We start from the raw sequence: 228137 nt of genomic DNA, 5'->3' as shown, positions 1-228137 counted from the left end.
TCAACTACGACCCCCAGGGCTCGGGCGGCGGCCGCGAGAGCTTCATCTCGGGAGCGGCCGACTTCGCCGCCTCCGACCGCGCGTTCACGACCGACGAGATCTCGTCGAGCACCTTCGCGGGCTGCACGCCCGACACCGGCATCGTCGAGCTGCCCGCCTACATCTCCCCCATCGCGGTGGTCTTCAACCTCGACGGCGTCGACGAGCTCAACCTCTCGCCCGCCGTGCTCGCCGGCATCTTCAGCGGCTCGATCACCTCGTGGGACGCCCCCGAGATCAAGGCCGACAACCCCGACGCCGACCTGCCCAGCACGGCCATCACGGCCGTCCACCGCTCTGACGACTCGGGCACCACCGAGAACTTCACCGACTACCTCAACAAGACGGCCCCCGACGTGTGGACCGCCGAGGCGGACGGCGTGTGGCCCTTCGAGTCCGGCGAGGGCGCGAACCAGACCTCCGGCATGATCGACGCCGTCACCAACGGCACCGGCACCATCGGCTACGCCGACGCCTCGCGCGCCGGTGACCTCGGCGTCGCCAAGGTCAAGGTCGGCGACGAGTTCGTCGGCTACTCGGCCGACGCGGCCGCCGCCATCGTCGACGAGTCGCCCGAGGAGGAGGGCCGCACCGACGGCGACATCGCGATCGCCCTCGACCGCACCTCCGACGCCGACGGCGTCTACCCGATCGTCCTGGTCAGCTACCTGATCGCCTGCGAGTCGTACGAGGACGCCACCCAGGGCGAGCTCGTCAAGTCGTACCTCTCGTACGTCACCAGCGAGGAGGGCCAGAAGGTCGCGGCCGACGCCGCGGGCTCGGCTCCCATCTCGAGCTCGCTGAGCGAGCAGGTCGCCTCGGCCATCGAGCTCATCAAGTAGCACGGCACCACCCCGAGGGCCCGGGAGCGCATCCACTGCGTTCCCGGGCCATCGGCCTGACACGGTCGGACCACCCGATCGACACCCGAACACCGAGCACCCGGAGGACCTCGTCCGATGACCGCCCCCGCCACCACCGAGGTGAAGGCACCGCCCGCGCTCCGCGCGAAGAGCCGCCCCGCCGACCGGATCTTCTCGGGCAGCACCGTCGCCGCGGGAGGCCTGATCCTCGCCATCCTCGCGGCGGTCGCGATCTTCCTCGTCGTCCAGAGCGTCGCCGCCATCGTCGCCGACCCGGCCGACATCAGCCTCTCCGGCTTCCCCGACTCGTTCTGGGCCTACGTCGGCCCGCTCGCGTTCGGCACGGTCTACGCCGCGGCGCTCGCCCTGCTCATGGCCCTCCCCGTGGCCATCGGCATCGCGCTCTTCATCTCGCACTACGCCCCGCGCAAGCTCGCGCAGGGCCTCGGCTACGTCATCGACCTGCTGGCCGCCGTGCCGTCGGTCGTCTTCGGGCTCTGGGGCGGCATCGTCCTCGCCCCCGCGATCCAGCCGTTCTACTCGTTCCTGGTCGACAACTTCGGCTGGTTCCCGCTCTTCTCCGGACCCGTCTCGGGCACCGGGCGCACGCTGCTCACCGCCTCGATCGTGCTGGCGGTGATGATCCTGCCGATCATCACGGCCCTCAGCCGCGAGGTCTTCCTCCAGACGCCGACGCTCCACGAGGAGGCCGCCCTGGCCCTCGGCGCCACGCGCTGGGAGATGATCCAGATCGCCGTGCTGCCCTTCGGCCGCCCCGGCATCATCTCGGCCTCGATGCTCGGCCTGGGCCGTGCCCTCGGCGAGACGATGGCCGTGGCGCTGGTGCTCTCGCCGGCCCTCGTCATCAACCCGGCCATCCTCACCTCGACGAACTCGTCGACGATCGCCGCGAACATCGCCCTGCGCTTCCCCGAGGCGCACGACATCGGCATCAACACCCTCATCGCGACGGGCCTCGTGCTCTTCGTCATCACGCTGATCGTCAACTCGATCGCCCGCCTCGTCATCAACCGCCGCAAGGCCTTCTCCGGAGCGAACTGATGGCCACCACCACGGCGACCCGCCCGCGCGCCGCGTCGCGCACCGTCAACACCCTCACGACCGGCCGGCTGCCGAAGGCCGCCCCGTTCGTCATCCTGCTCGGCAGCTGGGTCGTCATGGGCGTCGTCTTCGCCCTGCTGGCCGCCGCCGAGGTCACGGACGGCTTCACCTGGGTGCCCGCGATCATCCTCGGCACCGTCCTGTACGCGGTGCTCGTCTTCGTCATCGCCTTCCAGGTCGAGGGCATCCGCCGCGCGAAGGACCGCGTCGTCACGACCGCGGTCACGGCGGCCTTCATCATCGCGCTCGTGCCGCTCGTCTCGGTGCTCGTCACGGTCGTGAGCTCCGGCGCCGCGCGCTTCGACGGCAACTTCTTCTCGATGTCGATGCGCAACGTCGTCGGCGCGGGCGGCGGCGGCCTCCACGCCCTCACCGGCACGCTGCTGATCACGGCCCTCGCCGCCGTCATCTCGGTGCCGATCGGGCTGCTCACGGCCATCTACCTCGTCGAGTACGGCCGCGGCCGCCTGGCCCGCGCGATCACCTTCTTCGTCGACGTCATGACGGGCATCCCCTCCATCGTCGCCGGCCTGTTCGCCTACGCGCTCTTCGTGATCTTCTTCGGCGAAGGCGTCCGCATGGGCGCCGCCGGCTCGGTCGCCCTGGCCGTGCTGATGATCCCGGTCGTCGTGCGCAGCACCGAGGAGATGCTCAAGCTCGTGCCGAACGAGCTGCGCGAGGCCGCCTACGCCCTCGGCGTGCCGAAGTGGCTCACGATCGTCAAGGTCGTGCTGCCCACGTCGATCGCCGGCATCACGACGGGCGTCATGCTCGCCGTCGCCCGCGTCATCGGCGAGACGGCCCCGCTGCTCATCACCGCCGGCTTCACGGCGAGCATGAACTACGACCTCTTCGACGGCCGCATGCAGTCGCTGCCCGTCTTCGCCTACAGCTCGTACGTGAGCCAGGGCACGGACGCCGCCGCCTACCTCGACCGCGCGTGGACCTCGGCCCTGACGCTCATCCTGATCGTCATGGCGCTCAACCTGGTCGCCCGCTTCATCGCGCGCGCCTTCGCCCCCAAGCTCGGCCGCTGACGGCCACCGCCCCGACCCCCTGAGGAACTGAGCATGTCCAAGCGCATCGAAGTCAACGACCTGAACGTCTACTACGGCAAGTTCAAGGCCGTCGAGGACGTCAACATCACCATCGAGCCCCGCACCGTGACGGCCTTCATCGGCCCGTCCGGCTGTGGCAAGTCGACCTTCCTCCGCACCCTGAACCGCATGCACGAGGTCATCCCGGGCGCCTACGTCGAGGGCGAGGTGCTCGTCGACGGCAACGACCTCTACGCGTCGGGCGTCGACCCCGTGCTCGTCCGCCGCCAGGTCGGGATGGTCTTCCAGCGCCCGAACCCGTTCCCGACGATGAGCATCCGCGACAACGTGCTCGCCGGCGTCAAGCTCAACAACCGGCGCATGTCGAAGGGCGACCAGGACTCCCTCGTCGAGAGCTCGCTGCAGGGCGCCAACCTCTGGAACGAGGTCAAGGACCGCCTCGACAAGCCCGGCTCAGGCCTCTCCGGCGGCCAGCAGCAGCGCCTCTGCATCGCCCGCGCGATCGCGGTCAGCCCCGACGTCGTGCTGATGGACGAGCCCTGCTCGGCCCTCGACCCGATCTCGACGCTCGCCATCGAGGACCTCATCGAGGAGCTCAAGCAGCAGTACACGATCGTCATCGTGACCCACAACATGCAGCAGGCCAGCCGCGTCAGCGACAAGACGGCCTTCTTCAACATCGCCGGCACCGGCAAGCCCGGCAAGCTCATCGAGTACGACGACACCGCGACGATGTTCTCGAAGCCGAGCGTCCAGGCCACCGAGGACTACGTGTCGGGCCGCTTCGGCTGATCCCCGCGGCGTCGCGAGGCGACCACACGACGAAGGAGGCGCCCCACCGGTCTGGTGGGGCGCCTCCTTCGTGCGGTGGTCGGGTCGCGCTACGCGCTCTGCACGGCCATGATCGGGTCGCTCGTCGGGGCGTCGGACCCTCCCGACGGCTCGACCGTGAGGCCGATGGTGGCGCCGGGCGTCATCTCGCCCTTGAGCACCTGCGTGACGGTCGAGTCGGACGCCGTGTCGAAGGTACCTGCCGGGGTCGCGCCGCTGCCGTCGATGTACCAGAGCTCGTACGTCTGGTCGCCGGGCAGCGAGGTGAGCCCGTCGAAGACGACGGCGGAGCGCTTGAGGTCGTTCGACCAGACCAGCGTCGCGGTGCCGCCGGTGGCGACGTCCGTCACCTGCCGCTGGAAGTCGCTCGCTGCGTAGATCTCGTCGAGGGCGGAGGCGGTGGCCTCCTGGCTCTGGCCCGGGCCGCTGACGGCCGAGATGAGCGCGCCGCCGCCGAAGAAGAGCGCGGCGGCCGCGGCCGCGGCTCCCAGGATCGCGGCGGGACGGGTGAACCAGCGGGCCCGGGCCGTGCCGGTGGCGTGCAGCACGCTGCCGGCCGCCTCGGTCTCGCTGGGCTCCATCTCGGGCGCCGCGTGGCGGCCGGGGGCGGCCACCTCGTGGTCACCGCCCGCTCCGCCGCCCGTGAGGGTGTCGGCGACGCGGGTCGGGGCCTGCTGCGCGGGCAGCTGGGGCATGCCCGCGATCTTGTCCATGATGCTGGACCGGAGCGCTGCTGAAGGCGTCACCGGTGTGGCCGCGTGGGCCAGCAGCAGTGCGGTCTCGCGCAATCCGGTCACTTCCGTCCTGAGGGTGTCGGACTCTCGGAGGAGAGCCTCGAAGTCGTGTCGTTCGTCGTCGCTGAGGGCGTTCAGCACGTAGGCGCCGGAGAGCGCCTCGGTGGTGTCGCCGGTGGTCTCGTCGTGGTCGGTCACGATGCCACCCCCATCTCGTCGCGCAGGCGGATCATGCCGTCGCGCAGTCTCGTCTTGACGGTGCCGATCGGCACCTGGAGCATGGCGGCCACCTCGCTGTGGCTGTAGCCGCCGTAGTAGGCCAGCTTCACGGCCTGCCTCTGCAGCTCGGTGAGGCGGCCCAGGGCCCGTTCGACCCGCTCGTGCTCGATGCGGATCTCGACCGACTCGGTGACCGAGTCGTACGCGGTGTCGAGGTCGCGGACCCCGATCTTCAGGTCGCGGTCGCGGCCGGCCTGCGAGGCGCGGATGCGGTCGACGGCCCGGCGGTGGGCCATCGTCAGCATCCAGCTCGAGGCGCTGCCGCGGCCGGTGTCGAAGCGGGTGGCGGTCTGCCAGATCTCGAGGAACACCTCCTGGGTGACCTCCTCGGACTGGGAGTGGTCCTTCAGCAGTCGCTTGATCAGGCCCAGCACACGCGGTGCCGTCTGGTCGTAGAGCTCGGCGAAGGCGACCTGGTCGCCCTGGGCGACCCGCGTCAGCAGTTCGTCGGGCGTGGACGCGCGGAGGTCGTCCTCCGGCGTCTCGGTTTCTCGGGTCACGAGCGTCAGCATATGTCAGTCACCTCGATCCTCTCCGGTCGGGAGTCCGTCGCGCGGTGCGACGATCCGGGGTGGCCGCCCCCTCCGCTCGTGCACCGTCTGGGATGGCGTTCAGACCCGGGCACGGACGGAGGGAGCGGACCGCCGCAACTCGGCCGTAGGGGGCCGGGGGTGTCGACGGAGGATCTCTCGATCCCTCACGTGACTGGTTCGGCACGGGGCCCGGGCCGGATTGGCCGGATCGACGGTTTCGTGCTCGGCGTGCACGGTACGGGGTGGGTGCGGGTGCGCGGGGCGGGGTGCGGGTGCCGGTGCGGTGGCGTCACGGTTCGGGCGTGGCGTCGCGAGATGTCGCGACGCCACACGCAGAACGCAACGTGACGGGGAGGTGGGAGCACGCCGCCTGCCGACCGACCGACCGGCAGCCAGGCAGGTCGCCCTATGCGGGCCACCGGTCGCGGGACACCGGTCGCGGGACACGGGGCGGCGCGGCTCCGGCAGCCGGGGACGGCGCGGGAAGAAGAGGGTGCCGGACCGCAGGAACGCCTCTCGGCGCGAGGCCGCTCGAAGCGGCTAAATTTGGAGCCCGGGGTTTCTGCGGCCCGACCCGGATGAGTTTAGCGGCCTCGTCGTCGTCTCGCCCGGGCGTTCGCCGGGTGCGAAACCGAGGGCGCGCCTCCCCGTGGGGTCAGGGGCGGCGTCGACCGGGTCGGACGGCGGGCGGAGCCGTCAGTCGAGGCTGTCGGCGCGCCAGAGCGCGGCACAGGCGACGAGGTCGGCCCCGAGCTCGGAGAGTCGGAGCGCCCGGCGGGTGAGCTCGGTGGCGCGGTCGGAGCCGACGGCGTCCTGGTCGTCGGCGACGCTGGTCGCGCCGGCCGAGGCCAGCCGACAGAACGCGGCACCGCGCTCGAGGGCGATCGCGAAGTCGCCGACGAAGACGCCGCGGAGGATGAGGTCGGCGAGCTCGAGGATCTCCTCCGGCGTGGCGGGGGCGGGGGCGCCGGCGACCACCGGGTCGATCGTGCTCGACGCCTCGACCCCGCGCTCGAAGAGCATCGTGACCTCGGCCGGCGACTGCCGGATGACGGCGCGCACGAGGTAGATGCGCCAGAGGGCGCCCGGCAGCGTGTGCGGGGAGGCGTGCGCCCACAGCTCGGCGACCGCGTCGATGCCGTGCATGTCGGTGAAGGTGACCAGTCGGTCGAGGATCTCGGGGCTCGGGTCGTTCTTGACGCGCGCGACCAACGCGGCGGCGGACTCGTGGGCGACCCGGTTCATGGTCGCCGGGTCGTCGCCGCCCTGGATGGCCTCGAACTCGGCGCCGGAGAACTGGGTGGGACGGTGGAATTCTCGTGGCATCGGTGACACCTTAGGCGCGACCGCCGACACTCCGCCCGGGGGGCCCGGGGGTCTCCACGAGCGGCTGGATTCCCGTATCGTAGGGAGCCAGGGGCCTCTAGCTCAGTTGGCAGAGCATCGGACTTTTAATCCGCGGGTCGTGGGTTCGAGCCCCACGGGGCCCACTCCCTCTCGACGGGGCCCACTCCCTCTCGGGCCGGCCGGCGGCGGTCGGGGCTCGGGTCGTGTCACGTTCCCTGAGGCGTCGCGCGCCTCCCTGTCTCGACGGCAGGAAGAGGCGTGCCCCCGTTCGGACGCACGGATGCGGGGAACGGGGGCACGATGCGCCGGCGGTGCGAGAGCGCCGTTCGGATCAGGAAAAGAGCGGCTCGCAGTCAACGTCGACGACTTTCGCCCGGTAACCAGCCGGACGAGTTGACACGTTAGCCCCTCCAGGTGGGGCGCAGATGTCAAACGCAGATTTCTGCGCGATTCGGACAAAGGCCTGCCCACCGCGGAGGGGCCCCTGCCCTGCGGCGTCAGCCCACGGAGCCTCGTTCGATGCGCCGGATGCCCCACGACGCCGACCACGACTCGCCCGGTTCGAGCCACACGAGGCCCTCCCCCGTGGCCAGCGCGTTGGCCGGTGCGGTCATCGGCTCGGTCGCGACGGCCAGGCCCTCGACGCCGTCGCGCGGGAAGTTCCGCGGCGTGAAGACCTGCACGTAGGAGAACGACGAGTCTTGCCAGAGCTCGGTCGCCGTGCCGTCCGGCGCCGTCAGGCGCGTGCGCCGTACCCCCTCGTCGTCGGCCTCGACGTCGCGGTAGGCGGTGTCGAGGTCGAGGTCGCCGACCAGCGGCCCGCCCGAGAGGTCGTAGCGCGTGCCCGCCACGGGCGAGGTGCCGACCGGGATGCTCCGGTCGTCGACCTCGAAGCGCGTCTCGGCGTGCAGCGTGACGCTGAGGGTCGCGACGTCGTGGTCGCCCACGCGCAGGAAGGGGTGCGACCCGACCGCGAAGGGCGCCCGCCGCGCCCCGACGTTCTCGACCGTGTGCGTGACGACCATGCCGTCGGCGACGAGCTCGTGCCGCACGGTCGTGTCGAGCTGGAACGGCCACCCGTGCTGCGGGTACACCGTCGCCGCCAGGGTGACCGCGTGCGGCTCGACGTCGACGGGCCGGTACGCCGTGTACCGCAGCAGGCCGTGGCTCGCGTTGCCCTTCGACGGCTCGGTGAGGTCGAGCTGCATCGCCTCGCCGTCGAGGGTCCACCGTCCGCCGTCGACCCGGTTCGGCCACGGGAAGAGCGTGATGCCGCACGCCGACGGCGGCTGCTCGTCGAGGTCGAAGGTCTCGGTCAGCGCGTGGCCGTCGACCGCGAGGGCACGGATGCCCGCTGCGACCTGCGTCACCGTGCCGGTGACGACGTGCCCGTCGGCCTCCAGCCGAAGCTCGTGCTGCTCGCCCGTGGGTGGGTTCGTCATGGTCGCTCTCCTCGCTGCGTCGGTGGTGGTGCTCGTGCGTGCTGCCGTGCGGGCGGTGCGGGTCGTCGGGGCGGGTCAGCCCGCCGGAGGCGCGGTGCCGACCTCGAGGTCGGCCTCGGTCACCGAGAGGCCCGCCGCCCGGAGCTCGGCGACGTGTGCTGCGTCGGCCCCGGCGGTGATCAGCCCCTCGAACGAGTCGAGGGGGGCGATGACGCCGAGGTGCGCCTCCATCAGTTTGCTCCCGTCGGCGACGACGTAGGAGCGGCGGGCGGTCGAGGTCATCAGCCGCTTGACGTCGGTCTCGGGCAGGTTGACGTTCGTCACGCCGTGGGCGACGTCGACGCCCGTGCCGCCGACGAACGCGATGTCGGCCGTGACGGCCGAGAAGACGGTCGTCGCGAGCGGGTTCACGAGCGAGTGCTGCAGCGGCCGGAGGGTGCCGCCCGACACGATCACCGTGAAGCGGGGCACGGCCTGCTCGAGCGCCAGGGCGATCGTGAGGCCGTTCGTCACGACGACCACCCCCTCGAGGTCGTGCCGGTCGAGCAGGGCGAGCGCGATCTGGGTGGTCGTCGTGCCCACGTCGAGCACGACGCAGTCGCCGGACCGCACCAGCGACGCCGCGAAGACGCCGATCACACGCTTGGCGTCGATGCCGACCGCGCTCTCTTCCTCGAAGGGGCGCTCGACGGGACGGCCGACGGACAGGGCGCCGCCGTGAACCCGCGAGAGGAGCCCGTCGGCGGCCAGGCTCTCGAGGTCGGTGCGGATCGTCACCTCGGACAGGCGGAACTCGCGCGCCAGCTCGGCGGTGCGCACGAAGCCGCGGCGGCCGACGAGGTCGGCGATGCGGTCTCGGCGGCGCTCGCCCGGGAGCGGCACGGGGGCGTCGCGGTCGGAGTTGTGGTCCACCCCGTCAGTTTCGTATGCTTTCACCTGCTTTCGCAAATGCAGGCGGCGACCACGTCGCAGGCAGGCGGGGGCACGACCGAGGAGGCACCATGGCGCCCATCGCCGTCCGCCCGACGACGCTCGCCGACGGCCGCGAGCTCATCTACTTCGACGACGCCGACACGACCCTGGGCGACGAGAGACGCGCCGACGCGCGCACGCTCGACCCGCGGCCGACGACGGCGACCATGCGTCAGGACCCGCTCACGGGCGAGTGGGTCTCGATCGCGTCGTCGCGGCAGAACCGCGTCTTCCTGCCCCCGGCCGAGCTCGACCCGCTGGCCCCGGCCTCGGAGACGAACCCGTCCGAGATCCCCGACCTCTACGACGTCGCCGTCTTCGAGAACCGGTCGCCGTCGTTCGGCCCCGCCCTCGAGGCCGACGACGCGCCGGCCGGGCTCGACGACCTCGCCGCCGTCGGCCTCGAGCGCACCCTCCGCAGCGTCGGCCGGTGCGAGGTCGTCTGCTTCAGCCCCGAGACGCTCGGATCGTTCGCGACCCTCAGCCCCTCGCGTGCCCGCACCGTGGTCGAGGCCTGGGCCCACCGCACCGAGGCGCTCTCGGCGCTGCCGGGCGTGCAGCAGGTCTTCCCGTTCGAGAACCGCGGGCAGGCCATCGGCGTGACCCTGCACCACCCGCACGGCCAGATCTACTCGTACCCCTACGTCACGCCGCGCACGAGCGCGCTCCTGCGCAGCATCGACGCCTACGGGCCGACGCTCTTCGCCGACCTGCTCGAGCGCGAGCGCAACGGCCCCCGCGTGCTGCTCGCCGGCGAGCACTTCACGGCCTTCGTGCCCTTCGCGGCCCGCTGGCCGATCGAGATCCGCCTGCTGCCGCACCGCCACGTGCCCGACCTCGCCGGGCTGACGAGCGACGAACGCGACGAGCTCGCGGTCATGTACCAGCGCCTCCTGCGGGGGGTCGACGCCCTGTACGGCGACGAGACGCCCTACATCGGCGCCTGGCACCAGGCCCCCGTGGCGGTCGGGCGCGACACCGTGCGGCTCATGCTGCAGATCACGTCGCCGCGACGTGCCGAGACGAAGCTGAAGTACCTGGCCGGCTCCGAGGCCGCGATGGGAGCCTGGGTGGGCGACCTCGTGCCCGAGGCCCAGGCCGACCGACTGAGAGAGGCGATCGAGCGCTCATGACCACCACCCCCGACACCGCCGGAGGCGCAGCCTCCGCCACCGGCTACGCCTCCGTCTTCGACACCCCCGTCACGGGCCGCTGGTCGGCGCCCGGTCGTGTCAACCTCATCGGCGAGCACACCGACTACAACGACGGCTTCGTGCTGCCCTTCGCGATCGACCGCCGCGCCACCGTGACGGTCGGCGTGCGCGACGACCGCCTGCTGCGCGTCGCCAGCACCTTCGAGGAGGGCGTGAACGAGATCTCGCTCGACGCCCTCGACCCCGCGTCGATGACCGGGTGGCCCGCCTACGTGTTCGGCATCGCCTGGGCGCTGCAGACGGCGCCCGAGCGCGCGACGACACCGTCGTTCGCCGCCGCGGGCGGCGACCTGTCGACGATCGACCTGTCGGCCGTCCCCGGCCTCGACGTGTTCGTCGAGTCGGAGGTGCCGGTCGGCGCGGGCCTGTCGTCGTCGGCCGCCCTGGAGTGCTCCGCGGCCGTCGCCATGACCGAGCTCTGGTCGCTCGACCTCGGGCGTGAGACCCTGGCCGCCGTCGGCCAGCTGTCCGAGAACGAGGCCGTCGGCGCGCCGACCGGCATCATGGACCAGTCGGCGTCGCTGCTCGGCCGGGCCGACTCGGCCGTGTTCCTCGACTGCCGCAGCCTCGACTCGGAGGTCGTCGACCTCGGCTTCGGCGCCAGCGACCTCGAGGTGCTCGTCGTCGACACGCACGTCGAGCACGCCCACGCCACCGGCGGCTACGTCGACCGGCGCGCCTCGTGCGAACGCGGCGCCGAGGCCATGGGCGTCTCGTCGCTGCGCGACCTCGACGCTGACGACCTGCCCCGCGCCGCCGAGCTGCTCGACGACGAGACCTACCGTCGCGTGCGACACGTGGTCACCGAGAACCAGCGCGTGCTCGACACGGTGAAGGCGCTCCGCACGGAGGGGCCGACGGCGATCGGCGCCCTGCTCGACGCCTCGCACGTGTCGATGCGGGACGACTTCGAGATCTCGGTGCCCGAGCTCGACCTCGCCGTCGAGACGGCCCAGCGGGCCGGCGCCCTCGGCGCGCGCATGACCGGCGGCGGCTTCGGCGGCTCGGCGATCGCGCTCGTGCGCTCCGCCGACCGCGAGGCCGTGGCCGAGGCCGTCACGACGGCGTTCGCCGAGGCCGGCTACACCGCTCCCACCGTGTTCACGGTGCACGCCGCGGAGGGTGCTCGCCGCGACGGGTGAGCCTGCGGGCCGGCCCGCCGCGCGTCAGGCGCGGGCGGCCCGGCCGGCCGGGCACGACCTGTCGGCCGTGGCCGATCGACCTGGACCCGCTCGCCCTCCGGGGCGGGCGGGTCTCGTGCGTCCCGGAGCGCCGCGGGGAAGCGTCTCGCTGCAGAGGCTCGCTCGACGGGACGAGACACGGGCGGGGTCGGGCGGGCGGCGCCGTCGCGTCACGTTCCGCGCATCGCGTCGCGACAGAATGCGACGCGATGCGCAGGACGTGACGCTGAACCGGCAGGCAGGCAGGCGCTACGCGTCGCGCTCGGCGGCCTCGACCACGTTCTTGAGGAGCATGGCGCGGGTCATCGGGCCGACTCCCCCGGGCACGGGCGAGAGGGCACCGGCGACGTGCGCGACCGCGGGGTCGACGTCGCCGCGGAGGCGGTACTTGCCGGTCTCCTCGTTCAGCACGCGCGTGATGCCGACGTCGATCACCGTCGCCCCGGGCGCGACCCAGTCGGCCTGCACGAGTCCGGCGACCCCGGCGGCCGCGACGACGATGTCGGCCCGACGCACCTCGGCGGCCACGTCGACCGTCCGCGAGTGCGTCAACGTGGCCGTCGCCTCGAGGCGCGTCAGCAGCAGGCCGAGCGGCCTGCCGACCGTCAGCCCCTGGCCGATGATCGTCACGTGGCGACCGGCGATCGGCACGTCGTAGGCGCGGAGCATCTCGACGATCCCGCGCGGCGTGCAGGGCAGAGGCGTGTCGATCGAGCCCTTGCCGCCGGGCACGGCCAGCACGAGCTCGCCGAGGTTGACGGGGTGGAGGCCGTCGGCGTCCTTGGCCGGGTCCATCAGCTCGAGCATGGTCGTCGGGTCAATGCCCTCGGGCAGCGGCAGCTGGATGATGAACGCCGTCACGGCCGGGTCGTCGTTCATCGTCGTGATCGCGGCGCGGATGTCGGCCTCGCTCGCGGTGCCCGGCAGGTCGAGGCGGATCGACTCGATGCCGACCTCGGCGCAGTCGCGGTGCTTGCCCGCGACGTACGAGAGCGATCCCGGGTTCTCGCCGACCAGGATCGTCCCGAGGCCGGGCACGACTCCCTTCGACCGCAGCGCGTCGACGCGCACCCGGAGGTCGGCCTTCACGGTGGCGGCGAGCGCCGTGCCGTCGATGACGACGGCGCTGCCCTCCCCCGCCGTCAGCCGCCGACCGCGCTCGTCGACCGACACGGGCCGGGCGTCAGGAGCCGGGGCCGCGGCCTCGACGCCAGCCCCGGCCGCGGCCCCGACGCCGTCGCTCACGCGTAGAGCGGGAACGCGTCGGTGAGCACCTTCACCCGCGCGGCGAGCGCCGCGACGTCGGGCTCGGGCATCAGGGTCGCGGCGATGATGTCGGCCACCTCGGTGAACTCGGCGTCGTCGAAGCCGCGCGTGGCGAGCGCCGGGGTGCCGATGCGGACGCCCGAGGTGACCATCGGCGGGCGAGGGTCCCACGGGACGGAGTTGCGGTTGACCGTGATGCCGACCTGGTGCAGCAGGTCTTCGGCCTGCTTGCCGTCGACCTCGCTGGCCCGCAGGTCGACGAGCACGAGGTGCACGTCGGTGCCCCCGGTGAGGACGTCGATGCCGGCGGCTTTCGCGTCGGGCGCCGTGAGGCGGGCCGCGAGCAGCTGGGCGCCGCGGATGGTGCGCTCCTGGCGATCCTTGAACTCGGGCTCGGCCGCGAGCTTGAAAGCCGTCGCCTTGGCGGCGATGACGTGCATGAGCGGCCCGCCCTGCTGACCCGGGAAGACGGCCGAGTTGAGCTTCTTGAAGAGCGGCTCGTGGTTCGAGAGGATCACGCCCGAGCGCGGCCCGGCGAGCGTCTTGTGCACCGTCGACGAGACGACGTGCGCGTGCGGCAGCGGCGACGGGTGCAGCCCGGCGGCGACGAGGCCGGCGAAGTGCGCCATGTCGACCCAGAGGTACGCGCCGACCTCGTCGGCGATCGCGCGGAACGCCGCGAAGTCGAGCTGGCGCGGGTAGGCCGACCAGCCGGCGATGATCACCTTGGGCTTGTGCTCGAGCGCCTGGCGACGAACGGTCTCCATGTCGATCAGGTAGGTCTCGGGGTCGACCTCGTAGGCCACGGCCTTGTACATCTTGCCGGAGAAGTTGAGCTTCATCCCGTGGGTCAGGTGGCCGCCGTGCGCCAGCTCGAGGCCGAGGATGGTGTCGCCGATGTCGGCGATCGCCGCGAGGACGGCGGCGTTGGCCTGCGCGCCCGAGTGCGGCTGCACGTTGGCGAAGTCGGCGCCGAACAGCGACTTGGCCCGGCTGATCGCGAGGTTCTCGGCGACGTCGACGAACTCGCAGCCGCCGTAGTAGCGACGTCCCGGGTAGCCCTCGGCGTACTTGTTGGTGAGCACCGAGCCCTGCGACTCGAGCACGGCGCGGGGCACGAAGTTCTCGGACGCGATCATCTCGAGGTAGTCGCGCTGCCGGCCGAGCTCCTGCTCGAGGACGGCGGCGATCTCGGGGTCGACGACCGAGAGGGGCTCGTTGAAGGACGAGGGCAGTTTCTGGCTGGTCACAGGGGTCTCCTTGGCACACGTGTCGGACGAGGTCTGGTGTCGTGGCCCAGGCGTACGGCCACCAACCGTGTGTCAGTCGCTCCCCGATGGTCAACCATCCGAACGCCAGTCGCGACTCGGACAGCATAACGCCGAGGAGGCGCGGTGCGGCAGCCCCTGCCCCTCGCGACGTGGCACGCTGGGCGGATGACGTCGACCCTCGAGGAGACCCGTGTCGAGACCGGGGCCGACCCGCGCCTCCTGACGGCCTCGGACGTCCCCTGGGTGACGCTCGTCTGGGACGATCCCGTCAACCTGATGTCGTACGTGTCGTACGTCTTCCGCAGCTACTTCGGCTTCGGCGTGCGGGAGGCCGAGCGGCTGATGATGCAGGTGCACACGGGCGGCAAGGCCGTCGTGGCGACCGGCTCGCGCGAGGAGATGGAGCGGCACGTGGTGGCGATGCACGACTACGGGCTCTGGGCGACCGTCGCGAAGGCCGACGAGTGACGCCGTTCCGCCGGCGCCGGGAGGGGCTCCGCCTGACGCTCCCCGGGCACGAGCGCGCCGTGCTGCGCGACCTCGTCGAGCAGCTCGTGGCCGTGGTCTCGGGCGGCGACCAGGACGACCCGGCCGTGGCGCGCCTCCTGCCGACCGGGTACGCGGACGACGCCGAGGCGGCGGCGGAGTTCCGCCGGTTCACCTCGGACGACCTCGTCGAGCGGAAGCTGCACAACGCGCGCCTCGTGCTCGCCGCGCTCGACCCGGCCGCGGGTGAGGAGCCCGTGCTCGACGACGCCGCCCAGCAGTCGTGGCTGCGGACGCTCACCGACCTGCGGCTCACGATCGGGGCCCGGCTCGGGGTCACCGCGGAGGGCTTCCCGCCGGGCGACGACCCGCAGGTGCTCGTGCTGCAGGACGTCTACGACTGGCTCGGGTACGTGCAGGAGAGCCTGGTGCGGTCGCTCCGCTGAGCGGGGCGGACGCCGTCCGACGGCGAGCGCGTCGGGGCCGACGTCGACCGGTCGGTGCACCCCGCTCGTGGGGCTGCCGCGCGCGGCCGTCGCTCGTAGGATGGTGGGCGGGGGCGACCGGTGGGGATCCGGTCGCGGGAGGGTGACGTCGTGGCGCAGTCGCGCACCGGGGAGGCGCTGGGCGCCTCGTACCGACTCGTCGAGCTGATCGGCTCGGGCGCGGTCGGCGAGGTCTGGCGCGCCACCGTCGCGCCCCACGACGAGGCCGTCGCGGCCAAGCTGCTGCGGCCCGAGCACGCGGCCGACCCCGAGATCGTCGAGCGCTTCGTGCGCGAGCGGTCGGTGCTGCTGTCCCTCCGTCACCCCGGCGTCGTGCAGGTGCGCGACCTCGTCGTCGAGGGCGACCGGCTCGCCATCGTCATGGACCTCGTGCCCGGCGGCTCGGTGCGCGACGTCGTGGCCGCCACGGGACCGCTCGCCCCGGCCGACGCGCTCGCGGTCGCCGCGGAGGTGCTCGACGCCCTCGCCGCGGCGCACGCCCGCGACGTCGCGCACCGCGACGTCAAGCCCGACAACGTGCTGCTCGCCGAGGCCTGGCGACCGGGCCTCCGCGGCGCCGTGCGCGTGGGCGACTTCGGCATCGCCTCGGTCGTCGGCGAGGGCCGCGGCACGACGACCGGCCTGCTCGGCACCCCTCAGTACATGTCGCCCGAGCTCATCAGCACCGGGCGCTCGGGCCCCGCGGGCGACGTCTACGCCACCGGCGTCATGCTCTACGAGCTGCTCGCGGGCCGCACCCCCTTCGCCGGGCCCGGCACCGACTTCACGATCGCCTACCGCCACGTCACGTCGACCCCGCCCCCGCTCGACCTGCCCGACGACCTCGACGCCGCGCTGGCCTCGCTGCTCGCGAAGGACCCGGCCGCCCGGCCCGCCGCCGCCGACGCGGCCTCCCGCCTGCGCCGCCTGGCCGAGCGCCACGCCGAGCTGGCCGCGCTGCCCCGCGTCGACGCCCCGGAGGCGTTCGCCGAGGTTGAGCGCCCGGCGACGATCGTCCGCGGCTCGACGACCACGCGCGGGCCGGCGGGTCCGATCCCGGCCGACCCCGACGTGGCCGACCCCGAGACGGCCGGGCACGACGACGGACCGGGGGTGCCGGAGGCGCGTCCCGACCTGGGCACGGACGGCGCGCACACGGTCGTCAGGCCGCTGCGTCGCCCCGAGGGCGGGGCCGTCGGCGCTGCGCCCCGCCGCGCCGCGCCTCCGGCGGGTGCTGCCGCGTCGTCGTCGTGGCGGCCCGCGTGGCTGACGAACCGGGTCGCGGTCGTCGGCGGGACCGTCGTCGCCCTCGTGGCCGCCGTCGTCGTGGCCGCCGTCGTGCTCGTGCCCCGGGGGCCGGCCGAGCCCGCCGTCGCCGGGGGCGCCGTGGCCGCGACCGCCAGCCAGCGCGACGCCGCGCTGCCGACCGGGCTGACCGTCACGCGCGACGCCTCGTACGACCCGGAGCGCGGCTCGGTCGACCTCACCCTCACCTACTCGGCGCAGGCCGCCCCGCTGTCGGGCGCCGTGCTCGAGGTCGTGCCGGGCCTCGACGAGGGCGACCCCTGCCCCGCCGTCACGTGGACCGCGCCCGCCTCGGTCGAGCGCGACCGGCCCTCGCTCAGCGGCGTCACCGCCGACTGCGGGTGGGCGGTCGACCTCGACGTGCCCGCCGGCGACGAGCTCGTCGTCGAGGGCACCGTGCCGGTCTCGCCCGCCGACGGCGCCGCACTCGACGCCTGGCTGGACGCCGCCGGGCAGGCCACCGCCGAGGCCGTCGAGGACCCGGCGGTGACCGGGACGAGCTACGTCGTGCAGCGCCTCCGCGGCGTCGAGGTGCGGACGCCCTCGCGCACGGTGAGCCAGACGACCCTGCCCGTGACGCTCGTGCCCGTCTGGCCGAGCGGCCCGGACGAGCTGAACCCGCTCTACTCGAGCCCGAGCACGGGCGCGCCCTCGAGCATGCTCGACGACGTCGCCGGGGGCGAGGGCGGCGTGCGGTTCGCCGACGGCTGCTCGGGCGCGCTCGCGGTCTCGAGCGACGGGCTCGTCGTCACGGCGCTGTCGATCGCCCCGGAGTGCGTGGTGCGCGCGACGGTGGGCGCGTTCACGAACCTCGAGAGCTCGCCCTTCAGCATCACGACCCGCGACTGAGCGGGCGGCTCGAGCGGGCGGCTCGAGCGGGCGGGTCGACGGGCGGCTGAGCGGGCGCCGGGCCCGCGACCGACGTCAGGCCGACAGCTCGGCGGACTCGGCGGCGCTCGGGCTCATCGACTGCACCAGCCGCATCGACCCGCCGACGCAGGCGTAGCCGCGTCCCTGCGTGAGGGCCACGGGAGCCCGGCGCGGCAGGGTGACGCCGAGCAGCTCGCCGTCGTAGTCGACGTCGGGCTGCAGCAGGACGCCGCAGCGGGCCTTGCGGACGGTCTTGGTCCAGTGGCCGTAGAGCGTGCGGAGGTCGGCCGAGCGACCCGCCGCGACGACGCAGAGGCCGGGGCGGCCCGACGCGAGCAGGGTCGCGATCGACTGGTCGGCGTCGTCGAGGCGCTCGGCGTCGTCGACGAGCAGCAGCACGGGGCCGCGCTCGAGGCGGAGCGACGCGAGCAGCGCGGGCACCTCGTCGGCGCCGGTCGCCATCCGGTCGAGCCCGGCCTGCCCGAGCGGCGACCGGCGGTCGCCGATGCCCCAGACGGCGGGCCGGTCGGTGCCGACGGCGGCGCGCACCGACTCCGCGATCGCGAGCAGCAGGGTCGACTTGCCCGACCGGGCGGGCCCGGCGACGAGCACGTGCTCGCCCTCGTAGACCTCGAGCACGGCCGGCGAGAGGTCGTCCTCGCCGAGGCCGATCGGCAGCTGCCAGGGCTCGCCCGAGAAGCTCGGCGTGACGCCCACCCGGTCGACGGGCACGTCGGTCGGCAGCTGGCCGATCGCCGACTGCTTCGCGGGATGCCCGGCCCAGGCCGCGGCGACGAGCGCGACGGCGTCGGCGAGCGGGCCGGGAGGCGTCGCGACGTGCATCTGCAGCTTGGTCACGGCGTCGACGCAGCGGCCCGGCACCGGGGCGGGCACGCCGCTCCCCCGCACGCCGAAGGTCGCGTAGTCGTAGCTGTCGGCGAGGCGGTAGAGCCACTTCTGCGTCGTGACCTCGTCCATGGCCGACGGCACGGCCTTCGCGCGCGTCGTCGAGACCGCGAACGAGAGCCCGAGCCCCGGTCCGTCGGCGTAGGCCCGGTAGAGCAGGTCGAGCAGCTGCTGGCCCTCGTAGTCCTGCAGGTCGTCGCGCAGGGCGGCGAGGCCGTCGAGGAGGACGACCGCGCGCCTCCTCGAGCCCGGCTCGGTGCGACGACGCTCGACCTCGGTGCGCAGGTGGCGGAGGAACCGCGCCTGCTGCTCCTTCGCGCCGGGGCCCGCGCCCACGTAGGCGACGGTGTGCGGCAGGTCGGCGAGCGGCTCGAGCCCGCGCGAGCCGGTGTCGAGCACGTAGAGGTCGAGGTCGGCGGGCGACTGCTCGCGGGCGAGCGTCAGGGCGAGGCTCGCCAGGGTCGTGCTCGTGCCGCTGCCCGCGATGCCGAGCAGCAGGAGGTTGCCCTCGTCGAGGTGCCAGCCGGCAGGGCTCTGCCGCTGCAGGTCGGGCTCGTCCGCGAGCGCGACGGCCACGAGGTCGCCACGCACGGCGCCGACGGCGGGGGCGGGCGGGGCGGCGGGCGGCGTGGGGCCGGCCGCCGGGTCGGCAGCCGGACCGGCCGCCGGGTGGGCGGCGGGGTCGGACGAGGGGTGGGGGTCGGACGAGGGGGCCGGGGCCGCGGCGCTCGGGGCGACCGCCTCGAAGCCGGCCAGGTCGACGCGCTCGCCCAGCGCCTCCGGCCAGACCTGACGCGGGGCGGCGAAGCCCTCCGCGGCGGCGGCGCCGACCACCGCGTCGATGAGCAGGTCGAGGTCGTTCGCGTCGGTCGCGCTCGCCCGGGGCGGTGCGGGTCGGGGTGCGGGGACGCCGAACTGCCCGGTCTCGCGCACCTCGACGGCCGCCCGGGCCGTCTGCTGCGCGCGACCGGTGACGAGCGCGGTCTGCACGGGGGTGATGTCGTCCTGCCCGAGCTTGACGTACGCGCGCCCGGTCTGGGCCCGCCCGATGCCCGCCGCGCTCGGGACGCCGATGACGTTGCTCGAGTCGTCGCGGCTCTGCACCCGCAGGGCGACGCGGAGGTTCGTGTTGGCGAGGATGTCGTCGTTCACGACGCCTGCTGGCCGCTGCGTGGCGAGGATCATGTGCACCCCGAGCGTGCGGCCCACGGCCGCGACGCTGACGAGCGAGGTCAGCACGTCGGGGAAGTCCTTGGCGAGCATCGCGAACTCGTCGACCACCAGCAGGAGGCGCGGCATCGGTTCCGCCGGACGCGTCGCCAGGTAGGCGTCGAGGTTGTCGACGTCGTCGCCCGCCGCCGCGAACGCGCGCTGACGCCGCTCCATCTCGGCCTCGAGCGAGCGGAGCGCGCGGTCGGCGAGCTGCTCGTCGAGGTTGCTGATCGTGCCGATGGTGTGCGGCAGGCGCTCGCACGCCTTGAACGCGGCACCGCCCTTGAAGTCGATGAGGATGAAGTTGAGGCGGGTCGGGTCGTTGCGCGCGGCGAGGCCGGCGACGAACGAGCGGAGGAACTCGCTCTTGCCCGAGCCGGTGGTGCCGCCGACGAGGCCGTGCGGGCCGTCCTTCACGAGGTCGAGCGAGAGCACGCCCGACTCGCCCGAGCCGATGGGCGTCGAGACGCCGGTGCTCGTCGACCAGAGGCGCCGCACCGACTCGACGTCGACGGCGTCGGAGCCCGAGGCCTCGGTGCCGAGCAGCTCGGGCAGGCGCACGAGCGACGGCAGCGAGGCGCCGGGCACGACGAGCTCGGGGTCGTCGAAGCGGGCGAGGCTGCGGGCGCAGCGCTCGGCCTCGGCCACGCTGATGCCGGCGACGACGACGTCGTCGACGCGCGTGCGGTCCTCCGGGCGGTGGACCGTCGCGGCCGCGTCCTCGCCGACGACGATGACCGAGGTGCAGGCGGCGGGCAGCTGCTCCTCGGAGGTGGCGATGACGATGCCGCTGACGCGGCTCGGGCGCTCGCCAGGCCGCAGCGTGACACCGGGCAGCGACCGGCCGTGGCCGAGCAACGCACGGGCGGGGGCGTCGCGGCCCTCCGTCAGCACCTCGGAGTCGAGCACGACGAGCAGCGACGGCGTCGGCAGCTCGTCGGCCGTCTCGCGCAGCCCGCGCAGCATCGACACGCTCGTCTCCCGGTGCGCCGACATCCACCGCTCGCCGCCGCTGCTGCCGACCTGGCGCGTGTGCGGCAGCCAGGAGGCCCACTCCCAGTCGTCCTCGCGGCCGCGGTCGCAGAAGGCGCCGATCGTGAGGTCGGCGGGGCCGCAGTGCACGGCTGCCTGGGCGAGCAGGCTCCGCGCGAGGGCCAGCGCGCCGGCCCGGTCGCCCACGATGCCGACGACCCCGGCGTCGGTGAGGTCGACGACGACCGGGGCGGCCGGGAGCCGGGACTCGGCCAGCGCCTCCTTGACGGCCTCGTCGTGCCGGGCGACGCCGCGGTCGTCGACGGGCGGACGCCAGGGCACGTCGCCGATGCCGGCGGTCAGCGCCAGCGCGTCGTCGTCGGCCGCGCGGCGCTGCCAGAGCAGGGTCGACGGCAGCTGCGGTCGGCGGAGGACGGTCGCGGGGTCGGGCGCGGTCTCCTGCCGGCGCCGGACCTCCTCCGCGGCGACGAGCGCGATCTCGTGCCGGAAGTCGTCGACGGCGGTGGCGAAGCGCTGCTCCTCTTCTTCGAGGTTCTTCTTGCGACGGTGCTTCTGCTCGGCCCACATGCCGATCGCCATGACCGGGCTGAGCAGGGCGAAGAGCGCGAAGCGGGCGTCGCCGAGCAGGATCACCATCGCGCCCGCGAGCACGAGCGGCGCCGCGACCGTGATGACGCTGAACTTCGAGGCCGGCGGCACGTCGCGCCGGGTCGGCGGCAGCACGGGCTCGACGTCGTCGACCCGGCCGGGGCGCGGCGGGCGGTTGAACGGCGCGGTCGCCGCGGGCGTGAGGTTGTGGAGGGTGCCGGGCGCGGGGACGGTCACCTCGTCGAGCGCGGGCCGGACGAGCAGCACGGCGCCGCCGACGATGACCGTCGTGGCCTCGGTGACGAGCACGCCCTCGGCGTCGAGGCGCTCGCCCTCGACCACGGTGCCGTTCGTCGAGCCGGCGTCGCGGATGCGGACGCCCTCCACGGCGGGGCGGGAGGAGCGGCGGGCGGGGGCCGCCTCGGGGTCGGGAACCGCGCCGTCGCCCGAGGACGGCTCGTCCTCGCGCACGAGCTCGCGCTCGACGGTGCAGTGCTCCCACGACGCGCTGGCCGTCGGCAGCACGAGGTCGGCCTGCGGCGACCGGCCGACGACGAGCGGTCGCGAGCGGGGCAGCTCGACGACCTGGCCGGCCCCGACGCCGCCGGCGAGCGTGACGGTCCAGCCGGTCACGGGCCGGACGCGCGGGCCCGGGGTGCGGGCGATGCGTGACCCCTCGAGCAGCACGAGCTCGCTGAGCGGCGTACTGGCCGGGACCGCCTCGGCGTCGACCCAGAGGTCGTCCTCGAGGTCGGTCGACGCGCCCGCCGCGCGGACCAGCTCGGCGAGGGTGGACGACGAGCGCCAGCGGTCGACCTCGACGCTCGTCCGGCGGTCGTCGAGCTCGATCAGCACGCGCATGCGGGGTCAGCCTTCGTCGGTGGCGGCGGTGGTGGTGGTGGTGCCGGCGAACCAGACGACGGGGGCGGCACCGTCGACGGGGGCAGGTCGCAGGCCGAGCGACTGCGCCGAGGCGTGCAGCGGCACGACCTCGCCGTCGAGGGCCTCGGGCCGCGTGAGGTCGAGCACCGGGCCCGCGACGCCGTCGCCGGGGCCGAGCTCGAGGGTCGACAGGGAGGCGCGGGTCGCCTCGCCCTCGCGGCTGCCGGCCGTCGAGACCGCCCGCACCAGGGCGAGCACCGCGTCGTGGCTGCGCGAGTCGGCCGCGTCGGCGACGGCGGAGAAGGGCAGGTCGCCGGTGAGGTTCGTGGCGTCGCCGTCCTGGGCGAGCACGCGGACCCCGCCGAGGAACGCCGACATCGACCGACCCGCGGCGTCGGAGCGGAGCGCGACGGCGTCGTCGGTCTCGGCGCCGACCGTGACCATCGACCCGGCCGAGCTGCCGCCGGCGGCGACGAGCGCCTCGGCGAAGGCGGGGCTCGTCGCGTCGGCGGTCAGCACGAGCGGCACCGAGACGTCGGCCGCCTGCAGTGCCGCGACGACGGCGCCCTGGCGGGCGGCCGGGCCGCTCACGACGACGGCGTCGGCGGGCGTCTCGACGGGCGCCGGTGCGGTCTCGCCGGTGCCGGTCGGGGAGACGACGCCGGTGAGGCGCGCGATGTCGGCCGCCGACGCGGTGAGGTCGGCGTCGCGGGCGACGGTGGCGATCTGCGCGACCTCGACGCCCTGCGGCGAGCCGCCGCCGGCGTCGACGAGCAGCACGGAGGAGGCGTCGCCGAGGGCGACCGCCAGGGCGGCGCCGTTCTGGACGGCCGTCGGCGCGGTCGACCGGGCGTCGCCCAGGTCGGTGCCGAGGTCGTCGGCGGACGCGTAGGGCAGCACGACGGGCACGCCCGCCTCGGCGGCGGCGGCGACCGCGCCGGCGGCGTGCGGCCCGCTCGTGGCGACGACGATGCCGGAGGCGCCCTGCTCGACGAGCGACGCGACGGCGTCGCGGGCCCCGGCGTCGGTCCCGCCGTCGTTCTCGGCGACGACGGAGACGTCGGTGCCGCCGAGGGCGAGGCGGCGCTCGGCGACGAGGGCGCCCTGGGCGGCCTCGCTCCACTGCGCGCCCTCGGCGTCGCCGAGGGTCAGCACGACGCCGACGGTCGTGCCGTCCGGCACGTCGACGCCGGAGAGGGCGACGGGGACGCTCGCGGGCGCGGGGTCGCCGGCCGGCTCGTCGCCGGAGCGGACGACGGCCACGGTGACGACGGCGGCCGCGGCCACGACGAGCGCCGCGGCCGCCGCGACCACGACGGTGCGGCGGCGACGCGGGGCCCGGGGCGCCTCGGCCCCGGGCTCGGCGGGCGCGTGGTCGGGCGTGCCCGACGCCTCGTTGCTGTGGCTCATCGGTCGCCTCCGACGCGGAACGAGTAGAGCGTGCTCGACGTCGCCCCGGCGGGGACGTCGAGGTGGAAGGCGGGCAGCGACGACGCGGCGTCGAGCGACGCGGCGAACTGGGCCTGCCGCAGCATGATGCCCGCGACGTCCTCGGCCCGCACGTTGGCGTAGCCCGACGCGTTCTGCGACGCCAGCGCCAGCTGGAAGTCGGCGGTGTCGGCCTTGGCCGCGCTCGTCGCCATGGCGCCGAGGATGCCCGAGCCGTTCACCGTCCGGTCGCCGAGGTCGAGCAGCACCTTGCCCAGGTCGGCGGCGAGCAGCGTGGAGGCGCCCTCCACGTCGCGCGTCGAGGTGGCGGTGCTCTGCGCGATCCGCTCGAGCGAGGCCGCCGTCTGCTCGTCGACCGCCTGCGTCAGGCCGTCGGTCTGCTCGGCGAGGTCGCCCCGCTGGCCCTCGATGGTGTCGCGGGCGTCGCCGACGACGACGTCGGAGGTGGTCGAGAGGCCGGCGATCGACGCGTCGAAGGCCGCGACGACGCTCTCGCGGCTCGTCGTCCCCTGCGCCGCGACGACCCGGACCTGCTCGCCGACGAGGGCCGTGATGTCACGACCGGCGTCGGAGGCGGCGTCGTCGAAGGCGTCCTGCACGCCCTCGGCGAGCGCGTCCTGCTGCGTCTTCAGCGCCTCCAGGGAGGAGAGCAGCTGGGTGCCCTCGTCCTGGGCCGTGGCGGTCGTCTCCTGCAGGGCCGCGACGGCCTCGTCGAGGCTGCCGTCGCCCGCGGCGACGGCGTCCTCGACGTCGTCGAGGACGTCCTGCACGCGGGTCGCCGTGGCCTCGAGGGCGGCCAGCGAGCGACCGAGGCCGGCCTCGGCGTCGTCGAGGTCGGTGGCCGCGACGACCTGGTCCCACGCGGCGGCCTGGTCGGCGAGGCGCTCGCTCATCGGGTCGACGCCGAGGTCGGGCAGGGGCAGGTCGAGGTCGAGGGCCGCCGGGGCGACGGTCTCGTCGCCGGTGCCGGTGCCGGGCTCGCCCTCGGGGTCGCCGGCTCCGCCGTCGGCGTCGCCCGCGCCTCCGTCGCCCTGGTCGCCGTCGCCGTCACCCTGGTCGCCGTCGCCGTCGCCCTGGTCGCCGCCGTCGCCGCCGCCCTCGGGGAGGGCGCAGCGCTCGTCGGTCAGGTACGCGCGGAGGCGCTCGACCTCGGCGCGAGAGAGGCCCGAGCCGAAGGGCTCGTCGTCGATGACGTCGCAGAGCTCGGCGGCGAGGCGGGCGTTCTGGGCCTGCATCGAGCCCCGGGCGTCGACGTCGCCGATCTGACGACGGGCGTCGACGGCCGTGTCGTGCACGGCGTCGACCTGGGCGCGGAGCGTCGGCAGCCCGGTCGAGAGGGCGTCGACGGCGTCGTCGAGCTCACGCAGCGAGGTGGCGACCTCGTCGTCGGAGACGTCGCCGGAGAGCGCGGTCAGCTGGTCGTCGACCGAGTCGAGCTGCGCCGCCAGGTCGGCGTACCGGTCGAGCGCGGCCTGGGCGGCCTCGGGCTGCAGGTCGTCGACGAGGTCGGCACCGTCGGTGACGAGGCCGATCAGGGCCCCGGTCACGGAGAGCGACGAGGCGAAGAGCGCGCAGGTCAGCGAGGGCTGCCCGGTGCACGACTCGACGGTGGGGTCGGTCGGGCCGACGGTCGCGGCCAGCGACGCGGCGACCTCGTCGCGGCACGCCTCGCTGGCGCCCGCGTAGCCGTCGAGCTGGGCCGACACCTGGAGCAGGCTGCCGTAGACGCTCGCCGTGTCGCCGGGAGCGGGCACCTCGGTGGCGCAGCCGGCCCGGTCGAGCTGCAGCACGGGCGCGGTGGCCTCGGTGTCGCCGAGCAGCGCGTCCACGCTCGCGACCGTCTGCTGCAGCTGCGAGCGGACGGCCGACCCGGTGCCCTCGACGGTGCCGCCGAGGTCGGTCTCGAGCGACGCGAGCTGGCCGCTGAGGCCCTGCATCGTGCCGGCGAGCGAGGTGCTGCTGTCGCGCAGCTGCTCGGCGGTGCGCACCCCGAGGGTCTCGGAGGTGCTCTCGAGGTTCGTCCGGACCTCGGTGATGGTGCCGCCGGCGCGGCTGAGGACGGTGTTGACCTCGGAGATGAGGTCGATGGTGCGCTGCTGCAGGGCGAGCTCGGAGGTCGAGCCGCTGTCGAAGGCTCCCCCGAGGACGCCGTCGACCGAGAGGTCGGTCGTGATGCCGGGCTGCGCGGCGAGGTCGATCGTCGGCGTCCGGAAGTCGTCGACGTCGGCGACGAGGCTGAGGGTGGTGCTCGCGCCGGAGCGGGGCGGCGCGAGCAGCGTGCCCCACTGGACGACGGCGTCCCCGTCGTCGGTCGTGCTCACGATGCCGTTCGTGCCGCCGTCGGTCGAGCCCTGCCCGCTCATGACGCTGCTCGGCGACGTGCCCTCGAGCACGGTCGACGCGGCGATGCTGAGGGGCGCCCCGACGAGCGCGGTGTCGGTGCGCGAGCTGCCGGCGACGTCGTAGCTGACGTCGGTCGGCGCGACGGTGAGGTTCTCGACCGTGAGGTCGATCTCGACGCGGCCGGTGTAGCCCTCGAGGTCGGCCAGGTCGGTGCCCGACGAGTCGCCGGCGCGGTACTGGGTGGTCACCCGTACGGGCAGGTCGTCGGCGACGTCGGCGGGCGCGAAGGAGGCGGTGGTCGAGGACGACGTCCCGGCCCGCTCGTCGACGGAGATCGTCGTGCTGTCGACGGCGGTGACCGCGCCGTCGGTGGCGAGGGTCGAGACGACGGTCTGCAGCACCTTCGAGGGGTCGTCGACCGGCTCCGGGGCCGACGTGCAGCCCGCCGCGACGAGGGCGACGGCGGTCGCCGTCGCCAGGCCGGCGCCCAGCCGACGGGCGTGCCGTCGGCGCGCCGGAGCGTGCTGTGTTCCCCTGGTCATCTCGACCGTCCCCCTCGTACTGACTGTTCCTCAGCCATGTGTCCCGAGAGCCATAGTAGGGGCCGCCCCCGGTCCGGGGACGGCGGGGGACAGACCGGTGGACCCCCCTTCTGAGGGACGAGGCGCCGCGACCCGCGCAGCCGCGCGTTGCTCACCGGACGCTCCCCCGTCATGCCCCGAGAAGAGGGGGCACAGACAGATCGGTAGATCCCGGTCGTGGGCCGAGAACGCGAGGTAATGTCGACCTGTTCGAGCCCCGGGGGCGTGTCACGCGCAGGGGTCCATCCACCATGGGGAGTACAGATGTCACGCGTCCTTTCGACCGAGCAGGCCAAGACCGCGATCCGCCAGGTCCAGGCGATCGTCAACGGCGGCTTCACCGACCAGATCAGCCAGCTCGACGCCCAGGGCCGGATCCTCTCCGACTCCAACGTCTGGGACGGCCCGCTCGCCGCGACCTTCCGCGGCTCGACCTGGCCCGAGACCAAGGCCGCCCTCGACAAGGCCAAGACCGAGCTCGAGCAGCTCCGCACGCAGCTCGAGAAGATCTCCACCGACATCTTCAGCGCCGGCGGCGGCGCCTAGGCAGCAACACCGGTCGTCCCCCGTGCCCGCCCGCCCCGAGGCGGTCGAGGCCGGGGGACGTCCGTCGGTCCGGGGAACGTCTGATCAGGGGGAGCACCACGCATGAGCGACATCGGGGGAGCGGAACCGCTCGACTTCGACTACGGGACGGCGGAGTCCGTCGCCACGGCGTTCACGAACGCCGCGTCGACGGTGGAGGGGCAGACGGGCTCACGGGCCTCGTACGTCGCCACCGCGCTGACCGACTTCCGCGGCCGGTTCTCCGAGCTGTTCACGACGAACGCCTCGACGGCCTCCACCGACGCCGGCGAGCTGGCCACGCGCCTCCGCGAGGTCGCCGGCTGGGCCGACCAGCTGGCCGAGTCGGCCCGCGAGGAGGACGCCCGACGACGCCGCGCCCGCGAGTGGCAGGAGCGTCACGACTCCCGCAACGGCTGGGAGCAGGTCGGCGACTTCCTCTTCGGCGAGGAGGAGATGCCCCGCGAGCCCGTGGGCGAGGCGCCGACCTTCGCTCCGGCCGTCCTCGACCCCGGCACCCGCGAGACCCCGCCCCCCGGCACCGGCGGCGGCGAGGGCGGCACCTCGTCGGCCCGTCCCGACGACCTCCGCTCGTTCGCGACGGGCACCTCCGGGCTGAACGCCGCGCTCGCGGGCCTGCCCGGCACCCTCCGCGGCAAGCTCGCCGACTTCGCCGCGCAGTGCAAGTGGGGCACGCTGCGGGCCGACGGCCTCGTGACGGGCTTCGAGCGCTGGTCGACGGCGAACGACGCCGACGTCACGTGGGCGAACACCGTCGCGACCGCCTTCGAGCAGGCCGGCAGCGCCTCCGAGGTGTCGACGCTCTCCGACTCCGCCCTGCTCGCCGCCCTCCAGGCCGCCGGAGTCAGCGCCGGCCGCGACGACCTCGCCATCGAGCCGGCCCAGGCGTACGGCATGCCGCCGACGACCGGCTACTCGAACGACCCGGTGAACACGTCGACCGGCAACTTCCTCGAGACCGAGACCGACCTCGCCTTCGCGGGGGCCAGCACGTCGCTGCGCGTCTCGCGCACCTACAACTCGCTGTCCGACGCCGTCGGCGTGTTCGGCCCGGGCTGGGCCTCCGTGCTCGAGACCCGCCTCGAGCTCGACGACGAGGGCGCCACGGTGACGCTGGCCGACGGGCGCGCGCTGCTCTTCCCCCGCCTCGGCGACGGCTGGGACCACGCGGTCGGCGAGAACCACCGCCTCGCCGCCGAGGGCGACGCCCTCGTCGTCCGCGAGCCCGGCGGGACCTGGTGGCGCTTCACGCCCACCGGCACCTGGACGGCGAGCGGAGGAGGCGCGGGCACGGTCGTCGAGGCCGCCCGCGACGCCGACGGCCTCGTCACCCGCCTCAGCCACGCCCGCGGTCGCTGGATCACGGTCGACCACGTCGACGGCCGCGTCGCCGTCCTCACCGGCTCGGACGGCCGCCGGGTGGAGTACGCCTACGACGACCACGGACGCCTCGTCGGGGCCACGACCGAGGTCGGCACCCGCACGTACGCGTGGAACGACGCGGGCCTCGTCGAGTCGGTGACCAGCGCCTCCGGCGTGGTGGAGGCGCACAACGCCTACGACGACCGGGGCCGCGTCACGACGCAGCTCACCCCGCACGGCCGCACCGTGCGCTTCGCCTACCTGCCCGGCCGGGTCACGGTCGTCTCCGACGCCGACGGCTCGCGGTCGAACAGCTGGATCGCCGACGCGAAGGGCCGCCTCGTCGGCGTGCTCGACTCCGACGACCGCCGCCAGTCGATGAGCTACGACGCGCGGGGCAACCTCGTCTCCGTCGTCGAGCGCGACGGCTCGGTCACCGTGCACGGCTACGACGAGCGCGGGCGCCGCGTGCGCACCGTGACGCCGTCGGGCGCCGACCTCACCTGGGGCTGGGACGAGCACGACCGCGTCACCACCGTCGTCACCGAGCAGGGCGCCGTCGTCACGTACGAGTACCCCGACGACGTGCAGCGCGACCCGTCGGTCGTCGTCGACCCCGAGGGCGGCCGCAGCGAGCTGCACTGGGCGGACGGCCTGCTCGTCCGCGTCGTCGACCCGACCGGGGTGACCGTCACCTGCCGCCACGACGAGCACGGCGACCTCGTCGAGACCGAGAACGCGCTCGGCGACGTCGCCCGCATCGAGCGCGACCGCGCGGGCCGACCCGTCCGGGCCGTGAGCCCCTCGGGCGCCGTCACCGAGTACACGTACGACGCGGCGGGCCTGCTCGCCTCCCGGCACGACGCCGACGGAGCCGTCTGGCGCTTCGAGCACGGGCCCGGCGCCCGCCTCGCCGCGGTCGTCGACCCGCTCGGCGCCCGCACCGAGCTCGCGTACGGCGTGCACGGCGACCTCGAGTCGACCACCGACGCCCTCGGCCGCGTGGTCACCCGCCGCCTCGACGACCAGGGCCTGCTGCGGTCGCTCGAGCTGCCCGACGGCGCCGCCTGGACCTTCGCGCACGACGCCCTCTCGCGCCTCCGCGGCATCACCGACCCGACCGGCGCCACCTGGACCCGCGAGCACGACGCCACCGGCGCCGTGACCGCGCTCGTCGACCCGACGGGCGTGCGACAGGACGTCACGACCGACCCGGCCGACGGCACCACCACGCTGCGCGACGCCTTCTCGACGACGACGCTGCACCACGACGAGTTCGGCCGCCCGACCACGACGGCGAGCGCCGACGGCACGAGCGAGCTCACGAGCTACGACCGCTGCGGCCGACCCGTCGAGCTCGTCGACGGCGAGGGCGGCCTCACGCGCCTCGAGCGCGACGCCGCGGGCCGCGTGGTCGCCGTCGTCTCCCCCACCGGGGCGCGCACGACGTACGAGCACGACGCCTGCGGCCGCCCGTCGGCCAGCGTCGACCCGCGCGGCGCCCGCACCACGCTCACGTACGACGCCGACTCGCGCGTCGTCGCCCGCACCCTCCCCACCGGCGAGGTCGAGCGCCTCACCTACGACGCCGTCGGTCGCGTCGTCCGCCGCCGCACCCCCGGACTCGGGGAGGCGCGTTACCGGTACGACCTCGCCGGTCGCCTCACCGGCACGCAGGACGTCCGCCACGGCCGCCGCGAGTTCCGGTACGACGCGGCCGGCCAGCTGGTCGAGGCGGTGGACGGCCTCGGGGGCGTCACCCGGTACGCCTACGACGAGCGGGGCCGCGTCGCGACGGTCACCGACCCGCTCGGCGGCGTCACGCGGCGCACCTACGACGCGGCCGACCGCGTCGTCGCCCTCACCGACCCCCTCGGCCGCACCACGACGGCGACCTACGACGCCGCCGGCCGCCAGCTGACCCAGACCGACCCCGACGGGCACGTCGTCGGCTGGTCGTACGACGCCGCGGGCCGCGAGGCCGGCACGAGCGTCGACGGCCGTGCCGTCTCGACGATCCGCCGCGACGTCTTCTCGCGCACCGTCGTCGTCACCGACCACACGCGCGGCGACGGGGCCGACGTCGACCACGAGCTGTCGTTCGACCGCTGCGGACGACTCGTGCGCCGCGCCCGTGGCGGCTCTGCCGTCTCGTGGGAGCACGACGCCGACGGGCGCCGCACCGCGCGCGTCAGCCCCGACGGCACGCGCGTCGAGTACCGCCGCGACGCCGCGGGCCGCGTGGTCGAGGTCGTCGACGGCACCGGGCCGACCGCGACCTTCCGCCACGACGCGTCGGGCCGCCTGGTCGGTTCGACGTCGGGCGACCTGCTGCAGACCTGGCGCCACGACGACGGCCTGCTCGTCGAGCACGTCGTCACCGACGCCGACGGGGTCCGCGCCACACGGATCGAGCGCGACGAGGCCGGGCGCATCAGCCGGGTCGACGGCGCCGACGGCAGCGCGTCGTACGTCTACGACGAGGCGCTGCAGCTGGTGGGCGTCCGGCACGACGACGGCACCGGGTCGGCGTGGGAGTACGACGGAGGCGGTCGCCTCGTCCGCGAGGACGTGGCCGGCACCGAGCGTCGCTTCTCGTACGACGCGGCCGGCCAGCTCGTCGCGGTCGAGACCACCGGCGGCGGGCGCACCGAGTTCGTGCACGACGGCCTCGGCCGACGTGTGCGCGAGATCGCCGCGGACGGCGGCTGGACCGAGTACGCCTGGAACGGCCTCGGCTACCTGTCGGGCGTCACGACGCTCGACGCCGACTCCGAGGTCACGGGGCGCACGCGCCTCTGGGTCGACGTGCTCGGCGAGCTCGCGGCCGTCGACGGCGTCGAGACCTGGTGGGACACCGCCGCCCGGGTGCCCGCCATCGTCGCGGTCGGCGACCACGACGTCCTGACGCTGCCCGGCGGGGTGACCCGCGTCGGCGGCGTCGACCTCGAGCCGGGATGGCGGGCGGCCCGGACGACCGACGCGGGCGACCCGTGGGGCGCGGGGGGCGCCTCCTCGTCGGCCGGTCTGGCCGGGGGCGACCTGGCCGCGGCCGGCCTAGCGCTGCCCGGCGGGGCGTCGCTGACGGCGTCGGGCGGGCTCAGCCTGGGCGGCCTCGACTGGCTCGGGGCGCGCGCCTACGACCCGGCGACCCGCAGCTTCCTGTCGGTGGACCCGCTGGCTCCCGTGACGGCGGCCGCGTGGTCGGCCAACCCCTACTCGTACGCGGGCAATGACCCGCTGCAGGCGCTCGACCCGCTCGGGCTGCGACCGGTCACGGACGCGGAGCTCGACTCGTACGCCCACGCGAACCAGGGGGCGTTCTCCGCCGTGGGCGAGTGGTGGGGGGACAACTGGGAATACGTCGTCGCCGGGGTCGCCATCGTGGGCGGCGTCGCGCTGATGGCGACCGGCGTCGGCGGGCCGGCGGGCGTCGCCCTGTTGGCCGCGTCGGGGGCGTTGCTGTCGGGCGGCATCTCGGTGGCGTCCCAGAAGGCGACGACCGGCGAGGTCGACTGGGGCCGGGTCGGGGTCGACGCGGCCGTCGGCGCGGCGACGGGACTCGTCACGGCCGGAGGGTCGGCGGTCGCGTCGGCCGTCGCGCCGCGCCTGGGGACTGCCGTCGCGAGCGCTGCGGGAAGAGCTGGGTCTTCCCTCGCCAACCTGGGGGGACGAGCGGGATCGGCGGTCGCCGCGGCGGGCGGCCGGGCCGTCAGTGCCGTGGGGAGCGCGGCCTCGTCACAAGTCGGCATGAGCGTGATCGCGAACTCCACGGTGGGCACGGTGGGCAACGTCGCGTCCTACGCGGTGCTCACGCCCGAGGGCGAGCGGACGCCGGAAGGATTCGGCGGCGCCGCGGCTGGAGGCTTCGTCAGCGGGTCCTTGTCGGCCTTCGGCGGCCATGGGGTGAGCCTCATGACGCGGGAGGCAGCCGCCTTCGTGTCGCCCCTGAACGGAGCGCTGAGCAACATGGCCGGTGGGCTGGTCGACAACGGGATCAGCGGTGAAGCACCCACTTCGGCTAGTGTCGGTTGGGACCTCGCGGCCGGCGCCGGGCTCTCGTACATGCCAGGGGCCCGCGACCTGGTCGGTGGTTCAGCTCCGGGGGTCTCGGCGCACGTGGGCAGCGCTTACGCGGGTCAGCACGCCGCGTGGGCCGGCGATGCCTCCGAATTCGTGCTCCAGCAGACGGGAATCCTGCCGAGTGACTGATCACGAGGAAGATCGGACCGGCGCTGGGCCGAGCTCTGAGCACGGCGACGTGGCGCTGGGACGCCGTACCAAGACGCGGGTCCTGCGGGCCAACCTGCTCGCGGTCGTCGTGGCCGTGCTCATGGCGGTGTTCGTCGTCACTCAGGTGCCGCTCTCGACCACGGCCTCGTACGCCCGTCTCAGCCAGGAGTGGCAGCTGCCGCTGGGGGTGCTGGTCGTCGTGCCCCTCGTCCTCCTGCCTCCGTACTTCTCCACGCGGAAGTCGGACGGGGCCTCCATGACGCCCACGGCGCGGCGTCAGCTGCTCATCGCGGCCCCGGCGTTCCTGGTCGTCATGCTCGTGGCGCAAGCCCTCATGAGCTGGGGATTCCTGTCCTCGGCCGGCGTGGTCTGACCGCCGCGAGCCGATCGTGACAGCCGGACCCCGCGAGGCGGCAGGGACGCCGGACGACGCCGCGTCGCGACGTGCCCTCGTCGGTGTCCGGCGCGCGACCCTCGTCGCCGTGGCCGTCGCGACGCTGACGGCCGTCGTCGTGGTCATGACCGTGCCGCTCGCCACGAGGATCGAGTACACGCGACTCAGCCGAGGCTGGGGCCTGCCCGTCGTCGTCTCGGCGGTCGTCCCGATCGTGCTCATGATGCCGTGGTTCGCGACGGCGAAGCACGGGCCCGCAGATCTGCCCGCGAGACAACGGACGGCGTTCGTCGTGGTCGCCGGGGTCTTCGTCGCCCTCATGCTCCGCGCTCAGGTCGTCATGGCCTGGGGGTTCCTCCAGGCAGGCGCGGTCGCCTCGTGACGGACCGACGCGACGGATGACCGCATGACCCGTCAGGTCGTCCTGGCCGCGCTGCTCGACCGGCTGGCCGAGCTCGTCGACGACGTCGGCGACCCCGACTTCGCCGACCGGTACCGGCGCCACGCTGCCTCGCTGCGCCTGTCTCCGGGCCGCGGCGCCGAGCGGGTCGTGGGGCGCGACGTCGTCGCCACCCTCGTGGCCGGCCCCGGGACGCTCAGCGACCGCTACCTCGTCGACGACACCGGTCGCCCCGACGCGATCCGCTCGCGGGAGTTCGTCGACCTCGTCGCCGGCGTCCGCCGCCGCGCCGGCCGACTGGCACGCCAATGGTAGAGCGGCCACCCGACGCGACCGAGGACGTCCTCGGGTTCGTGCAGGCCGTCAGGCGGACCCGCCCCCGACCGTGAGGTCGCCGTCGCGCGTCAGGACCCGAACGACTGCACCCAGGCCGTGAACGAGGCGAGGTCGTCGCCGGCCAGCACGACCTCGGGAGCACCGTCGATCGGCGTCACGAGGAACGCGATCGACCGGTCGGGGAGGTGTCCCGCCACCTCGGCGACGACCGACGACGGCGCCGCCGCCCGGGCCCACGCGAGGTGCACGAGGGGGTCGTCCCCGACGGAGTCGACGATGCCCTGACGCTCGGCCACCAGGTCGACGACCTCGTCGTGCCGCAGGACGACGCGCACGGTCGCGTCCGACAGCTCCACCGCGGCGAGGGCCTGTCGGCCGTGGAGCCCACGGCGGACGCTCGTCGTCGCGGCCGTCGCGGTGAGCCCCGCGCCCGACCACGGAGGGACCGTCGCGACCGACCGCTCGAGGGCGGCGGCCTCGAGCTGGTCGGCCTCGGCACGGGCCTCGCGGCGACGCTCGAACATCAGCTCGCCTCGCGGTGCCGGGCCGTCGTGCCGTCCGCGGGGCTCAGTGGTCGGCCTTGGGGAAGACGATCCAGAGGATCAGGTAGAGCAGCACCTGCGGCCCGGGCAGCAGGATCGACGCCACGAAGAGGAAGCGCACGAGGAACGGGCTGATGCCGAAGCGGTTCGCGAGGGCGGCGCAGACGCCCGCGATGACCTTGCCGCGGCGGGGACGAGTCAGGGTAGCCATCGCCCGAGCATGCCAGGCGACGCCGAGGCCCGTCCAGGGGACGACGGGCGGGCAGGCTAGCCGAGCGGCGTCCAGGGCAGGGTCTGGCCGTCGCCGCACGTCGCGACGACGCCGTCGGGGTCGGCGGTGTAGACCTCCGGCGACCACTGCGTCGAGACGAGGTCGGCCAGCTCGGCCGCCGACTTCGGGTACGAGACCGTGACCACGTCGTCGGCGACCTCGGGCTCGCCGGTCTGGGGCACGCTCTCGCCGTCGGCGGTGACGAGGCCGTAGCTCGTGAGGGCACCGGACTCCCACGTGGCCGACAGCCTCACGGACTCGCCGGCGTCGTCGAGCAGCGTCACGTCGTACTTGGAGCGCGCACTCGTGTCGGAGACGGGCACGCCCGTGAAGACGACGTCGTAGGCGTCGTCGGTCTCGGTCAGCTCGACCGTCCCCTCCGCCGGAGCCGACAGCTCGCAGCTCGCCAGGCCCGGCTCGCCCGCGGCCGTCGTCTCGGCGGCGACCGGCTCGTCGGTGCCCGCGGCGTCGTCGGAGGCCCCCGACCCGCCCGAGCAGCCCGCCAGCACGACGGCGAGCAGCACCGCCGCCCCCGCTCCGGCGGCCCGTCGTCCGATCGTCCCGTGTGCGTGCATGTCGTCCCCCTCAGGTCGTCGCGGCCGCCATGGCCGCTCCCCGACGATACGGGAAACGAGACAGGGTGGTCCGCCCCGTGCGGCGGGCGGGCGCCGCGGGCGCGTGTCGCGTCACGTTCTGCGCAGCGCGTGGCGGAATGACGTGACGCGACGCGCAGAACGTGACGCGGGGCGGTCGGCGGAGTGGCACGCGGGGCGGCCGGCGGGGCCCGCTCGCACCCATCACCCGCTCCCGTCCGCGAGAATCGAGGAATGAGCGCATCACTCGTGGCCAAGGGCCTCGCCGGGGGCCACGGGCACCGCACGCTGTTCGACGACCTCGACCTCACCGTCGCCCCGGGCGACGTCGTCGGGGTCGTCGGGGTCAACGGCGCCGGCAAGTCGACCCTGCTGCGCCTCCTCGCCGGCGTCGACGAGCCCCAGGCCGGCACCGTGACGCTCAACCCGGGCGACGCGTTCGTCGGCTGGCTCCCCCAAGAGCACGAGCGGGTGCCGGGCGAGACGGTCGCCGGCTACATCGGGCGCCGCACCGGCTGCGCCCAGGCCACGGCCGAGATGGACGCCGCCGCGGCCGCGCTCGGCGAGGCCGACCCGGCACCGCGCGCCGACGGGCTCGACGCGGCCGACGGCTACTCGCTCGCGCTCGAGCGCTGGCTCGCGAGCGGGGCGGCCGATCTCGACGACCGCCTCCCCCAGGTGCTCGCCGACCTCGGGCTCGGCACGGCGTCCGAGACGACCGCCCCGGGCGGAGCGGTCGACGGCGCGACCGCCTCCGTCGGGCCGCTGAGTCTCATGACCGGCCTCAGCGGAGGCCAGGCGGCCCGGGTGGGCCTCGCCGCCCTGCTGCTCAGCCGGTTCGACGTGGCGCTGCTCGACGAGCCCACGAACGACCTCGACCTCGACGGCCTCGAGCGCCTCGAGCGCTTCGTCCAGGGGCAGCGCGGCGGCGTCGTGCTCGTCAGCCACGACCGCGAGTTCCTCGCCCGCTGCGTGACGAAGGTGCTCGAGCTCGACCTGGCCCAGGCCTCGAACCGCGTCTTCGGCGGCGGCTACGACTCGTACCTCGAGGAGCGCGAGACGGCCCGCCGGCACGCGCGCGAGGCCTACGACGACTTCGCCGACAAGAAGGCCGACCTGGTCGGCCGGGCCCGCACGCAGCGCGAGTGGTCGAGCCAGGGCGTCCGCAACGCGATGAAGAAGGCGCCCGACAACGACAAGATCCGTCGCAAGGCGTCGGCCGAGTCGAGCGAGAAGCAGGCGCAGAAGGTGCGCCAGATGGAGAGCCGCATCGCCCGCCTCGACGAGGTCGACGAGCCCCGCAAGGAGTGGCAGCTCGAGTTCACCATCGGCGCCGCCCCGCGCTCGAGCGGGGTCGTGTCGACGCTCAGCGGTGCGGTCTTCCGCCAGGGCGACCCGGCGACCGGCGAGTTCGTGCTCGGGCCGGTGTCGCTGCAGGTGGCCGGCGGCGACCGCATCGGCATCACGGGCCCGAACGGTGCGGGCAAGTCGACGCTGCTGCGCGGGCTGCTCGGTCGGCAGCAGCCGACCGAGGGCACGGCCAGCCTCGGCGCGAGCGTCGCCGTGGGCGAGATCGACCAGGCGCGGGCGCTGCTCGCCGGGAACGAGCCGCTGGCCGACGCCTTCGAGGCGCTGGTGCCCGAGTGGCCCCAGGCCGAGGTGCGCACGCTGCTCGCCAAGTTCGGGCTCAAGGCCGACCACGTCTCGCGCCCCGTCGACGAGCTGTCGCCCGGCGAGCGCACCCGCGCCGGCCTCGCCCTCCTGCAGGCGCGCGGGGTCAACGTGCTCGTGCTCGACGAGCCCACGAACCACCTCGACCTCGCGGCCATCGAGCAGCTCGAGCAGGCGCTCGACAGCTACGAGGGCACGCTGCTGCTCGTCACGCACGACCGCCGGATGCTCGAGACCGTGCGCATCGACCGGCACCTGCGCGTCGAGGGCGGGACGGTGACGGAGTCGTGACCCGCCGACTCGTGCCGGGCCGCGGTGGGCGCGGTGGGCGCCTCGCCGCCGCTGCCCTGCTCGGCGCCGCGGTGCTGCTCGTCGCCGGCTGCACCGCGGGCGGCGACCCCGACCCGAGCACGACCCCGACCGACCCCTGGGCCGCGTGGGACGCCGCCCTCGCCGACGTCGACTCGTCGTCCGCCCGATGGCTCGCGGTCGGTGACAGCCTCACCGAGGGGCAGGGGGCCACCACGGTCGACGACCGCTGGATCGACCTCACCCGCGACGCCCTCCGCGACGCGCATCCCGTCGACGGCGTCGCCGGCGGCGTCGGGTACCGCCCTGCGGTCTTCGCGACCTACCCGCCCGACTCGCCGTGGGCGTCGTGGGCCGTCGAGCGCTCCGACGACGCTCGGGTCGACTTCACCGCACCGAGCCTCGGCTTCCGCGCCCTGGACCTGGCGCCGGGCGCCGTCGTGTCGTACGACGTGTCCGGCACCGACCTCGACCTCTGGTGGTCGAGCGGCGGGGGCACGTTCACCTGGTCGGTCGACGGCGCAGACCCGGTCGAGGTCGACACGTCCGACGCGGCCGCCGGGGTGAACCTCACGACCGTGACCGACCTCGACCCGGGGCCGCACACGGTCACCGTGACGGCCGAGGCCGCGACCGACGTCGTCGTGCTGCACGGCCTGACGCAGTACGACGGCGACCGCGACGCCGGCGTCGTCCTCCTCGACTCGGCCCACACCGGCTACACGACGGCCGACTTCACCGACCAGCTCGCCGGCTGGCTCGAGGCCGTCGCCGCAGCGGAGCCCGACCTCGTCACGATCACCCTCGGCGTCAACGACGCGTCGCTCTCCTCCCCCGACGAGGTCGCGGCCGACTACACGGCGTTGATCGGCGGCCTGCAGTCGCTCGACGCGCCCCCGACGGTGGTCGTGGTCGACGAGTTCAGCGCCGGGCTCGGCGACACGGCCGCGTGGCAGGGCACGCGCGACGAGTACGAACGGGCCCTGCAGGAGGTCGTCGACGACACGGGCGTCGCGAGCCTCTCCCTCGGCGACGCCCTCGCGGAGGCGACCGGAGCGGCGAGCAGCTCGCCCGGCGGCACCGCGAGCGGCACGGGCGCGAGCAGCTCGGGCGCGAGCGGCTCCGACGCGACGGCGACCCCCGCCGGCGAGGCGGCGACCCTGGGGTCGCTCATCGCCGGCGACGGCATCCACCCGAACGACGCCGGACAACGGGCGATCGCGCGCTACATGACCGAGGCGCTCAGCCGCTGACGCCGACCGTCGTCCCGCCACGGCCTGTCCCCCGGCGACGGTCGAGGCCCGGTCGACGGGACGACGTGACCTCCCCCCTCGTCCTCGCCACCCTCGCCGGGCTGCTCAGCGGCCTCTCACTCGTCGTCGGAGCCGCCGTCGCCTGGTTCGTGCGGGTGCCCCGCGAGCTCGTCGCCCTCGTCATGGCCTTCGGGGCGGGCGTGCTCATCTCGGCCCTGTCGTTCGACCTCGTCGACGAGGCGACGTCGAGCGGAGGCCTCCTGCCGACCCTCGCCGGACTGCTCGTCGGCGCCGGCGTCTACGTCGGCCTCGACCAGCTGCTCGAGCAGGGCGGGTTCCGCCGCAAGCAGCACCGCCGCGGAGGCGCGGGCGCCGGCACCGGGCTCGGCATCGCGCTCGGTGCCCTCCTCGACGGCGTGCCCGAGACCGCCGTGCAGGGCGTCAGCCTCACGGGCGGCGGCGCGCTGAGCATCGCCGTCCTCGTCGCCGTGGTCATCTCGAACGTGCCGGAGGGCATGTCGAGCACGGCCGACCTCAAGTCGTCCGGGCGCTCGGCCCGCTGGGTCTTCGGCCTCTGGTCGGGCATCGCCGTCGTGTGCGCCCTCTCCGCGCTCGGCGGCTACGCCCTGCTCGGGAACGTCCCCGAGGGCGGTCAGTCGTTCGTCATGGCCTTCGCCGCCGGCGCCATCCTCGCGATGATCTGCGACACGATGATCCCCGAGGCGTTCCGCAAGACGCAGACGCTGACCGGGCTCGTCACGGTGCTCGGCTTCGTCGCGAGCTACGTGGTGCACCAGGTCGCCTAGCGGGACGGCGGCCCCGGGAGCGGACGCGGCACGACGAGGAGGCGCGGTGCCGGGACGACCGGCACCGCGCCTCCTCGTGGGGTCGGGTGGTGACCCCGGGGTCAGCCGATCAGCGCGAAGGCGCCGTCGAGCGTCTGCTCGGTCGTGTACGGAGCGGTGTCGCCGGCGCCGGTCGCGGTGACGGCGAAGAGGCCGTGCGGCGTGACGACGGAGGCGCCGGAGACCGAGAAGCCGGTCTGCGAGGCGCTCTGCAGGAAGGCGCGGCCGTCGACGGCCGCGGCACGCTCGTCGTCGGACTCCTCGACGCCCTCGGTGGAGGCGAGCTCGTCGCCCTGCGCGGTGATGTCGTCGGCGGCGAACTCCTGCGCCTGGGCCACGGCGACGATCGCGGTGATGTTCCCCTCGGAAGCCTCGGCGGTGGGCGTGGCCCACGAGCACTGCACGGCGCCGTCCTCGAACGTGCTGGTGTCCTGCAGCTCGAGGCCCTCGGTGAAGTCGGAGAGCGCCGTGCCGACGTCCTCGCACGAGCCGAAGTCGGCGAGCTCGCCGGTCGTGGGCCCCTCGGCCGTGTCCGAGCTGGTGCCGCTCGCCTCGTCGGACGAGTCGCCGGAGCCGGTGCAGCCCGCGAGCAGCAGCGTGAGGGCGAGCGCCCCCGAGGCGACGGCGGTGAGCGCGGTCTTCGAGATGGTCGTGGTCATGCGTGGTCCCCCTGGTGCTGTGGTGTCGTGCGGCCCGCTCGGTGACGGCAGGGCCAGCGGCGCACCGACTCCCTGCGTCGGCGTGCGCCGCCACCCTACGCGGCGGCGCTGCAGGCAGGCCCGGCCCGCACGCGGGCTGCCCGGGCTGCGATGAACCCCGGGAGCCAGGGCAGGGGCCTCGGCCGCAGAGCGAAGGGCGGCGGGCGTCCCCGCACGGACGCGGCACGGGGCGGGTACCGTCGACCCTCCCTGAACGAGGAGTTCCCCATGGCTGCACTGCTTCGCCGATTCGCCCCGCTGATCATCACCTTCATCGTCCGCAAGGTCATGAAGGGCCGCGGCGGTCGCGGCGGCACCGGGACGGGCACGGGCACCACGCCCCGTCGCCGCTGACCACCCGCACGACCTCGCCCGGCGCCCCAGCACGCCGGCCCGCACGACGCCCGGCGCACCCGCGCCGGGCGTCGCCGCGTCACGGCCACGACACCCCACGAAGCCGCACGGACCCTCCCGCGCGCCGACGGGTGCCTGCGGGTCCCGAGGGTGCGCGCGGGTCCGCGGGGTGCGCACGCACCCGCGACGTGCGGGCCACGGCAGAGCGGGCTGGCGGGCGCGCCGGCCTCAGCCCCGACGCCCCCGCGCCACCAGCACCCGGTCGGTCACGACGACCACGACGAGCATCACGGCGGCGACCCCGACGTACAGCAGCGGCAGCGTGTCGAGCCCCGACCCGTCGAGCACGAGCGCGCCGATGAGCGCACCGCCGCCGATGCCGGCGTTGAACCCGGTCGTGTAGAACGCGCTCGCGAGGTCGCGCAGGCGTTCCGGCGCGACCTGCAGCATCTTCGTCTGGAACAACGGCGGCAGCGCCCCGAAGGTCACCCCCCACACGACGAACGCGATCATCGACGGCCCCGGCTGCCCCTCGAGCAGCACGAGCGCGACGACCGACACGACGACGACGCCGATCCCCACCGGGATGCTGACGCGCGGCCGCCTGCCGAGGAACCACCCGACCATCAGCAGCCCGACCCCGCCCGCGATGCCGAAGGCGAACAGGGCCGCGCTCAGCGACGACTCCGCGATGCCCGTCGACCGCACGAGGTACGGCGCGATGTAGGTGAAGAACGAGTAGTGCCCGACCATGAAGACCGCGGTGACGACGCAGCTGAAGACGACGCCGAGCACCGAGGGCGGGGGCAGGTGCCTCGAGGGCGTGGGCGACGAGGAGGCGCGCCCCGCGCCTCCTGCGCTCGTCGCGTCCGACCGCTCGGTCGCCTCGTCGCCGCCGGCAGGGGCTCCGGCCACGTCGCCGCCGACCGGGGCGGACCCCGTCGCGGTCGCCGCCGCGGCCGCCGCCGGCTCGTGCCGCGGGACGGCGGGCAGCAGCCGCCAGACGAGGACGGCGCCGAGCGCCATCGCCCCGGCGAGCACGCCGAACGCGGCACGCCAGCCGAGGGCCTGCCCGAGGGCGGTGCCGAGGGGGACGCCGAGCACGAAGGCGAGCGTGCCGCCGCTCATGGCGACCGCGAGGGCCCGGCCGACCTGCTCGCGCGGCACCAGGTGCGCGGCGTACGCGCCGCCGATCGCCCAGAACATGCCGTGCGCGAGGCCGCCGAGCACCCGCGACGCCACGACGAGCTCGTAGCTCGGGGCGATGGCGGTGAGGGCCGCGCTGACGGCGAGCACGCTGACGAGGCCGACGACCAGCAGGTGCCGCGGGAGGTTGCGCGTGAGGTGCGTGAGGGTCGTGCTCGTGAGGACGACGGTGAACGCGAAGACGCTGACGAGCAGGCCGACGGCCGACTCGGTCACGCCGAGCTCGGCGCTCATCTCGGGCAGCAGCCCGGTGGGCAGCATCTCGCCCGAGATCGAGAGGAAGGTCGCCACGGCGAGCGCCAGCAGGCCGGCGAGCGGGAACTTCTGGGGAGGGACGGTGGGAGGCGTCGAGGGACGCACGGGTGCGATGGTCATGAGGGTCTCGGTCAGTCGGCGGGCGCCGTTCCTGCGACCCGAGCCTCGGCGGTGCCGCGCTGCTCGGGGAGGATGGTGATCCCGACTGCGCGCTGTCGTGCACGCCCGGGGCCGCGCGTGCCGCACGACCACCGTCGATGGTACGCGCCGCCCGTGCGAGGCGCCAGGCCCCCGACCGCCTACGGCCGGACTGCGGGCGCCCCGGGCGCGGCCGGGCCGGCCGCTCCGGACGACCCGGCTGGCCCCCGTCCGGTGCCGAGCGCGCCGTCGGGCACCGACTCGAACCGGACGCCCGTCGGCTGCGACGGCCGCGCCAGCATGATCAGCACCGGCAGCTGCAGGAAGGGCAGGAACACCGAGGCGATGGCCCACCCCGCCGAGAAGTTCGCGTCGTGCAGTCGCCGGACGGTCAGCGTGACCGTCGGCACGAAGGTGCCGACGCACCAGAGCATCCAGACGACGAGGTACACGCCGGACTTGTCGTCGTCACCGGGGCCGCGTCCGGTGAAGAGCGCGAGGTCGCCGAGGACCGAGCCGAAGGGCCCGACGGGCAGCGAGTGGTCGCGCCCCTGCCCGAGCGCGAGCGGGATCGCCACGAGGAACACCGCGGCGACCGCGACCTGCAGCAGCCAGGTCCACCAGAACTCGCTGCGGCTCGCGCGGGCCGACCACCGGCTCCACTGCGTGGCGGCGCGGGCCCAGGCGATCCACGGACGGAGGCCCGGGACCGGGACGGGACCGCGCAGGTGCAGGAGCTGCCTCGGGGACGGCCTCGCGCCTCCGGCCGGGGCCTTCTCGAGGCGGAGGGGCGGCCCGGTCTCGGGTCGGGGGTCGTCGCCGGGGTCGGTCATCCCGACACGCTAGGGCGGGCTCGGGACGGCCGCCATCCCCCGCTCGACCCACATCGCGGGTACCCCGGTCCACCGGACGTGCGGGGAAGGAGCGTTGCATGGGCGCATGACCGAGCACGACGAGAAGACCTGCCGCTCGTGCGGGCGCCGCATCGAGTGGCGCAAGAAGTGGGCGGCGAACTGGGACGAGGTCGCGTACTGCAGCGACGCGTGCCGCAAGCGCAAGGTCACCGCGCTCGACCGCGAGCTCGAGGGGCGCATCCGGGGCCTGCTCGCCTCGCGGGCCGCCACCTCGACGATCTGCCCGTCGGACGTCGCCCGGGCCGTCGCGCCCGACGACGAGGCCGCCTGGCGCGACCTCATGGAGCCCGTCCGCCGCGCCGCCCGTCGCCTCGTCGCCGCGGGCGAGGTCGACATCACCCAGGGCGGGTCGGTCGTCGACCCGTCGACCGCGAAGGGCCCGATCCGCATCCGCCGCCACCGGCCCTGACCCCGGGCCCGGGCACGCCCCGGGGGGCCCGGACGCGCCCCGGGGGCGTCGGGTGTCCACGGTCCGTCGTGCCGACGACGCCCGGGCGACGATCCGTGGACGACTGGTCGCGCTACGGTCGAGGGGTGACCGCCGACCACCGACGCCCCCGCAGCGTCTACGGCGTGGGGACCGAGCCCGACGTCCGGTTCAGCCTCGCGAACGAGCGCACCTTCCTCGCGTGGATCCGCACCGGCCTCGCCCTCCTCGCGGCCGGCGTCGCCCTCGAGGCGCTCGGCCTCGGGCTGCAGCCGACGCTCCGCCTCGCGGCCTCGATCGTGCTCGTCGTCACCGGCATCGCCACGCCCGTGCAGGCGTGGGTCGGCTGGCTGCGGGCCGAGCGGGCCCTCCGCCTCGACCGGCCGCTGCCGTCGGCCGTGCTCGCCCTGCCGCTCGGGGTCGCCGTCGCGGTGGCCGGCGTGCTCGTGCTGCTGGCGGTCGTGCTCGCGTGACCGCCCCGGGCCCGCGGGCCGGCCGGGCCGACGACGGAGACAGCGCCGGAGGCGCGGGTCGCCTCGACCCGTCGACCCACCCCTTCGACGAGGGGCTCCAACCCGAGCGCACCGCGCTGGCGTGGCGCCGCACGGCGCTGGCGCTGACCGCCGCGTCGCTCGTCGCGTTCCGCGTGCTGCCCGAGCTGCTCGGCGGCGGGGCCTGGGTGCTCGCGGCCGTCGGTCTCACGGCGTCGGTCGGGGTGCTCGTGGCGGCGCACCGGCGGTACCGACGGCTGCATCGCCTCCTCACGTCGCCGGCCTCGCCGTCGCGCTCGAGTTCGCCATCTCCTTCGCCTTCGGGCACAGACACGGTCGCGCCCGGGGCCGCGGGTGCGGGCGGGGGCCTGCCCGCGGGCGTGGCCCTGCTGACGCTCGCGGCCGGCGTCGTCGCCCTGGTCGTGGTGCTGGCCTCGGCGGCTGCACCCCGGTAGGGAGCGCCTCCGGGCCGCACGGCGTCACGTCTCGGGCACCGCGTCACGCTTCGTCGCGACGTGATGCGCAGAACGTGACGCGACGCGACGGCCCGAGTCGAGCCGCGCCCACCCGGGTCAGACCGGACGCAGTGCCCGCGCCTCGCCGGCGGGCAGCTCGACCACGACCTCGTCGCCCGGCACGATCCGACCGCCCGTGAGCACCACGCCCATCACGCCGCCCTTCCGGACGACCGCGCCGTCGGCGTCGCGGCCGACGAGCTGGCGCAGCAGGCCGTCCTCGAAGCCGTCGATCTGCAGGCACGGGTTCCGGAGCCCCGTCACCTCGACCGACGCCTCCGGCCCGAGCCGCAGCACGGTGCCCTCGGGCAGGCCGAGCAGGTCGACCCCGTGGGTGGTGACGTTCTCGCCGAGCTGGCCGGGTCCGACCTCGAAGCCCGCCGCGCGCACCTCGTCGAGCAGCTCGTCGTGGATCAGGTGCACCTGCCGCAGGTTCGGCTGCGACGGGTCTCGCGCCACGCGCGAGCGGTGCTGGACGGTCGTCCCGGCGTGGGCGTCGCCGGCCACGCCGAGCCCTGCCACGAGCTCGATCGCGTCGACGGCCGGCTTGCTGAAGCGGTGCTGGTCGTCGCGGCTGACGGAGACGACGGAGGCGCGGGTCATGAGGCCATCCTGCCCCGCGCCTCCGCGTCCCACCAGGGCACCTTCGGGTCGCACGGCGTCACGTCCTGGGCGAGGCGTCACGAGAAGACGCGACGCGACGCACGGAACGTGACGCGACACGACGCCCCTACTCGAACTCGGCCAGCACCGCGGCCGCGGCCCGCGCGACGAGCGCGTCGTCGTAGTCGGCGTCGTTCCGCGCGGTGAGGACCGAGAGCACGATCGGCTCGCGACCGGGCGGGGTCACGACGGCCACGTCGTTCCGCACGCCCCCGGCGCCGCCCGACTTGTCGGCCACGACCCAGCCGTCGGGCGCTCCGGCCCGCACGAGGGCGTCGCCGGTGGCGTTGCCGCTCATCCAGTCGAGCAGCTGGGCCCGGTCGTCCGCCGCGAGGGCGTCGCCGACCGCGACCGCCCGCAGGTCGGCCGTGGACGCCGCGGGCGTCGTCGTGTTCGCGTCGCTGCCGGCGGTCGGCCGGTTCAGCTCGGGCTCCTGGTCGACCACCTCGGTCTCGTCGTCGCCGAGGTCGGTCAGCCAGGCGTCGAGCGCGGCCGGTCCGCCGACCCGGTCGAGCACGAGGTTCAGCGCGGTGTTGTCGCTCTTCCGCACGGCGGCCTCGGCGAGCTCGGCGTAGCTGAGCCCGCCGACGACGTGCAGCTCGGTCACGGGCGAGTACCCGGCGGCGGCGACGTCGGCCGAGGTCCACGTCGCGCGCTCGGCGAGGTCGTCGGCCGTCGTCACGTCGAGCAGCGCCGCCGCCGCGAGCGCCTTGAGCGACGAGGCGTAGAGGAACCGCTCGTCCGCCCGGTGCCCGATCGACCGACCGTCGCCGGTGTCGACGGCGGAGACGCCGACGCGCGCGTCGAACTCCGCCTCGAGGGCGGCGAGCGCCGCGTCGACCCGGGCCTGGGCAGCGGGGTCGGTCGTGGGCGCGGCGGAGGGGGACGCCGACGCCGACGCCGACGCCGGTGCCCCGCTCGTGCCCGCCCCCGCGGGGGCTCCTCCGGCGGCGCACCCGGCGACGGCGGTGACGCCGGCCAGGGCGAGGGCGAGGACGGCGGCGTGGTGCGGTCGGCGGGTGGGGGTCATCGGGTGGTCCTCATCGGGTCGGTCGTGGTCGGTCGTGGTCGGTCATGGCCTGTCGAGCCGCGACGCCCCGGGCGTCCCGGCGTCCGGGCGCGTCCCGCCGACCCTGCCACGGAGGCGCGGCCCCGGCCCCGCATCTCAGCCTCAGGGCGGACGCCCGGGCCCGGTCAGTGCGTCGCGAGGACGACGACCGAGGCGACCCTGCGCCAGCCGAGCGCGGCGTACAGGCCCGCACCGTCGACGGACGCGACGAGGAGGCCGTGGGCGGCACCGCGCCTCCGGCACTCGTCGACGAGCGCGTGCATGACGGCGCCGCCCAGGCCGCGCCGACGGTGCGCCTCGGAGGTCTGGATCTTGTCGGGCACGGCGGTCCCGGCGGCGGTGAGGCCGGCGCGTCCGGAGGCGGCGTCGACGGGGTCGACGTCGGGGGCGAGGCCCACGGCGGCGTCGAGGTCCTCGGCGCCGCCGACGTCGGGGCTGGCGACCGCGCGCAGCACCGTCCCCCGGGCCGCCCGGGCCTCGGCGACGTCGACGACGTAGCCCGCCGGCACGGCCCGGGCCGCCTGGTGGTGGAGCTCGACGGCCATGAACGACTCCTCGGCGCTGCGCACGACGAGCCCCGCGGCGAGGCCGGCCCGCACGACGGCGTCGACCCGGGCGGGAGGCACGACGACCGTGACCCAGACCGCGTCGCCGAACGAGCCCGCGTCGACGGCCTCGGCGAGCGTCGTGTCGAGCAGCTCGGCCTCGGCGGCGGGGAGGTCGGGCGACGCCGCGTGGTCGGCGTCCGCCGCGCGGTCGTCGAGGCCGGCCCCGGCGCCCAACGGCACGACGAACTCGGCCCAGCGGTCGGGCAGCCCGATCGGCACGCGCCACGTCCCCCCGCGCCGGGTCGCGCTGAGCCCGCGCGAGGCGGTCCAGCCCTCGACCCAGTCGGCGACGAGCGGCTCGAGCGACGAGGCGCGCGGGTCGCTCGCCCCGCCCGGGTCGCCGGGGTCGGAGGCCGACGCCCCCGAGGAGGCGCGGTGACGGTCGAGCGCATCGGTCATCCCCCGAGCATGCCAGCGCGGGCACGCCCCGGCGGTCGGTACGATCGGTGCTCCCGGCCGACGACGTCCACCGCCGCCCGCGCGGCCCCTCGCCCGACTCCCCGACGCCCGCCGTCGGCCTCCCGCCGCGCGACCCATGCCGCCCCACCCGCCCCGGAGGACCCGTGTTCGAGATCGCCGACCGCCTGCTCGACCGGCTGCGCGCCGGCGAGCGAGTCGCCGTCGCGACCGCCGTCTCGGTCGTCGGCAGCGCCCCCCGCACCGTCGGCACCTCGATGGTGGTCGGCGCCGACGGCACGGTGATCGGCAGCATCTCCGGCGGCTGCGTCGAGGGAGCCCTCTACGAGACCTGCCAGCAGGTGCTCGCCGACGGGCGGCCGGTCGTCGAGTCGTTCGGCTTCAGCGACGAGGCCGGCTTCGAGGTCGGCCTCAGCTGCGGCGGCACGATCGAGGTCGTCGTGCGGGCGCTGACGGCCGCGGACGCGACCGTCGTCCACCAGCTCGAGGAGGCGCGGGCCGGCCGACCCGCCTCCCTCACCACGGTCGTCGGCGCGGCTCCCACCCCCGGCGGCGCCCCGGCCGACGACGAGGCCGACGCCGCGGGGCGCGACGCGGGCGGACGCCTCGGCGACGTCGTCGACCCGTCCGACGTCGACGCCTGCACCGGGCTGCGGCTGTTCACGGAGCGGTCGGAGCCGGCCCCGCGCCTCCTCGTCTTCGGTGCCGTCGAGTTCGCGGTCGCGCTCTGCGACGCGGGCGCGGCGCTCGGCTGGCGGGTGACGGTGTGCGACCCGCGACCCGTGTTCATGACGCCGGGCCGGTTCCGCTCGGCCGACGAGGTCGTCGTCGAGTGGCCGCCCGCCTACCTGGCCCGCACCGAGCTCGACGACCGCAGCGTCGTCGCGGTGCTCTCGCACGACGACCGGTTCGACGCCGAGCTCGTCGCGGCGGCGCTCGCCTCGCCGGCGGTCTACGTCGGGGCCATGGGGTCGCGCGTCACGCACGAGCGACGGGTGCGGCAGCTGCGCGCGCTCGGGGTGGGCGACGAGGCGATCGCGCGGCTGCACTCGCCCATCGGGCTCGACCTCGGCGCGAGCACGCCGGAGGAGACGGCCGTCTCGATCCTCGCGGAGGTGCTCGCGGTGCGGGCCGGGGCGACCGGAGGACGGCTGCGCGACCGGACGGACGCGATCCACCGCTGAGCCGGCACCCGGGCGCTGCGGTGCGGTGTCGGGGCGCGGGCGCGGCCCTACTCGGGACGGGCCTCGCCGCCGCCCGGGCGCACCTTCGCGGTGTCGGCGACGTCGATGCGGGTGACGCCGTCGCCGCGGTCCTCGGTCGTGATGCGCGGAGCGGCGTCGCTCTCGTCCGACTTCGGGGCCCGCGTGAGCTGGTCGTGGCGCTTCTCGTCCGCGGTCATCCCGGTCACGTCGTCGCGGTCGGCGTCCTTCTCGGCATCGGTCATGCCCCCGACGCTAGTCGGGCCCACGGGCTCACGCGTGTCCACGACTCGTCGGTCGCCCGGGCCGTGAGCGACCATCCGCGGACACCGGCCCGCTCGGCAGACCTGCTCGACGCGCGAGTGAGGTGAGGCTATCCTTACTTCATGCCCAGCCGCACCGCACCCACGACTCCCGGCATCTACCGTGCGGCGGTGACCCGCACCGAGCGTCTGACGCCGAGCTTCCAGCGGGTGACCGTGGCGGGGCCCGAGCTCGACCGGTTCGACTTCATGGGGTACGACCACTGGTTCCGCCTCTTCCTGCAGCTGCCCCACCAGGCCGAGCTGCGCCTCCCGCGATCCACCGGCGCGACGTGGTGGCCGCAGCACCTCGCGGTGCCGGCCGACGAGCGGCCGCACCTGGCGAACTACACGGTGGCCGAGTTCCGCCCCGCGACCACCCACGGCGGCGCCGAGCTCGACATCGACTTCGTCGTGCACCGCGGGCCCGACGGCGAGCTCGAGGGCGGCGCGGCCGTCTGGGCCTGCTCGGCAAGACCGGGCGACGCGATCGGCGTGCTCGACCAGGGGCTGATCTTCGACCGCCCGGACGACGCGACCGAGACGGTGATCGTCGCCGACGAGAGCGGCCTGCCCGCGGTCTGCGGCGTGCTGCGGTCGCTGCCGGACGACGCCGTCGGCACCGTCATCCAGGAGGTGCCGACCGCGGCCGACCGCCGCGAGCTCGACGCTCCGCGAGGGGTGGACGTGCGGTGGGTCGTCCGCGACGACGCGCACCCCGCCGGGGCCGGAGCCCTCGCCGAGCTGACCCGCCGCATCGCGGTCGACCCTCTCGCCTACGGCTTCGTCGTCGGCGAGAGCGCGCTCGCGACCGGCGGTCGCCGCCACCTGCGTCGCCTCGGCGTCCCGAAGGACCGCATCACGTTCTCCGGCTTCTGGAAGAGGGCGAAGGAGGCGCGGGTCGCCTCCTGAGCGACCGCGCACCGCGGCCCTCCCGCGCCGCGCACCGGCCGCGCCCCCGAGTTGCACGCAACCGAGTTGCGCACAATGTGTTACGCTCGCCACCATGAGCCCGACCAGCACCGCCTCGACCTCGGCCCCCGCGCCGCTGCTCGACGAGCAGATCTGCTTCGCGCTCTACTCCGCGTCGCGCGCCCTGACCGCCCGGTACCGCGACCTGCTCGCCCCGCTCGGCCTGACCTACCCGCAGTACCTCGTCATGCTCGTCCTCTGGGAGCAGGGCCCGACCGGCGTCTCCGGCCTCGGCGAGCGCCTCAGCCTCGACTCCGGCACGCTCTCCCCGCTGCTGCGGCGACTCGAGGCCCTCGGCGTCGTGACCCGTGAGCGGGTCGCGGGCGACGAGCGCAGCGTGCTCGTCAGCGCGACGCCCGCCGGCGAGGCCCTACGTGCCGACGCGGCCCGCATCCCCGCGAGCATCTGCGAGGCGACCGGCCTCGGCCTCGCCGACATCGCGGCCCTCACCGAGGCCGTCGGCGGCCTCGCCGACACCGTGCGCCGCGCCTCCTAGTCCCCACCGTCCCGCTCGACCCGTCCCACCCCCCAACGAAAGAGAGACACCATGCCCACTCGCACCGCACGCACCGCCTGGAACGGCAGCCTCGAGACCGGCGAGGGCCAGGTCGAGATGACCAGCTCGAAGGTCGGCACCTACGACGTGTCGTTCCCCAAGCGCGCCGCCGACGAGGCGAACGGCTCGACGAGCCCCGAAGAGCTGCTCGCCGCGGCCCACTCCGCCTGCTACGCCATGCAGTTCAGCGCCGTCCTCGGCCAGGCCGGCGGCACCGTCGAGGCGCTCGACGTCAAGGCCGACGTCTCGCTCGGCCCGGACTCGGCCGGCGGCTTCAAGCTCACCGGCATCGCCCTCACCGTCCGCGGCGAGGTCTCCGGCATCGACGAGGCCGCCTTCCAGGCCGCCGCGCAGGACGCCAAGGAGACCTGCCCGGTCAGCAAGGCCCTCACCGGCGTCGAGATCACGCTCGACGCGACTTTCGAGAGCTAGGCACGCACCACCCGAGGCCCCGTCCGCCCCGCCGCCCCCGATCCCTCGGAGGCACGGGTCGGCGGGGCCTCCGTGCGTCCCGCGCCCGGCCCGGCCCGGCCGCCGAGGGCGCGGCACCGACCATCGGAGGCGCGGCGCGCTCCCCCGGGACGGGCGCCGCCCGATCTGGGGCCACGTCGCACCCCGTCCCGCGACCGGGCCGCCCCGAACACCCGGCGACGCGACCACGGAGGATGCGGTGCAGACCATGGACGGACGACGAGACCGGGACGACCCGGCAGGGCTCGGCGCGACCCCGCGCAGGCACGCGGGCGGCGGCCCCGGCTCACCCGGGACGCCCGCGTCCGAGGTGGTGCCCTGCCCCACGTGCGGCGGCCCGGCACGGCTGATCGCGAACCCGTACTACGGAGTGGGACTCTCGCTCCACCCGCACGTGCTCACCTGCACGGCGTGCCGCACGTCGATCTTCGTGCCGCGCCCCAGGCCGTCCCGCGAGACCCCGGGCCCGGCCCGACGACGGGGCTTCCGCGGGCTCTTCCGGCGCTGACGCCGCCCGCGGCCGCGCGACGCCCGACGCGCTCAGCCGAGACGCCCGATCACGCTGCCGTCGAGCCCGGCGAGCAGCGCCGCGACGTCGTCCCACACCTCCGCCGCCCCGGCCTCCTCGAGCTCGGCCCGCGACAGCCCGCCGGTCAGCACTCCGACGCAGGTGACGCCCGCGCGCCCGGCGGCCTCGACGTCCCACCGGGCGTCGCCGACCATGACCGCGTGCGCGGCGTCGACGCCGGCCTTCTCGAGCGCGCCCTCGACGATGCCCGGGTCGGGCTTCGCCGTGTCGGCGTCCTCCGACGACGTGACGGCCCAGAGCGCGCCCTCGACGTCGAGCAGGCCGCGCAGCACCGTCAGCTCCCCCTCCGGGGCGCTGGTCGCGAGCACGACGCGGTGCCCGCGCCGGGCGATCTCCGCGAGCAGCTCGGGCACCCCGTCGAAGACGTGCAGGTCGGTGTCGCCGTGGGGCAGGTAGTGGGCGGAGTGGCGCTCCTTCGCCTCGTCGCCCCGCGCCTCCGCGACCTCGTCGCCCAGCAGGGCCGCGAGCAGCAGCGACGAGTCCATGCCGATCGCGCGGTGGACGCGCCAGCTGTCGACCGGGTGGCCGATGTCGGCGAAGGCCTTCGACCAGGCGTCGACGTGCGCGTAGTTCGAGTCGACGAGCGTGCCGTCGATGTCGAAGAGGACGGCGGTGGTGCCGGACGAGGAGGTGCGGGGCGAGTCGGTCATCGCACCAGTCAATTACTGCACGGCGTGCAGCGGTCGCCCCGGTCGTCACCCTGACCGGCGCCTCCGAGCTGGCTGGGAACGGGAACACCGGCCCAGGCGACGGGCGTTGGCTGACGGCATGACTACATTCGGCATCATCGGAGCAGGCAACATCGGCAGCCAGGTCGCCCGGGCGGTCATCGCCCAGGGACACGACGTCGTGATCAGCAACTCGCGCGGACCCGAGACGCTCGGCGACCTCGTCGCCGACCTCGGCGACAAGGCCCGTGCAGCGACCGCGGACGAGGCGGCGAGCGCCGGCGAGGTCGTCGTCGTCACCGTGCCGCTCAAGAACTACGAGCAGGTGCCCGTCGAGCCCCTCGCCGGCAAGATCGTCGTCGACACGAACAACTACTACTTCGAGCGCGACGGCCACATCGCGGCGCTCGACAACGGCCTCGACACCGTCTCGGGCATGCTGCAGCGGCACCTGCCCGAGAGCAAGGTCGCCAAGGGCTTCAACCACATCATGGCGAAGGACATCACGACCGACGGCAAGCCCGCCGGCGAGGAGGGCCGTCGCGCCCTCGCCACGTCGAGCGACTTCGAGGAGGCCGCCGAGTACGTCCAGCGCCTCTACGACGAGCTCGGCTTCGACACCGTCAACGTCGGCCCGCTGAGCGAGAGCTGGCGCGTCGAGCGCGACCAGCCCGCCTACGTCGTGTCGCAGACCCGGTCGGAGCTCGTCGCCAACCTCGCGAAGGCGACCCGCGCCACGGCGACCGAGGCGCCCGCGCCGCACGCCGACGAGGCGTAGGGCCGGCCCTCCCCGGGGACGCGAGCCGCGCCTCCGGGGGCCTGCACAGCACGGAACCCCGTTCCGTTCGATGAACCACGAAGCAACGTGGTTCTTCGAACGGAACGGGGTTCTTCGCGCACGAGGCGGGGCGCGGGCCGGGCCGGGACGGCGAGGGCGCTGAGCGGCGCGCCCTAGCGGGTGACCACCACGAACCCGCCGGCCCGCACCGCCACGAGCGACCGGCCCGACACCGTCTTCTGCGAGACGAGCTGCCCCTTCGCGTCGTAGCTCGCGACCGTCGAGCGCACCCCGCGGGCGCCGACCGTGGTCGGCAGCGGCAGGCGGGACGTCGACGAGACGAGCTCGGTCGAGCGTCCGCCGGCCCCGGTCAGCGCCAGGCGCTGCACGAGCGGCCGGACGATCAGCGCGTCGATCGTGACCGGCTGCGACCCGCGGGCCGTGACGGTCACGGCGGTGGCGCCCGGCCCGACCGGCACCGAGAGGGTCTGGGGCAGCAGCGCGCCGGAGGCGGCGGTCACCCCCTGAGCGCCGACCTTCGTCGTCAGCGTGCCGAGCGGCAGCCGTCCGGCCTTCCACGTCGAGGTCGAGGCGAGGCCTTCGGCGCCGAGCAGCACGGGCTCCACGTGGCGGAGGCCGGAGCCCGCCGGCACGGTGATCGAGGCGCTCTGCCCGGGCTGCAGCGTCAGCGCCGAGCCGCCGCTGTACTGCGCCTCGCCGGTCCACGCCGAGGTGGGCGTGACGACGGTGCCCGTGGTCGCCGTGGCGCCCTCGGCCTCGACGGTCGTGAGCCCGTCGCGCGAGGCGACCGTGGTCGACGCCTGCGCGAGCGCCGACACGTCGGGGGCGCCGTCGAGGGCGATCATCGAGAGCAGGCCGTGGATGGTGCTCTCGGCGCCCGAGTTGCGGTTCACCGAGCCGTCGGCCTGCACCCCGTCGTACGTCACGCCGGTGGCGCGGTCGTAGACGGCCCGCCCCGAGCGGTTCGTGCCGAAGTACCAGCTGCCGGCGACCGCCGCCACCTGGCGGAGGCCCGCCCCGCCCGACGCCTCGGCCACCGCGAGGGCGGACTGGAGTCGCGAGTCGGCCCCGTAGGCGATCTGCGTCTGGTCGATCGGCGTCGGGTACCAGGCGTTGTCGGGTCCGCTGGCCGTCAGCAGCGTGGTCGTGAACGAGGTGGTGTCGGTCACGGCGGGCCTCAGGAGGTCCGCCCGCCCGAGCACCGTCGACGCGCGTGCCAGGGCGACCGGCATCTGCGACGACCACGAGTGCCACATCGAGCGCGAGTGCGTCCAGGGCAGCACGGCGCCGTAGGGCCAGGTCTGCGGGTCGCCCGACGACATGCGGGCGATGCCCTCGGCGAGCTGGGTCGCCGCGGTGCGCGCGGCGGCGTCGCCGGGGGCGGCCTCGACGTACGAGGTCAGCCCGAGCACGGCCTCGGCCGAGGCGTCGGCGCCGTCGACGTCGACGACGAGCCACGCGGGCACCGTCGCCCCGTCGGCGACCTCGTACTGGCCGTACTTCGCGAGCGACTCGCGCTGGAGCGCCGTGACCCCGAGCTGGAGGCGCTGCTGCAGGAAGGCCGCGAACTCCGGGTCGTCGTCGCGGAAGGCCGCGTAGCCCTCGCCGAAGGCCCAGATGCTGCGGGCCAGCCAGTAGCTGTTGCCGCTGTCGGACGGATCGGGCAGCTCCACCGGCACCGGGCTGCGGTTGAACGTGCCGTCGGGCTGCATCCAGAGCACGACGTTGCCCGCGGCGGGCCCGGTCGTCGTCTGGAAGTACGCCGTCGAGCGCAGCAGCTCGTAGGCCTTCGTGCGGCTCTCCGGCGACCCGGTCTGCTGCCAGTCGCGCAGGTAGACCACTGCGGCGCGCGAGACGTCGTCGGAGTTGTAGGCGCCCTGGCCCCAGTACCCGGTGGCCGGGTCGAGCGGCCCGCCGCCCACGCGGGCGAAGGTGCCGCCGTCGCGGGCGTCGGCGTAGGTCCACGGCAGGGTCAGCGTCGGCTCGCTGTCGAGGCGGTACGACGTGTGGCCCTCCTCGGCCGCGGGCGTCGTCTCGTCGAGCAGGAAGTCGAGGTGCGCGAGGTTGGTCAGCGGTGCCGCGGCGGCGGCGACCGGCGCGGCCGTCCCGGGCCGGGCCGGGGCCGACGGAGGCGCGGCGGACGCCGGCAGGGCTCCCGTCACCCCCAGCGCGATCGCGGTCGTGGCGGCCAGGGCGAGCCCGGCCCATCGTGCGGTGCGTGCGGTCATCGTCGACCGCCTCCTTCTGTCTCGTCGGTCGGGTGGAGCGGGATGGTCGTGCGGGCGGCCGAGGCCGTGGACGGACCGGGTCAGGCGCGGTCGAGCCGGGCGACGCCGATCTTGGAGTCGGCCATGCCGTAGAAGACGAAGGGCACCCCGTCGACCTCCTCGATCGCCGTCGGGAAGACGACGTTCGGCACGATGCCGTCGCGCTCGTCGTCGGTCTCGGCCTCGAGCAGCGGCACGGCCGAGCGGGTGACGACGCGCGACGGGTCGTCGGCGTCGAGGATCATGCCGCCCGCCGCGTAGTTGACGTTCTGCTGCTGGGCGAAGGCGTCCTCGATGACGCCGGTCACACCGTGGTGCAGCAGCAGCCAGCCCTCCGGCACGCGGCGCGGGGGCGGGCCGCCGCCGATCTTGAGCTCCTCGAACGGGAAGGCCGGCCCGGCGACCGGGCGGTGCTGCCCCCAACGGGCGAGGGCCCGCGGGTCGGCGGCGACCGCGGCGACCGGCACGTAGCTGATCCAGATCGAGTGGCGGCCGTCGGTCACGCCGGCCGGCAGCGGGCTGCCCTCCCCCGGCACCGTGGCGCCGATGTGCCACATCGGCCGGTGCAGCACGGCGAAGCTCCGCACGCCGTCGGGAGCGGTGACGGCCTCCGGGAAGAAGGTCGTGTCCTTGTTGTGGAAGAGGCCGAGGTCGGTGTCGAGCTCGTCGACGTAGTCGAACGTGACGGGGCCGAGCCGGCGCCAGTCGCGGAGGTCGTCGCTCACGGCGACGGCCGTCCGCGGTCCGAGCGGGCCGTACGCGACGTACGTCATGACGTGCAGGCCGAGCTCGCCGACCCACGTGACGCGCGGGTCCTCGACGCCGGAGTGCGTGGCGCCGCGCTCCCAGCCGCGGTCGGGGGCGAGCACGACGCCCTGCCGCTCGACGCCGACCGGCACGCCGTAGTCGACGACGACGCGGGCGAGGCCGACCCGCGAGACGTTGCCGGCGGCGACGAGCCGCGGCAGCAGGTAGAGCTCGCCGTCCGGGCCGCGGCCGGATCCGGGGTTCAGCACGCCCTCGGCCTCGAGCGGCTCGTCGGGGTCGGGCGTCATGACCACGCCGAGGCGGGTCAGGCGGTAGGGGAAGCCGGGGGCGTCGGTCGCGTCGGCGACCTCGTCCGTCTCGGTCAGGTGGGTCATGGCGAGCCTCTCGGGAGGGGTGCGGGAGCAGGGGCAGGTGCGGCGGAGACGCGGTGCGAGGGGGGCAGGCACCGCGCCTCCTGCGGAGGGGGTCGTCGTCGACCCGGTCGGGTGGGGGCCCTCGGGAGACGCGGTGCGCGACGGGCGCACCCCGCGCCTCCCCGGGTCCGGGGGCGGCTCAGCCCTTCACGCTCGAGCCGACGTCGGTCGAGATGAAGTACCGCTGGAACACGATGAACAGCAGCACGACCGGCGCGGCCAGCACGACGGCGCCCGCGAGGGTCGCGCCGAACGGGTTCGCCGCGGTCGCCGCCACGTTGCTGATGTAGTTGGCGAGCGACACGGCGAGCGGCTGCATCGACGCCTCTTTCGTGATGAGGAACGGCCAGAGGAACTCGTTCCACGGCCCGATGAAGGTCAGCAGCAGGGCCGTGACGAGCGCGGGGCGGACGAGCGGGAGGGCGATGTCCCACAGCAGCCGGAACTCGCCGGTGCCGTCGATGCGCGCCGCCTCGAAGAGCTCCTTGGGCAGCTGCAGGAAGTACTGCCGGAAGACGATCACCGCCGTCGAGTTGATCGCGAACGGCAGGATCATGCCGAGGTAGTTGTCGCTCAGCCCGTAGTTGCGCGCGATGAGCACGTACAGCGGGATGATCAGCAGCTGGAACGGCACGACCTGCACGAGCAGCGCCAGCGCGAACGTGACCCCGCGGCCGCGCCACTGCAGCACGGCCAGCGCGTAGCCGACGAGCACCCCGAAGACGAGCGTGCAGGCGAGCACGCCCACGGTGAAGATGCCCGAGTTCGCGAGGCCGGTCAGCAGCCCGATGCGGCTGTCGATCGCGGCGTAGTTCTCGACCGTGATGTTCGACGGGTGCGGGAAGGCGCCCGCCACGGTCGGGTCGGGCCGCGTCTGCAGCGACCCGATGACCATGTAGTAGAAGGGGAACAGGAACGCGAGCGCCCCGATCGCGAGCACGACGCCTCGCAGCGTGGTCTGGGCCTTCGACATCTCAGGACTCCTTCCCGCCGGCGAACCGGTTCTGCAGCAGGGCGATGACCAGCACGAGGATCACGAGCACGACGCCGATGGCGGCGGCCTGGTCGGGGTTCCCCTGCTCGATGCCCTTCTGGTACATGAGCAGCACCGGCGACGTGGAGGCGCCGTTCGGCCCCCCTCCGCCGGTGAGCAGGTACGGCTCGGTGAAGAGGTTCGCGCCGGTGACGGTCGAGACGAGCAGCACCAGCACGGTCGCCGGGCGAACCCCCGGCACGGTCACGGCGAAGAACGACCGGATCGGGCCGGCGCCGTCGCTCGACGCCGCCTCGTACAGCTCTTTCGGCACGTTCTGCAGCGCCGCGAGGTACAGCAGGATGTAGAAGCCGAGCTGCTTCCACGTGACGAACAGCGCGATCGAGGGCATCGCCCACGCCGAGTTGATCAGCCACGACGGCGTCGGCGCCAGCGGGCCGAGCACCTGGTTGACGAGGCCGCTGCCGTTGAAGAGGAAGAGCCACACGGCGACGACCGCGACGCTCGCCGTGAGGTAGGGCACGTAGAACGCCACGCGGAGGAACCCGCGGAAGTGCGCGACCTTGTCGAGCGCCGTCGCGAGCACCATGCTCAGCACGACGGTGAGCGGCACGTTGATCACGAGGAACACGCCGACGTTGCCGAACGACCGGATCACGGCCGGGTCGGTGAACGCCGTGACGAAGTTGTCCAGGCCGACGAACGGCCGGTCGACGACCGCGCCGGGCGCCGTGAAGAAGTAGTCGTGGAAGGCGATGTACACCGCGTAGACGAGCGGGTACGCGAAGACCGCGAGCACGAACACGAGGTACGGCGCGCTGAACAGCAGGCCGAGGGGGTTCTTGCCGAGCAGGCCGCGGCGTCCGCGGGGCTGACGGCCGGGGCCGGGCGAGCCGGCCGTGCCGGGGCGGGGGCGACCCGAGGAGGCGCGGTGCGCCTCTTCGGGTCCCCCGCCGGCGGCCGGGGTGGCAGGCCCCGCGCTGAGGGTGGACACGGGTCAGTCCTGGGCCGCGAGCTCGTCGATCTTCGACGCGGCGTCCTTCAGCGACGAGTCGACGTCGCCCTTGCCGAAGATCACGCTGCTCGACCACGCGTCGCGGAACGCCTGCAGCTCGGCCACGGTGTTCGGGCCGGACGGCACCTCGATGGTGCGGGCCGCCTGGTCGCCGAAGAGCGCGTACGACGGGTTGGCGTCGAAGTAGTCGGCGTAGGTCGTGGCGAGGTCGGTGCGGATCGGCATCTGGCCGGTCGTCTCGAGCAGGGCCCGGTCGGAGTCCTCGCTGGTCGAGTACTTCAGGAAGTCCCACGCGGTGCCCTGGTTCTCGCAGGCCGTGTACATGCCGACGTTCTTCGCGTCGCTGAACGTGTAGGTGTCCTCCGGGCTCGTGCCGTCCTTGGTCGGCACCGGCACGGCGCCCCAGTTCACGTCCTTGTAGACGTTGACGGCCCACGGGCCGACGATCGACATGGCGGCCTCGCCGTCGGCGAAGCTGTCTCCGGTGTACTGCTCCTGACCGGCCAGGCCCTGGTCGTAGAGGTCGCGCCAGAAGGTCGCGACGTCCTCGCCGGCGCCGTCGGCGAAGGTGGCCTTGCCGTCCTCGACGAGGCCGGTGCCGCCCGTCTCGGCCGCGTAGAGCGGCATGAAGTCGAACTGCGACTGGAAGAACTCGCTCGTCGGGGCCGGGTGGATCGCGTAGTCGGAGACGCCTGCGTCGACGAGCGTCTTGCTCGTCGCGAGGAAGTCGTCGTAGGTCGACAGGGCGGGCGACTCGGCGTCGAGGCCGGCCTTCGTGAAGAGGTCCTTGTTGTAGAAGATCATGACGGGGTTCGACTTCCAGGGCAGCTGGTAGTACTTGCCGTCGGCGTCCTGGTACTGCTCGGCGAGGTCTCCGCTGCGGTCCTCGATGTACTTCGCCCCGTCGCTGAAGCTCGACAGGTCGACGAGGCCGCCCTGCTTCTGGAACTGGCCCACCGCGCTCGGCGCCGTGTTGTAGACGAGGCAGGGCGCGTTGCCGGCCGTGATGGCGGCCCCGATGACCTCTTCGCTCGACTTGCCGGCCGGGATCTCCTGGCCCTTGACCTGCTCGTCGGGGTGGTCGGCGTTCCATGCCTCGACCGTGGCCTTGCCCCAGGCGACCTCGGACTCGTTGTTCGAGTACCAGATCGTGATGGGGCCCTTCGCGGTGAGGGCGTCGCCGCCGCCGCCTCCTCCGCCGGAACAGGCGGTGAGGCCGAGGCCGGCGAGCAGGACGGTGGCTCCGATGAGTGCTGTGCGACGTTGCACGATGTTCTCCTTGGGTTCGGGTGGTGCGCTGCGGTGCGGGTCAGGTCGTGGGGACGGCGGCGGGTGCGGTCGCGTCGGGTGCGGTCGCGTCGGGTGCCTCGCGGTAGACGTAGAGGTCGCGGTGCCCGGGAGGCGCGTCCCAGCCCTGCGCGAAGGTCCAGCGGCCGTCCACCCGGCCGAGCCCGCCCCAGCTGAGCGACCCGCCGGGCGTGAGGGCGAGCTGGTCGGTCGGGCGGTCGAGGTCGTAGAGCGCCTGGCTGGCGGCGAAGCGGCCGTCGGCGTCGTCGTGGAAGACGTCGAGCACGAGGTGCCCGTCGCCGGTCACGATCGCGGCGGCGACCTCGTGCAGGTGCCCGCCGACGCTCGACAGGTCGAGGTACGGCGTGGGCTCGAAGGTCCAACGACGCATGTCGTCCGACCGGCCGACGTGCAGCACGCCGTCGAAGCCCTCGCTGACGAACATGAGGTACTCGCCGCCGATCCGGACGGCCTCGCCGTGCTCGTCGCGCGGCACGACGGCGCCCTTGGCCCACAGCCGGGTCTGCTCGGGCGGGGCGATCGGCCCGAGGCGCTCCCACGTCACGAGGTCGTCGCTGACGGCGAGCATCATGTCGCAGCCGACCGCCTCGACGGGGTACCCGGTGCTCGGGAACGCGGCCCGCGCCTCCTCGGTGATCGGCCAGATGCCGTTCCAGAAGAGCCAGAAGCGACCGTCGGCGCGGTAGACCTTGGGGTCCTCGACGCCGAGCAGCTCGAGGTCGTCGAGCGGGCGCACCACGGGGTTCGCCGGGTCGTCGACCCAGGCGGCGTCGGGGTCGGAGAGGTCGCGCGTCGCGTGGCCGATGCGGCTGCCGAGGCTCTCCTTGCGGGGCGAGGCCCGGTAGAAGAGGTGCAGGGTGCCGTCGTGCTCGATCATCGACGGGTTGTAGAGCGACGAGCTGGTCCAGCCGACGTCGTCGGGGTCGGCCCACTGGCCGTCGAGGGTGAAGGTCAGCGCCGGGTCGGGGGCGAAGGGCCCGACGGCCCAGTCGGGACGGTCGGCGCCGTAGGCCTCGGCCGCGGAGAAGTCGAGCTGCGCGAGGGCGCTCGTCAGCGGGTCGTCGTGGGCGAGCGCGTCGGCGAGCACCTGCCGGAGCCGCTCGCGCGTCAGCCGCACGAGGTGCGGGACGAGGGCGGGCGACGCGGCGGACGCGCTCGGGGTGCTCGCGGCGGTTCCGGTCGGGGTGCTCGAGGCGGCGGCGCTCGCGAGGGCGTGCGCGGCAGTCGTGGTCGCGGGGTCCATGGGCACCAACTTCGTCGTCGTGCGGCTGTCGTGATCTACCGAAACGTTTCGGTAACCAGGAAGCTAGCACGCCCTCCCCCGGAGCGGAAGGCCCGCCGGGCCCACACCGCGGAGAACCCCGTTCCGTTCACAGAACCACGAAGCTTCGTGGTTCTCCGAACGGAACGGGGTTCCGAGGCGCGGCGAGACCCGTCAGCCGGGCACGGCTCCCGTGGAGGCGCGGACCAGCAGCCGCGCCGGCTCGATCTCGGTCCCGCCGCCGCCCGTGGCCGCGACGACATCGACCCCGGCCCCTACCTCGGCCCCGTCGCCCACGCTCGCACCGCCGGCCGCGGCCCCGCCGCCCTCGACCGCGGCGAGCAGCAGCCGCGCCGCCTCCGCCCCGAGCAGCCGAGGGGAGGTCGTCATCGTGGTCAGCGCCGGACGCACGTACCCGCCGAGCTCGATGCCGTCGAACCCGGCGACGCTGATCTCCTCCGGCACGCGCACCCCGAGGCGGTCGGCCTCGGTCATGAAGCCGATGGCGGCGAGGTCGTTCGCGCAGAAGACGGCGGTCGGCCGGTCGGAGCGGCCCAGCAGGTCGACCGCGGCCCGGCGCCCGCCCTCGTAGGTGAAGTCGGCCTCGACGACGAGGCCGGGGTCGCGGTCGGAGGCGATCAGCGCCTCCCGCCAGGCCTCCACGCGGTGCACGGCGTGGACGAACCGCGACGGCCCGGCCACGTGGGCGAACCGCCGGTGGCCGAGCGAGACGAGGTGCTCGACGAGCTCGCGGACGCCCGCCGAGACGTCCTGCCGCACGGCCGGCAGCGGGAAGCCCGGCGCCGGGTTGACGCCCACGGCGGGCAGCCCGAGCTGCTGCACGAGCGGCACGCGCGGGTCGTCGACCGCGAGCTCGTTGAGGACGACGCCGTCGACCCGACGCCCCGCCGCGAGCCGTCGGTAGCGGTCGAGGGTCTCGTCGGCGGCCGTCCCCATCTGCAGGATGAGCGCGTAGCCGCGCGGGTCGAGCACCGACTCGAGCCCGCCGATGAAGCTGCCGAAGAACGGGTCGGACTCGAGCACGAACGGGTCGCGGTGCACGACGAGCCCGACGGCGAAGGCGCGCTTGGCGCTGAGCGAGCGCCCCCGCACGCTCGGCACGAAGCCGAGGTCGTCGGCGGCCTGCTTGATGCGGGCGCGGGTGCGGTCGGAGACGCCGGGCCGGTCGTTGAGCGCGCTCGACACCGAGCTGATCGCGACGCCCGCCCGTGCGGCGACCTCGACGATGGTGACCCTGTCCGCCACGTCGCGCCTCCTCGAGCCGGTTCTCCCGTCGTCGCGCGGCGACGGCCGCGGACCCGTCGATGCTACGGCAGCCCCCGGGCCGGCCCCGGATGCCGGTCGTCGACGACCGTCCCGCACAGGGCTCCGGCCGCTCAGCGAGCGCCCACGTACGGATCGGCGGAGTCACAGCCCACTGATAGCCGTCTGACCGGAGACTCCGTGCATGCACCTTCCCTGGCGCCGCCGCCCCGCGGCGACCGACGCGACCGCCCCGACCACCGTGACCGACCTCGGCGAGCCCGGCGCGCCTCCTCGTCCCCGCCCCGCGACGGGAGCGCCGGAGGCGCGGGCCGGCTCGCCCGCCCTGCCCCCGGCACCCGGGGCGGTCCCGCCGGGCATGGTCGTGGCCGGCGCCTGGGGCTGGCGGCTGCTCGTCGTGGCCGGCTGCCTGGCGGCGACCGGCTGGCTGATCTCGCGGCTCGAGGAGATCGTCGTCCCGCTGCTCATCGCGATCCTGGTCTGCGCGCTGCTGCAGCCGGTCGTACGCCTGCTGACGCGGCGACGGGTGCCGCACTGGGTGGCCATCGTCGTCGCGCTGCTCGCCCTCGTGGTCGTGGTCGGCGGGCTGCTCGTGCTCGTCGTCACGCAGGTGCGGGCGGGTGCCGGCGACCTCAGCGACAAGGGCATGGCGGCGTACGAGAGCCTGCGCAGCTTCCTGCGGACGTCGCCGCTCCAGCTGACCGACGGCGAGTTCGACCAGTACCTCGGCCAGGCCGGGACGGCGATCAAGGACGCGAGCCAGCAGATCCTCAGCGGCGTGGCCGCGGTCGGGTCGGCGGCGGGGCACCTCGTCGCGGGCGGGCTGCTGACGCTCTTCGCGACGATCTTCCTGCTGATCGACGGCCGGGGCGTCTGGCACTGGGTCGTGCGCCTCTTCCCGAAGGCGGCCCGTCCGGCCGTCGACGGCGCGGGGCTCGCGGGCTGGCAGACGCTCACCTCGTTCGTCAAGGTGCAGGTCGTCGTCGCGGCCGCGAACGGCGTGGGCATCGGGCTGTTCGCGTTCTTCCTCGGGCTGCCGCTGGCGGTGCCGATCGCGATCCTCGTCTTCCTCGCCTCGTTCATCCCCGTGCTCGGGGCGATCGTCACGGGCGCCCTCGCCGTCGTGCTCGCGCTCGTCGTGGCCGGCCCGGTGCAGGCGCTCGTCATGCTCGGCGGCGTGCTGCTGGTGCACCTGCTCGAGGCGCACGTGCTGCAGCCCCTCGTCATGGGAGGCGCGGTGAAGGTCCACCCCCTGGCCGTCGTCTTCGCCGTCGCGGCGGGCTCGCTCGTGGCCGGGGTGCCCGGCGCCCTGTTCGCGGTCCCCACCGCCGCGACCGTCAACGTCATGGTCAAGCACGTCGCGTCGGGCCGCTGGCGCGCCGTGCGCGAGGGCCCGGCGGCGGTCGACGGCACGCCGCCGGCCGCGCCCTGAGGGGACGTCGCCGCGGGGGCGCCCCCGCCGTAGAGTCGCGACCATGATCGTCGCCCTCGTCGCCGCCTCCCTCGCGGCCCTGCTGCACGTCTACATCTTCGTCATGGAGTCCGTGCTCTGGACGACGCCCCGCGTCCGCGCGACGTTCGGCATCACGAGCGACGCGCAGGCCGAGCACACGAGGCCGCTCGCCCTCAACCAAGGCTTCTACAACCTGTTCCTCGCGATCGTCACGATCGTCGGCGTGGCCCTCGTGGCCGCCGGAGGCGCGGCTCCGGCACCCGACGCCTCCCCCGCCGACCTCGCCCTCCTCGTCGCCGGCACGGGGTCGATGCTGGCCGCGGCGCTCGTGCTCGTCGTCTCCGACCGCACGAAGGCCCGGGCCGCGGCGACGCAGGGGCTGTTCCCCCTCGTGGCGCTGGCGGCGCTGCTCGTCTCCGCGGTCGCGTAGCGGGGCCGCACCGCGCACTACCCTGGGCTCGTGACCGACCCGACCAGCGCCTCCCCCGCCACCCTCGAGGCCCCCGCCACCACGCACTGGACGCTGACGCTCGTCTGCGAGGACCGCCCCGGCATCGTCCACGCGATCAGCGGCGCCGTCGTGGAGGCCGGCGGCAACATCACCGAGTCGGCGCAGTTCTCGAGCCACGACACCGGCACCTTCTTCATGCGCCTCCAGGTCGAGGCCCCCGGCGAGCGCGACGCGTTCGAGGCCCAGCTCGCCCCGGTCGTCGCCCGGTACGAGATGCAGCACCGGCTCGACGTCGTCGGCCGCCCCACCCGCACTCTCGTGCTCGCGAGCACGGCCGCGCACTGCGTCAACGACCTGCTCTTCCGGCAGCGGGCCGGGCAGCTGCCGATCGAGGTGCCGCTGATCCTCGCGAACCACCCCGACCTCGCCGGCCTCGCCGACTTCTACGGCAAGCGCTTCGAGCACCACCCCGTCACCGACGCCGCGTCGAAGGCCGCGTTCGAGGCCCGCGTGCTGCAGGTCGTCGACCGCTACGACGTCGAGCTCGTCGTGCTCGCCCGCTACATGCAGATCCTCAGCCCGGAGCTCTGCGCCGCGCTCGAGGGCCGGGCCATCAACATCCATCACTCGTTCCTGCCCGGGTTCAAGGGCGCGAACCCCTACCGGCAGGCGCACGCCCGCGGCGTCAAGCTGATCGGCGCGACCGCCCACTTCGTCACGAGCGACCTCGACGAGGGACCGATCATCGAGCAGAACGTCGTCCGCGTCGACCACACCCGCGGCGCGCCCGAGCTGATGGCGATCGGCCAGGACGAGGAGAGCCGCACCCTCACGCAGGCGGTCCGCTGGTTCGCGGAGGACCGCGTGCTGCTCGACGGGGCCCGCACGATCGTCTTCCGCTGACGCCGGGGGCGGGACGTACGCTGGCGGGGTGACCCCGACCGACACCGCGCCCCCGCCGTCCCCGGCCCGAGGCCTCCCCGTCACCGCCCTCGACGTGCTGCGGGCGGCGACCCTCGTCTTCGCCCTCTTCAGCCTCGCCTTCTGGGGCTACCTCGCGTGGCCGTTCCCGTGGCCGTCGATCGTCTTCATGGTCGGGGCGCCGCTCTTCGCCGTGGTGGTCTGGGCACTCTTCCGCTCGCCGCGGGCCCTCGTGCAGACCGACGCGGTCGGCAAGGCCCTCGTCGAGATCGCCGTCATGGGCGCGGTCGCGGTCGCCTGGCTGCAGCTCGGCCACCCCGCCGTGGCGGGGGCCTTCGCCGTGGTCGCCCTCGTCGTCGGCGTGCTGGTCGGCCGCCGCGGCGCCTCGTCGGCGACGGCACCGCGATGAGCACCACGCTCTTCACGAACGCCCGCAAGGTCGACGCGGCCGGCGAGGTCGACGGCTTCTGGATGCTCGTCGACGGCGACCGCATCACCGCGACCGGCAGCACGGTCGAGGCCCCGGGCCGGCCGCCCGTGGCGCCTCCCGCCGGCGACCCCTCCGGTGCAGGAGGCGCGGGCCGGGTCCCCGACGCCACCGTCGACCTGGCCGGTGCCCGCCTCACGCCCGGGCTGGTCGACCTGCACGTCCACGGCGGCGGCGGCGCCTCCTACGACGGCGACGCCGACGAGATCGCGCGGGGCCTCGCCGTGCACCGTGCCCACGGCACCACCCGCTCGCTCGTGAGCCTCGTCGCGAACCCGGTCGCGCGCCTCCGGACGTCGCTCGAGGCGATCGCCGAGCTGCGCACCCGCGACCCGCTCGTGCTCGGGGCGCACCTCGAGGGGCCGTTCCTCTCGCCGGCGCGGAAGGGCGCGCACGCGCTCGAGCACCTCGCCGAGCCGACGGCCGAGACCGTGCACGCCCTGCTCGACGCGGCGCCGGGCACGGTGCGGCAGGTGACCCTGGCGCCCGAGCTGCCCGGCGGGCTCGAGGCGGTCGAGCGCCTCGTCGCCGCGGGCGTCGTCGTCGCCGTCGGCCACACCGAGGCCGACCACGACCTCGCGGTCGCGGCGTTCGACCGCGGCGCCTCGCTCGTGACGCACGCGTTCAACGCGATCGCCGGCATCGGGCACCGCGAACCCGGTCCGGTCGTCGCGGCCGTGAGCGACGACCGCGTGACGATCGAGCTGATCCTCGACGGGGTGCACGTGCACCCGGAGGTCGTCGCCATGATGTTCGCCTCGGCGCAGGGTCGCGTGGCGCTCGTGACGGACGCGATGGCGGCGGCGGGCTCGGCCGACGGCGACTACCTGCTCGGCGAGCTCGCGGTGACCGTCGCGGGCGGCGTCGCGACGCTCGCCGGCACGGACACGATCGCGGGCTCGACCCTCACCCAGGACGCCGCGCTGCGTCGGGCGATGGACGCCGCCCGCCAGGGCTCCGTGGCCGCGGTCACGGCCCTCACCGCGACCCCGGCCCGGGCGATCGGCGTCGACCACGAGATCGGCCTGCTCGCCCCCGGCCACCTGGCCGACGCGGTCGCGTGGACGGACGACTGGCACGTGTCGCGGGTGTGGGCGGCCGGACGTGAGCTCGTCGACGGCGTGGCGGTGCGGTCGTGAGCGCGGGGGTGCCACCGCTGCCGGAGCGGCCGCCGCTTCCCGACCTCGACGCGGTCGGCGACGACGGGGTCGCGTTCACGTACGGACGACGCTGGGACGACGGCCCCGCCGACGACGCCTACTCGCACGTGAGCCACCCCGAGCGCTTCGCGGGCCTCCACGACGTCGGACGGGCGCTGGTCGCCCACGTCGTCGACACGTACGAGGTCGAGGCGACCCCCGTCGACCGCCTGGGCCCCCCGGGCGGCGACGGTCAGCGCCTGGTCGAGGGCTGGCGCCTGTCGCCGGGCCCGCGGCGCGGGTCGCTGACGATCGGGCTCAGCGACTTCCCCGGGGTGCTCACGGCGACCGGCTCGGCGGTGACCGAGGGCTTCCCGGCCTGCGGCTGCGACGCCTGCGACGAGAGCGCCGAGGCCACGGCCGAGCGGCTCGAGGACGCGGTGGCGCGGGCGGTGCGCGGCTGGCCACGGCGCTCCGTCGGGGAGGCGGGGCGCGCCTCCTGACGGCTGTCGCGGCGGCGTGGCTGGGCTCCGTCGCGGCTGCAGGTCGCGTTCGGGCGCGGCGACCCACGCCCCGCGTCACAGTCTGCGCAGCGCGTCACGATCCGCCACGACGTGATGCGCGAGACGTGACGCGACGCGACCGGGCCGGCGCGGCGACCCACGCCCCGCGTCACGGATCGCGCAGCGCGTCACGTTCTTTCGCGACGTGACGCGCGAGACACGACGCGACCGTGCCGGCGCGCGCTACAGCGTGCGTCCGGCGTTCTCGTCCAGCCACTCCTCGGGGTCGATCTGGGTCGACCCGTCGAGCAGCACCTCGAAGTGCAGGTGGTCGCCCGTCGCGACGCCCGTGCGGCCGACGAGGCCGACGAGCTCGCCGACCGAGACGTCGTCGCCCGCGACGAGCGGGCTCGAGCCGAGCCGCATGTGCGCGTACATGGTGCTGACCGCCTCGCCGTCGATGACGTGGTCGATGACGACGTACTGGCCGAACTGGGCGTGGATGCCCGATTTCCGCACCGTGCCGGCGGCCACGGCGCCGATGGGCTTGCCGGCGCCGGGGGTCATGTCGAGCCCCATGTGCATGCTCGAGCACGCCGCGCAGGGAGCCGTCCGCGGGCCGAAGCCCGAGCTCAGCACGACGCGTCCCGGGAACGGCCAGCGGATGTCGCCCGTCCCGTCGTTGACGATCGATCCGCGGTGCGTGGACGTCGACGTGCCCGTCTTCCCGGCCTTCGACGACGGCTCCTCCTCCGGCGCGGGCGGCGGCGGGGGCGGAGGCGGCGGGTCGGTGACCCCGTAGGCGTCTCGCTCCGACACGGTCAGCACCACGAGCGACGCCGCCAGCGTCTGCCCGGGGATCGGCGTGGTGACGGTCGTCTGCACGCCGCCGCCGCCGAGGTCGGTGGCCGACGCCGGGGTCACGTTCGACGAGAAGAACAGGGTCGCCGCGACCATCGCCAGCGCCGGGACGCCCGCGGCGCGCAGGCGCCCTGCGACGAGGGACCGCCGCGGCTCGACCGCGACCGTCGGGGTCGGACGCGACCACGAGGCCCGGGCGACGGGCCGCGACCCGGGGAGGCGCGGGTCGGCCCCCGAGATCGGGCGCCCCGTCGAGGCGGTCGCCCGGCCGCGCGAGGCGGGAGCCCGGACAGGTGCGGGTCCCGGCGCGGGCGCGGGCACGACGAGCGTCGGCGCGACGGGAGCGACCGGAGGCGTGGGCACGGGCGCCTGTGCGACAGGCTCGGGGTCGACGACCGTCGGCGCGGGAGACGGCTCGACCACCGCGTCGGGCGCGGCAGCGGCAGCCGCCGCAGCAGCCCGTTCGCGGGCGAGCGCTTCGCGGCGCGTGAGGGGAGGGGCGACGGTCTCGGTGCGCGCGTCGGACTCGGGCCGTTCGGCGGGCGCGCTCACGAGCGGGTCGTCGTCGTGCGGTCGCTGGTCGTCACGGGTCTCCTCGTCGGGCGGTGCCCTCGATCCTAGGCGTCGCCCGCCGCGTCGGTAAGGACCCCGAACGCGCGTCACGCCCCGCCCGGTCCGGTCCCCTCGCCACCGCGCCTCGACCGACGCGTCAGCCGCGCGAGCGGGAGACGGGCCCCCGCGGCGCGGGACGGGCACGCCGCCCGGGCGACCGTCAGCGGCGCAGCCCGGGGAACTCGTCGTCGCGGCGCTCGCCCGGGGCACGCTCCCCGGCGGCGGCCAGCGCCTCCTCGCGGTCCCGCAGCTCGACGCGCCGGATCTTGCCCGAGATCGTCTTCGGCAGCTCGGCCACGAACTCGACGCGGCGCACGCGCTCGTAGGGCGGCAGCCCCTCGCGGGCGTGGCGCAGCACGGCGAGCGCCGTCGCGTCGTCCGGCTCGACCCCGGCCGCGAGAACGACGTAGGCCTTGACGACGGCGAGCCGCACGGGGTCGGGGGCGGGGACGACGGCCGACTCGGCCACCGCGGGGTGCTCGATCAGCACGCTCTCGACCTCGAACGGCGAGACCTTGTAGTCGGACGACTTGAACACGTCGTCGGTGCGCCCCACGAAGGTGATCATGCCGGCGGCGTCGCGGGTGGCGACGTCGCCGGTGTGGAACAGGCCGTCGCGCTGCGACGCGGCCGTCCGCCCGGGGTCGCCGAGGTAGCCGGTCATGAGGTTCACCGGGCGGGTCGACAGGTCGAGGCAGATCTCGCCCTCGTCGGCGAGCTCGCCGGTGAGCGGGTCGACGAGCACGACCTCGACGCCCGGCAGGGGCAGGCCCATCGAGCCCGCGACCACGCTGCTGCCCGGCGGGTTGGCGACGATGGCTGTGGTCTCGGTCTGCCCGTAGCCGTCGCGGATGTCGAGCCCCCACGAGCGCTGCACCTGCGAGATGACCTCGGGGTTGAGCGGCTCCCCCGCCGACAGCGCCTCGCGGAGCGCGACCGGCCGACCGCCGAGCGACGACTGGATCAGCATGCGCCACACGGTCGGCGGCGCGCAGAACGACGTCACCTCGGCCCGGTCGAGCTGCTCGCGGAGCGCCGCCGCCGAGAACCGCGCCTGCTCGTGCACGAACACGGTGGCCTCGGCGATCCACGGGGCGAAGAAGCAGCTCCACGCGTGCTTGCCCCAGCCCGGCGACGAGATGGTCAGGTGCACGTCGCCCGGGCGCAGGCCGAGCCAGTACGTCGTCGAGAGGTGCCCGACCGGGTACGAGGCGTGGGTGTGCACGACCATCTTCGGCTTGCTCGTCGTGCCCGAGGTGAAGTAGACGAGGCAGGGGTCGTCGGTGGCGGTCGCCACCTCCGGTCGGGCCGGGGAGGCGCGGTGCGAGTCCTCGTACGACGCCCACCCCTCGAGGCGGCCGCCCACGACCACGCGGCCGACGCCCGGGTCGACGCCGGCGAACTTCGGGGCGTCGGCGGCGTCGGCGAGCACGTGGCGGACGCCGCCGCGGAGCACGCGGTCCTCGACGTCGTGCGGGGCGAGCATGACCGACGTGGGCAGGATGACCGCGCCGATCTTCATGATCGCGAGCATCGCCTCCCACAGCTCGACCCGGTTGCCGAGCATGAGCATGACGTGGTCGCCGTGCCGCACGCCGCGCTCCACGAACCAGGCCGCCACCTGGTCGGAGCGGCGGCGCATCTCGTCGAAGCTGACCTTCGTCTCGGTGCCGTCCTCGGCGACGATCCACAGGGCGGTGCGGTCGTTGCCGGCGGCGATCACGTCGAACCAGTCGACGGCCCAGTTGAACGAGTCGCCGACGTCGGGCCAGCGGAACGCCGCGCGGGCCGCGGCGTGGTCGTGACCGGAGCCGATGAGCACGTCGCGGGCCGCGCGGAAGGCGTCCGTCGCCGCGGGGTCGCGCGGGCCCGTCCAGGGCGGCGCGGTCGCGCCGGCCGCAGCGCCGGACGCAGCGGCGGAGGCGGAGGCAGGGGCGTCGGAGGAGGGGGCGGAGACGCCGTCGGAGGGAGCGTCGGGGGTGCTCGCGTGGTCGACCATCCGCCCATGATGCTCCGCCGAGCATGCCGGGCCCGGCATGTGGCCGGGGTCGGGCTCGGCGGCGACCGCCTCTGGGAGGATCGGGGCATGACCGACCCGGCCCGCGCCTCCTCGACCGACGCCCCAGCGACGACCGCGCGGGTGGGCGCTGCGGTGGGCGCGGGGGCACCGTCGCGGCCGCGTCCCGCGCTCGAGGTCGCGGTGACGTCGCTCGCCGGCGCCCGGGTCGCGCTCGAGGGCGGCGCCGACCGCGTCGAGCTCTGCAGCGCGCTCGAGCTCGGCGGGGTGACGCCGTCCCAGGGCCTCGCCGACCTCGTCGTCGGTGCCGGCCTGCCCGTGCACGCGCTCGTCCGCTGCCGTGCCGGCGGCTTCGACTTCGACGCCGACGAGCTCGCCGTGATGCTCCGCGAGGTGCGGGCGCTCGTCGCGACCGGCGTGGCGGGGGTGGTCGTGGGCGCGTTGCGGCCCGAAGGGTCCCTCGACGAGGAGGCGCTGGCCCGCCTCCGCGACGCCGCCGGCCCCTCCGTCGAGGTCACCGTGCACCGCGCGGTCGACCGGTCGGCCGACCCGGTGGCGTCCGTGGCGCGCCTGGCGGCCCTCGGCGTGCACCGCGTCCTCACGTCGGGCGGGGCGTCCCGCGTCGCCGACGGGCTCGCCGCGGGCACGATCGCCGCGATGGTGCGCGCCGCGGGGCCCGTGCAGGTCATGGCGGGCGGGGGCGTCCGCGTCGACGACGTGCCCGGGCTCGCGTCCGCCGGGGTCGCCGCCGTCCACCTCTCCGCCTCGCGGCTCGTCGGGCCGGGCCACGACGGCGGGCCCGCCGAGGCGCGCCGACCGGTCTCGCTCGGCTCGGCCGCGTCCGACTCGCACCCGGTGACCGACCTCGCGGGGGTGCGGGCCGCCCGGCGGGCCCTCGACGCGCTCGGCTGAGGCGCCCGGACCGCGGCCTGCCCGCGGGGTGCACAGTGGGGCGATGACGCAGACCTCCGTCCTCGTGCTCGGCGGCACCGGCCAGATCAGCGCCGCGTGCGTGCGCACCGCCCTGCGCGCGGGCCACGAGGTGACGGTGGTCAACCGCGGCAGCACCACGGTCCGCCCGCTGCCCGACGGGGTCGAGCACGTCGTCGCCGACGTCCGCGACGAGGAGGCGCTGGCCGCCGCCCTGGGCGACCGTCGCTTCGACGCCGTGGCCGACTTCCTGACCTTCACGCCCGACGACCTGGCCGCGACCCTCCGCGTCGTGGGCGGCCGCACGGGGCAGTACGTCTTCGTCGGCTCGGCCTCGACGTACCAGAAGCCGCCCGCCGCGCTGCCGATCACGGAGGCGACGCCGCTGTTCAACCCGTGGTCGCGCTACGCCCGCGACAAGATCGCCTGCGAGCGCCTCCTCCGCGACGAGCACCAGGCCGGCCGCGTCCGCGCCACCGTCGTGCGGCCCTCGCACACCTACGACCGCACGCACGTGCCGCTGCTCGGCGGGTGGACCGTCGTCGACCGCATGCGGCGCGGCGAGCCCGTCGTCGTGCACGGCGACGGGACCTCGCTCTGGGCGCTGACCCACGCCGACGACCTCGCCGACGCGTTCGTGCCCCTGCTGGGCGACGAGCGGGCGATCGGCGAGGCGTTCGGCATCACGGCCCCCGAGCTGCTCACCTGGAACGAGATCGCCCGCTGCCTCGCCGACGCCGCGGGCGGCAGCCTGCACCTCGTGCACCGCACCACCCGTGACCTCGTCGAGCAGGTGCCCGCGTGGGACCCGGAGCTGCGCGGCGACCGCAGCCACCCGGCCGTCTTCGACACGTCGAAGATCCGGGGGATCGTGCCGGCATGGGCCCCGCGGGTGCCCTTCGCCGAGGGGGCCCGGCAGATCGTCGCCTGGCACGACGCCGACGACGCCCGCCGGGTGGTCGACCCCGAGGCCGACGCCCTCTACGACCGGCTGACCGGCTGACCGGCTGACAGCCTGACCGCGGGCCCGCCGGCCGCGTCAGAACCGCGTGGCGAACGTCCCGACGACCGTGGGCGGCAGCACCCGCGCCTCCGTGCCGCCGCGCACCGTCGACAGCTCGCTCCACTGCGAGATGGTCGTGCAGGGGTGCGAGACGCCGAGCCGCACGAGGTCGCCGACGGCCAGCGTCGAGTCGTCCCGCAGCCGCAGGAAGGCGTGCTGGTCGTTGAGCGCCGAGACCGAGGCCCCGTCGAGCGCGCCCGCGAGCGGTCCGCGGGCGGCGCCCGCGACGGCGTCCGACGTCCGCCAGGCGTCGAGCGGCACGGGCGTCCCCTCGTCGTCGGCGGTGTCGCGGCGACCGGCGTTCAGCAGGGCCAGCCCCGGCTCCGGCCTCGAGACGACCGTCGCCCACAGCTCGAGCGCCGGCCGGAACGACTCCGACCCGTCGGCGTGGGCCGAGCCGGGCGTCGTGTCGCGGGCGAAGGGCGTGAGCCTCCGGTACAGGTCGTGGTCGTGCGCGACGTACGACCCCGATCGCAGGACCACCCGGAGGCGCGGCCCACGGTCGCCCCTCGGGTCGTGCCGTGCGCCGAGGACGGCCACCACGCGCTCGAAGTAGACGCTGCCGCCGGCGGTCAGCACCACGTCCTCGCCCGCGGCGAGCCAGTCGTCGAAGGCCTCGGGCCCGACGGCGTCGAGCAGCTCGAGCAAGGTGCCGAGGTAGTCGTCGACGACCTGGATGCCCGCGGCGTCGACGTCGTGGGTGAGCGCGCCCTCGTAGCCCGCGACGCCGGCGAGCACGAGGTGCTCCGCGGACGAGACGGCGTCGGCGACGCGCTGCGCCTCCGCGAGGGTGCGGGCCCCGGTCCGGCCGAGCGGCGAGCCCAGCTCGACCAGCACCGCGAGGGGCTCCGCCGGCTCGACGTCGCCGTCGCCGAGGACGGCCGAGGCCGCGGCGGCCCGCGCGAGCGCCTCGTCGGCGAGGCGGACGGCGTCGACCGAGTCGACCCACATCATCACGCGGGTGGCCCGGGGGCGGGAGGCGAGGGCGACCAGCGCCTCCTCGTGGAAGGTCGTGCCCGCCAGCACGACGCGCGCGACCCCGGCCTCGCGGGCGACGGAGGCCTGGAACGCCGTCGCCACGGTGATGCCCCAGGCGCCCGCGTCGAGCTGGCGCCGCCAGACGTCGGGCGACATCGTCGTCTTGCCGTGCGGCGCGAGGTCGACCCCGGCGGCGCGGCACCAGGCCGCCATCGTCGCGACGTTGTGGTCGAGGGCGTCGAGGTCGAGAGTCAGCAGCGGCGTGGGCAGCTCGACGAGCGGGACGGGCCGGTCGGCGCGGCTGAAGGTGGCCTTCGAGGCGGGCCGCGCGTCGGCAGGGCGCGGGGCGGCGGCGCGGCGGTCGGACGCGGCGTGCGGGTGGCTCGTGGTCATGGTGCCCTCTCGTCGTGTCGTGCGGGTCGTCGTCGTGCTGCGGGTCGTCGCGCCCTCGCGGCGGAGGGGAGGCGGTCGCTCCGCTAGCTTTGCAGGCGGCGGAGGCGCACCGCGCGTCCTCCCCGGCCCTGCCCCGCGACGAGACGAGAGAAGCGACCTGTGAGCGACAAGACGAAGGTGACCACGACCGGAGCCCCCACCCCGATGCCGATCTTCTCGCAGGGCGTGCTGAAGAACGGGTTCCTCGCCGTGTCGGGCCAGGGCCCGCAGGACCCGGCGACCGGCGAGTACCTGCACCGCGGCGACCTGACGGCCCAGACGCTCCGCACGCTCGAGAACGTCAAGGCGGTCGTGGAGGGCTCAGGGGGCACCTTCGACGACGTCCTCTCGCTGCGGGTCTTCCTCACGCAGCGCAGCGACTTCGCCGAGATGAACGCCGCCTACGAGGCCTTCGTCACGCAGAACGTCACCGACGGCGTCTTCCCGACCCGCACGACGATCTTCGTCGAGCTGCCGAACGAGGCCATGCTCGTCGAGATCGACGCCCTCGCGATCGTCGGCTGACCGCACCTCGGCCTCAGCGACCGGTGAGCACCGCCGTGCGTCGCAGCCAGGCGTCGTCGCCGAGCTGCGCGAGCATGAACCGGGCGACGTCCGCGCGGGTGACCTTGATCGACGCACCGTCGGCGAGGCGCTCGGCGGCGACGACGTCGCCGGTCGCGGGCTCGTCGGTGAGCCGGGTCGGGTAGACGAGCGTCCAGTCCAGGCCGGAGGCGCGCACCGCGTCGTCCGCCTCCTCCTTCGCCTCGTAGACCTTGCCGAGCACCGTGTCGAAGAAGAGCTTCTGGAACGTGCCCGCGTCCTCCCGCGAGGCCCCCACCCCGAAGGCCGAGCACACCACGAGGCGCCGGACTCCGGCCTCGGTCATGGCCGGCAGCAGGGCCGCGCCGACGGGCACCTCGACGGGGTGCCGGAGCTTCCGCGACCCGACGGCGTTGAGCACGGCGTCCTGCCCGGCGACCGCCGCGCGCACGTCGTCGGCCGACGTGGCGTCGCCGACGAGCACCCGCGCGCCGTCCCGGACGTCGAGGGCGGCCTCGTCGCGCACCAGCACGGTCACGTCGTGACCGGCCGACAGACCGGCCCTCATCAGGTGGGAGCCGACGCCCCCGGTCGCGCCCAGCAGCAGGACCTTCACCGCGCCTCCTCGTGTCGGCCACCACGGCCGTCCCCGCAACACAACTCGCTGTCCGCCCCGAAGTCGCCGTGAGCCCGCCGACGCCACCCGGACCTCACCCCCGTCGTCCCCCGGGGCACCCCGCCCCACCCCCGAGGAGGCGCGGCCCCCGACCGCCCGCCTGTCGCCTCCCCCGCCGGGTCGCCCCGCACCCCGTGGTCCCTGCACCGACGCCGACGCGGCCCCCGCGTCCCCCGCCGCCGCGGCCTCAGGCGACGCGTCGACCGGCCAGCCAGACACCGCGCACGCCGGAGGGCGACGAGCGCGGCGCCGCGTACGTGGCCCGGTCGGCGTAGGTCGCGGGGTCGACGAGCTGCAGGTCGGCGACGGCGCCCGGCACGACGCCGACGGGCTGCCCGGGCGGCACGAGGCCGAAGCGTCGCGTCGCCCCGACCGACATGCGGCGGACGGCGTCCTCGCGGGTCAGCACGGCCTCGCCGAGGCCGTCCCCGGCGCCCGTGACGGCCCCGACGGCGGCGCCCGTGGCGCCCGCGTAGACGTCGAGCACGCGCGAGAACGTCCCGTAGAGCCGGGGGTGCACCGTGCCCGACTCCCGCGGCAGGCCGTCGGAGCCGACGAGGGCGTGCGGCCAGGCGAGGGCGGTGCGCATGCCCTCGTGGTCGGTGTGGAAGACGATGACGGTGAGGGCGCCGCGCTCCGCGAGGACGAGGTCCGCGAGCACCTCACGGGGGTCGCCGCCGAGCTCGGACGCGATGTCGGCGACGCTCCGGCCCTCGAGGGCCGCGTGCTCGGGGCGGGCGAACCCGGCCAGCACGATGCGGGCGGGACCGATCGCCGCCCACTGGTTCTCGAGGAGGGTGCCGGGCCAGGGGCGGTCGAGCCCGGCCAGCACCTCCGCCCGGGAGCGGGGGCCGGCCAGCGCCTCCAGCAGGCTGTCGATGCCGCGGTCGGCGGTCGCGGGCGGGAAGAGCGAGGCGACCGTCGTGCTGCCGGCGTCGTACGGGTAGACGTCGGCCGAGACGTCGACGCCCTCGTCGCGGAGGGCGTCGAGCCGGTCGACGACGGCCGCCATGTGCCCGACGTTGCGCGGGCCGGTGACCTTGAGGTGGCTCAGGTGCACCGCGGCGCCGGTCTCACGCGCGAGCGAGGCGAGCTCCTCGATCGAGTCGTCGAGCCCGTCGGCCTCGTTCCGCACGTGCGCCACGAGCAGCCGGCCGCGGGCCGCGACCTCGCGGGCCAGCGCGACGAGCTCCGGACGCTCGGCGGCGTCGCCGGGCGCGTACATGAGGCCCAGCGAGACGCCGAGCGCGCCGGCGTCGAGGGCGTCGCCGACGGACCCGGCGATCGTCGCCGTCTCGCGGGCGCCGGCGGGGCGCCGGGCCGTGCCCAGCACGACCGCACGCATCGGCGCGTGGGGCACGAGCGTCCCCGCGTGCAGGTCGAGGGGCTCGGTGCGGAGCGTCTCGACGTAGTCGCGGAACGACGCCCACCGGCGCTCGGGGAACTCCCCCAGCACCGGCCGCGAGTACTCCGCGAGCGACCGGTCGGCCGGGTCGCGCGGCGACGGCGCGACCCCCTGGCCGCAGTTGCCGACGATCGTCGTCGTCACGCCCTGGGCGGTCTTCGGCGACACTCCCCCGGGGCGGAACAGCGCCGCGTCGTCGTGGGCGTGCACGTCGACGAAGCCCGGCAGCAGCTCGAGACCGCGCCCGTCGACGACCTCGGCGCCGTCCGCCGACCGTCCTCCGTCGGGCCCGGCTCCCGACCAGGCTCCGGCTCCGGCTCCGGCGACGCCCGCCGTCGCGGTCCCCGCGGCGGCCCCGGCGCCCACCGCGACGACCACCCCGTCGCGCACGACGACGTCGGCGACCCGCGCCGCGCCTCCGGACCCGTCGTGGACCGTCGCACCGAGCACCACGAGCCCGCGCGGGGCAGGCCCCCGGCTCACGCGAACCGCTGCCAGGCCGGCTTGTTCTCGTAGGTGTGGCGGTAGTAGTCGACGAGCGTCAGCCGGGAGGCGGCGGCCTCGTCGACGACGATCGTGGCGTGCCGGTGCAGCTGCAGCGCGCTGCCCGGGCACATCGCGCTCAGCGGCCCCTCGACCATGCCCGCGACCGCCGCGGCCTTGCGCTCTCCCTGCGCCACGAGCACGACCTCGTGCGCGTCGAGGATCGTGCCGAGCCCCTGCGTGAGGCAGTGCGTCGGCACCTGGTCGGGGTCGTCGAAGAAGCGCGCGTTGTCGGCGCGGGTCTGCGGGGCGAGCGTCTTGATGCGGGTGCGCGAGGCGAACGACGAGGTCGGCTCGTTGAAGCCGATGTGCCCGTTGGCCCCGATCCCGAGGATCTGCACGTCGATGCCGCCCGCCGCCGCGATGGCCGCGTCGTACTCCTCCGCCGCGGCCTCGACGTCGGCCGCGCGCCCGTCGGGCACGCGCACGCGGGCGGGGTCCATGCCGAGGGGCTCGACGACGTCGCGCCGGATGACCGACGCGTACGACTCGGGGTGCTCGAGCGGGATCCCCACGTACTCGTCGAGCGCGAACCCGGAGGCACGCGAGAAGTCGAGCTCGCCGGCCGCCACCCGGCGGGCCAGGGACGCGTAGATGTCGGTCGGCGACGAGCCCGTCGCGAGCCCGAGGACGGCCTCGGGCCGTCTCTCGACGACCTGCGCGATCTTGAGGGCGGCGACGCGGCCGACCTCGGCGGCGTCGGGCAGGACGATGATCTCCACGGGGTGCCTCCTCGGGGACGGGACGGGATGTCAGGACGGACGGGCAGGACGGGGCGGTCGCCCCGCCCGCTACTCGACCGCGATGTTGGCGACGATCTCCGCGATGTAGGCCGAGCGCTCCTCCCGGGTCGACGGACGACCCGGGACTCCGGGACGCTCCTGCCACGGCAGCGGCCCGCCCTCGCGACGGTACTCGACCCCCGCGGCGTCGAGCCGGGCGAGGTGGGCGGCGAGGCGCTCCGAGAACGCGCCGAAGTCGCGGGGGGCGTCCGACCAGAGCACGTCGGCCACGGCACAGAGCCGCGGGAAGGCGAAGAAGTCGACGGTGCGGGGCGAGTCCATGTGCTCGGTCCAGAGGTTGGCCTGTCCGCCCAGGACGTGCCGCGCCTCCTCGTCGGTCAGCTGCGGCGGCACGGGCTCGAAGTCGTAGACGTCGGCGAGCGTGAGGGGGATCGACACCGGGATCGGCTCGTTCGGCAGCTCGCTCTGCCGGTAGTCGAGGTAGACCTGGTCGTCGGGGCAGGCCACGACGTCGTAGCCGAGCCGTGCGGCGGCGACCGCGCCGAAGAGCCCGCGCCACGACGCGACCGTGGTGCCGGACGACATGGGCCGCGACCCCTCGAGGATCTCGTCCCAGCCGAAGGTGCGACGCCCGGCGGCGGTGACGTGGTCGTCGAGCTGGCCGATGAACCAGGCCTGCAGCTCGTCCTCGTCGGCGAGGCCGCGCTCGCGCATCAGCTCCTGGGTGCGCGGGTCGGAGCGCCACTGGGTCTTCGGGCACTCGTCGCCCCCGACGCCGATGAACTCCCCGGGGAAGAGCTCCATCACCTCGGTCAGCACGTCCTTGTAGAAGTCGACCGTCGACTGCTCGGTGTTGAGCACGTCGTCGAAGATGCCCCACTCGGTGCCGACCGCGATCTGCCGCGGCTCGGGCACGGGCGTGCCGCCGACCTCGACCGCGCCGACGCCGAGGCGCGGGTAGGCGGTGATCGCCGCCATCGAGTGCCCGGGCACGTCGACCTCGGGCACGACGCGCACGTGGCGGGCGGCGGCGTAGGCGACGACCTCGCGGATGTCGTCCTGCGTGTAGAAGCCGCCGTGCGGCCGGCCGTCCTGCGTCGCGTCCGGCCCGGCGCCGACCTGCGTCGAGGCGCGCCAGCCGCCGACCGAGGTCAGCAGGGGGTACGCGCGGATCTCGATGCGCCAGCCCTGGTCCTCCGTGAGGTGCCAGTGCAGCGTGTTCAGCCGGTGCATCGCCATGAGGTCGACGAAGCGCATGACGTCGTGCTTCGGCATGAAGTGCCGCGCGACGTCGAGGTGCGTGCCGCGCCAGCCGAAGCGCGGCGAGTCGACGACGTCGACGGAGGGCACGGTCCACTCGACGCCCTCGACGAGGGCGGTGCGCATGACCTGCGCGGGCAGCAGCTGCCGCAGCACCTGCATGCCCCAGAACACCCCCGCCGGGTCGCCGCCGGTGATGCGCACCCCGGCGGGCCGCGCCTCCAGCCGGTAGCCCTCGGCCCCGATCGACGGGTCGAGGTCGAGGGTGATCCCCGACCCGTCGGCCGGCCCCTCTCGGAGCGGCAGGCCGGTCGCCGGCCGCAGCGCCCCCTGCAGCCAGGCCAGCTCGCCGGCCAGCTCGTCGGGCGCCGAGACGCGCGTGGCGGGGTCGAGGACGAACGCCCCGGAGGCGCGGGTCAGCTCGTCGACGCGGGGCACCAGCATCGGGTCGGTCATGGCTCTAGCCCTTCACGGCGCCGGCGCTCATGCCGGTCACCAGGTTGCGTTGGATGATCATGAAGAAGACGACGACCGGCAGCGAGAACAGCACGGAGGCCGCCATCTGCCCGCCGAAGTCGGTGCCGCTGTTCGGCGTGCTGAAGGACGCGAGCCAGACGGGCAGCGTGTACATCGACTGGTCCTTCATGAACGTGTAGGCGACGAGGTAGTCGTTCCACGCGGCGATGAAGGCGAAGATGCTCGTCGCGATGACGCCCGGCAGCACGAGCGGGAAGAGCACCCGCGTCAGCACCTGCCAGGTGGACGCGCCGTCGAGCTGGGCGGCCTCCTCGATCTCGACCGGGATCGCGACGAAGAAGCCGCGCATGACCCAGATCGAGAAGGGCAGGGTCGTCGCGACGTAGGCGAGGATCAGGCCGCCGTAGTTGCCGAGCAGCCCGACGCTGTTGAAGATCAGGAACTGCGGGATGAGGAGCGCCGTGGCCGGCAGCATCTGCACGATCAGGATGAACACCATGATCGTGCGGCGCCCGCGGAAGCGGAACCGCGAGAGCGCCGCGGCCGCGAACAGCCCGAGCAGGATGGAGAAGACGACCGCGCCCGTCACGACGATCGCGCTGTTGCGGAGGTTGACGAGGAACCCCGACTGCGTGGCCGCGACGACGAAGTTGTGGAAGGTGGGGCTCGACGGGAGGAAGAGCGGCGTGCTCGTCATCACCTCGGGCCGCGGCTTGAACGCCGTGTTGACCATCCAGTAGACGGGGAAGATCCAGACGACGCTGAAGACGACCGCGATGGTCGTGCTGACCCAGCGACGCCGACGGCGACGGCGGGGCGGTCGGGCGGGGACGCCGCCGGCGAGCGTGGCGGCGTCGCCCGCGGACGGGGTCGCCTCGGTCTGGGCGGTGAGGGCGCCGCTGCCGGCGGGGGCTGTCGTGGTCACAGGTCTTCTCCCGACCGGACGAGGTTGCGGATGTAGAAGGCGGTGAGGAGCGCCAGCAGCGCCGTCGTCACGACCGAGATCGCCGAGCCGCGCCCGATGTCGAAGCCGACGAACGCGGTCACGTAGGTGAAGACGCCGAGCGTCGAGGTCGCGCCGTCCGGGCCGCCGGCCGAGACGAGCCAGATCTGGTTGAAGACGTTGAAGTCCCAGATGACCGAGAGGATCGTCACGAGCAGCAGCGTCGGGCGCAGGAATACGAGCGTCACCTGCCGGTAGACGCGCAGCTCGCTCGCGCCGTCCAGCCGCGCGGCCTCCTTGTACTCGAGGGGGATCTGGGTCTCGGCGGCGTAGAGCGTCAGCGCGATGAAGGGCACGGCCTGCCAGACGATGAGCATCCAGATGCTCGTGTAGGCGAGGCCCGCGTCGTTGCCCCAGTCGACGTTCGTCATGTCGCCGAAGACGCCGACCTGGGTGAGCAGCCAGTTGACGACGCCGTAGCCGGGCTGGAACATCCACTTCCAGACGATCGACGACGCCACGTTCGGCATCGCCCAGGCGAAGATCAGCACGACCGTGACCGTGTAGCGCATGCCCACCGACAAGCGCGTCAGCAGGTGCGAGACCCCCATGCCGATGACGACGCTGCCGCCGACCATGGCGGCGGTGAAGAGCACCGTGCGCAGCAGCGACCGCCAGAACTCGGCGTCGGCGAGCAGGGCCTGGTACTGCCCGAGGCCCACCGAGTCGTACGCGCCGGTGAAGAGGCTGCGCTGGTCGTAGTCGGTGAACGAGGTGAAGACCAGGAAGACGATGGGCGCCACCGTGACGGCGAGGATGACGACGCCGGCGGGCGAGATCAGCCAGAGGGGCGCGAGCTGCCGCCTCCGGCGTGGGCGGGCGGGCGGGGCGGCGACGGGCGGGGCGCCGACGGGCGCTCCGGCGCGGGGAGGCGCGGTCGTGGTGGCCATGGACGGCTCCTTCGGGCCAGCGGTGCAGGACGGAGGGGGCAGGAGGCGGTGGGCGCGTCCCGGGACGCGCCCACCGCCTCCCCGGGTCAGCCGTTGAGGGCGTCGTCGACGGTGGAGTCGAAGCCCTTCGCGGCCTCCTCCGGCGTCTTCGAGCCGGAGACGACCGACGAGAAGAACGAGTTGATGCTGCGGTCGCCCTCGAGGGCGGCCCAGTCGGCGCTCGACGGCGTCGCCTTCGAGTTGAGGGCGGCCTGGAAGAAGCCGCGCTCGATCTCGGAGACGGTGTCGGTCGCCACCTCGATGGCGTCCTCGCTGTTGGGGATCCAGCCGTCGTTGCCGACGACCCACTCCTGCTGCACGTCGGGGCTGGTGGCGATCTTGGTCCACTGCAGCGCCAGGTCGGCGTTCTGGCTCTTCGCCGCGATGCCCCAGTCGGAGCCGCCCAGCATGACGGGCTGCGTCTCGCCCGACTTGCCCGGCAGCGGGAAGGTGCCGAAGTCGTCGTCGGTCAGGGCCGGGTTGGCCTCCTTGATGAGGGCGATCGCGCCGTTCGTGTGCAGGATCGCGCTGGTCTTGCCGTCGGCGAAGATCTGGTCCTGGTTCGGCTCGTCGGTGTCGAGCGTCTGCGACGCGGGCGTCGAGTACTCGTTCTGGAACTCGGCGAAGTCGGCGAGGCCCTGCTGCGCCTCGTCGCTCTCGAAGCCGCCGGCCCACGTGCCGTCGTCGTCGGTGGCGATCTCGCCGCCGGCGTCCCAGACGAACTGCATGCCGGCGTACCAGTACTCGCCCGGCAGGTAGAACGGCGAGAAGTCCTGCTCGGGGTTCGCCGCGGCGACCGCGTCGAGGTCGGCCGTCAGCTCGTCGTAGGTGGTCGGCGCCTCGGTGACGCCCGCCTCGGCCCACATCGTCTTGTTGTAGATGACGGCGCGGGCGCCCGCGAAGCCGGGCACGGCGTAGAGCCGGTCGTCGACCGTCGCGGGGTCCTCGAGGCCGGCCAGCCAGGTCTGCCCCTGGCGCAGGTCGTCGGCGTACGAGGTGAGGTCGAGCAGCGCGCCGTTGGCCGCGTAGCTGGCCACCTGGGTGTTGCCGAGGTCGAGCACGTCGGGCGGCGTGCTCGTCGCGAGGGCCGTGCTGATCTTCGTCGTGATGCCGTCCCACTGCTGGATCTGGACGTCGACCTCCGCCCCGGTCTGCTCGGTGAACTCGTCGTTGATCGCCGTGATCGTGGCGTCGGTGTAGTCGCCGGTCATGACCCAGACCGTCAGCGTCTTCCCGTCGCCCCCCGAGGTCGGGACGGCCTGGGGGCCGTCGTCGGTGCCGCCCGCCGAGCCGGAGCTCGAGCAGGCCGTTAGTGCCAGGGCGGCGGCCAGGCCGAGGGCGCCGACCGCCGTGTACCGTGAGTTTCGCAATTCGTCTCCTCGTGTCCGACGCGGGGTGGCCGCATCGCCGTGGTGGTCCCGGCCGACGCCTGCCAGGGCGTCGTCTCGGGGGTGCGACGGGGGCCGGGGCCCCTGCCGCCGCTGGGCTCTGATCCCAGTGGTCCGTGTGGGGGCGCCGGCTCGTCCCCGTCGTGCGCGGCCGGTCGCGGTCGCGTCGGGCGTCGCGCGCGGCTCGCTCGGCACGCTCGGCTCGCCCGGCTCGCTCACGAGATGCCCAGCTCGGCGCTCAGGACGAGCGACGCGGCGCCGAGGGCGGCCAGGTCGCGGTCGTCGCCGGCGTACCGCATCGTCAGGCCGGTGCTGACGGCCGAGAGCGTCCGCGCCCGCACCGTCTCGGCCGCGGCCCGCAGCAGCGCCCCGTCGAGCAGGTCGCGCGGCCCCGACAGCACGACCTCGTCGAGGGCGAGCACGCTCACGACGGGGGCGAGCACGATGCCCAGGGCCCGGCCCGCCTCGTGCAGCACCGCGCCGCGCGACCCGGCGTCGTGGTCGAGGAGGCGCGCGTGCAGACCCGGGGCCGCCAGCGACACCTCGAGGCACCCGCGTCGCCCGCACGCGCAGACGTCGCCGTCCTCGTCGACCGTCACGTGCCCGATCTCGCCGGCCGAGAACTGGTCGCCCTCGACGAGCGCGCCGCCGAGCACGAGGCCGACGCCGACGCCGTTCTCGATCGTGACGACCATGAGGCTGCGCGGCTCGTCGCGGCGCCCGTCGTCGCGGCGGGCGTCGTCGTAGGTGTGGACGGCGAGCGCGGCGAGGTTGGCGTCGTTGCCGACGTGCACCGGCACGCCCGCGTGGGCCGAGAGGCGGGCGGCCAGCGGCAGGTCGTACCAGCCGAGGTGCACCGCGGTGCGGACGACGCCGTCGTGGTCGACGATGCCGGGGGTGCCGACGCCGACGCCGAGCAGGGGCTGGCGGGTGCTCGCGGCGAGCTCGTCGACGAGGCGCTCGGCGAGGGCGACGGCCGCCTCGCCGCTCGCGCCGTCGATGTCGACGGTCGTGCGGCGGACGACGGTGCCCCGCAGGTCGACGACGGCGCCGACGAAGCGCTCGGCGCTCGAGAGGTCGAGGGCGAGGATGTGGAAGGCGTCGGCGCGGACCCCCACGAGGGTCGCGGGCTTGCCGACGCGGGCGTCCTCGCGGAGGCCGAGGTCGACGACGATGCCGTCGGCCGTGAGCTCCTGCACGATGCCCGAGACGGTCGGGCGCGTGAGCCCCGACTCGCGGGCCAGGTCGGCGCGGCTCATGGAGCCCCGACGGAAGAGGGTCTGCAGCACGAGCGACCGGTTGTGCGTGCGGGCGTGCTGCGGCAGCGACTTCGTCGTGGGCGTGCCCGAGGGGCGGGGCGGGGCCGACGTGCGGTCGGCGGTGGCTCGGGGCACGGTCCCCTCCTCGTGGTCTCGGGCGGACGCCGGACGGGCCCTCGAGGATCGAGGTGCCGCGTCGCCCTCGAGGAGGGCGGTGCGGCTCCGGCAGCGTTGCCGTTAGTGAAGCGGCCTTACAAACTGGGTGTCAAGGCCGGTGGCGCCGAGTTTACGAGGACGAAACACGGCTGGTCAATACCCGAAATGCGCCCGGATTCTCGGGGCACGACCCTTGCGGATGGTCGATTTCGTAAGCTTTACTAACAAACATGTGCACGCCCGTCGACCGCGTCCCCGGCGCCGTCCCCCGCGCCTCCGGCGCCTCCGCGAGCCCGTCATGACGGCGCTGGCCGGCGTCGTCGGCCGTCCCGTGCGGACCGACCTGCCCGTCCGCGTGGGGCTCGACGTCGGCGGCACGAAGATCGACGCCGTCGCGGTCGACGACGACGGCCTCGTCCTCGCCCGGACGCGCCTCCCCTCCGGCTTCGGCGCCGACGAGGTCGTGGCCAACGCCGCGAGCGCCGTCGCCCGGGTGCTCGGCACCCCGGCCCCCGGCTCGTCCCCGGCCCTCGTCCCCCGCTCTGTCGGCGTGGGCATCCCCGGCGTCGTCGACCCCGTCACGGGACGCGTCAGCCACGCCGTCAACCTCGGGTTCGCCGACGTCGCCTTCGCCGACGCGCTCTCCCGTCTCGTCGGCGTCCCCGTCGCCGTCGAGAACGACGTCAACGCCGCCGCGCTCGGCACCTGGCACGCCCTCGGGCTGCGCGGCTCGATGGCGTACCTCAACCTCGGCACCGGGCTCGCCGCCGGCATCGTCGTCGACGGCGTGCTGAGCCGCGGCTCCCGTGGGGCCGTCGGCGAGATCGGGCACGTGCCGGTCGACCCCGCCGGGGTGCTCTGCACCTGCGGGCAGCGCGGCTGCCTCGAGACCGTGGCGTCCGGCACCGCCGCCGCCCGGCTGTGGCCGACGGACGTGCCCCACCCCGCGCGGGCCCTCTTCACGGCGGCCGACCACGGCGACCCGGCCGCGGTCGCCGCGCGCACGGTGCTCGCCGACGGGGTGGCCGCCGCCGTGCGCCTCCTCGTGCTCACGGTCGACGTCGAGACGATCGTCGTCGGCGGCGGGCTGAGCGCCCTCGGCGAGCCGCTGCTCGAGCAGGTGCGCGCGTCGCTCGGCCGAGCGGGACACGCCTCGCCGTTCGTCGCGTCGCTCGACCTGCCCTCGCGCGTGGTGCTGCTGCCCGCCGGAGCGCCGCCCGTCGCGGCCGTCGGCGCCGCGATGGCCGGCGCGCCCGTCGACCCCTCGGTCGTCGCCGTCGGCTGAGGCCGCCCGCGGCCGCGCGCACCCTCGCGGCCGCGCACTCTCGCGGCCGCGCGCCCGCGCGGACGTGCTCCCGCGCGGACGCGTGGTCGGCGGACGCCCGCTCGGCGGACGACAGCTCGGCGGACGACAGCGGACGGACGTCGACCCGATGCACCCGGATCGACGCCCGCCCTCCGCTCGGACGCGCTACCGGCGACGCACCCGCAGCGTGACGATCTCGAACGGCCTCACGGTGAGCTCGACCGCCTCGCCGGCGCCCCAGCGACCGGAGCCGGGCTGCCCCTCCGGCAGCTCCCGCTCGATGAGGTCGGTCCGCCAGGCGTCGCCGAAGTCCGAGCCGGCGTCGACGACGACCGCCGTCGTCGCGCGGGCGCCCCGGGCCTCGTACAGCCGCACGACCAGGTCGCCGGAGCGGTCCTCGGCGAGCTTGACGGCCTCGATCAGCACGGCGGGCGACGACGACGTCACGAGGGGCTCGACCCGCGAGGCTCCCCGCACCGTGCGCACGGGCAGGTTCAGCCGGTAGCCCGCCGTGGCGGCCTCGAGCACGTCGGGCGCGATCCGAACCGACGACCGGAGCACGTGGCGGCCCTGGTCGGCGTGCGGGTCGGGGAAGGTCGGCGCCCGCAGCAGCGACTGGCGGACGAGCGTGGTCGTGCCCCCGTCGCCGCCCTCGCCGTCGCGGGTCGACCGGGTGACGTCGTGACCGTAGGTCGCGTCGTTGGCGACGGCGACGCCGAAGCCGGGCTCGGCGACGTGCACCCAGCGGTGGGCGACGGTCTCGAAGCGCGCGAAGTCCCACGAGGTGTTCTGGTGGGTCGGCCGCTGCACGTGCCCGAACTGCACCTCCGACGCGGCACGGTCGGCGTGCACGTCGAGCGGGAACGCGAGCTTCAGCAGCTTCTGCTTCTCGTGCCAGTCGACGTCGGTCTCGACGTGCAGCTCGGCGTCGCCCTCGTCGAGCCACCACCGCTGGACGATCGTCGAGCCGCCCGTGCGTCGCGTGGCGACGAGGGTGCCGCCCTCGACGACGACCGAGTCGGCCTCGACCAGGTCGGTGCGCACCTTCTTGTAGGCCGCGTCGATGTCCCACGCGTCCCACTGGTTCGGGGTGTCGCGGAAGAGCTGCAGCAGCCCGAGCCGCCCGCCGGGCGCGACGACGTCGCGGCCGCTCGCGGCGTCCACCATCGACGTGACGAGGCCGTCGCCGTCGAAGGCCACCCGCACGAGGCCGTTGTCGAGGACGTGGCCGCCGTCGGTGGCGACCGGCGTGACCGACGCGCCCCGCGCCTCCGGCAGGGACCGGTCGACGTCGACGAGCGCGCCCGCGGAGGCGGGCACCCCCGCGGCCGTCACCGGCGCCGCGTTGAACGTGACGAGCGCCTCGCCCTGCCCGGCGAGGGCGCGCTGCGCCTCGCCGATGATCGCCTCGAGCTCGAGGGCGACGCGGGCGTAGTGCCGCTCGGCCTCCTGGTGCACCCAGGCGATCGACGACCCGGGGAGGATGTCGTGGAACTGCTGCAGCAGCACGACGTGCCAGATCTGCTCGAGCGCGTCGTAGGGGTAGTCGAGCAGCCCGCGCGAGGCCGCCGTGGCGCTCCAGAGCTCGGCCTCCCGCAGCAGGTGCTCGCTGCGCCGGTTGCCCTGCTTGGTGCGGGCCTGCGAGGTGTAGGTGCCCCGATGGAACTCGAGGTACATCTCGCCCGACCACACCGCCGGGTCGGCGAGCTCGGCACGGGCCTCGGCGAAGAAGGAGGCGGGGGTGCCGACGGTCACGCGCGGCGAGCCCTCGAGGTCGGCGGCCCGGTGCGCGGCCGCCATCATCTCGCGGGTCGGCCCGCCGCCGCCGTCGCCCCAGCCGAAGGGCACGAGCGACACGTTCGACGCGCCCTTCTCGCGGTACTCGCGCTCGGCGTGCGCCAGCTCGGCCGGCGACAGGTCGGAGTTGTACGTGTCGACGGGCGGGAAGTGAGTGAAGACGCGGGAGCCGTCGATGCCCTCCCAGAGGAAGGTGTGGTGCGGCAGTCGGTTGGTCTCGTTCCACGACTCCTTCTGGGTGAAGAACGAGCTCGCGCCGGCGGCCCGGGCGATCTGCGGCATGGCGCCGGTGTAGCCGAACGAGTCGGGCAGCCAGACCTCGTCGTTGTCGATGCCGAACTCGCGCAGGAAGAAGCCCTTGCCCGCGACGAACTGCCGCGCGAGCGCCTCGCCGCCGGGCATGTTCGTGTCGGACTCGACCCACATGCCGCCGACCGGCGCGAACCGGCCCGAGGCCACGGCGGCCTTGACGCGCTCGAACAGCTCGGGGTACTTCTCCTTGAGCCAGGCGTACTGCTGGGCGCTCGACGCCGCGAAGACGAAGTCGGGGTCGTCGTCGAGCAGCGCGACGACGTTCGAGAAGGTGCGGGCGACCTTGCGCTGCGTCTCGCGGACCGGCCAGAGCCAGGCCGAGTCGATGTGCGCGTGGCCGGTCGCCACGACGCGGTGGGCGCTGGCCGCGGCCGGCGACGCGAGGACGGCGGCGAGCTCGTCGCGGCCGAGGGCCGCCGTGCCGGCCACGTCGTCGTGGTCGACGACGTCGCACATGCGCTCGAGGGCGCGCAGCACCTCGTGCCGTCGCGGCGTGCCGGGGTCGAGCGTGCGCATGAGGCCCACGAGGGTCCAGACGTCGCGGTCGAGCTCGGCGACGACGTCGTCGCGCTCGGCGAGGTCGATGCGCCGGAGGGAGTAGATCGGTTCGGTGCCCGCCGTGGCGAGGTCGCCCAGCGGCGTCACGCCGTGGAAGTCGTCGCCGCCGATGTCGGGGTTCGACGCGGCCTCGACGTAGAGGTCGATCGTCGTGCCGGGCGCCGTGCCCGCCCCGATCGTGGTGAGCGGCACGTAGCCGTTGTAGGGCTCGAGCGCCTTGACGATCGTGCCGTCGGGGCGCCACACGAGCCCCTCGGCCTGGAAGCCCGCCTGGCGGATCGTGAAGCCGAGGTCGACGACGAGCTCGAGCGAGGTGGCGCCGTCGACGCCGAAGTCGTCGGGCACGACGCCCGTGACGTGGAACCAGGTCGTGCCCCACGGCCTGCTCCACGCCTGGCCGGGCACGAAGGGCGTGAACGGCTGCGCGACGGCCTCGGCGAACGGCACCGGCTCGCCCGGCGCCTCCCACGCCTCGAGGGTCAGCGGGACGCTGCGCCGGTAGACGGCCGGCGTGATGCGGTCGCGGACGAATCGGTCGATGCGGGCCTCGACGAGGGCGATGTTGTCGTGCATGGGATCAGTCTCCTGACGGGCGCGCGCGGACGCGCGGCGATGGGGTCGCCCCGGTGGACGGGACGGGCAGGGCAGGGGGTGGGGAGGACCGGCCGCATCACCCCTTCACGGCGCCGGCCAGGGCGTTCGAGCCGCCCAGCGTCCGCGACACGAGCACGTAGAGCGCGATGACGGGCACCGAGTAGACGATCGAGAACGCGGCGAGCTGGCCGTAGGCGACCGACCCGTACTGCCCGAAGAAGTTGAAGATGCTGACGGCGGCGGGCTGCTTGTCGGGGCTGAGCAGCAGCACGAAGGGCACGAAGAAGTTCCCCCAGGCCTGGATGAACACGAAGATGAACACCACCGCGATGCCGGGCCGCATGAGCGGCACGACGATGCGCGTCAGCGTCGAGAACATCGACGCCCCGTCGGTCCAGGCGGCCTCCTCGAGCGAGATGGGCACCGAGTCCATGAAGTTCTTCGCCATCCAGATCGCCATCGGCAGGCTCGTCGCGGCGAGGAAGAAGACCGTCCCGCCGACCGAGTCGATGAGGTTCAACGAGACGAAGAGGCTGTAGACCGGCACCATCATGGCGGTGATGGGCAGCCCCGTCCCGAAGAGGATGCCGTAGAGGAACGGCTTGTTGATCCGCATCCGGTACCGCGACAACGGGTACGCCGCGAGGATGGCGACGACGACCGTCACGAGCGCGCAGCCGCCCGACACGACGAGGCTGTTGAACAGCGGCACGAACGAGATCTCGGGGGTCAGCACCGCGGTGAAGTTGTCGAGCGTGAACCGCGACGGCACCTTCGCCGAGAGGGTGGCCGACGGGTCGACCGACGCGAGCAGCAGCCAGACGAGGGGCACGGCGAAGCAGATCGCGATGACGAGCAGCACGACGTTCGAGACGGCCTTCATGGTGCGGCCGCTGGGTGAGGTCATGGCCATGGTCAGTCGACCTCCGGCTTGAGGGCCCTGATGTAGATGATCGAGAAGACGGCGCCGACGAGCAGCATGATCGTCGCGATCGCGGTGCCGAAGCCGAGCTGCGAGAACTGGAAGGCCTCCTGGTAGGCGAGGATCGGCAGCGTCGTGCTGTTCGTGCCCGGCCCGCCTCCCGTCATCACGTAGATGAGGGTGAACACCGACAGCGTCTGCAGGGTCGTCAGCATGAGGTTCGTCGAGATGCTGCGGCGGATGACCGGCAGCGTGATGTAGACGAGCCGCTGCCAGCCGGTGGCGCCGTCGACCTCCGCCGACTCCGTGATCTCGGGCGGCACCTCCTGCACGGCCGCCGAGTACACGAGCATCGAGAAGGCGGCACCGCGCCAGATGTTGGCCAGCACCACCGAGAGCATCGGCAGCTCGTAGAGCCAGTTCGCCCCGGTGACGCCGAACCACGACAGCACCGTGTTGAGCGTGCCCGAGTCGTTGAAGAACGCGTACGCCGCGAACGCGGCGACGATCTCGGGCAGCACCCAGGCGGCGATGACGAACGTGCCGACGACCGACCGGACGACCTTCGTGCCGTTCCGCATGAGCAGGGCGAGCCCGAGGCCGACGACGTTCTGGCCGATCACGGCCGAGAAGAAGACGAAGGCGAGCGTCAGCAGCACCGACTTCGGGAAGTCGCGGTCGACGAAGAGGTCGGTGTAGTTCTGGAACCCGACGAACTCGGCCCCGCCGGCCGCGTAGCCGGTCAACGAGGCGTTCGTGAACGAGCCGTAGAGGCTCGACACGACGGGCCCGAGCAGGAACAGCGCGAGCAGCACCATGGCCGGCACGAGCGGCAGGGTGCGCGCGCCGGTGCGCAGGGCACGAGCCTTGGAGGCTCCGGCCCGGCGACCGGGCTCCTCACCTCCCGGTCCCGGCCCCGGGCCCCCCGGCCGACCGCTCCCACGGCCGACCGGGGCGGGGGCGATGGTCGCCATCCGGCTAGTCCTTCGCCTTCTGCGTCGCGTCCTCGCCGACGATGCCGACGAGCTGCTCGTCGAAGGCGGCGGCCGCCTCCTCGGGGCTCTGCTGCCCGGTCATGACGGCCTCCATCGCGACGGTGATCTCGTTCGAGATGCGGCTGTAGTCGGTGGTGGCGGGACGGAAGTGCGTCACGGGCACGATCGACGAGAAGAACTCGAAGGTCGGGTTGCTCGAGACGTACTCCGGGTCCTCCGCGACGTCCCTGCGCACCGCGATCTGGCTGGCCGCGATGTCGTACGACTGCGACCCCTCCTTGTCGAGGGCGTCGGCGATGAACTCGAAGGCCATGTCGGGGTTCTTCGTGTTCGCGCCGGCCGCGAGGGTCCAGCCGCCCGACATGCTCGTGGCGCCCGGGGCGTCGCCGTCCTGCGTCGGCATCGCGGCCTGCCCCATCACGTCGTTCCACTCGGGCCAGGGGTTCGTGCCCGTCTCGAGCCACGTGCCGCTCAGCCACGAGCCGTCGAGGTCGATGGCGAGCTTGCCCTGCGGCAGCCACTCGCCCGCGACGATGGTGCCGATGTTCGTGTCGAGCGCCTCCTCGGGCTTCGGGCCGACGCCGCCCTGGTAGACGTCCTCGATGAAGCCGAGGGAGTCGACGAAGCCCTGCGAGTCGGTCAGCCACTTGCCGCTGTCGTCGTCGTAGAGGGTGCCGGTGGGCGTGCCGTAGAGCAGCATCTCGAAGCCCTGCATGGTCGCGCCCTCGCCCTGCGGCTTGCCCGAGTAGACGTTCATCGGGACGACGTCGGGCAGCTCCGACTTGATCGTGTCGGCCGCGTCGAGCACGTCCTGCCAGGTCTTCGGCTCCCACGGCACGGGCAGCCCGGCCTGCGCGAAGAGGTCCTTGTTGTACCAGAGGGCACGGGTGTCGGTGCCCATGGGGATCCCGTAGGTCTTCCCGTCCTCGCCGACCCCCGCCTCCTTCGCGTTGTCGTAGAACATGTCCCAGTCGTCCCACTCGGCGGTGTAGTCGTCGAGGGGCAGCAGGTAGCCCGCCGCCGCGTCGCTCTTGACCTTGAAGGTGTCCTCGTACATGACGTCGGGGGCGGTCGCGGCCGAGCGGTTCATCAGCGCGAGCTTGGTGAAGTAGTCGTCGTTCTGGGCCGCGATCGGGACGAACTCGACCTTCATGCCGGGGTTGTCGGCCTCGAAGGTCTTCGCGGTCTCCTTCATGTGGGCGTCCATCTGCGTGAACGTGCCGAACTTCTGGTACGCGACCTTGATGGTCTTGTCGTCGCCGCCTCCGCCTCCGCCGGCGGAGCACCCGGAGACGACGAGGGCGGTCGCGGCCGCTGCCGCGGCGATCGCCAGCACGCGTCGGCGGGTCGATGAGGTCGTTCGGGTCATCATGGTGCTCCTTTGCTCCATCGGCGCATCCCCGGCGACGGTGCCGGGGGCGTTGCAGTTACTACACCGTCTGGAGTTATTCGTGTCAAGACGTCGTGACCGAGTCGTGACCCGGTCCGCGCGTCCGGCTCAGGCCGAGATGAGCAGCGCCGACGGGCGGGGCGAGAACGCGTGGTCGAGCACGAGGCAGGCCGCCCCCACGGCGGCCACGTCCTCGCCGATCGACGAGGTGACGATCGCGATCGGGTGCCGCGCCACCAGCGCCTCCGACGACCGCACCTCGTCGGGCAGCTCGGCCAGCACGTACGGCGCGATGACCTCCCAGAACGGGCCGCCGAACACGACCTCGTCGAGGTCGAGCAGGTTGACGACGACGACGACGGCCCGGGCCAGGTGCGACGCCGCGCCCCGCAGCACGCCCAGCGCGCCCGCCTCGCCGGCGCGCGCCTTGGCGGCCAGGGCGACCAGCGCCTCCTCGATCAGGTGCAGGTCGACCGGGTCGCTGTCGGCGAGCGCGGCCGCCAGCACCGCCTCGTCGACGTCGCCGGGCCCGAGCACGCCCGCCTCGACCGCCTGGCGCGACAGCGCGTGCGGCGTCACGAGCTCGCCGACGCAGCCGACGCGGCCGCAGGTGCAGCGCCGCCCCTCGTGGTCGACGGTGATGTGGCCCGAGTCGCCGGCGTTGGCGCTCGCCCCGCGCAGCACCTCGCGGCCGAGCACGAGCCCCATGCCGAAGCCCGTGCCGTAGTAGACGAAGGCGAAGTCGCCGCGCGTGCCCGACGCCGCCCCGTCGCGGAACCAGAGCTCGGCGACGGCGGCCGCCGTCACGTCCTTCTCCAGCAGCACGGGCAGCCCGGTCGCCGCGCTCAGCGAGCGCCGCAGCGTCACGTGCCGCCAGAGCGGCAGCATCGGCGGGTCGAGCACGACGCCGCCCTCGACGTCGATCGGGCCCGGCGAGGCGATGCCCACCCCGAGGAGGCGCGCGCGGTCGACCCCGGAGCCCGCCACGAGCGCGTCCACCGTCCGCGCCACGAGCCCGACCACGTCGTCGGGGTCGGAGGCCGACGGGGTGGGCGTCCGGGTGTGCGCGACGACGGAGCCCTCGAGGTCGAGCAGCACGTAGGTGACCACCGCGGGGTCGACGTGCACACCGACGGCGTAGCGGCCGCGCGCCTCGAGCTGCAGCATCGTGCGGGGCTTGCCCGGCCCGCTGATGACCGTGCCGCTCTCGCGGATGAGCCCGGCCTCGAGCAGGCGCCGCGACACGTTCGTCACGGCCTGCGGGCTCAGCCCGGTGCGCGCCGCGATCTCGGTGCGGCTGAGCCCGGCCCGCTCGCGCCGCACGGCGTCGAGCACCACGGAGCGGTTGTACCCGCCGATCGCGGGCAGGTTCGTGCCTCTCGTCATCCGACGATCATGGCCGATGAGCGGACGGCCCGGCGCCGACGGGCCGCGGCCTCAGGCGCCGAGCACGAAGGTCTGCGTCGCCTGTCCGGTCAGCGCGTGTGCGAGGGGCTCGCCCCACGGTGCCCAGCCCCGCGAGCGATAGAGCGCCACGGCGCCGCCGTTCTCGCGGAGGACGTGCAGCACGAGGCGGTCGTGCCCGGCGGCCCGCGCGTCGTCGGTGAGGTCGTCGAGGAGGCGACCGCCGCCTCCTCGTCCCTGCTCGGCCGGGTCGACGGCGAGCAGAGCCAGGTAGGCCGCGTCGGGCGGGTCGGTCGGGTAGCCCGTGCCCGGGGCCGTCACGAGGCCGAAGCCGAGGAGGCGCGGGTCGGCCCCGCCGTCGCCGCTCGCCTCCCGCAGGGCCCGCAGCGCCACCCGCTGGGCCCGGGCCTTCGTGCGGAACCGCTCGGCCGTCCCCGCCGCCGGCTCGTGCCCGTCGCGCGCGGCGAGCGCCGCCAGCCAGACGGTCTCGCAGGCGTCGAGGTCGTCGTCGCCCGCGGGCTCGGTGTGCATGGGCCGATCCTCCCACCACGACGTCGTCGGCGCGACGGTGGTGCCGGGCGCCGGTGCGCCGCTACCCTGAGCGCATGTCCGACCTGCGCCTCGAAGAACTGTCCGCCGCCACCGTCGTCGCGGCCAACAACCTGACGCTCAAGCCGGGTCAGGAACAGTACGTCGCCCCCGTCTCGCACTCCATCGCGGAGGCCTACGTCAACCCGACCACGGCCTGGCCCCGCGTCGTGCTGCAGGGCGACGAGGTCGTCGGCTTCATCATGGGCAACTTCGACGCCGAGAGCGACGACCCGGCCCTGCGCAGCTGCATCTGGCGCATGAACGTGTCGGCCGACCACCAGGGCCAGGGAATCGGGCGCTTCGCCGTGCACGCCCTCGCCGACGAGGCCCGCTCGCGCGGCTTCGACCGCCTCACGGTCATGTACGAGCCCGGCGACGACGGCCCCGAGGACTTCTTCGCCCACATCGGCTTCACCGTCGTCGGCGAGACGCCCTACGGCGAGCACCTCGCCGCGCTGACCATCGCCCCGTCGACCCCGGCCGAGTGAGCCCGGCGGGTGACGACTTCGCCTCGCGCGTGGTCGCCGTCGTCGAGACGATCCCGCCGGGCCGGGTCATGACCTACGGCTCCGTCGCGGCGGCCATCGGCTCCCGCTCGTCCCGCGGGGTCGGCCAGGTCATGGCCTGGGCCGGGTCGGACCTGCCGTGGTGGCGCGTGGTGCGGGCGTCGGGCCTGCCGCCGGAACGTCACGAGCAGCGCGCCCTCGAGCATTACCGGGTCGAGGGCACCCCGCTGCGGCAGGGGCGGACGGGCGTGCTGCGGGTCGACCTCGAGCGCGCCGCCTGGAGCCCCTGAGCCGAGTCCGACGGTCGCCGTCGGCCCCGGCCGGCGAGGTCGGCACGGGACTCGGCCCCCGGTGATCAGCCTCCCGGCCGAGCAGGTCGCGCCCTCCGGCTGATCCGGCCCGGGCGCCGGCCCGCTTGCATCGGACCATGCCCTCGACCCGCCGCCTCGTCACCGCCGTCGCCCTCGCCTGCTCCGTCGCCGTGACCGCGGTCGGCTGCTCGATCCCCTCCCTCGTGCCGCCCGAGAAGAGCTACGAGTTCGCCCGCTGGGGCGACGCGCCGAAGACGGGCACGCGCTCGTTCGTGCTCGACGGGTGGATGCCCTCCGACGCCACCGACATCCGCGTCGACACCCTCCGCCACGACCACGAGGAGGCGGTGCTCACGCTCCGCACCGCGACCTCCCCCGCCGACATGGCCGGGTGCGCCCCCGCCGACCCGGTCCCGACGACCCCGTCGCTCGCCCCCGAGTGGCTGCCCGACGACCTGCCGACGGCCGGGTACGCCTGCGGCGACTGGGCCGTCGTCGCGGACGGCGGCCAGGTGTGGGCCTGGCGCCACGCGGGCTGACGAGCCCGCCCTAGACGAGCGAGTCGCGCCAGGCGGCGTGCAGCTGCGCGAAGCGGCCCGTGCCGGAGATCAGGTCGGCGGGCGTGCCGTCCTCGACGACGCGGCCGTGCTCCATGACGAGCACCCGGTCGGCGATCGCGACCGTCGACAGGCGGTGGGCGATGATGACCGCCGTCCGGTCGGCGAGCAGGGTCTGCAGCGCCTCCTGCACCATGCGCTCCGACGGGATGTCGAGCGACGCCGTCGCCTCGTCGAGGATGAGCACCGCCGGGTCGGCGATGAACGCCCGCGCGAACGAGAGCAGCTGGCGCTGCCCCGCGGAGACGCGGCCGCCACGCTTGTTGACGTCGGTGTCGTACCCGTCGGGCAGGGCCACGACGAACTCGTGCGCCCCGACGGCCCGGGCGGCCCGCTCGATCTCCTCCCGCGAGGCGTCGGGCTTGCCGAGCCCGATGTTGTCGGCGACCGTGCCCGAGAACAGGTACGCCTCCTGGGTGACCATGACGATCGCCCGACGGAGGTCGTTCGGGTGGAGGTCGCGCAGGTCGACGCCGTCGAGCGAGATGCTGCCGCGGGTGGGGTCGTAGAACCGCGAGATGAGCTTGGCGAGCGTCGACTTGCCCGCCCCGGTCGACCCGACGAGGGCGATGGTCTGCCCGGCCGGCATCGTGAGGTCGAACTGCGGCAGCACGACGCTGTCGGCGGCGTACGCGAACTCGACGTCGTCGAACTCGACGGTGCCCTTCGCGTGGCGCAGCTCGACCGGCCGAGTCGGGTCGGGCACGCTCGGCCGCTCTTCGAGCACGCCCGAGATCTTCTCCAGCGCCGCCGAGGCCGACTGGTAGCTGTTGTAGAACATCGCCATCTCCTCCGCGGGGTCGAAGAAGCGCTTGGCGTAGAGGGCCACGGCGAGCAGGGCGCCGATCTCGAGCGTGCCGCCGATGACGCGGAAGCCGCCGAAGAGCACGACGGCCGCGAGGGTCGCGTTGCCGATCAGCACGAGGCCCGGGTCGAACGTGCCGAAGAGGGTGAACACGCGCGAGTTCGCGGTGCGGTTGCCCTCGACCTGGCCGGCGTACTCCTCCTCGTTGCGCGCCTCCTTGCGGAAGGCCTGCACCGCCCGCATGCCCGTCATCGTCTCGACGAAGTGCACGATGACCCGCGCGCTCGTCACGCGCGTGGCGCGGAAGAGCTTCTGCGACCGCACCTGGAACCAGCGCGTCAGCGCCACGAGGGGCACGAGCGCCACGGCGAGCACGAGCCCGCTGGGGGCGTCGAGGCTCACGAGCGCGATCGCCGTGAAGAGCATGTAGAGCAGCCCCTGCACGAGCTGGTTGATGCCCGAGTCGAGCAGCTCGCGGATCGAGTCGAGGTCGCTCGTCTGCCGCGAGATGATGCGGCCCGAGGTGTAGGTCTCGTGGAACTCGAGGCTCAGCGCCTGCGTGTGGAGGAACAGCCGCTTGCGCAGGTCGATGAGGATCGCCTGGCTGATGCGCGCCGACAGCACGGTGTACTGCGCCATGAGCACGGCCCCGAGCACCCCGGTCACCAGGTACACCGAGACGACGAAGATCGCCGGAGCCCAGTCCTGCCGGTCCATGAGGGCCGGCAGGGCGTTGTCGATGCCGTACGCGATCAGCGCCGGACCGGCCACCTGGCACGCCGTGCTGACCACGACGACGAGCGCCATGACGGCGAGCCGCCAGCGCAGCGGGCGCACGAGCGAGCCGAGGAGGCGCAGCGAGCGACCCCGCAGCCGCTTGCTCTCGGCCGTGGTGAAGTCGCTGCGCTCCTCGCCCCGGACGCCCTCCGTGCTCGAGCCCTGCTCGGCCCGCTTCTCGGCGGGGGTACGTCCGTCGAGGACGTCGTCGCGCTGGTCGCTCACGCGAGCACCTCTTCTCGGCGGGGGGCGGTGTCGTCGTCGAGCGACGAGATCACGTAGCGGTAGTGCTCGTTGGTGGCGAGCAGGTCGGAGTGGGTGCCGACGGCGGTCACGGTGCCGTTCTCGAGCAGCGCCACCCGGTCGGCGAGCGTCACCGTCGACGGACGGTGCGCGACGATCAGGGACGTGGTCGAGGCGAGCACGCGGCGGAGCCCCGCCTCGACGCGCGCCTCGGTGTCGACGTCGAGCGCCGACAGGGGGTCGTCGAGCACGAGCACCGCGGGGCGGGCCGCGACGGCCCGGGCGAGCGCGAGCCGCTGTCGCTGGCCGCCCGAGAGGCTGAGCCCCTCTTCTCCGACCCGGCTGTCGACGCCCTCGGGCAGGCGGTCGACGAAGTCGGCCTGAGCGATGTCGAGCGCCTCGCGCAGCACGCGGTCGGCCTCGACCGGGTCGTCGACGAGGTCGGGCCGACCGAGCAGGACGTTCTCCCGCACGGAGGCGCTGAACAGGGTGGCGTCCTCGAACGCCATGCCCACGTGCCGACGCAGCTCGGCGCGCGTGAGGTCGCGCACGTCGACGCCGTCGAGCGTCACGCGACCGCCCGTCACGTCGTACAGCCGCGGCACGAGGGCGAGCAGCGTCGTCTTGCCCGAGCCGGTGAGCCCGACGAGCGCCATCGTCTCGCCCGGCTCGATCGCCAGGTCGACGCCGTTGACGAGGTCGGGGTACTGCGCGGGGCTGTCCTGGTAGCGGAAGTGCGTCGACTCGAAGACGAGGCGACCGCGCGGCTCGTCGATGGTGGCCGGCTCGTCGGGGTCGGTGACGGTGTTGACGCTGTCCATCACCTCGAAGAAGCGGTCGGCCGCGGTGCGCGTGTCGAACGTCATCGACAGCAGGAACCCGATCGACTCGACCGGCCAGCGCAGCACGGTCGCCGTGGCGAAGAAGGCGAACAGCTGGCCGACGGTGAGCTGGCCGTCGGCGGCGAGGGCGATGCCCCCGAGGAGGCAGAGCGCGAAGGCGACGTCGGGCACGAGCAGCAGCCACAGCCAGAGCTTCGAGATGGCCTTCGCCTTCTCGATCTCGGTGCCGCGCAGCTCTTCGGCCTGCTTGGCGAACTCGCGCAGCGAGTGGGCGCCGCGGCCGAAGGCCTTGAGCACGCGGATGCCGTGCACGCTCTCCTCCACGCTGGTCGCGAGGTCGCCGACCTGGTCCTGGCTGCGACGGGCGACGACGGAGTACCGCTTCTCGAACGCCAGGCTGACGACGAACACGGGCACCGAGGCGACGACGAAGATGAGCGCCAGCACCCAGCTGTAGAAGAAGAGCACGACGAAGCCGACGACGATCGTCAGCACGTTGACGACGAGCAGCACGAGGCCGAACGCCAGCCAGCGGCGGATCAGCGACAGGTCGCTCACCGACCGGCTGAGCAGCTGACCGCTCTGCCAGCGGTCGTGGAAGGCGACGGGCAGGTCTTGCAGCTTCGCGTAGAGCGAGTTGCGCATGCTCGCCTCGACGTGCGTGCTGGGGGTCAGCACGAGCCGGCGCCGGGCCGCGATCATGGCCGCCTCGACGAGGCCGAGCCCGAGCACGACCGCGAAGGCCGGCCACACCTGCGACGCGTCGCCGCCGGAGAGCGGGCCGTCGACGAGGCGCTGCAGCACGAGCGGGATCAGCAGGGCGACGACGGCGGCCACGAGCGCGACGACCATGCCGAGCACGAGGCGCGGCAGCGCGGGGCGGGCGTACGGGAGGAGGCGCGCCAGGGCCCGGGTCGTCGAGGGACGACCCGGCGGGGTGCGCGGAGGGACGGTGGGCTGGGGCATGGGTGATCCAAGTGTCGTGATCTGACGGGGAGCACCGCAGGGAGGTGCTCCCGAGTGGGGAGAGGCGAGCAGCGCCTCCGCCTGGGGAGGGCTCTCGACACGTCGCGGGCGCGGGCCTGCGACGGCGTGGTCGAGCGGGTGGCGGGGCCGGTCGGGCTATCCGCGCCGCGCCGGGGTCGAGGCCGGGGCGGCGGTCGCCGAGGAGGCGCGGAGCGCGAGGGCACCGGAGGCGGACGTGGCCACCGTGGTCCGTGTCGTCGAGTTCATCGTGTCCTCCTGCGTCGTCGTCGTTCGTCCGGACGGCCTCGCGGCCGGCTGCGGACAGCCTTGCAGGATATGTCCGGAGGCGCGCCCCGCGCAAGACCGTCCGGTCCGGTCGCCGCCGTCCCGCCGCGCCGTCGCCAGGCCCGGGCACGGCGAGAGGGGCCGGACGCCGGGCGTCCTGCCCCTCTCCCGCTCGGCGGCGCCCGCCGCGTCGATCAGTGGAAGAAGTGGCGCTCGCCGGTGAAGTACATCGTCACGCCGGCGGCGGTCGCGGCCGCGACGACCTCCTCGTCGCGGATGGACCCGCCCGGCTGCACCACGGCGCGGACCCCCGCGTCGAGCAGCACCTGCAGGCCGTCGGCGAACGGGAAGAACGCGTCGGAGGCGGCGACCGAGCCACGGGCCCGCTCCCCTGCCCGCGTCACGGCCAGCTGGCACGAGTCGACGCGGTTGACCTGGCCCATGCCGACCCCGACGGAGGCGCCCTGGTCGGCCAGCAGGATCGCGTTCGACTTCACCGAGCGGCACGCCCGCCAGGCGAACTCGAGGTCGGCCCGCGTGGCCGCGTCGGCCTCGTCGCCCGCCACGAGGGTCCAGGCGTCGGACGACCAGCCCTCGAAGGAGTCGACCTCCTGCACGAGGAGGCCGCCCGAGATCTGCTTCGCCTCGGTCGCGGCCCGGGCGAAGTCGCCGGGCAGCGCGAGCAGCCGGATGTTCTTCTTCGACTGCAGCACGTCGAGCGCGTCGGGGTCGAAGCCCGGGGCGATGACCACCTCGGTGAAGATGTCCTTGACCGTCTCGGCCATCGCGAGCGTGACGGGGCGGTTCGTGGCGATGACCCCGCCGTACGCCGACACCGGGTCGCAGGCGTGCGCGCGACGGTGGGCGTCGGCGACGGGGTCGGCGGCGTCGGGCGAGGCGACGGCGATGCCGCACGGGTTGGCGTGCTTGATGATCGCGACGGCCGGCTGGTCGAAGTCGTAGGCGGCGCGGAGGGCGGCGTCGGCGTCGACGTAGTTGTTGTACGACATCTCCTTGCCGTGCAGCTGCTGCGCCTGGGCGATGCCCGCGCCGTCGGCGGTCGCGTAGATCGCCGCCGACTGGTGCGCGTTCTCGCCGTAGCGGAGGACGGCCTGGCGGGTGCCGGCGAGGGTGACCTCGTCGGGGAGGCCGACCCGCGCCTCCGGGGCGGCGGCCGCGTCGTGCTCGGCCCGGGCCCCCAGGTGCGACGTGAACCACGACGCGACGGCCGAGTCGTAGGCCGCCGTGTGCGCGAACGCCTCGCCGGCGAGGCGCTGACGCTGGGCGAGGGTGGTGCCCCCGAGGGCGAGCGACTTCACGACGAGGGGGTAGCTGGCCGGCGACACGGCGATCGCGACGTTCGCGTGGTTCTTCGCCGCGGCGCGCACGAGGGCGGGCCCGCCGATGTCGATGTTCTCGATGACGGCCGGGGCCTCGGCACCCGACGCGACGGTCTCGACGAACGGGTACAGGTTGACGACGACGAGGTCGAAGGCGGCGATGCCGAGGTCGGCGAGCTGGCGCTCGTGCGACTCGAGGCGCAGGTCGGCGAGCACGCCCGCGTGGATGCCCGGGTGCAGGGTCTTGACCCGACCGTCGAGCGACTCGGGGAAGCCGGTCACCTCGCTCACGTCGGTGACCGCGTGGCCGGCCTCGCGGATGGTCGAGGCGGTCGAGCCCGTCGACACGATCTCGACGTCGGCCTGCGCCAGCGCCGCCGCGAGGTCGAGCAGGCCCGTCTTGTCGCTCACGCTGATCAGGGCCCGCGTGACCGGGACCACGTCGCGGTCGCGGTAGAGGGAGGGGTCGATGGTGTGGCCGCTCATGCGTGGCTCTCCTGTTCGAGGTCGATCGTTCCGTTCGCGACGTCGAGCACGGTCTGCACGAGCAGCTCCCGCTCGACGAGCTTGATGCGGTCGTGGAGCGACGACTCGTCGTCGCCGGGCAGCACCGGGATGCGGCGCTGCGCCAGGATCGGCCCGCTGTCGACGCCGTCGTCGACGACGATGACGCTCGCCCCGGTCTGGTCGACGCCGGCTGCGAGCGCGTCCCGCACGCCGTGGGCGCCGGGGAACTCGGGCAGGTACGCGGGGTGCGTGTTGATGAGGTGGGGGCTCAGCGCCTGGACGACCCGCGGCGGCACGAGCCGCATGAAGCCGCTGAGGACGACGAGGTCGGGCTGCCACCCGAGCACCTGGGCGAGCAGCTCGTCGCCCCAGGCGGCCCGGTCGGGGAAGCTCGTGAACGGCACCGAGAAGGTGGGGATGCCGTACGCCTCCGCGTGCTCGAGGCCGTCGGCGTCGCGGTCGGCGCCGACGGCGACCACGCGGGCGGGGTACTCGGCGTCGTACGCCGCCTCGAGCAGGGCGCGCAGGTTCGAGCCGCCACCGGAGATGAGCACCACGAGCTTCAGCACCGGGCAAGCCTAGCGGCCCGGGCGCGGCGCCCCGGCGGCGACCGACGACCGTCGGCGGACCCCGTCGGCAGGCCCGCCCGTGGACGCCGTCGGAGAGTCACGGAGCGCGGTCAGCGGCGGACGTCGTCGATCGGCTCGGTCACGTCGTCGCCGTCCTCGCCGCGGCCGCCGCGGTCGGTGTCGGTGTCGGTGTCGCGGGTCGGGGCGTGGGCGCTCTCGTGGGAGGGGCTCGCGCCCGCGGCGCTCGTGCCGCCCGACCGCACCCACCACGGGCTCGCCGGTTCGGGCGTCCGCTCGCGGGGCGCGGGCATCCACGACGGCCTCCCCGGCTCGCCGACGGACGGCGCGTCCTCGTGCGCCGCGACCGACGGAGCGGCGTCGGCCGGGCGGCTCGACGCCGGGGCGGCCGTGGCCTCCCCCGTGGTCGCCCGGTCGCTCGTGGTGCTCTCGCCCCTCGCGGCGGAGCGTCCCGCGCCGAACGGCACCCGCTCGAGCACTGACCTCCACGACGACCGCTCCGGAGGCGCGGCCACCGCGATGGGCCCCGTCGCGTCCGCGTCGCCGCCGCCGGCCTGCTGCCGTGCGGCGCCGCTCGGGGCGGGGGCGGCCTCGGTCACCCGGTCCGCGCCTCCCCGGCTCTCGTCGGACGACGACGCCTCGTCGTCGTGCCCGAGGAAGCGGCGCACGGAGACGACGAGTGCGAGGGCGGCAGGCACTCCCACCTCGAGCGCGGCGAAGCCCCCGACGGCGAGCGGGTCGGGGCCGACCTGCGCGAGGCGGCCCGGGCCCGCCGAGCCCGAGGCGGCCCAGGCGAGCAGGCCGACCGCGACGCCGGCGACGACCCCGCCTGCCAGGCCGACCAGGGCGCGGCGGAGCAGGTCGTCGACGCCCGACTCCGCGAGCACGCGCTCGACGCGCGGTCGCAGGACGGTGGCGACGACGAAGCCCGCGACGACCGGCACCAGCAGTCCGAGGAAGGCGAAGGCCGGGTCGCCCGTCGGCAGCGCTCCGAGGAAGGGCACGGCCGGCAGCGGCCCGACGTTCGTGCCGAGCGGCGACACCTGCGACCCGGTGCCGAGGGCGAAGCCCGGCCCGACGAACCACGAGACCGCCCAGACGACGAGGTCGGGCAGCAACGCCAGCTGGCCGATCGTCAGGGCCAGGCCCCCGAGCAACCCGGCGTGCGCGCCTTCGTAGAGCGTGATGAGCTCGGCGTAGCTCGTGAGCAGCAGCAGGGCCACGACGACCGACGCGACGGCCAGCACGACCGCCAGGCTGCCGACGCCGAGGCGCAGGGCAGAGCCGACGACGGCACGACCGACGTGCGGGATGCGCGCGACGAGGTCGAGCACGAGGTCGGTCGCGGGGTCGGCGGGCCCGCCGCGGCGACGTCGCGTGACCTCGGCCATCGTCGCGAGCGGTACGGCGTAGACGAGGGTCGGCAGCAGGGTGCCCTGCCAGAGGGACGGGGCGGCCAGCTCGTGCTGCGCGGAGGCGGTGAGGCCGAGGGCGAGCACGGCGAACGCCGCGATGCTGACGAGGGTGCCGAGCACGCGGTGCGGCGTCTCGGCGACGGCCCGCCCGGCACGGACCGCGAGCAGCACCGTCAGCACCGAGAAGCCGAGGGCCGCGATGGAGACGCGGATCGGCGCGTCGGCGCCGGCCACGCCCGTGGCGGCCGCGGCGTCGGCGGAGAGCTGGAGGGTCAGGTCCGCCCCGTGCCCGACGAGCCAGACGTCGACCGCCGCTCGCCAGAAGATCAGCCAGTCGAGCTGGAGCCCGTACTGGAACGCCCAGAGCAGGCTGAGGAGCACGACGGGGATGCCCACGCCGATGCCGACGACGAGCAGGGCCTCGAGCGCGGCGAAGACGGCGGTGACTGGGCGGTTCATCGCGGACGACTGTACCGGCGTCGGCCCGGGAGCCCGACGTGCCCCGCCGACCTCCGGGCCGGGCGGACGCGACGACGGGCGTGCCGCCCCTCGGACCGCACGGACGCCACGACGGGCGTGCCGCCGGGCCGAGCGGTCGTGACCGTTCGTCCCGTCGCGCACGCCCGTCGACGGACCTGCCGTGCAGGCTGCCCTACAGGGCCGCGTAGACCTCGCGGAGGAGTGCCGCCGTCTCGCTCGGCGTCTTGCCGACCTTGACGCCGGCCGCCTCGAGGGCCTCCTTCTTGGCCTGGGCTGTGCCCGCCGAGCCGGAGACGATGGCCCCGGCGTGGCCCATGGTCTTGCCCTCGGGCGCCGTGAAGCCGGCCACGTAGCCGACGACCGGCTTGGTGACGTGGGCCTTGATGTAGTCGGCCGCGCGCTCCTCGGCGTCGCCGCCGATCTCGCCGATCATGACGATCGCCTTCGTGTCGGGGTCGGCCTCGAACGCCTCGAGGGCGTCGATGTGCGTCGTGCCGATGACCGGGTCGCCGCCGATGCCGATGGCGGTCGAGAAGCCGAGGTCGCGCAGCTCGAACATCATCTGGTAGGTCAGGGTGCCCGACTTCGACACGAGGCCGATCGGGCCGGAGCCCGAGATCGTGGCGGGCGTGATGCCCACCAGCGACTCGCCCGGCGTGATGATGCCGGGGCAGTTGGGCCCGATGATGCGGGTCGTGCCGCCCTTGGACTTCGCGAGGGCCCAGAACTCGGCGGCGTCCTGCACGGGGATGCCCTCCGTGATGACGACGACGAGCGGCACCTCGGCCTCGATGGCCTCGACGACCGCGTCCTTGGCGAACGCCGGCGGCACGAAGACGATCGACACGTCGGCGCCGGTCGTCGAGACGGCCTCGGCGACCGTCCCGAAGACGGGCAGCTCGACGTCGCCGTGCGTGACCGTGGTGCCGGCCTTGCGGGCGTTGACGCCGCCCACGACCTTCGTGCCCGCCTTCAGCATCAGCGCGGTGTGCTTGGTGCCCTCGCCGCCGGTGATGCCCTGGACGATGACCTTGCTGTCTCTGTTGAGGAAGATCGACATTGTTCTCTGCTGCCCTTTACTTCGAAGCCAGTTCGGCGGCCTTGTCGGCTGCCTCGTCCATGGTCGCGACGACGGTGACGAGCGGGTGCGCTGCCTCCGCCAGGATGCGTCGGCCCTCCTCGACGGCGTTGCCGTCGAGTCGGACGACGAGCGGCTTGGTGGCCGCGTCGCCGAGGATGCCGAGAGCCGCGACGATGCCGTTCGCGACCGCGTCGCAGGCCGTGATGCCGCCGAAGACGTTGACGAACACGCTCTTGACCTGCTCGTCGCCGAGGATCACGTCGAGGCCGGCCGCCATCACCTCGGCGCTCGCCCCGCCGCCGATGTCGAGGAAGTTCGCCGGCTTGACGCCGCCGTGGGCCTCGCCGGCGTAGGCGACGACGTCGAGGGTCGACATGACGAGCCCCGCGCCGTTGCCGATGATGCCGACCTCGCCGTCGAGCTTGACGTAGTTGAGGCCGGAGGCCTTGGCCTTCGCCTCGAGCGGGTCGGCCGCGTCGGCGTCCTCCAGCTCGGCGTGGCCCGGGTGACGGAACTCGGCGTTCTCGTCGAGCGTGACCTTGCCGTCGAGGGCGACGATGTCGCCCTGCTCGGTGAGCACGAGGGGATTGACCTCGACCAGCGTCGCGTCCTCGCCCTCGTAGACGGCGTAGAGCTTGACGATGACGGGCGCGACCTTGGCGATCAGCTCGTCGGGGAAGCCTCCGGCTCGGGCGATCTCCTCGGCCTTGGCGAGGTCGATGCCCGCGCTCGGGTCGACCTCGACGCGCGCGAGCGCCTCGGGCTTCTCGACCGCGAGCTGCTCGATCTCCATGCCGCCCTCGACGCTGCAGAGCGACAGGTACGACCGGGCGGCCCGGTCGAGCAGCACCGAGAAGTAGAACTCCTGGGCGATCTGCGCGCCCCCGGCGATCATCAGGCGCTTGACGACGTGCCCCTTGATGTCGAGTCCGAGGATCGACTCGGCGGCGGCCTCGGCCTCGTCGGCGTTCTTGGCGACCTTGACGCCGCCCGCCTTGCCTCGCCCGCCGACCTTGACCTGGGCCTTGACGACGGTCACGCCGCCGAGCTCCTCAGCCGCCGCCCGTGCCTCCGCGGGGGTGTCGGCGACGATGCCCGGCAGGACCGGCACGCCGTAGGACTCGAACAAGTCCCTGGCCTGGTACTCGAAAAGATCCACGCTGTTCTTCCAATCCGCATCGCTGCGTTCGACTCACCTGGGGACGTCTCGGCATCGAGGCATCGGCTTCTCGACGTCGGGACAACTGGCCTGCGCCAGCCTAGCGCGGTCGCCCTGCGCAGACCGCGCTCCGGCTGCGGCGGAGGACGACGGCTGTCGGGGTACAGCGGTGGAGGGACGGCTGCCGATCGTCTGTGGACGGCGCGCGTGTCGGTGGTCGGAGGCATGGTGTCGAGGGTCTCGCCGCGATCCGGCAGCGAGAGGCAGGACGAGGGCGACCATGACGACGACGACCACCACCACGAGCGAGACCACCGCCGAGCGCATCGCCGAGGCGGCCGACCGGCTCTTCGGCTGGGACGAGCTGCGGCCCGCTCAGACCGAGGCCGTCGAGTCGGTGCTGGGCGGTCGCGACACGTTCGGCATCATGCCGACCGGCTACGGCAAGAGCGCCATCTACCAGGTCGCCGGTGCGCTGCTCGACGGCCCGACCGTGGTCGTCTCGCCGCTGATCGCCCTGCAGGCCGACCAGGTGGCCGGGCTCGTCGGGCACCCCGAGGCCCCCACCGCCGTCGACGTCAACTCCGGCCACACCGACGACGAGAACGACGAGAGCTGGAGGCGCGTGGCGGCCGGCGAGGTCACCTACGTCTTCCTCGCCCCCGAGCAGCTGGCGCGCGACGAGACCGTCGAGCGACTCGCCGCGGCCGGGGTCGCGCTGCTCGTCGTCGACGAGGCGCACTGCGTCTCGTCGTGGGGCCACGACTTCCGCCCCGACTACCTCCACCTCGGCGAGGTGGCCGAGCGGCTCGGCCGTCCGCCCGTCCTCGCCCTCACGGCGACGGGTTCCGGACCGATCCGCGACGAGGTCGTCGAGCGGCTGCGGCTGCGCGACCCGCTCGTCGTCAGCCGCGGATTCGACCGCCCGAACCTCTGGCTGCGCGTCGTGCGCCACGAGGACGAGGCGGAGAAGCGCCGTGCCGTCATCGAGCAGGTGGCCGACCTGACGACCCCGGGCATCGTGTACGTGGCGACCCGGCGCGAGAGCGAGCGGTACGCCGACGAGATCGCCGCACGGTGCCCGGACCGCGTCGTCGAGGCCTACCACGCGGGTCTCCGCTCGGCCGACCGGGGCGCCCTCCACGAGCGGTTCCACGACGGCGGCCTCGACGTCGTCGTCGCGACGAGCGCCTTCGGCATGGGCATCGACAAACCCGACGTCCGCTTCGTCGTCCACGCCGACGTCCCCGAGTCGCTGGACGCCTACTACCAGGAGATCGGGCGGGCCGGTCGTGACGGCGAGCCCGCCGACGCGACGCTGCACTACCGGGCCGACGACCTGTCGCTGCGCTCGTTCTTCGCCTCGGGGCTCCCGTCGCGCGCCCACCTGAAGGCGGCCTTCCGAGCCGTCGCCGACGCTGACGGGCCCGTTCGCCGCAGTGCGGTGGCCGAGGCGGCCGGGCTCAAGCCCCGCCAGGTCTCCCGCCTCCTCGACCTGCTGCTCGAGGCGGGCACGATCGCCGAGTCGTCGCGCGGCTACCGGCCCACGGACGGCTTCGAGGCCGCGACGGCGGCGGAGGCCGCCCGCGACACGGCTGAGTCGCGCGAACGCGTCGAGAAGTCGCGCATCGAGATGATGCGCGGCTACGCCGAGAAGCGCGGCTGCCGCCGCCGGTTCCTCCTCGCCTACTTCGGGGAGGAGGCGTCGCAGCGCTGCGGCAACTGCGACGACTGCCGGGCGGCGGCCGACGAGCCCGACGCGCGGTCCGACGAGCGGGCGCGGGGCGTGTCCCCCGAGAGCGAGCAGGCCGGGTCCGACGACGTCGAGTCGGCGCTCTTCCCCGTCGACGCGCGGGTCGTGCACGCCGCCTGGGGAGAGGGCACCGTGATGAGCACCGAGGGCGACCGCATGACCGTGTTCTTCGAGGCCGAGGGGTACAAGGTGCTCGCGGTCGCCGACGTCGAGGAGCGCGGCCTGCTGCAGCCTGCCTGACCTCGCACCGTGCGACGAGCACGTCCGGGCCCGTCCTTCCCTGGGAGCCTCCACAAGGGTCGGCGTCGCGGTCGGGAGTAGACGAGAACCACCTGACACACGACGGAACGAGAGAACGACATGTCGCGAGACGCCAACCTCCAGACCCAGCAGCTCCTCGGCGAGATCCTGACGGCCCGAGAGGTCGACCGGCTCGGCGAGGGCTTCCACGCCGACGTCGTCGACCACGACCCGGCGCCCGGGGCCCCGGCCGGCGTCGAGGGCATCAAGGCCTTCTGGTCCGACTTCTTCACGGCCTTCCCCGACGCCGACCTCGCCGTCGAGACCCTCGTCGCCGACGACGAGCAGGTCACCGCCGTCTTCACGATCACGGCCACCCACACCGGACCGTTCCAGGGCCACGAGGCGACCGGCAAGACCTTCACGGTGCGCGGCATCCAGGTCGGCCGCTTCGACGGCGACGGCCTGCTGGTCGAGCGGTGGGGCGCCACCGACGAGGCCGGCATGATGCAGCAGCTCGGCCTGGCCTGATCCCCACCTCCACCCCCCCACCCCGGAAGGACCTCACGATGAGCGACACCCAGACCCCCGCAGCCTCCGGCGACGAGCCCTACGACGAGGAGAAGGACTTCGAGGAGAGCCAGCAGATCGTCACGAACGACGCGGTCGCTGGCGAGACGGTGCTCCCCGGAATCGGCGACGGCAACGACGGCCCGACCGGCGGCTCGCCGCGCGAGGCCGAGCCGGGCCTCGCCGAGAACGACCTGGCCGGCGACGAGATCGACCTCGACGAGACCGAGTGACCTCGACCTGGTCCTGATCCGACGACGCCCGCCCCTCGCCTCCCCGACGGGCGGGCGTCGTCGTCGTCGCATCGTCCGCGTCGCCTCTCCCTCCCCCGTCCACCGACGCGCGAGGCCCTCCACAGATCGGCGACACGCAGCCACGACGACGGCCCACCCGACGCCATGGTCGTGGCATGAACTCACGACACGGCCCTCTGGGGCCCCTCCGCCACCGCATGACGACCTCGTTGCTCCTCGTGCTCACCCTCCTCGCCGCGCCGCTCTTCCTCCTCGCCCCGGCCGAGGCCGTGACCTCCACCGGTCTCGGCACGGGTCACCTCTGGCGAGGCGACAACGCCTCCTGGCTCGGCACCTACCGACTCGAGGACGGCCGACAGGCCTTCTGCCTCGAGGCGGGCAAGTCGTCCCCGGTGGGCAACCACTACGACACCGAGACCGGCAGCGAGGTGGTCGGCGTCTCGACGGCCGACCACGCCCGGCTCGCCTACATCGCCCGCACCTGGGGCGACACGGGGGACGCCGACACGGCGGCCGCCGGGCAGCTCGCCGTCTGGACCATCACCGGCCTGAACGGCCACACGCAGCGGTACTACGCCGGGCGGGCCAACGAGCGCTGGCCCATCGTCCTCGAACGCGCCAACCAGATGCTGGCCGAGGCCACCGCCGCCGCGTCGACGTCGGTGACCGGCTCGGTCTCCGTCGACCTCCAGCCCGACGGCACCGGCAGCATCCGGGCCGACCTCGTCGTCGACCGCGTCGGGGGCGGCCCCGAGGAGCTCGGGCCTGCCCACGTCGGCACCGCGACACTGACGGGGGCGGTCTTCGCGGACGGCTCGACACAGGCTCTCCTCCACAACGGGAACGCCCTGCCGTTCACGGCGACGGGCGACCGAGCCCAGATGACCGTGACCGGAGAGGCCCGCTTCGACGACCTGCCGTACGGCCGGGTCATGACGGTCGGCACGAGCCCCGCCGGGTCGCAGCGCATCCTCTTCACCGGCGGCGTCAGCGTCGCCGCGAGCGACGTGGCGAGCGTCGAGTCCCTCTCGCCCCTGCCGTTCCGTCCCACGGTCTCGACGGCGACCAGCGACGTCGTCGCCGAGCCGGGCACCGTCGTCACCGACCAGCTGACGCTCGACGTGCTGCCGGGCGAGGGCCTGCTCTCGGAGTGGGGCCGGTACGAAGCCGACGGCACCTGGTCGCTCGTCCCCGTGACCGTGCGCAGCCGCCTCCTCGGCCCCTTCCGGACACCCGTCGAGCCGCGTGACGAGTGGCCTGCCGACGCGCCCGTGGTGTGCGACGTCGCCGTCGAGGTGCTCGACGGCCCCGGCACCTACGCGACGCCGGGGTGCGAGCTCCCGTCGGGCGGTTGGTACACGTGGGTCGAGACCATCGACCCCGCCGACACCCCCGCCGAGGCGGGTCGCGACCGGGTGCAGGGCTGGCGGTCCGCGTTCGGCACCGCGTTCGAGACCACCTTCGTCCCGTGGGCGCCCCGCATCGAGACCGCCGTCGTGGGCGACCGCGAGGTGCTGCCGGGCAGCTGCGTGAGCGACGCCCTCGACGTCCTCGACGGCAACCCCGCGGCACCGGAGGTGCGGGTCGACACGCTGCTCGTCGGTCCCTTCACCGAGGCCCCGGCCCCCGGCACCGACCTCGGGCCGGTCGCCGAGATCGACGAGTCGCTCCTGGCAGGGCGGGCCGAGACGACCATCGGCGCCGACGGACGCTACGAGGCGCCCTGCATCGTCGCGACGGAGCCCGGCCACTACGTGTTCCTCTTCACCTCCGACGGTTCGGGCTCCGTGGACGACGCGCCACCGGTCGTGCCGGCGTTCGCCGACACCACCGTCCACGAGTCCGAGTCGTTCTCGGTCGTCCGTCCCCCGGCGCCGTCCACGCCGCCGGCCGCGCCGCCGGCACCGGCAGAGTCGGCTCCCGCCGCTCTCGCCTTCACCGGCGGACCGGACGGTCTCCGGATCGTCTCGACGGCCGTGGGCATCGTGCTCGCCGGGCTCGCCCTCGTCGCGGCGGCCTCGACCGGTCACGTGCTCCGGCGTCGGCGGAGGGAGTCGACGGGCCCAGCGGAGTCCGCAGCCACCAGCGCCGGGGCGTGACCGATGGAGGCGTCGACGAGACGGCGGGACGGGTCGCCGTCTCGTCGCCCCTCCACGCTCCGGTCATGCGAGGGGCACCTGCACCTGGACGGTCTCGCCGTCGCCGACGTGCACGTGAGCGATCCCCGGCCGAACGCGGTGCGACGTGGCGCTCTTCGCCAGCCGCACGCCGACGTGGTCGCCGTCGGACGTCGCCTGGGGGCTGAGCACGGCGCCGCACCGGGCGCGTCGCAGGTCGACGTGCCAGCCCGAGAAGCCGAAGCCCAGCTCGGCGACGCTCCCCGCGGCGAGAAGGCCGTGCCTCCCGTCGGCGCAGCCCCGGGCGAAGCGGGCGAGCCAGGGAGCGGAGGGCCCGTCCTTGAGGAGGTCACCGTCGTCGAGGACGAGCACCCGGCGGGGTACGGGCGTCGAGTCGACGCCGTCGGCGACGGTGACGGCTCCGGCGGGGGCTGCCCGCGCGGGCGTCGGGAAGCACTGCTCGAGTTCCTCCCCCGTGACGTCGGCAGACCGCAGGACCGCCACCACTCCCGCCGTCCCCTCGAGCCGACGCAACGGCGACGCGCGCGGCGCCACGACGACCACCTCGCTGCCGCAGAGCAGCAGCGACCGCACCATGCTGAGCAGCACGGTGCTCCGTCCGCTCCGTGCCGGTCCGAGCACGAGGAAGGTCGAGCAGTCCCCGTCGAGATCCGGGCCCACGGGTGCCAGGGCGTCCCCGCCGACGCCCACCATCGCGAAGGCGGTCCCGGCCGACCCCGGGGGGCGGCGCGCCCACGCCTCGTCGAAGCCGAGCGGACCCTCGAGGCGGTCCAGGCGGAAGGGCCGGCGGGCCGCGACGACGTCGCGGTCGCGTTCGGCGGCCCGCTCGGCGTCGGCCCTGATGACGTCCGCCTGCGCTCTGCCCGAGGCGTCGGGCCCCACGACGGCGATCTGCAGCTCGATCGCGGAGCCCGACCGGAAGCACCGACCGTCGACCACGTCCTCGGGCAACGACCGGGGATCGATCCCGGCCAGGGCATAGTCGGTCCGTTCCGCGAGGCGGAGCAGCAGCTTGTCCTCGACGAGCAGCCCGACGCGGCCGGAGACGAGCTGCCGGTCACCCGTGACGACCACGTGCACCCCGACCGCTGCGCCCTCCCGCAGCAGGAGGGTCACGAGGTCGACCAGCTCGCCGTTGTCGAGCTCGCCAAGGGTGGCCACGAAGCCGTCCCACTGGTCGAGGAGGAGGACGATGTGCGGCAGGGCGGCCCCGGGCGACGATCGACGCTGCTCGCCGACGCCGCCCCACCCGCCGGCGGCGAGGACCCCCTGGCGCCGGAGCGTCTCCGCGACGAGACGTGCGAGGAGTCGGCGCGCTCGCTCGGTCTCCGTGCGTCGGACGACCGCGCCGGTGTGCGGCGCGTCGACGAGGGGGAGCAGCGCCCCGCTGCCGCAGTCGAGCCCGTAGAGGTGGACGTCGGCACAGGAGGTCCGGCGGATCACCGACGTCGCGAGCGCCCGCAGCACCTGGGAGCGTCCGCTGCGCGGCGCGCCGGCGACGAAGAGGTGGCCGTGGGCGTCGAGGTCGAAGACCGCGGCGACCTGCCGCTGCGACGCGGGATGGTCCTCGAGCCCGAAGGGCAGGCGCAGCCCGCCGACGGACGGGGCTCGGCGATCGCGCCGAGCCGTCGCGTCGTCGGCGTCGGGACCCCCGACGCCCCCGCCGTCGACGCCCCCGCCGTCGACGTCCAGGTCGTCGAGCGGCAGCAGAGCGGGGAGAGCCGGCAGCCAGGGGCTGTGCGGCGGGCGACCGCCCCGCCGGCGTTCTGCCTCGGCGGCGGCGGACACGAGCCGGACGAGGTCGGTGTCGGCCGGGTCGCCGTCCTCCGTCGGGCCGGTCGGCGTCGGCACGGGCCGGCCGAGGTCGGGCCAACTCATCGGGTCGCAGCGCACGTCGGGCACCGCGGCGGCGCGCCCGACCGACCTGCCGCCGACGCGTCCCGCCTGGAACGGCAGGAGCGCTCCCGCTCCGAGGCGGATGAGGGCACGTCCCGGCGTCGACTTCGACAGGCGGGCGGCGTCCGGCGCGTCGATGACGTCGGAGCTCTCGACGGCGTCCGTGACCCGGAGGGCGATGCGGAGGTTCGTGTTCGCCCGGATCTCCGACGAGACGACGCCTGCCGGGCGCTGCGTGGCGAGCAGCAGGTGGATGCCGAGGGAGCGCCCGCGTTGGGCGACGTCGACGAGACCGGTCACGAAGTCGGGCAGCTCGCGGGCCATGCTGGCGAACTCGTCGATCACGATGAGGAGGCGGGGCAGCGCCTCCAGGTCGGTCCGGGGGTCTCGACGTCGGACGTCGAGGTAGTCCTCGACGTCCTTCGCCGCGGCGGCCGCGAGCAGCCGCTCCCGCCGGTGCAGCTCGGCGCGGAGGGAGGTCAGGGCCCGCTCGACGAGGTGGGCGTCGAGGTCCGTGACCATGCCGACGGTGTGCGGCAGGGGTGCGCAGTCGCGGAAGGCCGCGCCGCCCTTGTAGTCGACGAGCACGAAGGTCATCGACTCGGGCGAGTTGACCGACGCCAACGAGGCCACGACGCTCTGCAGCAGCTCCGACTTGCCCGACCCGGTGGTGCCCGCGACCAGCCCGTGCGGTCCGTCGCGTCGCAGGTCGAACGAGAACGGCCCGTCGAGGCCCTCGCCGACCAGCACGGTCGTGCTCGGGCCGAGCCGCCGCCAGCGGTCGAGGACGGCGTCGGCCGTCGGGTCGTCGAGCCCGAGCACCTCGAGGAGGCGCGACCGGGAGGGCAGACCGCCCGCCTCGCCCCCGTCGTCGACGTCGTCGACCGGTGCGAGCGAGCGCGCCACGAGGTCGTGCCACCCCTCGGGCAGCACGTCGGCCCGGACCTCCTGCACGTCGGCGCCTCGATGCACGGCGACCCCGTGGGTCCTCCGGCCGACGGCGACCACCGTGCTGCACTCCTCCGGGAGCGAGCGGAGGTCGACGTCGAGGCAGACCGCGTGCACGCCCACGGCCGGCCCGTCCTTGAGCACGGTGAGCAGACCGGGCAGCGCCCGCAGCCGGCGGGACCCGTCGACGACGACCACGACGTCGGGGACGGCGAGCGCGCCTCCGCCCGCGCCGCGTGCCTCGCGCAGCGCCCGGTGACGGGACTCGATCTCGGCCACGAGCTCGCTCAGCCGGCGCGAGACCGACTCGGCGTCGGTGCCGATCCGGGCGCGACAGCTCAGCCCGTCGGGGCGTGCGTGCGGGAGCCAGGCCAGCCATCCCCAGTGGCGTTCCGCGTCGGGCTCGGTGAGCACCACGACCTCGAGGTCGCGTGGGCTCTGCAGCACGCCGAGCTGCGACACGACCCACGCCGCGAGCGCGCGGGCCTGCTCGACCGGCCCGTGGAACCCCACGACGCCGCACGCGCCGAGCTCGATCGTGACGGGCACGTCGGCTGCCGGTCGCGCGACCGTGCGGCGGTGCTCCAGCTGGTCGGGATCGTCGATCGTGACGCCCGACGGCCGGTCGGCGGTGCCCACCCGGACGACGAGGTGGTCGGGGTCGCCCCGCCTCCGCTCCCAGAGGCGAGCGCGGCGCCGCAGGGCGATGTCGGCCACGGCGGCGGCGTCCGGGCAGCTCGACCGGAGCTCGTCCTGCAGCCGCGTCACGGCGTCCGAGGCGTCCGCCGTGACGGCGGCCTTCGCCGCGGCGTGGTCCGCCGCCTTCCGCCGGTGCGAGACGCGGCCGTTGCGCTTGTCGTAGAGGTGGTTGCCGATGAGCACCACGGGCGACATGAGACCGAACGCGAGGAACATGCGGCTCTCCGTCACCGTCACCATGACGGCGGCCATCGCGAGCGGCGCCGCCGCGGCGACGAGCGGCAGCGGCCGTCGTGGCGGCGCCGGGGGCTCCGGCGGGTACCGGAACTCGGTGCGGGGCGACTCCGGCAGGAGGCGCGGCGGACGAGCGTGCTGCAGTCGCCCTCCTCCCTCGGCGAGGCGGATCGCGGCCGACGCGCCTCCGCCCGTGGCCACGCTCAGCAGCACGTCCCCGATCGCGACGACCGCGGACGGGCCGATGACGACCGGCTCGGTGAGCGGGTGCCCGTCGACGGTCACGACCGAGGCGGGCCGCAGGTCGTCACCGACCACCTCGCCCGCGACCGGGGTGAGGGTGACGCCGCCGTTGCCGTCGACCTCGGCGAGCGCGGCGACGGCCGGGACGGTCTCCGGGTCGAGCCGCACGGTCGCCCGCGGTGACGACCCGATGACGACGACGCCCGCGTCGACGACGTGCAGCGTGCCGGCTCCCGGTCCGCCGACGACGCGGACCGTCGTGAGGTCCGCCGGGAGGGGCCGCAGACGAGGAGGCGCGCCGAAGGTCAGCGTGCAGCCCTCGAGCATGCGTCCGTCCGACACCGTCGACCCCGGCTGCACCGGCTCGCCGTCGACCGTGATCGGTCCCGCACCGCGGTCGTCGGGCATGCCGAGGACGCGAGCCGCGACCCTCACCATCTCCCCGACCGTGGTCTCGGGTCCGACCTCCCAGGCCACGTCGGCGCGGCGATCGGTCGGCACGTGGAGGATGCTGCCCGCGAGCCTCATCCGCCCGGGACCACGCTGATGCCGCGGACGAGGTCGCGCACGACGGGCTCGAGCGCGGGCACGAGGGCGACCGAGCCCATCTCGCAGGTGATGCGGAGGTCGAACGGCGGGGCGCGGAAACCGTAGACGCTCATGACGGAGCAGACGCCGTCGACCATCGAGTAGCGGAGCGCGTGCTTGCCGGCTCCCAGCGCCTCCGTCTCGACCTCGGTGACGACCGGGGGTTCGATCGCGGGGCTGGCGCTCTCGGTGACGAGGGCCGACAGCTCGACGTCCCGATCCCCCTCGCAGGGCTCGAACTGGATGCGGAGGAGCGAGATGTCGCTGTCCAGGGACGGGAGGTACAGGTACTTCAACTCGTTCGGCGTACGCCAGTCGGCGAGCTTCTCGAGCACGCGCTTGAGCCACTTCCGCTGCGCCCTGGTCGGCGACATCGTCCTCGCGGCGACGGCTCGTCCCGTCGACTCGACCCAGGACGGGGCGTCGTCGTGCCCGTCGTGCGGCCAGGCCGGGGGCAGGCAGATCCAGCGGCCTGGGTCGAAGCCGACTCGGACGTCCCAGCGCTCGGGGTCACGGGTGCGGATGAGCTCGGCCTCGGCGGCGGCGGCCCGGTCGTGGTCGGCGTCAGGCGTGTCGATGGTCATCGTCCTCTTCTCTCGTGGGGGGTGGTGCAGGTGGTCGACGGTGCGTGCCGGTCGCTGAGGACGCGGCCGTGGTCGTCGACCCACCGCACGGTGGTGAGCACGGCGTCGAAGAGCTCGACGAGCGCGTCGGAGATCTGACGGGTGACGCCGTCGTCGAGACCGACCTCCCGCGCCTCGACGACCGTGAGCACGAGGGAGACCAGCACGTCGTCGGCCCCGGTCACGCGGCTCAGGGCCGTCCGCCGGCGGAGCACCCGGCCCTGCGGTCGGGCTCGAGCCCCTGGCTGCGACGGCGGCTCGTCGTCCCAGGCGACGGCGGGTTCTCCGCCGACGGCGAGCACGTCCGCGCCCCGCGTCACCCGTCCGAGGAGCAGGCGGTCGAGGTCGGCGTCCGGGCCGTCACGGACGGAGACCGAGGCGACGACGATGCTCGCCGTCATCCCGGTCTCCTGCAGCGGACCCGCCGTGACGAAGCTGTCGAGCACGACGCCCGCGCCGTCGGCCTCGACGACGGACGACAGCGCGGCGCCGAAGGCGTTCTCGAACTCGGGCGTCACCTCGGCGTCGCCGAGCTGACGCACGACGGCGTCGAGCGCGACCTCGGCCTGCACCCCGCCCGGCACGTGGACGAACCCCGGCGGCTTCATCAACAGGTACGAGTGCGCGACGCCTCCCTCGCGCGGCGCCGACCGTTCACTCACGGGACGCCTCGCCCTTCCGAGGCCAGGCCTCTCGTGACATGCCCCGGTGCGACTCCCGGTCGAGCAGCTCCTCGAACGCTCTCTCGGCCGCTCGTCTGCTCCGCACGGTGACGACGCGACGACGGACAGCCAACGCGCAGGACGAGATCGAGAACGCGAACATCACGGCGGCAGAAGCCAGCGGCCAGCTGATCCCGCCGTCGCCGTACGGGAACGTGAGCCCATAGAGCGAGCAGGCCTCAGCGTCTATGAAGAAGAACGCGGCCGTGAAGGCGGGTTGCTTCCCGCTCGGAGTTCTACCCGGCCTCACCCACATCTCGATTCCCAGCGTCGCGACGAGGGCCGACATCGCAATGAACACGCCCCCGGGGATGTGGAACGGCGGCCATGCCGAGGCGCCGTCGCCCACGTCGACCGCCGACGACGGATCGCCTCGCCCCTGACTCAGCGACACGAGCCTCACGACGTTGTAAGTCATCATCGTGAGCGCCACGACAACCAGGGGCGCGGTGCTCAAGATGTGGCCGACTTGCCACGCCGTGGCCGCCATCGCGCGACGGTGGGCCGGGCTCACGCGGGTCACCGCAGGGCCTCTTCCCGGCCTAGAAGAATGTCATCGAAACGAGCCGAGGCGGCTCGTCCGACGCCGATGAGCGTGTCTCCGATCGCCATCCGCCGGGCCGCGTCGACCCGGCGCAAGATGCTCGCGACGACGACAGGATCATCAGCGAACGCTCCGGGTCTCGACGGACGCAAGAAGTGCAGGAGCCGCCCGATCGCTGGGTCGCCGAATGCTCTCGCCAAGAACCTGTCTCCAAGGCCCGGAGCGGCTCGACTCCACGACGTGGCGACCCATGACGTCGCAAAACTGGTCGAGCAACCTTCATCGATGAGAGCGGCGACACGCCCCGCCGCAACGCCTTTCGTCGCGGCGGTCACGCTGCGGACGAGCAGGGCTCCCGTCCCGAACGAGGCCAAGGAGAGTGCCGCGAAACCGAGTTCTGTCCACGTGCCGGTGCCGGCGGCCAGCCGGGCTGTAGCCAAGGCGAGTACTGCGACGGCGACTCCCAGGAGGACGACGTTCAGTCCGGGGACCCAGAAGGCAGCGGCTGCCAAGATCCAACTGACCGTGCTCACGAAGTCGAGCACGGTGCTGATCCAGGCGTCGTTCTCCTCCATCCACGCCTGGAACGCGTCGTAGCCATCGCCCACGGCGACGGACACGTCGTCCCAGACCGTGTCGCGGAGGCCGTCGTCGGTCGCGGTGTCGATGCGCGCGATCGCGGTGCGGGCCGCGGCCTCGACCGACTCGTGGGCGGCGTCGACGCTCGCGCCGTGGCGCGCGACCATCACGGCGGCGTCGTCGCGGCGGCTGGCCTGCGCCCTCGCCTGCTGGCGGTACCACTCGGTCGACTCGTCGTCGGTGGCGATCATCGCCATCTGCTCGAAGCGCACCTCCAGCGAGGCGGCGGCGTCGCGCCGCTCGACCTCGGCGTCGTACGAGCGGAGCGCGGGCCCAGCCGAGGCCTGCGCCTCGCTCAGCGCCGTCGCGTACCCATGGAGGGCCGACCCCGTCTCGGCATACCGACCGTGGGCCGTGCGCAGCCTCGACTCCAGATCGGCGGCCTTCAGCAAGAACGCATCGACCGCGTCGCTCGACGTCGTCCCCGCGTCGAGCCTGCGGAGCGAGTCGGCCGCGGCCGAGATCGTGGCCGCGACCTCCTCGAAGCGGACGGCCTCCGCCGACACCACGGCCGGGTCGCCCGTCACCCTGGGCTTCGACAGCACGCCGGCGAAGCTCACGACGCACCTCCCTCGTCGATGCTGCCTGCGAGATCGCCGTCGACCGTCGCGAACGTCGTCGCGATCGACCGCGCGGTGCCGGCGAGGTCGCCGACCGCCTCGGCGAGGTCGCGACGGGCGGCGTCCCACGTCGACGAGAACCGCCGCACCCGCTCCGCCAGGGCGTCGTGGCCGAACTGCTCCGTGGCGGCCTCGCCGCCGACCGACGGGCTCTCGAGGGCCCGTCGGGTCTCGGTCAACGACGCCGCGAGGCGGTCGAGGACGTCGCCGTCGAGCTCGAGCGTGTTGCGCGCCATGGCGCTCCTCTCCAGGGGGCGACCGCACCGCCGAGGGCGATGCGGTCGCCGGGACGGGCCGGTCAGCGGATGCTGGAGGCCAGCTGCTCGTCGGCGGACTGCAAGGTCGTGGCCGCGTTCTCGAGGAACGCTGCAAGCCCCTCGATGGCCGCGATCGTCTGCTTCGCACCCGAGGTGAACTCGGTGTACGTGCCCTCGAAGGCCCGCGACGAGCTGTCGGTCACGTAGCCGGACGAGACCAACCCGTCGATCTGGCCCTTCAGCTGGGCCAGCTGGTCTTCGATGGAGCGCTGCCCGTTGCGCAGCTGGGTCGCCTGCGTGCGCAGGTCGTCGTAGGTCACGTTCACGTTCGCCATGGGGATTCCCGTCTCTCGGTGGAGTCGTCAGACCGACGACTGTCATGAATATTCCACATGAGACAGACTGGTGGCGACTTGTCCACAGGAAGGAGCGCTGATCCGCATGAGAAGACGTCCGGGGAGGCGTGAGACGGCGTGGGTGCCACCGGTCGTCGACGACGACGGGATCGCCGCGATGAGGGAGAGCGGGCTGCTCTCCCGGGTCGAGCGCATCCCGCCCGAGGCAGCACCTGGGCCGGCGGTGACCCGCCTCCCCCGCCGACTCGCGGCCCCGCAGCCCACCACGCCGGCCACCTCTCCGCTGAGGACGGACGACCACGACCTCGTCACCGCCGTGCCGGGGCGACCTACCACGAGGCCTACTGCAGCGCCTACGTCGCCACCCGGACCGATGCCGCCGAGCCCCGCCACCCCGGTGCGCCCGATGCCCCGGACGCCCCCGACCCCCGACGCCCACGCCCCCGCATGCGCCCACGCTGAAGCTGACCTCGACGACCTCGACGACCTCGACGCCACCGTCCTGCGCCCGCGCTCCTACGGCCTGGAGGGGCCGGACGGCGGCGTCTCGCCCGTGACCTCCTCCGGGATCGTGGTGGGGAGGAGGCCGGCGGGAGGGCGGTCCTCGACCGCACTGCGCGCCTCCGGGGCGGTGCTCAGCCTGGACGACCCGACGCGACGGTCGTCACGAGAGCACGCCCACGTCTGGGCCGACGACGCCGGAGCCGTCTGGGCCGACGACCTGCACTCGGCCAACGGCACGACGGTCGAGCCCCGCGAAGGCGGTTCGGTCGCGCTCGAGCCGGGTCGGCCCCACCGGCTCAGGTCCGGCGACGCCCTCGTCGTCGGCGACCACCGGCTGACCGTGGTCCGCCTGCCGGCGGGAGCGCCCTAGATCTTCTCGATCGGTGCGACCTTGATCAGCAGCTTCTTGCGGCCGGCGGTGTCGAAGAGCACCTCGGCGATGCGGCGAGCGCCGACGCCCGTGACGGCCATGACGCGGCCCTCGCCGAAGTCGATGTGCGAGATGCGGTCGCCCTGCTCGAGCTCGAGGTCGCCGTTGTCGCGCACCGTGCCGGTGACGCGGTTGGCCCACTCGGTCTTGGGCCGGGTCTTCGCCGCCGCGGTGGCCCGGTCGTAGCTGCCGCCGCCGAACCCGCCGGAGGCGCGGGGCGTGCCCCCGAGACCGCCGCCGCTCCCGTCGCGGCGTGCGTTGAGCGCCCGGGGCTGCGTGCCTCCGCGGCTGTTCGCCGTGCCGGGCGACTGCTTCCAGTCGATGAGCTCGACGGGGATCTCTTGCAGGTAGCGCGACGGCATCGCGACGTTCACCTCGCCGAACTGGGCACGGGTCATCGCGAGCGAGATGAAGAGGTGCTTGCGCGCCCGGGTGATGCCGACGTAGAACAGGCGCCGTTCTTCGGCGGGGCCGCCGGGCTCGCTCGCGGACATGCGGTGCGGCAGCAGGTCTTCTTCGACCCCGGTGAGGAAGACCGCCTCGTACTCGAGGCCCTTCGCCGTGTGCAGGGTCATCAGCGAGACGGTGCCGCTCGAGTCGTCGAGGTCGTCGGCCGCGGCCACCAGCGTGACCTCGGTGAGGAAGTCGAGCAGGGTGCCGTCGGGGTTGTTGCGCTGGAACTCCTTCGTGACCGCGACGAGCTCGTCGATGTTCTCGGCGCGAGCTTCGTCTTGCGGGTCACGGGAGGCACGCAACGCCTCGATGATGCCGCTGCCCTCGATGAGGGTCGTGAGGATCTCGTGCACCGGCGCGGTCGCGGCGGTCGCCTGGACGCCGTCGAGCAGCTGCCCGAGACCGGTGATGGCCCCGGTCACCTTGGGCCCGAGGCCGAGCTCGCCCGCGTTGCGGAGCGCCTCGCGGAGCGGCGCCTCGTGCTGGTCGGCCCAGCGCTGCATGGCGGTCTCGGTCGCGGGGCCGATGCCGCGCTTCGGCACGTTCATGATGCGGCGGAGCGCCATCGGGTCGAGGGGGTTGGCGACCGTGATGAGGTAGGCCATCGCGTCCTTGATCTCGGCCCGCTCGTAGAACTTCGTGCCGCCGAGCACGCGGTACGGGATCGCCGACCGGATGAAGATCTCCTCCAGCGCGCGGGTCTGCGAGTTGGTGCGGTAGAACACGGCCATGTCTTTGTAGGCCATGCCGCCCTCGCGCAGCGTCGCGATCTCGTCGGCGACGAACTGGGCCTCGTCGTGCCCGGTGTAGCCGGTGAACCCGGTGATCTTCTCGCCCGCGCCGACCGTGGTGAAGAGGTTCTTGGCCTGACGGTCGAAGTTGTTCGAGATGACCGCGTTCGCCGCGTCGAGGATGTTCTGCGTCGACCGGTAGTTCTGCTCGAGCAGGATCACCTTCGAGTTCGGGAAGTCGCGCTCGAACTCGACGATGTTGCGGATGTCGGCGCCGCGGAACGCGTAGATCGACTGGTCGGAGTCGCCGACGACGGTCAGCGACGCCCCGGGGATGCGACCGCTGCCGTCGCGCATCGACTGCACGTACTGGCCGCCGCGCTCGAGGTCGTCGACGATGTCGGGGTCGACCGGCCGCGTGAGCTCGCGGATCAGCGAGTACTGCGCGTGGTTCGTGTCTTGGTACTCGTCGACCAGGATGTGGCGGAAGCGGCGCTGGTAGATCGCGGCCACGTGCGGGAAGGCCCGGAAGAGGTAGACCGTCTGCGCGATGAGGTCGTCGAAGTCGAAGGCGTTGGCCCGCTGCAGCTCACGCGTGTACTGGCGGAAGATCTCGAGGAACATCACGTCTTGCGGGTCGCCCGCGTTGATCTGCCGCGAGTACGTCTCGACGTCGCTCAGCTCGTTCTTGAGCTTCGAGATCTTGCCGGCCGCCTGGCTCACCGTGAAGCCGAGCGAGTCGGCGTCGAGCTCTTTCAGGATGCGCTTGAGCAGCGCGCGGGAGTCGGCCGAGTCGTAGATGGTGAAGCTCTTGGTGAAGCCGAACTGCTCCGCCTCCTTGCGGAGGATGCGGACGCAGGCCGAGTGGAACGTGCTGATCCACATGCCCTCGCCCGACTGCCCCACGAGGTGGGCGACCCGCTCGCGCATCTCGGCGGCGGCCTTGTTCGTGAAGGTGATCGCGAGGATCTGGCTCGGCCACGCCTCGCGCGTCGCGAGCAGCCCGGCGATGCGCCGCGTGAGCACGCTCGTCTTGCCCGAGCCGGCGCCCGCCACGATGAGCAGCGACTGCCCCCGGTACTCGACGGCCTCCTTCTGCTGCGGGTTCAGCCCCGCGGTCAAGGGGTCGCCGGGAGCACCGGCAGAGTCAGAGGGCTCGAGCACGATCGTCATGGCCCGGTCAGTCTAAGCCGGGCCACCGACAGCGGCTCGGGGCCCGGTCAGAGGCCGGCGCGGACCGCGACGGCGAGCTCGGGCTGGTCGGCGAAGACCCCGTCGACGCCGAGCTCCATGAGCGCGGCGAACTCCGACTCCCAGTCCCCGGCGGCCGCCTTGCCGCCCGCCTGCCGGTGGGCCTTGGCGAGGAACGCGTTCTCGCACCGGAGGGTCCAGGTGAAGACCTCGAGGCCGGCGGCGTGCGCTCGGTCGACGACCCGCGCCTCCGTCGTGCCGTCGTCGCGGACGAGGGTCTTCTTGTCGAGCGAGACGCCGTGCAGGCCCGCCGCGGCGAGGCCCGCGAGCGACTCCGACGTGAGCTGGTCGACGTACGGCACCGCGTCGCGGCCGTGCCGGGCGACGAGGTCGGCCGCCGCGCCCGACTTCTCGAGCAGGTAGACGGAGCGGCCGCCCACCCCGCGGTCGGCCAGCTGCCCGAGCACCGTCTGCTCGAAGCTCTCGACCGTGAGGCGGGCGTCGTCGACCCAGCCCGCCCGCCGCAGCTCGTCGGCCACGAGCTCGTCGAGGGGCAGCCCGATCGAGGCGAACCACGTCGCGTGCTTGATCTCGGCGACGAGCCCCACGGGGCGGTCGGCGTCGTCGAGCAGGGCGAGGAGGTCGCCGAGCCGCTGGATGCGCCCCTCGCCGTCGTGGGCGGCGCTCGACGGGCGGATCGCCGGCAGGCGCTCCCGGATGCGGAGGGTCGAGAGCTCGTCCCAGGTGAAGTCCTCCGTGAACCAGCCCTCGACGTCGGCGCCGTCGATGCGCTTGCGGGTGCGGCGGTCGCGGAACTCGGGCCGGTCGGCGACGTCGGTCGTGCCCGACACGTCGTTCTCGTGGCGGAGGACGAGCACGCCGTCCTTGGTGGCGACGACGTCGGGCTCGATCGCGTCGGCCCCGAGCTCGATCGCGAGCCGGTACGCGTCCTCACCGTGCTCGGGGCGGTGGCCGCTGGCTCCGCGGTGGGCGATGACGAGGGGGGTCGAGGTCACGCGGCCACGGTAACGGGCGGGGCTGCGTCCTCGGTGACCGGCACCGCGCCTCCCCGTCGGGATCGGTGCAGGCACTGCACGTTCGCTGGCCGCGAATGAGGGCCTCACCAGGGCAAATGCTCAGCCATCCGAGACCTGTCGGCGTTAGCCTTCCCTGAACGGCGACGCCCACCGCGTCACCTCCCGTCTCTCGACGGACACGTCTCACGACAGAAGAGGAACCCCTTGGCATTCTCGAATCCCGGCTTCAGTCAGTCGCCGGCCTTCTCGAAGAACGGCGGGCCGGTCATCCGACAGCAGCAGGCCGCGGCCCAGCAGCCCGTCGCCTTCGACGGCATGACGGCCGAGCAGCTCCAGGACCTGTACAGCAAGCCCGCCGCCGGTCCCGACCAGACCGACCGCATGACCTACGAAGACACGATCACGAAGACGCTGATGGCGTTCGGCGTGGTCGTCGTCTTCGCGGCGATCGGCTGGTTCGTCCCGGCCCTCGCCTTCGTCGGCGCGATCGCCGGGTTCGTCCTGGCCCTCGTCAACATCTTCAAGAAGAAGCCGTCGCCCGCCCTCGTGCTCGCCTACTCGGCGGCCCAGGGCCTCTTCGTCGGCGGCATCTCGGCGATCTTCGAGGCGCAGTGGGACGGCATCGTCACGCAGGCGCTGCTCGGCACCATCTCCGTCTTCGTCGTGACGCTTCTGCTCTTCAAGAGCGGCAAGGTCCGCGAGTCGGCCCGGGCGACCAAGATCTTCATGATCGCGATGATCGGCTACGCCGTCTTCTCGCTGCTCAACGTCGTGCTGATGCTGACCGGCGCCAACTCGAACCCGTGGGGCCTCCGTGGCGCCGAGATCTTCGGCATCCCGATCGGGTTCCTGCTCGGCATCCTCGTCGTGCTCATGGCGGCGTACTCGCTGGTGCTCGACTTCACCAACGTGAAGACGGGCGTCGAGCGCGGCGCCCCGCGCATCTACGGCTGGTCGGCCGCCTTCGGCATCGTCATGACCGTGATCTGGCTCTACGTCGAGATCCTGCGCATGCTCGCGATCCTGCGGGGCAACAACTAGCCAGCCCCAGCACGCACCGACCCCGCGGGGCCCGTTCCGAGAGGGACGGGCCCCGCGTCGTGCGTCCGCGGCCCGACGGCGCCGGAGGCGCGGGTCAGCCGCCGAGGGCGTCGTGCATCCCGGGGTCGAGAGCACCGGAGGCGCGGGCTGGCCGCCGAGGGACGCTCGCGCCCCCGACACCGCGGCCCGGACGCACCACGGGCCGCAGCGGTCTCCCGCTGCGGCCCGTGGTGCGTGCCCTCCTGGCGGGGGGCACCGGTGATCCGGGAGTGACGCGTCGGCGTCACTCCCACTCGATGGTGCCCGGCGGCTTGGACGTGACGTCGAGCACGACGCGGTTGACGCCGTCGACCTCGTTCGTGATGCGGTTCGAGATCTTGGCGAGCACGTCGTAGGGCAGGCGGGTCCAGTCGGCCGTCATGGCGTCCTCCGACGACACGGGACGGAGCACGATCGGGTGCCCGTAGGTGCGCCCGTCGCCCTGCACGCCGACCGAGCGGACGTCGGCCAGCAGCACGACCGGGCACTGCCAGATGTCGTCGTCGAGGCCGGCGGCGGTCAGCTCGGCACGGGCGATCGCGTCGGCCTCGCGCAGCAGCTCGAGGCGCTCGTGCGTGACCTCGCCGATGATGCGGATGCCGAGGCCGGGCCCGGGGAAGGGCTGGCGGCCGACGATGACCTCGGGCAGGCCGAGCTCGCGGCCGATGGCGCGCACCTCGTCCTTGAAGAGGGTGCGCAGCGGCTCGACGAGCTCGAACTGCAGGTCTTCGGGCAGACCGCCCACGTTGTGGTGGCTCTTGATGTTGGCCGTGCCCGTGCCGCCGCCGCTCTCGACGACGTCGGGGTAGAGCGTGCCCTGCACGAGGAACTTCACGGCGGAGTCGCCCTCGGCCGCCGCCTCGAGCACGAGCGCCTCAGCGGCGCCCTCGAAGCTGCGGATGAACTCGCGCCCGATGATCTTGCGCTTCTGCTCGGGGTCGGTGACGCCGGCGAGCGCGTCGAGGAACTGCTGCTCGGCGTCGACCGTGACGAGGCGGACGCCCGTCGAGGCGACGTAGTCCTCCTCCACCTGGCGACGCTCGTCGGCGCGCAGCAGTCCGTGGTCGACGAAGACGCAGACGAGCTGGTCGCCGACGGCCTCGTGAACGATGGCCGCCGCGACGGCGGAGTCGACGCCGCCCGACAGGCCGCAGATGACCCGCGACGAGCCGACCTGATCGCGGATGCGGGCGACCTGCTCGGCGATGACGTTGCCGCTGTTCCAGTCGGCAGGGATGCCGGCAGCACGGTGCAGGAAGTTCTCGAGCACGGCCTGGCCGAACGACGAGTGCTTGACCTCGGGGTGCCACTGCACGCCGTAGAGCTTGCGGGCGTCGCTCGAGAAGGCGGCGACGGGCGTCGCGGCGCTCGAGGCGAGCACGTCGAAGCCCTCGGGGGCCTTCGAGACGGAGTCGCCGTGGCTCATCCACGTCGTCTGCGAGGTCGGCTGGCCCGAGAGCAGCGTGCTGTCGCCCTCGGCCAGGGTCACGTCGGTCGCGCCGTACTCGCGCTGACCCGTGCGCGACACCTCGCCGCCGAGCGCTTTCGCCATGGCCTGGAAGCCGTAGCAGATGCCCAGCACGGGCACGTCGAGCTCGAGGATCGCCGGGTCGAGACCGGGCGCGCCGTCTTCGTAGACGCTCGAGGGGCCGCCGCTGAGCACGATGCCCACGGGGTTCTTCGCGGCGATCTCGGCCGCCGTGATCGTGTGCGGCACGATCTCGGAGTAGACGTTCGCCTCACGGACGCGGCGCGCGATCAGCTGCGCGTACTGGGCGCCGAAATCGACGACGAGGACGGGGCTCTGGGCCGTCTCGGTGGCTTCTGTCACGCGGGTGCTCCCTCGGGGGTCGTGCGGGTCTCGGCGACCAGCGCTGCGTGCTCACGCAGGGCCAGCTTGGTCATGTGGCTCTCGACGAAGAACGAGAGGAAGGGCACGACTCCGCCGAGCGCGATGATGATGAACCGCGAGAACGGCCAGCGCATCAGGCTCCAGAGGCGGAAGTCGGCGAAGAGGTAGACGACGTACAGCCAGCCGTGCGCGATGAGGATCGCCGTCGACAGGTTGAAGCCCGTCGTGATGCTGTCCTTCGGGACGAGGAAGTCGCCCGAGCCGCCGAGCTGCATCTCGAGCTGCAGCGGCGTGTACTTGAAGACCATCTCGAAGACGAGCAGCAGCAGCATCACGCCGGTGACGTACGCGGAGACCTTGTAGAACGTCACGGCCCCGGGGATCTTGGGGATGTCGCGTTGCCGGGGCTTCAGGGGCATGCGGACGATCTTACCCGCGCGCCCTGCGCCGCCCCGACGAGCCCGGACGGCGTCGAGCGACCGGCCGACGAGGCGGGCCGGGCCCCGCGGCGGGGCACGGAGGGACCGCGGGAGGCGCGGGTCAGGCGGTCTCGCCCCGCGCCTCCGCGTCCTCGTCGATCTCTCGTTCGAAGGCGTCGCGCACGAGCCGGAACCAGAGGAAGATCGCGAAGCCGGCGAAGACGACCCACTCGATGGCGTAGAAGACGTTGAGCCAGTTCAGCGAGACGTCGGTGCGGGGGGCGGCCGAGTCGATGGCGTCGAGGCCGCCGACCGGGTCGGACGCGACGACGAAGCCGGCGTAGACGTCGCCCACCGGACCGTCCCACTCGTTGACGAGGGCGGGCACCGAGACGACGGTGTCGAGGCCCTCCTTGAACGCACCGTCGGAGGGGGCGTCGCTCGGCGAGTAGCGACCCGTGAGCGTGACGTCGCTCGTGGTGGCGACCGCCGACTCGGCGTCGACCGCGCCCTGCTCGTCGGCGGACCAGCCCAGGGCCACGACGACGGAGGCGCCGTCGGCGCCGTCGACCAGCCGCCCGATGAGCCACCAGCCCTCGACGCCGCCGTTGACCCGGTCGCTCACGACGCGGAAATCGTCGGCCGCGAAGCGCCCCGTGACGCTGACCATCTGCCCGCCCACGCTGTCGTAGAACGGCGACTGCGGCTCGACCGCGTCGGAGAGCACCTTCACCGTCTCGGTCTCGGGGTTCGCGACCTGGCCGCTCTCGATGCTGCGCTCGATCTGCCAGTGGCCGAGCCAGGCGAAGACGCCGGCGATGACGAGCGAGAGGGCGAGCATCGCGATCCAGCGCGGGCGACGGGCGACCTGCCACATCGTCTCGGGGAGCACGGAACCGTCGTGAGCACTCGTGACGGGGCGTTGCTCGGTCTGGCTCACGGGGTCGATCGTACCCGCGGTCGTCGGCGTCCCCGCTGGGTGCCGGCCCGGAGGTCGCCGGGCCGGCACGGCGGGCCGGGGCTCAGTACTCGGGGTCGCGCTGGCGGGTCGACTGCTGGTCGGACTGCTGGCCCGCCTGCTCGGCCCAGATCGCCCGCTCCGTCGCGTCGAGGTCGTCGAGGGCGTCGAGGTCGTCCTCGGCGTCGACGTCGTCGTCGGTGGCGAGGCCGTCGCCGTCCGCGCGGAAGCGTGCACGCACCACGTCGGGGGCCGGAGCGGTCGCCGTGGGCACCACCCGCCGCCGGCGGGGTCCCACGGGGTCGCCGTCACCGTCGTCGTCGTCTCCCCCGGCGCCGGACGTGACCGGGGCGTCGCCGGCGAGCGCCGCCTCCACCAGGGCGATCTCCTCGGCGTGCCGGTCGTCGCGCTCGCGTCGGCGAGCCTCCGCCGCGGCCTCGGCGGCGGCGGCCTCGTCGACGGAGCCGGCGCTCCCGCCTGCGCCGCGCCCGCCGCGGCGCGCGCCCGACCGGCGCCGCAGCCGGAGCACGGAGGCGCCGATGCGCTCGGAGTTCGCCGCGAGCAGCGGCCCCATCACCGCCATGACCAGCACGTAGAGCCCGGCGAACGGCTGCAGCAGCGGGTTGAGCCCCGCCCCGGCCGACAGCGTCGCCAGGATGAGCGCGAACTCGCCGCGGTTCTGCAGGATGAACGACGTGTTGAGGCCGGCCTGCGGCCCCAGCTTGTTGAGCCAGGCGACGAACTGGCCGGCCACGAGGTTGAGGGCGACCGTGATGCCGATCGCCGCCGCCACCGGGCCCAGCACGCTCGGGAACAGCGACGGGTCGAGCCCGAGCCCGAAGTTGAGGAAGAAGAACGCGCCGAACACGTCGCGCATGGGCAGCGCGAACTGCTCCACCCGGTTGCGGTAGCGGGACGCCCCGACGATGAGGCCGATGAGGAAGGCGCCGATGGCGTCCGTCACGCCGAGCACCTCGCCGAGCCCGGCGAAGAGCACGGCGAGCCCGAAGAAGAGGACGGTGAAGAGCTCGTCGTCGCGGGTGCGCATGAGCTTCGAGACGACCTTGCCGCCCCAGCGCGCCACCGCGAACATCGTGACGAGGAAGGCGAACGCGACCGCCAGCTTGATGATCACCGGGATCGGGTCGGTCTCGCCGCTGATGACGACCGAGACGATCGCGAGGTAGATCGCGATGAAGATGTCCTCCACCACGGTCACCCCGAGGATCATCGGCGTCTCGCGGTTCGCCAGCCGGTTGAGCTCGATGAGCAGCTTCGTCACGATCGCGCTCGACGACGTGGCCGTCATGCCCGCCACGATGAGCGCTTCGCGCGTGCCCCAGCCGAGCATGAAGCCGAACGCGAGGCCGACCCCCATGTTGACGGCGATGTAGGTGCCGCCCGACACGATGAGGCGGCCCGCGTTCGAGAAGAACTCGTCCTGGTCGAACTCGAGGCCGAGGTTGAACAGGAGCAGGATCAGCCCGAAGATCGCGATCAGCTCGATGCTGTGCGAGTCGAAGCTGATCGGGAACCAGCCCGTGTTCGTGCTCGCCAGCAGGCCGACGATCATGTAGATCGGGATGGTGGGCAGGCCGATCAGCTTGCCCGCGCGTCCGAGCCCGTAGGCCAGCAGCAACAGGATGCCGAGGACGATCAGTTCTTCGCCCAGGTGCACCGGCGATCAGCTCCCGGGCGGCGCGTCGACGGCGGAGCGGTGCTTCGTCGCACCCGATCGGTAGTAGGTGAAGGCCTTCGCGACCTTCTCGGGCGATCCGGCGACGACGAGCGTGTCGCCGGGGAAGACCTTGAAGTCGCCCGACGGCGCCGGGTTCGCCGCGTCGCCGCGGACCACGGCCACGACCGTGAGCCCGACGACGCCCATCGCGCCGAGGTCGCCGAGCGGCTGGCCGGCGATGTGGTCGTCGTAGTCGACCGTGAACCAGTCGATGCTGAGGCCGGGCACCTGGTCGAGCGCCGACAGCGACTCGGTGATGCGCGTGCCGCCCAGCAGCTCGGCCAGCGTGTGGGCCTCGTCCTCGCTGAGGCGCAGCGACACCTTCGTGACGTCGGCGCCGTCGGCGTCGTCGCTGAACGTGATCAGGTCGCTGTGGCCCGACCGGTGCGTGATGACGCCGCACTTGCCGCCGTCGTCGGTGATGAAGGTGTGCAGCACGCCGACACCGGGCAGCTTGACTCGACGCACGTCGACCATGGTTCGTCTCCAGTGGTTCCGGGGGGCAGTCGTCTCAGCTTAGCGGCGGGGTCCGACGCGGTAGCCGGGCTGCTCCTGGTCGTGCACAACCGCGGTGCGGGCACTGGTGTTCCCGCAGCCGGGCCCCGTTCTCGCCGGGCGGACACGAGGAGGCGCGGCCCGGTCGACGACCGCACCGCGCCTCCTCGTCGGGTCGCGTCGTGCACAGCGGGGCCCGGCCCCGCGGCCGCGCTCAGCCCTGCGTGCCGCCCGGCTCGTTCGCCGTCGTGTCGTCCCCCGGCGTGCCTGCCGGCTCGGACACCTTCTCGCCCGGCTTCGGCGCCCCGCCCTGGTCGGCGCCCGGGACGACCATGTCGTCCTCGTCGAAGCCGAAGGTGATGTCGGGTGCCTCGAGGCGCACGCGGTCGGCCGACTCGTCGTCGGGCTCGAGCTGGCTGGCCCGCTCGGCGGCGACGCGCTTGAGGTAGTTGGCCACCTCGTCCTCCGTCTCGGAGTCGCTCCAGCCGAGCACGCCGGCCATCAGCTTCGCCGCGACGGGGGCGGCGGACTCGCCGCGGTCCCAGGCCTCGATCGAGATGCGGGTGCGGCGCGCGAGGACGTCCTCGAGGTGGAGGGCGCTCTCGTGGCTGGCGGCGTAGACGACCTCGGCCCCGATGTAGTCGTCGGCGCCGGGCAGGGGCTCGGCGAGCTCGGGCCGCTCGCGGATGAGGTCGAGCACCTCGTCGGTCAGCGTGCCGTACCGGTTGAGCAGGTGCTCGATGCGCACCTTGTGCACGTCGAAGGCCTTGGCGATCTTGCCGCGCTTGTTCCACGCCGCGTGGTAGCCCTCGGCGCCCAGCAGCGGGATCTCCATCGTCGTGCTCTCGGGCACGCGGCCGTCGAGGGCGGCCACGGCCTCGTCGATGGCGTCCTCGGCCATGACGCGGTAGGTGGTCCACTTGCCGCCGGCCACGACGACGAGGCCCGGCACCGTGTGGGCCACGATGTGCTCGCGCGACAGCTTCGAGGTCTGGTCGGACTCACCTGCCAGCAGCGGGCGGAGACCGGCGTAGACGCCCTCGACGTCGTCGCGGGTCAGCGGCACGGCCATCACCTTGTTGACGTGCTCGAGGATGTAGTCGATGTCGGCCGCCGTCGCGGCGGGGTGGGCCTTGTCGAGGTCCCAGTCGGTGTCGGTGGTGCCGACGAGCCAGTGGCGGCCCCACGGGATGACGAACAGCACGCTCTTCTCGGTGCGGAAGATCATGCCCATGTCGGAGTGGATGCGGTCGCGGGGCACGACGAGGTGGACGCCCTTCGAGGCCCGCACCTTGAACTGGCCGCGCTCGCCGACCATGGCCTGCGTGTCGTCGGTCCAGACGCCGGTCGCGTTCACGACCTGCTTCGCGCGGATCTCGAAGTGCTCGCCGGTCTGGTAGTCGTGCGCCTTCACGCCGACGACCCGCTCGCCGACCTTGACGAAGCCCTCGACCCGCACTCGGCTGGCCGCGTGCGCGCCGTAGCTCGACGCGGTGCGGACGAGCGACGACACGTAGCGGGCGTCGTCGACCTGGGCGTCGTAGTAGGTGAGGCCGCCGACGACGGCGTCCTTCGAGAGGCTCGGGATGGCGCGCAGCACCTGGGTCTTGCTGAGGTGGCGGTGGTGGGGCACCCCGGGCGGGCGCCCGCCGGTCCAGCTGAAGATGTCGTAGAGGGCCATGCCGGCGCCGATGTAGAAGCGCTCGTAGACCGGCTTGCTCAGGGGGTAGAGGAAGCGCACCGGCTTGACCAGGTGCGGGGCGAGGCGTTGCAGCAGGAGGCCACGCTCGATCAGCGCCTCGCGCACGAGGCGGAAGTTGAGCTGCTCGAGGTAGCGGATGCCGCCGTGCACGAGCTTCGACGACCGGCTCGACGTGCCCGACCCCCAGTCGCGCGCCTCGACGATGCCGACGCTGAGGCCTCGGGTCACGGCGTCGAGGGCCGCCCCCGCGCCGACGATGCCACCCCCGATGACGAGGATGTCGAGCTCTTTCGTCTTCAGCGCCTCGATCGCGGCGTCCCGTTCGTCGGGACCCAGCTTCGAGGAGAGGGATACGGTCGCGGTCGCAGCCATGCGGGGGCCTCCATCATCGGAACGGACGACAGGCGTCGACCTGCCTGACCCCATCCAACGCCCGCACGGCTGGCAGCGGCACGGGAACCCTCCGACCTGGGGACGGATCCGCCCCTAGTGCGGCTGGTAGGGAGCGACGACGACCTCGCTGCGCTGGAACTCCTTGAGGTCGCTGTAGCCCGTCGTCGCCATGGCCCGACGCAGCGCGCCGATGATGTTGGCCTGGCCGTCGACCGTCTCGGCGGGTCCGTAGAGGATCTTCTCGAGCGTGCCGACCTGGCCGACGTGCACCCGGCGGCCGCGGGGCAGCTCGGGGTGGTGCGCCTCGGCGCCCCAGTGGTAGCCGCCGCCGGGCACGTCGGTGGCGCGGGCGAGCGCGGCGCCGAGCATGACGGCGTCGGCGCCGCAGGCCACGGCCTTGACGATGTCGCCCGAGGTGCCGAGGCCGCCGTCGGCGATCACGTGCACGTAGCGGCCGCCCGACTCGTCGAGGTAGTCACGGCGGGCGCCGGCGACGTCGGCGACGGCCGACGCCATGGGCGCGTGGATGCCGAGGGAGGCGCGGGTCGTGCTGGCGGCGCCGCCCCCGAACCCGACGAGCACGCCCGCCGCGCCCGTGCGCATGAGGTGCAGGGCGGCCGTGTAGGTCGAGGCCCCGCCGACGATGACGGGCACGTCGAGCTCGTAGATGAACTTCTTCAGGTTCAGCGGCTCGGTGCTCTTCGAGACGTGCTCGGCCGACACCGTCGTGCCGCGGATGACGAAGAGGTCGACGCCCGCGTCGACGACCGTCTGGTAGAGGTCGTGGGTGCGCTGCGGGCTGAGGGCACCGGCCACCGTGACGCCGGCCGCGCGGATCTCGGCGAGGCGCGCGGTGACGAGCTCGGGCTTGATGGGCTCCGAGTAGATCTGCTGCATGCGCGCGACCGTCTCGGCCTCGGGCAGGCCGCGGATGTCGGCGAGCACCGACTCGGGGTCGTCGTAACGGGTCCACACGCCCTCGAGGTCGAGGACGCCGAGGCCGCCGAGCTGGCCGATGCGGATCGCGGTCGCGGGGCTCACCACCGAGTCCATCGGCGCCGCGATGATGGGCGACTCGAAGTGGAACGCGTCGATCGACCACCCCACCGAGACGTCGCGGGGGTCGCGGGTGCGCCGGCTCGGGACGATCGCGATGTCGTCGAACGCGTAGGCGCGGCGGGCGCGCTTGGAGACGCCGATCTCTACCTCAGTCACGCCGCAACCCTACCGGAGGCGAGGGGCCCGCCCCCGGCAGGGTCGAGACGACGACCTAGCGGCGGTAGTTGGGGGCCTCGACGACCATCTGGAGGTCGTGCGGGTGGCTCTCCTTGAGGCCGGCCGCCGTGATGCGGACGAACTTGCCCTTGGCCTTCAGCTCGTCGACCGTGCGGCCGCCCACGTAGAACATCGACTGCCGCAGGCCGCCGGTGAGCTGGTAGACGACGTTGCCGAGGGCGCCGCGGTAGGGCACCTGGCCCTCGACGCCCTCGGGGATGAGCTTGTCGTCGCTCGGGACGTCGGCCTGGAAGTAGCGGTCCTTCGAGTACGACGTGTTCTTGCCGCGGGTCTGCATCGCGCCGAGCGAGCCCATGCCGCGGTAGTTCTTGAACTGCTTGCCGCCGACGAACACCAGGTCGCCGGGGCTCTCGTCGCAGCCCGCGAGCAGCGAGCCGAGCATGACGGTGTCGGCGCCCGCGACGAGGGCCTTGGCGATGTCGCCCGAGTACTGCAGGCCGCCGTCGGCGATGACCGGCACGCCGACCTCGCGGGCGGCGAGGCTGGCCTCGTAGACCGCGGTGACCTGGGGCACGCCCACTCCCGACACGACGCGGGTGGTGCAGATCGAGCCGGGGCCGACGCCCACCTTGATCGCGTCGGCGCCGGCCTCGATGAGGGCCTCGGCGCCGGAGCGCGTCGCGACGTTGCCGCCGATGACGTCGACGTCGGCGAAGGTCGGGTCGGCCTTGATGCGGCGGATCATGTCGAGCTCGCCCGAGCTCTCGCCGTTGGCCGTGTCGACGACGAGGACGTCGACGCCCGCGTCGCGGAGCGCACAGGCGCGCTCCCACGCGTCGCCGAAGAAGCCGATCGCCGCGCCGACGCGGAGGCGGCCCTCGTCGTCCTTCGTGGCGTCGGGGTACTGCTCGCTCTTGTCGAAGTCCTTGACGGTGATGAGGCCGCGGAGCTTGCCGGCCTCGTCGACGAGCGGCAGCTTCTCGATCTTGTGCTGGGCGAAGATCGCGACGGCCGAGTCGGGGTCGACGCCCTCGGCCGCGGTGATGAGCGGGGCCTTGGTCATCACGTCGCGCACGAGCGTCGTCGGCATCTCGAAACGGGAGACGAAGCGCATGTCGCGGTTGGTGATGATGCCGACCAGCGTGCCGTCGGCCTCGACGACCGGAAGGCCGGAGACGCGGAACTGGCCGCACAGCGCGTCGACCTCGGCCACGGTGGCGTCCGGGGTCGTCGTCACGGGGTTCGTGATCATGCCCGACTCGCTGCGCTTGACCTTGTCGACGTGGGCCGCCTGGTCGGCGATCGAGAGGTTGCGGTGGATGATGCCGATGCCGCCCTGGCGCGCCATGGCGATGGCCATGCGCGACTCGGTGACGGTGTCCATCGCGGCCGAGAGCAGGGGCACGGCGACGCGGATGCGCTTGGTGAGACGGGAGGAGGTGTCGGCCTCGCTCGGGATGACGTCCGTCCGCCCGGGCAGGAGCATGACGTCGTCGTAGGTGAGTCCGATGAATCCGAACGGGTCCGGCTGGTCCATGAGGCCCCTCCAAGGAGCGAGATGTGGTGGGCGGTGAGCACCGGATCGCCGTCGACTGCCGGTGGTCCATGTTAAGCCGACCCGCGCCTCCCGCATTCCTCGCTCGGGTGCGCGGAGACGACGATCCATCACCGTTCGGTCACGTTTTTTCGACACAGCCCCGTGTCCTGCACGAAACACGGCCGACACACAGCGAAAGTAGCGTCACCAACGACGGCGAGCCAGCGGCACCCGGGGCATCGCCCCGACTGGCACCTGTCCAGGAGGTCCCGTGAAACCCGACACGACCATCGCAGGGCGGACACAGCTGCGCCCTGCCCTGCTCGTCACCGTCCTCGCCCTGCTGCTCGGCCTGGCCGGCTCGTTCGTCGCCGTGGTGCTGGCGCCGACCGCCGCCCACGCGTCCGGCGGGGCCACCGCCTCCTGCACCGTCGACTCGTCGACGGCCTGCATCCAGGGCAGCATCCGCACCTCCGAGCAGGAGCCCGCGACGGGCGTCGTCCTCGACGTCACCGGCCCGGGCGGCTTCGAGGGCACGGCCGAGGTCGACGGCACCGGCCGCTGGGCCCTGCCCGTCACCGAGGCCGGCCAGTACACGGTCACCCTCGACACCGACTCGCTGCCCGACGGGCAGTTCCTCACCAACGCCGAGCAGGACGAGCGCATGGTCAACGCGACCCTCGGCGCCAACGCCGGCGTGATCTTCCAGCTCAGCGAGACCGAGGGCGCCACCACCGGCGGTGCCCAGGCGTCGTCGTTCAACTGGGACCGCGCCGCGCAGCAGCTCGCGTCGGGCATCCGCCTCGGCCTGCTGCTCGCCCTCGCCGCGATCGGCCTCTCGCTGATCTACGGCACGACGGGCCTCTCGAGCTTCTCGCACGGCGAGCAGGTCACCCTCGGCGGGCTGCTGGCGTACGTGTTCGCGAACCAGCTCGGCATGAACATCTTCGTGGCGGCCACGCTGACGGTGATCATCTGCGCGGCGACCGGCTTCCTCCAGGACGCGGCGATCTGGAAGCCGCTGCGGAAGAAGGGGCTGAGCCTCACGCAGCTGATGATCGTCACGATCGGCCTCTCGATCGCGCTGCAGTACGCCTTCCAGTACTTCTTCGGCGCGGCGACCGTGCGCATCCAGACGGCCAACCCCTCGACGGTCACGATCGCCGGCGTCACGCTGACGACCCAGTCGTACGTCGCCATGGGCATCTCGATCGTCGTGCTCGTGCTCACCGGCCTCTTCCTCACGAAGACCCGCACCGGCCGCGCCACGCGTGCCGTCTCGGACAACCCCGCCCTCGCGGCCGCGTCCGGCATCGACGTCGACCGCATCATCCGCCTCGTCTGGGTGCTCGCCGCGGGCCTCGCCGGCCTCTCGGGCGTCATGCTCGGCCTGGTGCTCAACGGCGTCAACTGGATGACCGGCCTGCAGATCCTGCTGCTGATGTTCGCCGCCGTCACGCTCGGCGGGCTGGGGACGTCGTTCGGCGCCCTGGTCGGCTCGCTCATCATCGGCGTCATCGTCGAGCTCACCAACCTGGTCCTTCCGGGTGACTTCAAGTACGCCACCGCGCTGCTGATCCTGATCGTGATCCTGCTGTTCAGGCCGCAGGGCATCTTCGGTCGCGCCGAGCGGATCGGCTGAGGGGAAAACTCATGGACTACGTCATCGACCTCATCCGCCAGCTCACCGGCGAGGCGCTCGCCCCGACCACCGCGGCGTTCGCGCTCGCGGCCATCGGCCTCAACATCCACTTCGGCTTCACCGGCCTCATCAACATGGGCCAGGCGGCGTTCCTGCTCGTCGGCGCCTACGGCTTCGCGATCTCGCTCGTCAACGGCCTGCCCCTCGGCCTCGCGGTGCTGATCGGGCTCGCGGCGGGCCTCGTGTTCGCCCTGATCCTCGGCGTCCCGACGCTGAAGCTCCGCGGCGACTACCTCGCCATCGTCACCATCTGCGCGGCGGAGATCATCCGCATGGTCGGCCGCTCGAGCATCCTCACCGACATCACCGGCGGCTCGAACGGCATCACCGGTTCGTCGTACCGCGACCCGTTCACCGCGCTGTCGCCGCTGCCCGACGGACAGACCACGATCCTGTGGTTCACGTACGACAACAACGGCGTCAACGGCTGGTGGATCCGCATCGTGGCCTGGCTGCTCGTCGCCCTGCTCTGCCTCATCGTGTTCCTGCTCAACCGCAGCCCCTGGGGCCGCGTGCTGAAGGGCATCCGCGAGGACGAGGACGCCGTGCGCAGCCTCGGCAAGAACGTCTTCTCGTACAAGATGCAGGCGCTCGTCTTCGGCGGCGTGATCGGCTCGTTGGCGGGCATCATCTACGTGCTGCCCTCGTCGGTGCAGCCCGACGCCCTCGGCCGCTCGACGACGTTCTTCATCTGGACGGCCCTGCTGCTCGGCGGCGCCGCGACGGTGTTCGGCCCGGTGCTCGGGGCGATCCTGTTCTTCGTCGTGCGTCTCGCGATCCGCACCCTGGCAGGCGACTTCATCCCCGCGAGCATCATGAGCAATCAGCAGGCGGACCAGTTCTCGTACGTGCTGGTCGGCATCGCCCTCATGCTGCTGATCATCTTCCGCCCGCAAGGGATCCTCGGGAACAAGAAGGAGCTGTCGTTCAGTGTCTGACACGAACTCGACCGGCACGGCCGGCATCCCCGCCGGAGGCGCGTCCACCGCGACCGGCACCGCCACGCCTCCCGCAGGCCGTCGCGACAAGCCCGGCTACGACTACGACCGCGAGGTGCTGCGCGGCAAGCTCGGCACCGTCGAGCGCACGCCCGGCTCGTCGAAGCCCGACTCGATCCTCACGGTCGACAACGTCGTCCGCCGCTTCGGCGGCATGACGGCCGTCGACGTGCAGCACGTGGAGGTGCAGCGCGGCGCGATCACGGCCCTCATCGGCCCGAACGGCGCCGGGAAGACGACCTTCTTCAACCTGATCACCGGGTTCGACAAGGCCTCGTCCGCCCCGACGACCTTCAAGCGCGGCGGCGACACGGCCAAGTGGGTCTTCGACGGCAAGCCCATGGGCAACGTCGGCGCCGCGAAGGTGGCCCGCGCCGGCATGGTGCGCACCTTCCAGCTGACCAAGGCGCTGTCGCGCCTCACCGTCATGCAGAACATGCTGCTCGGCGCCCGCGACCAGCCGGGCGAGAACTTCTTCGTCGGCATCATCCCGCCGCTGTGGAAGGCCCGCGAGCGCGAGATCACCGTCAAGGCGGAGGACCTCCTCCACCGCTTCAAGCTCTACGAGAAGAAGGACGACTACGCCGGCAGCCTCTCCGGCGGTCAGCGGAAGCTGCTCGAGATGGCGCGCGCCCTCATGAGCGACCCCGAGATGATCATGCTCGACGAGCCCATGGCCGGCGTGAACCCGGCCCTGACGCAGTCGCTGCTCGGCCACATCCAGAGCCTCCGCGACGACGGCACCACGGTGCTCTTCGTCGAGCACGACATGCACATGGTCCGCCACATCTCCGACTGGGTCATCGTCATGGCCGAGGGCAAGGTCGTGGCCGAGGGCCCGGCCGACACCGTCATGGACGACCAGGCCGTCATCGACGCGTACCTCGGCGCCCACCACGACACCGACCTCGGCGACGACTCGCTCCTCACGGACGCGGTGCTCGAGGAGCTCGAGCACGAGGTGGCGGCGGAGGACGCGGCCCGCGAGGCGGACGCGACCGGCGCCTCCTCGTCGTCCGGCGGCGGCACGCCGGGTCGCGACCTGCCCGGCTCCCCCGACCCGTCGACCCCGACGGCCACGAACGCGGCCGACGGCCAGCAGAGCGGAGACAAGCGATGAGCGCCTCGACGACGGTGAAGCACCCCGGCACGGAGAAGTTCGCCGGCACCGAGCCCATCATGAACGCGACCGACCTCACGGCCGGGTACCTGCCCGGGGTCAACATCCTCAACGGGTGCGACCTGGTCTGCTACCCCGGCGAGCTGATCGGCATCATCGGCCCGAACGGCGCCGGCAAGTCGACGCTGCTGAAGGCGCTCTTCGGGCTCGTGAAGATCCACTCCGGCAGCGTCACGCTCGGCGGCGAGGACATCACGAACCTCAAGGCGAACAAGCTCGTGCAGGCGGGGGTCGGCTTCGTGCCGCAGACGAACAACGTCTTCCCGTCGCTCACCATCGAGGAGAACCTGCAGATGGGCATGTTCCTCCGCCCGAAGCTCTTCTCGGAGCGGCTCGACTACATCTACGACCTCTTCCCCGTGCTGGGCGACCGGCGCAGCCAGCGCGCCGGGTCGCTCTCGGGCGGCGAGCGCCAGTCGGTCGCCATGGCCCGCGCGCTGATGATGGACCCGAAGGTGCTGCTGCTCGACGAGCCGTCGGCCGGCCTCTCGCCGGTTCGCCAGGACGAGACCTTCATCCGCACCCGCCGCATCAACAAGGCCGGCGTCTCGGTGATCATGGTCGAGCAGAACGCCCGTCGCTGCCTGCAGATCTGCGACCGCGGCTACGTGCTCGACCAGGGCCGCAACGCCTACTCGGGCACCGGACGCGAGCTCGCGGACGACCCCAAGGTCATCGAGCTCTACCTCGGCACGCTGGCGAAGGACGTCGACGAGTCGCACTGACCCGCTCGCCGCGCGCCCTGCGCGTCCCCTGAGGCCCCGCACGCTCGTCGTGCGGGGCCTCAGCCGTGCCCGGGGGCCGGTGTCGCGCGTGGCCTCTGCCGTGCCTCTGGGCCCGTGCAGCTCGGCCGGGTGCCGGAGAGCGGGAGGAGTCGGCCGCTCGGCGGCCACGGCAGGCGGGAGGCGCGGGGCGGCCGGGCCCCGGATCTCGCCAAACCGGAAGGGACCCGCGGCGGCGACGCGGAGGCGGGCCGCGCCTCCCCGGCTGTCCCGGCGCTCGAGCTGAGAGCGAGAGGGCCTGGTGCGCGCGCCACGGCGGCAGGCCGGAGGCGCGGCCCGGCGAACCAGATCTCTCGCGAATCCGCGAGGTCGAGCGCCGGGGGCTGGCCCGAGCGACGAGAGGCGGCACGCCGGGCCGTGCACGGGCCGCCGTGCCATGCAGGGGCGTGCAGGGCCCCGCACGGGCATGCAGGGCGCACGGGGAAGGCCCCGATGCCGGAGCATCGGGGCCTTCGTGGTGGAGCGGGGTCGTCGAGCTACTTCGCGACCGCGCCCTCGACCGCCGTCTGGTAGACGGGGACGTTGTTCTCGTCGAACTTGTAGATGCCGATGAAGGCGCTCGACGGGTCGTTCTGGTCGTCGAACGAGCCGATGCCCGACGGGCCCTTGTACTGGATGTCGTCGCCGGCCTCGATGGCCGTCACGCACTCGGCGAAGGTGGCGCACTCGGTGCCGCCGTCCGCACCCGAGACCGCGGCCATGTTGGCCTGGATCGTGCCGGAGTCGGTGCCGCCGCCCTTGACCGCGGCGAGGGCCGCGAGGGTGGTGGCGTCGTAGGACTCCTGCGCGTACGAGAAGTCGGCGAGCTCGGCGCCGGCGGTGCGCTGGTAGTACTCCTTGAAGCGCGACTGGAGGTCGGTCGAGGGGAACGCACCGGGGATCGTGCCCTGGGCGCCGGTGAGGGTGCCCGGGTCGAAGTCCTCGCTGTAGTCGGCCGTGTTGCCGTCCGACATGTAGACGGTGCTGATGTCGGCGCCCTGCGAGATGAGCTCGGGGACGATCGACTTCGTCTCGTCGAAGGCGAGGATGACGATCGCGTCGGGGTTCGTGGCCAGCGCGGCCGTCACCTCGGACGAGAACGTGGTCTGGCCGGGGGGGAACTCCTGGCCGTCGCCCGTGCCGCCGTAGACGACCGAGCCGCCGGAGGCCTCGATCGACTCCTGGACGGTGTCGCGCAGGCCGGTGCCGTAGGTGTCGTTGAAGACGAGGAAGGCGACGTTCGCACGGCCGTCGTTGACGATCTGAGTGCCGAGCGCGTTGCCCTGGACCGAGTCCGGCGGAGCGGTGCGGTAGTAGTACGACGAGTACCCGCTGAGGGCGGTGGCGGTGTTGGCGGGCGAGATCTCGACGATGCACGCGGCCGTCAGCTGGTCGATGACGTTGAGCGTGACGCTCGACGACTCGGCGCCGATCGCGACGGGGACCTTCGCGTCGATCAGCTGCGTCGCTGCCGCGCTCGAGACGGTGAGGTCGTTGCTGTCGCCGGAGTCGGTCGCGGGGTCGACCGTGACGTCCTGGCCGAGCACGCCGCCGGCCGAGTTGATGTCCTCGATGGCGAGGCCGACGCCGGCCTCGGCGGGCGGTGCCAGGTAGGCCAGCGTGCCCGTGTTCGGCAGGATGGTGCCGATGCGGAGCGCGTCCTGGCCGGGGCTGCTGGGGGCCTCGCAGGAAGCTGCGGGGTCGGTCTTCTGCGACGCGGACGCCGAGGCGCTGCCGTCGTCGGAGGGGGACGACGAGGTGGTGGAACAGGCTGCGAGCAGAACGGAGGCGGCGCCTGCGAGCGCGAGCGCCTTCAGCCCCTTGGTGGATCGGATCATCCGTGGTCCCTTTCGTGAAGCGCGTACAGCAGGGCCGCCACTAGGCAGACGGTCCTCGCGATTGAGAAGAAACTAGGGCGAGATTGTTTCGGGTGTGTGTTCTGAGAATCACCGCGGGGTTTCGTTAGCAATTCGTGACATGCCCTCAGCCTCCGGCCGCGACCGCGTGCCGCAGCCGCGACGACCGTCGAGACGTCCGCACGACGTCGACCGTGAGCATGATCAGGGCGGCCCAGACGATCGCGAAGCCGACCCAGCGGCTCGTCGGCATCTGCTCGTGGAGCAGCACGACCCCGACGATGAACTGCAGCACCGGCGCGAGGTACTGCGTCAGCCCGATGGTGGCCAGCGGCAGCCGCCGGGCCGCGGCGGCGAAGAGCAGCAACGGCACGGCCGTCACGACGCCCGAGCTGATGACGACGAGCGTGTGCAGCACGCTGACCGAGCCGAAGACGACCCCGCCGCCGATGCCGGTCACGGCCAGCACGACGAGGGTGGCGGCCGCGACCGGCGCGACGGCCATCGTCTCGAGGGTCAACCCACTGACCGCGTCGACCCGGCCGCCCATCTGCTTCTTGACGAGCCCGTAGGCGCCGAACGAGAAGGCCATGATCAGCGACGGCCACGGCACCGACCCCGTGCCGACGGCGATGACGAGCACGGCGACCGCGCTCAGCCCGATCGCGACCCACTGCACGGGCCGGAGGCGCTCCCGCAGCACGAGCACGGCGAGCAGCACCGTGACGATCGGGTTGATGAAGTACCCGAGCGCGGCCTCGACGACGTGCCCCGCGAGGGTCGCGACGATGAAGGTCGTCCAGTTGACGACGATCAGCACCCCGGCGAGCGACATCATGCCGACCACCCGCCCCTGCCGCAGGAGGGCGAGGAAGGCCGGGAAGCCGCGCGTGACCGCGAGGAGGACGACGCAGAAGGCCAGCGAGAAGAGGATGCGCCAGGAGACGATCTCGAACGGTCCCGACGGCGACATGAGCAGGAAGAAGATCGGCAGGACGCCCCAGAGCCCGTAGGCCGAGACGGCGTACGCGAGGCCGGAGCCCGAGGCCGCGGCCGCGGCCGGGGCGCCCGTCGCCGAGGGGCTCGCGCCGGTCGGGCTCGCCCCGGGGGCGGGAGCGGAGGAGGCGCGGGTGCGGTCGGCGGTCACGTCACGACTCTAGGGCGCACCGCCGACGCCCGGCACGGCCACCGGGGCGCCGGTGGCACGACCCGTCGAGGCCCTGGCCGTCGGCGCCCCGGGCACGACGAAGGCCCCCGCGCTCGGCGGGGGCCTCCGGTGGTGCGTGTCGACCGGCTAGCGGACGATGACGGCGAGCACGTCGCGCGCGGAGAGGACGAGGTAGTCCTCACCGGCGTACTTGACCTCGGTTCCGCCGTACTTGCTGTAGATGACCTTGTCGCCGACGGCGACGTCGAGGGGGACGCGGTTGCCGTTGTCGTCGATGCGACCCGGTCCGACCGCCACGACCTCGCCCTCCTGGGGCTTCTCCTTGGCGGTGTCGGGGATCACGAGGCCGGAAGCCGTGGTCTGCTCGGCTTCGACCTGCTGGATGACGATGCGATCTTCGAGCGGCTTGATGGAGACCGACACGGTTGACCTCTGCTTTCTCGGAACTTCGTAGAACGTGGGTTGGCACTTGCCACGTGCGAGTGCCAGAACAACTGTAGGGCTGAACTGGCACTCGGTCAACACGAGTGCCAACCCCCGTCGGGCATGGGCGAGACTGGAGCCCATGGACACCACCGAGCTGCTCGAGATCCTCTCCCCCGAGGGGCTGCGGCTGCTCGACTCGCTGCCCGAGCGGCGCTCCGACGACGACGTCGTCTCGACGGTCTCGGCGCTCCGCAAGCAGGGCCACTCCCCCTCGCTGGTGGCCGCGGTGCTGAGCCAGGCGCGGCTGAGGTCGAGGGCGACGACGAAGTTCGGCGACTTCGCGAGCCGCATGCTCTTCACGGAGGCGGGGCTGGAACAGGCCACGCGCCTCCCCGTGGCCGCCCGGCACGCCGGACGCTTCCGTGCCGCGGGCGTCTCCCGCGTGGCCGATCTCGGCTGCGGCGTCGGCGGCGACGCCATGGCGCTCGCCGCGCTCGAGCTCGACGTGCTCGCCGTCGACCGCGACGAGGTCACCGCCGCCGTGGCGTCGTACAACCTCGCCCCGTGGGCCTCGTCGCGCGTGCTCCACGCCGACGCCGCCTCCGTCGACCTGGCCGAGGTCGACGGCGTCTTCCTCGACCCCGCCCGACGCACCGCCGGCCACTCGGGCACGTCGCGGCTGGCCGACCCCGCCGACTGGTCGCCGTCGCTCGACGTCGCCTTCGCGCACGCCGAGCACCGCCCGACCGGCGTCAAGCTCGGCCCGGGCATCGACCGCGAGCTGCTGCCGCGCGACGCCGAGTGCCAGTGGGTGTCGGTCGACCGGGAGGTCGTCGAGGTCGGCGTCTGGTTCGGCCCGCTCGCGCGACCGGGGGTGGGGCGGTCCGCCCTCGTGATCGGCGCCTCCGGAGCGTCCGAGCTCACCGCCCCGGCCGACTCGGAGGACGTCGAGGTCGGCGACGTCGGGGAATGGCTCTACGAGCCCGACGGGGCCGTCATCCGCGCGCGCCTGATCGGCGACCTCGCCCGCAGCCTCGGCGCCCGCACCATCAGTCGCGACATCGCGTACCTCAGCTCGGACGAGCCGGTCGACACCCCTTTCGCGCAGGCGTTCCGCGTGGTGGAGGCGCTGCCGCTCGACGAGAAGACCCTCAAGCGCGAGCTGCGGTCGCGGGGCGTCGGGCGGCTCGAGATCAAGAAGCGGGGCGTCGACGTCGACCCCGCCGCGTTCCGCAAGCGCCTGTCGCTGCAGGGCACGGGGTCGGCCACGCTCGTGCTGACCCGCGTGGCCGGGCGGCACACCGCGCTGCTCTGCGAACGGGCCTAGCCGACGCCTGGCCAGCCTCGGCCCAGGGCTCAGGTGCCGCTGTAGTCGCCGCCGCCGTAGCTGCCGTAGCCCGACAGGGAGTCGAAGAAGGCGAACCAGCCGATCCAGACGACGATCGCGATCAGGATGCCGGCGTACCCGACGATCAGGCCGGTGAGCCAGAAGCCGCGGCCCTGCGGCTCGCGGCGTTGCGCGACGTGCCCGAGCACCACGCCCGCGATGGAGAAGAGGATGCCCATGCCGAACGTCACCACGAGGATCGAGATGACGGCGCCGAAGATCGAGCCGATCATGGACAGCAGGCTGAGGACGGTCGACGGCTTCGACGGACCGGCCGACGAGTAGGGCGCGTACGGGTACTGCGGGCCGGTGCGGGGCTGGGGCTGGCCGTACGGCGCCTGCTGCTGGGGCTGGCCGTACGGCGCCTGCTGCTGGGGCTGGCCGTACGGCGCCTGCTGCTGGGGCTGGCCGTACGGCGCCTGCTGCGGCGGGTGGCCCGGGGCCTGTGGGGCACCGTGGCCGTAGGGCGCGGACGCAGGCGGCTGGCCGTAGGCCTGCTGCTGGCCGTACGGCGCCGACTGCGGAGGCTGTGGCTGGCCGTAGGCCTGCGGCTGCCCGTAGGCCTGCGGCTGCCCGTACGCGGGCTGGCCCGCGCCCCCCGGCTGCGGCGGCGCGCCGTACGGCTGCGGGGGCTGCCCGGCGGGCAGACCCTGGCCGGGGCCCGCCTGACCCGGCGCCGGAGGCGCGGCGTACGGAGCCGATCCGGGCGCGGCCGAGGGCGCGTACGGCCCCGACGCCGGGGCGGGAGGCACGGCCGGTGCGACGGGCGCGGCGTACGGCGAGCGCTGCTCGGGTGCAGGACGCGAGCCGGGGGCCACGAACGGGTGGTCGGCGCTGGGCGCGCCGCCGTCGTGCGGGGGTGCCGCGGCTTGGGAGGGTGCACCCGGGTAGGCGGTGGGCGGCAGCGGAGGCGAGCTCGACGCGGGGCCGGGGGTGGGGACGGGCGGCGGCGTCGCTGCCGGGCCGGTCTCGGGGTTCGTGTCGTCGGTGGCCATCAGGAGCCTTCCTGTGCGGGGACGGTGCCGCCGGTGGTGGGCCGACGCACGACGGGGCCCGCGCCGGTGGGCGCGGACCCCGTCATGGTATCGACGTGGCCGTCGGCGGAGCCCAGTCGACCCTCAGGCCGCGGGCCGCCGACGGCGGCGCGGACTCAGTACCCGCTGTACTGGTTCTGGAACTCGGGGCTGTTGAAGATCGCGGCGGCGAAGGCCACGAACAGGATCGCGGCGAGGATCCACAGCGCGATGGCCACGTAGCCGAGGATGGTGCCCCAGAGCGCCATCGGACGGCCCTCCTCGCCGGTCTTCTTGATCTGGCTCAGCGAGATGTGACCGACGATGATCGCGCCGATGCTCGCGAGGCCGCCCGTGAAGAACCCGGCGATGCCGAGGATGAGCGCGACGAGGGCCAGCGAGTTGCGGGGCTTGGCTCCGCCGTAGCCTCCCTGCGGCGCCGAGGCCTGGTAGGGGTTGTGCTGGGGCTGGCCCTGGGGGGCCGGGTACTGGTCGGTCATGTCCCGTGGTCTCCTTGATCGTGCGGTGACCGACATGCTACGCGGCGGCGACCCCGTCCGCCTGGCCAGACGGCGTCAGACGGCCTGCACCTGGGTGACGGGCAGGGTGGAGTCGGCCCCGAAGTCGAGGGGCGACGGCGCCCGGCCCCGCGACACGAGCTGCGCCCCCAGGGCGGCGATCATCGCGCCGTTGTCGGTGCAGAGCGACAGCGGCGGGATGCGCAGCTCGACCCCGGCCGCGGCGCACCGCTCGGTCGCGAGCTCGCGCACGCGGGCGTTCGCGACCACGCCGCCCCCGAGCAGCAGGCGGGGCACCCCGAGGTCGGCGCACGCGGCGAGCGCCTTCGTCAGCAGCACGTCGGCGACCGCCTCGCGGAAGCTGGCGGCGACGTCGGCGACGGGCACCGCGCCTCCCTCGGCCTCGTGGCGTTCCACCCAGCGGGCGACCGCGGTCTTCAGGCCGGAGAACGAGAAGTCGTAGCGGTGGGCCGCCCGGTCTTTCGGGAGGGTGAGCCCACGGGGGAAGCGGATCGCCGTCGGGTCGCCGCCGACGGCGGCGCGGTCGATCTGCGGCCCGCCCGGATAGGGCAGCCCGAGCAGTCGGGCGACCTTGTCGAAGGCCTCGCCGGCGGCGTCGTCGATGGTCTCGCCGAGCAGCTCGACGTCGTCGACGAGGTCGCGCACGTGCAGCAGCGACGTGTGGCCGCCCGAGACGAGCAGGGCGACGGTCGGCAGCTCGAGGTCGCTGCCGTCCTCGCGCAGCACGTCGGCCCCGACGTGCCCGACGAGGTGGTTGACGGCGTAGAGCGGCTTGCCCGCCGCGAGGGCGAGCGCCTTCGCGGCCCCGACCCCGACCATGAGCGCCCCGGCCAGGCCGGGGCCGCTCGTCACGGCGATCGCGTCGAGCTCGTCGAGGCCGACGCCCGCCTCGGCGAGCGCGGCGCGCAGCGCGGGCTCCATCGCCTCGAGGTGGGCGCGGGCGGCGACCTCGGGCACGACGCCGCCGTAGCGGGCGTGCTCGTCCATCGACGACGAGATGACGTTGGCGAGCAGGGTCGTGCCGCGCACGATGCCCACGCCTGTCTCGTCGCAGCTCGTCTCGATGCCGAGCACGAGCGGTCCGCCCTCGACGGCGACGGGGACGGACGGGGAGGCGGTGGTGGCGGTCACGCGATCTGCTCGCTCTCGGAGTCGGCCGGGCGGGTGGTCGGCGCCGGGACGGCGAGCCGCATGACGAACGCGTCGACGCCGTCGGGCATGTAGTAGCGGGGGCGGACGGCGATCTGCTCGAAGCCGAGCGAGAGGTAGAGGGCCTGCGCCCCGGGGTTGTCGGCCCGCACCTCGAGGAAGACCTCGCGGACGCCGCGTCGCCGGGCCTCGTTCAGCAGCTGCGTCATCAGGGTGCGGCCGAGGCCGCGACCGCGCGCGTGCGGCAGCACGGCGATGGTCTGCACGTCGGCGTCGGGTGCTCCCGGCAGCACCTGGAGCCCGGCGTAACCCTCGACGAGGGTGTCGTCCGACTCCGGCGTGGCCACGAGGTACCAGCCGTCGGGCGAGGCGAGCTCGTGCTGCATGCCCTCGCGCGACCAGGCGTCGGTGACGAACACCGACGACTCGATCGCCATGACGTCGTCGAGGTCGTCCGGCGTCGCGCGGCGCAGCCGCCAGGTCACCGGCCGACCTTCTTCGGCCCGGCCGACGGGGTCACGTCGGGCTCGCGCAGGTACAGCGGCTCGTCGGCCGCGAACGCGCGGCCGTGCTCGAAGAGGCGCTCGGCGAGCATGCCCAGGGCCCCGGCCGAGACCACCGTCGCGTCGGGGTCGGTGCGCGGGGACGACGAGGAGGCGCCCGTCGCCTCGTCGAGGTCGGCCGGCCGCACGAGGGCGGGGCCGGCGACCCTCACGGGCAGGCCGTCGTCGTCGAGCCCGGCCCACGCGCTCCACGCCACCTCGCGGCGGCGGGCGTCGGTCACGACGACCAGCGGCTCGTCGAGGCGGCCGCCGGCCTCGGAGACCGAGCGCCCCGCGGCGCCGCTGAGTCGCTCGAAGGCGACGGCGTCGTGGCTGCCGACCGAGAGGCACGGCACGCCGGCGCCGAAGGCGAACGCCCGGGCGGCGACGATGCCGACCCGCAGGCCGGTGAACGGCCCGGGTCCGACGCCCGCCACCACGGCGCTGAGCTCGGTCGGGGCGACGCCGGCCGCTCGGAGGGCCTCGTCGATCAGCACGCCGACGACCTCGGCGTGGCGCCGGGTGTCGGCGACCGTGCACTCGGCGAGCACGCCGCCGTCGCGGTCGACGACGGCGACCGCGGAGCCGGCGGAGGTGTCGATGGCCAGGATCACGGGGTCGATCGTACGCGGTCGTCGGGGACCGTCACGCGCCTCCCCCGGCCCTGGGGACGGCGGTGGGTCAGCTCGCGCCGGAGGAGGGACCGAGGGGCAGCTCGACCCCGGCCCAGCGCGGGCCGTGGGCCGTCAGGGTCACGCGCCGGGGCTCGTCGAGCGCGTCGAGGAGGTCGTCGCCGCGGTCGGCGGCGGGCGCCTCGTCGACCGCGGGGGCCTCGTCGGCCGGATCCGCGCCTCCGGCTCCGCGGGGCCTGTCGATCACGACGTCGAGCCAGGAGTCGGCGACCCCGTCGAGGAGGCCGGCCCCCCACTCGACGACGACGACCGAGCCGTCGAAGTCGAGGTCGAGGTCGTCGAGCTCGCCCGCGCCGCCGAGGCGGTAGGCGTCGACGTGCACGAGCGGCACGCCGGACTCGCTCGGGTGGGTGCGCGCCAGGACGAACGTGGGGCTCGCCACCTGGCCGCGCACGTGCAGCCCGGCCCCGATGCCGCGGGTCAGGGTCGTCTTGCCCGCGCCGAGCGGCCCGGTGAGGACGAGCAGGTCGCCGGCGCCGAGCAGGCCGGCCAGGCGTCGGCCGAGCTGCTCCATCGCCTCGCTGTCGGGCACGACCACGGTGGCCGACGGGGCCGGAGGCGCGGCCTCGGTCACGAGCGACCGCCCACGTAGACGCGCGGCACGCGGGCGCCGATGCGGCAGGAGACCTCCTCCGGCACGCTGCCGGTGCGGTCGGCCCACTCGCCGATGGTCAGCTCGCCGTCGTCGCCCGGGCCGAAGAGCACGACCTCGTCGCCGACCGCGACCTCGTGGTCGCCGACGTCGACGAGGAACTGGTCCATGGCGACCCTGCCGACGATCGGGTGGCGACGACCGTGGATGGTCACCTCGGCCCCGTGCTGCGCGCGGCGGCTGACGCCGTCGGCGTAGCCGAGCGGCACGAGGGCGAGCGTCGTGTCGCGCTCGGCCCGCCACGTGTAGTCGTACGAGACCCCCGTGCCGGCCGGGACGCGCTTGACGCGCACGACGCGGGCGCTCAGGGTCAGCACCTGCCGCAGGCCCCGATCGGCGGCCGTGACGCCCTCGGTGACCGGGTTGCCGTAGCCGTTCGAGCCCATGCGCACCATGTCGAAGCGGCGCTCGGGGTGCTCGAGGGCCGCCGAGCTCGACGACATGTGTCGCTTCTCGAAGGTCGCGCCGAGGGCCTCGGCGTCGTCGAGCGCCTTGCGGAAGACGAGGGAGGCGGCGTGGTCGTCGGCCTCGCTCGTCTCGGAGACGTGCGAGAAGCAGCCGCGCAGCCGCACGACGCCCTCGTCGCGCAGCTCGACCGCGCGGGTCACGAGCGCCGCCCAGTCGGCGGGCAGGCAGCCCTCGCGGTGCAGGCCGGTGTCGATCGTGAGGTGCACGAGGGCCTCGTGGCCGGGCCCGGCGGCACGGGCCGCGTCGGCGAACGCCTCGAGCTGCTCGAGCGTCGAGACGCCGAGGTCGACGCGCAGCTCCACGGCCGCCGCCCAGTCCTCGTCGGGGGCGAGCTGCCACGCGAAGAACGACGCCTCGTCGCCGACGCCCGCCCGACGGAGGCGGAGGGCGGGCTCGGACTCGACGGTCCCGAACCAGCGCACGCCCACCGACAGCGCCTCGGGCACCATGACGTCGACTCCGAGGGAATAGGCGTCGGCCTTGACGATCGCGAGCAGCTCGACCGGGGCGACCCGCTCGATCAGGGAGGCGAGGTTGGCGCGGTAGGCGGCCAGGTCGACGGTGGCCCGGCGCATCCAGGCGGCCGGGGCCGCGGGCGCGGCGTCGGGCGTCGGAGCGGCGACGGGCACGGGCGCGGCGGGTTCGGCGGGCACGGGTGCGGTGGTCATGCGTAGCTCCTGGGCAGGCGGGCCGACAGCGACGCGACGACCTCGTACGTGATGCCGTCGAAGGCGCGGGCCCAGTCGTCGGCGCCCTGGCGTCCGAGCGCCGGGTCGCCGAACAGCACGGCCTCGTCGCCCACCTCGACCGGGTCGTCGCCCACGTCGATGACGAGGGCGTTCATGGCGATGCGGCCCCGCACCCGGTAGGTGCGCTGGCCGATCGTGACGGAGGCCCGGTCGCTGGCCGCCCGGTCGATGCCGTCGGAGTAGCCGACCGGCACGATGGCGATCGTCGTGTCGCGCTCGGGGCGGAACACGTACCCGTACGAGACGCCCTCGCCCGCGGGCACCCGCTTGACGGTCGTGACCGGCGCGCTCAGGGTGAGGGCCGGACGAAGGCCCAGGTCGGCCGCCGGACGGTCGGCGAAGGGGCTCAGGCCGTAGCAGGCGAGCCCGAACCGGACCATGCCGACCGATCCCCCGCGCGAGCCCCGGTAGTGCAGGCCGGCCGCGGACGCCGCGACGTGGCGCAGCGGCGGCTCGACCCCGGCCTCGCTCAGCAGCTCGAAGGCGCGGAGGTACGCGGCGAGCTGCGCGCCGTCCTCCTCCGGCGAGGCGTTCGACAGGTGGCTCATCAGGCCCTCGACCGGCAGGCGGTCGGCGAGCTGGGCGGCACGGGCGAAGAACGTCGGCCACTCGCTCTCGACGGCGCCGTTGCGGCTGAGCCCCGTGTCGATGCAGAGGTGCACCGCCCGCACCCCGGCGGCGGCGGCGGCCTCGAGCTGGGCGACGTCGGACACCCCGGGCGTCACGTCGTGCGCGGCCGCGCGCTCGAACGTCTCGCCGGGCGCGTGCAGCCACGCGAGGATCGGCGTCTCGACGCCGGCCGCCCGCAGCTCGAGCGCCTCGTCGAGGTCGGCCACGCCGAGCCAGTCGACGCCGGCGTCGGCGAAGACCCGCGCGCACGCGACGGCGCCGTGCCCGTAGGCGTTCGCCTTGACGACGGCCATCACCGCGGCCGGGGCGACCAGGGCGCGCAGGGTCTCGACGTTGTGGCGGAGCGCGTCGGTGTCGACGCTGACCGTGATGTCGTGGGTCACGAGCCGTGCCCTCCTCGGGGATCGTCTGCGGTGTCGACTCCGTCGTCGGGTGGTGTGCCGGGCCCCTCGGCCACGACGTAGGCGACGGCCACGCCGCCGTCGTGGCTGAGCGACAGGTGGAGGCGCGTGACGCCTCGCGAGGAGGCCAGCGACCGAGCCCCGCCGCCCAGCTCGAGCGACGGCGCCCCGCTGTCGTCGGACACGACGACCATGTCGTGCCAGCGCACCCCGGTCGAGCCGCCCAGGGCCTTGACCAGCGCCTCCTTCGCCGCGAAGCGCGCCGCGAGCGACTGCACCGACCTCGGCGAGCCGTCGCGCGTGACGACCTCGGCCGCCCCGAACAGGCGGTCGCGCAGGGCCGGGGTCCGCGCCAGCGAGCGGTCGAAGCGCGCGAGGTCGACGACGTCGACGCCGATGCCGACGATCACGAGGACGGAGCGGGTCTCATGCGGGACGGTGCCTCTACTCGACCGTGACGGACTTGGCGAGGTTGCGCGGCTGGTCGACGTCGAGGCCCTTGGCCGCGGCGAGCTCCATGCCGAAGACGTGCAACGGCACGACGGCGAGCAGCGACTCGAAGAGCGGCGCCGCGAGCGGGATGTGCAGCACCTCGTCGGCGAAGGGCAGCACGGCGGCGTCGCCCTCCTCCGCGATGGCGATGACGCGGGCCCCGCGCGCCCGGATCTCCTGGATGTTCGAGACGACCTTGGGGTGCAGCGACCGCGGGTCGCGAGGGCTGGGGACGATGACGAACACGATCTGACCGGGCTCGATGAGGGCGATCGGGCCGTGCTTGAGCTCTCCGGCGGCGAAGCCCTCCGCGTGGATGTAGGCGAGCTCCTTGAGCTTGAGCGCGCCCTCCAGCGCGATCGGGTAGCCCACGTGCCGGCCCAGGAACAGCACCGAGCGCGTGTCGGCCATCCAGCCGGCCAGCGTCGAGATGCGCTCGGACGACTCGAGCACCCGCTCGATCTTCTCGGGGATGGCCTGGAGGTCGGTGACCTGCTCGGCGATGGCCTCGCTGGTCATCGTGCCGCGCAGGGTCGCGAGGTGCAGGCCGAGGAGGAACAGGGCCGTGCCCTGGGCCACGAAGGCCTTCGTCGACGCCACCGCGACCTCGGGGCCGGCGTGCGTGTAGATGACGGCGTCGGACTCGCGAGGGATGGTCGAGCCCTGCGTGTTGCAGATCGAGAGCACCTGGGCACCCTGTTCGCGGGCGTACTTGACGGCCATGAGCGTGTCCATGGTCTCGCCCGACTGGCTGATCGAGACGACGAGGGTCTTCTCGTCGAGCACCGGGTCGCGGTAGCGGAACTCGTGCGCGAGCTCGACCTCGACGGGCACGCGCGCCCACTGCTCGATCGCGTACTTGCCGAGGATGCCGGCGTAGGCGGCCGTGCCGCAGGCGATGACGATGACGCGGTCGATCGTGGCGAGGCGGTCGGCGACGCCGTCGAGCTCGTGCAGGGTCACGGCGCCGTCGGCGACGCGGCCGAGCAGGGTCTTCGCGACGGCCTCGGGCTCTTCGCTGATCTCCTTCGCCATGAAGCTCGACCAGCCGCCCTTCTCCGCGGCGGAGGCGTCCCAGTCGATGTCGAACTCGGTGGTCTCGACGGGGTTGCCGTCGAAGTCGACGACCTCGACCGAGTCGGGCCGGATCGTGACCATCTGGTCTTGGCCGACCGACATGGCCCGGCGCGTGTAGGCCACGAAGGCCGCCACGTCGCTGCCCAGGAAGTTCTCGCCGTCGCCGAGCCCGATGACGAGCGGCGAGTTGCGGCGGGCGCCGACGACGACGCCGGGCTGGTCGGCGTGGACGACGAGCAGCGTGAACGCGCCGTCGAGCGTGGCGACGACGGCGCGGAGGGCCTCGGCCAGGTCGCCGGTGCGGCGGTAGGCCCGGGCCACGAGGTGCGCCGCGACCTCGGAGTCGGTCTCGCTGAGGAACTCGACGCCCTCGGCGAGGAGCTCGGCCTTCAGCGCCGAGAAGTTCTCGATGATGCCGTTGTGGATGAGGGCGAGCTTGCCGTCGTCCGCCAGGTGCGGGTGCGCGTTGGCGTCGGTCGGGCCGCCGTGCGTGGCCCAGCGGGTGTGGCCGATGCCGGTGGCGCCGTCGGTCAGCGGGTCGGCCTCGAGGTCGTCGACGAGCACCTGCAGCTTGCCGGCGCGCTTGCGGCTGTCGAGGTGGCCCTCGGAGTCGACCACGGCGACGCCGGCCGAGTCGTAGCCGCGGTACTCGAGGCGCTTGAGGCCCCCGAGCAGGACCTCGACGCTCTTCTCACCGGCACCGGACGGACCGACGTATCCCACGATTCCACACATGGCTCCGATCCTACGGCGTCGCCCGGCCCGGCCCGCGCGACCATCGGGTGTGATGCGGACGGTGCGCGGGATGACCCGACGGTGGAGGAACGGGTGACCGGGTAGCCTCGTCGCCATGGCCGAAGGCACCCCGACGACGACCGCCCCGGCCACGCGCCCGGGCCCGCCGACGACCGGCGCGACCGCGCACGGGCACGCGGCGGCGCACGCCACCCCGTTCGTCGAGATCGGCCGCGACGCCTGGGCCGATCTCGCGCCCGCCACGCGCCTCCCCCTGACGGAGACCGAGATCGTGCAGCTGCGGGGCCTCGGCGACCGCCTCGACATGCGCGAGGTGCAGGACGTCTACGTGCCGCTGAGCCGCCTCCTCAACCTCTACGCCGCGGGTGCCCGCAACCTGCACCGGGCCACGAGCGACTTCCTCGGCGAGCGCGCGCAGCGCACGCCGTTCGTCATCGGCGTCGCGGGCTCCGTGGCGGTCGGCAAGTCGACCGTGGCCCGCCTCCTCCGCGAGCTGCTGAGCCGCTGGGACGACACGCCCCGCGTCGAGCTCGTCACCACCGACGGGTTCCTCCACCCGAACGCCGAGCTCGAGCGCCGCGGCATCATGGACCGCAAGGGCTTCCCCGAGTCGTACGACCGGCGCCACCTGCTGCGGTTCGTCTCGCAGGTGAAGAGCGGGGCGGAAGAGGTGCGCGCGCCCTTCTACTCGCACACCAGCTACGACATCATGCCGAACGCCGAGGTCGTCGTGCGCCGGCCCGACATCCTCATCGTCGAGGGGCTGAACGTGCTGCAGCCGCCGACGGCCGGCCGCCTCGCCCTGAGCGACCTCTTCGACTTCACGATCTACGTCGACGCCCGCACGAGCGACATCGAGGCCTGGTTCGTCGAGCGGTTCCTCGCGCTGCAGAAGGGCGCCTTCACCCAGGAGCGCTCCTTCTTCCACCGCTTCGCCGACATGGACGAGCCCGAGGCCCGCGCGTTCGCCTCCGGCGTCTGGCGCTCGGTCAACGAGCCGAACCTGATCGAGAACGTGCTGCCGACGCGCTCGCGAGCGACGCTCGTGCTGCGGAAGGCGGCCGACCACGCGGTCAGCTCGGTGCTGCTCCGCAAGATCTGACGGACCGCGCCGACCGGTCCGCGACCGCCGCAGGCGCATCGCCGCTCACCGGGACGCCCCCGCCGGAGGCGCGCCGCCGTCACAGGGGCAGCGCCGACACCAGCGCCACCAGCCCCACGAAGGCCACGACCGCGGCGACGGCCGCCAGGTTCAGCCGGCGGTGCTCGACCATGATCGCGACGTACTCGCGGAGGAACGCGCTCGGCACGTAGTACGCCGCCGTCGGCGACCCGACGACCTGGGCGTCGCTGCCGACCGCCCGCGCGAGCAGCGCCGCCCGGAGCACGTGGTAGTCGTTCGTCACGACGAGCGTGCGGCCCACGCGACCGGCCTGGCGCTGCACCTCGCGCGACAGGAGGAGGTTCTCGCGCGTGCTGGTCGAGGCCGTCTCGGCGCGGACGTCGTCGGGGTCGGCGCCCTGCGCCACGAGGTACTCGGCCATCGCCTCGCCCTCGGGGCGCGGCTCGTCGGCGCCCTGCCCGCCCGACGGGATGAGGAGAGGACGGCGCCGCCCGCCCGTCGGCACCGACCGGTAGATCGCCAGCGCACGGTCGAGCCGGCTGCGCAGCAGGGGCGGCACCTCGCCCCGGATGAGCCCCGAGCCGAGCACGACGAGCACCTCCGGCTCGCGCGTGTGGCGGTAGCGGCTGTAGACGAGGGAGTAGAGGCCGAACGCGGCGAACGTCGCGGCGGCGTAGGCGCAGCCGAAGAACAGCAGGATGCCGGCCGCGACGAGGAGGGTCGACGCCCAGCTCGGCAGGCGGTCCTGACCGGGCAGGAAGAGCAGCAGCAGCGCGGTCGCCGGCAGCACGAGCACGGCGAGTCCGGCCAGCAGCGACAGCAGGTTGCCGAGGCTCCGCCCTTCGAGCCGCATCATCGTCACGCCGTTGCCGACGAGGAAGACGGCGAGCACGACGATCAGCAGCCCGACGGCGACGAACCCGAGGAGCACCAGCCCCTGCAGGAACGCGTTCGAAGCGGCCAGCTCGAGCACTCCGGCGAGGAGCAGCGAGCCGAGCGCCGCGACGAGGAACACCCCGTTGCGGAGGCGCCGGGCGTCCTGCCGACGACTGACCACGTAGAGGACGGCGAACACCACGGCCGGCACGAGGAGGGTCATGCGCCCATGGTGCCCGACCCGGGCCCGACGGGGACGTCGGCTAGAGGGCCAGTCGCTCCCGCACGACCTCGGCCAGCTCGTGGGCGACCCGGTCGGCGGTGGCCTGGTCGGCGGCCTCGACCATGACGCGCACGACGGGCTCGGTGCCCGAGGGGCGGAGCAGCACGCGGCCGGTGTCGCCGAGCTCGGCGCTGACGGTGGCGACGGCCGCGGCCACGCCCTCGTCGCCGTCCAGGCGGTCGCGGTCGACGCCCTTCACGTTGATGAGGATCTGCGGGTACACCGTCATCACGGAGGCGAGCTCGGCGAGGCTCTTGCCGGTCGCCGCCATCCGCGCGACGAGCGAGAGGCCGGTGAGGATGCCGTCCCCGGTGGTCGCGTAGTCGCTGGCGACGATGTGGCCCGACTGCTCCCCGCCGAGGTTGTAGCCGTGCTCGTTCATGTCCTCGAGCACGTACCGGTCGCCGACGCGGGTCTGGCGGACGGTGATGCCGTGGTCGGCCATGGCGCGGGTCAGGCCGAGGTTGCTCATGACCGTCGCGACGAGCGTGTCGTCGACGAGGCGACCGCGCTCCTTCTGGGCGATGGCGAGGATCGCCATGATCTGGTCGCCGTCGACGACGTTGCCGTCGGCGTCGACCGCGAGGCAGCGGTCGGCGTCGCCGTCGTGGGCGATGCCGACGTCGGCGCCGTGCTCGAGCACGGCCCGGGCGAGGTTGTCGAGGTGCGTCGAGCCGACGCCGTCGTTGATGTTGACGCCGTCGGGGTCGGCCCCGATGAGCGTGATGGTCGCGCCGGCGTCGACGAAGACCTCGGGCGAGACGGCCGCGGCGGCCCCGTGCGCGCAGTCGAGCACGACGTGGATGCCGTCGAGGCGGTTCGGCAGGGCACCGAGCAGGTGCAGCACGTACCGGTCTTCTGCGTCGGCGAAACGGCGGATGCGCCCCACGTCTCCGCCGATCGGCATGAGCTGGGGGTCGGCCATGGCGGCCTCGATGCGGTCCTCGACCTCGTCGGGCAGCTTCGTGCCGCCGAACGCGAAGAACTTGATGCCGTTGTCGGGCGCAGGGTTGTGCGAGGCGCTGATCATCACGCCGAAGTCGGCGCCGATGTCGTCGACGAGGAACGCCGCGGCGGGGGTCGGGATGACCCCGGCGTCGAGCACGTCGACGCCGGAGCTGGCCAGGCCCGCGCACACGGCGGCGGTGAGGAACTCCCCCGAGATGCGGGGGTCGCGCGCGACGACGGCGACGGGACGTCGCCCCTCGGCGCGGCGGGCATCGGCGTGGTGCCCCTTCGTGAGCACCACCGCGCTCGCCTGGGAGAGCCCCAGGGCGAGCGCGGCGGTCAGCTCACGGTTGGCGAGGCCCCGAACACCGTCGGTACCGAAGAGTCGCGACATCGCGGGCCTGCCTGTCGGTGGTGCGTTTAGCGCTTCGAGAACTGCGAGGCCTTGCGGGCCTTCTTGAGACCGGCCTTCTTGCGCTCGATGACGCGGGCGTCACGGGTGAGGAAGCCGGCCTTCTTCAGCGTGGCGCGGTTGTTGTCGCGGTCGATCTCGTTCAGCGCACGCGCGATGGCGAGGCGGAGCGCACCGGCCTGGCCCGAGGGGCCGCCGCCGGTGACCTTGACGGTGACGTCGTAGGCGCCGAGCAGGTCGAGCACCTTGAACGGGTCGTTGATCAGCTGCTGGTGCAGCTTGTTCGGGAAGTACTCCTCGAGGGTGCGACCGTTCACGACGTACGTGCCGGAGCCGGGGACGAGGCGAGCGCGGGCGATGGCCTCCTTGCGGCGACCGACGGCCGAGCCGGAGACGTTCAGGACGGCGCGGGGCGTCGCCTGGGCCTCGGGAGCCGAGCTCTCGGTGGTGAAGCTCTCGGGAGCCTGGTCGATGGAATCTGCGATCTGAGCCACTGTGTGGGGGTCCTTAAGTCTGAAGGCGGACGCTACTGGGCGACCTGGTCGAGGGTGTGAACCGTGGGCTGCTGAGCAGCGTGGGGGTGCTCGGCACCCGCGTACACCTTCAGCTTCTTGATCTGGGCACGGCCCAGCGAGTTCTTCGGCAGCATGCCGCGGATCGCCTTCTCGACGGCGCGGGTGGGGTGCTTCTCGACCATCTCGGAGTACGTGGTGGCCGTGATGCCGCCCGGGTAGCCCGAGTGGCGGTAGTAGAGCTTCTCGGCGAGCTTGGAGCCGGTGAGGGCGACCTTCTCGGCGTTGATGACGATGACGAAGTCGCCCATGTCCATGTGGGGGGCGAAGGTCGGCTTGTGCTTGCCGCGCAGCAGGGCTGCCACGTGGCTGGCCAGACGGCCGAGGACGACGTCGTTCGCGTCGATGATCAGCCACTGCGGCTGGACGTCAGCCGGCTTGGGGGAGAAAGTGCGCGTCACAGTAGTGCTGCTTCCTGGTCGAGGTGAGGTGGTCGTGAATCCCGCTCCGTTGCCGTTGTCGCGACGATGTGGCGAGAACGAGTCAGGTGGAGGGCTCAACTTCGGGTGCCGCGCGCAGTTGCGCAGACACCAAGGCTCGACGATACCCGACACGCCCGGGTGCGTCAAACGAGGGGCGGGCCGGAGGCGCAGGGTCAGGCGTCGAGGCTCGCCGCCGACCGCTTCACCTGCGTCACCGCGACCCGGGCGGCGACCTCGTCGTCGGGCGGGTACCCCACCTCGACCATGGTCAGCCCGAGGGCGGGCACCACGCGGAACTCCCCGTTGCGCTGCGCCTCCTCGCGCACCCCGACGGCCCGGTGCTGCGGCATCGCGCCCTCGGCGACGGCGACGCACGCGCCGACGAGGTTCCGAACGAGGTTGTGGCAGAAGGCGTCCGCCTGCACGGTCGCGACCACCACGCCGTCGGCCTCGCGCCTCCAGCCGAAGTGCTGCAGCTCGCGGATCGTCGTCGCGTGGTCGCGGTGCCGGCAGTACGCCGCCCAGTCGTGCAGGCCCACGAGGCCGGCGGCCGTCGCCTCGAGCAGGCCGAGGTCGAGGCGCTGGTCGTACCAGAGCGTGTGGCCGCGCCGGGAGGGGTCGCGCTCGGCGCCCCGGTCGGCGATGCGGTACTCGTACCGGCGCCAGAGCGCGCCGAAGCGGGCGTGGAAGCCGGGAGGCGCGACGCGGGCACCCGAGACCACGATCTCGTCGGAGGCGCCCGCCAGCCCGTTGAGCCGTCGCGCCAGCACCGTGGGCGCGTCGAGCGGCGACCGGTCGACCATGCCGCGGTGCGGGCGTCGCAGCTGAGCCACCTGCTCGTCGGTGAGGTCGAGGTGGACGACCTGCCCCCGGGCGTGGACGCCGGCGTCGGTCCGCCCGGCGACCGTCACGGTCGGGACGTGCTCGTGACGACCGAAGAGAACGCGGAGGGCCGCCTCCATCTCGCCCTGGACCGTGCGTCGGCCCGGCTGCTCGCTCCAGCCGGAGAAGGCCGTGCCGTCGTACGCCACGGTCAGCTTCACGCGGGTGAAGCCCGGGGCGAGCTCGGGGGCCAGGGTCGGCACCGGCACCGGCACCGGCACCGGCACATGTACCGCGGCAGGGGCCGGGGCCTGGTCGTCGCTCGTCACGTCGTCCATCGTACGGGCGACGAAGGGGCGGACGGGCTCGTGCCCGTCCGCCCCCTCACCGTCGCCCGGTCACCGGGCCGGCCTCACCGGCTCAGTGCCAGCGCCACCCGAAGATCTTCGTCAGCCACGAGACCACGGCGGTCGCGACGGCCACGATGACCTGCACGAGCGGCGGCAGCGGGTGCGCTCCCCCGCCGTGGCCGGGGTCGGTGCCCGGGTCGGTCGGGTCGGTCGGGTCCGTGGGGTCCGTCGGGTCCGTCGGGTCCGTGGGATCCGTCGGGTCGGTCGGTTCGGTCGGCTCCTCGTCGGCGACGAGGGAGAGCCCGACGTGCACGGGGTCGTGGTCGCTCGCGCGGAACGGCCCCTCCTCGAACAGCGGCACGACGTTGTAGTCGTAGCGGCTGTACTCCAGGCCCACCGACTCTCCCGAGTTGATGTTCCAGATGTCCACGGCCGTGACGGCCTCGAGGGCCGCGGGCGAGGCGAGCACGTGGTCGAGCGAGCCGCTGAGGCCGCCGAAGACGTAGCTGTACTCGTCCGTCTCGGTCGAGCCGAGGTCGGTGTAGCCGGCCTCGCGCAGGACCTCGATCGGGTCCTCCTGCGAGTAGGCGTTGAAGTCGCCGAGCAGGAAGGCGAGGTCGGTGCCCGCCGCCTGCTGCACCCGGTCGGAGAAGGCGACCAGCGCCTCCGCCTGGTTGACGCGCGAGGCGTTGGAGGCGCCCTGGCCGTCGCCGAGGTCGGCGTCGGCCCCGGAGCCGCTGCCCTTCGACTTGAAGTGGTTCGCGATCGCGACGAACGTGGCGTCGTCGGAGTCGGCCGCGGCGACCGGGCGGAAGGCCTGGGCGAGCGGCTGGCGCGCGTTGCTGAAGGCGGGCGCGTCGGTGAGGATCGTCGACCCGCCGACCGTCTCGATCGTGTCGGCCTTGTAGATGAAGGCGAGGCGGATGACGTCCTCGTTCGTCGGCACCGTCGCGGGCGAGGGCACGTACGTCCACTCGTCGGCGCCGAGGTCGGCGTTGAGCGCGTCGACCAGCGTCGACACGGCCGCGTCGCGGTCCTGGCCGAAGCGGGCCGAGTTCTCGATCTCCTCGAGCGAGACGACGTCGGCGTCGAGGCCGTTGATCGCGGAGACGATCTTCGACTGCTGACGCTCGAAGCTCTCCTGCGTCGCGGCGCCGCGGGCGTCGCAGCCGCTGTTCACGGTCAGCGGCACGCCGGCGCGGTCGCGGTAGTACGTGCAGCCCGTGAGCTGGTCGCCCGTGGTCGGGAAGTAGTTGAGCACGTTGAAGCTCGCGATCGACACGTCGCCGCCGACGTCGAGCGGGGTCGCCTCACGGACCACGCCGAACGACGCGGGAAGCTCGGCGTCGGGGGTGTCGCCGGTCACGCGGGTGGTCGGCTGGAGCTTCCAGATGCCGTTGCGGAAGTCCACGACGACGGGCTCGGAGAAGTCGACCGGGGCACCGACCGTGACGGGCGTCTCGGGCGAGAGCCAGGGCAGCGGGATCGACTGGTTCGCCGCGGTGAAGAAGTTGACGCTCGAGCCGTCGTCGAGGGTGACCGCGCGGGCGGCGTTGTCGGCCGCGGTCGCCGCCGCCTCGGCGCTGCCGGGACGGCCCACCTCGGTCGGCTGCAGCAGCGGGCCGGTGCCGGCCGCCAGCGCGACCTCGCCGTACTGGTTCGTCGTGTAGACGTCCGAGACGGTGAAGTCGCCCTGCGGCGCGACGAGCATGCTCTCGAGCGACTCGCGCTCGGCGTCGGTCGTGGGCCAGGCCACGGCGGCCGCCTCGGGCACCTCGACGCCGGTCGCGTCGAGCTGCACGAGCCCGGCCGCGTCGGCGACGGTCAGCTCGGTCAGCCCGTAGTACTCGGTCACCTCGCCGGTGAGCTCGACGAGGTCGCCGATGGAGACGGAGGAGGCGGTGGCCGAGCTGAAGACGAAGACCGCGTCGGACGCGGTGTGCGTCGCGAGGTCGAGCGCGCCGCCGGTGCCCGGGGTCTGGACGACGTAGCCGTTCAGGCCGCCGGTCGGGTAGGTCGCCGTGACGACGCCGCGGGTGCGGACGGTCTGGCCGGCGAGGGGGCTGGCGTCGCCGGTGCCCTGGATCTCGGCGATCGTGGCCTCGACCGCGGGCGCCTCCGGGTCGGTGGGCTCGGGGTCGGTGGGCTCCTCGGGGTCGGTGGGGGCGCCTCCGGCGCTGTTCACCGGGGTGACGACGTCGCTGATCGTGAAGTCGGCGGCGTTGACGTCGGTGTCGACGTGGTCGGTGCGCACCAGCGAGTTCGGCACCGAGTTCGCGCCCGAGGTCGCGGCCACGGCGGTCTCGTAGGTGTTCGACGTGCCGTAGCCGAGCAGGTCGACGACGCCGTCGACGCCGACCGACGAGGCGCCGGTCGGGAGGGTGACGGCCGTGGCCTGGTCGGCGAGCACGAGGGTGCCCGTCGTCCCGCTCGGGTTGAGCCCGAGCACCGCGTCGGCGTCCGGCAGCGCGGCTCCGGCCGTGCCGTTGCTGCCGAGCTGGACGAGGAAGCTGCCGCCGGCGGGCACGGTGCCGGCCAGGGCGCCGACGCCCGAGACGGCGGAGGAGGTGGCGGCGCGGTACTGCAGCGACCAGCCGGCCAGCGAGACCGCGGCGTCGGTCGGGTTGTAGAGCTCGACGAACTTGTTCGTGAACGGCGCGTTCGCGCTGCCGCCCTTGAGGTAGGCCTCGTCGATGACGATGCTCGAGCCGTCCACGGCGGCGGTGCCGGCGGAGCTCGAGGCGGGGGCTGCGGTGGCGGGCACCAGCGGCGCGAGGCCGAGGGCGACGCCGAGGCCGGTCGCGAGGGCGACGGTCCTGACGGTTCGGGGTCGGGGGTGCATGACGTCCTTCGTGGCGGGGCGGGGCCCGCTGATGCGGCGGGTCGTCATGACGTTACGGGGGCTCGGGAGACCGCAGGTTTCCGCGAGGTAAACGACACCTGTTCGGGGGACACGGCTGGTCGGCACAAGCACCCACACGACGGGTGTCGGTCAGCGCTCGCCACCGCCCGAGCGCGACACGGCCTCGCGACGGCCGAGCCCTGGGGACGACGGAGGGCCCGTCACCTCGCGGTGACGGGCCCTCTGCCGGTGGAGCGGTCGTGCTGTGCGACTACTTGTCGTCCGACTTCTCGGCGGCGTCGGCCTCGACCTCGGCGGCAGCCGGGGTCTCGGTCTCGGCCTCGACGGGAGCGGAGTCCTCGACGGTCTCGGTCTGCTCGACCGGGGCCTCCTCGGCGGCGGGCTCCTCGACGGGAGCGGCGGCGGCCGAGGCCGACGTGCTCTTCGACGACTTCACCTTGGGGGTGACGGGCTCGAGGACGAGCTCGATGGAGACCATCGACGCGTTGTCGCCCTTGCGGAAGCCGAGCTTCGTGATGCGCGTGTAGCCGCCGTCACGGTTCTCGACGAGGGGGGCGATCTCGGTGAACAGCATGTGCGCCGCGTCCTTGTTGTTGCGGAGCGTCTGCATCACGCGACGACGCGAGTGCAGGTCGCCGCGCTTGGCGAAGGTGACGAGGCGCTCGGCGACGGGGCGGAGGCGCTTGGCCTTCGTCTCGGTCGTCTTGATGCTCTTGTGCTCGAAGAGCGACGCCGCCAGGTTGGCGAGCATGAGGCGCTCGTGCGCCGGGCCGCCTCCGAGACGGGGACCCTTGGTGGGCTTGGGCATGATTGATGTTTCCTAGCTGTCGAAGATGGAGTGGGCGTCGGGAGACGAGACCTAGTTGGTCTCTTCCTCGTCGTAGCCGCTGTAGAAGTGGGCTCCGTCGAACCCGGGAACCGTGTCCTTGAGCGAGAGGCCGAGCTCGACGAGCTTGTCCTTCACCTCGTCCACCGACTTCTGTCCGAAGTTGCGGATGTTCATGAGCTGCGTCTCCGAGAGGGCGACGAGCTCGGACACCGTGTTGATGCCCTCGCGCTTCAGGCAGTTGTAGCTGCGCACCGACAGGTCGAGGTCCTCGATGGGGGTCTGCAGCTCGCTGGAGAGGACGGCGTCGACCGGCGCGGGGCCGATCTCGATGCCCTCGGCGGCGGTGTTGAGCTCGCGGGCCAGGCCGAAGAGCTCGGTCAGCGTGCGACCGGCCGACGCGATGGCGTCACGGGGGGTGATGGCCGGCTTGGACTCGACGTCGACGACCAGGCGGTCGAAGTCGGTGCGCTCACCGGCACGAGTCGCCTCGACGCGGTAGGTCACCTTGAGCACGGGCGAGTAGATCGAGTCGATCGGGATCTGACCGGCCTCGCTGAACTCGCTGCGGTTCTGCACGGCCGAGACGTAGCCGCGGCCACGCTCGATCGTGAGCTCGAGCTCGAACTTCGCCTTGTCGTTGAGGGTCGCGATGACGAGCTCGGGGTTGTGGATCTCGACGCCGGCCGGGGCCGAGATGTCGGCGGCCGTGACCTGGCCCGCGCCCTGCTTGCGCAGGTAGGCGGTGATGGGCTCGTCGTGCTCGCTCGAGACCACGAGCTGCTTGATGTTGAGGATGACCTCGGTGACGTCCTCCTTGACACCGGGGACCGTCGTGAACTCGTGCAGCACGCCGTCGATGCGGATGCTGGTGACGGCGGCTCCGGGGATCGACGACAGGAGCGTGCGGCGCAGCGAGTTGCCGAGGGTGTAGCCGAAGCCGGGCTCGAGCGGCTCGATCACGAAGCGGGAGCGGAACTCCGAGATGTTCTCCTCGGTGAGGGTGGGGCGCTGTGCAATGAGCACTGGTGTATTCCTTTCGGCGAAGAGTCCGCTATATGACTCTTGGCGGTACGACAGGTGGCTGGCCCGTCGGGTCTGGTGAGTCGTGGGGCGCCCGGCGTGGACGCGGAGGTGCGGGGTGAACGCGGTTCAGCCCGCCGTGCCCCGGCGCCCCGGTGAGGGGGCTGGGGCACGACGGGCAGCAACTCAGTTAGACGCGACGACGCTTCGGCGGGCGGCAGCCGTTGTGCGCCTGCGGGGTGACGTCGTTGATCGAGCCGACCTCGAGGCCTGCGGCCTGGAGGGAGCGGATCGCGGTCTCGCGGCCGGAGCCGGGACCCTTGACGAAGACGTCGACCTTCTTGACGCCGTGCTCCTGCGCCTGGCGGGCGGCCGACTCGGCGGCCAGCTGCGCGGCGAAGGGCGTCGACTTGCGCGAGCCCTTGAAGCCGACCGCGCCGGACGAAGCCCAGCTCAGCACGGCACCCGAGGGATCGGTGATCGACACGATGGTGTTGTTGAACGTGCTCTTGATGTGGGCCTGGCCCACGGCGACGTTCTTCTTCTCTTTGCGGCGGGGCTTGCGCGCGGCCGACTTCGGTGCTGCCATTTTGATCTCCTACGAACCTAGAGGCGTACGGCGGGAGCCGGGGCCTAGCGAGCCTTCTTCTTGCCGGCGACGGTGCGCTTCGGGCCCTTGCGGGTGCGAGCGTTCGTCTTCGTGCGCTGTCCGCGCACGGGCAGGCCGCGGCGGTGGCGGATGCCCTCGTAGCTGCCGATCTCGACCTTGCGGCGGATGTCGGCGGCGACCTCGCGACGCAGGTCGCCCTCGACCTTGAAGTTGCCCTCGATGTGGTCGCGGAGCAGGACGAGCTGGTCGTCCGTGAGGTCCTTGACGCGGATGTTGCCGTCGATCTCGGTCTCGGCGAGAGTCTTGAGCGCACGGGTGCGCCCGACTCCGTAGATGTAGGTCAGTGCGACTTCGACGCGCTTGTCGCGCGGGATGTCAACGCCTGCTAGACGTGCCATGGTGGCTTCTCCTCAGAGAGTGGTGGAGGTCTGTCACAGCGCCGGTGCCCGGGCCTCCGTCCCGGGGTGTCCCCCGCCCCGGGCACGTGACGTGCCGGTGCGGGATCTGGTGCTGCTCTGGTGGTGGTGCGTGGTGCAGGGCCCCGACTCGTCGGGGCCCGTCGCTCTCGGTCGCCGGGGCGACCCGAGCTGCTAGCCCTGGCGCTGCTTGTGGCGCGGGTTGCTCTTGCAGATGACCATGACGTTGCCCTTGCGGCGGATCACCTTGCAGTGCTCGCAGATGGGCTTGACGCTGGGGTTGACCTTCATCGTTGTTTCCTTGATCTCGCTGGCTTCGTGCCCCACGGGTGCGCGGGGCCGTTCCTTTCCAGCACGCCCTACTTGTAGCGGTAGACGATCCGGCCGCGGGTCAGGTCATAAGGGCTGAGTTCGACGATCACGCGGTCTTCGGGGAGGATGCGGATGTAGTGCTGACGCATCTTTCCGGAGATGTGGGCGAGAACTCTGTGTCCGTTGGTCAGCTCAACGCGGAACATCGCGTTGGGCAGAGCCTCGACCACTGCGCCTTCGATTTCGATGACACCGTCTTTTTTGGCCATAGCCTCACTGTCGCTAAGAATTGGGAGTGTTGGTCGTGCGGGGACTGGCGTCGCCTGGACACAGGAGTGACCCGGGAACACCAAAGATCGATCCTAGGTGATCCCGCTACACTTCAGCAACCCGTCCGTCGACCCGACACGCCGAGCCGACGCCCACACCTCGAACACCGGAGCCCCGATGCCCGAGCAGCACCGTCCCTCCCGCCTGCGAGGCGTCGCCCGTCACGGTCGCCTGCGTCGCCGCGGGCCCGCCCGAGCAGCCCTCACGGTGATCGCCAGCGCCCTCGCGGTCGCCCTCGTGAGCACGGTGTCGGTCGCCGCCATCGCCGTCCGCGACGTCACCTCGTCGGTCTCCTCCGTCGCCCTGGGCAACGCGGGCGACGTGCCAGAGGAGGGCATCTCCGCCATGGCGGGAGGCGCCAACATCCTGCTCGTCGGCAGCGACCAGCGCGATCCCGACAGCCAGGTCGACGCAGGCGTCGTCGACGGCGTCCGCAACGACGTCAACATCTTGATCCACCTGTCGGAGGACCACAGCCAGCTCACGGCGGTGAGCTTCCCCCGCGACATGATGATCGACCGCCCCGCGTGCACCGGCGACGACGGCGTCGCCCACGAGGCCGCCTCGTACCAGCAGTTCAACACGCTCTACGAGCTGGGCGGCGTCAACTGCACCGTCTCGGCCGTCGAGCAGCTCACCGGCCTCAGCGTCTTCTACGCCGGCATGATCACCTTCGACGGGGTCATCGAGATGTCGAACGCGCTCGGCGGCGTCGACGTGTGCGTCACGAACCGCATCCGCGACACCGACACCGGCCTCGACCTCAGCGCCGGCACCCACTCGCTGCAGGGCAAGGACGCCCTCGAGTTCCTCCGCACGCGCCACGGCGTGGGCGACGGCAGCGACCTCGCCCGCATCAGCTCGCAGCAGGTCTTCCTGTCGTCGATGATGCGCAAGATCATCTCCGGCGGCACCCTCAGCAGCCCCACGACGCTCTACAAGCTGGCCTCTGCCGCGCTCAGCAACATGACGCTCTCGACCTCGCTCAGCTCCCCCGACACCCTCGTCTCGCTCGCCCTGTCGCTGAACGGCCTCTCCCCCGCCGACATCGTCTTCGTCCAGTACCCCGTCGTCGACGACCCCGACCAGTACGGACGCGTCGTGCCGGCCGAGGCCGACGCCGCCGTGCTCGAGGCCGCCCTGCAGTCCGATCAGAAGTTCACCGTCGGCGACGACGCGGTGGGGCGCGGCTCCGAGGCCGCCGCGGGCGACGAGACGGTGCCTCCGGTCGAGACCACGCCCGCCGTGCCGGACCCCACGGCGACGGACGCACCCGCGGTGCCGGCACCGACCACGACGACGCTGCCGTCGACGATCACGGGCCAGACGGCGGCCGAGTCGACCTGCTCGGTGGGGTCGTCGTCCTACTGAGCCGCCCCGCGCCTCCCCGGCCGCGAAGGCCCGGTCGGGCCACGCCCTGACGGGCAGACCCACCGCCGGAGGCGCGGGTCAGCTGATCGGGACCGGCCGGATCCCGAGAGGGGCCAGGCCCGACGCCCCGCCGTCATGGGCGGTGAGCACCCAGATGCCCCCCTCGTGGACGGCGACGGAGTGCTCCCAGTGCGCGGCCGCCGAGCCGTCGACCGTGGTCACGGTCCAGTCGTCGTCCTGCGTCAGGGTGTCGATGCCGCCCAGGGTGATCATGGGCTCGATCGCCACCACGAGGCCCGGCTTGACCGCGGGCCCCCGCCCCTTGACGCGGTAGTTGAAGACCGGCGGCTCCTCGTGCATGGAGCGTCCGATGCCATGGCCCACGTAGTCCTCGACGATGCCGAAGTCGCCGCGCGACTCGACGTAGTCCTCGACGGCGTCGCCGACCTCGTTGAGGTGCCGTGCCGTGGCCAGCGCGGCGATGCCGTGCCAGAGGGCCTGCTCGGTGACCTCGTTCAGCAGGCGCCGTTCGGTGACGAGCTCGGGCCGCGAGGGGTCGTCGAGCACGAAAGACCGGGCGCTGTCGCCGTTCCAGCCCTCGAACTCGGCACCGCTGTCGACCGAGACGATGTCCCCGGGCTCGAGGGCTCGGTTGCCGGGGATGCCGTGCACCACGTCGGCGTTGACCGACGCGCAGATCGTGTTGCGGTAGCCCGGCACGAGCATGAAGTTCGGCACCCCGCCGCCGTCGCGGATGGTGCGCTCGGCGATCGCGTCGAGCTCGCCCGTGGTGATGCCGGGCGCCACGGCCGCCTGCACGGCGTCGAGGGACTCGGCCGTCAGCACGCCGGGGCGCAGGAGGGCTCGGAGCTCGTCACGGCTCTTGTAGATGCCGGTCTTGCGGAACGCCACGGCTCAGGAGGCAGTCGCGACCGGCTGGAAGCCGCGCGCGGTCAGGGCGGCGTCGATGCGCTCGCCCACCTCGTCGATGCTGCCCAGGCCGTCGACCTCGACCAGCAGGTCACGCTCGCGGTAGGTCTCGACGAGCGGCGCCGTCTCGCGCAGGTAGACGTCCTGCCGGTGGCGGATGGCGTCCTCGGTGTCGTCGGAGCGGCCCTGGTCGAGGGCCCGCTTGCGCAGGCGCTCGACGATCTCGTCGCGGTCGGCGACGAGCTGCACCACGGCCTCGAGCGCCTGGCCCTGCGCGGCGAGGTGGGCGTCGAGGAACTCGACCTGCTGCATGGTGCGCGGGTAGCCGTCGAGGAGGAACCCGTCGGCCGCGTCGTCCTGCTGGAGCCGGTCGGAGATGAGCTCGTTCGTCAGGCTGTCGGGCACGTAGTCGCCCGCGTCCATGATCGCCTTGACCTTCAGGCCGAGCTCGGTCTCGTTCTTGACGTTCGCGCGGAAGATGTCGCCCGTCGAGATCGCCGGGATGCCGTAGGTGGCCGCGATCTGCGTCGCCTGCGTGCCCTTGCCGGCCCCGGGAGGTCCGACGATGAGGAAGCGGGGGCTGAGTCGGGTCTCAGCGGCGCTCATCGGAGGAGGCCCTCGTAGTGGCGCTGCTGGAGCTGCGAGTCGATCTGCTTCACCGTCTCGAGTCCGACGCCCACGATGATGAGGATGCTCGCGCCGCCGAAGGGGAAGTTCTGGTTCGCGCCCACGGTCGCCAGGGCGATCAGCGGGATCAGGGCGATGATGCCGAGGTACAGCGACCCGGGCAGGGTGACCCGCGTCAGCACGTAGTCGAGGTACTCGGCGGTCGGGCGGCCGGCGCGGATGCCGGGGATGAACCCGCCGTACTTCTTCATGTTGTCGGCGACCTCTTCGGGGTTGAAGGTGATCGCGACGTAGAAGTAGGTGAAGCCGACGATGAGCGCGAAGTACACGACCATGTAGAGCGGGTTGTCGCCCGAGGTCAGGTTGGCCTCGACCCACGAGACCCAGGCGGGCGGTGCCGTGCCGTCGGTGGGGCGGTTGAACTGCGCGACGAGGGCCGGCAGGTACAGCAGCGACGAGGCGAAGATGACGGGCACGACGCCGGCCATGTTGACCTTGATCGGGATGTACGTGTTGTTGCCGCCGTAGGTGCGTCGTCCGACCATGCGCTTGGCGTACTGGACCGGGACCCGCCGCTGCGACTGCTCGACGAAGACCACGGCGGCCATGATGACGAGGCCGACGGCCACGACCATGAGGAAGATCTCGAAGCTGCGGGCCTGCGCGATGCTCCAGAGCGCCGTCGGGAACCGCGCGGCGATCGAGGTGAAGATGAGGAGCGACATGCCGTTGCCGATGCCGCGCTCGGTGATGAGCTCGCCCATCCACATGATGAGGCCCGTACCGGCGGTCATGGTGATCACCATGAGGAGCACGGCGTACCAGGCGTCGTTCGTGATGAGCTGCTGGCACTCGGCAGCGCCGGAACCGGCGAAGAGGGTGCCGGAGCGGGCGACCGTGATGAGGGTGGTCGACTGCAGGATGCCCAGCGCGATGGTCAGGTAGCGGGTGTACTGCGTGAGCTTGGCCTGGCCCGACTGGCCCTCCTTGTAGAGGGTGTCGAAGTGCGGGATGACCACGCGGAGCAGCTGCACGATGATCGACGACGTGATATAGGGCATGATGCCCAGCGCGAAGACCGAGAGCTGCAGGAGCGCCCCGCCGCTGAAGAGGTTGACGAGCTCGTAGAGGCCCGACGTGCCGGTGTTGCCCGCGAGGCACAGCTGCACGTTCTGGTAGTCGACGAACGGGGCGGGGATGAACGACCCCAGCCGGAAGAGCGCGATGATCCCGAGCGTGAACCCGATCTTGCGGCGAAGGTCGGGCGTGCGCATGATGCGCGCGACTGCTCTGAACATGTGTGGCCTCCCGGTGTGAAGGATAGACGACTGAAGGGGGTGGCCCGTACGGGCCACCCCCTCAGGTGATTACTTGGAGACGGTCCCGCCGGCGGCGACGATCTTGTCCTCGGCGGAGCCGGAGACCTTGTCGACGGCGACGGTGAGGGCGACGCTGAGCTCGCCCTGTCCGAGGACCTTGACCTTCTCGTTCTTGCGCACGGCACCCTTCGCGACGAGGTCGCTCACGGTGACGTCCCCACCCTGCGGGTAGAGTTCGCCGAGCTTCTCGAGGTTCACGACCTGGTACTCGACGCGGAACGGGTTCTTGAACCCGCGCAGCTTCGGCGTACGCATGTGCAGCGGCATCTGACCACCCTCGAAGCCGACCTTGACCTGGTACCGGGCCTTCTGGCCCTTGGTGCCACGTCCGGCCGTCTTGCCCTTCGAGCCCTCACCGCGACCCACGCGGGTCTTCGCCGTCTTGGCACCGGGAGCCGGACGGAGGTGGTGGACCTTGAGGACCTGGGGGCGGGCGACGTCGTTCGACGAGGCGGCCGGGGCCGACGTCGTCGAGGACTTCGTCGAAGCAGCGGCCTTGTCGGCAGCGGGCTTCTTGGCGGCGGCCTTGGGGGCAGCCTTGGTGGTCGTCGCCTTGGGGGCGGCGGCCTTCTTGGGAGCGGCCTTCTCGACCGGCTCGTTCTTCTCGTCAGCCATTAGTCAATCTCCTCGACCTTCACGAGGTGAGCGACCGTGTTGATGTATCCACGGTTCTGCTTGGTGTCTTCGCGAACGACCGACTGGCCGATGCGCTTGAGGCCCAGGCTCCGCAGCGTGTCGCGCTGGTTCTGCTTCTCGCTGATCACGGACTTGATCTGGGTCACCTTGAGGTTGGCGGCCATCAGGCACCTGCCTTCTCGGTAGCGGCGGTACGCGCAGCCTGCTCAGCACGGACCATGAAGGCCGGCATCACGGCGTCGATGTCGAGACCGCGACGAGCTGCGACAGCACGAGGCTCTTCCAGCATCTTCAGGGCCGTGACGGTCGCGTGGACGATGTTGATGGTGTTCGACGAACCGAGCGACTTGCTCAGGACGTCGTGCACGCCGGCGCACTCGAGCACGGCGCGGACGGGACCACCGGCGATGACACCGGTACCGGCCGAGGCCGGACGCAGCATGACGACGCCGGCAGCGGCCTCGCCCTGCACGGGGTGCGGGATGGTGTTGCCGATGCGGGGGACGCGGAAGAAGTTCTTCTTGGCCTCCTCGACGCCCTTGCTGATCGCCGTGGGGACCTCGCGGGCCTTGCCGTAGCCGACACCGACCAGGCCGTTGCCGTCACCGACGACGACGAGGGCGGTGAAGCTGAAGCGACGGCCGCCCTTGACGACCTTCGACACGCGGTTGATCGTGACGACGCGCTCCAAGAACTGGCTCTTGTCGTCGCGGTCGCCGCGGCCGCGGCCGCCGGCGTTGCGGTCGCCTCGGCCCTGGCCGCCACGGCGGTCGGTGCGACCACCCTCGCGGTTGTTGGACTCCGAGCCGGCAGCCGTCTCGACGGGACGCTCGACGACGGCCTCGGCCGGTGCCTTGGTCGCCTCGGGCTCTGCGGGGGGAGTGGTGTTCGTCGTGTCGCTCACAGGTTCAAACCAGCCTCTCGGGCGCCTTCGGCGATGGCCGCGACGCGTCCGGCGTACTTGTTGCCGCCGCGATCGAACACGACGGCCTCGATGCCCGCGGCCTTGGCACGCTCGGCGACGAGCGCGCCGACCTTGCGGGACTTCGCGGTCTTGTCACCGTCGAACGTGCGCATGTCGGCCTCGAGGGTCGATGCGCTGGCGACGGTGAAGCCCTTGCTGTCGTCGACGACCTGCACGAACACGTGACGGGCCGAACGGGTGACGACGAGACGGGGGCGCTCTTCGGTGCCCACGACCTTCTTGCGCAGGCGGGTGTGACGGCGCTTGGTGGCAGCCGACTTGCTCTTTCCTCGTGTACCGAGACCCATGATTACTTACCTGACTTTCCGGCCTTGCGGCGGACGACCTCGCCCGCGTAGCGGACGCCCTTGCCCTTGTAGGGCTCGGGCTTGCGCAGCTTGCGGATGTTGGCGGCCACCTCGCCGACGGCCTGCTTGTCGATGCCGACGACGGTGAGCTTGTTGTTCCCCTCGACCGTGAAGCTGATGCCCGCGGGCGGCTCGACGGTGATGGGGTGCGAGTAGCCGAGAGCGAACTCGACGTTGGAGCCCTTGGCCTGCACGCGGTAACCGGTGCCGACGACCTCGAGGCCCTTGGTGTAGCCCTGGGTCACGCCGATGATCTGGTTGGCGATGAGGGTGCGCGTGAGGCCGTGGAGCGAGCGCGACTCGCGCTCGTCGTCGGGACGCGTCACGACGACGGTGCCCTCTTCGAGCTTGGCTTCGATGGGGCTCTTGACGACGAGCGACAGCTCACCCTTGGGGCCCTTGACGGTGACGGCCTGGCCGTCGATCTTCACGTCGACCCCGGCAGGGATCGAGATGGGGAGTCTTCCGATTCGAGACATGTCGGGTTACCACACGTAGGCGATGACTTCTCCGCCCACGCCCTTCTTCTCGGCCTCGCGGTCGGTCAGCAGACCGGAGGAAGTCGACAGGATGGCGACGCCGAGGCCGCCGAAGACCTGGGGGATCTCGGTGGACTTCGCGTAGACGCGGAGGCCGGGCTTCGAGACCCGCTTGATGCCCTTGATGGAGCGCTCACGGGCGGGGCCGTACTTCAGGTCGATCGTGAGGGTCTGGCCGACACGTGCGTCCTCGACCTTCCACGAGTCGATGAAGCCCTCGCGCTGGAGGATCTCGGCGATGTGGGACTTGAGCTTGCTGCTGGGGAGCGACACGGTCTCGTGGAAGGCCGAGTTCGCATTGCGCAGTCTGGTCAGCAGGTCTGCGACCGGATCTGTCATCGTCATGCGGTTTGTCTCTTTCTCATCCGGTTTCGGCATCCGGTACACCGGGTGTCGACCTTGATGATCGGGCGGTCGTGGAGCGGTTCTCCACGACCTCAGGGGAACGGTCGGCAACTCCGTGAGGAGTTGCCGACCGAACGATCTTAGTTGGCCTGGTCGGCCGTGCGGAACGGGAAGCCGAGAGCCTTGAGCAATGCCCGGCCCTCGTCGTCGTTCTTCGCGGTGGTGACGACGGTGATGTCGAAGCCGCGGACACGGTCGATGCGGTCCTGGTCGATCTCGTGGAACATGCTCTGCTCGTTGAGACCGAACGTGTAGTTGCCGTTGCCGTCGAACTGACGGTCGCTCAGGCCGCGGAAGTCACGGATGCGGGGCAGCGCGAGCGACAGCAGCCGGTCGAGGAACTCCCAGGCGCGGTCGCCGCGGAGCGTGACGTGCGCGCCGATGGGCTGACCCTCACGCAGCTTGAACTGCGCGATCGACTTGCGGGCCTTGGTGACCTGGGGCTTCTGGCCCGTGATCGCCGTGAGGTCCTTGATGGCGCCGTCGATGATCTTGCTGTCGCGGGCGGCCTCGCCGACACCGGTGTTCACGACGATCTTGACCAGGCCGGGGACCTGGTGGACGTTCGTGAAGCCGAAGTCGTCCTTCAGCTGCGGCAGGATCTCGGCACGGTACTTGGCCTTGAGGCGCGGCAGGGCTGCCGGCGTCGTGGTGGTGGTCGTGTCAGTCATCAGAGGTTCTCTCCCGACGCCTTCGCGTAACGGACGCGGACGGTCTTGGTGACGCCGTCCTTCGTGACCGTCTCTTCACGGAAGCCGACGCGGGTCGGCTTCTTGGTCTTGGGGTCGACGACGGCCACGTTCGACACGTGGATCGGTGCCTCGTGCGTCTCGATGCCGCCGGTCTTGGTGCCGCGCTGCGTCTGGCCGACGCGGACGTGCTTGGTGACGAAGTTGACACCTTCCACGACCACGCGGTTGCGCTCGACGAGCACCTCGAGGACCTTGCCCTGCTTGCCGCGGTCGCCGCCGCGGGCCTGGGTGGCCCCGGTGATGACCTGCACGAGGTCACCCTTCTTGATGTTTGCCATGACTTAGATAACCTCCGGCGCCAGCGAGATGATCTTCATGAACTTCTTGTCGCGAAGCTCGCGACCGACCGGTCCGAAGATGCGCGTGCCACGGGGGTCGCCATCGGCCTTCAGGATCACTGCGGCGTTCTCGTCGAACTTGATGTAGGAGCCGTCCGGACGACGGACTTCCTTCTTGGTGCGAACGATGACCGCCTTCACGACGTCACCCTTCTTGACGTTGCCGCCGGGGATCGCGTCCTTGACGGTCGCGACGATGACGTCACCGAGGCCGGCGTAACGACGGCCGGAGCCACCGAGGACGCGGATGGTGAGGATCTCCTTCGCGCCGGTGTTGTCGGCGATCTTGAGGCGGGATTCCTGCTGAATCACTTCTGTCTCCTTCTACGCGAGCAGACCGCGAGGCCTACTTCGCCCTCTCGAGGATCTCGACCAGGCGCCAGCGCTTGGTGGCGCTGAGCGGGCGGGTCTCGCTGATCACGACGAGGTCGCCGACGCCGGCGGAGTTCGCCTCGTCGTGGACCTTGACCTTGGAGGTGCGGCGGATGACCTTGCCGTACAGGGGGTGCTTCACGCGGTCCTCGACCTCGACGACGATGGTCTTGTCCATCTTGTCGCTGGTCACGTAGCCGCGACGGGTCTTGCGGTAACCGCGGACCTCGACGGCTGCCGAGTCGACCTCGGTCTTGTTCTCGGTAGCCATTACTTCTCCTCGGCGGTCTCGGCGGCAGGCGCCTCGTCGGCGGCGGCAGCCTTCTTGGTCGACTTCTTGGCTGCCTTGGGGGCGGCCTCGACCGGGGCGGGGGTGGCACGGATGCCGAGCTCGCGCTCGCGCAGGACCGTGTAGATGCGAGCGATGTCGCGCTTCACGGCACGCACGCGGCCGTGGCTCTCGAGCTGACCGGTGGCCGACTGGAAGCGCAGGTTGAACAGCTCTTCCTTGGCCTTCTTCAGCTCGGCGACGAGACGCTCGTCTTCGAATGTGTCGAGCTCGACAGGACGGAGCTCCTTGGAACCGATCGTCATTATGCGTCGCCCTCCTCGCGCTTGATGATGCGTGCCTTGAGGGGCAGCTTGTGGATTGCACGAGTGAGCGCCTCCTTGGCGATCTCCTCGCTGACGCCGCTGAGCTCGAAGAGCACGCGACCCGGCTTGACGTTGGCGACCCACCACTCGGGCGAGCCCTTGCCGGAACCCATGCGGGTCTCGGCGGGCTTCTTCGTGAGCGGACGGTCGGGGTAGATGTTGATCCACACCTTGCCGCCACGCTTGATGTGACGCGTCATGGCGATACGAGCGGACTCGATCTGACGGTTGGTCACGTAAGCGGGCGTGAGGGCCTGGATGCCGTACTCACCGAAGCTGACCTTGGTGCCACCAGTGGCCTGGCCGCTACGGCCGGGGTGGTGCTGCTTGCGGTGCTTGACACGACGGGGGATAAGCATGGTTACGCCTCAGCTCCTGTGGTGGCGGGTGCCTTCTGCTCGCGGGGAGCGCGGTCGCCCCCGCCGCGGCGGGCACCGTCACGGTCGTTGCGGCGCTCGGGGCGAGACGACTTCTGGTTCGCCTGCTCGCGCGCGAGCTCCTTGTTGGTGATGTCGCCCTTGTAGATCCAGACCTTGACACCGATGCGACCGAAGGTGGTCTTGGCCTCGTAGAAGCCGTAGTCGATGTTGGCGCGGAGCGTGTGCAGGGGCACGCGGCCCTCGCGGTAGAACTCCGAGCGGCTCATCTCGGCGCCGCCGAGGCGGCCCGAGACCTGGATGCGGACGCCCTTGGCGCCGGCGCGCTGTGCGCCCTGCAGGCCCTTGCGCATCGCACGACGGAACGCCACGCGAGCAGCGAGCTGCTCGGCGATGCCCTGCGCGACGAGCTGAGCCTCGGCCTCGGGGTTCTTCACCTCGAGGATGTTGAGCTGGATCTGCTTGCCGGTGAGCTTCTCGAGGTCGCCGCGGATGCGCTCGGCCTCGGCGCCGCGACGACCGATCACGATGCCCGGACGGGCGGTGTGGATGTCGACGCGGACGCGGTCACGGGTGCGCTCGATCTCGATCTTGGCCACGCCGGCGCGGTCGAGCGAGGTCTTGAGCAGGGTGCGGATCTTGACGTCCTCGGCGACGTAGTCGCTGTAACGCTGGCCCGGCTTGGTGCTGTCGGTGAACCACCGCGACACGTGGTCGGTGGTGATGCCCAGACGGAAGCCGTACGGGTTGACTTTCTGGCCCATTACTTGCTCGCCTTCTTCGTAGCGTCGGCAGCCTCGACCTCATCCGGCGTCGCGAGGACGATCGTGATGTGGCTGGTCCGCTTCAGGATCTGGAAGGCACGACCCTGGGCACGCGGCTGGAACCGCTTGAGGGTGGCGCCCTGGTCGACGAATGCACGGCTCACGTAGAGGTCCTGCTCGTCGAGGTAGCTGTTGTCCTTGTCCGCCTTCACGCGAGCGTTGGCCATGGCCGACGCGACGAGCTTGTAGACGGGCTCGCTCGCGCCCTGCGGCGCGAACTTCAGGATGGCCAGGGCCTCGAGGGCCTGCTTGCCGCGGATCAGGTTGACGACGCGACGGGCCTTCATGGGGGTGACGCGGATGTGACGCACGCGTGCGATCGACTCCACCATTTCTCTCCTCCTTACGCCGCCGCGTTAGCGGCGACGACCCTTCTTGTCGTCCTTCACGTGACCACGGAAGGTGCGGGTGGGCGCGAACTCACCGAGCTTGTGGCCGATCATGCTCTCGGTCACGAACACGGGGATGTGCTTGCGTCCGTCGTGCACGGCGATGGTGTGTCCCAGCATGTTCGGGATGATCATCGACCGGCGCGACCAGGTCTTGATGACGTTCTTGGTGCTGGCCTCGTTCTGCGTGACGACCTTGCGGAGCAGGTGGTCGTCAACGAAGGGGCCCTTCTTAAGACTGCGTGGCATCTTCTACAACTCCTACTTACGCTTCTTGCCAGCGTTACGACGACGGACGATGAGCTTGTCGCTCTCCTTGTTGATGTGGCGCGTGCGGCCCTCTTTCTGGCCCCACGGGCTGACCGGGTGGCGTCCACCGGAGGTCTTGCCCTCACCACCACCGTGCGGGTGGTCGACGGGGTTCATGGCGACACCACGCACGGTCGGGCGGACGCCCTTCCAGCGCATGCGGCCGGCCTTGCCCCAGTTGATGTTCGACTGCTCGGCGTTGCCGACCTCGCCGATCGTGGCGCGGCAGCGGGCGTCGACGTTGCGGACCTCGCCCGACGGCAGGCGGAGCTGCGCGTAGGGGCCGTCCTTGGCGACGAGACGCACGGAGGCGCCGGCCGAGCGGGCCATCTTCGCGCCGCCACCGGGCTTGAGCTCGATGGCGTGGATGACGGTACCCACGGGGATGTTCTTCAGGGGGAGGTTGTTGCCGGGCTTGATGTCGGCGCCGGGACCCGACTCGACGATGTCGCCCTGCGACAGCTTGTTCGGCGCGATGATGTAGCGCTTGGTGCCGTCGACGAAGTGCAGGAGCGCGATGCGCGCCGTGCGGTTGGGGTCGTACTCGATGTGAGCGACCTTGGCGTTGATGCCGTCCTTGTCGTTGCGACGGAAGTCGATCACGCGGTACTGGCGCTTGTGGCCACCACCGATGTGACGCGTCGTGATGCGGCCGGCGTTGTTGCGACCACCGCTCTTGGACAGCGGACGGAGCAGCGACTTCTCGGGCGTCGAGCGCGTGATCTCCGCGAAGTCGGAGACCGACGAACCGCGACGACCGGGGGTCGTGGGCTTGTAGTTACGAATAGCCATTTTGTCTTCCCTCCGGGCCCTAGCCGACAGCCGTGAAGATGTCGATGGTGCCCGACTTGAGCGTCACGATGGCGCGCTTGGTGTCCTTGCGCTTGCCGGTGCCGAAGCGGGTGCGGCGGGTCTTGCCGACGCGGTTCAGCGTGTTGATGCTGTCGACCTTGACGTCGAAGATCTTCTCGATGGCGAGCTTGATCTCGGTCTTGTTCGACCGCGGGTCGACGATGAAGGTGTACTTGCCCTGATCGATCAGGGAGTAGCTCTTCTCGGAGACGACGGGCGCGATGATGACGTCGCGGGGGTCTTTGCCGTAGCCGCTCATGCGGTGGCCTCCTTCTTGGCCTTCGAGGCGACGAAGCCGTCGAAGGCGCTCTTCGTGAAGACGATGTCGTCGCTGACGAGGACGTCGTAGGCGTTGAGCTGGTCGTACGTGATCACGTGGACGGTCGGCACGTTGCGGACGCTCTTGAGCGTCAGCGTGTCGGCGCGGTCGGTGACGACGAGGACGTGCTTGCTCGAGGCGATCGCCGCGAGCAGCTCGAGGGCGACCTTCGTCGAGATCGTGTCGGCCACGAAGCTCTCGACGACGTGGACGCGGGCGCCGCGGGCGCGGTCCGAGAGGGCGCCGAGCAGGGCCGCGGCGATCATCTTCTTGGGGGTGCGCTGCGCGTAGTCGCGGGGCTGCGGACCGTGGACGATGCCACCGCCGGTCATCTGGGGCGCACGGATCGAACCCTGACGGGCGCGGCCGGTGCCCTTCTGCTTGAACGGCTTGCGGCCGGCGCCGGAGACCTCGCCGCGACGCTTGGTCTTGTGCGTGCCCTGACGCGCGGCGGCCTGCTGCGCGACGACGACCTGGTGGATGAGCGGCACGTTGGTGACGACGTCGAAGATCTCGACGGGCAGCTCGACCGAGCTGGTCTTCACGCCCTTGGCGTCGACGACGTCGACGGAGGTGGCCGATGCGGTAGTGGTGGCCATGAGCTACTTCCCCTTCACGGCGGTGCGGACGAAGACGATGCGGCCACGAGCGCCGGGGACGGCGCCCTTGACGAGCAGCAGACCCTTCTCGGCGTCGACGGCGTGCACCGTGAGGTTGAGGATGGTGACGCGGTCGCCACCCATGCGACCGGCCATGCGCATGCCCTTGAAGACACGGCTGGGGGTCGACGAAGCACCGATCGAGCCGGGCTTGCGGTGGTTGCGGTGGGCACCGTGCGAGGCGCCGACGCCCTTGAAGTTGTGGCGCTTCATGACGCCGGCGAAGCCCTTGCCCTTGGAGGTGCCGACGACGTCGACCTTCTGGCCGGCCTCGAAGGTGTCGACCGTGAGCTCCTGGCCGAGCGCGTACTCGCCGGCGTCGGCGGTGCGGACCTCGGTGAGGTGGCGGCGGGGGGTGACGCCCGCGGCGTCGAAGTGACCCGTGGCGGGCTTGTTCGACTTGCGGGGGTCGATCTGGCCGGCGGCGATCTGGAGGGCCGTGTAGCCGTCCTTCTCGAGCGAGCGGATCTGGGTCACGACGTTGGGAGCGATCTCCACGACGGTGACGGGGACGAGCTTGTTGTTCTCGTCCCAGACCTGGGTCATGCCGAGCTTCTTGCCGAGCAGGCCCTTGACGTTCTTGGTGGTGCTGACGGTCATGGTCGCCTCCCCTACAGCTTGATCTCGATGTTGACGTCGGCAGGCAGGTCGAGGCGCATGAGCGAGTCGACGGCCTTCGGCGTCGGGTCGACGATGTCGATGAGGCGCTTGTGCGTGCGCTTCTCGAAGTGCTCGCGCGAGTCCTTGTACTTGTGGGGCGAACGGATCACGACGACCACGTTCTTCTCCGTCGGCAGCGGCACGGGGCCGACCACGGTAGCGCCCGCGCGGGTGACCGTGTCGACGATCTTGCGCGCGGAGGAGTCGATGACCTCGTGGTCGTACGACTTAAGCCTGATGCGGATCTTCTGTCCCGCCATGTGTGACTCTCTCTCGTTCGGACGTCGCGCACCTCGTGGGCCGCCTGACGCTGTTTGCTGGGCAAACATCTGGCACTACGTGTCTCTCGTGTACCGCTGTTCTCGTGTCAATCCATCTCGGACCCCGCACGACGGCCGCGAGGAGGACCCGGGGAGGGCAATCGCCGCTGTCGTCGCCGCACAGTGCTGAGGCTGCGGGCTGAGAGCCCGTGCCCAGACGTGCTGGGGATTCCGTTGTGAGATGTGTCCTGCTACCCGCGGCCCAGACGTCTCGCGTCTGTGCACTGCCTGGCAGTGATCCGAGGCGACGCGCACGGCGCAGCCCGGAATGTTGAACTAGACGATTTTGCCACACGCCTGCATTTGCTGCAACCCGGGCGTGTCGCGGATCTGGGCGGGACGGCGGGGACGCAGGAGGCGCGGTGTCGGACCTGCCGACACCGCGCCTCCTGCGGGCCCTCGCTCAGGCCGTGGGCACCTCGGCCGGGCGGAACCACGGCGGGTACACCGAGACGCGGGGGGCGTGGCCGCCGGCGTCGGCCAGCAGCTGCTTGACGCGGTCGCGCATCTTGTCGTTCGGGACGCCGACGAGGCTGACGGCCTCGAACGGCACGGCCCCGGGCACGAGAACCTCGGGCTCGAGCAGGTCGGGGTCGGCCAGCGAGAAGCGACGGATCATGGAGGAGGCGTCGTCGAGGCCGGCGCCCTGGCGGACGCCCTGCACGGCGGCGTCGCCCTCGGTCACGACGAACTCGTCGCCGAGGGCCGTCACCGGCACGACGAGCATGACGAAGTCGGTGGCCCGGGCGGTGCGGGCCGCGTCGGACCACTCGTAGCCCTCGGCGCCCGAGCGGAGGACGTCCCACGCGGAGGCGTGGGGCGACAGCGAGAACGGGACGTGCTCGGCCACGGGCGTGCCGGCGGCGGTCGTCACACCGCCGCGGAGGGCGCGGGTGGCCTCGGAGCTGACGTCGAGCTCGGGCTCGGCGGCGACCCCGGCGCGGATCTCTGCCGCGGCCACGATGGCGGGCAGGTTCGAGACGTGGGTCCAGTGGTAGACCCGCTGGCTGGAGAAGGAGGCGACCGGGCGGGCGGCGGACTGCGCCGCGACGGCGACGGCCGCGGAGTCGCGGGCCAGGGCGGGCGTGCTGCGCAGCGACTCCGGCTTGCGCGAGGCGGCGCGACGCTTGGGGATCGTGCGGACCTCGCCGTCAGCATCCAGCAGCGGCTCCCGCTTGCGGGGAGCACAGATGTCGCAGAGCTCCCTCTCGAAACCGTGGATGCACTCGTCGTTCACTGCAGCAATTCCTCTCGGGCGCCCGACAGGACGGACGCAACCCTCTACGGTACGTCATGGAGCCCCGCCGGGGCGAGTCAGCGGTAGAGCAACGCCCGCACCTCGGACTCCGCGGAGCCGAGCCGCCCCGGGTCGATCGTCTCGCCGTGCTCGTAGGCGTCGACCAGCCGGGGGTCCACGTACGACGTGCGGGCGACGCTGGGGGTGTTGCCGAGCACGTCGCTCGCGTCGCGCATCGCCTGCGCGAGGGCCCTGCGGCGGCGGCCGAGGGTGGGCTGCGGGCCGGCCTGCGCCAGGCTCACCGCCGCGGCGACCGTGCCGTGCAGGGTGCGGAAGTCCTTCGCGCTGAACTCCTCCCCCGCGCGCAGCTTGACGTAGTCGTTGATCTCGGAGGCGTGGAGCGGCCGCCACGGGCTCCCCGCCTCGGGGCGCCAGGCCAGCAGGCGCGCCCGGCCGCCGCGGGTCTTGAGGCTGCGGACGACCGCGGCGAGGTCGGCGTCGCGGATGCTGCTGTCCCAGTCCTGCCCGCTCTTGCCGGGGAAGGCGAGGGCGACGACGTCGCCGGAGACCGTCGCGTGCGCGCAGAGCAGCGTCGACAGGCCGTGGCTGCCGTGCTGCTCGGCGTACCGCTCCGACCCGACCCGCAGCGAGCCGGTGTCGAGCATCCGGAAGGCCGCGGCCGTCGCCCGCTCGCGCACCGGCTCGCCGAGGCGGAGGTCGTACGTGACGAAGCGCCGCGCCACCGGCAGCGACTCGGCGAGGGCCATCGCCCGGTCGAACTTGAGCCGGTCCTTCTGCTCGCGCCAGGTCGGGTGGTAGATGTACTGGCGGCGGCCGGCGCCGTCGACCCCCGTGGCCTGGACGTGTCCGTTCTCGTAGGGCGCGATCCAGACGTCGGTCCAGGCGGGCGGGATGCCGAGGTGGGCGAGGCGCTCGCGCAGCACGGCGTCGCGGATCGTGCGGCCCTCGGCGTCCTGGTACGTGAAGCCCGTGCCGGAGCGCCGTCGGGTGATCCCCGGCCGGTTCTGGTCGGTGCGTCGGAGGCGCGGCATCCGTCGAGTGAACACCGGCCGGTCCCGCGGCGCCTGACCGGGGGACGACGAAGGCCCCCAGCGCCGGCGGGGCATGGGGGCCGTCGTGGGGAGCGGTCGACCGGCTACTCGTTGCCGATCTTCTTGTCGGCCTGGTCCTTGGCCTGCTGGATCTTGTCGCTGTACTTGCCGCCGGTCGCCTTGTCGGCGGCTCCGGCCACGGCGTCGAGGATGCTGTCGCTGACGCCTTCCGCCTTCTCGCTCTTCAGGGCCTCCTGGAGCTTGCCGTCCTTGAGGAACTCCTGGGCCTTGCGGGTGACGTCGTCGAAGCCTGCCATGATGCGCCTCCTGTCCGCGCCGGCTGGTCCGGCGTCTCCTGCCATGGTGCCCTCCCGCCGCCCCCGGCGCCACGTCTGTGACGAACATCGCAGGAGGCGCGGGCCGGTTCGGGCCCCGGACGCACGAGAGAGGGGGCCGGACCCCGTGCGGGGCCCGACCCCCTCTCAGGAGATCAGGAGTGCTGCGTGAGCAGGACTACTTGACGATCTTGACGACCGTGCCGGCGCCGACCGTGCGGCCACCCTCACGGATGGCGAAGCGGAGGCCCTCTTCCATGGCGATGGGCTGGATCAGCTGGACGGTGATCTCAGTCGTGTCGCCGGGCATGACCATCTCGGTGCCCTCGGGCAGCGTGATGACACCCGTGACGTCGGTGGTGCGGAAGTAGAACTGCGGGCGGTAGTTCGCGTAGAACGGGTTGTGACGCCCACCCTCGTCCTTGGACAGGATGTAGACGTTCGCCTCGAACTCGGTGTGGGGCGTGATCGAGCCGGGCTTGACCACGACCTGGCCACGCTCGACGTCCTCGCGCTTGGTGCCGCGGAGGAGGAGGCCGACGTTCTCACCGGCGCGCGCGTCGTCGAGGGTCTTGCGGAACATCTCGATGGCGGTGACGGTCGTCTTCGACGACTTCTCCTTGATGCCGACGATCTCGACCTCGTCGTTCGGCTTCAGGATGCCGCGCTCGACACGACCGGTGATGACGGTTCCACGACCGGTGATCGTGAAGACGTCCTCGACGGGCATGAGGAAGGGCTGGTCCGTGGCACGGACGGGCTCGGGGACGTTCTCGTCGACCTGGTCCATCAGGTCGGCGACCGTGGCGGCCCACTTCTCGTCGCCCTCGAGGGCCTTGAGAGCGGAGACCTGCACGACGGGGGCGTTGTCGCCGTCGAAGTCCTGGCTGGAGAGGAGCTCGCGCACCTCGATCTCGACGAGCTCGAGGATCTCCTCGTCGTCGACCATGTCGGACTTGTTGAGCGCCACGACGATGTAGGGCACGCCGACCTGGCGGGCGAGCAGGACGTGCTCACGCGTCTGGGGCATCGGGCCGTCGGTGGCGGCGACCACGAGGATCGCGCCGTCCATCTGAGCCGCGCCGGTGATCATGTTCTTGATGTAGTCGGCGTGACCGGGAGCGTCGACGTGAGCGTAGTGACGCTTCTCCGTCTGGTACTCGACGTGCGAGATGTTGATCGTGATGCCGCGCTGCTTCTCTTCGGGCGCGTTGTCGATCTGGTCGAAGGCCGACGCCTCGTTGAGGGTCGGGTACTTGTCGTGCAGGACCTTGGTGATCGCCGCGGTGAGCGTGGTCTTGCCGTGGTCGACGTGACCGATGGTTCCGATGTTGACGTGCGGCTTGGTCCGCTCGAACTTGGCCTTAGCCACTGTGGGTCCTCCTCAGGACTCGGTTGCAGTGGGGCCGGGGGCCGGGTCGATGACCCGGCCTACCGGACACTGCGGATTGGTGTGTGTACATGTTACGCGGTCGAGGAACGGCCGCGAGGTCAGGGACTATTCGCCCTTGTTCTTCTGGATGATCTCCTCGGCGACGGCCGAGGGGACTTCCTGGTACGACTCGAACGTCATCGAGTAGACGGCACGACCCGAGGTCTTCGACCGGAGGTCACCGACGTAGCCGAACATCTCCGACAGCGGCACGCTGGCCCGAACGACCTTCACACCACTGGCGTCTTCCATCGACGAGATCTGCCCGCGTCGCGAGCTGAGGTCGCCGATGACGTCGCCCATGTACTCCTCGGGCGTACGCACCTCGACCGCCATGAGCGGCTCGAGGAGAACGGGCTGGGCCTTGCGAGCCGCCTCTTTGTAGGCGATCGACCCAGCGATCTTGAAGGCCATCTCCGACGAGTCGACGTCGTGCGCCGCGCCGTCGAGCAGGAGCGCCCGGACGCCCACGGTCGGGTAGCCCGCGAGGACTCCGACCTGCATGGCGTCCTGGATGCCGGCGTCCACCGAGGGGATGTACTCGCGGGGGACGCGGCCGCCGGTGACCTTGTTGACGAACTCGTAGGTCGACTCGGCCGTGACCTCGAAGGGCTCCAGGGCGATCTGGACCTTGGCGAACTGACCCGACCCACCGGTCTGCTTCTTGTGGGTGTAGTCGTAGCGCTCGATGCCCTTCTTGAGCGTCTCGCGGTACGCCACCTGGGGCTTGCCGACGTTGGCCTCGACGTTGAACTCGCGCTTCATGCGGTCGACGAGGATGTCGAGGTGGAGCTCGCCCATGCCCTTGATGACCGTCTGGCCCGTCTCGGCGTTGAGCTCGACACGGAACGTCGGGTCTTCTTCGGCGAGCTTCTGGATGGCCAGGGAGAGCTTCTCCTGGTCGGCCTTCGTCTTGGGCTCGATGGCGACCTCGATGACGGGCTCGGGGAAGGTCATCGACTCGAGGACGACCTGGTCCTGCGGGTCGCACAGGGTGTCGCCGGTGGTCGTGAACTTGAGGCCGATGACCGCGTAGATGTGGCCGGCGGTCACGCTGTCGACCGGGTTCTCCTTGTTGGAGTGCATCTGGAAGATCTTGCCGATGCGCTCCTTCTTGTCCTTGGTCGAGTTGACGACCTGGGCGCCCGACTCGATCGAGCCCGAGTAGACGCGGACGTAGGTGAGGCGACCGAAGAAGGGGTGCACCGCGACCTTGAAGGCGAGGGCCGAGAACGGCTCGCTCGACTCGGGCTTGCGGATGATGACCTTCTCGGCGTCGCGGACGTCGTGGCCCTCCATGGGGGGCACGTCGAGCGGCGAGGGGAGGTAGTCGATGACCGCGTCGAGCATCGGCTGCACGCCACGGTTCTTGAAGGCCGAGCCACAGAAGATCGGGTAGACCTCGCTGTTGACCGTCAACTTGCGGACGGCGGCCTTGATCTCGGCGACCGTGAACTCGGTGTCGCCCTCGAGGTAGCGCTCCATGAGCGCGTCGTCCGCCTCGGCCACGCGCTCGATGAGCTTCTCGCGGTACTCGGCAGCACGGTCGACGAGGTCGGCCGGGATCTCCTCGATCTCGTACTTGGCACCGAGCTCGACGTCGCCCTTGGCGTCGCCGCGCCAGGTGAGCGCGCGCATCTCGACCAGGTCGACGACGCCCTCGAACGAGGACTCCGCACCGATCGGCAGCTGCATGACGAGGGGCTCCGCACCGAGGCGGTTGACGATGGTGTCGACGGTGAAGTAGAAGTCGGCGCCGAGCTTGTCCATCTTGTTGACGAAGCAGATGCGGGGCACGTCGTACTTGTCGGCCTGACGCCAGACGGTCTCGGACTGGGGCTCGACGCCCTCCTTGCCGTCGAAGACGGCGACGGCGCCGTCGAGGACGCGGAGCGAACGCTCGACCTCGACCGTGAAGTCGACGTGGCCGGGGGTGTCGATGATGTTGATCTGGTTCTTGTTCCAGAAGCAGGTCGTCGCGGCCGACGTGATCGTGATGCCGCGCTCCTGCTCCTGCGCCATCCAGTCCATCGTGGCCGCACCGTCGTGGACCTCACCGATCTTGTGGGTGATGCCGGTGTAGTACAGGATGCGCTCGGTGGTCGTCGTCTTGCCAGCATCGATGTGCGCCATGATGCCGATGTTGCGGACCTTGTTCAGGTCGGTGAGCACGTCCTGTGCCACAGGTTCCTCCGAAGGGGTAGGTGGGGAAAGCGGGGGCTGGGGAGGCGCGGTGTGCGTCGTGCGCACGCCGCGCCTCCGCAGCGGTTACCAGCGGTAGTGCGCGAAGGCCTTGTTGGCCTCAGCCATCTTGTGCGTGTCCTCGCGGCGCTTGACAGCGGCGCCGAGGCCGTTGCTCGCGTCGAGGATCTCGTTCATGAGGCGCTCGGTCATCGTCTTCTCGCGACGAGCCTTGGCGTACGAGGTCAGCCAGCGCAGCGCGAGGGTGTTCGCGCGGTGCGGCTTGACCTCGACGGGCACCTGGTAGGTCGAGCCACCGACGCGGCGCGACCGGACCTCGAGGGTCGGGCGCACGTTGTCGAGGGCCTTCTTCAGGGTCGTGACGGCGTCCTGGTCGTTCTTGGCGGAGACGCCGGCGAGGGCACCGTAGACGATGCGCTCGGCGAGCCCCTTCTTGCCGTCGAGGAGGATCTTGTTGACGAGCTGGCTGACGATCGGCGCACCGTAGACGGGGTCGGCGACGACGGGGCGCTTGGGCGCGGGTCCTTTGCGAGGCATTACTTCTTGTCCTTCTTCGCGCCGTAGAGGCTGCGAGCCTGCTTGCGGTTCTTCACGGCCTGGGTGTCGAGGGCGCCGCGGACGATCTTGTAGCGCACGCCGGGGAGGTCCTTCACACGACCGCCGCGCACGAGCACCATCGAGTGCTCCTGCAGGTTGTGGCCCTCGCCGGGGATGTAGGCGGTGACCTCGGTGCCGTTGGAGAGCTTCACGCGGGCGACCTTGCGGAGCGCGGAGTTCGGCTTCTTGGGGGTGGTGGTGTACACGCGGGTGCACACGCCACGCTGCTGGGGGTTGGACCGCAGGGCGGGGGCCTTGGTCTTGACGACCTTCGGCGTGCGTCCCTTGCGGACCAGCTGCTGGATGGTTGGCACTGGTTCTCCTTGGTTGCGCTCTGCGGCCGGCCTCGTTGTGCACCGTGCAGGGCTCTGCTCTGTCCGACCGATCGGTCGGCCTCCTCGTCCGTGTCGACCGGCCTGAGGCCCGTCGACGGACGGTGACCCGACTCGTGACGGGGCAGGCCCCGTCGTGCGAGTGGGTATTTCGGGCGCGCTGCTGAGCGCACACCCGCACAAGCATAGCTTCGGGCCAGGGCTTAATCAAATGTCCCCGGGTGACGCCGACCGTGCCCGGAGGCGCTCAGGTCGCGGGCTGCACACGCGACAGGGCCACCGTCCCGACCACGACGAGGGCCGCCCACGCCGCCGATCCGAGCACGAACGGCGAGAGGGCGTGCGAGCCCGCGAAGAGGGCGACGGCGACCAGGTCGTCGCGGACGAGGCCGTAGCCGACCGAGCCCGTCACGACCATCACGACCCACACGAGCAGGGCGGTGAGCAGCGCGGTCGTCGGCAGACGGGGAGGCGCGGGTCGGGAGGCGGGCGCCTCGCCGCCGGGGCCGCGGGGCCCGGGCCGCGAGGGGGTCGCACGGACCTCGGACGCGGGCTGGGCGGGGAAGGTGCCCCGCACCTCCGGCGCCCTGCCCTCGACGGAGTCGGCCAGCGCGGCCGAGCGCAGGAGGGACAGGAGGACGACGAGGACGGCCGCGGCGACCATCGACGGGCCGAGCAGCGTGCCGGCGTCGCGCTCGGCGATGACGTCGCGGTCGAGCAGGAGGCTCTCGAAGCCCGCGCTCGTGATGACGAGCGCCGCGTACAGCACGGTGCCCATCAGCGCGAACACGGCCCGGGTCATCCGTCGAGGCTACGCCGACCGGGGCCGGACGCGGGACAGCCCGGGCCCGCCGAGGTGGCGGGCCCGGGCTGTCGGGCGGTGCGGGGCGGTGCTACTGCTGGCCGCGGGTGCGACGACGACGGACGGCCGCGACGGCGGTCAGCACGAGGCCGAGGCCTACGAGGGCCGCGGCTCCCCCGGCGATCGGCGCCGAGTCGGTGCCGGTGAAGGCGAGGGCGCCGTCACGCGGGGCCGCGGCGACCGGGGTGGCGTCGACCGCGGCGGGCGCGGCGGCGGGGGTCGTCTCGGCCGGGGCGGGCTCGACGGGCGCGGGCGCCGTCGTGACCGGGTCGGTCGGCGCCGGGGTCGTCGGCTCGGTGGGCACCGGCGTCGGGTCGGTCGGCACGGGCACGACCGCGGCGGGGGTGACGGTCCAGAGCTCGATGCGGTGGCCGCTGGCGTCCGTCACCGCGACGGTGTCGCCGAAGGTCGTGACGCCCCAGGCGCCGACGAAGGTGCAGTCGGCGGTGCCGCGCGGGCCGAACGACGACCAGCCGACGCCGGGCGTGTAGACGTTGACCGAGTCGCCGGTCAGCTCGGGGTCGGAGGGCTGCTGCAGCTTCTCGTCGACGACGTAGACGCGGCCGACCAGGTCGACCGTGATGCCGGAGGCGTCGCGGATCGGGTAGGGCAGCTCGAGGTCGGAGACCGTGCCGTCGGTGCTGATGACGTGGACCTCGGCCGCGGGGCGGTCGAGCACGTAGACGGAGCCGTCGGCCGAGACGGCGACGCCGACCGTGCCCATCTCGGCGCCGACGTCGGTGCCGGGGCCGTCGTAGACGACGGTCCACGAGGAGGCGCCGGGCGCCAGCGAGACGACGTCGCCCGTGTAGCCGGTCGCCGCGTAGATCGTGCCGTCGGCCGCGACCGCGACCGAGGGGACGTGGTCGAAGCCGGCGTAGCCGTTCGTGAGGTCGCTCCACTGGCCGGTCTCGGGGACGTAGCGGATGACCGCGTCGCGCTCGGAGTCGGCGACGATCACGTCGTCGGTCAGCGGGTCGACGGCCACGCCGAGGGCCTGGGCGATGGTGGGCCAGCCGCCCTCGGGAGGCGTCGCCTCGGTGTAGGCGCCGGTCGCCATGTCGCGCGACTGCAGGCGGCCGGTGTTCGAGTCGAGCACCCACAGCACGTCGCGGGGGGCGTCGTAGGCGATGCCCTTGGGGTAGTCGAACTGGCCGGGGGCCGAGCCGAGGGAGCCCTCGGTCGTCTGGCACGTGTACGTCGGGGCCACGGGGGCGGCGGCCTGGGCGCCGGTGGGGACGAGGACGGCCGCGGCGGCCATCAGCGTCGGGATCGCGAACGCGGCGAGGCGGGGGGCGGCCGCTCGGGCGCGCTTCCTCGTGGGGGTCGGGGCGGAGGGGTCTGCAGGGCTCGCGGAGGCGCGGGCGGGCGACGTGATCGACATTCGGGTGTGCGACTTTCGTGCGTGTTCGGGTTCGCGGTCGCGGGCGTGGGTGCGCCCGTCGACGACGGGCTGGGTGGACCCGTGTCGTCGCCGGGCGTTCGGGGCCGCGACGATCGATCGCGAGTCGGCCGCTCGGGGTGGACGGTCGACTCGGCTCCCGACGATACGGCCCCGTGCGCGCCGCTCCCTAATCTCGGGGCGGGTGATCGTGCGGCGGGGCGGGTGAGTCGCACGTCACCCGCCCGGGGGGCCTACTGACCGGCGGCGGTGCTGTCGTCGGTGCCCTGCGCCTGCGTGGTGGGCGTGGTGGCGCTGGGGTCGGACTGGGCGGTGGCGGCGTCCTGGAGGACGTAGACGTTGCCGGAGATGGTCCAGGAGTCGGAGGCACTCGCCTCGGCCCCGCCCTCGGAGGAACCGTCGCTGGCGAACGACGTGAGACCGAAGAGCCGGTCGCCCGACTGGATCCGGGACACGAAGTCCAGGGCTGCGGCATAGCTGCCCTTGACCGTGACGGAGATGGCGATGGTCGAGAAGTTCGCGGCGGTGATGGAAGGGTCGGTGACCAGCGCTGGCGCTTCGGGCGAAGCGCTCGCGTCCGCCGGCACGGGAGCGTCGGTGGCGGCCGCACCTCCGGTGGTGTCACCGGCCGCGTCCTGCGTCTCGGTCTCCGTGGGCTCGGCCACCACAGCCGGGTCGTAGGCCTGGGCGTCGGCCGCCGTGAAGTTCGTCACGACCGTTCCGGACGTGGCCGCCATGCTGTCGAGCTGGTTCAGGAACGACGGCATCGAGGCGGTGGACGGGACCTTCAGCTCGAGGCCGCCCAAGGTGGCCTTCAGGTCGGCCATGCCCTCGTTGTCGGCTTTCAGCTGCTCGATCGTCGCGGCGATGGTCGCGTTCTGGGCCTCGACCGTCGCCTGCTGCTCCCTCGAAGCCGACGCGGCCGACAGCTGCGGCTGGATGCCCACGAAGAACCCGAGGGCGAGCACGGCGACGGCTGTCGCCATCGCGGCGAACATCTTGATGCGGTTGCGGTCCATGTCACTGGCCCTTCTCGTCGTACCGGCCCGAGAAGGCCTCGGCGTTGATGTGCATGGTCACGGAGGCGTCGTAGACACCGTCGACCAGGGTGACCGACCCCGGGAGCGCGTCGGCGAAGCCCGGGAGCGTGGCGAGACCGTCGAGCCACACCGGGAAGGAGGGCAGCGAGGGGCTCGACGCCGTGAAGGTCAAAGTAGCCACGCGAGCACCGAGGAGAGGCGTCGACGGCTGCTCGTACGCGGTGAGCGGCGACGCCTGATCCAGTGAGACGCTCTCGATCGTGACTCCGACCGGGAGCGTCGACTGCACGTCGGCGAGGTAGGCGGACCAGTCGATGTCGGTGGACCCGCCGACCTTCTGTCCGGCCTCCACGAGCTCGACCTGCGCCTGGGTGGCCCGCAGCTCGCTGAACTGCGTCTGCTGGGCCAGCAGGCTGGAGGTGTCGCTCTGCGCGGTCGCCAGGTCGCCCTCGGCACCGACCGCGTGGAGCGTCGCCGCACCGCTCGCGACGACAGTGGCCGCGACGAGCACGACGACGCCGAGCCAGGTGCGGCGGGTCGTGGCGTCGGCGCGACGTCCCGCCCGGACCTCGGGGGGCAGCAGGTCGACGCGGGGTGCGCCGCCGATCGTGATGCCGGAGTCTTTGCTGGAGGTTCTCATGCTGCGCTCCCGAGGGCGAGGCCGAGGGCCACGGTGAGGTCGGAGGTGCGGCTGCGGAGGGCCGCCTCGTCGAGGGACTTGGAGATGTCGACCGTGGCGAAGGGATCACCGGGGGCGACGGGGAGGCGCGTGACCTCGGAGAGGGCGTCGGGCAGGCCGGGCAGGTTGGCCCCGCCGCCGGAGAGCACGATGCCCGAGACCGTCTCGGTCGGACGCGTGTTGACGAAGTACTGGATCGTGTTGCGGAGGCTGCCCAGCAGGTCGTTGGTCGACTCGAAGATGGCGGCCGAGGCGGCCTGCTCGTCGGGCGTCGTCGTGTGCGTCGAGAGACCGCGGCCGTACTTGAGCACGTCGGCCTGGGCCGCGCTGACCTGCAGCTTCGCCGCGACGGCCTGCGTGATGTCGTCACCGCCGGAGGGGATGATGCGGACGAACTGCGGGACGCCGTTCGTCACCATGACGACGGAGGTGGTGCTGTGGCCGATCTCGACGACGGCGACGGTGCCGGCGATGCGGGGGCGGTTGACCAGCAGGCGCACGTTGGAGAACGGGATGAGGTCGACGCCCATGGGGTTGAGGCCGGCGAGCTGCGTCGCTCGCACGTTGCCGAGCACCGCGTCCTTGACGGCCGCGATCAGCAGGCCGTTGACGACGGGGCCGTTGTCGCCCACGCCCTCGCTGTACGGGTAGAAGTCGAGCAGGGCGTCGGCCACGGGCACGGGGAGCATGTCCTGCACCTGGAAGGGCAGCGCCTCCTTGATGCGCTCGCGCGACATCTTGGCGACGGTGAGGTCACGGGCGAGCACCCGCTGGTTGCCCATGCCGAGCACGACCTGCTTGCTCTTGAAGCCGCCGGTCGACCAGAGCTGCTTGAGCGAGCTCGCGACCGTCTGCGGCTCGAGCACCTCGCCGCGGCTCGCGGAGCCCTCGGGCAGCACGACCTCGTAGAACTTGACGATCGTCGGTCGCGCCTTGTCGACGTCGGCGACCTCGACGGCACGCACCGACTTGCTGCCGATGTCGACGCCCACGATGTTCTTGGCCATCAGTCACACTCTTTTCTGCTGCTCGACCGGGTCATGCCAGGCCGAAGACGGAGAGGTAGGCGGAGAAGACCGCGCCACCGATGAAGATGCCGACCCAGGCTCCGACGAGCATCCAGGGGCCGAAGGGGATGCCGCTCTTGCGCGTCGCCCGGCGGGTGACGAGGAGGGCGACCGAGAACAGGCCGCCCACGAGGAAGGCGGAGAAGGCCCCGACGGCGAACTCGCCCCAGCCCAGCCAGGCCAGGAAGAGGCCGAGGACGCCGGCGAGCTTGACGTCGCCGAGGCCCATGCCCGTGGGGTAGGCGAACCAGGCGACGCCGTAGAAGGCCAGCAGCCCCACGAGGCCCACGCCGCCGCGGAGGAGGGCCGCCCAGTCGCCGGTGAGCGCGGACGACGCCCCGAGCAGCACGAGACCGACGGCGTAGGCCGGCAGCACGATCGCGTCGGGCAGGCGGTGGTGCTCGACGTCGATGACGCCGAGAGCCACGCTGACCGCCGCGAGGTAGAGGAACGCCACGAGGGCCAGGAGGCGCCCCACCAGCGGGCGGGCCTCGGTGGGGACGTCGGCCAGCGGCCAGAGCCGTGCCGCGACGATCACGAAGAACAGGCCGGTGGCCAGCTCGACGATCGGGTAGCGCGCCGAGATCGGGGTCGCGCAGCTGCGGCACCTGCCGCGCAGCAGGAGCCAGCTGAGCACCGGCACGTTGTCACCGGCCCGGATGGGCGTGTGGCAGGTCGGGCAAGCGCTCGCGGGCGTCGCGATCGACATGCCCGCGGGCACCCGGTAGACGACGACGTTGAGGAAGGACCCGATGAGGAGGCCCATGCCGCCCGAGACGAGCACGGCGAGGATCCAGGGGGCGGCGGTCATGGTGCCGTGCTCCCGTCGGGCTTGTAGCCGGCCTTGACCTCGCTCAGCGTCGTGACGCCGTAGCTCGTCGTGACGGGGCTGAGGAACTTCGGCGGGGCCATGTACCGCAGGCGCGTGTCGTACGTGTAGTTCTTGATGTACCCGTTGTCGCCGCTGTGGACGATGCCGCGGTAGGCCTGGGCGATGGAGCCCTTGACGGTGAGGGTGCCGCGCTCGCCGCCCTTGCCGACGTTCTGGATCGTGAACGAGTGGCGCAGGGACAGGACCGAGCCGTTGATCTCGCGGTTCTGGGCGGTCAGCAGGGGTTTGTTCGACGACGACATGGGGTTCCAGACCCAGAGGGTGCTGGTCGGCGCCAGACCGAGGATGTTGGTCGTCGCGTCGGTCGTCGAGTACTTGAGGTCGCCGGTCACGTAGAGGTAGTTCTCCGTCGCGATCGTGAGCTGACCGCGGAAGGTGCCCTTCACGAAGGCGTCGCCCGCGCGGGCGCTGTAGGCGCACGTCCCGTCGCCGGTCGCGCCGGCGTCGTACCGCGAGGCGCTCGAGCCGCCGGCGGGTGCGACCTCGCCCGAGACGGGGTAGCCGACGTGGTTGTTGCCGCACGACGTGTCGGTCATGTCGCCGATCGCCGCCGTGGCGTTGACGTTCGACTTGCCCAGCAGCGACGGCAGGGGGATGTTCTGCACGTAGATGAGGTTGTTGGCGGGCACCGGGATCGTCGCGCCGCCGGCCGAGCCGAGCTGCCCGGCCGCCTGGCCGGGGATGCCGCAGTCGGCGAGCGCGCTGCCCTCCGTCGCGGTCTTCGCGTCGCCCTTCGTGCGGGTCGCCTTCGTGTACGGCGACTTGACGGTCATCTTGCCGTCGTCGGTGAAGACGATGTCGGTGGGGCCGGTGTAGAGGCACCCCGGCAGCGGGACGTCGCTGCTCGTGAGGTCGTTGCGGGTCTCCCGGCGCTGGTCCTCGTTGGTATCGGGCATGCCGATGGTGCCGACGCCGACCGGGTCGCCCTTCTTGAAGTCCTGACCCGTGCACCCGGCGCCGGTCGAGCTCTGGCGCGTGTACGTCAGGGGCGTCTTGTCGGGCTTGGCGGTCGTCACGGCCTCGAAGAAGGTGGCGTCACAGACGCGGAGGGTGTCGTTCGAGTGGGCCGGGCCGTAGATCTTGTCGCCGCTGCCGAAGGCGATCTCACCGCAGTTGTCGCCGGTGACCCGGCCCTCCCACGCGTGCTTCGAGCTGACCGCGTTGCAGTTCGTGACGCTCCTGCCCGAGAGCATCGGGTCCTTGAACTCGAAGTCGGTGAAGTAGAGGTAGTCGATGAACCCCTTCTGGCGGAGGTCGGCCACGACCGACCGCGTCGACGAGCCGACCTTGCCGGTCGCCCGGATCGTCAGCGTGCCCTTCGACGCGTAGAGCGAACGATCGACTTCGTAGCGGTACTGCGACGTGCCGGCGCTGCCGGGCACCGTGGCCCAGGTGCCCGTCGCCCCGATGCCGAAGGCCTTGTTCGCCTGGTCGCCCGTCGGCAGGATGAGGCTGGCGGTGTCGATGGTCGATCCCGCGGCCTTGGAGGCCGTGGCCTTGGTGAACGGGGCGTCGTCGTTGCCGTACTTGAAGTAGCTGTTGTCGTTCGCGAGGCGGGACTGGTACTCCTCGATGCCGGCGTAGGCCGCGGAGAGGGCGCCGTTCCAGTCCTGGTCGGTGTCGGCCTTCTTGAGGCCGCTCGTGGCCACCGTCAGCGCCGTCGCGGCCATGACGACGAGCACCATGCCGAAGATGAGGGCCATGGCCATCGCCATGCCCGAGTCGTCACGCAGGGCGTCGAGGCCCAGGCGTCGTCTGAGGCGGATCACTTGGAGCCTCCGAAGGTGAGATTGGGCAGGCCGACGGTGTTCTGCAGCGTCACGCCTTGCGCGGTCATCGTCGACGTGGCGTCGATGCGGACGGTCACCTGAACTGCGGCGATGGATCCCAGGTCGTCAGCGGCGAGGGCACCGGCGGCGTCGAAGGACAAGGGAGCACCGGCGGCGTCGAGGTAGGTGAAGAGCCACGGCCCCGTCGACGGCGCCGTCGCCATGGTGGTCGTGACGGTGCGGGACGACGCCGTGCCGGAGAACGCGTAGAAGCCCTTCGCGTTGACGGTGGCGGCCAGGGACCGTTCGACGAGGCTGCGGTCGGGCCCGAGGACGAACTCGATCTGGCGAGGCACGGTCGTCGTGGTGTTCACTAGATTGGCGGCCGAGTAGAACTTCACCGACTCGCGCGTCGCGGACGAGAAGGCGGGGATGTCTGCCGCGCCGACCGTCTCGACCGGGATCGTCCGGGCCCCGCGCAGGGCGAGGGACAAGGCGTTGAGCCCGTTCGACGCGACACGCGTGTTCCCGTCGATGGCACGCGACTGCGAGGTGGCCTTGGTCAGCGAGATGAACGTGGTCGAGACGATCGTCATGATCAACCCGAAGACCATGATCGCCACGAGCAGCTCAGCGAGGCTGAGACCGGCGTCGGGGCGCTGCTCGAACGCGGCGGCACGGCGTGTGCGGCCGATCACGGGGCGGTCCTCGGGTCGAGGGTGACGACGTTGGCGTTGGAGCCCGTGCCGGGGAAGAGGGTGCCGAGGATGGAACCGACGATCGAGCCGAGCGTGATGTTCGACAGGGTCGACGTCGAGTTCGACGCCGCCTGCAGCCGCCAGGTGCCGTAGGGCAGGGCGATGGTCGCCTGGCTCGCCGCCGACGACAGCGTGAAGGTGTAGGTCATCGTGGCGGCGCAGCCCGGGTCGCCGTTCGCCGCCGTGGTCGTGGTGGCCTTGATGAAGCGCTGGCCGGAGGCGAGCTTGACCGTCACGACGCCCATCGGCACGTCGACCGGGCTGTCGGTCAGGACGTAGGGCTGAGCCTTCCCGGTCTTGCCGTCGGCGGACTTCGGCCACGCGCTCGGGTCGGGAGACAGGCAGCTCGCGGTCGACCCGCCCGCGGGCACGTACTTGCCGGCGATGAACTGGTAGCCGGAGGACAGCGGGTACAGGTACTGGTGGTCGTCGGGCGACGTCGCCACGTAGGTGCCGTTGGACCCCTTGATGGTCGTCTCGAGCGACGCCGGCTTCAGGGCGGTGCCGCTGTAGCCGCTGACGTAGTTCATGGAGTAGTCGTCCGCGGGGGCGAAGCTGAAGACCTGCCCCGTGGTGTCTCCCTTGACGACCGTGATGCCCGTCTTGACGGGAGTCGCCGACTGGTAGGGGTCGCGGTACTCCTGGCCGTCTGCCCGCGACAAGGTGATCTTGTAGCTGCCCGGGACGACCTTCGTGGCGACGGCGCAGCCGTCGGCGTTGGTGAGACCGGGCACGGATGACGCGTCGAGGGTCTTGCCGGGCGTGCTCGTGCCGCTGTCCGGCTCGATGGTGACGGTCACTCCTGCGACGCCGGCCCCGTCGGCACCGTTGACGGTGACGAGGATCGTGCCGCGCTCGGGATCGTTGATCTTGGAGCCGGGAGCGATGACGGTGTCGCTGCGGACGGCCTGGGTCGAGGGACGCATGCCCGACCAGGACACGGTGACGTTGAGGCGCTTGTACAACAGCGATCCGTTGCTGGAGGCGTTGGCCGGCGTGCACGCGGAGTCGAGTCCGGTCGTCGTGATCCAGCTCGCGGACTGCTTCACGGTGAAGTCGACGCCGTTGAGGCTGACCGGGGTCGTCGAGGAGGCGATGTCGGCGATGTCGGTGACCGATCGAGCCGTGTCGACGGCCTGCGACGCGAGGTTCGCGGCGATCTCGCGGCTCCGGTTGTCGGCGGTCATCGAGAGGACGGTGCCGACGGCGACGATCGAGCCGGTGGTGATGATGGCGAAGACGAGGAGGGCCACGACCACCTCGATGATCGACAGTCCGGCGTCGCGCTCGGCCGGGTCGGCCGGGCGGAGTCGGGCGCTGAGGCGCTTGATCATGGTGGTCACCTCCCGGTCGGGGCAGGGGCGGACGGGCCGGAGCGGCCGGAGGTCGGAAGACCGCGACGGAGGAACCGGGACGGCTCCTCCGTCGCGGAGGTCACAGCAGTGGCTACGCAGCAGCCTTGGGAGTGAACACACCCGAGGCGCAGGTGCCCTCGGCGACACCGGACGTGTCCGTCGCGCCGAAGGTGTTGCCGGTCGAGCTCGTGCCCTGGATGCAGAACTTGGTGGGCTTGGTGGTGCTGTCGACCGAGTAGGTCAGGGCCGTCGTGTCCTTGCCCTTGCTGGATCCGGCGGTGAGGTACGCGGCCGAGTCCAGCGTGGCGGTCGCGGGCATCGCCCCGGCGCTCGCGACCGAGATGACGGCGGTCTTGGCGTTGCTGACGTCGCTCTTGACGCCCGAGTCCTTGGCGTTGTTCTGCACGCCGAGGTACACGGGGATGGCGATCGCGGCGAGGATGCCGATGATGATGACGACGACGAGGAGCTCGATGAGCGTGAAGCCCTTGTCCTTGTCCTCGGTCAGGTTCTGGCGGCGGGCGCTGAGCTTGCCCATGAGTGCGAAGTACATGAGGTGTCCGTTCGGATCGAGAGGGGGGAGATGTGATCGGAGGCGGTCACGTCGTTCCCGCCGAGGAAGACTCTTCCAGGCTGCCAAGTCCCCCAGAATCCCCTGGACAGGGGGTTTTCGACGGCGACACGGCCCCAGTCCGGGTCACCCCCGAATTGGTGAAGAACGCCTGGTCACGCTCGACTTCCACCCCCACTCGGGGGTGGGCGCACCAGGCGATATGAGCGACAGGTGCTGCGCAGACGCCAACGGCGCCGACCGTGGGGTCGACGCCGTGGCGGGAGGGACGCGGGGAGGCGCGGTGCGCCTCCCCGGGGACTACTTGATGAGCGAGGTGATCTGGAAGATCGGCAGGTACAGCGCCACGATCATGCCGCCGACCACGACGCCGAGGAAGGCGATCAGGAGCGGCTCGATCAGGGCGGTGAGCGACTCGGTGGTCGACTTGACCTCCTGGTCGTAGAAGTCGGCGACCTTCTCGAGCATCGTCTGCAGCGAGCCGGAGTCCTCGCCGACGGCGATCATCTGCGTGACCATCGACGGGAAGACGCCCGAGGCCGTCAGGGGCGCGGCGATGGACTCGCCCTGCCGTACCGACTCGGCGACCTCGACCAGCGCCTCCTCGAGGACGTAGTTGCCCGAGACCTCGCCGACGATGCGCAGCGCGGTGAGGATCGGCACGCCGGCGCCGATCATGTTCGAGAAGTTGCGGGCGAAGCGCGCGATGGCGATCTTGCGCAGCAGCTCGCCGAACACCGGCAGCTTGAGCTTGATCGGGTCGAGGCGCGAGCGCACCTTGACGCTGTTCTTGTTCGTGCGCCACCAGATCGTGAACACGACGCCCACGACGAGCGCCGCCGGCACCACGTAGGGCATCGCGCGCGACGCGTAGACGAGCATCATCGTCGGCAGCGGCAGCTGCCCGCCGAGGTTCGTGAACATGTCCTGGAAGATCGGCACGATGAACAGCAGCATGACGACGACGGCGACGAGCGACATGACGAGCACGACGACCGGGTAGGTCATCGCCGACTTGATGGTGCCGCGGAGGGCGACCTCCTTCTCGAAGTTGTCGGCCGTCGACTCGAGCGCCTTGTCGAGGAACCCGCCGGTCTCGCCCGCCTTGATCATGTTGATCATGAGCGGCGGGAAGTCCTTGTCGTGCTTGCCGACGGCGTCGGAGAACGAGACGCCGGTCTCGACGTCGTCGCGCACCTCGCCCATGATCTTCGCGAGCCGCTTGCTCTCGATCTGGTCGGCGAGGATCGTCAGCGTGCGCAGCAGCGACAGGCCCGAGCCGATCATGGTCGCCATCTGGCGGGCCATGACGGCGATGTCCTTCATCTTCACGGCCTTGTCGCCGAGGCCGGGGATCGACACCTCGCGCTGCAGGCCGGTGCCCGAGGTCGCCGCGGTGATCGAGATCGGCTGCACGCCCATCGTGCGGAGGCGCGTGATGACCGCGCCCTCGCTCGAGGCGTCGACCTTGCCCTTGACGACCTTGCCGGCCGTGTCGCGCCCCTTGTAGGCGTAGGCGACTGCACCCGACATCAGGCGTTGCTCCCCGAGTAGGCGTCGCCGAAGTCGATGCCGCTGTCGAGGCCCTGCGACTCGCTCTTGTTGATGACGCGCGTGACGAGGCGGTCGAAGCCCTCGCGGTCGTGGACCTTCTCCATCGCGGCCTTGTGCGTGACGACGCCCGTGTTGACGAGGTCGGCGAGCTTCTGGTCCATGGTGTGCATGCCGAGATCGCGGCCCGCCTGCATCGACGAGGCGATCTGGTAGGTCTTGCCCTCGCGCACGAGGTTGCCGATGGCCGGCGTCATCATCATGATCTCCGTCGCGACGACCCGGCCGCGGCCGCTCGCCTTCGGCAGCAGCGTCTGGCAGACGACGCCCTGCAGCGTCGAGGCCAGCTGGGTGCGCACCTGGTCCTGCTGGTGCGGCGGGAACACGTCGATCACGCGGTCGATCGTCTGCGCGGCGCTCTGCGTGTGCAGCGTCGCGAACACGAGGTGGCCGGTCTCGGCGGCCGTCAGCGCCACCGAGATGGTCTCGAGGTCGCGGAGCTCGCCGATGAGGATCACGTCGGGGTCCTGCCGCAGCACGTGCTTGAGGGCCGCCGCGAAGCTGTGCGTGTCGTGGCCGACCTCGCGCTGGTTCACGAGCGACTTCTTGTGCTGGTGCATGAACTCGATCGGGTCCTCGACCGTCACGATGTGGTCGGCCCGCGTGCGGTTGACGAGGTCGATCAGCGCCGCCAGGGTCGTCGACTTGCCCGAGCCCGTGGGGCCCGTGACGAGCACGAGCCCGCGGGGCAGCTTCGCGAAGGTCGACACCGACTCGGGCACGCCGAGCTCGTTCAGCGGCTTGATCTCGGTCGGGATCAGGCGGAACGCCGCCCCGAGCGAGCCGCGCTGCTGGTAGAAGTTCACGCGGAAGCGCGAGTCGTCCGACAGCGAGTACGCGAAGTCGAACTCGAGCGCCTCGTCGAACTTCTGCTGCTGCTCGGGCGTGAGCAGGCTCGCGAGGGCCGCCGCGACCGTGGGGGCGTCCCACGGCTCGGCGCCGGTCAGCGCCGCCTGCAGCGCGCCGTCGACCCGGATCGTGGGAGGCGCGTCCACCGTCACGTGGAGGTCGGAGGCACCCTGCCTGACCACCTCGACCAGGGCCGCGATCAGCCCGGGGTGCGCGACCGTGCGGGCGTGCTCGTGCAGCTCGACCCCGTCGATCGCGGTGGCGCGGAGGACGGCGGTCGGCGCGACGGCCGCGGCGGCGGGCTCGTCGACCGGGGCGGCGTGCGAGGGCGCCGAGGCGACGGCCGAGCGGCCGCGGTCGGGCATGTAGGGGGCGGCGAAGCCCGAGGACGGCGTGGCCGGGGCGACGGGCGCCGCGGCGGGGACGGCGGCGGGCGCCACGGGCGGCAGGTCGGGGCTGACCGGTGCCGCCGAGGCGAACGACATGATCGACCCGGCGCCGCCGGAGGCGGGCCCCGACGTCAGCTCGTCGAACTCGTCGAAGCGGGGGTCGCTCCAGCTCGGCGTGACCGGCGCGGTCTGCGACGCGGGGGCGGGCGTGACGGCGGGCGAGCCGGCGCCGACGGGTGCTCCCGGGGCGCCGAAGGGGTCGGCGCCGGAGCCGTGGCCGGCGCCGAGCGCGCTGGCGAGGCGGGCGGCGCGCCGCGTCGTGGGGGCGGGCGTCGGGGTCCAGCCGAGCACCGCCTCCTGGTCGCTCTCGACCGTGTAGACGGGCTTCGCCGGGTCGGAGGGCGGCGAGGCGGGCACGACCGGCGTCGGCGTCGGCAGCTCCCACTCGGTGGCGGGGGTCTCGGTGCCGAGCTCGCGCCCGGGCAGGCCCGGGGTCCAGCCGTCGGCGGGGTGCGGCTCGTCGGGGATCTCGTAGACGCTCATGCGGCCGTCTCCTCGGGTCGGGGGTGGTCGGTGGCGCGGGGGCGGCTCACGCCACGACCCGCAGGATCTCTTCGACGCTGGTGAGGCCGAGCTTCGCCTTCTCCCAGCCGTCCTGGCGGAGCGTGAGCATGCCCTGCTCACGCGCGACGCGGCCGATCTCGGCGCTCGACGCGCGGCTGACGGCGAGGCGCTCGATCTCCTCGCTGACGCTCATCACCTCGTGCAGCGCGATGCGTCCGCGGTAGCCCGTGTTCGAGCACTGCTGGCAGCCGACCGGCTGGAACACCGTGGGCTGCTCGTCGGAGCGCACGTCGAACTTGAGGTGCGCGAGCTGCAGCGGCGAGTACGCCGTCGGCTGCTTGCAGCGGTCGCAGAGGCGCCGCGCGAGGCGCTGGGCCACGACGCAGTCGATGGCGCTGCCGACGAGGAAGGGCTCGATGCCCATCTCGGTGAGCCGGGTGACCGCGCTCGGGGCGTCGTTCGTGTGCAGCGTGCTCAGCACGAGGTGGCCGGTGAGCGACGCCTCGATGGCGATCTGCGCCGTCTCGTGGTCGCGGATCTCGCCGAGCAGCACGACGTCGGGGTCGGACCGCAGGATGCTGCGGAGCGCGCTCGCGAAGGTGAGGCCGGCCTTCGGGTTGACCTGCACCTGGTTGATGCCGCGCATGCGGTACTCGACCGGGTCCTCGACGGTGATGACGTTGATCTCGGGCCGCGCCACCGCGTTGAGCGTCGTGTAGAGCGTCGTCGACTTGCCCGAGCCGGTGGGGCCGGTGACGAGGATCATGCCGTAGGGCTTCGAGTACGACTCGGCGTAGACGTCGAAGTTGCGCTCGAGCAGGTTGAGGTCGCGGAGGCTCATCGACGTGTTCGAGTTGTCGAGGATCCGCATGACGACCTTCTCGCCCCACACGGTCGGCAGCGTCGCGACGCGGAGGTCGATCTGGCGGCCGCCGTGGCGCACCGACATGCGGCCGTCCTGCGGCTTGCGACGCTCGGCGATGTCGATCTCGCTCATGATCTTGAGGCGCGAGATGACGCCGTTCTGGATCGCCTTCGGCGCCGGCTGCATCTCGTGCAGCACCCCGTCGATCCGGTACCGGATGCGGACGTCGGTCTCGGACGGCTCGATGTGGATGTCGCTCGCGTGGTCGGTGATCGCCTGGCTGACCAGCAGGTTCACGAACCGCACGATGGGCACGTCGTCGTCGGGGCCGTCGGTGATGTCGGCCGTGACCTCGGCCGCCTTCTCCTCGAGGGTCGACGTGAGGTCGTTCAGCTCGTCGTCGGCGCGCAGGTAGCGGTCGATCGCGGCGAGCAGGTCGCCCTTCTCGGCGACGACGGGGTCGACGCCCATGCGGAGACCGGCCCGCACGTCGTCGATCGCGAACACGTCGCCCGGGTCGCTCATGGCGAGCAGCAGCCCGCCGTCGCGCACGCCGATCGGCAGCACGCCGTGGCGGCGGCAGACGGCCGCGGGCACCATCGTGACCGCGGCGCGGTCGACGGGGTAGTCGATGAGCTCGACGAAGTCCATGCCGGCCGACTGGGCACGGGCCCGGGCGACCTGCGAGTCGGTCACGACCCCCTGCGACAGCAGCTCGCGGATCGAGGCCTCCTCGTCGCTCGAGCGACGGCTCACCTTGTCGAGGTACTCCATGGGGAGGAGGCCGTGCAGGATCAGGATCTCGGTCATGGAAGCCACGGGGTCGTACCTCCTCGGTACAGCGCCGCGGGTGGTCGGGATCGCGGCTTTCCTGCTCGAGACGGGGTCCGAGCTGGGTCAACGCTAGGACCGGGGAGGCGCGGGGACACGTCCCAGAGCGGGTGCCCCCCGTTCTCGGCACAGCCCGGCGCGGCGACGTGCACGACGTGCAGCGAGCACCCCGGACGGGGGCTGGCACCGCGCCTCCGGCCCTGGTCTGCTGGGGGTCGCAACGACGCGGGCGCGACGGGCGTCCGTGCAGACATCCCGGGCAGGACGCCCGGCGAGGAGCACCGCCATGGACAGCAACCCCACGCTCGAGCCTGCCCGATGACCGGCAGCGCAGCCTTCCCTACGGCGCCCGACACGACGGGCATCGTCGTCCTCTCCTTCGGGTGGACCGAGGTCGCCGTCGCCGTCGCCCGGGCCCGCCGCTCGGCCGAGCCCACGCTCCTCACCGCCCGCGTCGACGGCCACGCCCCGCTCGTCGTCGACGTCGCCGCCGGCCTCTGGTGGTGGGACGCCGACCTCACGACCTTCCCGGCCGCCCCTGGTCACGTCGACGTCGTGCTCTCCCCCCGCGACGGCGACGAGGAGGCGCGGCGCGGCCCCGGCCGACCGCTCGCCCCCCTGCTGTGGCTGGTCGGGCTCGGCTCGTTCCCCGGCGAGCTCGCCTGGTGGCTGCAGCCCGACGACCGGCACCGCCTCGCGGTCGAGCCGGACCTCACGACGCTCCCCCACGAGCCGGCCCAGGCCGAGATGATCGGCCTGCTCGCCGTCGCGCCCCACACGGTCAGGGAGCTGTCGACCGCGGCTGCCGTGCCGTGCGGCGAGGCCCGGAGGGTCGTCAACGCGCTGAGCGTCGCCGGCCTGCTCTCGGTCGTCCGCCCGGCGACGCCGGCCGCCGCCGCCACGCCCGGTCCCTGGCTCGGGCGCCTGGTCGGGCGCCTGCGCACGCGGGGGGCGGCCGCCCGCCGCTGACGCCCGCCGCACGCGTCAGTCGAGCACGCGGTGGTACAGCACGTGGTCCTGCCACGTCCCCGCGATGCGCAGGTAGCTCGGCGCCGAGCCGAGCTCGCTGAAGCCGGCCGCGAGCAGCACCCGCCGCGACGCCGCGTTGTGCGGCAGGGCGCTCGCCTCGAGCCGGTGCAGCCGGAGGCGCGTGGCCGCCACCTCGACGACCGCCGTCAGCGCCGCCGTGGCCAGGCCCCGCCCGGTGCGCTCGCGGTCGACCCAGTAGCCGACCGACGCCTTCTGCATCGGCCCGCGGACGAGCTGGTTGAGCGAGATGCCGCCGACGACCTCTCCCTCCTCGACGAGGTGGAAGGGCTGCCCCTCCCCCGTCTCCGCCGCCGCGATCCGCGTCGCGAGCATCTGCCGCTGGCCGGCGACCTCGTAGAACGACGGCGGGCGGGCCGGGTCCCACGGCTCGAGGTGCGAGCGGTTGCGGCGGTAGGCGGCGGCGAGCGACGCGGCGTCCTCGAGCCGCGCCTCCCTCAGGGTGACGGTCGGGGTGAGGGCCTGCTCGAACTGCACCGACCGAGCGTACCGGGGGCGCACGACGACGGGCCCCGTCCCTCGCGTGAGCGAGGAGCGGGGCCCGTCGGTGGCCTGGCGGACCGGGGAGGCGCGGGTCAGGTCAGACCCTCGCCGCGCCTCCCGAGGCCGATCAGTTGTAGGTGCCGGGGGTGAAGTCGTCCGACGAGAACGAGTCGAAGTCGACGAAGCTGAGGTCAGCCTCGTTGAACGACGCGTCGTCCGTGAACACGCGGTTGGGGTACCGCTCGGCCTTGGCCTCCTCCGTCGCCTCGACCGAGACGTCGCGGTAGCGCGACAGACCCGTTCCGGCGGGGATCAGCTTGCCGATGATCACGTTCTCCTTCAGGCCGACCAGCGGGTCGCTCTTGCCCTCCATGGCGGCCTGCGTGAGCACGCGGGTCGTCTCCTGGAAGGACGCGGCCGACAGCCACGACTCGGTCGCCAGCGAGGCCTTGGTGATGCCCATGACCTCCTGGCGGGCCGACGCGGTGCGCTTGCCCTCGGTCAGTGCGCCACGGTTGATCTCGTTGTACTTCGACCGGTCGACGAGCTCGCCGGGGAGCAGGTCGGTGTCGCCGTGGTCGACGACGGTGACCTTGCGGAGCATCTGACGGACGATGACCTCGATGTGCTTGTCGTGGATCGGCACGCCCTGCGAACGGTAGACGTCCTGGACGCCCCCGACGAGGTGCTGCTGCACCGCACGGACGCCCTTGACTCGCAGGACCTCCTTCGGGTCGACCGCACCGGCGATGATCTGGGCGCCGAGCTCGACGTGCTGACCGTCCTCGACGAGGAGGGTCGAACGCTTGAGCACCGGGTAGATCACCGGCTCGTCGCCGTTGTCGAGGTTGAGGATGACGCGACGCGCCTTGTCGGTGTCTTCGATCGTGATGCGACCGGCACCGTCGGCGATCGGGGACGCACCCTTGGGGGTACGCGCCTCGAACAGCTCCGTCACGCGGGGCAGGCCCTGCGTGATGTCGTCGGCCGAGGCCGAACCGCCGGTGTGGAAGGTGCGCATCGTCAGCTGCGTGCCGGGCTCGCCGATCGACTGGGCCGCGATGATGCCGACGGCCTCGCCGATGTCGACCAGGTTGCCGGTGGCCAGCGAGCGGCCGTAGCACTGGGCGCAGACGCCGACCGCGGCCTCGCAGGTGAGGACCGAGCGGACCTTGATCGACTCGACGCCGGCGGCGACCAGCTGGTCGATGAGGACGTCTCCGACGTCCGCACCGGCCTCGGCCACGACCGTGCCCTTCGGGTCGACGGCCTCGGCCGCGAGCGACCGGGCGTAGACCGTGTTCTCGACCGTCGCGTCGCGCACCATGACGCCGTCGGCGTCGGGTGCGGCGATCGGAAGCTCGAGGCCACGCGAGGTGCCGCAGTCGTCCTCACGGATGATGACGTCCTGCGACACGTCGACGAGTCGACGGGTCAGGTACCCCGAGTCGGCCGTACGGAGGGCCGTGTCGGCCAGGCCCTTGCGGGCACCGTGCGTCGCGATGAAGTACTCGGCCACCGAGAGGCCCTCGCGGTACGACGAGATGATCGGGCGGGGGATGATGTCGCCCTTCGGGTTGTTCACGAGGCCTCGCATGCCGGCGATGTTGCGCACCTGCAGCCAGTTTCCACGAGCACCCGAGGTGACCATGCGGTTGATCGTGTTGTCGACCGGGAAGTTCGCCCGCATCTCGGCGGCGACCTCGTTCGTGGCCTCCGTCCAGATCTTGATCAGGTCCGCACGACGCTCGGCGTCGCTGATGAGGCCCTTGTCGAACTCGGACTGCACGGCCGCGGCCTGCTTCTCGTAGCCCGCCACGATCTCCGGCTTGCGCGGAGGCGTGAGGACGTCGGAGAGCGCGACGGTGACACCGGACCGCGAGGCCCAGTAGAAGCCGGCGTCCTTGATGTTGTCGAGGGCCGCGGCGACGGCGACCTTCGGGTAGCGCTCGGCGAGGTCGTTGACGATCGTCGAGAGCATGCCCTTGTCGGTCACCTGCTGGACGAACGGGTAGTCCGCCGGCAGGTTCTCGTTGAAGAGCGCACGACCGAGGGTCGTGTCGAGCAGGATGTCCTGTCCGACCTCGTAGCCCTCGGGAGCCTCGCCCTCGGCGAAGTGCACGCCGTTCATGCGGATCTTGACCATCGCGTTGAGGTCGAGCGTTCCCTGGTCCTTGGCGAGGATCGCCTCGGACACGGAGGAGAAGGCACGGCCTTCGCCGTTGGCGCCCTCGGTGACCGTCGTCAGGTAGTGCAGGCCGATGATCATGTCCTGCGCGGGCAGGGTCACCGGACGGCCGTCGGACGGCTTCAGGATGTTGTTCGACGCGAGCATCAGGATGCGCGCCTCGGCCTGGGCCTCGACGGACAGCGGCAGGTGGACGGCCATCTGGTCGCCGTCGAAGTCGGCGTTGAACGCCGCGCAGACGAGCGGGTGCAGCTGGATGGCCTTGCCCTCGACGAGCTGGGGCTCGAAGGCCTGGATGCCCAGGCGGTGCAGCGTGGGTGCGCGGTTCAGGAGGACCGGGCGCTCACGGATGATCTCCTCGAGGACGTCCCAGACCTGCGGGCGCGAACGCTCCACCATGCGCTTGGCCGACTTGATGTTCTGAGCGTGGCTCAGGTCGATCAGGCGCTTGATGACGAACGGCTTGAACAGCTCGAGGGCCATCTGCTTCGGGAGGCCGCACTGGTGCAGCTTGAGCGTCGGGCCGACGATGATGACCGAACGACCCGAGTAGTCGACGCGCTTGCCGAGCAGGTTCTGGCGGAAGCGACCCTGCTTTCCCTTGAGCATGTCGCTCAGGGACTTCAGGGCGCGGTTGCCGGTGCCCGTGACGGGACGACCGCGACGGCCGTTGTCGAACAGTGCGTCGACGGCCTCCTGCAGCATCCGCTTCTCGTTGTTGACGATGATCTCGGGGGCACCGAGGTCGAGCAGTCGACGGAGGCGGTTGTTGCGGTTGATGACGCGGCGGTACAGGTCGTTCAGGTCGCTGGTCGCGAAGCGGCCACCGTCGAGCTGCACCATCGGGCGCAGCTCCGGCGGGATCACCGGCACGACGTCGAGCACCATCGCGGCGGGCGAGTTGCCCGTGGCGAGGAAGGAGCTGACGACGCGGAGGCGCTTGATCGCGCGGATCTTCTTCTGGCCCTTGCCCTCCGAGATCTGCAGGTGCAGGTTCTCGGCCTCGGTCGCGAGGTCGAACGCCTCGAGGCGCTTCTTGATGGCCTCGGCGCCCATGTGGGCCTCGAAGTACATGCCGAAGCGGTCCTGGAGCTCGTGGAAGACGGCGTCCTCGGGCTTGAGGTCGCCGACCTTCAGCGTGCGGAAGTCCTCCCACACGCGCTCGAGGCGGTTGATGTCCTCGTCGAAGGACTTGCGGGTCTGGCCCATCTCCTTCTCGGCGACGTCCTTGGCACGACGCTTCTGGTCGCTCTTGGCGCCCTCCTCCTCGAGCACGGCGAGGTCGTCCTCGAGCTTCTTGAGGCGGTCGGCGATGCGCGTGTCGCGCTGCGACTCGAGCTGCTTGATCTCGAGGCGGAGCTCGTTCTCGAGACCGGGCATGTCGGCGTGACGGCCCTCGTCGTCGATCGAGATCACCATGTAGGCGGCGAAGTAGATGACCTTCTCGAGGTCCTTCGGCGCCATGTCGAGCAGGTAGCCGAGGCGCGACGGGACGCCCTTGAAGTACCAGATGTGCGTGACGGGGGCGGCGAGCTCGATGTGGCCCATGCGCTCACGACGCACGGACGACTTCGTGACCTCGACGCCGCAGCGCTCGCAGACGATGCCCTTGAAGCGGACGCGCTTGTACTTGCCGCACGCGCACTCCCAGTCACGCGACGGCCCGAAGATCTGCTCTCCGAAGAGGCCGTCCTTCTCGGGCTTCAGCGTGCGGTAGTTGATGGTCTCCGGCTTCTTGACCTCACCGTGCGACCAGGCACGGATGTTCTCGGCCGTGGCGAGGCCGATCCGCAGCTCATCGAAAGTTGTTGCTTCGATCAAAATTCAGTCCCTTGTCAGATGTATCGACGTGTCGTTGTGGGAGGGGGGCTTAGATCTCGTCGACGTTCGACGACTCGAAGCGGGAGGAGATGTTGATGCCGAGCTCTTCGGCGGCACGGAAGACCTCGTCGTCCGTGTCGCGCAGGCTGACCGTCTGGCCGTCGGCCGAGAGGACCTCGACGTTCAGGCACAGCGACTGCATCTCCTTGATGAGGACCTTGAAGCTCTCGGGGATGCCGGGCTCCTGGATGTTCTCGCCCTTGACGATCGCCTCGTAGACCTTGACGCGGCCGAGGATGTCGTCGGACTTGATCGTCAGGAGCTCCTGCAGCGCGTACGCGGCACCGTAGGCCTCGAGGGCCCACACCTCCATCTCTCCGAAGCGCTGTCCACCGAACTGCGCCTTACCACCCAGCGGCTGCTGCGTGATCATCGAGTAGGGGCCCGTCGAGCGAGCGTGGATCTTGTCGTCGACGAGGTGGTGCAGCTTCAGGATGTACATGTAGCCGACCGAGATCGGGTTCGGGAAGGGCTCTCCCGAACGACCGTCGAACAGCATCGTCTTGCCGGACGACCCGATGAGGCGGTCGCCGTCGCGCGTCGGGAGCGTCGAGTCGAGGAGGCCCTCGATCTCGCGCTCGGCGGCGCCGTCGAACACCGGGGTGGCGACCTTCGTGCCGGGAGCCGCGCTGAGCGCCTCCGGCGGGAGGTTCTTCGCCCACTCCTGGACGCCCTCGACGTTCCAGCCCTGCGCGGCGATCCACCCGAGGTGGATCTCGAGAACCTGGCCGAAGTTCATGCGGCCGGGCACGCCGAGCGGGTTGAGGATGATGTCGACGGGGGTGCCGTCGGCGAGGAAGGGCATGTCCTCCACGGGCAGGATCGTCGAGATGACGCCCTTGTTGCCGTGGCGGCCGGCGAGCTTGTCGCCCGCCGTGATCTTGCGCTTCTGGGCGATGAACACGACGACGCGCTGGTTGACGCCCGAGCCGAGCTCGTCGTCGCCGTCCTGCGAGTCGAACACCTTGACGCCGATGACCGTGCCCTGCTCGCCGTGGGGCACCTTCAGGGACGTGTCGCGGACCTCGCGGCTCTTCTCGTTGAAGATCGCGCGCAGCAGGCGCTCCTCGGCCGACAGCTCGGTCTCGCCCTTGGGCGTGACCTTGCCGACGAGGATGTCGCCGGGGCGGACCTCGGCGCCGATGCGGATGATGCCGCGCTCGTCGAGGTCGGCCAGCAGGTCGGGGCTGACGTTGGGGAGGTCACGCGTGATCTCCTCCTTGCCGAGCTTCGTGTCGCGGGCGTCGACCTCGTACTCCTCGATGTGGATCGAGGAGAGCGTGTCGTCCTTGATGAGGTTCTGCGACAGGATCATCGCGTCCTCGTAGTTGTAGCCCTCCCACGGCATGAACGCGACGAGGAGGTTCTTGCCGAGCGCGAGCTCGCCGTTCTCCGTCGCGGGGCCGTCGGCGATGACCTCGCCGACCTCGACGCGCTGGCCGGCGTCGACGATCACGCGGTGGTTGTAGCTGGCGCCCTGGTTCGAGCGGTCGAACTTGCGCAGGTAGTACTCCTGCGTGCCGCCCTCGTCGAGCTGCACGGTGACCACGTCGGCCGAGACCTCGGTGACCACGCCCGCGGCGTCGGCGGTGACGACGTCGCCGGCGTCGATCGCGGTGTAGCCCTCCATGCCGGTGCCGACGAGGGGGCTCTCGCTGCGGACGAGCGGCACGGCCTGGCGCTGCATGTTCGCGCCCATGAGGGCGCGGTTCGCGTCGTCGTGCTCGAGGAACGGGATGAGCGAGGTCGCGACCGACACCATCTGGCGCGGCGAGACGTCCATGTAGTCGACCTCGGCCTTGGCGACGAGCTCGACCTCGCCGCCCTTCTTGCGGACCAGCACCTTGTCGTCGACGAAGTCGAAGGCGTCGTTCAGCGGGGCGTTGGCCTGGGCGACGACGTAGTCGTCCTCCTCGGAGGCGGTGAGGTAGTCGATCGTCGTGGTGACGTTGCCCTCGACCACGCGACGGTACGGCGTCTCGATGAAGCCGAACGAGTTGATGCGGGCGAACGACGCGAGCGAGCCGATCAGGCCGATGTTCGGGCCTTCCGGCGTCTCGATCGGGCACATGCGGCCGTAGTGCGACGGGTGGACGTCGCGGACCTCGACGCCGGCGCGCTCGCGCGACAGGCCGCCGGGGCCGAGCGCGCTGAGGCGACGCTTGTGCGTCAGGCCCGACAGCGGGTTGTTCTGGTCCATGAACTGCGACAGCTGCGACGTGCCGAAGAACTCCTTGATCGCGGCGACGACGGGGCGCACGTTGATCAGGGTCTGCGGCGTGATCGCCTCGATGTCTTGCGTGGTCATGCGCTCGCGGACGACGCGCTCCATGCGCGACAGGCCGGTGCGGACCTGGTTCTGGATCAGCTCGCCGACCGCGCGGATGCGACGGTTGCCGAAGTGGTCGATGTCGTCGACGTCGAGGCGCAGCTCGACGGCCTGGCCGTCGCGGGTGCCGTCGATCGTCTTCTGCTCGGCGTGGAGCGAGACGAGGTACTTGATCGTCGCGACGATGTCGTCGACGGTCAGGACCGAGTCGCCGAGGGGGGCCTCGATGCCGAGCTTGCGGTTGATCTTGTAGCGACCCACCTTCGCCAGGTCGTAGCGCTTCGGGTTGAAGTAGAAGTTGTCGAGGAGCGCACGCGCGGCCTCGGCGGCGACCTGCTCGCCGGGACGGAGCTTGCGGTAGATGTCCTTGAGGGCCTCTTCCTTCGTGAGGATGGCGTCCTTCTCGAGGGTGGCCTCGATGGACGCGAAGCCCTGGAACTTCTCCGTGATCTCCTCGCTGGTCAGGCCGAGGGCCTTGAGGAAGACGGTGACGCTCTGCTTGCGCTTGCGGTCGATGCGGACGCCGACCTGGTCGCGCTTGTCGATCTCGAACTCGAGCCAGGCACCGCGGCTCGGGATGACGCGGGCCGAGTAGATGTCCTTGTCGGAGGTCTTGTCGGAGGCACGCTCGAAGTACACGCCGGGGCTGCGGACCAGCTGCGACACGACGACGCGCTCGGTGCCGTTGATGATGAACGTGCCGCGCTCGGTCATGAGGGGGAAGTCGCCCATGAACACGGTCTGCGTCTTGATCTCGCCCGTGAGGTGGTTCATGAACTCGGCGTTCACGTAGAGGGGGGCGGCGTAGGTCTTGCCGCGCTCCTTGCACTCGTCGATCGAATACTTGGGGTCTTCGAGCTCGGGAGCCGTGAACGACAGCTGCATCGTCTCGCCGAGGTCTTCGATCGGGGAGATCTCCTCGAAGATCTCCTCCAGGCCGGAGTGGAGGGCGAGGTCGGTGCGACCCTGCTCGGTCGCCTCGGCGAGGCGCGTCTTCCAGATGTCGTTGCCGACGAGCCAGTCGAAGCTCTCGGTCTGCAGCGCCAGCAGGTCGGGGACCGTCAGCGTGTCGGTGATCTTGGCGAACGAGAGGCGCGATGCGCCACGGCCGTTCTTGGGCGAGTTGGTGGATGCGGTGTTCGCAGCAGCCAAGGAAGTAACCTCCGTGGACCCCGTCGGGTCATCACTGTCGGACAGTATGAGTGGGTGTGGACGGCCCTCCCGCAGGCGGTCGGCCCTGGGCTCGAGGCTCGGGAACACGAGGTTCGCCAGCCTGGCCGAGGACCGGTGCCGGGTGCGCTCCCGCCGCGATATTCGGGAGCCGCCCGGAGGTGCGTCGTCGACCGAGATATGACGACGGGACGCACGGGGAGCGCAAAGGTCAATACTATGTCGGCCAGACACGCCTGGCAAGCCCTGTCGTTGACCTTTCACGCGACCTTCGGTATAAGCGCGGCGAGCGGTGCGTCATTCCCGCCGCGCGCCTCCTCGTGCACGTCTCCGCCGGGGCCTGGCGGCGCAGCCGTGGGAGGCTGGGCGGCATGGCTGCCCCGCACGACGACCCGCCCGTCGAGATCTCGATCGGCGCCGGGCTCGCCCGCGTCGAGGCCGACCGGCACCGCCCGGGCGCCTACACGTTGATCGTCGACGGCACCCCGCAGTCGCACGTCGACCTCGACGACCCGACGCACCTCGCCTTCGAGTACGTCCGCCGCATCGGGCACGCGATCGACCTGCTGCCCGAGGGGCCCGTCACCGCGTTGCACCTGGGGGCCGGGGCGCTGACCCTCCCCCGCTACGTCGAGGCGACGCGGCCGGGGTCGCGCCAGCAGGTCGTCGAGCTCGAGGCCGACCTCGTGGCCCTGGTGCGCGAGACGCTGCCGTTCCCGCGCGGGGCGTCGATCCGGGTGCGGTACGGTGACGCCCGCGAGGTGATGCTCAAGCTGCCGGCAGGGCTGCGCGGCACGGTCGACCTGCTCGTCGTCGACGTGTTCGGCGGGTCGCGGATCCCGGCGCACGTGACGTCGCTCGAGTTCTACTCGGCGGCGGCGGAGTTCCTGTCGCCGACCGGCATGCTCGTCGTGAACTCTGCCGACGGGGCCGGCCTCGCCTTCGCCCGGGGCCAGGCGTCGACCCTGTCGAGCGTCTTCGAGCACGTCGCGGCGGTCGCCGACCCCGCGACGCTCAAGGGCCGCCGCTTCGGCAACGTGGTGCTGGTCGGCTCGCCCTCGCCCCTGCCGACCGACCGCATGCCGCGCCTCTACTCGTCGGACCCGCTGCCGGCGAAGGTCGTGCACGGGCGCGAGCTGCGCGACTTCGTCGCCGGGGCGCCGGTCGTCACGGACGCGACCGCCGTGCCGTCGCCGGAGCCGTCGCGGAGCGTCTTCGGCGCGCGCGGCTGAGGGCGGCCGGGCGGCGTCGAAGCGAACGCCGAGTGCCGTCGCGGCGAACGGCCCGGGGCTACTGCTCGGGTCGGGGGCGCGGTGCCGGCGCGGGGGCGCCGAGCGCGGCGCGGAGGCGGGCCTCGGCGTCGTCGGGGGCGCGGGCGGCCTCGACGTTGGCCGCGGTCACGGCCTGGACGACCTCTTCGCGCTGGATCTTGACGCCGCGGGGGGCGTCGATGCCGATGCGGACGCCGTCGCCGCGCGAGTCGAGCACGGTGATGACGATGTCGTCACCGATGAGGATCCTCTCCCCGATCTTCCGCGTCAGCACCAGCATCGGGCCAGCTTAGCGACGCGGGCCCCGCCCGGGGAACCGGGCCGCTACCGCTCGCGCCAGCCGACCGGGACGCCGAGCAGGTGCACGGTGCCGGGCGTCGCCGTGTCGTCCTCGCCGACGACGGCCACCGCGGCGACGGGCTGCACGGCCCGCACGGCCTCGACCCAGCGCGACGTGTCGTCGTGCTTGCGGCCGACGTCGACGGCGACCCAGAGCTGGTCGGCGCCGATCGAGCGCAGGGCCTCGGGCGCGGCGTCGTCCCAGGCGAGGGCCGTCACGACCGAGGCGCCCTCGTGGACGCCGGTCGCCCGGGCGAGGATCGCGCTGCGGCGGTCGGAGACGTCGACCGAGCGCAGCCCGAACGACGAGGCCATCTGCGCCGCGACGCGGAACGCGTCCCCGGGGCGGCCGACGACGACCACGAGGTCGCCGGCGCCGCGGAGCACGCTCGGGGCGACCGCCAGGTCGCCGGAGGCAGCCGCGTCGGCGAGGCGCGAGGGGGACGAGGAGGCGGCGGCCGCGGCGAGGAACTCGGCGGCGTTCCTGAGGGGGCCGGGGCGCGCCTCCTCGATCTCCGGGTGCGCGACGGGTGCGGGCTCGGCGGCGATCCCGTTGAAGGTGAGGTCGTCCATGATGTCGGCGAAGGCGCCGGTGCGCGTGGAGACGTCGGCGTGGCCGGAGACGACCCCGTCGTCGGGGGCGCCCGCTGCGGCGGCCGCGGCGGCGCGGGCGGCCCGGCGGGGGCTGACGGCACGGTCGGCGGCGGGGGCCGCGGCTCGCGAGGCCGCCGATCCCCCGGCGAGCACCTCGTCGAAGTCGTCGCGGACGACGCGGGCGGCGACGGCGTCGCGGGCCGAGGCGATCTCGGGCGAGTCCGCGACCGGCACGACGCGCGCGGCGGCGCGGGCCGGCCCGGCGACGGACAGGGCGGCGGGGGCGGCGGACGCCCCCGCGTCCCACCCGTCGGCCGCGTCGGCGTCGGCGAGCAGGGCCGCGATGCCGGCTCGGGAGGCCGGCGGCGTGATCGTCACCCGAGCGACGGGCGCGTCGACGGTCGGGTCGGGCACCTCGACGGTGACCTCGTAGTGCTTGCGGGCCAGGAGGCCCCCGATGCCGCCGACGGTCACCTTCTGGGCGCCGACGATGCGGGCGCCCGGCCCGTGGACGCGGCGCACGTCGGCCCGCAGCTGCTCGATCGAGTCGCCGCTCATCACGATGGTCGTCGCCACGTCAGATCGCCCCGATCGGCTCGGCGGCGCGGACGACGCCGACGGTCTCGATGGTCGACCCGGCGGCGGTGGCCTCCTGGTAGGAGAGCACCGGCAGGCCGTTCTGCTGCGCGGACACCAGGCGGTGGATCGCGGGGCGGAGCGCGGGGGCGCAGACGAGCACGGCGCTGAGCCCCTGGGCCTCGACCGTGGCGACCGCGTCGCGCAGCGAGCCGAGCACCTGCTCGACGCGGTGGCCGTCGAGCAGGATCTGCGTGCCCTGGTCGCTCGGGCGCAGCCCCTCGAGCATCGACTGCTCGAGGCCCGGGTCGATCATGATGACGCGCAGCACGGTGCCGTCGAGGTAGCGGGCGGTGAGGGCGGGGCCGAGGGCCGCGCGGGCCGCCTCGACGAGCCCCTCGGGGTCGGTCGAGACCTTCGCGCGGAGGGTCAGGCCCTCGCAGATCCGCCCGAGGTCGTTGATCGGGATGCGCTCGGACAGGAGGCCCTGCAGCACCCGCTGCAGCTCGGCGAGCGAGAGCATGCCGGGCACGAGGTCGTCGATCGCCGACGGGTTGACCTGCTTGACGCCCTCGGTCAGCACGCGGACGTCCTCGCGGCTGAGGAGACGGGCGGCGTTGTCGGCGATCACCGACGAGAGGTGGGTGACGAGCACCGACACCCGGTCGATGACCGTCGCGCCGGTCATCTCGGCGCTGTGCCGCATCTCGGCGGGCACCCACTTGCCGGCGAGGCCGAAGACGGGCTCGATCGTGACCGTGCCGGGCAGGCCGTCGAGATGGTCGCCGAGCGCCAGCACCGAGCGCGCCGGGGCCTGTCCGCGGCCGGCCTCGACGCCGGCGATGCGGATCGAGTAGGTCGACGGCGGCAGGTCGACGCTGTCGCGGGTGCGCACCGGCGGCACGACGATGCCCATGTCGACCGCGATCTTGCGCCGCAGCGCCTTGACCCGGCCGAGCAGGTCGTCGGAGGCGCCGCTGACCATGTCGACGAGGTCGGGGGCGAGGAGGATCTCGAGGGCGTGCACGCGCATCTGCTCGAGCAGGTCCTCGGTGGTGTCGGTGGGGGCGGCCGGCTGGGCGAGCGCCTCGAGCTCGGCCTGCGCCTCCTCCGCCTTCGCCTTGGCGCCGAGGCGCTGGGCGATGATCAGCAGCGTCGCGCCGATGACGAGGAACGGGATGATCGGCATGCCGGGGATGAACCCCATGCCGATCGCCGCGACGCCCGCGATGCCGATCGCGATGCGCGACTGGCCGAGCTGGGTCGCCGCCTGCGAGCCCATGTCGCTGTCGGCGCCCGAGCGGGTCACGATCATGCCGGTGCTGACCGCCATCAGCAGCGCGGGGATCTGGGTGACGAGGCCGTCGCCGATGGTGAGGAGGCCGTAGTGGCCGAGGGCCTCGCCGATCTCCATGCCGTTCTGGATCGCGCCGATGGCGACGCCGCCGACGAGGTTGATGACGATGATGAGGATGCCCGCGATCGCGTCGCCCTTGACGAACTTCGAGGCGCCGTCCATCGCGCCGTAGAAGTCGGCCTCGGCGCTCACGTCGGCGCGGCGCTGCTTGGCGACCTCGTCGGTGATGAGGCCGGCGTTGAGGTCGGCGTCGATCGCCATCTGCTTGCCGGGCATCGCGTCGAGGGTGAAGCGGGCGCCGACCTCGGCGACGCGCTCGGCGCCCTTCGTCACGACGACGAACTGGATGATGACGAGGATGCAGAAGATGACCGCGCCGATGATGATCGAGCCGCTGACCGCGACGTGGCCGAACGCCGCGATGACGTCGCCGGCGTAGCCCTCGCCGAGCACGAGGCGGGTCGACGCGACGTTGAGGCCGAGGCGGAAGAGCGTCGCGACGAGCAGCAGCGACGGGAAGACCGAGAAGTCGAGCGGCTTCTTGACGAAGAGCGTCGTGAGCAGGATCACGAGCGCCAGCAGGATGTTGACGATGATCAGCACGTCGAGCATCGGCGCGGGCACCGGCACGACGAGCAGCAGCACGATCGCGACGACGCCGACCGGCACGGCGAGCTTGGGGAGTGTCTTCTTCATCAGGCGGTTCCTCCGGTGGCGGCGGGGCGGGAGAGCGAGGGGGCGGGAGGCGCGGGGCGCGCACCCGGGGCCGGCGACGGTCCGCCGCGGGCGACGCGCAGGGCCTTCGGCACGGCGTCGGCGGCGAGCGACTCGGGCGTGAGCACGGTCGAGACCTCGTCGGGGGTGGTGGGTCGGGGGTTGGCGTGGGTGCCGGCCACCGCGGACGAGCCGCGGGCCTTGAGGGCCATCACGAAGGTGAGGACCCGGGCGACCGGCGTGTAGAGGTCGACGGGGATCTCCTCGCCGAGGCCGCAGGAGGCGTGCAGGGCCCGGGTGAGCGGCACGTCGCGGACGAGCGGCACGCCGACGGACTCGGCCTGCTCGCGGATCTTGGCGGCGACCGCGCCCGCGCCCTTCGCGACGACGCGGGGCGCCGACTTGCCGGGCTCGTACTTCAGGGCGACGGCGTAGTCGGTGGGGTTGACCATCACCACGTCGGCGTCGACGATCGCGCCCATCATGCGGTTGCGGCTCATGGCGAGCTGGCGCGAGCGGCGCTGGGACTTGACCAGGGGGTCGCCGTCGCTGCTCTTGGCCTCGTCGCGCACCTCCTTCTTGGTCATGCGGGTCTTCTTGCGGTTGCGGCGCATGACGACGAAGACGTCGGCGACGGCGAGGAGGAGACCCGCGGCGACGGCCGCCTTGAGCAGGACGCCGGTGCCGGCCGCCGCCTCGGCGAGGAGGGCAGAGACGCTCAGCCCGCCGCCGCTCATCAGCACGGGCATGAGGCCCTGCACGGCGAACCACAGCACGAGGCCGACGACGGTCGTCTTGATGAGGGCCTTCGCGCCGTTCCAGAGGGCCTGGGTGCCGAAGGTCGTCTTGAGGCCGGTCAGCAGGTTGAACTGCTGCCAGTTGCCGGTCATCTTCTTGACGTGCACGCCGCCCTGCACGATCGCGGTGACGAGCACCGCGACGCCGACGACGGCCAGCATCGGCCCGATCGTCGCGGCCATCGAGCCGACGCCGTCGCCGAGCAGCGACACGACGGTGACGTCGTCGGGGTGGCGGATCACGCGGCCGATCGAGAAGAGCTGGTCGGTGCCGGCCTCGGCGCCGCGCTGGATGGTGCTCGGGATCATGACGGCGGCCGCGCCGACGCCGATCCACGCGCTGAGGTCCTGCGAGCGCGAGAGCTGCCCCTTGGAGTGGACCTCCTTCATGCGCTTCTGCGTCGCGTCCTCGGAGCGCTCGCCGCTGTCGTCCGCCATGCCTACCTCACCCCCAGGACCATGTCGGAGGCGTCGCCCGTCAGGCCGTCGACGACGCCGGGCAGGGCGAGGAAGACGCCGCCCGCGAGCATGACCGTCATGAGGATCTTGAGCGGGAAGCCCATCGCGTAGGCGTTGAGGGCGGGGGCGACCCGGCTGAGGAGGCCGAGCCCGACGTCGGCGAGGAAGAGCACGACCGCGAGCGGGCCCGCGATCTGCAGCGTCGCGAGGAACATCTGGCCCACGCCGTGCGCCATCAGCTCGACCGGGCGCGACAGGTCCATGCCGAGGCCGATGGGGAACGCGTCGAACGAGCGGGTCAGCCCGCCGATCAGCAGCTGGTAGCCGCCGCTCGCGAACATCAGCGCGAGCGCCGTCATCTGGAACAGGCGCGTGAACTGGGCGCCGTTGACCATCGACTGCGGGTCGAACGCCTGCGCGAGCGTGAAGCCGCCGAACAGGTCGATCAGGCTGCCGGCCGACTGCACCGCCGAGAACACGATGAAGACGAGGAACCCGAGCACGGCACCGACGAGCAGCTCGAGCACGACGGCGACGACGAACTGGCCCGTCGCGAGCGACTCGTAGCCGGGCGTCACGCGCGGGGCCACGGCGATGCCGAGGCCGACGCCGAGCATCGCCTTCACGCGGCCGGGGAAGGCCTTGTACGAGAAGGGAGGCGCGATGACGATGAACGCGGTCATGCGCACGGCGGCCAGCATCGTGGCCTCGAGCCAGCTGAGGTCGAAGGTCATGTCGCGTCGCCTAGCCGCCGCTGAGCAGCTGGGGGATGCGGTCGAAGACGGTCGTGGTGAACGTCACCATCTCGCTGATCATCCAGTGCCCGCAGACGATGAGGGCCACCGCGACGGCGACGGCCTTGGGCACGAACGAGAGGGTGACCTCCTGGATCTGGGTGATCGACTGCAGCAGCGAGATGGCGAAGCCGACGACGAGCGACGTGATGAGCACGGGCGCGGCGAGCTTGCCCGTGATGACGAGGGCCTGGATCGACAGGTCGAGGACGGCGTTGGAGTCCATGTCAGGCACCTACCTGGTAGCTCTCGATGAGGCTCTTGATGATGAGCCCCCAGCCGTCGACGAGGACGAACAGCAGGATCTTGAAGGGCAGCGAGATCATGACCGGCGGGAGCATCATCATGCCCATCGACATGAGCGCGGCGCTGACGACGAGGTCGATGACGAGGAACGGGATGAAGATGACGAACCCGATGATGAAGGCGGCGCGCAGCTCGCTGATCATGAACGACGGGATGAGCGTGAGCATCGGCACGTCGGCCTGGGTGTCGGGGTTCGGCTGGTTCGCCGAGCGGGTGATCAGCGCCAGGTCCTCCTGGCGCGTGTGGGCGAGCATGAACTCGCGCAGCGGCGCGGCGCCGGCGTCGATCGCGCCCTGGAAGTCGAGCGTCCCGGCCAGGTAGGGCTGCACGGCGTCGTCGTTGATGTGCCCGAGGATCGGCCCCATGATGAACAGGCTGAGGAACAGGGCGAGGCCCGCCAGCACCTGGTTCGGCGGGATCGACGGCAGCGCGAGCGCGTTGCGGGTCATGGCGAGCACCACGAAGATCTTGGTGAACGACGTCATCATCAGCAGCAGCGCCGGCGCGACGCTCAGCAGCGTGATGCCCAGCAGCGTGACGACGGCCTGGCTGGGGGCGCCGTCGGGGCCGTTGAGGTCGATGCTGAGGCCGCCGTCGCCGCCGCCGGTGGTCTGCGTCTGCTGCGTGTCGGCGAAGTCGGTCGGCGTCGTGCCGCTGGTGCCGCTCGTCGCGCCGTCGTCGCCGGGCACGGTCGGCTCGACCGGGGCCGTCGGCGAGACGGGGGCGGCGGGCGCGGCCGAGGCCGTCTGGCCGATGAGCATGACGAGACCGGCCGCGACGACCATGGCGAGCAGGCCGACGACGACGAGGCGCGCGAGGCGCGTGTCGGCGAAGCGGACGGGGGCGGCGCCGACGCCGCGGCCGACGCCGACGTAGGTGCTGCGGCGGATCGGCGCGGCCGACGCCCGGGCGAGCTCGCGGCCGCGGAGGCCGTCGCGCACCGTGGGCAGCACGCGCGCCGTGAGGGCGGAGGCGAAGGAGGCGCGGGCAGGGCGGGCGGGCAGGGCGCGGCCGGTCATCCGGCGCGCCTGGAGCGCAGGGCCGCCGCCGCCTGGCGCCAGGTGCCCGCCGACAGGATCGAGCCCTCGAGCGACGACGACGCCGTGCGGGTGCGGCCGGCGCGGGTCTCGGCGGCGCGGGCGGTGCCGGGCGTGCGGACGGCGGCCGCCGCGAGGGCGTCGGCGCCGCGGCGGGCGTAGCGGGGCTGGTAGGCGACGGGCGCCGGGGCGGCCGGGGCCGCGGCGCGGGCGGTGCGGCGCTCGGCGCCGCGGGGGCGGAGCAGCGCGGGCTCGGCCGGCGCGGGCGCGGCGGGGGCGGCGGCCGGCTCGGCAGCAGCAGAGGGTGCGACGGCGGGGGTGGCGGCGTGGGCGGCCAGGACGTCGTCGAAGGAGACGACGGCGGCGGGTGCGGCCAGGGGGGCGGGCTGGGCGGCGAGGGGGGCGATCGGGGTGACCCGCGCCTCCTTCGCGGCCTCGGGGGCCACGGGCACGGCGGTCGTCGCCTCGAGGGCGGACGACGGCGACGACTCGACGAGGGTCAGCGCGGGCTCGACGGGCGCCTCGGAGGCGGTGAGCACGGTGACCGACGACTCGGTGACGCCGAGCACGAGGCGCTCGCCCTCGACGTCGACGACGACGACGCTGGCCTTGGCGCCGATGCCCTGGCGGCCGACCACGACGACGGACGACGAGGCCCGGCCGGGGCGACGGACGCCCTTCGCGATGCGCTTCTGCAGCACCCACAGCAGGGCGAGCACGACGCCCAGGGAGAGGGCGACGCGCAGCGCGACGAAGAGCGTGTCCACGATCAGGCGACGTCGGCGACGTCGAGGATCTTGGTGATGCGGACGGCGTAGTCCTGGTCGACGACGACGACCTCGCCGTGCGCGATGAGGCGGCCGTTGAGCAGCACGTCGGCGGGGGCGCCGGCGGAGCGGTCGAGCTCGATGACGGCGCCGGGCTCGAGGCCGAGCACGTCGCGCACCGACATGCGGGTGCGGCCGATCTCGACCGTCAGCGCCATCTCGACGTTGTTGATGCGGCTGAGGTTGCCGGCGATCGAGTCGAAGAGGGGCGACGAGGAGGCGCGGGCCGGGTCGGCGCCGACGGTCCCGTTCTCGCGGATGCGGATCGCGAACCAGCCGGCCGGCTGACCCGCGGCGGTGAGGTCGAAGACGATCGTGTCGGGGTCGGCGAGCAGCGCGTCGGCCGGCTCGCGACGGCTCTCGCCGAGCACGCCCGCGCCGAGGACGCCGGTCGCGGCCTCGAGGGCGGGACGCAGGACGTCGTTGATCGAGACGAGGGGCGAGTCGGTGCCGGCGGCGGCGGTGAGCTGGTCCATGTCGACGAGCACGAGCGCCGTGTCGGCCGAGACCGAGCCGACGAACGAGGTCGTGACGACCGTCGACGCGGCGCTGCGGCGACCCTGCGCGAGGGAGGCCTCGAGCGGCACGGCCCGCAGGGGCGACGGGGTGGGCAGCGCCGTGACGAGCGCGTCCGCCGCGGCGGAGTGCAGGGTGATGGTGCCGGTCATGAGGTTCCTTCTTCGGTGCCGGTGAGGGACGTGGAGACGACGATGCCCGCGAGGCGCGAGCCGTTGGCGCCGACCGCGGCACGGCCGACGACCTGGCCGTCGACGGTGATCTCGAGCGGGCGCGACTGCGGGTGCGGCAGGGGCAGGAGGTCGCCGACGGCGAGGCCGAGCACGACGCTCGGGCGGACCGTCGCGGGCGTGAGCTGCAGCGCGACCCCGACCGGGACCGTGGCGAGCTGGGCGCCGAGCAGCTGGCGGGCGTCGGAGGAGTCGACCGTGGGGTTCGACTCGCCGAGCTGGGGCAGCAGCACCTCGGCGGGGATCGCCACGGTGCCGAGGGCGGCGCGCTCGCCGACGCGGATCTCGAACGACGCGACGATCATCAGGTCGGACTTCTGCGCGGCCTGGGCGAACTGCGAGTTGTACTGGAAGCCGCCGACCGAGATGGCGTCGACGAGCAGCGAGCCGAAGGAGTAGCGCAGGTCGTCGAGGGCGTCCTCCATGAGGCGGCGGACGAGGGCCTGCTCGACGGGCGTGAAGGTGCGCTCGGGGCTGACGGCCGGCTTGGCGGCGCCCAGCATGTGGCTGACCCAGCCGAGGGCGGCCGAGGTCGGGAACTGCACGACGGCCTTCGGGCCGACGCCCGCGAGGGGGCAGAGCACCATGGCCGTGGTCGGCGGCAGCGAGGAGGCGAACTCGTCGTAGGTGAGCATCTGCACCTGCTCGCAGGTGACCTGCGAGAGGACGCGCACCTTGGCCGTGAGCTGCGTGCCCCACTGGCGCGCGAAGGTCTCGAACGCGAGCTCGAGCACCCGCGAGTGCTCGCGGGCGAGCGTCGTCGGACGACGGAAGTCGTAGACCTCGACCTGCTTCGCGGCGCGCGCCGACGGCACGACCGGCGCCGGGGCGGCGGGGCTCGTCAGGACGGGGTCGAGGAGTGTCACGGACGGACCTATCGGCCCGCCCGCCCGGCACGTTAGGAGCGGTTCGTCAGTGCCCCCCGGACTGGGACGCCTCCTCGTCGTGGCTGCTGCTCTCCTTCTTCTTCTCCGTCGTCTTCTCCCCGGTCGTCTCCCCGGTCGCCTTCTTCTCGGTGGAGGCCTCCGCGGTGGTGGCGGCGGGGGCCTCGGCGGTGGTGTTCCTGCTGGCCGGCACCGCGCCTCCGGCGCTCTCGGCCGCGGCCTCGAGGCTGGGCAGCAGCGCGCTCACGTCGTCGGACTGGTTCGACAGGACGACGATGTCGACGCGGCGGTTCGACGCGAGGTCGGCGTCGGTGCCGCCGGTGGCGAGCGGCCGCGACGAGCCGAAGCCGACCGCCTGGATGTGCTCGTCCGCCATGCCGCCGCGCTCGACCAGGTCGCGCAGCACCTGGGTGGCGCGGGCCGACGAGAGCTCCCAGTTCGTGGCGAAGGGGGCGGTCGAGCTGCGCTGGTCGGCGTGGCCCTCGACGCTGACGTCGTGGCCCGAGGTCGCGAGCACCGGGGCGATCGCGTTCATGACCGCCTTCGCCTGGCCGCTGAGGTCGGCGCTGTTCGTGCCGAAGAAGGTCTCGGTGCCGACGAGCCGCACGGTCAGGCCGCGGGCGTCCGTCGCGAACTGCACGTCGGCGCTGAGGCCGGAACCCTCGAGGTTGCCGGCGATGGCCTCCTTGATGGCGGTGAGGTCGTCGAGCTCGGCCTGCGCGGCGGCCGTCGCGGCGGCGGCCTGCTCGGCGGTCTGCGCCTCGCCCGACGCCGCGGCCTTGCTCATGTCGGTCTCGTCGCCCGTCGAGTAGCCCTCGCCCTCGGCGGTGACGTCGTCGAGGGCGACGACCGTGCCCGAGGCCGTGTCGACCTTGCCGACGTCGGTCTGCCCGAAGCCGGTCGCGAGGCTGTTGCGGAGGGCGATGTACTTGTCCTGGTCGACGCTCGACATGGCGAACAACACGATGAACATGCACATCAGCACGGTGACCATGTCCATGTACGAGGCGAGCCAGCGCTCGTCGGGGTGCTCCTCCTCGGCGTGCCCCTTCTTCTTCCGGCCGCCGCGGCTGCCGCTCACGCTGCCAGCCCCTGGTCGTCGGCGCCGGCGCCGACCTTCGCGCCCTTGCCCGGCTTGCCGCCCTTGCCGCCCTTGCCGTCGACGAGGGCGTGCGTCGGCACCATGGCCTTGAGGCGCTCGCCGAGGAGGCGCGGCTGGCTGCCGGCCTGGACCGCGAGCACGCCCTCGATCAGCAGCGTCATGCGCGCCTCGTCGAGGTCGGCCAGCTTCTTGAGGCGGCCGGCGAACGGCAGCCAGAGGAAGTTGGCGCTGAGCAGGCCCCAGAGGGTCGCGACGAACGCGGCGGCGATCAGCGGGCCGAGCTCGTCGGGCGAGGCCAGGTTCTCGAGCACGTGGGTGAGGCTCACGACGGTGCCGATGATGCCGACGGTGGGGGCGTAGCCGCCGAGGCTGTTGAAGAACTTGCTCGCGACGCGGTCGGCGGCGAGGCGCGACTCCATCTCGTCCTCGAGCAGGATGCGGAGCTCTTCGCCGTCGGTGCCGTCGGCGATGTTCTGCAGCGCGCCCTTCATGAACTCGTCGTCGGTCTTCTCCGCCTCGGCCTCGAGCGAGAGCAGGCCCTCGCTGCGGGCCTTCTCGGCGAGCGCCACGATCTCGTCGATGACCGACTGCGGCGGGATGACCTTGCCGGTGAAGGCACGCGGGATCTTCTTGAAGCTCAGCATCGCGTCCTTGATCGTCGTGCCGGCGATGCCGACCGCGATCGTCGCGCCGAAGACGAGCAGCATCGGCGCGGGCAGCAGCAGGCCCTCGACGTGGACGCCCTCGAGCTTGATCATGCCGAAGAGGGCACCGAACGCGAGGAGGATGCCGATGATCGTCGCCGGATCCATCAGCGCACCTCCGCCGGGCTCGTGGTGAGCGGGGAGGACGTCGTGACGGTGCTGCCGGCGGCCGCGGTGTTGTTGGCGGCCGCGGTGGGCTGCGGGCCGGTCGGGAAGGGCGAGACGCGACCGCCGCCTCCGGAGCCGCGGACGATGCCGAGCTGGGGACCGGTCGAGGTGCGGCCGCCGAGGGGCTGCGTGGCCGGGGCCGTCGCCTGCGGCTCGTCGTAGGCGAGCGAGACGATGCGGGCGCGGTAGCGGGCGATCATCTCGATCACCTGGGCCATGGGCTCGGTGACGATGTACTTCGCCCCGTCGACCATGATCAGCGTCGTGTCGGGCGTCTCGTGGATGCGCTCGATCAAGTCGGGGTTGACAGCGAATCTGCTGTCGTTGAGTCGCGTGACGATGATCATCGGCCCGTCCTAGGTCTGTGTCTCCCGCCGCCGTCCGTGGGGCAGGTGAGCGCTCGTCCTGAGCTGCTCAGGAGTGACTATCGACCGGAGGCGCGGGGCCGTTAGGTGCCGGAGCGCACCCGTCGCCATGGTGCGTGACACCGCACATATCAGTCGTGATCCGATCGTCGTCGGAGGAGAGCCCTGCCCACCTCGCGCCCCTCGCCCCACGCCCTCGTGAGCACTGACAAGATGTCTCGGTGACCGACACCCCCGCGAACGACGGCACGCGCGACGCCACCCCTGTCGCCCGGCCCGCCTCCTCCCCCAGCCCGACCGGCACCGCCGGTCCGACCGGCTCGACGCCGACGTACTCGACGCCCGGGTCGACCGGGCCCGACGCCGCGCTGTCGCCCGACACGGCGACCCCGCTCGTCGACGACCCGGCCCTGACCGAGGTCGCCGCGACCGCCGACGCGAACCGGCACACGCTCGCCGAGAACGTGATGGGCGTGATCACCGGGGTGTTCATCGCCTCCTTCGGGCTGTTCCTGCTGAAGGAGAGCGGCGCCGTCTCGGGCGGCACCGCCGGCCTCGCGCTGCTGATCAGCTACGCGACGCCCGTGTCGTTCGGGCTGCTCTTCCTGCTCGTGAACGTGCCGTTCTTCGCGCTCGCGCTGTGGAAGAAGGGGCTCGCCTTCACGCTCCGCACCGTGCTCACGGTCGCGATGGTGTCGGCCTTCTCGTACCTGCACCCGTTGGCCCTCGGCATCGGGCAGATCAACCCGGTCTACGGCACGCTCGGCGGAAACCTGCTGATCGGCGTCGGCCTGCTCATCCTCTTCCGCCACGGGGCGAGCCTCGGCGGCATCAACATCCTCGCGCTGATCCTGCAGGAGAAGCTCGGCTGGCGGGCCGGCTACGTGCAGATGGTGGTCGACGTCGTCATCGTGCTCGTCTCGCTCACCGTCGTCAGCCCCTGGGTCGTGCTCGTCTCCGCCGCCGGCGCGGTCGTGCTCAACCTCGTGCTCGCGCTCAACCACAAGCAGGGGCGGTACCTCGGGCGGACGTAGGGCGCCGGTTCCGCGGACGCGGGGCGGGTGCCCGGCCCGACGACGCCTCCGTCGCGGGGCGGAGGGCGGGCCGCGAGGGTGGCGGGCACGGCCGGGGCGCCGCTACGGTGTGGCCGTGCGACGACGGGGTGACGAGGCGGGCGGCCTCCGCGTGAGGTCGTCCTCTCCGGGGCAACCCCGGGGCACGCAGTCAGACCACGGCACCGCTCCCCGAGCCGGTCACCGCGCTCCGCGCGGCGGGCGGCACGGACCGACGCACGAGTCGTCACCCCGTCGCCGCACGCCCGCCTCGGCCCGCCCGCTCGTCGGCGACGGCGGGCCCGCACCCGGCCGGGGGCTCGTCCCCGACCGCTCTCGCACGCTCGCCGTCGACCTCGAGGTCGCGGCCGCGTGACCGGAGCGCCCGACGCCGTCGCGCGCGGTCTCGCACTGGCCCTGCTGGCCGTCGCGGACGCCGACTGGACCGAGCCCGGTCTCGTGACCGCCGCCTCCGACGCGCTGGGGCTCGAGCCGGGCGACGTCGACGCCCGCTGGCTGCCGGGGCTGGCGCACGAGGTGCTCCGACGCTTCCCCCGGCCGCCCCGCGACGAGGCGCGGCTGCTCGCCGTCGTCGTCGACCGGAGCGGGGCCCTCGGCCGGGGCCGGGAGCGCGCCCGGACCGAACGGCGCGCGCTGCGCGTCGTCCACCCCGGCGTCGTCGCGCCCGGCCGGACCGAGACCGACGATGCCGGTGCCGGTGCCCCCGACGGCCGACCCGAGCTCCGCGGCGTCGGTGACCTCGCCGCCCTGCTCGGCCTGACGATCGGCGAGCTCGAGTGGTTCGCGGACACGCGGCTGTGGAACCGACGGCACCCGAGCGGCCCGCTGCAGCACCACCGCTACGAGTGGCGGGCGAGGCCGGGGCGTACCCCGCGCCTCCTCGAGGTGCCCGGGTTCCGGCTGCGCGACCTGCAGCGCGTCGTCCTCGACCGCGTGCTGGCGGGGGCGCCCGTGCACGACGCGGCGCACGGCTTCGTGCCGGGTCGCAGCGCCGTCACGGGCGCGGCGGTGCACCAGGGCAGCGAGGTCGTCGTCGCGCTCGACCTGCGCTCGTTCTTCGCGCGGGTCACGGCGACGCAGGCCTACGGGGCGCTCCGGCGCGAGGGGCTGCCCGAGCCCGTCGCGCACCTGCTCGTCGGGCTCTGCACGAACGCCGTGCCGGCCGCCGTGCTCTCGGCGATGCCGCCGGGAGGCGAGCTCGACGAGCGGGTCGCCCTCCGCCGCGCGCTCGCCGTGCCGCACCTGGCGCAGGGCGCCCCGACCTCGCCGGCCCTGGCCAACCTGGCGATGAGGAGGCTCGACTCGCGCCTCGCCGGATGGGCCGCCGCCGCGGGCGCCCGCTACACCCGCTACGCCGACGACCTGTCGTTCAGCGGCGGCCAGGAGGTCGCCGCCCGCGCCGACGCGTTCGTGCGGGGCGTCGGCCGGATCGTCGCCGACGAGGGGCACGAGCTCAACCCGCACAAGACGCGCGTGCGGGGCGCGGCGACGCGGCAGACGGTGACGGGGATCGTCGTGAACTCCGGGACGAACGTGACCCGCGCCTCCTACGACCGGCTGCGGGCGATGCTGCACAACGCCGCGTCGACCGGGCTCGAGGCGCAGGACCGGGGCGGGGAGCCCGACTTCCGCGCCCACGTGCTCGGCCGCATCGGGTGGGTCGAGCAGCTGAACCCGGCGCGCGGGGCACGCCTGCGCGAGCTGCTCGCCCGCGTGCCCCGCTGACGCTGCCGTCAGCGGGCGCGGTGCCGCAGGACGGCGCGGGGCGGGGACGCAGGAGGCGCGGGCCGGCCCGCCGCACCTCCGGCGTCTCCGGTCGTGGCGGCGTGCTCGTCCCCGGCCTCGGCCGTCAGCGACTTGACGACGCGTCCGGCGAGCAGGCCGGAGACCGCGGCGATGGCGATGAACGTGCCGGGCTTGCGCGCCGCGTACGACTTCACGTCGTCGAGCAGGCTGCCCGGGTCGCGACCCTCGAGCCAACCGGCGACGCCGTGGGCGCGACCGGACAGGTTGCGGACCAGCTCGCCCGCGATGCCGCTGTCGGCGGAGTCGGCCATCGAGCCGAGCTGGTCGCCGACCTGGCGGAGGCCTGCCGCGGCCTTCTCCTGTTGGGCGCCGGCCTGCTCCTTGAGCTCGCCCGTCGCCTGGCCGAAGAGCTGCTTGGCCTGGCCGCCGGCCTCGGAAGCGACCTTGGAGACCTGCTCCTTGGCACTGCCCGCGACGTCGGAGGCCGCGGACTTCGCGTCGTCCGCGACGCCGGCCGCCTCGTCCTTCGCTGCGCCGGCCTTGGCCTTCGCGGTGTCGGCGGCGCCGGTGCCGGTGCCGGCGTCGTTGCCGGTGTGGTCGTGCCCGAGGTGCTCCTCGACGACCGGGGCCGCGGTCGCGCTGAAGTCGCTCGCCGTCGCGTCGGGGTCGGTGATGTCGGCGTACGCGCCGACCTGGTCGCCCAGGTCAGTCACGGCGTCGTCGCGGCGCAGGTGGTCGTGCCCGGAGGCGGCACCGCGAAGCGGCTGCCCCTCGGAGGTGGTGTCGTAGACCGCGGTGGACGGGTCTCCGTCGTAGCGTTCGTCGTCGCTCATGTCGTGCCTCTCGGATC

The 228137-nt window shown here is 72.8% G+C and carries 210 protein-coding genes, 1 tRNA gene and 1 riboswitch (1 of these 212 running past the window's edge); of the genes, 57 read left to right on the top strand and 154 right to left on the bottom strand.

Translation table 11 applies throughout. The features are described 5' to 3' along the window. The 4 genes from EDF38_RS10065 to pstB form a co-directional block, all read left to right on the top strand. Positions 1–881, top strand: the 3' portion of a protein-coding gene (locus EDF38_RS10065; protein WP_233572384.1) for a phosphate ABC transporter substrate-binding protein PstS. The gene continues 214 nt to the left of window position 1, outside the view; 881 of the gene's 1095 nt are visible here — the last part of the coding sequence; its start codon lies off the left edge, out of view; it ends in the stop codon at positions 879–881. Positions 882–998: 117 nt separating this feature from the next. Next, positions 999–1964 (top strand): phosphate ABC transporter permease subunit PstC, encoded by a 966-nt coding sequence (gene pstC / locus EDF38_RS10060; RefSeq protein WP_123355307.1) that lies wholly within the window; start codon positions 999–1001, stop codon positions 1962–1964. Further along, positions 1964–3061 (top strand): phosphate ABC transporter permease PstA, encoded by a 1098-nt coding sequence (gene pstA, locus EDF38_RS10055; protein ID WP_123355306.1) that lies wholly within the window; start codon positions 1964–1966, stop codon positions 3059–3061. The genes pstC and pstA overlap by 1 nt, the downstream gene beginning before the upstream one ends. A 33-nt stretch (positions 3062–3094) precedes the next feature. Further along, complete coding sequence (pstB, locus tag EDF38_RS10050) at positions 3095–3874, top strand: phosphate ABC transporter ATP-binding protein PstB (protein ID WP_123355305.1); 780 nt, start codon at positions 3095–3097, stop codon at positions 3872–3874. Positions 3875–3963: 89 nt separating this feature from the next. Here the strand turns inward: pstB and EDF38_RS10045 are convergent, their stop codons facing one another. The 3 genes from EDF38_RS10045 to EDF38_RS10035 form a co-directional block, all read right to left on the bottom strand. After that, a complete protein-coding gene (locus EDF38_RS10045) occupies positions 3964–4845 on the bottom strand; it encodes an anti-sigma factor domain-containing protein (protein WP_123355304.1) in 882 nt (293 codons plus the stop codon). After that, positions 4842–5438 (bottom strand): sigma-70 family RNA polymerase sigma factor, encoded by a 597-nt coding sequence (locus tag EDF38_RS10040; protein ID WP_123355303.1) that lies wholly within the window; start codon positions 5436–5438, stop codon positions 4842–4844. Before EDF38_RS10040 ends, EDF38_RS10045 begins: the two co-directional genes overlap by 4 nt. Before the next feature lie 717 nt (positions 5439–6155). Then, positions 6156–6785 carry a DNA-directed RNA polymerase subunit beta gene (locus EDF38_RS10035; protein ID WP_123355302.1) on the bottom strand — a complete coding sequence of 210 codons (630 nt, stop codon included), beginning with the start codon at positions 6783–6785 and terminating at the stop codon, positions 6156–6158. Positions 6786–6876: 91 nt separating this feature from the next. Here EDF38_RS10035 and EDF38_RS10030 point away from each other — a divergent pair. Beyond that, a tRNA-Lys gene (locus EDF38_RS10030) sits at positions 6877–6949 on the top strand. A gap of 354 nt (positions 6950–7303) precedes the next feature. Here EDF38_RS10030 and EDF38_RS10025 read toward each other — a convergent pair. Continuing rightward, entirely contained in the window at positions 7304–8248 is a 945-nt protein-coding gene (locus EDF38_RS10025) for an aldose 1-epimerase family protein (protein WP_123355301.1), read from the bottom strand. Positions 8249–8323: 75 nt separating this feature from the next. Then, entirely contained in the window at positions 8324–9160 is an 837-nt protein-coding gene (locus EDF38_RS10020) for a DeoR/GlpR family DNA-binding transcription regulator (protein WP_233572383.1), read from the bottom strand. 89 nt (positions 9161–9249) lie between these two features. Here EDF38_RS10020 and galT point away from each other — a divergent pair, with 89 nt between their 5' ends. Continuing rightward, positions 9250–10353, top strand: a complete 1104-nt coding sequence (gene galT / locus EDF38_RS10015) for a galactose-1-phosphate uridylyltransferase (RefSeq protein WP_123355300.1) — start codon at positions 9250–9252, stop codon at positions 10351–10353. Continuing rightward, complete coding sequence (galK, locus tag EDF38_RS10010) at positions 10350–11576, top strand: galactokinase (protein WP_123355299.1); 1227 nt, start codon at positions 10350–10352, stop codon at positions 11574–11576. Before galT ends, galK begins: the two co-directional genes overlap by 4 nt. A gap of 288 nt (positions 11577–11864) precedes the next feature. Here the strand turns inward: galK and EDF38_RS10005 are convergent, their stop codons facing one another. Beyond that, positions 11865–12761 (bottom strand): bifunctional methylenetetrahydrofolate dehydrogenase/methenyltetrahydrofolate cyclohydrolase, encoded by an 897-nt coding sequence (locus EDF38_RS10005; RefSeq protein ID WP_123355909.1) that lies wholly within the window; start codon positions 12759–12761, stop codon positions 11865–11867. A gap of 95 nt (positions 12762–12856) precedes the next feature. Then, positions 12857–14131, bottom strand: a complete 1275-nt coding sequence (glyA, locus tag EDF38_RS10000) for a serine hydroxymethyltransferase (RefSeq protein WP_199734688.1) — start codon at positions 14129–14131, stop codon at positions 12857–12859. 37 nt (positions 14132–14168) lie between these two features. Beyond that, a riboswitch (ZMP/ZTP riboswitch) is annotated at positions 14169–14254 on the bottom strand. Between the two features lie 63 nt (positions 14255–14317). On the opposite strand from glyA, the gene clpS reads away from it, so the two are divergent. From clpS to EDF38_RS09985, 3 genes are all read left to right on the top strand, one after another. Continuing rightward, entirely contained in the window at positions 14318–14620 is a 303-nt protein-coding gene (gene clpS, locus EDF38_RS09995; protein WP_123355298.1) for an ATP-dependent Clp protease adapter ClpS, read from the top strand. Continuing rightward, positions 14617–15084, top strand: a complete 468-nt coding sequence (locus EDF38_RS09990) for a DUF2017 domain-containing protein (RefSeq protein ID WP_123355297.1) — start codon at positions 14617–14619, stop codon at positions 15082–15084. The genes clpS and EDF38_RS09990 overlap by 4 nt, the downstream gene beginning before the upstream one ends. A gap of 150 nt (positions 15085–15234) precedes the next feature. Next, positions 15235–17277 (top strand): serine/threonine-protein kinase, encoded by a 2043-nt coding sequence (locus tag EDF38_RS09985; protein ID WP_123355296.1) that lies wholly within the window; start codon positions 15235–15237, stop codon positions 17275–17277. Positions 17278–17352: 75 nt separating this feature from the next. On the opposite strand, the gene EDF38_RS09980 is transcribed toward EDF38_RS09985, so the two are convergent. From EDF38_RS09980 to EDF38_RS09970, 3 genes are read right to left on the bottom strand one after another with little or no spacing between them, the layout of a single operon-like run. After that, positions 17353–21858: an FtsK/SpoIIIE domain-containing protein gene (locus EDF38_RS09980; RefSeq protein ID WP_123355295.1), complete on the bottom strand. Its 4506-nt coding sequence runs from the start codon at positions 21856–21858 to the stop codon at positions 17353–17355. Positions 21859–21864: 6 nt separating this feature from the next. Next, positions 21865–23289, bottom strand: a complete 1425-nt coding sequence (locus tag EDF38_RS09975) for a hypothetical protein (protein WP_123355294.1) — start codon at positions 23287–23289, stop codon at positions 21865–21867. Beyond that, on the bottom strand, positions 23286–26213 hold the full coding sequence (locus tag EDF38_RS09970) for a hypothetical protein (RefSeq protein WP_123355293.1): 2928 nt from the start codon (positions 26211–26213) through the stop codon (positions 23286–23288). The genes EDF38_RS09975 and EDF38_RS09970 overlap by 4 nt, the downstream gene beginning before the upstream one ends. Positions 26214–26516: 303 nt before the next feature. Between EDF38_RS09970 and EDF38_RS09965 the strand changes: the two genes are divergently transcribed. The 5 genes from EDF38_RS09965 (at position 26517) to EDF38_RS09945 (ending at position 33541) form a co-directional block, all read left to right on the top strand. After that, on the top strand, positions 26517–26798 hold the full coding sequence (locus EDF38_RS09965) for a pyrophosphorylase (protein WP_123355292.1): 282 nt from the start codon (positions 26517–26519) through the stop codon (positions 26796–26798). A 102-nt stretch (positions 26799–26900) separates the two neighbouring features. Next, positions 26901–32411: a DUF6531 domain-containing protein gene (locus EDF38_RS09960; protein ID WP_123355291.1), complete on the top strand. Its 5511-nt coding sequence runs from the start codon at positions 26901–26903 to the stop codon at positions 32409–32411. 49 nt (positions 32412–32460) lie between these two features. Then, positions 32461–32805: a hypothetical protein gene (locus tag EDF38_RS09955; RefSeq protein WP_123355290.1), complete on the top strand. Its 345-nt coding sequence runs from the start codon at positions 32461–32463 to the stop codon at positions 32803–32805. 16 nt (positions 32806–32821) lie between these two features. Further along, positions 32822–33208 carry a hypothetical protein gene (locus EDF38_RS09950; RefSeq protein ID WP_123355289.1) on the top strand — a complete coding sequence of 129 codons (387 nt, stop codon included), beginning with the start codon at positions 32822–32824 and terminating at the stop codon, positions 33206–33208. A gap of 24 nt (positions 33209–33232) precedes the next feature. Next, positions 33233–33541: a hypothetical protein gene (locus EDF38_RS09945; protein WP_123355288.1), complete on the top strand. Its 309-nt coding sequence runs from the start codon at positions 33233–33235 to the stop codon at positions 33539–33541. Positions 33542–33630: 89 nt separating this feature from the next. Here the strand turns inward: EDF38_RS09945 and EDF38_RS09940 are convergent, their stop codons facing one another. From EDF38_RS09940 to EDF38_RS09930, 3 genes are read right to left on the bottom strand one after another with little or no spacing between them, the layout of a single operon-like run. Then, a complete protein-coding gene (locus tag EDF38_RS09940) occupies positions 33631–34086 on the bottom strand; it encodes a hypothetical protein (protein WP_123355287.1) in 456 nt (151 codons plus the stop codon). A gap of 43 nt (positions 34087–34129) precedes the next feature. Next, positions 34130–34315, bottom strand: coding sequence for a PspC domain-containing protein (locus EDF38_RS09935; protein WP_123355286.1), 186 nt, complete (start codon positions 34313–34315; stop codon positions 34130–34132). A gap of 56 nt (positions 34316–34371) precedes the next feature. Beyond that, positions 34372–34950, bottom strand: coding sequence for a hypothetical protein (locus tag EDF38_RS09930; RefSeq protein ID WP_123355285.1), 579 nt, complete (start codon positions 34948–34950; stop codon positions 34372–34374). Between the two features lie 252 nt (positions 34951–35202). On the opposite strand from EDF38_RS09930, the gene EDF38_RS09925 reads away from it, so the two are divergent. From EDF38_RS09925 to EDF38_RS09915, 3 genes are all read left to right on the top strand, one after another. Beyond that, on the top strand, positions 35203–36930 hold the full coding sequence (locus tag EDF38_RS09925; protein ID WP_123355284.1) for an ABC-F family ATP-binding cassette domain-containing protein: 1728 nt from the start codon (positions 35203–35205) through the stop codon (positions 36928–36930). After that, on the top strand, positions 36927–38201 hold the full coding sequence (locus tag EDF38_RS09920) for an SGNH/GDSL hydrolase family protein (protein ID WP_123355283.1): 1275 nt from the start codon (positions 36927–36929) through the stop codon (positions 38199–38201). The genes EDF38_RS09925 and EDF38_RS09920 overlap by 4 nt, the downstream gene beginning before the upstream one ends. Before the next feature lie 65 nt (positions 38202–38266). Then, a complete protein-coding gene (locus EDF38_RS09915) occupies positions 38267–39007 on the top strand; it encodes a ZIP family metal transporter (protein ID WP_123355282.1) in 741 nt (246 codons plus the stop codon). Positions 39008–39108: 101 nt separating this feature from the next. Here EDF38_RS09915 and EDF38_RS09910 read toward each other — a convergent pair whose 3' ends face one another. Next, on the bottom strand, positions 39109–39705 hold the full coding sequence (locus EDF38_RS09910) for a hypothetical protein (protein WP_123355281.1): 597 nt from the start codon (positions 39703–39705) through the stop codon (positions 39109–39111). A gap of 267 nt (positions 39706–39972) precedes the next feature. Between EDF38_RS09910 and EDF38_RS16300 the strand changes: the two genes are divergently transcribed. Continuing rightward, positions 39973–40098: a hypothetical protein gene (locus EDF38_RS16300; RefSeq protein WP_255409854.1), complete on the top strand. Its 126-nt coding sequence runs from the start codon at positions 39973–39975 to the stop codon at positions 40096–40098. Positions 40099–40326: 228 nt separating this feature from the next. On the opposite strand, the gene EDF38_RS09905 is transcribed toward EDF38_RS16300, so the two are convergent. Together EDF38_RS09905 and EDF38_RS09900 are read right to left on the bottom strand one after the other, a co-directional pair. Further along, on the bottom strand, positions 40327–41679 hold the full coding sequence (locus EDF38_RS09905; RefSeq protein ID WP_123355280.1) for an MFS transporter: 1353 nt from the start codon (positions 41677–41679) through the stop codon (positions 40327–40329). A 179-nt stretch (positions 41680–41858) separates the two neighbouring features. Then, a complete protein-coding gene (locus EDF38_RS09900; RefSeq protein ID WP_123355279.1) occupies positions 41859–42530 on the bottom strand; it encodes a DUF805 domain-containing protein in 672 nt (223 codons plus the stop codon). 106 nt (positions 42531–42636) lie between these two features. On the opposite strand from EDF38_RS09900, the gene EDF38_RS09895 reads away from it, so the two are divergent. From EDF38_RS09895 to EDF38_RS09885, 3 genes are all read left to right on the top strand, one after another. Continuing rightward, on the top strand, positions 42637–43020 hold the full coding sequence (locus EDF38_RS09895; protein WP_123355278.1) for a DUF2256 and DUF3253 domain-containing protein: 384 nt from the start codon (positions 42637–42639) through the stop codon (positions 43018–43020). Positions 43021–43145: 125 nt separating this feature from the next. Continuing rightward, complete coding sequence (locus tag EDF38_RS09890; protein WP_123355905.1) at positions 43146–43511, top strand: YidH family protein; 366 nt, start codon at positions 43146–43148, stop codon at positions 43509–43511. After that, the gene (locus EDF38_RS09885) at positions 43508–43984 is read left to right on the top strand and encodes a DUF202 domain-containing protein (RefSeq protein ID WP_123355277.1); all 477 of its coding nucleotides are present in this window, start codon (positions 43508–43510) and stop codon (positions 43982–43984) included. The genes EDF38_RS09890 and EDF38_RS09885 overlap by 4 nt, the downstream gene beginning before the upstream one ends. A gap of 117 nt (positions 43985–44101) precedes the next feature. Here EDF38_RS09885 and EDF38_RS09880 read toward each other — a convergent pair whose 3' ends face one another. The 3 genes from EDF38_RS09880 to EDF38_RS15895 form a co-directional block, all read right to left on the bottom strand. Beyond that, entirely contained in the window at positions 44102–44647 is a 546-nt protein-coding gene (locus EDF38_RS09880) for an MOSC domain-containing protein (RefSeq protein WP_123355276.1), read from the bottom strand. A 127-nt stretch (positions 44648–44774) separates the two neighbouring features. After that, positions 44775–45737 (bottom strand): class A beta-lactamase, encoded by a 963-nt coding sequence (gene bla / locus EDF38_RS09875; RefSeq protein WP_123355275.1) that lies wholly within the window; start codon positions 45735–45737, stop codon positions 44775–44777. 164 nt (positions 45738–45901) lie between these two features. Continuing rightward, positions 45902–46783 carry a GNAT family N-acetyltransferase gene (locus EDF38_RS15895; RefSeq protein WP_158613350.1) on the bottom strand — a complete coding sequence of 294 codons (882 nt, stop codon included), beginning with the start codon at positions 46781–46783 and terminating at the stop codon, positions 45902–45904. 164 nt (positions 46784–46947) lie between these two features. On the opposite strand from EDF38_RS15895, the gene EDF38_RS09865 reads away from it, so the two are divergent. Next, positions 46948–47985, top strand: a complete 1038-nt coding sequence (locus EDF38_RS09865) for an XdhC family protein (RefSeq protein ID WP_123355274.1) — start codon at positions 46948–46950, stop codon at positions 47983–47985. Positions 47986–48032: 47 nt separating this feature from the next. On the opposite strand, the gene EDF38_RS09860 is transcribed toward EDF38_RS09865, so the two are convergent. After that, positions 48033–48248: a hypothetical protein gene (locus EDF38_RS09860; RefSeq protein WP_123355273.1), complete on the bottom strand. Its 216-nt coding sequence runs from the start codon at positions 48246–48248 to the stop codon at positions 48033–48035. A gap of 141 nt (positions 48249–48389) precedes the next feature. Between EDF38_RS09860 and EDF38_RS09855 the strand changes: the two genes are divergently transcribed. The 3 genes from EDF38_RS09855 to EDF38_RS09845 all read left to right on the top strand — a co-directional run bounded on the left by EDF38_RS09855 (position 48390) and on the right by EDF38_RS09845 (position 50265). Further along, on the top strand, positions 48390–49217 hold the full coding sequence (locus EDF38_RS09855) for a siderophore-interacting protein (RefSeq protein WP_123355272.1): 828 nt from the start codon (positions 48390–48392) through the stop codon (positions 49215–49217). Positions 49218–49311: 94 nt separating this feature from the next. Continuing rightward, positions 49312–49773, top strand: a complete 462-nt coding sequence (locus EDF38_RS09850; protein WP_123355271.1) for a MarR family winged helix-turn-helix transcriptional regulator — start codon at positions 49312–49314, stop codon at positions 49771–49773. Between the two features lie 51 nt (positions 49774–49824). Further along, positions 49825–50265 (top strand): OsmC family peroxiredoxin, encoded by a 441-nt coding sequence (locus EDF38_RS09845; protein WP_123355270.1) that lies wholly within the window; start codon positions 49825–49827, stop codon positions 50263–50265. A gap of 579 nt (positions 50266–50844) precedes the next feature. Here the strand turns inward: EDF38_RS09845 and EDF38_RS09840 are convergent. After that, a complete protein-coding gene (locus tag EDF38_RS09840) occupies positions 50845–51543 on the bottom strand; it encodes an HAD family hydrolase (RefSeq protein ID WP_123355269.1) in 699 nt (232 codons plus the stop codon). A 106-nt stretch (positions 51544–51649) separates the two neighbouring features. Here EDF38_RS09840 and EDF38_RS09835 point away from each other — a divergent pair, with 106 nt between their 5' ends. Beyond that, complete coding sequence (locus EDF38_RS09835) at positions 51650–52339, top strand: NAD(P)-binding domain-containing protein (protein ID WP_233572382.1); 690 nt, start codon at positions 51650–51652, stop codon at positions 52337–52339. A 173-nt stretch (positions 52340–52512) separates the two neighbouring features. Here the strand turns inward: EDF38_RS09835 and EDF38_RS09830 are convergent, their stop codons facing one another. The 7 genes from EDF38_RS09830 to EDF38_RS09800 all read right to left on the bottom strand — a co-directional run bounded on the left by EDF38_RS09830 (position 52513) and on the right by EDF38_RS09800 (position 61652). Then, positions 52513–54588 (bottom strand): hypothetical protein, encoded by a 2076-nt coding sequence (locus tag EDF38_RS09830; RefSeq protein ID WP_123355267.1) that lies wholly within the window; start codon positions 54586–54588, stop codon positions 52513–52515. 80 nt (positions 54589–54668) lie between these two features. Then, positions 54669–55769 (bottom strand): glycosidase, encoded by a 1101-nt coding sequence (locus EDF38_RS09825; RefSeq protein ID WP_123355266.1) that lies wholly within the window; start codon positions 55767–55769, stop codon positions 54669–54671. 178 nt (positions 55770–55947) lie between these two features. Then, entirely contained in the window at positions 55948–56781 is an 834-nt protein-coding gene (locus tag EDF38_RS09820; protein WP_123355265.1) for a carbohydrate ABC transporter permease, read from the bottom strand. Between the two features lies 1 nt (position 56782). After that, on the bottom strand, positions 56783–57655 hold the full coding sequence (locus tag EDF38_RS09815; RefSeq protein ID WP_199734728.1) for a carbohydrate ABC transporter permease: 873 nt from the start codon (positions 57653–57655) through the stop codon (positions 56783–56785). A gap of 144 nt (positions 57656–57799) precedes the next feature. Continuing rightward, on the bottom strand, positions 57800–59089 hold the full coding sequence (locus EDF38_RS09810; RefSeq protein ID WP_370275632.1) for a sugar ABC transporter substrate-binding protein: 1290 nt from the start codon (positions 59087–59089) through the stop codon (positions 57800–57802). 37 nt (positions 59090–59126) lie between these two features. Next, complete coding sequence (locus EDF38_RS09805; protein ID WP_199734687.1) at positions 59127–60368, bottom strand: hypothetical protein; 1242 nt, start codon at positions 60366–60368, stop codon at positions 59127–59129. 192 nt (positions 60369–60560) lie between these two features. Next, complete coding sequence (locus tag EDF38_RS09800; RefSeq protein ID WP_123355262.1) at positions 60561–61652, bottom strand: LacI family DNA-binding transcriptional regulator; 1092 nt, start codon at positions 61650–61652, stop codon at positions 60561–60563. Positions 61653–61854: 202 nt separating this feature from the next. On the opposite strand from EDF38_RS09800, the gene EDF38_RS09795 reads away from it, so the two are divergent. From EDF38_RS09795 to EDF38_RS09770, 6 genes are read left to right on the top strand one after another with little or no spacing between them, the layout of a single operon-like run. After that, on the top strand, positions 61855–63102 hold the full coding sequence (locus EDF38_RS09795) for an AI-2E family transporter (protein ID WP_233572381.1): 1248 nt from the start codon (positions 61855–61857) through the stop codon (positions 63100–63102). Between the two features lie 43 nt (positions 63103–63145). Continuing rightward, entirely contained in the window at positions 63146–63553 is a 408-nt protein-coding gene (locus tag EDF38_RS09790; RefSeq protein WP_123355261.1) for a DUF1304 domain-containing protein, read from the top strand. Positions 63554–63583: 30 nt separating this feature from the next. Further along, on the top strand, positions 63584–64477 hold the full coding sequence (gene purU / locus EDF38_RS09785) for a formyltetrahydrofolate deformylase (RefSeq protein ID WP_123355260.1): 894 nt from the start codon (positions 63584–63586) through the stop codon (positions 64475–64477). 28 nt (positions 64478–64505) lie between these two features. Next, complete coding sequence (locus EDF38_RS09780) at positions 64506–64904, top strand: YrdB family protein (protein ID WP_123355259.1); 399 nt, start codon at positions 64506–64508, stop codon at positions 64902–64904. After that, on the top strand, positions 64901–66121 hold the full coding sequence (nagA, locus tag EDF38_RS09775) for an N-acetylglucosamine-6-phosphate deacetylase (protein WP_123355258.1): 1221 nt from the start codon (positions 64901–64903) through the stop codon (positions 66119–66121). The genes EDF38_RS09780 and nagA overlap by 4 nt, the downstream gene beginning before the upstream one ends. 8 nt (positions 66122–66129) lie before the next feature. Further along, positions 66130–66624, top strand: a complete 495-nt coding sequence (locus EDF38_RS09770; protein WP_148061484.1) for a DUF6226 family protein — start codon at positions 66130–66132, stop codon at positions 66622–66624. Between the two features lie 243 nt (positions 66625–66867). Here EDF38_RS09770 and EDF38_RS09765 read toward each other — a convergent pair whose 3' ends face one another. Both EDF38_RS09765 and EDF38_RS09760 read right to left on the bottom strand, forming a co-directional pair. Beyond that, a complete protein-coding gene (locus tag EDF38_RS09765) occupies positions 66868–68037 on the bottom strand; it encodes a M23 family metallopeptidase (protein WP_123355256.1) in 1170 nt (389 codons plus the stop codon). Positions 68038–68257: 220 nt separating this feature from the next. Beyond that, a complete protein-coding gene (locus EDF38_RS09760) occupies positions 68258–70096 on the bottom strand; it encodes an AMP-binding protein (RefSeq protein WP_123355255.1) in 1839 nt (612 codons plus the stop codon). An 87-nt stretch (positions 70097–70183) separates the two neighbouring features. Here EDF38_RS09760 and EDF38_RS09755 point away from each other — a divergent pair, with 87 nt between their 5' ends. Both EDF38_RS09755 and EDF38_RS09750 read left to right on the top strand, forming a co-directional pair. Next, positions 70184–71026, top strand: a complete 843-nt coding sequence (locus EDF38_RS09755; protein WP_123355899.1) for a copper homeostasis protein CutC — start codon at positions 70184–70186, stop codon at positions 71024–71026. Between the two features lie 43 nt (positions 71027–71069). Beyond that, positions 71070–72047, top strand: coding sequence for an NAD-dependent epimerase/dehydratase family protein (locus EDF38_RS09750; protein ID WP_123355254.1), 978 nt, complete (start codon positions 71070–71072; stop codon positions 72045–72047). Between the two features lie 36 nt (positions 72048–72083). Here EDF38_RS09750 and EDF38_RS09745 read toward each other — a convergent pair whose 3' ends face one another. Continuing rightward, a complete protein-coding gene (locus tag EDF38_RS09745; protein WP_123355253.1) occupies positions 72084–73478 on the bottom strand; it encodes an alanine racemase in 1395 nt (464 codons plus the stop codon). 159 nt (positions 73479–73637) lie between these two features. Here EDF38_RS09745 and EDF38_RS09740 point away from each other — a divergent pair, with 159 nt between their 5' ends. Then, entirely contained in the window at positions 73638–74042 is a 405-nt protein-coding gene (locus tag EDF38_RS09740) for a RidA family protein (RefSeq protein WP_123355252.1), read from the top strand. 13 nt (positions 74043–74055) lie between these two features. Here EDF38_RS09740 and EDF38_RS09735 read toward each other — a convergent pair whose 3' ends face one another. From EDF38_RS09735 to EDF38_RS09700, 8 genes are all read right to left on the bottom strand, one after another. After that, entirely contained in the window at positions 74056–74676 is a 621-nt protein-coding gene (locus tag EDF38_RS09735; protein WP_123355251.1) for an NAD(P)-dependent oxidoreductase, read from the bottom strand. A 247-nt stretch (positions 74677–74923) separates the two neighbouring features. After that, on the bottom strand, positions 74924–76624 hold the full coding sequence (locus EDF38_RS09730; protein ID WP_148061483.1) for an amidohydrolase family protein: 1701 nt from the start codon (positions 76622–76624) through the stop codon (positions 74924–74926). Beyond that, a complete protein-coding gene (nagB, locus tag EDF38_RS09725; RefSeq protein ID WP_123355249.1) occupies positions 76621–77406 on the bottom strand; it encodes a glucosamine-6-phosphate deaminase in 786 nt (261 codons plus the stop codon). The genes EDF38_RS09730 and nagB overlap by 4 nt, the downstream gene beginning before the upstream one ends. A 69-nt stretch (positions 77407–77475) precedes the next feature. Then, the gene (locus EDF38_RS09720; RefSeq protein WP_123355248.1) at positions 77476–79143 is read right to left on the bottom strand and encodes a beta-N-acetylhexosaminidase; all 1668 of its coding nucleotides are present in this window, start codon (positions 79141–79143) and stop codon (positions 77476–77478) included. 4 nt (positions 79144–79147) lie between these two features. Continuing rightward, on the bottom strand, positions 79148–80089 hold the full coding sequence (locus EDF38_RS09715; RefSeq protein ID WP_199734686.1) for a carbohydrate ABC transporter permease: 942 nt from the start codon (positions 80087–80089) through the stop codon (positions 79148–79150). Next, positions 80086–81057: a carbohydrate ABC transporter permease gene (locus EDF38_RS09710; protein ID WP_123355247.1), complete on the bottom strand. Its 972-nt coding sequence runs from the start codon at positions 81055–81057 to the stop codon at positions 80086–80088. The genes EDF38_RS09715 and EDF38_RS09710 overlap by 4 nt, the downstream gene beginning before the upstream one ends. Before the next feature lie 86 nt (positions 81058–81143). Further along, complete coding sequence (locus EDF38_RS09705; protein WP_123355246.1) at positions 81144–82466, bottom strand: extracellular solute-binding protein; 1323 nt, start codon at positions 82464–82466, stop codon at positions 81144–81146. Positions 82467–82699: 233 nt separating this feature from the next. Then, a complete protein-coding gene (locus EDF38_RS09700; protein ID WP_123355245.1) occupies positions 82700–83878 on the bottom strand; it encodes an ROK family transcriptional regulator in 1179 nt (392 codons plus the stop codon). Positions 83879–84197: 319 nt separating this feature from the next. On the opposite strand from EDF38_RS09700, the gene EDF38_RS09695 reads away from it, so the two are divergent. Continuing rightward, positions 84198–85184, top strand: a complete 987-nt coding sequence (locus EDF38_RS09695; protein WP_123355244.1) for an ROK family protein — start codon at positions 84198–84200, stop codon at positions 85182–85184. 186 nt (positions 85185–85370) lie between these two features. Here the strand turns inward: EDF38_RS09695 and EDF38_RS09690 are convergent, their stop codons facing one another. The 6 genes from EDF38_RS09690 to EDF38_RS09665 all read right to left on the bottom strand — a co-directional run bounded on the left by EDF38_RS09690 (position 85371) and on the right by EDF38_RS09665 (position 93708). Then, positions 85371–88445, bottom strand: coding sequence for a glycoside hydrolase family 38 C-terminal domain-containing protein (locus EDF38_RS09690; RefSeq protein ID WP_123355243.1), 3075 nt, complete (start codon positions 88443–88445; stop codon positions 85371–85373). Between the two features lie 97 nt (positions 88446–88542). Further along, positions 88543–89379: a carbohydrate ABC transporter permease gene (locus EDF38_RS09685; RefSeq protein ID WP_123355242.1), complete on the bottom strand. Its 837-nt coding sequence runs from the start codon at positions 89377–89379 to the stop codon at positions 88543–88545. A gap of 2 nt (positions 89380–89381) precedes the next feature. Beyond that, entirely contained in the window at positions 89382–90362 is a 981-nt protein-coding gene (locus EDF38_RS09680) for a carbohydrate ABC transporter permease (protein WP_123355241.1), read from the bottom strand. Positions 90363–90366: 4 nt separating this feature from the next. Continuing rightward, a complete protein-coding gene (locus EDF38_RS09675) occupies positions 90367–91752 on the bottom strand; it encodes an extracellular solute-binding protein (RefSeq protein ID WP_233572380.1) in 1386 nt (461 codons plus the stop codon). Between the two features lie 129 nt (positions 91753–91881). Further along, a complete protein-coding gene (locus EDF38_RS09670; protein ID WP_123355239.1) occupies positions 91882–93159 on the bottom strand; it encodes an ROK family transcriptional regulator in 1278 nt (425 codons plus the stop codon). Positions 93160–93210: 51 nt separating this feature from the next. Next, positions 93211–93708 carry a GNAT family N-acetyltransferase gene (locus EDF38_RS09665; protein WP_123355238.1) on the bottom strand — a complete coding sequence of 166 codons (498 nt, stop codon included), beginning with the start codon at positions 93706–93708 and terminating at the stop codon, positions 93211–93213. 74 nt (positions 93709–93782) lie between these two features. On the opposite strand from EDF38_RS09665, the gene EDF38_RS09660 reads away from it, so the two are divergent. The 3 genes from EDF38_RS09660 to EDF38_RS09650 all read left to right on the top strand — a co-directional run bounded on the left by EDF38_RS09660 (position 93783) and on the right by EDF38_RS09650 (position 95124). Next, positions 93783–94256, top strand: a complete 474-nt coding sequence (locus EDF38_RS09660) for a GNAT family N-acetyltransferase (protein WP_123355895.1) — start codon at positions 93783–93785, stop codon at positions 94254–94256. Then, the gene (locus EDF38_RS09655; RefSeq protein WP_123355237.1) at positions 94253–94564 is read left to right on the top strand and encodes an MGMT family protein; all 312 of its coding nucleotides are present in this window, start codon (positions 94253–94255) and stop codon (positions 94562–94564) included. The genes EDF38_RS09660 and EDF38_RS09655 overlap by 4 nt, the downstream gene beginning before the upstream one ends. A 137-nt stretch (positions 94565–94701) precedes the next feature. Beyond that, positions 94702–95124 carry a hypothetical protein gene (locus EDF38_RS09650; RefSeq protein ID WP_123355236.1) on the top strand — a complete coding sequence of 141 codons (423 nt, stop codon included), beginning with the start codon at positions 94702–94704 and terminating at the stop codon, positions 95122–95124. Positions 95125–95134: 10 nt separating this feature from the next. On the opposite strand, the gene EDF38_RS09645 is transcribed toward EDF38_RS09650, so the two are convergent. From EDF38_RS09645 to sucC, 7 genes are all read right to left on the bottom strand, one after another. Then, positions 95135–97009, bottom strand: a complete 1875-nt coding sequence (locus EDF38_RS09645; protein ID WP_123355235.1) for an ABC transporter ATP-binding protein — start codon at positions 97007–97009, stop codon at positions 95135–95137. Beyond that, positions 97006–98835 carry an ABC transporter ATP-binding protein gene (locus EDF38_RS09640; RefSeq protein WP_123355234.1) on the bottom strand — a complete coding sequence of 610 codons (1830 nt, stop codon included), beginning with the start codon at positions 98833–98835 and terminating at the stop codon, positions 97006–97008. Before EDF38_RS09640 ends, EDF38_RS09645 begins: the two co-directional genes overlap by 4 nt. 479 nt (positions 98836–99314) lie before the next feature. After that, the gene (gene purH / locus EDF38_RS09635; RefSeq protein WP_123355233.1) at positions 99315–100946 is read right to left on the bottom strand and encodes a bifunctional phosphoribosylaminoimidazolecarboxamide formyltransferase/IMP cyclohydrolase; all 1632 of its coding nucleotides are present in this window, start codon (positions 100944–100946) and stop codon (positions 99315–99317) included. Next, on the bottom strand, positions 100943–101536 hold the full coding sequence (purN, locus tag EDF38_RS09630; protein WP_123355232.1) for a phosphoribosylglycinamide formyltransferase: 594 nt from the start codon (positions 101534–101536) through the stop codon (positions 100943–100945). Before purN ends, purH begins: the two co-directional genes overlap by 4 nt. Before the next feature lie 110 nt (positions 101537–101646). Then, positions 101647–103428 carry a DUF6350 family protein gene (locus EDF38_RS09625; RefSeq protein WP_199734685.1) on the bottom strand — a complete coding sequence of 594 codons (1782 nt, stop codon included), beginning with the start codon at positions 103426–103428 and terminating at the stop codon, positions 101647–101649. 193 nt (positions 103429–103621) lie between these two features. Next, positions 103622–104509, bottom strand: a complete 888-nt coding sequence (gene sucD / locus EDF38_RS09620; RefSeq protein ID WP_123355231.1) for a succinate--CoA ligase subunit alpha — start codon at positions 104507–104509, stop codon at positions 103622–103624. Between the two features lie 16 nt (positions 104510–104525). After that, entirely contained in the window at positions 104526–105689 is a 1164-nt protein-coding gene (gene sucC, locus EDF38_RS09615) for an ADP-forming succinate--CoA ligase subunit beta (protein WP_123355230.1), read from the bottom strand. 280 nt (positions 105690–105969) lie between these two features. Between sucC and EDF38_RS09610 the strand changes: the two genes are divergently transcribed. The 4 genes from EDF38_RS09610 (at position 105970) to EDF38_RS09595 (ending at position 110605) form a co-directional block, all read left to right on the top strand. Beyond that, the gene (locus EDF38_RS09610) at positions 105970–107682 is read left to right on the top strand and encodes an ATP-dependent DNA helicase RecQ (RefSeq protein WP_123355229.1); all 1713 of its coding nucleotides are present in this window, start codon (positions 105970–105972) and stop codon (positions 107680–107682) included. 120 nt (positions 107683–107802) lie between these two features. Beyond that, a complete protein-coding gene (locus tag EDF38_RS09605) occupies positions 107803–108213 on the top strand; it encodes an ester cyclase (protein ID WP_123355228.1) in 411 nt (136 codons plus the stop codon). A gap of 38 nt (positions 108214–108251) precedes the next feature. Next, entirely contained in the window at positions 108252–108485 is a 234-nt protein-coding gene (locus tag EDF38_RS09600) for a hypothetical protein (protein ID WP_123355227.1), read from the top strand. A 176-nt stretch (positions 108486–108661) separates the two neighbouring features. Continuing rightward, positions 108662–110605, top strand: a complete 1944-nt coding sequence (locus EDF38_RS09595; RefSeq protein WP_148061482.1) for a thioester domain-containing protein — start codon at positions 108662–108664, stop codon at positions 110603–110605. Positions 110606–110668: 63 nt separating this feature from the next. On the opposite strand, the gene EDF38_RS09590 is transcribed toward EDF38_RS09595, so the two are convergent. The 7 genes from EDF38_RS09590 to EDF38_RS09560 form a co-directional block, all read right to left on the bottom strand. Continuing rightward, a complete protein-coding gene (locus EDF38_RS09590) occupies positions 110669–115165 on the bottom strand; it encodes an FtsK/SpoIIIE domain-containing protein (RefSeq protein WP_148061481.1) in 4497 nt (1498 codons plus the stop codon). 23 nt (positions 115166–115188) lie between these two features. Continuing rightward, on the bottom strand, positions 115189–115836 hold the full coding sequence (locus EDF38_RS09585; protein ID WP_123355224.1) for a hypothetical protein: 648 nt from the start codon (positions 115834–115836) through the stop codon (positions 115189–115191). Further along, complete coding sequence (locus EDF38_RS09580) at positions 115833–116537, bottom strand: hypothetical protein (protein WP_148061480.1); 705 nt, start codon at positions 116535–116537, stop codon at positions 115833–115835. Before EDF38_RS09580 ends, EDF38_RS09585 begins: the two co-directional genes overlap by 4 nt. Continuing rightward, positions 116530–117087, bottom strand: coding sequence for a hypothetical protein (locus tag EDF38_RS09575; RefSeq protein ID WP_148061479.1), 558 nt, complete (start codon positions 117085–117087; stop codon positions 116530–116532). Before EDF38_RS09575 ends, EDF38_RS09580 begins: the two co-directional genes overlap by 8 nt. 29 nt (positions 117088–117116) lie before the next feature. Continuing rightward, the gene (locus EDF38_RS09570) at positions 117117–118172 is read right to left on the bottom strand and encodes a hypothetical protein (protein WP_148061478.1); all 1056 of its coding nucleotides are present in this window, start codon (positions 118170–118172) and stop codon (positions 117117–117119) included. 164 nt (positions 118173–118336) lie between these two features. Further along, a complete protein-coding gene (locus EDF38_RS09565) occupies positions 118337–118636 on the bottom strand; it encodes a hypothetical protein (protein WP_123355220.1) in 300 nt (99 codons plus the stop codon). A gap of 62 nt (positions 118637–118698) precedes the next feature. Continuing rightward, positions 118699–118992 (bottom strand): WXG100 family type VII secretion target, encoded by a 294-nt coding sequence (locus tag EDF38_RS09560; protein WP_123355219.1) that lies wholly within the window; start codon positions 118990–118992, stop codon positions 118699–118701. A gap of 427 nt (positions 118993–119419) precedes the next feature. Between EDF38_RS09560 and EDF38_RS09555 the strand changes: the two genes are divergently transcribed. Continuing rightward, positions 119420–119887 (top strand): FHA domain-containing protein, encoded by a 468-nt coding sequence (locus EDF38_RS09555; RefSeq protein WP_158613349.1) that lies wholly within the window; start codon positions 119420–119422, stop codon positions 119885–119887. Here EDF38_RS09555 and EDF38_RS09550 read toward each other — a convergent pair. Further along, entirely contained in the window at positions 119884–122304 is a 2421-nt protein-coding gene (locus tag EDF38_RS09550; RefSeq protein WP_123355217.1) for an ATP-dependent helicase, read from the bottom strand. The two genes, EDF38_RS09555 and EDF38_RS09550, sit on opposite strands and share 4 nt — an antisense overlap. A gap of 47 nt (positions 122305–122351) precedes the next feature. Further along, positions 122352–123338 carry a glycerophosphodiester phosphodiesterase family protein gene (locus EDF38_RS09545; protein ID WP_123355216.1) on the bottom strand — a complete coding sequence of 329 codons (987 nt, stop codon included), beginning with the start codon at positions 123336–123338 and terminating at the stop codon, positions 122352–122354. Positions 123339–123563: 225 nt separating this feature from the next. Between EDF38_RS09545 and EDF38_RS09540 the strand changes: the two genes are divergently transcribed. Continuing rightward, entirely contained in the window at positions 123564–124400 is an 837-nt protein-coding gene (locus EDF38_RS09540) for a Bax inhibitor-1/YccA family protein (protein WP_123355215.1), read from the top strand. A 283-nt stretch (positions 124401–124683) separates the two neighbouring features. On the opposite strand, the gene guaA is transcribed toward EDF38_RS09540, so the two are convergent. The 8 genes from guaA to guaB all read right to left on the bottom strand — a co-directional run bounded on the left by guaA (position 124684) and on the right by guaB (position 134769). Next, a complete protein-coding gene (gene guaA / locus EDF38_RS09535) occupies positions 124684–126270 on the bottom strand; it encodes a glutamine-hydrolyzing GMP synthase (protein WP_123355214.1) in 1587 nt (528 codons plus the stop codon). Beyond that, complete coding sequence (locus tag EDF38_RS09530) at positions 126267–126710, bottom strand: DUF3817 domain-containing protein (RefSeq protein ID WP_123355213.1); 444 nt, start codon at positions 126708–126710, stop codon at positions 126267–126269. The genes guaA and EDF38_RS09530 overlap by 4 nt, the downstream gene beginning before the upstream one ends. 121 nt (positions 126711–126831) lie before the next feature. Beyond that, positions 126832–127650 (bottom strand): SURF1 family protein, encoded by an 819-nt coding sequence (locus EDF38_RS09525; protein ID WP_148061477.1) that lies wholly within the window; start codon positions 127648–127650, stop codon positions 126832–126834. 82 nt (positions 127651–127732) lie between these two features. Further along, complete coding sequence (locus EDF38_RS09520; RefSeq protein ID WP_123355211.1) at positions 127733–129346, bottom strand: cation:proton antiporter; 1614 nt, start codon at positions 129344–129346, stop codon at positions 127733–127735. 6 nt (positions 129347–129352) lie between these two features. Beyond that, a complete protein-coding gene (locus tag EDF38_RS09515) occupies positions 129353–129883 on the bottom strand; it encodes a cation:proton antiporter regulatory subunit (protein ID WP_123355210.1) in 531 nt (176 codons plus the stop codon). 232 nt (positions 129884–130115) lie between these two features. Beyond that, entirely contained in the window at positions 130116–131975 is a 1860-nt protein-coding gene (locus EDF38_RS09510) for a glycerol-3-phosphate dehydrogenase/oxidase (protein ID WP_123355209.1), read from the bottom strand. Between the two features lie 114 nt (positions 131976–132089). Further along, a complete protein-coding gene (locus tag EDF38_RS09505; RefSeq protein ID WP_123355208.1) occupies positions 132090–133211 on the bottom strand; it encodes a GuaB3 family IMP dehydrogenase-related protein in 1122 nt (373 codons plus the stop codon). 55 nt (positions 133212–133266) lie between these two features. Further along, positions 133267–134769, bottom strand: coding sequence for an IMP dehydrogenase (gene guaB, locus EDF38_RS09500; RefSeq protein WP_123355207.1), 1503 nt, complete (start codon positions 134767–134769; stop codon positions 133267–133269). A gap of 271 nt (positions 134770–135040) precedes the next feature. Here guaB and EDF38_RS09495 point away from each other — a divergent pair, with 271 nt between their 5' ends. The 4 genes from EDF38_RS09495 (at position 135041) to EDF38_RS09480 (ending at position 139374) form a co-directional block, all read left to right on the top strand. Further along, positions 135041–136411, top strand: a complete 1371-nt coding sequence (locus EDF38_RS09495; RefSeq protein WP_233572379.1) for a branched-chain amino acid ABC transporter permease — start codon at positions 135041–135043, stop codon at positions 136409–136411. An 11-nt stretch (positions 136412–136422) separates the two neighbouring features. Next, positions 136423–137409 (top strand): branched-chain amino acid ABC transporter permease, encoded by a 987-nt coding sequence (locus EDF38_RS09490; RefSeq protein WP_123355206.1) that lies wholly within the window; start codon positions 136423–136425, stop codon positions 137407–137409. Between the two features lie 115 nt (positions 137410–137524). Further along, positions 137525–138589: an ABC transporter ATP-binding protein gene (locus tag EDF38_RS09485; protein ID WP_123355891.1), complete on the top strand. Its 1065-nt coding sequence runs from the start codon at positions 137525–137527 to the stop codon at positions 138587–138589. Positions 138590–138648: 59 nt separating this feature from the next. Then, positions 138649–139374 (top strand): ABC transporter ATP-binding protein, encoded by a 726-nt coding sequence (locus EDF38_RS09480; RefSeq protein WP_370275631.1) that lies wholly within the window; start codon positions 138649–138651, stop codon positions 139372–139374. Positions 139375–139907: 533 nt separating this feature from the next. Here EDF38_RS09480 and EDF38_RS09475 read toward each other — a convergent pair. The 3 genes from EDF38_RS09475 to groES all read right to left on the bottom strand — a co-directional run bounded on the left by EDF38_RS09475 (position 139908) and on the right by groES (position 142857). Continuing rightward, entirely contained in the window at positions 139908–141248 is a 1341-nt protein-coding gene (locus tag EDF38_RS09475; RefSeq protein ID WP_123355204.1) for an ABC transporter substrate-binding protein, read from the bottom strand. A 145-nt stretch (positions 141249–141393) separates the two neighbouring features. Continuing rightward, the gene (rarD, locus tag EDF38_RS09470; RefSeq protein WP_123355203.1) at positions 141394–142413 is read right to left on the bottom strand and encodes an EamA family transporter RarD; all 1020 of its coding nucleotides are present in this window, start codon (positions 142411–142413) and stop codon (positions 141394–141396) included. Positions 142414–142560: 147 nt separating this feature from the next. Then, positions 142561–142857 carry a co-chaperone GroES gene (gene groES / locus EDF38_RS09465; protein WP_123355202.1) on the bottom strand — a complete coding sequence of 99 codons (297 nt, stop codon included), beginning with the start codon at positions 142855–142857 and terminating at the stop codon, positions 142561–142563. A 142-nt stretch (positions 142858–142999) separates the two neighbouring features. Between groES and EDF38_RS09460 the strand changes: the two genes are divergently transcribed. After that, the gene (locus tag EDF38_RS09460) at positions 143000–144187 is read left to right on the top strand and encodes a class I SAM-dependent methyltransferase (RefSeq protein WP_123355201.1); all 1188 of its coding nucleotides are present in this window, start codon (positions 143000–143002) and stop codon (positions 144185–144187) included. 29 nt (positions 144188–144216) lie between these two features. Here EDF38_RS09460 and EDF38_RS09455 read toward each other — a convergent pair whose 3' ends face one another. From EDF38_RS09455 to glmS, 10 genes are all read right to left on the bottom strand, one after another. Continuing rightward, positions 144217–145242, bottom strand: a complete 1026-nt coding sequence (locus EDF38_RS09455; protein WP_233572378.1) for a DUF4190 domain-containing protein — start codon at positions 145240–145242, stop codon at positions 144217–144219. Positions 145243–145397: 155 nt separating this feature from the next. Further along, positions 145398–145760: a DUF4190 domain-containing protein gene (locus EDF38_RS09450; RefSeq protein WP_158613348.1), complete on the bottom strand. Its 363-nt coding sequence runs from the start codon at positions 145758–145760 to the stop codon at positions 145398–145400. 75 nt (positions 145761–145835) lie between these two features. Beyond that, entirely contained in the window at positions 145836–146930 is a 1095-nt protein-coding gene (gene tsaD, locus EDF38_RS09445; RefSeq protein ID WP_233572377.1) for a tRNA (adenosine(37)-N6)-threonylcarbamoyltransferase complex transferase subunit TsaD, read from the bottom strand. Beyond that, a complete protein-coding gene (gene rimI / locus EDF38_RS09440; RefSeq protein WP_199734684.1) occupies positions 146927–147433 on the bottom strand; it encodes a ribosomal protein S18-alanine N-acetyltransferase in 507 nt (168 codons plus the stop codon). The genes tsaD and rimI overlap by 4 nt, the downstream gene beginning before the upstream one ends. Next, on the bottom strand, positions 147430–148104 hold the full coding sequence (gene tsaB, locus EDF38_RS09435; protein ID WP_123355199.1) for a tRNA (adenosine(37)-N6)-threonylcarbamoyltransferase complex dimerization subunit type 1 TsaB: 675 nt from the start codon (positions 148102–148104) through the stop codon (positions 147430–147432). Before tsaB ends, rimI begins: the two co-directional genes overlap by 4 nt. A 67-nt stretch (positions 148105–148171) precedes the next feature. Further along, a complete protein-coding gene (tsaE, locus tag EDF38_RS09430) occupies positions 148172–148696 on the bottom strand; it encodes a tRNA (adenosine(37)-N6)-threonylcarbamoyltransferase complex ATPase subunit type 1 TsaE (RefSeq protein ID WP_123355881.1) in 525 nt (174 codons plus the stop codon). A 56-nt stretch (positions 148697–148752) separates the two neighbouring features. Beyond that, positions 148753–149970 carry an alanine racemase gene (gene alr / locus EDF38_RS09425; RefSeq protein WP_233572376.1) on the bottom strand — a complete coding sequence of 406 codons (1218 nt, stop codon included), beginning with the start codon at positions 149968–149970 and terminating at the stop codon, positions 148753–148755. Further along, positions 149967–151064, bottom strand: coding sequence for an alanine racemase (gene alr, locus EDF38_RS09420; RefSeq protein WP_123355198.1), 1098 nt, complete (start codon positions 151062–151064; stop codon positions 149967–149969). The genes alr (EDF38_RS09425) and alr (EDF38_RS09420) overlap by 4 nt, the downstream gene beginning before the upstream one ends. After that, complete coding sequence (locus EDF38_RS09415; RefSeq protein WP_123355197.1) at positions 151061–151492, bottom strand: holo-ACP synthase; 432 nt, start codon at positions 151490–151492, stop codon at positions 151061–151063. Before EDF38_RS09415 ends, alr (EDF38_RS09420) begins: the two co-directional genes overlap by 4 nt. A gap of 34 nt (positions 151493–151526) precedes the next feature. After that, entirely contained in the window at positions 151527–153386 is a 1860-nt protein-coding gene (gene glmS / locus EDF38_RS09410) for a glutamine--fructose-6-phosphate transaminase (isomerizing) (RefSeq protein ID WP_123355879.1), read from the bottom strand. 115 nt (positions 153387–153501) lie between these two features. On the opposite strand from glmS, the gene coaA reads away from it, so the two are divergent. Continuing rightward, positions 153502–154509, top strand: a complete 1008-nt coding sequence (coaA, locus tag EDF38_RS09405; RefSeq protein WP_123355196.1) for a type I pantothenate kinase — start codon at positions 153502–153504, stop codon at positions 154507–154509. Positions 154510–154588: 79 nt separating this feature from the next. On the opposite strand, the gene EDF38_RS09400 is transcribed toward coaA, so the two are convergent. From EDF38_RS09400 to infA, 12 genes are all read right to left on the bottom strand, one after another. Next, positions 154589–155629 carry a YdcF family protein gene (locus EDF38_RS09400; protein WP_123355195.1) on the bottom strand — a complete coding sequence of 347 codons (1041 nt, stop codon included), beginning with the start codon at positions 155627–155629 and terminating at the stop codon, positions 154589–154591. Positions 155630–155669: 40 nt separating this feature from the next. Further along, on the bottom strand, positions 155670–157031 hold the full coding sequence (gene glmM / locus EDF38_RS09395) for a phosphoglucosamine mutase (RefSeq protein WP_123355194.1): 1362 nt from the start codon (positions 157029–157031) through the stop codon (positions 155670–155672). Between the two features lie 26 nt (positions 157032–157057). Then, positions 157058–157543, bottom strand: a complete 486-nt coding sequence (rpsI, locus tag EDF38_RS09390) for a 30S ribosomal protein S9 (RefSeq protein ID WP_123355193.1) — start codon at positions 157541–157543, stop codon at positions 157058–157060. 32 nt (positions 157544–157575) lie between these two features. Next, positions 157576–158022, bottom strand: coding sequence for a 50S ribosomal protein L13 (gene rplM, locus EDF38_RS09385; RefSeq protein WP_123355192.1), 447 nt, complete (start codon positions 158020–158022; stop codon positions 157576–157578). Positions 158023–158216: 194 nt separating this feature from the next. Continuing rightward, a complete protein-coding gene (locus EDF38_RS09380; RefSeq protein WP_370275620.1) occupies positions 158217–159194 on the bottom strand; it encodes a tRNA pseudouridine(38-40) synthase TruA in 978 nt (325 codons plus the stop codon). 91 nt (positions 159195–159285) lie between these two features. After that, positions 159286–162105 carry an ExeM/NucH family extracellular endonuclease gene (locus EDF38_RS09370; protein WP_233572375.1) on the bottom strand — a complete coding sequence of 940 codons (2820 nt, stop codon included), beginning with the start codon at positions 162103–162105 and terminating at the stop codon, positions 159286–159288. A 223-nt stretch (positions 162106–162328) separates the two neighbouring features. Then, positions 162329–162886, bottom strand: coding sequence for a 50S ribosomal protein L17 (gene rplQ / locus EDF38_RS09365; RefSeq protein ID WP_123355190.1), 558 nt, complete (start codon positions 162884–162886; stop codon positions 162329–162331). A 51-nt stretch (positions 162887–162937) separates the two neighbouring features. Then, positions 162938–163930: a DNA-directed RNA polymerase subunit alpha gene (locus EDF38_RS09360; RefSeq protein ID WP_123355189.1), complete on the bottom strand. Its 993-nt coding sequence runs from the start codon at positions 163928–163930 to the stop codon at positions 162938–162940. Between the two features lie 187 nt (positions 163931–164117). After that, positions 164118–164516, bottom strand: coding sequence for a 30S ribosomal protein S11 (rpsK, locus tag EDF38_RS09355; RefSeq protein ID WP_055799944.1), 399 nt, complete (start codon positions 164514–164516; stop codon positions 164118–164120). Between the two features lie 44 nt (positions 164517–164560). Next, the gene (rpsM, locus tag EDF38_RS09350) at positions 164561–164935 is read right to left on the bottom strand and encodes a 30S ribosomal protein S13 (protein ID WP_056057338.1); all 375 of its coding nucleotides are present in this window, start codon (positions 164933–164935) and stop codon (positions 164561–164563) included. A 192-nt stretch (positions 164936–165127) separates the two neighbouring features. After that, the gene (rpmJ, locus tag EDF38_RS09345) at positions 165128–165244 is read right to left on the bottom strand and encodes a 50S ribosomal protein L36 (RefSeq protein ID WP_043593327.1); all 117 of its coding nucleotides are present in this window, start codon (positions 165242–165244) and stop codon (positions 165128–165130) included. Positions 165245–165312: 68 nt separating this feature from the next. After that, positions 165313–165534, bottom strand: a complete 222-nt coding sequence (gene infA / locus EDF38_RS09340; RefSeq protein ID WP_055811571.1) for a translation initiation factor IF-1 — start codon at positions 165532–165534, stop codon at positions 165313–165315. 97 nt (positions 165535–165631) lie between these two features. Here infA and EDF38_RS09335 point away from each other — a divergent pair, with 97 nt between their 5' ends. Further along, positions 165632–166966 carry an LCP family protein gene (locus tag EDF38_RS09335; RefSeq protein ID WP_123355188.1) on the top strand — a complete coding sequence of 445 codons (1335 nt, stop codon included), beginning with the start codon at positions 165632–165634 and terminating at the stop codon, positions 166964–166966. A 78-nt stretch (positions 166967–167044) separates the two neighbouring features. On the opposite strand, the gene map is transcribed toward EDF38_RS09335, so the two are convergent. From map to EDF38_RS09120, 43 genes are all read right to left on the bottom strand, one after another. Further along, on the bottom strand, positions 167045–167878 hold the full coding sequence (gene map, locus EDF38_RS09330) for a type I methionyl aminopeptidase (RefSeq protein ID WP_123355187.1): 834 nt from the start codon (positions 167876–167878) through the stop codon (positions 167045–167047). Between the two features lie 3 nt (positions 167879–167881). Beyond that, the gene (locus tag EDF38_RS09325; RefSeq protein ID WP_123355186.1) at positions 167882–168502 is read right to left on the bottom strand and encodes an adenylate kinase; all 621 of its coding nucleotides are present in this window, start codon (positions 168500–168502) and stop codon (positions 167882–167884) included. Then, complete coding sequence (secY, locus tag EDF38_RS09320; protein WP_123355185.1) at positions 168499–169821, bottom strand: preprotein translocase subunit SecY; 1323 nt, start codon at positions 169819–169821, stop codon at positions 168499–168501. The genes EDF38_RS09325 and secY overlap by 4 nt, the downstream gene beginning before the upstream one ends. A gap of 69 nt (positions 169822–169890) precedes the next feature. After that, positions 169891–170517, bottom strand: coding sequence for a 50S ribosomal protein L15 (rplO, locus tag EDF38_RS09315; RefSeq protein WP_123355184.1), 627 nt, complete (start codon positions 170515–170517; stop codon positions 169891–169893). Then, the gene (rpmD, locus tag EDF38_RS09310) at positions 170517–170702 is read right to left on the bottom strand and encodes a 50S ribosomal protein L30 (RefSeq protein ID WP_123355183.1); all 186 of its coding nucleotides are present in this window, start codon (positions 170700–170702) and stop codon (positions 170517–170519) included. The genes rplO and rpmD overlap by 1 nt, the downstream gene beginning before the upstream one ends. After that, positions 170702–171442 (bottom strand): 30S ribosomal protein S5, encoded by a 741-nt coding sequence (gene rpsE / locus EDF38_RS09305; protein WP_123355182.1) that lies wholly within the window; start codon positions 171440–171442, stop codon positions 170702–170704. Before rpsE ends, rpmD begins: the two co-directional genes overlap by 1 nt. Next, positions 171439–171810, bottom strand: coding sequence for a 50S ribosomal protein L18 (rplR, locus tag EDF38_RS09300; protein ID WP_123355181.1), 372 nt, complete (start codon positions 171808–171810; stop codon positions 171439–171441). Before rplR ends, rpsE begins: the two co-directional genes overlap by 4 nt. Before the next feature lie 2 nt (positions 171811–171812). After that, entirely contained in the window at positions 171813–172349 is a 537-nt protein-coding gene (gene rplF, locus EDF38_RS09295) for a 50S ribosomal protein L6 (RefSeq protein WP_123355180.1), read from the bottom strand. 6 nt (positions 172350–172355) lie between these two features. After that, complete coding sequence (rpsH, locus tag EDF38_RS09290) at positions 172356–172754, bottom strand: 30S ribosomal protein S8 (RefSeq protein WP_123355179.1); 399 nt, start codon at positions 172752–172754, stop codon at positions 172356–172358. Between the two features lie 140 nt (positions 172755–172894). Next, on the bottom strand, positions 172895–173485 hold the full coding sequence (rplE, locus tag EDF38_RS09285; RefSeq protein WP_123355178.1) for a 50S ribosomal protein L5: 591 nt from the start codon (positions 173483–173485) through the stop codon (positions 172895–172897). Continuing rightward, positions 173485–173844, bottom strand: coding sequence for a 50S ribosomal protein L24 (gene rplX, locus EDF38_RS09280; RefSeq protein WP_123355177.1), 360 nt, complete (start codon positions 173842–173844; stop codon positions 173485–173487). Before rplX ends, rplE begins: the two co-directional genes overlap by 1 nt. A 3-nt stretch (positions 173845–173847) precedes the next feature. Beyond that, a complete protein-coding gene (gene rplN / locus EDF38_RS09275) occupies positions 173848–174216 on the bottom strand; it encodes a 50S ribosomal protein L14 (RefSeq protein ID WP_043593350.1) in 369 nt (122 codons plus the stop codon). Between the two features lie 34 nt (positions 174217–174250). Then, positions 174251–174547, bottom strand: a complete 297-nt coding sequence (gene rpsQ / locus EDF38_RS09270; protein ID WP_123355176.1) for a 30S ribosomal protein S17 — start codon at positions 174545–174547, stop codon at positions 174251–174253. Next, the gene (gene rpmC / locus EDF38_RS16230) at positions 174547–174870 is read right to left on the bottom strand and encodes a 50S ribosomal protein L29 (RefSeq protein ID WP_123355175.1); all 324 of its coding nucleotides are present in this window, start codon (positions 174868–174870) and stop codon (positions 174547–174549) included. Before rpmC ends, rpsQ begins: the two co-directional genes overlap by 1 nt. Then, positions 174870–175289 carry a 50S ribosomal protein L16 gene (rplP, locus tag EDF38_RS09260; protein ID WP_043593355.1) on the bottom strand — a complete coding sequence of 140 codons (420 nt, stop codon included), beginning with the start codon at positions 175287–175289 and terminating at the stop codon, positions 174870–174872. The genes rpmC and rplP overlap by 1 nt, the downstream gene beginning before the upstream one ends. Positions 175290–175291: 2 nt before the next feature. Then, positions 175292–176071, bottom strand: coding sequence for a 30S ribosomal protein S3 (rpsC, locus tag EDF38_RS09255; RefSeq protein ID WP_123355174.1), 780 nt, complete (start codon positions 176069–176071; stop codon positions 175292–175294). Further along, a complete protein-coding gene (rplV, locus tag EDF38_RS09250) occupies positions 176071–176463 on the bottom strand; it encodes a 50S ribosomal protein L22 (RefSeq protein WP_055799894.1) in 393 nt (130 codons plus the stop codon). The genes rpsC and rplV overlap by 1 nt, the downstream gene beginning before the upstream one ends. Before the next feature lie 24 nt (positions 176464–176487). After that, complete coding sequence (gene rpsS, locus EDF38_RS09245; RefSeq protein ID WP_123355173.1) at positions 176488–176769, bottom strand: 30S ribosomal protein S19; 282 nt, start codon at positions 176767–176769, stop codon at positions 176488–176490. Positions 176770–176781: 12 nt separating this feature from the next. Then, positions 176782–177621: a 50S ribosomal protein L2 gene (gene rplB / locus EDF38_RS09240; RefSeq protein ID WP_056057388.1), complete on the bottom strand. Its 840-nt coding sequence runs from the start codon at positions 177619–177621 to the stop codon at positions 176782–176784. A 19-nt stretch (positions 177622–177640) separates the two neighbouring features. Then, positions 177641–177940: a 50S ribosomal protein L23 gene (gene rplW / locus EDF38_RS09235; protein WP_123355172.1), complete on the bottom strand. Its 300-nt coding sequence runs from the start codon at positions 177938–177940 to the stop codon at positions 177641–177643. Further along, positions 177937–178599, bottom strand: coding sequence for a 50S ribosomal protein L4 (gene rplD / locus EDF38_RS09230; protein WP_123355171.1), 663 nt, complete (start codon positions 178597–178599; stop codon positions 177937–177939). Before rplD ends, rplW begins: the two co-directional genes overlap by 4 nt. A 3-nt stretch (positions 178600–178602) precedes the next feature. Further along, positions 178603–179259, bottom strand: a complete 657-nt coding sequence (gene rplC / locus EDF38_RS09225) for a 50S ribosomal protein L3 (protein ID WP_123355170.1) — start codon at positions 179257–179259, stop codon at positions 178603–178605. 11 nt (positions 179260–179270) lie between these two features. Continuing rightward, on the bottom strand, positions 179271–179579 hold the full coding sequence (gene rpsJ, locus EDF38_RS09220; protein WP_056259724.1) for a 30S ribosomal protein S10: 309 nt from the start codon (positions 179577–179579) through the stop codon (positions 179271–179273). A 463-nt stretch (positions 179580–180042) separates the two neighbouring features. Beyond that, positions 180043–180876: a DarT ssDNA thymidine ADP-ribosyltransferase family protein gene (locus tag EDF38_RS09215; protein WP_158613347.1), complete on the bottom strand. Its 834-nt coding sequence runs from the start codon at positions 180874–180876 to the stop codon at positions 180043–180045. A 77-nt stretch (positions 180877–180953) separates the two neighbouring features. Continuing rightward, the gene (locus EDF38_RS09210; protein WP_123355168.1) at positions 180954–181928 is read right to left on the bottom strand and encodes a DNA topoisomerase IB; all 975 of its coding nucleotides are present in this window, start codon (positions 181926–181928) and stop codon (positions 180954–180956) included. 104 nt (positions 181929–182032) lie between these two features. Beyond that, a complete protein-coding gene (locus tag EDF38_RS09205) occupies positions 182033–182245 on the bottom strand; it encodes an Rv0909 family putative TA system antitoxin (RefSeq protein ID WP_123355167.1) in 213 nt (70 codons plus the stop codon). A gap of 196 nt (positions 182246–182441) precedes the next feature. Then, positions 182442–183635 carry an elongation factor Tu gene (tuf, locus tag EDF38_RS09200; protein ID WP_123355166.1) on the bottom strand — a complete coding sequence of 398 codons (1194 nt, stop codon included), beginning with the start codon at positions 183633–183635 and terminating at the stop codon, positions 182442–182444. 126 nt (positions 183636–183761) lie between these two features. Next, positions 183762–185879 (bottom strand): elongation factor G, encoded by a 2118-nt coding sequence (gene fusA / locus EDF38_RS09195; protein ID WP_123355165.1) that lies wholly within the window; start codon positions 185877–185879, stop codon positions 183762–183764. An 84-nt stretch (positions 185880–185963) separates the two neighbouring features. Then, a complete protein-coding gene (gene rpsG, locus EDF38_RS09190) occupies positions 185964–186434 on the bottom strand; it encodes a 30S ribosomal protein S7 (protein WP_123355164.1) in 471 nt (156 codons plus the stop codon). Then, positions 186434–186808, bottom strand: a complete 375-nt coding sequence (gene rpsL / locus EDF38_RS09185) for a 30S ribosomal protein S12 (RefSeq protein ID WP_043593380.1) — start codon at positions 186806–186808, stop codon at positions 186434–186436. The genes rpsG and rpsL overlap by 1 nt, the downstream gene beginning before the upstream one ends. Before the next feature lie 265 nt (positions 186809–187073). Further along, a complete protein-coding gene (locus EDF38_RS09180) occupies positions 187074–187628 on the bottom strand; it encodes a DUF6121 family protein (protein ID WP_123355163.1) in 555 nt (184 codons plus the stop codon). 91 nt (positions 187629–187719) lie between these two features. After that, positions 187720–189072 (bottom strand): hypothetical protein, encoded by a 1353-nt coding sequence (locus EDF38_RS16090; RefSeq protein ID WP_199734683.1) that lies wholly within the window; start codon positions 189070–189072, stop codon positions 187720–187722. 251 nt (positions 189073–189323) lie between these two features. Then, complete coding sequence (locus EDF38_RS15890) at positions 189324–190109, bottom strand: hypothetical protein (RefSeq protein ID WP_158613346.1); 786 nt, start codon at positions 190107–190109, stop codon at positions 189324–189326. Position 190110: 1 nt separating this feature from the next. Next, a complete protein-coding gene (locus EDF38_RS09165; protein WP_123355162.1) occupies positions 190111–190770 on the bottom strand; it encodes a hypothetical protein in 660 nt (219 codons plus the stop codon). Further along, positions 190767–191816: a type IV pilus assembly protein PilM gene (pilM, locus tag EDF38_RS09160; RefSeq protein ID WP_123355161.1), complete on the bottom strand. Its 1050-nt coding sequence runs from the start codon at positions 191814–191816 to the stop codon at positions 190767–190769. Before pilM ends, EDF38_RS09165 begins: the two co-directional genes overlap by 4 nt. 31 nt (positions 191817–191847) lie before the next feature. After that, positions 191848–192687 (bottom strand): A24 family peptidase, encoded by an 840-nt coding sequence (locus EDF38_RS09155; RefSeq protein ID WP_123355160.1) that lies wholly within the window; start codon positions 192685–192687, stop codon positions 191848–191850. Beyond that, the gene (locus EDF38_RS09150) at positions 192684–194537 is read right to left on the bottom strand and encodes a hypothetical protein (protein WP_233572374.1); all 1854 of its coding nucleotides are present in this window, start codon (positions 194535–194537) and stop codon (positions 192684–192686) included. Before EDF38_RS09150 ends, EDF38_RS09155 begins: the two co-directional genes overlap by 4 nt. Continuing rightward, positions 194534–195235 (bottom strand): type II secretion system protein J, encoded by a 702-nt coding sequence (locus EDF38_RS09145; protein ID WP_123355159.1) that lies wholly within the window; start codon positions 195233–195235, stop codon positions 194534–194536. Before EDF38_RS09145 ends, EDF38_RS09150 begins: the two co-directional genes overlap by 4 nt. Continuing rightward, positions 195232–196629 (bottom strand): hypothetical protein, encoded by a 1398-nt coding sequence (locus EDF38_RS09140; protein ID WP_148061476.1) that lies wholly within the window; start codon positions 196627–196629, stop codon positions 195232–195234. The genes EDF38_RS09145 and EDF38_RS09140 overlap by 4 nt, the downstream gene beginning before the upstream one ends. 112 nt (positions 196630–196741) lie before the next feature. Beyond that, a complete protein-coding gene (locus EDF38_RS16390) occupies positions 196742–197203 on the bottom strand; it encodes a type II secretion system protein (RefSeq protein ID WP_123355157.1) in 462 nt (153 codons plus the stop codon). Between the two features lie 318 nt (positions 197204–197521). Beyond that, complete coding sequence (locus EDF38_RS09130; RefSeq protein WP_158613345.1) at positions 197522–198754, bottom strand: type II secretion system F family protein; 1233 nt, start codon at positions 198752–198754, stop codon at positions 197522–197524. Continuing rightward, a complete protein-coding gene (locus EDF38_RS16350; protein WP_199734682.1) occupies positions 198754–200613 on the bottom strand; it encodes a PilT/PilU family type 4a pilus ATPase in 1860 nt (619 codons plus the stop codon). Before EDF38_RS16350 ends, EDF38_RS09130 begins: the two co-directional genes overlap by 1 nt. A gap of 46 nt (positions 200614–200659) precedes the next feature. Next, a complete protein-coding gene (locus EDF38_RS09120) occupies positions 200660–202318 on the bottom strand; it encodes a GspE/PulE family protein (protein WP_123355156.1) in 1659 nt (552 codons plus the stop codon). 330 nt (positions 202319–202648) lie between these two features. On the opposite strand from EDF38_RS09120, the gene EDF38_RS09115 reads away from it, so the two are divergent. Beyond that, positions 202649–203299, top strand: coding sequence for a hypothetical protein (locus tag EDF38_RS09115; RefSeq protein ID WP_123355155.1), 651 nt, complete (start codon positions 202649–202651; stop codon positions 203297–203299). 15 nt (positions 203300–203314) lie between these two features. On the opposite strand, the gene EDF38_RS09110 is transcribed toward EDF38_RS09115, so the two are convergent. The 3 genes from EDF38_RS09110 to rpoB all read right to left on the bottom strand — a co-directional run bounded on the left by EDF38_RS09110 (position 203315) and on the right by rpoB (position 211410). Then, positions 203315–203854 carry a GNAT family N-acetyltransferase gene (locus EDF38_RS09110; RefSeq protein ID WP_123355871.1) on the bottom strand — a complete coding sequence of 180 codons (540 nt, stop codon included), beginning with the start codon at positions 203852–203854 and terminating at the stop codon, positions 203315–203317. Positions 203855–203987: 133 nt separating this feature from the next. Then, complete coding sequence (locus EDF38_RS09105) at positions 203988–207869, bottom strand: DNA-directed RNA polymerase subunit beta' (protein ID WP_123355154.1); 3882 nt, start codon at positions 207867–207869, stop codon at positions 203988–203990. A gap of 49 nt (positions 207870–207918) precedes the next feature. Next, positions 207919–211410, bottom strand: a complete 3492-nt coding sequence (gene rpoB / locus EDF38_RS09100; RefSeq protein WP_123355153.1) for a DNA-directed RNA polymerase subunit beta — start codon at positions 211408–211410, stop codon at positions 207919–207921. 389 nt (positions 211411–211799) lie between these two features. On the opposite strand from rpoB, the gene EDF38_RS09095 reads away from it, so the two are divergent. Then, a complete protein-coding gene (locus tag EDF38_RS09095; protein WP_123355152.1) occupies positions 211800–212660 on the top strand; it encodes a spermidine synthase in 861 nt (286 codons plus the stop codon). 58 nt (positions 212661–212718) lie between these two features. On the opposite strand, the gene csrA is transcribed toward EDF38_RS09095, so the two are convergent. The 13 genes from csrA to EDF38_RS16385 form a co-directional block, all read right to left on the bottom strand. Next, positions 212719–212979 (bottom strand): carbon storage regulator CsrA, encoded by a 261-nt coding sequence (gene csrA / locus EDF38_RS09090; protein WP_123355151.1) that lies wholly within the window; start codon positions 212977–212979, stop codon positions 212719–212721. 44 nt (positions 212980–213023) lie between these two features. After that, entirely contained in the window at positions 213024–214208 is a 1185-nt protein-coding gene (locus EDF38_RS09085; protein ID WP_123355150.1) for a hypothetical protein, read from the bottom strand. A gap of 1 nt (position 214209) precedes the next feature. Then, on the bottom strand, positions 214210–216261 hold the full coding sequence (locus tag EDF38_RS09080; RefSeq protein WP_123355149.1) for a flagellar biosynthesis protein FlhA: 2052 nt from the start codon (positions 216259–216261) through the stop codon (positions 214210–214212). After that, positions 216261–217514 (bottom strand): flagellar biosynthesis protein FlhB, encoded by a 1254-nt coding sequence (locus EDF38_RS09075; RefSeq protein WP_123355148.1) that lies wholly within the window; start codon positions 217512–217514, stop codon positions 216261–216263. Before EDF38_RS09075 ends, EDF38_RS09080 begins: the two co-directional genes overlap by 1 nt. 2 nt (positions 217515–217516) lie before the next feature. After that, positions 217517–218269 (bottom strand): flagellar biosynthetic protein FliR, encoded by a 753-nt coding sequence (locus EDF38_RS09070; protein ID WP_123355147.1) that lies wholly within the window; start codon positions 218267–218269, stop codon positions 217517–217519. 10 nt (positions 218270–218279) lie between these two features. Beyond that, on the bottom strand, positions 218280–218555 hold the full coding sequence (gene fliQ / locus EDF38_RS09065; protein ID WP_123355146.1) for a flagellar biosynthesis protein FliQ: 276 nt from the start codon (positions 218553–218555) through the stop codon (positions 218280–218282). A gap of 1 nt (position 218556) precedes the next feature. Then, positions 218557–219420 (bottom strand): flagellar type III secretion system pore protein FliP, encoded by an 864-nt coding sequence (gene fliP, locus EDF38_RS09060; protein ID WP_233572431.1) that lies wholly within the window; start codon positions 219418–219420, stop codon positions 218557–218559. 230 nt (positions 219421–219650) lie between these two features. After that, positions 219651–220439 (bottom strand): flagellar biosynthetic protein FliO, encoded by a 789-nt coding sequence (locus EDF38_RS15885; protein WP_158613344.1) that lies wholly within the window; start codon positions 220437–220439, stop codon positions 219651–219653. A gap of 2 nt (positions 220440–220441) precedes the next feature. Next, positions 220442–221167: a flagellar motor switch protein FliN gene (fliN, locus tag EDF38_RS09050; RefSeq protein WP_123355145.1), complete on the bottom strand. Its 726-nt coding sequence runs from the start codon at positions 221165–221167 to the stop codon at positions 220442–220444. Then, complete coding sequence (locus tag EDF38_RS09045) at positions 221164–222111, bottom strand: flagellar motor switch protein FliM (protein WP_233572373.1); 948 nt, start codon at positions 222109–222111, stop codon at positions 221164–221166. The genes fliN and EDF38_RS09045 overlap by 4 nt, the downstream gene beginning before the upstream one ends. Positions 222112–222157: 46 nt before the next feature. Next, positions 222158–223210, bottom strand: coding sequence for a flagellar motor protein MotB (locus EDF38_RS09040; RefSeq protein ID WP_123355144.1), 1053 nt, complete (start codon positions 223208–223210; stop codon positions 222158–222160). After that, the gene (locus EDF38_RS09035) at positions 223207–224043 is read right to left on the bottom strand and encodes a motility protein A (RefSeq protein ID WP_123355143.1); all 837 of its coding nucleotides are present in this window, start codon (positions 224041–224043) and stop codon (positions 223207–223209) included. The genes EDF38_RS09040 and EDF38_RS09035 overlap by 4 nt, the downstream gene beginning before the upstream one ends. After that, complete coding sequence (locus EDF38_RS16385; RefSeq protein WP_123355142.1) at positions 224043–224450, bottom strand: flagellar FlbD family protein; 408 nt, start codon at positions 224448–224450, stop codon at positions 224043–224045. The genes EDF38_RS09035 and EDF38_RS16385 overlap by 1 nt, the downstream gene beginning before the upstream one ends. A gap of 428 nt (positions 224451–224878) precedes the next feature. Here EDF38_RS16385 and EDF38_RS09025 point away from each other — a divergent pair, with 428 nt between their 5' ends. Further along, on the top strand, positions 224879–225502 hold the full coding sequence (locus tag EDF38_RS09025; RefSeq protein WP_233572430.1) for a YitT family protein: 624 nt from the start codon (positions 224879–224881) through the stop codon (positions 225500–225502). 390 nt (positions 225503–225892) lie between these two features. After that, entirely contained in the window at positions 225893–227266 is a 1374-nt protein-coding gene (locus EDF38_RS09015) for a reverse transcriptase family protein (protein WP_199734680.1), read from the top strand. An 8-nt stretch (positions 227267–227274) separates the two neighbouring features. On the opposite strand, the gene EDF38_RS09010 is transcribed toward EDF38_RS09015, so the two are convergent. Next, on the bottom strand, positions 227275–228120 hold the full coding sequence (locus EDF38_RS09010; protein ID WP_148061475.1) for a hypothetical protein: 846 nt from the start codon (positions 228118–228120) through the stop codon (positions 227275–227277). Between the last annotated feature and the right edge of the window lie 17 nt (positions 228121–228137).

It is taken from the genome of Frigoribacterium sp. PhB160 (assembly GCF_003751785.1).
In the GTDB taxonomy this organism is placed as follows: Bacteria; Actinomycetota; Actinomycetes; order Actinomycetales; family Microbacteriaceae; genus Frigoribacterium.
Note: the sequence above shows the minus strand (reverse complement) of the source record. Positions and strands in the feature narration are given on the sequence as shown.

Bases quoted from the DNA above. Each gene is read 5' to 3' on its own strand.
- EDF38_RS09860 (WP_123355273.1), bottom strand. From the start codon at position 48,248: ATGACCGATGCCGAGAAGGACGCCGACCGCGACGACGTGACCGGGATG.
- rplQ (WP_123355190.1), bottom strand. From the start codon at position 162,886: ATGCCCAAGCCCACCAAGGGTCCCCGTCTCGGAGGCGGCCCGGCGCAC.
- EDF38_RS15895 (WP_158613350.1), bottom strand. From the start codon at position 46,783: ATGACCGATGCGCTCGACCGTCACCGCGCCTCCTCGGGGGCGTCGGCC.
- EDF38_RS09755 (WP_123355899.1), top strand. From the start codon at position 70,184: ATGACCGACCCGGCCCGCGCCTCCTCGACCGACGCCCCAGCGACGACC.
- EDF38_RS09760 (WP_123355255.1), bottom strand. From the start codon at position 70,096: ATGGTCGACCACGCGAGCACCCCCGACGCTCCCTCCGACGGCGTCTCC.
- EDF38_RS10025 (WP_123355301.1), bottom strand. From the start codon at position 8,248: ATGACGAACCCACCCACGGGCGAGCAGCACGAGCTTCGGCTGGAGGCC.
- EDF38_RS09840 (WP_123355269.1), bottom strand. From the start codon at position 51,543: ATGACCGACTCGCCCCGCACCTCCTCGTCCGGCACCACCGCCGTCCTC.
- EDF38_RS09080 (WP_123355149.1), bottom strand. From the start codon at position 216,261: ATGAAGAAGACACTCCCCAAGCTCGCCGTGCCGGTCGGCGTCGTCGCG.
- EDF38_RS09960 (WP_123355291.1), top strand. From the start codon at position 26,901: ATGAGCGACATCGGGGGAGCGGAACCGCTCGACTTCGACTACGGGACG.
- pstB (WP_123355305.1), top strand. From the start codon at position 3,095: ATGTCCAAGCGCATCGAAGTCAACGACCTGAACGTCTACTACGGCAAG.
- rpsM (WP_056057338.1), bottom strand. From the start codon at position 164,935: ATGGCACGTCTAGCAGGCGTTGACATCCCGCGCGACAAGCGCGTCGAA.
- bla (WP_123355275.1), bottom strand. From the start codon at position 45,737: ATGACCCCCACCCGCCGACCGCACCACGCCGCCGTCCTCGCCCTCGCC.
- EDF38_RS09130 (WP_158613345.1), bottom strand. From the start codon at position 198,754: ATGTCGGGTGCAGTCGCCTACGCCTACAAGGGGCGCGACACGGCCGGC.
- EDF38_RS09600 (WP_123355227.1), top strand. From the start codon at position 108,252: ATGAGCGACACCCAGACCCCCGCAGCCTCCGGCGACGAGCCCTACGAC.
- EDF38_RS09400 (WP_123355195.1), bottom strand. From the start codon at position 155,629: ATGACCCTCCTCGTGCCGGCCGTGGTGTTCGCCGTCCTCTACGTGGTC.
- clpS (WP_123355298.1), top strand. From the start codon at position 14,318: ATGACGTCGACCCTCGAGGAGACCCGTGTCGAGACCGGGGCCGACCCG.
- EDF38_RS09675 (WP_233572380.1), bottom strand. From the start codon at position 91,752: ATGACCCGAACGACCTCATCGACCCGCCGACGCGTGCTGGCGATCGCC.
- EDF38_RS09640 (WP_123355234.1), bottom strand. From the start codon at position 98,835: ATGCCCCAGCCCACCGTCCCTCCGCGCACCCCGCCGGGTCGTCCCTCG.
- coaA (WP_123355196.1), top strand. From the start codon at position 153,502: ATGGCCGAAGGCACCCCGACGACGACCGCCCCGGCCACGCGCCCGGGC.
- EDF38_RS09945 (WP_123355288.1), top strand. From the start codon at position 33,233: ATGACCCGTCAGGTCGTCCTGGCCGCGCTGCTCGACCGGCTGGCCGAG.
- rplE (WP_123355178.1), bottom strand. From the start codon at position 173,485: ATGACTGACACGACCACCACCACGACGCCGGCAGCCCTGCCGCGCCTC.
- galK (WP_123355299.1), top strand. From the start codon at position 10,350: ATGACCACCACCCCCGACACCGCCGGAGGCGCAGCCTCCGCCACCGGC.
- EDF38_RS16385 (WP_123355142.1), bottom strand. From the start codon at position 224,450: ATGATCATCGTCACGCGACTCAACGACAGCAGATTCGCTGTCAACCCC.
- rplC (WP_123355170.1), bottom strand. From the start codon at position 179,259: ATGACCGTCAGCACCACCAAGAACGTCAAGGGCCTGCTCGGCAAGAAG.
- EDF38_RS09980 (WP_123355295.1), bottom strand. From the start codon at position 21,858: ATGCGCGTGCTGATCGAGCTCGACGACCGCCGGACGAGCGTCGAGGTC.
- EDF38_RS09165 (WP_123355162.1), bottom strand. From the start codon at position 190,770: ATGAGAACCTCCAGCAAAGACTCCGGCATCACGATCGGCGGCGCACCC.
- EDF38_RS09940 (WP_123355287.1), bottom strand. From the start codon at position 34,086: ATGTTCGAGCGTCGCCGCGAGGCCCGTGCCGAGGCCGACCAGCTCGAG.
- rpsG (WP_123355164.1), bottom strand. From the start codon at position 186,434: ATGCCTCGCAAAGGACCCGCGCCCAAGCGCCCCGTCGTCGCCGACCCC.
- EDF38_RS16090 (WP_199734683.1), bottom strand. From the start codon at position 189,072: ATGTCGATCACGTCGCCCGCCCGCGCCTCCGCGAGCCCTGCAGACCCC.
- EDF38_RS09850 (WP_123355271.1), top strand. From the start codon at position 49,312: ATGAGCCCGACCAGCACCGCCTCGACCTCGGCCCCCGCGCCGCTGCTC.
- pstA (WP_123355306.1), top strand. From the start codon at position 1,964: ATGGCCACCACCACGGCGACCCGCCCGCGCGCCGCGTCGCGCACCGTC.
- fliQ (WP_123355146.1), bottom strand. From the start codon at position 218,555: ATGGACTCCAACGCCGTCCTCGACCTGTCGATCCAGGCCCTCGTCATC.
- glmM (WP_123355194.1), bottom strand. From the start codon at position 157,031: ATGTCGCGACTCTTCGGTACCGACGGTGTTCGGGGCCTCGCCAACCGT.
- glmS (WP_123355879.1), bottom strand. From the start codon at position 153,386: ATGTGTGGAATCGTGGGATACGTCGGTCCGTCCGGTGCCGGTGAGAAG.
- EDF38_RS09075 (WP_123355148.1), bottom strand. From the start codon at position 217,514: ATGGCGGACGACAGCGGCGAGCGCTCCGAGGACGCGACGCAGAAGCGC.
- EDF38_RS16390 (WP_123355157.1), bottom strand. From the start codon at position 197,203: ATGTACTTCGCACTCATGGGCAAGCTCAGCGCCCGCCGCCAGAACCTG.
- EDF38_RS09115 (WP_123355155.1), top strand. From the start codon at position 202,649: ATGACCGGCAGCGCAGCCTTCCCTACGGCGCCCGACACGACGGGCATC.
- EDF38_RS09035 (WP_123355143.1), bottom strand. From the start codon at position 224,043: ATGGATCCGGCGACGATCATCGGCATCCTCCTCGCGTTCGGTGCCCTC.
- alr (WP_233572376.1), bottom strand. From the start codon at position 149,970: ATGACCACCGCACCCGTGCCCGCCGAACCCGCCGCGCCCGTGCCCGTC.
- rpmC (WP_123355175.1), bottom strand. From the start codon at position 174,870: ATGACGATCGGTTCCAAGGAGCTCCGTCCTGTCGAGCTCGACACATTC.
- sucD (WP_123355231.1), bottom strand. From the start codon at position 104,509: ATGTCGATCTTCCTCAACAGAGACAGCAAGGTCATCGTCCAGGGCATC.
- pilM (WP_123355161.1), bottom strand. From the start codon at position 191,816: ATGGCCAAGAACATCGTGGGCGTCGACATCGGCAGCAAGTCGGTGCGT.
- EDF38_RS09605 (WP_123355228.1), top strand. From the start codon at position 107,803: ATGTCGCGAGACGCCAACCTCCAGACCCAGCAGCTCCTCGGCGAGATC.
- EDF38_RS09510 (WP_123355209.1), bottom strand. From the start codon at position 131,975: ATGGCTGCGACCGCGACCGTATCCCTCTCCTCGAAGCTGGGTCCCGAC.
- fliN (WP_123355145.1), bottom strand. From the start codon at position 221,167: ATGACCGGCACCATCACCCTGCACTCCGCCGCGGCGGACGCGCTCGTC.
- rpmD (WP_123355183.1), bottom strand. From the start codon at position 170,702: ATGGCCGCCAACCTCAAGGTGACCCAGATCAAGTCCGTGATCAGCGAG.
- EDF38_RS09930 (WP_123355285.1), bottom strand. From the start codon at position 34,950: ATGCACGCACACGGGACGATCGGACGACGGGCCGCCGGAGCGGGGGCG.
- EDF38_RS09690 (WP_123355243.1), bottom strand. From the start codon at position 88,445: ATGCACGACAACATCGCCCTCGTCGAGGCCCGCATCGACCGATTCGTC.
- EDF38_RS09925 (WP_123355284.1), top strand. From the start codon at position 35,203: ATGAGCGCATCACTCGTGGCCAAGGGCCTCGCCGGGGGCCACGGGCAC.
- EDF38_RS09550 (WP_123355217.1), bottom strand. From the start codon at position 122,304: ATGACGATCGTGCTCGAGCCCTCTGACTCTGCCGGTGCTCCCGGCGAC.
- rpsS (WP_123355173.1), bottom strand. From the start codon at position 176,769: ATGCCACGCAGTCTTAAGAAGGGCCCCTTCGTTGACGACCACCTGCTC.
- EDF38_RS09910 (WP_123355281.1), bottom strand. From the start codon at position 39,705: ATGACCACGACCATCTCGAAGACCGCGCTCACCGCCGTCGCCTCGGGG.
- EDF38_RS16300 (WP_255409854.1), top strand. From the start codon at position 39,973: ATGGCTGCACTGCTTCGCCGATTCGCCCCGCTGATCATCACCTTCATC.
- EDF38_RS09555 (WP_158613349.1), top strand. From the start codon at position 119,420: ATGCCCCGGACGCCCCCGACCCCCGACGCCCACGCCCCCGCATGCGCC.
- EDF38_RS09905 (WP_123355280.1), bottom strand. From the start codon at position 41,679: ATGACCATCGCACCCGTGCGTCCCTCGACGCCTCCCACCGTCCCTCCC.
- EDF38_RS09530 (WP_123355213.1), bottom strand. From the start codon at position 126,710: ATGCCCCTGAAGCCCCGGCAACGCGACATCCCCAAGATCCCCGGGGCC.
- EDF38_RS09585 (WP_123355224.1), bottom strand. From the start codon at position 115,836: ATGACCATCGACACGCCTGACGCCGACCACGACCGGGCCGCCGCCGCC.
- EDF38_RS09460 (WP_123355201.1), top strand. From the start codon at position 143,000: ATGGACACCACCGAGCTGCTCGAGATCCTCTCCCCCGAGGGGCTGCGG.
- EDF38_RS15890 (WP_158613346.1), bottom strand. From the start codon at position 190,109: ATGGACCGCAACCGCATCAAGATGTTCGCCGCGATGGCGACAGCCGTC.
- secY (WP_123355185.1), bottom strand. From the start codon at position 169,821: ATGTTCAGAGCAGTCGCGCGCATCATGCGCACGCCCGACCTTCGCCGC.
- fliP (WP_233572431.1), bottom strand. From the start codon at position 219,420: ATGGTCGTCGCGGCCGGTCTCGTCATGCTCATCGGCCAGACGGCCTCG.
- EDF38_RS09895 (WP_123355278.1), top strand. From the start codon at position 42,637: ATGACCGAGCACGACGAGAAGACCTGCCGCTCGTGCGGGCGCCGCATC.
- EDF38_RS09900 (WP_123355279.1), bottom strand. From the start codon at position 42,530: ATGACCGACCCCGGCGACGACCCCCGACCCGAGACCGGGCCGCCCCTC.
- nagA (WP_123355258.1), top strand. From the start codon at position 64,901: ATGAGCACCACGCTCTTCACGAACGCCCGCAAGGTCGACGCGGCCGGC.
- EDF38_RS09610 (WP_123355229.1), top strand. From the start codon at position 105,970: ATGACGACGACGACCACCACCACGAGCGAGACCACCGCCGAGCGCATC.
- rplO (WP_123355184.1), bottom strand. From the start codon at position 170,517: ATGGCTGACGAGAAGAACGAGCCGGTCGAGAAGGCCGCTCCCAAGAAG.
- guaB (WP_123355207.1), bottom strand. From the start codon at position 134,769: ATGGACCAGCCGGACCCGTTCGGATTCATCGGACTCACCTACGACGAC.
- rpsK (WP_055799944.1), bottom strand. From the start codon at position 164,516: ATGGCAGCACCGAAGTCGGCCGCGCGCAAGCCCCGCCGCAAAGAGAAG.
- EDF38_RS09095 (WP_123355152.1), top strand. From the start codon at position 211,800: ATGGCTGCCCCGCACGACGACCCGCCCGTCGAGATCTCGATCGGCGCC.
- EDF38_RS09560 (WP_123355219.1), bottom strand. From the start codon at position 118,992: ATGGCGAACGTGAACGTGACCTACGACGACCTGCGCACGCAGGCGACC.
- EDF38_RS09155 (WP_123355160.1), bottom strand. From the start codon at position 192,687: ATGACCGCCGCCCCCTGGATCCTCGCCGTGCTCGTCTCGGGCGGCATG.
- EDF38_RS09680 (WP_123355241.1), bottom strand. From the start codon at position 90,362: ATGGCGACCATCGCCCCCGCCCCGGTCGGCCGTGGGAGCGGTCGGCCG.
- rplB (WP_056057388.1), bottom strand. From the start codon at position 177,621: ATGGCTATTCGTAACTACAAGCCCACGACCCCCGGTCGTCGCGGTTCG.
- EDF38_RS09480 (WP_370275631.1), top strand. From the start codon at position 138,649: ATGAACGCGACCGACCTCACGGCCGGGTACCTGCCCGGGGTCAACATC.
- EDF38_RS09825 (WP_123355266.1), bottom strand. From the start codon at position 55,769: ATGACCCACCTGACCGAGACGGACGAGGTCGCCGACGCGACCGACGCC.
- EDF38_RS09490 (WP_123355206.1), top strand. From the start codon at position 136,423: ATGGACTACGTCATCGACCTCATCCGCCAGCTCACCGGCGAGGCGCTC.
- EDF38_RS10035 (WP_123355302.1), bottom strand. From the start codon at position 6,785: ATGCCACGAGAATTCCACCGTCCCACCCAGTTCTCCGGCGCCGAGTTC.
- rpsC (WP_123355174.1), bottom strand. From the start codon at position 176,071: ATGGGCCAGAAAGTCAACCCGTACGGCTTCCGTCTGGGCATCACCACC.
- EDF38_RS09695 (WP_123355244.1), top strand. From the start codon at position 84,198: ATGACGGCGCTGGCCGGCGTCGTCGGCCGTCCCGTGCGGACCGACCTG.
- EDF38_RS09515 (WP_123355210.1), bottom strand. From the start codon at position 129,883: ATGGTCGACGTGCGTCGAGTCAAGCTGCCCGGTGTCGGCGTGCTGCAC.
- EDF38_RS09665 (WP_123355238.1), bottom strand. From the start codon at position 93,708: ATGCACACCGAGCCCGCGGGCGACGACGACCTCGACGCCTGCGAGACC.
- EDF38_RS09205 (WP_123355167.1), bottom strand. From the start codon at position 182,245: ATGGCAGGCTTCGACGACGTCACCCGCAAGGCCCAGGAGTTCCTCAAG.
- EDF38_RS09625 (WP_199734685.1), bottom strand. From the start codon at position 103,428: ATGAACCGCCCAGTCACCGCCGTCTTCGCCGCGCTCGAGGCCCTGCTC.
- EDF38_RS09670 (WP_123355239.1), bottom strand. From the start codon at position 93,159: ATGACGAGAGGCACGAACCTGCCCGCGATCGGCGGGTACAACCGCTCC.
- EDF38_RS09970 (WP_123355293.1), bottom strand. From the start codon at position 26,213: ATGACCAGGGGAACACAGCACGCTCCGGCGCGCCGACGGCACGCCCGT.
- rplW (WP_123355172.1), bottom strand. From the start codon at position 177,940: ATGAGCGGCTACGGCAAAGACCCCCGCGACGTCATCATCGCGCCCGTC.
- EDF38_RS09720 (WP_123355248.1), bottom strand. From the start codon at position 79,143: ATGACCGACCCGATGCTGGTGCCCCGCGTCGACGAGCTGACCCGCGCC.
- tsaE (WP_123355881.1), bottom strand. From the start codon at position 148,696: ATGGAGCAGCTCGGCCGACGCCTGGCCGGCCTGCTCGGCGCCGGCGAC.
- EDF38_RS09830 (WP_123355267.1), bottom strand. From the start codon at position 54,588: ATGACCGCACGCACCGCACGATGGGCCGGGCTCGCCCTGGCCGCCACG.
- EDF38_RS09565 (WP_123355220.1), bottom strand. From the start codon at position 118,636: ATGGCGCGCAACACGCTCGAGCTCGACGGCGACGTCCTCGACCGCCTC.
- EDF38_RS09845 (WP_123355270.1), top strand. From the start codon at position 49,825: ATGCCCACTCGCACCGCACGCACCGCCTGGAACGGCAGCCTCGAGACC.
- rplX (WP_123355177.1), bottom strand. From the start codon at position 173,844: ATGGCAAACATCAAGAAGGGTGACCTCGTGCAGGTCATCACCGGGGCC.
- rplR (WP_123355181.1), bottom strand. From the start codon at position 171,810: ATGGGTCTCGGTACACGAGGAAAGAGCAAGTCGGCTGCCACCAAGCGC.
- EDF38_RS09370 (WP_233572375.1), bottom strand. From the start codon at position 162,105: ATGACGACCCGCCGCATCAGCGGGCCCCGCCCCGCCACGAAGGACGTC.
- rpmJ (WP_043593327.1), bottom strand. From the start codon at position 165,244: ATGAAGGTCAACCCCAGCGTCAAGCCCATCTGCGAGCACTGCAAGGTG.
- EDF38_RS09855 (WP_123355272.1), top strand. From the start codon at position 48,390: ATGCCCAGCCGCACCGCACCCACGACTCCCGGCATCTACCGTGCGGCG.
- rplP (WP_043593355.1), bottom strand. From the start codon at position 175,289: ATGCTTATCCCCCGTCGTGTCAAGCACCGCAAGCAGCACCACCCCGGC.
- EDF38_RS10040 (WP_123355303.1), bottom strand. From the start codon at position 5,438: ATGCTGACGCTCGTGACCCGAGAAACCGAGACGCCGGAGGACGACCTC.
- EDF38_RS09180 (WP_123355163.1), bottom strand. From the start codon at position 187,628: ATGACCCGGGCCGTGTTCGCGCTGATGGGCACCGTGCTGTACGCGGCG.
- EDF38_RS09455 (WP_233572378.1), bottom strand. From the start codon at position 145,242: ATGGCCACCGACGACACGAACCCCGAGACCGGCCCGGCAGCGACGCCG.
- EDF38_RS09710 (WP_123355247.1), bottom strand. From the start codon at position 81,057: ATGGCCACCACGACCGCGCCTCCCCGCGCCGGAGCGCCCGTCGGCGCC.
- rpsJ (WP_056259724.1), bottom strand. From the start codon at position 179,579: ATGGCGGGACAGAAGATCCGCATCAGGCTTAAGTCGTACGACCACGAG.
- EDF38_RS09210 (WP_123355168.1), bottom strand. From the start codon at position 181,928: ATGCCGCGCCTCCGACGCACCGACCAGAACCGGCCGGGGATCACCCGA.
- EDF38_RS09575 (WP_148061479.1), bottom strand. From the start codon at position 117,087: ATGGCGGCCACGGCGTGGCAAGTCGGCCACATCTTGAGCACCGCGCCC.
- EDF38_RS09790 (WP_123355261.1), top strand. From the start codon at position 63,146: ATGATCGTCGCCCTCGTCGCCGCCTCCCTCGCGGCCCTGCTGCACGTC.
- EDF38_RS09140 (WP_148061476.1), bottom strand. From the start codon at position 196,629: ATGATCAAGCGCCTCAGCGCCCGACTCCGCCCGGCCGACCCGGCCGAG.
- EDF38_RS09650 (WP_123355236.1), top strand. From the start codon at position 94,702: ATGCCCTCGACCCGCCGCCTCGTCACCGCCGTCGCCCTCGCCTGCTCC.
- EDF38_RS09935 (WP_123355286.1), bottom strand. From the start codon at position 34,315: ATGGCTACCCTGACTCGTCCCCGCCGCGGCAAGGTCATCGCGGGCGTC.
- EDF38_RS09975 (WP_123355294.1), bottom strand. From the start codon at position 23,289: ATGAGCCACAGCAACGAGGCGTCGGGCACGCCCGACCACGCGCCCGCC.
- EDF38_RS09070 (WP_123355147.1), bottom strand. From the start codon at position 218,269: ATGACCTTCGACCTCAGCTGGCTCGAGGCCACGATGCTGGCCGCCGTG.
- EDF38_RS09965 (WP_123355292.1), top strand. From the start codon at position 26,517: ATGTCACGCGTCCTTTCGACCGAGCAGGCCAAGACCGCGATCCGCCAG.
- rpsH (WP_123355179.1), bottom strand. From the start codon at position 172,754: ATGACGATGACAGATCCGGTCGCAGACCTGCTGACCAGACTGCGCAAT.
- pstC (WP_123355307.1), top strand. From the start codon at position 999: ATGACCGCCCCCGCCACCACCGAGGTGAAGGCACCGCCCGCGCTCCGC.
- EDF38_RS09660 (WP_123355895.1), top strand. From the start codon at position 93,783: ATGTCCGACCTGCGCCTCGAAGAACTGTCCGCCGCCACCGTCGTCGCG.
- infA (WP_055811571.1), bottom strand. From the start codon at position 165,534: ATGGCCAAAAAAGACGGTGTCATCGAAATCGAAGGCGCAGTGGTCGAG.
- EDF38_RS09750 (WP_123355254.1), top strand. From the start codon at position 71,070: ATGACGCAGACCTCCGTCCTCGTGCTCGGCGGCACCGGCCAGATCAGC.
- galT (WP_123355300.1), top strand. From the start codon at position 9,250: ATGGCGCCCATCGCCGTCCGCCCGACGACGCTCGCCGACGGCCGCGAG.
- rplV (WP_055799894.1), bottom strand. From the start codon at position 176,463: ATGGTGGAGTCGATCGCACGCGTGCGTCACATCCGCGTCACCCCCATG.
- EDF38_RS09745 (WP_123355253.1), bottom strand. From the start codon at position 73,478: ATGACCACGAGCCACCCGCACGCCGCGTCCGACCGCCGCGCCGCCGCC.
- rpsQ (WP_123355176.1), bottom strand. From the start codon at position 174,547: ATGGCTACCGAGAACAAGACCGAGGTCGACTCGGCAGCCGTCGAGGTC.
- EDF38_RS09010 (WP_148061475.1), bottom strand. From the start codon at position 228,120: ATGAGCGACGACGAACGCTACGACGGAGACCCGTCCACCGCGGTCTAC.
- EDF38_RS09595 (WP_148061482.1), top strand. From the start codon at position 108,662: ATGAACTCACGACACGGCCCTCTGGGGCCCCTCCGCCACCGCATGACG.
- rplF (WP_123355180.1), bottom strand. From the start codon at position 172,349: ATGTCTCGAATCGGAAGACTCCCCATCTCGATCCCTGCCGGGGTCGAC.
- csrA (WP_123355151.1), bottom strand. From the start codon at position 212,979: ATGCTGGTGCTGACGCGGAAGATCGGGGAGAGGATCCTCATCGGTGAC.
- EDF38_RS09795 (WP_233572381.1), top strand. From the start codon at position 61,855: ATGCACCTTCCCTGGCGCCGCCGCCCCGCGGCGACCGACGCGACCGCC.
- EDF38_RS16350 (WP_199734682.1), bottom strand. From the start codon at position 200,613: ATGAGCGTCTACGAGATCCCCGACGAGCCGCACCCCGCCGACGGCTGG.
- EDF38_RS09325 (WP_123355186.1), bottom strand. From the start codon at position 168,502: ATGAGCGCCGCTGAGACCCGACTCAGCCCCCGCTTCCTCATCGTCGGA.
- rplD (WP_123355171.1), bottom strand. From the start codon at position 178,599: ATGGCCACCACTACCGCATCGGCCACCTCCGTCGACGTCGTCGACGCC.
- EDF38_RS09475 (WP_123355204.1), bottom strand. From the start codon at position 141,248: ATGATCCGATCCACCAAGGGGCTGAAGGCGCTCGCGCTCGCAGGCGCC.
- EDF38_RS09820 (WP_123355265.1), bottom strand. From the start codon at position 56,781: ATGTCGAAGGCCCAGACCACGCTGCGAGGCGTCGTGCTCGCGATCGGG.
- purH (WP_123355233.1), bottom strand. From the start codon at position 100,946: ATGAGCGGCCACACCATCGACCCCTCCCTCTACCGCGACCGCGACGTG.
- EDF38_RS09685 (WP_123355242.1), bottom strand. From the start codon at position 89,379: ATGGCCATGACCTCACCCAGCGGCCGCACCATGAAGGCCGTCTCGAAC.
- EDF38_RS09880 (WP_123355276.1), bottom strand. From the start codon at position 44,647: ATGACCCGCGCCTCCGTCGTCTCCGTCAGCCGCGACGACCAGCACCGC.
- EDF38_RS09450 (WP_158613348.1), bottom strand. From the start codon at position 145,760: ATGACCGACCAGTACCCGGCCCCCCAGGGCCAGCCCCAGCACAACCCC.
- EDF38_RS09805 (WP_199734687.1), bottom strand. From the start codon at position 60,368: ATGGACCCCGCGACCACGACTGCCGCGCACGCCCTCGCGAGCGCCGCC.